Raw genomic sequence first — 230,686 nt, forward strand, 5'->3', positions numbered from 1 at the left:
ATATCCCGGAGGCGCGGCCCTCAACATATACGACGCTCTGTACGAATACAGAGACAGGATCCGGCACATACTGACGGCTCACGAACAGGGCGCGGCTCACGCCGCAGACGGATATTACAGGGCAACAGGTAAGACCGGAGTCGTCTTTGCCACCAGCGGCCCTGGAGCGACCAATCTGGTAACTGGTATCGCCACAGCCTTTATGGACAGCATACCTATGGTTGCCATAACGGCCAACGTTCCTGACAACCTCATCGGCAGAGATGCGTTCCAGGAAATCTTCATAACAGGGATCGCTATGCCGATAACAAAGCATACTTTCTTTGTCAACAGGATAGAGGATCTGGCCGACGCACTCAGGAACGCTTTCAGAATCGCGAACAGCGGCAGGAAGGGTCCAGTCCTGGTAGATATAACCAAAGACGTGACAGCCGCAATGACTGATTACAAACCGGGAAAACCGCTGCCCCTCAATCCGCCGCCTGTATTTACCGATCAGGAGGTACAGGAAGTAGCGGCGATGATAAATGCGGCCGAAAAACCTGTCGTTTACTTCGGTGGAGGAGTGGCTGCCTCCGACGCGGGAGATGAACTGAATCAGCTGATCGAGATAGCTGATATCCCGGCCACATATACGCTCATGGCCGCTGGTATCATCGGCTATGAAAATCCAAGAAATCTGGGCCTCATCGGCATGCACGGCAGCATCGCCTCCAATAAGGCAGTCGACAGAGCCGACCTGGTGCTGGCACTGGGAGCCAGGTTCAGCGACAGAGTCGCTCTCAACCCTAAGAAGTTCGCCAGAAAAGCTTACAAGATACAGGTAGATATCGATACCAGCGAGCTCAATAAGAATGTCCTGGTAGACATAGGCGTGACCGCCGACGTAAAGGAATTCCTGACAAAGCTCCTTCCGCTCATCAAAAAGAAGGATCATAAGGAATGGGTCGCTCAGGCCATGGAGTGGAAAAAGAAGACCGGTGACGTCAAATGTCAGGACGCTGCTCTCCACCCGAGCGAGATCATCCACACAGTTTGCGATCTTACTGACAAGGAGACCATTTACGTTACCGATGTAGGCCAGCATCAGATGTGGGCAGCTCAATATCTCAAGCACGACAAGACGAAGGATTTTATCACCAGCGGTGGTCTGGGGACCATGGGATTTGGTTATGGCGCAGCCATCGGAGCTCAAATAGGCTGCCCGGATAAACGGGTCATCCATTTTACGGGGGACGGCTCATTCCACATGAATCTCAACGAAGCATGCACGGCTGTAAGCCAGGAGCTTCCTATCATAACCATAATCATGAACAACCAGGTCCTGGGTATGGTCTATCAGTGGCAGACATCCTTCTACGGAAAGCGATATGCCGCTACGACACCGGAGCGAAAAACCAACTTCCCTAAACTGGCGGAAGCTTTCGGTGCGAAGGGCTTTTCCGCTGCCAACCCGCAGGAATTCGAAGAGGTTTTCAAGAAAGCTCTCAAGGAGAAGGGGCCTGTATGGATAGACTGCGCGCTGGCCAGAGACGAGAGGGTACTCCCGATGATACCGGCAGGCGGGAATGTCGAGGATATGATCATTGGATAGTGCGTCGCGCTTCGCGCAGTAAGTCAATGCAGCCCTGCGCCGCCTTCGGCCGCAGGACCACCGATGTCATGCTTCGCATGACAAATATATGTAGCCCTAAAGGACCACCGATGTCATGCTTCGCATGACAAATATATGTAGCCCTAAAGGACCACTGATGTCATGCTTCGCATGACAAATATATGTAGGAGGATTTTTTCATGGATAAGGAAATTAGAAAGGAAGTCATCAGCATTCTGGTGGACAACCAGGCCAATGTCCTCACCAGAGTCAGCAGCCTGTTTGGCCGCAGAGGCTTCAATATAGATTCCCTGACGGTCTCAGCCACCAACGACCCTAAGCTTTCCAGGATAACGGTAGTATTTACAGGGACAGAGCAGGGACTTCACCAGATAATAACTCAGACGGCTAAATTAGAAGTCGTAAAGAAGATATTCACGCTGGATAAGAACGACAGCATCTACAGAGAGCTTCTGTTGCTGAAAGTCAAAGCCGATAAGACGGAGCGGTCCGCTATCAAGGAAATTGTTGAAATATATAGAGGTAGAATAGTTGACCTTTCCAAAAACAGCCTTATAATAGAATTGACAGGCGCTTCCGAAAAACTGGACGCCTTCATGGATATGATGAGCTGCCATGACATCGCGGAAGTCTGCCGCACCGGGATCACCGGAATAGGCAGAAGCGCCAGCTGGCACGAAGAATAACCATTGTCAACAAATTTTAACATATAAAGGAGACGGAAAAAATGATTAAAAAGTATTATGATCAGGATTGCAATTTATCACTTCTGGATGGAAAAACTGTCGCTATCATCGGCTTTGGCAGCCAGGGTCACGCCCATGCCATGAACCTCAATGAAAGCGGCGTAAACGTCGTAGTAGGTCTCAGACCTGGTTCGGCTCACATCGCAAAAGCCGAAGCTGCCGGACTGAAGGTAGTAGGCATCGAAGAAGCTGCCGAAGCCGGAGACGTTGTAATGATACTTACTCCTGACGAGCTGCAGGCTTCCATCTACAAGAATCAGATAGAGAAACACATGAAGGAAGGCAATGTCCTCATGTTCGCCCACGGTTTCAACATCCACTTCAACCAGATAAAGCCGGCGCCTTACCTGGACGTTATCATGGTCGCTCCTAAGGGCCCTGGCCACACTGTAAGGAGTCAGTATGTCGAAGGAAAAGGCGTACCTAGCCTTATCGCCGTTTATCAGGACGCTTCCGGAAAGGCCAAGGATTATGCTCTCGCATACGCGAGCGGGATCGGCGCGGGCCGTGCCGGGATCCTGGAGACCACCTTCAAGGAAGAGACCGAAACAGACCTCTTTGGTGAGCAGGCAGTTCTCTGCGGTGGTGTTACAGAGCTGATGAAGGCCGGATTCGATACGCTGGTAGAAGCCGGTTACGAGCCTGAAATGGCATACTTCGAATGCATCCATGAGATGAAGCTTATCGTGGATCTGATCAACGAAGGCGGATTCGACAAGATGAGATATTCCATCTCCAACACAGCTGAATACGGCGACTACAGAACAGGAAAGAGGATAATAACCGAGGATACTAGAAAGGAAATGAAGAAAGTCCTTTCCGAGATCCAGGACGGCACTTTCGCCAGCGAATTCATCCAGGAATTCAATGCAGGCGGTAAGGCAAGATTCCTCGCTACGAGACAGAAGGAAGCATCCCACCTCCTCTGCAAAGTCGGCGAAGAGCTGAGAAAGATGATGAGCTGGCTGAAGAAATAAGACTTTTACATGAGGTCTTGCCCTGGCGACCGCCTCGGCGGGGCCTCTTTCTTTTACCCTCTTATCCGTCCGTCTCAGCCAGACCCTGAGCAAGCGATAACGTGAGACGTGGGCGCGGGTTCAGATATGGTCAGCGAAAAGCAAAAATCACGAGAAAGGAAAACAATATGAGAAGCGACAACGTAACAAAAGGCGTAGAAAAAGCTCCTATGCGAAGCCTTTTCTACGCCATGGGATACACTAAAGAAGAGCTGGAGCGACCACTCATCGGCGTCGTTTCAGCCAAAAGCGAGATCGTTCCCGGCCACATACACCTGGATAAGGTGGCGGAAGCCGTAAAAGCCGGCGTCAGAATGGCCGGCGGAACGCCTATAGAGGTCCCGGCCATCGGCGTATGCGATGGTATAGCCATGGGCCACATCGGTATGAAGTACAGCCTGGCAAGCCGTGAGCTCATCGCCGACAGCGTCGAAACCATGGCCATGGCTCATGCCTTCGACGGGTTAGTGCTGGTTCCTAACTGCGACAAGATCGTTCCCGGAATGATAATGGGTGCCGTAAGGATAAACATCCCTACAGTAGTATGTTCCGGCGGCCCGATGATGTCCGGCCTGGTCAATGGCGAGGAGACCAGCCTTTCCAAAATGTTCGAAGCCGTAGGGGCCAGGAAAGCCGACATCATCGACGATGACCAGCTGCTGGAGTTCGAAGAGAAGACCTGTCCGGGCTGCGGTTCCTGTTCGGGAATGTACACAGCCAACAGCATGAACTGCCTCTCGGAGGCAATCGGCATCGCCCTTCCGGGAAACGGCACCATCCCGGCGGTAGACAGCGGCAGGATACGTCTGGCCAAGCATGCCGGTATGGCCATCATGGAGCTGGTGAATAAAGATATCAAAGCCCGTGATATCATCAATGAAAAATCCATCAGAAACGCCCTGGCCTGCGATATGGCTTTGGGATGCTCTTCCAACAGCGTACTTCATCTATTGGCAATAGCCAATGAAGCCGGAGTAGAGCTGGATCTTGACATTTTCAACGAGTTCAGCGCCAAGGTCCCTAATCTGTGTCATCTGGCTCCGGCAGGCGGCACCCATATGCATGACCTCAACAACGCAGGAGGTCTGATGGCAGTCTTCAGCGAGCTGGATAAGAAAGGCCTTATCGACAAGAGCCTGATCACTGCTACAGGAAAACAGGTAGGCGAAAATATGAAAGGCGCTTATGTAAAGAACTACGATATAATCAGGCCTGTCGACAATCCGTATAGCGAAACAGGCGGCATAGCCATCATGTGGGGAAATATAGCACAGGACGGCTGTGTCGTTAAGAGAAGTGCCGTAGCTCCTGAGATGCTGTGCCACACAGGACCGGCCAGAGTCTTCGACTGTGAAGAGGACGCTATTGCCGCCATCTACGCTGGAAAGATCGTCGACGGTGACGTGGTAGTCATAAGATACGAAGGTCCTAAGGGCGGTCCGGGGATGAGAGAAATGCTCAATCCTACCAGCGCGCTGGCGGGGATGCAGCTGGATAAGACCGTTGCTCTCATTACCGACGGCAGATTCAGCGGCGCCAGCAGAGGCGCATCCATCGGGCATGTTTGCCCTGAGGCGGCTGCGGGCGGAAACATCGGCCTGCTGAAAGAAGGGGATATCATTGAGATCGACATCCCTAACGCCAGAATAAACGCTAAGATATCCGACGAAGAATTTGAATCCAGGAGAAAGTCCTATGTTGCTCCGCAGCCTAACGTCACAAGCGGATGGCTGGCCAGATACATGCGAAACGTGTCCTCAGCCGCGAAAGGAGCGGTCATGGAATAGACGGCGGCGTTATCGATCGCCATCCTTTTCATGGCAGTCGATACAATGAACAACGCCCCGTAACAACTAATGAAAGCAGACCTTTTCCCGGCTCTGCAATCACCTGAATCTCGCAGGCGGCAGAACCCAATGCGCCGCCGCCTGCCGACAATCGACAAAGGAGTGTTACGATGAGTAGAAAAGCATTGCACAAAACAGTATTCAAAGGTGGCCTTCTGATAGACGGCACCGGAAAATCCGCAGTGGAAAACAGCACGGTACTTATCGAAGACGGCAAGATCGTTTACGCCGGTCCGGCGGACGAAGCACCTTCGACTGACCTTACTTCTCCGGATGATTGCCAGGTCATCGATATCACTGGCAGAACCATTATGCCCGGTCTCGTGGATACCCACCTTCACTTCTCCGGTAACCTTACGGAAAACGACAGCGACTGGGTAATGGAGGACAATATCCAGAAAGCCGTCGTTGCAGTGCAGCAGGCTCACGAATGTCTGGAGACCGGACTCACTACTGTAGGTGAGATCTCCAGATTCGGCATACACATCAGAAACATGGTAGAAGCCGGGGTGATGCAAGGGCCAAGGATCGTCGCCACAGGACTTGGATTCTGTGCTACAGCAGGGCACGGCGATTCCCACCTCCTTTCCATAGAACAGAACAAAGCCGCCCACCCGTGGGCAGAGTGTGTCGACAGTCCATGGGATCTGCGAAAGGCAGTAAGGCGGAGGCTTCGTGAAAATCCTGACGCTATCAAGATCTGGGCCACAGGCGGCGGTATCTGGCGATGGGAAGCCGGCATGGATCCTCATTACACGCCTGAGGAAATACAAGCCGTGGCAGAAGAATGCCAGATAAGAGGCATTCCTCTCTGGTCTCACTGCTTCGGCAGTGCGGCTCCTTCGGTCAAGGCCGGCGCTGATTTCATCATTCACGGCTGGGAGCTGGATGACGAGACTATTGATACTATGGCGGAAAAAGGGATCATGCTCTGTCCTACCATCAGTTTCCTTCCTGCCTGGTTCGAAACATATCCGCCTAAATATGTTCCCGAGATCCACGACAGATTCCCAGGTGAAACGGTAACAGAAAAAGAGCTGAACCGCATCTACGACAACCTGCGAAAAGCTTTTGCCAAAGGCGTCGTACTGACTATCGGCTCCGACTCCTTCAACTCCAAGATAACACCGTACGGCGATACCGCTATCGGCGAGATCTACGAGTTTATCAGCAAAGCCGGGATAGGAGAAATGGATACTATCGTCGCCGCTACCCTCAATGGCGCAAAGGCGCTGCGGGTAGATGACATCACCGGCTCTCTCGAAGCCGGCAAGAGCGCCGATCTGCTTGTCCTCGACGGCAATCCGCTGGATGATATCAAAGCCATCGCTACTGACAAGATGGCCGTCATCATGAAGGAAGGCGAATTCATAAAGAATCAATTGCAGGCAAACTGAATGTCGGTTGCAGACACATCCACTTGCCCAGCCACAGAAAACAGAAGAACAACTACAGAAAAAACTTAACCGCGAAGAGCCGCGCCATCGAGGTCCGGCTCTTTTATCATACCACTACCGGCAGCCGCCTCGCCCGCATTTCCATATCAGCCAGCAGCTTTCCCGTCCGCTCCGCTTCATCGGATACCAGCTTCCGCACTTGCATCTGTTTGAACATTTTTCCGCCCTTCATAATTATATTTTTTACCATTTTGGTGCTTTTCTGCGTATGTTACGTGTTATTTTACAGATTGTTCCATGAAGTTTACAGACATTTTCACTTTTTCGCGATATGTCTGTAAAACGGCCTCCCCGCTCCCCTCCAAAAAAAGGTAAGCCAACCCCAAAAGGGCTACTCAACAAAAAAAGAAGCCGCGGTCATGCCGCCGCAGCCTCTTTTTCGTTAATCAACACGTTTTTCGTTACTTATTGAAAACCTTTCTTCCAACAACTATCGCGCCCGTTCCTGCCATTACCATGAGTGCAGCAAGCCCGGCCAGCAGGCCCATATTCATGTCGTCGCCAGTCTTCGGAGCCGGTGGAGTCAGTTCCTCATCGGCCGCCGGAGCGTCCTTCTCGACAGCCGTAACGATCACATCATATTCGTCAGCAGTATTCTCACCACCGTTTTCAACGAATACCGTTACAGGATCGGTGAGACCGTTGAAATCCTTTTCATCAGCTACATAGTAGCCCTCAGGAACGTTGAGGACATAGCCATCCTGCTCATATGCGAAATCGTAGAACGTAATCTTGTTTCCATCCTCATCATACCCATAGCTGAGGACTGCGTTTTCCTTCTCAATGACAGTCGGCTCACCGACAGCCTTGCCGTCCTTGTCTACATAGTTGATAGTGAATCCTGCAGTTCCGTAGATTTCATCGACTTTAATGATTATTGACGCATATCCCGTATTCGTATCAACTGCGTTATCCGTAGCTCTGTATTTGAGTTTATAATATCCTGGCTGTGCCATCTCGAAATCAGTTATGGCATCTTCACCTTTATTCAGCTTCCACACGCTTTCATAATCTTCCCACGATTCATTGGTCGTCGAGTAAAGTATTTCATTGAGCCATACCTCTTTCACAGAACCATTGTCCTCAGCTGTTGCTTTGACATCTGCGATATTCAGAATGTCGCCTTTTTCCATATCCGCAACTGGCTCTATTGTGATCGTCGGAGCTGTAGTATCTACAACATGGACCGTTCTTCGTGCAGAAGCCTCTTTACCGGAATCATCCTTAGCTGTATACCAGATATTGTACCAACCTTCTTTTGATGTATCCACTGAGTCAACGGTAGTCCACGTACCATCTTCATTTGTCGCAGAATAGTAAACAGCTATGACCTGGACTCTGACGAAGCCATTCTTTTGAATCTCTACAGAACGACTGACAGCCGAGGCCGCAAGATCATCCTCGAAACAGCGAAGATAGCCGGGCCATGATCATTTACTGCCACATTCCTTTTGCATATCATATGTTACGTCTTCATTTCGGATTTTATCTACATTTTGCCTTTTTTGCGGAATGTAGATAAAATTTTCAACGTTTACACGCTCTCCTTCAGCCGAATATCCGCCTATATGCCATAAATCCTTGATTTTCCCTCTGTACTAAAAACATCCAATATCCTTGAACCCATTGGATCTTGCCTACATTTTTCATGTTTCGCAAAATGTAGGTATTTTACCCGGGTCTGTCACAGAAAAACTCCACGACAAATTGACAACTGCTTTCCTTAAATATATACTTTAGTCAAACGGCTATTTTCAAAAAACAAAGGAGAATTGGAATGTTCAAATCTTTTGAGGAAGCCAGGAGCTTCATCGACACTGAAAATATCAAAATGGTAGATTTTATGATGGTAGATCTCAACGGGAGGTGGAGGCACCTTACCATTCCCGCAGACAGATTCACCGAAGACACTTTGAAGAGCGGTATCGGCTTTGACGGCAGCAATTATGGGTTTGCTCCGGTAGAAAAGAGCGACATGGTCTTCATCCCGGACCTTTCGTCAGCCTACATAGATCCATTTATGGAAATACCAACGCTTGCGATGATAGGAGACGTCTATGTAATAGGAATGCCTGAGAACTATCCTTTCGACCAGGATCCGAGAAATGTAGCGAAGCATGCGGAGGCTTACATGAAAGAGCAGGGTATCGCCGATGAGATGCGCATCGGCCCTGAATATGAATTTCACGTATTTGATCACGTAAGCTATTCCACTAAGCCTAATGAGTCCGGATTCTGCATCGATACAGAACAGGCGGAATGGAATACGGATGACCAGAATTTCAACCTGGGATACAAGATGGCCCACAAAGGCGGTTATCACATGGCTCCGCCTCAGGACGTACTCTATGATTTCAGGAGCAGAGTGGCCATGTTGATGGAGGATCAGGGAATCAAAGTAAAGTATCATCACCATGAGGTAGGTGGCCCGGGTCAGCTGGAGATAGAAGTTGAATTCGGCGGTGTTACTGAAATGGCCGATAAGACCATGATGACCAAGTATCTCATCAAAAACGAAGCCATTGCTGAAGGTAAAACGGCTACTTTCATGCCTAAGCCTGTATTCGACGAAGCCGGCAACGGCATGCATGTCCATATGCATCTTTTCAAAGACGGCAAGCCTCTTTTCTACGACGAAAACGGCTATTCCCAGCTTTCAGAGACTGCCATGCATTTCATGGGCGGCATACTCAAGCACATAAAAGCGCTGTGCGCTTTCACCAACCCGAGCACCAACTCCTTCAAGAGACTGGTCCCAGGCTATGAAGCTCCGGTGACCATCGGTTTCGCTACTGCCAACAGGAGCTCGGTCATTCGTATCCCGGCATACGCCAAAGATCCCGATAAGAAGAGATTTGAAGTGAGAAATCCTGACGGCACATGCAATCCGTACTATGCTTTTGCCGCCATCCTTATGGCCGGATGCGACGGTATAAAGAATAAGATCGACCCTGTAGCCGAGGGATACGGGCCATACGATTTCAATCTCTATACACTGAGCGATGAGGAAAAAGAAAAGATAAAGAGCCTTCCGAAGACTCTGGATGAAGCTCTCGACGAACTGGAAAAGGATCACGCTTTTCTTACAGAAGGCGGAGTTTTCCCTGAACGTCTCATCGAGATATGGCTGGAAAACAAGCGGGCAGACGTGAGCAAACACGCCAACATGCCTACGCCTATGGAATTCAGCATGTACTATGATCTGTAACAGATCGCTGCTCAGCATGGGCTTTGCCCTGCAAAAAACTGCCGCGTCGAACAAAAGACGATGCGGCAGTTTTCATATGGAAATAACATTGCTTCGACAGTGCGGCGACAGGTCGACAAGTCGGCAGGTCAGAACAGACATGTCATTGCCGGCGTTCAGCTATTTCTCGTATACGACCTTTCCGTTTACGATGGTATACAGGACCTGCGCTTCTTTTACCTGTTCAGGACTGGAGGTCAGGAGGTCTCTGTCAACGATAGTGATATCAGCAAGCTTCCCTTCTTCCAGAGTACCCAACTCATCTTCCCGCCTCTCGGCATAAGCCGCGCCCCAGGTATAAGCGTGGATCAATTCCCTGATATCTATGATTTCCTGTGGGTTCCAGCCACCTTCAGGTGTCCCGTCAGGATAGATACGTGTCAGGCCGCAGTACATGCCAAAGAACGGATCTCCCTCTACAACGGGAGCATCGCTTCCGGCAGCCAGTACAGCGCCCGCGTCCAGCAGCGATCTGAACGCCCAGGTATACTTGTCGCGTTCAGGCCCCAGCAGCTGCGGATAACAGTTGTCGGCGAAGGATGGCAGCACGGAAATGATATGCTCCGGCTGTACTGAAGCTATCACACCCAGCTGGCCAAAACGTCTTATGTCCTCAGGCAAAATCACTTCTATATGCTCTATTTGATGACGTGCCTTTGTCTTGCCGTATTTTTTCATGGCGTTTTCATAAGCGTCAAGGGCTGCGTGCACAGCACCGTCACCGCAAGCATGGAGTCTCACCGAGATATCGTTCTCGTGGGCGATCTCCACTGCCGCGTTCAACTGATCCAGATCCAACAGCGAACCACCTCTGGAGTCAGGCATATCATTGTACGGCTCCGCCAGCAATGCTGTATGATTGGCTATCACGCCATCGATGAACTGCTTTACATATGGTACTCTGTACATGCCGGTCCCGCTGCTCTCAGCTTTCGCTTTGACTTCAAGGACCTTGTCTATATCTTCGAAGAGATTTCTGGCTGCGTTCACTCTTATCTTGAGGCCACCTTCCCTGTCCATCCTGTAATAAGTATTTTCATAGGCCAGGTTCAGTCCCAGATACGGCGTCATGTCACTGACAGAAGTTATCCCCTTTCTCACCGCGTTGTCCATGTACCGCGTTATCAGATCCTCCACCATTTCATCGGAAAAGTCAAAGGCGTACTCTCCCACCAGACAAAGAGCTGTTTCATATAAATAACCTGTCGGCTGTCCCTTTTCATCCCTGGCTATCTCGCCAAAAGGAGGATCAGGTGTATCAGCGTCTATGCCACAGATCTCCAGCGCCTTGCTATTGACCCATGCGCCATGGAGCTCATAATCCAGAAGGAACACAGGTCTGTCAGGCAATACTCTGTCCAGTGTCTCCTTTGTCGGATGGGATGTGTCCTCCCAACTGAGCCTGCACCATCCGAATCCTATCACCCATTTTTCCTGAGGAATGGTCGATGCGAAATCTGACACTATCTGCGCCACTTCTTCACGCGACATTGCGTGGAAAAGATCCGCGTATTTATCCAGCATCCCGGCCTGCATCAAGTGTATATGGTTGTCATGCAGTCCCGGGATGACCAGTTCGTTTTCCCCGAGAGCTATCACTTTTGTTTCGGGTCCCTTGAACCGGGCCGCCTCGTCCTGCCCCTTCCCGACGGCCACGATCTTTCCATCGGCCACCGCTATGAATTCCTTGTCCTCCGGCAGACCCTTCCCACAGAATATCTTTCCGCCTTCTATGAGGATGTCCGCTTTTCCATTGATCGACATGAATATTCACCGTCCTTTCCATCCCTGAAATTTCTCTCCGTTAATTTTATACCAGAAAATAATCAGATGACATACTTCTGTTGCGGTCTTTTGCTATATTATTTAAAATGTTCTGAATTATTATTGCATACATACACTCGACTTCACATGTGGTATAATCAAAAATAGCAACTAAGACCATTATCTTTTTGCCGCAGGGGAAAACGGAGGTACATAATGTTCCAGGAAATAAACTACGAAGACGAGCTGCCTGTAAAGGTACAGGTTTTGGAAATAGAGCAGATCCCATGGCACACCCATAACGATATACAGATAGTCTATGTCCTGGAAGGCGAAATCGAGCTGAAGCTCACTTATGCCCGCTACCGCCTTTCAAAAAACAACATCCACATAATACATAATGAGGATGTTCACGGGTTTCGCGCCTTGTCAGGCAATAATTTAGTTGTCATACTCAGCTTAAACGTCGACTACTTTTCCGCTCGCCATCCTTCCCTGGACAGCCAGGTCTTCACCACCAAGGTCAGCGAAAACATTGCCACATATAAGAAGCAGCTGGCGCTGAAGGTCCACATGTTTTCCATCATATCCGAACTCCACAGCAGGAAGCGCGGATATAAAAACAGGATAATGGACACTGCCCATACACTGATAGACTCCCTCTACAGTGATTTTCGAGGATTTACTGTCAACCATGAAAAGCGGACCTTTGAGCATCAGGTGTCGCGTGATCCTGTTCAGATGGAACGCATCAGCCGGGTCGTTACATTTGTTTACAGCAATTATCCGTATAAACTGGGTCTGTCATCCATCGCCGAAGCGGAAAATATCAACAGCTACTACCTCTCTCACCTGTTCCAGCGTTTCGTCGGCGACAGCTTCCGCAACTTTGTCAGCATGGTCCGGGTGGAGATGTCGGAGGTAGAGCTTCTCACCACCGACCACTCCATCGCCCACATCTCCTCCAATGTGGGATTTTCCAATGCCAAATACTACGTGGAAAATTTCATAGAGTGGTTTGGCTGTCATCCGAAAGAATACAGACAGCTCTATGGCAAAGAGATACTTGGTCGGGCAAAAAACCGCTTTCGCCAGCTTCCACTGGACAGCATCAACGATGTCATCGAATCATACAACGAAAGACCTGCCTTCACCGGCGCTTCCCAACAGGTGATGTCCGCTTCTCTGGATTTCAGAAAAATAAAAAACGGCCGTCACTTCGGCAGCAATGCGCCTGATATCTCTCCCGGAGAATTCTATTCCGGCTACGATGCTCAGCAGGATTGCCTGGACGTTTTGAAATCCATACTCAAATGCCCTGAATCCGCCGCTATCCCTCAGGCATCTGTAGATTCGGAAAATGACAGAAGAGGCACGCTCACTTTCAACGGCATGAAAAAACCGCTATACTACCTCCGCCACTTTCTTCTCGGTCATCAAGGCACCATCGGAAGTTTCGATGACTGGTATCTGATGACCTTGGGAAACGAGAAAGCCGCGCTGCTGTTTTTCAACGATGATACGGATACCCGCCACGACATGGAATTCAATTTTTTCAACATGCCTGGCAGATATCAAATAACGGAGCACAGACTGTGCTCCGATTCCACCTGCCTTTCTTTCTGGAAACAACTGGATTTCAAGGCTAACCTTTCGGACGGAGAGATGTGGCAGATACTGCAGATGTCCGCCCCGCGGCTGTCGTGGAAAACTGTGGATTCCTCCGGCAGTTTTACTTATTCAGCATCCCTGGATCCACACGATATCATGCTGGCTGAGATAAAAAAGCTGTGATGATATCCTGTGGATATCCGTCATCTGTTTTTACGTTTCCTTATTCTTTCGCCGTCTTACACACTCGCTCAGCAGATATTCCACCTGCCCGTTGATCGAGCGGAAGTCCTCCTCCGCCCACGCCGCGATCTCGTTCCAAAGACTGGGCGACAACCGCAGGACCATCTGCTTCTTGGCCTTTTCCTTGTCCTTGACAGCTTTTTCTCTCTTCTTCAGCTCCGTCTCCATGGCTTTTATCTTTTCCAGTCGTTCCCGAAGCTGCTCTTCTTTTTTGTTTATATCATCGGACATATGACTACCCCTCAATCGTCAACAGTATCGCCGCCTGGTGAACGCCAGCCTGGCGCTGAGTGTTCATGCAGACCGCCTGACCGGCCGGCGGACATCAGCTCAGTAGATGTGCTGTCAGTCCGCCTCCAGTCCTGTCCTTCCGGCAACATCAATATATACTTCCGCTGTTCACGATAGGCTGCGGCTCTTTATCTCCGCAAAGGACTACCAGAAGATTGGACACCATAGCGGCTTTTCGTTCATCATCAAGGACTACCAGATCATTGTCCTCCAGCTTATCAAGGGCCATTCTCACCATCCCAACAGCGCCTTCCACTATCTTCTCTCTGGCTGCTATAGTCGCTGCCGCCTGCTGTCTCTTCAGCATTGCCGCGGCGATCTCTTCAGAGTAAGCCAAATGTGTTATCCTTACTTCCAAAATCTCTATTCCGGCATCCGCCACTTTATCCTGAAGCTCCGCCTTCATGTTCTGGGCTATCTCCAGGCTGGAGCCTCTCAAAGTCATCTCGTCATTTTCCTGGTCTATGGTGTCGTAAGGATAAAGCCTGGCCGTGTTCCTGATGGTAGAATCACATTGTATAGACAGATATTCGAAATAATTTTCCACGTTGAAAACCGCTTTAGTAGGGTTGGCTACCCGCCAGATAACTATGGATCCGATAACTACAGGATTCCCCTGAACATCGTTCACCTTTTGCTGAGCATTGTTCAGCGTCATGGTCTTAGTGGACACCTTTTTTCCGGCGTTGCTCTTACTGCTCTTTTTGTGGCCGTCCTTCTTGGACGCCTCGACCATCTCTTCCTTTATTGTATCCAGTGTTCCCCGGGCTGTCGGGTTGAATCCGGCAACAAAAGGGTTGACGAAGAAAAATCCGTCTTTCTTTATCGTCCCATGATACTTACCAAACAGAGTCAGCACCAGAGCCTCGTTGGGATTTACGATCTTAAGACCGCACATGCATACCAGAAATACAAGGAACAACAGTACTCCTGCTGTCGCCAGCAGAACCGCAGTCCCACCGTCGAACATTACCGGCCCTGCTATACACAGGCCAATACCTGCCAGGATCCCTACAGCCGATATCACCATCATCGCCATCCCCGATACAGGATGCAGCTCCCTTTCCACTATATCGCGTTTTATCATATTATTAGTTTCCATGTTTATCCTCCTTCACAGACATACCTTCATCAGCAAACTAAATGATATCATTTTGATATCATAATTATATCTTGCTTGAGAGAATTGTCAAGGACTTTTTTTAAAATCGTAGAGCCTGCTGTCTCCATCTACCAAAAAAGAAGGCCTTTCCGCCGGAAAACGCCTTCCTTTTTATATGCGAACTATTGCCGCATCATACCATATAAACCGCTGTATCCACCCTTTCCCAGCTAGTCACCTTTGTCTCGCAGACACATATCTTCCGTTCCAGCCACTTGTACTTTTCATGGCCTGTCCTGAAGGTGACGCTCCCCTTGAAATAATATTCATCGGGCGATACCGGCTCACCTTCCATCAGTTTTTCCTCGACTGCCGGATCGATTTCCAGCATGGCCTTCATGTCCATCAGTATACGGGCGCCGTCTTCCGTCTCCAGCAGCAGCGACGACACCACGTCGTTCCTGCCGGGCGCGGGAGTATACGTCACGCCCATACCGATCGGCAGGACTTTGCCGCTGAGTCCGTCATCACCGGAAAAGACCCCTTCGTCGGTCGGCGACACCAGCGCTTCTCCGTCGCATGTGACGCCCATATCTATATCGTTTTTCTGTATGAGATACATATCAAACAGCTTTTTCACTCGCTCCTCCTTATCCGCTCCCGTCGAATTCCATCACGCTCAGTATATCACCGCCGCTGCCGACGCACAAGTCCGGCAAACGATGCGGCTCATGCTGCAATTTCGCACGCAATTTCGCACGCAATTTCACATCGCGGTTTCCCACCTCAGCTCCACACTATAGCGCTAAAGCTTTCCGCTCACGACTTTTCCGTCGAACATGACGGCTTCGATCCTGACGTCCTTAAGCTCTTCCGGCGGCACTTCGCAGGGATCTCTGTCCACGATTACGAGATTGGCTATCTTTCCCGCTTCAATGGACCCCAGCTTATCGTCCCACCTCAGCTGTCTTGCGCCTGCCTCCGTGTACCCTTCGATAAGATCCCTGATCCCCAGCTTCGCCGACGCCTCCGGCCTCATGCTGCCGGGATACTTTTCCGGATCCAGCGGAAATTCCGGGTCGACTCTGGTGGCGGCCACCTGCATCCCGAAAAACGGAGCCGCCCTGTGGAGCTCATAGTATGTCACCACGTCGCTGGAATACGATACGTTGGCACCGCTGTCTATCATGGGATTGAACTGATACATGCCGTTCCACTTCTCTCTGCTGTAGAAGTTCAGCGCTTCGTCGCCGAAATATCCACCGGACCAGTGACACGTCCAGTTCACATATATCCCCAGCCCGGCCGGTCTTCCCATGTCGGAAGGGTGTACCGACTCACAGTGGGCGAACACCGGTCTGCAAACCCACGCTTCGCCGGCTCCGGCAGCCAGAGCCTGTGCCTTTTCCACGGCATCGCACGCAGTGCGGAAAGCCCTGTCTCCCACCATATGTATGTGAAGATCCAGACCTTCGCGGTTGCAGAGCAGGAAACAGTCCACCAGCTCCTCTTCCTCCATCATTATCTCACCGTAATTTCCCGGCGAATCGTTGAGCTCTTCTATGGACGCCGCATTGCCCGTCTCGTTGGTGCCGTCGAGAAACAGCTTCATGGTATTGAACTTTATATGATCCGTCGTATAGAGCCTCTGATATTCCCGCAGCTTTTCTATCTTCCCGGGCAGATCCGCATAATGCCAGAACCTGACCGAACCGTCGTAATATGTGTAAAGGCGCCCGGCTCTGTCCATATCGTATATGGTCTTTATCAGCTCGTCGGTCTCTATGACCCCGTCGAACATGGCCGTGATGCCGCTGTCCCTGAAAAAGTCCATCACGGGAGCCAGCATCTCTTCCGACGATGCCACCGGCTGTCTCCAGCCGATAGCATCGTACATCCTGTCGAGAAAATGGGCCCATGCTCTTTCCCTGACCCAGCCCGTAGGCTCTCCGTCTTCGTCTCTCACGAAAATCTCCAGCTCCGTAGGGTCCGGCGTGTCCCTGTCCACGCCCATCAACTCCAGCATTTTGGAGTTGACCCAGCTGAGATGCTCGCCGAAATCCTGACAGAGCACCGGTCTGTCGGACACGACCGCGTCCAGCATTTCCTTCTTTGGGCCTTCCTTTCCGAACATTGACGTGGGGTAGTATTCAAAGTAGAGGAACGGCACCTCCTCCTTCGAGTGCACTTTTGCGTATTCCCCGATGAAGTCCAGCACTACCTGAGGATCCTCCGTCCACGGCAGCTTTACATGCCACGCGCTCTCGGCGCATATCCCCGGATGGGTGTGGGCATCGATGAATCCCGGCAGCACGGTCTTTCCGGCAAGGTCGTAAGTTTTTACTTCCTCTCCGGCACCGGTTTTTCCGCCTGCGATATATGCCTCGGCGCCCGCTTCATCCCCGATATATGCGATGTCCCTGCCGTCCGTAACTATGACGCTGCCCGCCTCCGCCTTCTGCGGCGTATATATCTTCGCGTTTTTCAATACGTACACTTTCCCGTCTTCCTTTCCTTGTCCTTCTGCCTACAGGTTGAGCTCAGGCGGCAGCTGTCTGAAGCCCTTAGTCTTTATGGCAAGGACTATGACGCCGATCGCCAGCCATGAGAATCCCACGATCTTGCCTGCCACAGGAAGGCTCAGCCACAGGTAAACGCATATGGCAGCTGCAATAACAGGGATTATCAGATTCCTTAAAACAGCCGCTCCCGATCTTTCCTTATCCTTTACCCAGAATCTCACCACCACACAGATATTCGTAAGGACAAACCCCAGCAGTGCGCCAAAGCTTACAAGAGACATTGCGTCCGTAAGGCTGTCCTGGAATATTATCGCCGTAAGTCCGACTACCGCTGTCAGCAACACGTTCTTTACAGGCGTCTTGAATTTCGGATGAACATAGCCGAAGAAGCTCTTTGGAAGGAAGCCGTCGCGCCCCATTCCCAACAGTATCCTTGACGTTGCTCCCTGGCCGGCTATGCAGCAGCCTATGGATGCCAGCGTGTTTATGAGGATGAATATGGTGTTCATCCAACCTATGCCGATATGAATGTTGTATTCGGTTATTGCCGTATCGGGATCCTGTATGGCTCCGACTTCATACGGCCAGCCGCAGTTCATGAAGTACGCAACGATGAAAAACTCTATCGCAGCTCCCACGCATACGAGAATGACGGCTCTCGGCATGTTCTTCTCCGGCTCTATCGTTTCCTCGGAATACGTCGTTACAGAATCGAATCCGACGAATACTATTGCCATGATGCCGGCTCCCGTCATGATGGAAGAAAAGTTGAACATGTCTGCATTGTAAATCGCTTCCGGATATATCAGCGTCCCGGCGCCGCCTCCACCCATGACGAACTTTATTATGAATATTATCGTCACGATGAGAGCCAGTATCGGAGCTATAACGTTGATGTTGTTGACTATAGCCGCCACGCCTATTCCTATGCAGTTGCAGACCGCCACAAAGATTACGGCGATGATGACCCACGCCCATACCGGGATGGCAGGGAACATGATGTTGAGATACAATCCACAACTAAGATAGCATACCATCGGCAGCAGAAAATAGTCGAGCATCAGACCCCATCCCGCTATGAAGCCCAGCTTCGGACCTATTGATTTGCTGACATAACTGTAAACAGAGCCCGCCACAGGATATTTCCTGCACATCTTGGCGTAACTGAGAGCAGTCAGCGTCATAGCAAAGCCTGCAACGAGGAGCGTCAGCGGAAAGTGTCCGTTTGTCAGCACGTTTATGATGCCGTAATACATCAGCACACATGCCGGACACAGGTATGCAAGACCCTGGCATACCAGCGTAGGCAGCTTCAGCACTCTCTTAAGCTCCGTTCTTTCGGACGGAGTTCCATTATTCATTGCATCCATAACAAACCTCCTGAATCTTCGAATGAATGATAAATGATATTATTTCTTAAACATTTCCGGAATGTTTTTGACTTTTTACGGGCGCCGGGCCAACGCTCTATCGTTCATAGACGATCTCGCCCTTGAATATGGTCTTTTCGACCTTTATGGCGTAGATGTCATCGACGTCGGTCTCCTCTATATCGCTGTCGAGTATGACCAGATCGGCGGATTTGCCCTCCTCAATGGAGCCCGTTATCTCCTCGGCGCGTATCTGGTATGCGCCGTTTATGGAAAGGGACCTCACCGCTTCCTCAAGGTCGGCAGGTCTTTCGCTTCCCAGGGTCTTTCCCTTGAACTTCTCATAGTCCGGAGCCTCGGGAAACACCGCTCTCGTCATGGCGCACTGTATCTCATGCATGGTGTCGGGCGGCGGCGTCACCGGAAAGTCGGTGCCGAAAGCTATCCTGACGCCCCGGTCCAGAAAGCCCCTCAGGGGATATGCGGCGCCGGCCCTTTTCTCTCCCATCAGCGGAGTCATTCCCTCTATGTCCGAATCGTAGACCATCCACCTGGGCTGGCAGTTCCCCATGATATCGTTTTCAGCCATCCGATCCATGTCCTCGTCTCTGACGAGCATCAGATGAGCTATGACGTTCCTCGGCGGTCTGTCTTTGATATCGGCGCTGCCTGCCGCCTTTACGAGACAGTCGACGCTCTGCCTTACGGAATTGTCTCCCATGGCATGGACGTGAACGTCGAACCCCGCCTCCATTGCCTTTCCCGCTACGGAAACGAACTCACCGTCGTCCCAGTACAGCGCTTCGTTGTAGTCCGCCGGCAGGCCGTTTTCCTCCGTGAATGCCCTGTCGTACGGCTCTATCAGCGAAAAGGCTCCCTCGGCGAACATCTTCACCGTATCTACGCGGAAGTCATCGCCCACATCGTCTCTGCCTTTGCGGGCTATGGCTTCTTCCAGCTGCTCCTGTCCCTTTCCCGGCTCCAGCAGGTATACTCCGCGCACGCGGAGCGTCAGCTTCCCCTCTTCCGCCAGCTGCCTGTACGCCTCCCTGGCATTGTCGCTGTGCATGCAGTCCTGCACCAGCGTCACGCCGTATCTGTTGGCTTCGTTTTCCTGATAATACAGGATCTCCTCCCTGTACTTTTCCACCGACGGGTCGTATCCCGGCACACCCGTCTTTATCATATCCATGGCCTCGGGGTCGTTGAACATGCCTTCCGGGTAGCCGCTCTCCTCGCGGTATATCTTCCCTACGTAAACGTCCGGCGTATTCTCATCCACTCCCGCTATCTCGATCGCCTTCGTGTTGACCCACAGATTGTGCTGCGAAAAGGCCTCCAGTATCACCGGCCTGTCATTGCACACCCTGTCCAGATCGTGCCTCGTCGGTCTCCTGTCGCCCTGAAAATTGCTTTCCACCCAGCCGGCGCCCCTTATGAGCTCCTCTTCGGGATGTTTTTCAATATATGTCTTCAGCCTGGCGAGGTACTTCTCTATGATGTCCTCTTCGGCCTCCCCTTCCTGTATGTATATGCCGAACAGGTCGCATCCCGTTCTGGCGCTCGCCGATATGGAAGGGTGACAGTGAGCGTCGGCAAGCCCCGGCAGGATCGTATTTCCGCCGCAGTCTATGATCCGGGTATCCGAACCGATCGCGTTCTCTGCGCCGTCATAGCTGCCGACGGCCATGATCTTCCCGTCCTTTACCAGCACCGTATCTCCTCTTATCACATTCCCCTCTCCGTCAGGGGAAAACACCTTCCCGTTTATCAGCGCCATATCCGCAAATACCATTTTTATGACCTCCCTTTTTATTCCGTCGCGTTTATTTTATTCTCATTTTTCAGATAATTATATGTACTTTTTCACCCTTGTTTTGTATAATTAGGTAGAAAAAAGTATAGTTTTTGAAAACGCATCGGAGCAGAAGAGAAGAATATCATGAAAGGAAACATCAAACCCGATACGATCCCGGACACACCGGCAGGGATATCCATATACTCGGTGACCCGGGAAGCACCTCATCACCATACGGGCTTTCTGGAGATCCTCTACTGTCTGCACGGGCCCGTCACCGTCACCACCAGATCTCAGGAAGTGCTCCTCCACGAAGGGGAGCTGGTATCCCTCGACCCCTTCGACATACACTACACGTCGGCGGACACGGAAAACCTGATCGTTTCGTTTTACTTCGATCTTACGGATCCCGTATTCGGCAGGGACGACCTCGATATGCTGTACTTCATGTGCGAGCCCCTCGCCATACCGGAATCGAAGCAGGAAGAGCTGAAGGAACTGAAACGCCTGCTGCTGACGATGCTGTATTTTCACTGTTTCCCGCACCCCAAACTGCCTGCCGGTCCGACGGCGACGAGATTTGCCGTAAAGATCGTGGATATGATGCTGGAGCATTTTCACTTCTTCGACTTCATAGCCCGATATATGGAGTACTCCCCCGATGCAAAGACCCTCTACGAAAACATCCTGATATACATACAGAAAAACTACGCGGAAAAAATAACTCTCGGAAAGATGTCCGACACGCTCCACTTCAACTACAAATACCTGTCGAGGTTCTTCATGACCACTTCCTACAGGGGTTTTCCCCGTGTCGTTATGGATGTCAGGTCATATATGTCTTCCATACTGCTTCTGGAGACCAATGACAATGTTTCGGACATAGCCTATAAAGTCGGCTTCACATCGCCAAACTACTATTACCGCGTCTTCAGGAGCTGGACCAACACGACGCCGCACCGATACAGGAAGGAGATGCGCCGGCTTCAGGCGCAGGCTGAAGAGAACCGATATTACGATCCGAAAGAGAAAAAAGAAGAGCTCGAGCACTTTATCCTGTTCCGTTTCGCGGAACTTCAGGTGCCCGAACTCATCGATATGTCATTCATCCCGTTCAAAGGGCTGCCGGATGCGTGGCCGCCGGATGCGTGAGACTGCCGGGCGTACGAGACTGCCGGCGCGCAATGTGATTTTTACGCTCTTTTGCAGTTGCTGCCACCAGATCCGGTCGCCGACTGTAAAATTTTCAACGTTTACCGCCCGTCTCTCTCCGACGTGCCCGTTAAAGCCGCAAAAAAGCGGCTCCGAGCCCTTTACAAAAATAGTCCGATATACACAAAACCATTGGGTTTTGCAGTTGTTTTCCGAAATCCCGCCCGGCAACTGCAAACGCGCAAGCCAACTTAAAAACGCCGGCCGGAGCTCTCTCCGACCGGCGCCGTTACGTCCGACATATTCAACTTCTTACTGCGGCACGCGCTGTTTTGCATCCGTCCTCTTGGCCACGACGATGAATCGCCCGTCCTCCACGTGGTATGCGCACGTGGACAGGGTTATGAGCTGATCCCCGTACTCGGCGCTGACGCCGGTGTCATAGGACGATATCTCCCTGACGCCCCGCAGGTACTCGTAAAATTCCGTCTCCGTCGTCATCCCCGCGTACTGGTAATACTTGAACTTCTTTGAATCCTGAGGATATATCTGCGTATATCCCGCAGCGATCACCTGATACGTTCCCTGTCCGCCCTTGTATATGGTGTCGAACTTAAAGGTCGGGTGCTGCTCGTAAAACGCCTTGTCCTCGTATTCCAGAAGGTCGTGGAACATGGTGCCGTTCTTCATGTTGTGACCGTATATGAGGAAGTTCGACGTGGGCACGAAGATATCGCTGACCGCATCCATGAACGGCACGCCCGATGCCGCGTACTCCTTATCGAAGCCGCGGTGCAGGTAAAATTCCGGATCATCCTGCGTCTGCATCACCGGATAATCGATATTTGTATCCTCTATCGTTACCCAGCCTATGATGTCATCGTTGGCAAGGTACAGGTCTGCGTACTTGCCTATGATAGTGCCCTTGTCCGTGACAAGATCCTCTCTTTCCGTCTGCAGCCCCTTAAGGTCCTCAAGAGCGCCCTGCTCCCGTGCTCCGTTTATGAAGTAATCCAGCAGCACGCCCGCAGAGCCCAGAAAAACTATCAGGCATATCACCAGGATTATCTTTCGTCCCAGACCCATTTTCGCTTTTCCTCTGCTTTTTCCCGTTCCTCTTCTCACATCTTTGCCTTTCTCTGCCAGCAGTTCCTATGCGCCCAGCTCGCTCATGCTGAAGAGCTTTATGCCGTTGGATGTCAATACCCTGATGGCCTTTTCCTGCTCCTCTACCCTTATCATGATGATGGCCTTGTCGTCTTTTGCCTGTATGGCCGAATAGATATAGTCCACGGCGATATCGTTATCGGCAAGTATCTGCAGCACCTTATGGAATCCGCCCGGCTTATCTTCGATGGAAACTGCTATCACTTCCGTGATGCTGGCCGTGAATCCGGCTTCCGTAAGTATCCTTGTGGCCTCTTCCGGATTCGGCACGATACACCTGAGGATGCCGAAATCCACCGTATCGGCTATGGTGCTGGCCTTTATATCGATACCGTGCTCAGCCAGTATCCTCGTCAGCTCGGCCAGTCTTCCGGTGGTGTTTTCCACAAACACCGACATCTGCTTGATCAACATTTCACTTTCCTCCTTGTGCTTATCCTAAAGGTTCCTCGAATCTTTAACTCTCACTGCTTTTCCTTCGCTCCTAGGCAGCGTTCCCTCGTTGAGGAATCTTACCTTGCAGCCTATGCCCAGCATATCTCTCAGAGCGTGGTTCAGTCTGCCCCTCAGCTCTTCTATGAACTTTATGTCGTCTATGGCAAGCCCCGGTGCCAGCTCCACGTCCAGATCGAATGTATCCTTGTTGTTTTCCCTTCCGACGTAGATCATGTAGTTTATGGTCAGCTCCTCGAACTTGGAGATGACTTCCTCTATCTGCGAAGGGAATACGTTGACTCCTCTGATGATGAGCATGTCGTCCGTCCTGCCGAGGATCTTGCTCATCCTTACGTTTGTCCTGCCGCATCCGCACTTTTCCCTCATCAGGTAGCACAGGTCTCTCGTCCTGTACCTTATCATCGGGAATCCTTCCTTGCCCAGCGTCGTGAACACCAGCTCGCCGATCTGCCCGTCAGGCAGCGGCTCCAGCGTTTCCGGATCGATGATCTCCGGATAGAAGTAGTCTTCCTGCACGTGCATGCCGTTGTTCTCGTCGCAGCTTATGGAAACTCCCGGGCCTATGATCTCCGTCAGGCCGTATATGTCGTATGCCTTGATCCCGAGGCCCTTTTCGATGCTCTCCTTCATGCCCTGAGTCCACGGTTCGGCTCCGAAAACTCCCGCTTTCAGCGGCAGAGTTTCCGGATCTATGCCCTCTTTTGCAACGCCTTCGGCGATGGTCAGAGCGTACGACGGCGTACATGCCAGCGCCGTGCTCTTGAGATCCTGCATGAACATTATCTGCTTCTTCGTGTTTCCGCTGCTCATCGGTATGACGGTGGCTCCTATCGTCTCGGCTCCTATGTGGGCTCCGAGTCCGCCCGTGAACAGTCCGTATCCGTACGCCACCTGTACGATGGACGTGTTGTCCTGTCCGGCACATGTCAGGGCTCTCGCCACGCACTCGCCCCAGATGTCGAGGTCATTCTGCGTGTATCCCGCCACCTTCGGCTTGCCCGTCGTTCCCGACGAAGCGTGTATCCTGATGATGTCCTCGTTCTTCGCCGCGAAAAGGCCTCTCGGGTAATTGACGGCCAGATCCTCTTTCGTGGTGAACGGCAGTTTTCTTATGTCGTCCAGCGACTTGATGTCTTCAGGCTTTACCCCTGCATCGTCCATCTTCTTCCTGTAGTACGGCACATTGTCGTACTCGTATTTTACTGTCTTCTTGAGCTTCTCAAGCTGCAGCGCCCGCATGGTCTCGCGGTCCGCACATTCCATCTCCTTATTCCAGATCATTTCATGATTGTTCCTTTCTTATTATTTGTCGTGCGCAGCACGACATCAGGTATCCGGCACCGCCGGGCTTCATTGTATTTGTCGCTCAAAGAGCGACATCGAGGTGTCCAGCTCAGCCGGGCTTCATTGTCTCTACCGCGCGTCGCGGCCGCCTACGCGTTTCTGCCCATCTCGAAGGCCTTCTTGTTCAGCTCCACGAACTTCGGCTTCACGTTCTCCTCGATGACCTTTATCCATGCATCCTCGTCAAAGGGCAGGTCTTTTGACGCCGCGCCCAGCAGCACAACGTTGACAGCCTTGACGCTGCCACACTCCTCGGCAATGCTGAGAGCATCGAATGCCTTCACGTCCCCGGTCTTCTCTTTCAAGGTCTTCATGATGTCGGCAGGATATTTGGCCTGCCCCAGGATCACCGGCATCGGGAGTATCTGCTGAGTATTGACATACATGGTGCCGCCTTTTTTCAGATATGGCAGCCATCTATAGGCTTCCAGCTCCTCGAAGGCAATAATGATATCTGCGTCTCCCTCCTCGATAAGAGGTGAGTTGACAGTCCCCTCGCTTATCTTCACATGTGTCACCACGCTGCCGCCTCTCTGAGCCATACCATGGACTTCCGACAGCTTCACGTCATATCCGTTCATCAATGCCAGGTTCCCCAGCAGCACACTGGCAAGCAAAGTTCCCTGACCACCTACTCCTACTATCAGTATATTGGCCTTTTTCATTTTATTTTGCCTCCTTTCCGTCTGCCACCATCTCTATGGCATCGAAAGGACATACTCTCGCGCAGAGATCACAGCCTACACACCTGTCCGGTACGATGACCGGTCTTCCGTTTTCTTCTTCGATAGCAGGACATCCCAGCTTCATACACATCTTGCAGTTCTTACATCTGTCCGTGACCACATAAGGTATATCAGGCTGCTTCACTATGAGAGCACACGGTCTCTTTGTTATGATGACCGACAGCTCTTCCCTGGCCGTCTCCGTCTTTATGGCTTCCTCCAGCTCTTCTATGTCGAATGGATCGACCTCGACGATATGCTTCACGCCACAGGCTCTGCACATCACAGCGATATCTATGGCCGGCGCCTCGTTGCCCTTGGCGTCTTTTCCCGTCGACGGATTGTCCTGATGGCCCGTCATGCCTGTTATCCTGTTATCCAGCACGATGACTGTCCCTTTTGCTCCGTTGTAGTTCATATTGACCAGGCCGGTTATCCCCGAATGGAAGAAAGTGGAGTCCCCCAGCACAGCAACGACGTCCTTGCTGTCCCCGACAGCCTTCTCAAATCCGTGAGCCATAGTGATGGAAGCGCCCATGCAAAGACATGCGTCCATGGCCGACGTAGGCGCCAGCGCGCCCAGGGTGTAACATCCGATATCACCCATGACCGTCTTCTTGAGCTTATTGAGTATGTAAAACAATCCTCTGTGAGGACATCCGGCGCACATGAGCGGAGGCCTGCCCGGAGCATCTGCCGCATCAGCCTCGGTTTCGGCCGCTTCAGCCAACGGCAGCCCGAATGCTTTCCTTATCATGTTGGCGCTGTATTCGCCCTGTATGGTGAACATATCCTTGCCTCCGGCAAGCTCTATACCCATGGCTCTTATCTGTTCCTCAAAGAATGGGTTCCCCTCCTCTATCACGTAGAGCTTATCCACTCTGGAAGCGAAATCCTCTATCAGCTTTTTCGGTATCGGATTGATGAGACCCATCTTCAGCACACTGGCATCAGGCATCGCGTCTTTCACATACTGATAGCAGATACCACTGGTAATGATGCCGACAGACGTATCTCCCATCTCGATCCGATTTATCTCCATGGAATCACTGTCGGCTGCCACCTGTCCCATTCTCTTTTCCTGTGCCACGTGGAGCTTCTTCGCCATGGCAGGCATGGCCACATACTTCTGGATATTCTTCTTATACGGGATCCGTTCCCTTTCTGTCCTCTCGCCTATCTCCACGATTCCTCTGGAATGGGATATCCTGGTATTTGAACGTATCAGCACGACGGTGTCATACTTCTCACTCATCTCATATGCCAGCTTCATGTAGTCCTTACACTCTTGGGAATTGGACGGCTCCAGCATCGGCACTCCGGCGCTCCTGCCGTAGTATCTGGAATCCTGCTCGTTCTGGCTGGAATGACATCCGTTGTCATCGGCCACCAGAACTACAGCGCCTCCCGTAACGCCCGTATAAGCGGCCGTAAAGAACGGGTCGGCCGCAACGTTGAGCCCTACGTGCTTCATGCACGACAGGGAGCGTACTCCGCCGATGGAAGCGCCCATCGCCACTTCCGTTCCCACCTTTTCATTTGGAGCCCATTCTACATGGATCTCATCGTACTTTGCCAGGTTTTCTGTCACCTCTGTGCTTGGAGTCCCGGGATATGACGACACGACTTTCACGCCGGCCTCGTATGCTCCCCTGGCGAACGCTTCATTGCCAAGCATTATCTTCTTTTCCATATCTTTATCTTCTGCCTTTCTTTTGTATTTACTGCTATTTGTTGGTCCTCTTATCTATCACTCTCTTGGCCTTGCCCTCGAACCTAGGCAGCGTGCCCGGCGTAACGAGAGTTATCTTGGCGTCTATGTTGAGCACCGATTTTATATTGTGCCTTATCTTTGCTCTCAGCTGCTCCAGCTTGTTGTAGTCGTCCAGCAATGACGCGTCGGAAAATTCCACTCTCACTTCTATCCTGTCCAGGTACTCCTCCGTCGTCACGATGATTTCGTAGAACGGCTCTATCTCGTGCATAGCCATGATGACCGACTCTATCTGGGAAGGGAACACGTTGACGCCTCTGATCACCATCATATCGTCGGTTCTTCCCTGTACCTTCTTCATCCTCATGGAAGTTCTTCCACAGGCGCACGGTTCGTCCATCAGCCATGTGATGTCCCTGGTCCTGTATCTGAGCATCGGGAAGGCTTCCTTAGTCAGCGTAGTTATTACCAACTCGCCCTTGTCGCCGATCGGCAGCGGCTGAAGCGTATCCGGATCGATGACCTCGGAAATGAACTGATCCTCAGCTATATGTAATCCATTCTTCAAGTAACACTCTCCCGAAAATCCCGGGCCGCCTACTTCTGACAGGCCGTAATTCTCAGTAGCAAGGATGCCCAGCTGGGACTCTATCTTCGCCCTCATCTCCTCCGTATGACCTTCGCCGCCGAAAAGAGCCAGTCTCAGCTTTATAGTATCCTTGTCTATCCCCCGCTTGGCCATCTCCTCCGCCAGATAAAGAGCGTATGACGGCGTGGCGATGAGTACCGTGCTGCCGAAATCCTGCATCAGCATTATCTGACGTTCTGTATTCCCGCTGGAAAGAGGCACTACCATGGCGCCTATCTTTTCCATACCGTAATGGAGTCCGAATCCGCCTGTGAAAAGTCCGTACCCGAAGGCTATCTGCACGATATCATCGGCATTGGCCCCCGCCGCGCATATGACTCTGGCCATTATCTCGGTCCAGTTTTCCAGATCTTTTTTGGTATATCCCACCACCTTGGGCTTTCCCGTAGTTCCCGACGAACCGTGTATCCTGACTATCTGCCGCTTGGGTACGGCAAAAAGGCCGAAAGGATAGTTCTCCTTCAGATCGTCGGCCGTCGTAAACGGGATATGACGGATATCGTCCAGCGTCTTTATATGCTCCGGCTTCAATCCTATCTCATCGAATTTCTTCCTGTAAAACGGCACATTGTTGTAACATGTGTCCACCGTCTTTTTCAATCGGTCGAGCTGGATGGCGTTCTTGGTCTCCCTGTCGGCACATTCCATCTCTCTGTTCCAGATAATATGTTCCATCTTTCTTTCCTCTCCGATTTTTTATTCTCTACTAATATACCATAAAATCCGGCGAAATGGTAGTGCAAAACAAAACCGCGACCCTCTCAGATGAAGGCCGCGGCTTTGTTCCCGCGCTCTTTGTCCTTATCACGGCCGCAGCATTCTGCGCAGCCGTCGTTATCAATCAGTTTTCCTCCTTCTGATCAGCACCGTCGCTCCGGCAGCCGCTGCAGCCGCCAGCGCCGCGCCTACAAAGGCCAGCATATTGAAGTCGTCGCCAGTCTTTGTCCCGCTGCCTTTCGAACCGTTATCTGCGTCAGTGTCTGCATCCCCGGTATCTCCAGGCTGTGTCCCGCCAGTCTTTTCAACGGTATATGATACCGTTGGCATCGGGAACAGCTCAGCTTCACCAACAGCTCCTCCGGTGGCCACCGGCAGCAGCACAGCCTGATTATTGGTGTAGAGGCCCGACAACCCTTCGCTGCCGTCGGCGTCATACTGACCATATGTCCCCGGTTCTGTCGAAGGATCCATGAGTTTTACTGAATAGGTCAGCTGGACCGGGCTGAACTGAGAGACAGGCTCGTTTACAGTCAGCACGAAGCACTCGCCATATGTCTCGCCACCGGTCTCTTCCGTATAGCCGTCCCTGTAATAATCCAGCATGAACCGCGGCTCACCGTCGCCCTTGTCACCGAAGACATACGACGATGTGGCTCCATCTGCCGCCGTGGATTCCACACCTTCTATCTGTATACCGCCCACTGTCAGTACAGGCGTCTCATCCACGAAATCGAAGTCGTAGCTATTGCCCGCGTTATCGGTGCCGCATCCCATCTCATCGATGACCTTGCTGCCGGCATCCAGGAGATAATATATATCGTTCTTTATCGAGTCAAAGCTGACATCCTCCCCACCGGAAAGATACTCCATAAATGAAGGACCCCACAGGTATTGTTCTCCCGAACTGCTGCCGGCCGTCATAGCATAGCAATTGTAGCTTTCCGCGCACTGCTGATACGTCTGATATGTCAGCCAGAGGGCTTTATCCACTGAATTAGCGTAATCGGCGCTGCTGTCGACCGGCGTCGCGTTCAGACTTCCGGCCGCTTTAAGCTCTTCGTAATCATCGTAAGGATATTCATATTCCGTTCCCTGAGCTTCCACCTGAGCCCCCGTTTCTTCCAGCCATGCTGCCCAATTGTCAGGAGCTTCATTGCTGCCGTACTTGGACGCCCAGTTGTCAGGACCTGCCCAGTCGTTGACCGCGTCCGCCATAAAGCTCCAGGCGGTGGCTGTCGGCTCTGAATCATACATATATGTGATACCGTCACTGACGAATATCAGATATTTCCTGGAATCATCCACATCCGTGTCATTGTCCAGCATCTCCTTACCCGCCAGCAATCCGGCATGAGTGTTGGTACCGCTGGAAATATCCTGCTTCACGGCGGCCTCTATGGCGTCATACTCAGTAGCCAGATCCTTGAAGTCTGTCACATGAGCCTCTTTATTGAAAATGACTACTCCTACCTTCACCTTGGCATTTGTCTCCTCGACCTGCCCTTTCAGCTCCCTGAGCATGGCCAGAGCCTGTTCTTCCAGAGCGGCGCTGGTCGATTTATCAAGTACCAGCACCACGTCGCTCACCAGCTGTTCCTCAGCTGCGGGCAGTGATAACGTCACGTCGGATATGAAATCCTTGTCCAGTTGGGTGGCAGTTTTGCTCTTCGATACATCCCATTGCTGCCCCGTACCTGTCTGTCCAAAGCTGACAGACGTCAGCAACCCTGTCGCCATCACTGCCGACAGAGCCAGCGTTAAAATTTTCCTCAGCTTCATTTTGCGTTCTCCTCTTTTTGTCTTTTCCTGCATTGGCTGTAGTAGGTGCCTGACGATATCCCGGCGGCTCCGCAGAGATACGAAATGCACCCACGATACTCCTCCCTGCCGCCGACGTCCTCTATGGCCTGACACAGTTGTTCCTCGTCAGGCAGTTTTCCACGTCCTGCAGCAGTCATCCCGCAAACGATCCTCAGCAGCTCGTTTTCCGCCTTCAGTTTCTTTATGACCTCCGCCTGCTTCCTGCAGATATCGACCTGGCTCTTCCCGGCCTGCCCCCGACGTTTCTTCCCGAGAATTTCCCGACGCTCCTTCAGCTCCGTCATCTTCTCCGGCGGCGCGGGGGCCTGTTCCAGCGAACCTGACTCATAGGCTTCCTTCCATCTGGCGCAGGCTCTCTCTATTCTCTTTGAGCCCAGCGCTCTCACATCGAAACCGGCGTCGAGAAAGATCTCCGTCGGGCCTATGCCCTGCAGATACCTTTCCATGAAAAGCTGTTTGAACTGACGCGAATACGAAATGCTCTTCTCGTTTACGCTCGTCACATAAGGATTGCGTTTCAGCGCTTCTATCTCATCTCTGTTCAGTTTGCCTCTTCCCATCTGTCCTACCTCTTTTCCTGACGACAAAATAAGTATTTTGTCCGGTATCGAGTCTTCGGAAATCAAAAAAAGCGGCATGATGCCGCGTTTTTTCAGGCGAGTGAGGAGCCCTCACCGCCGTATGATGAAATTTAAGAGAACGCAAAGAAAATCGTTCATGTTTAAATCCTGAACGATTGGTTTTTTTGTCCTTAAACGAAGGCGGCCCTACATCCCGAAATCCGTCAGGCCGGTAAAAGCTGCTATGATTTCATATATTTTCTTGTAAATAGCTGATTTTCGTGGTAGAATTAATGAAGTTACATTGGGATATGTAAGAAAACGAATACGGTAACGCGACAAAATACTTATTTTGTCCTGTTGATTCATAGCACCAGATCCAGACGTGCTATTTTTTTTATGTGCTCCTCCTCCGTGGAAATCAGATATATCCTGGTCGTCTCGATACTGCTGTGTCCCAGTACATCGGCCAGACTGACGATATTCTGGAATACCTGGTAAAACGACCTGGCGAAAAGATGCCTCAGATTATGGGGAAATACCTTTTCGGCAGCTATTCCCGCTATTTTGCACAGCGCTTTCATCTCGGCCCATATCTGCCTGCGGTCCAGACTTTGGCCGTTCCTGCCGGTAAATATCTCGCCATCCCCTCGCTTTGTCCTGACAACGTATTTCCTCAGCTTTCTGCACAGCTTATCCGGTATCAGGATAACTCTGTGTTTTCCCTTCATGGAAATCTCAGCCCTGCCTTTTTTTATCGCTTCCGTCGTTATATATCTGACTTCACTGACTCTTATCCCTGTGGCGCACATGGTCTCCATCAGCAGCCCCAGCCTTTCCTTTCCCTGATCGTAAGCAGCCTTCAGGAGTCGTTCGTACTCAGGTTTTGTCAGTTCTCGCTCATTTTCTCTGAAGAACCGCTTCTGCAGCCTCAGAGATTTGACTCGGCAATCGTCCCATCCCATGAATCTGAAAAAGGTATTGACAGCAGCTATCATGGAATTGACCGTAACGGGCGCCCGCCCTTCGTTCAGCAGATGCTCCTTCCAGTCGGCCGCCTTTTCCCGGCTCACCTGCTCGCCAGCCAGCCAGACGGCGAAGGCTTTTACGTCCCGAACGTACTTGTCCACAGTACCCCGGCTCTTCTCCTCCTGATGAAGATATCGCTCGAATCCGGCTGTTGTTTCTTTAGTTATCCTTCTCGCTTTCACATTCTCGTCCTCCGATAGTATTCTTACTATATAATATATACTGCAAACGGCTATTTTACTTAATAAAAAAGCAGAGTCAAAATGGTCTTTTACGACGCATTTCGACTCTGCCAACTGACGACTGACGAATCGACGTGATTTTCTTTTTATGCGCACAGCGGTGCGGATGTCTCGCGACTACAGGTTATCGTATACGACTTCTCCGTCGAACACAGTCATATCTGTCTTGACAGACGGTATATCCTCTTCGCTTTCGAAGATATTCTTGCTGAACACGTTGATATCAGCTAATTTACCTTCCTCAAGCGTCCCCAGCTTATCTTCCATACGCATCATATAAGCCGGACCCTTAGTGCAGTTGTCGATGGCTTCCGCCAGGGTGAATTTCTCCTGCGGATTCCAGCCGTCCTCCGGGAGGTCGTCTTCCATACGCCTCTTTACCGCTCTGTATATGGTATCTACCGGATCCAGCTCAACTATCGGATAATCGGTACCGAAAGCTACGACAGCGCCTGCCCTGGCCAGTGATTTGCCCGGCCATGCCAGCTTCACTCTGTCTGGCGGCAGCATGCTGAAAATAGGATGGCCTTCCAGGGTCTCCATCAGGATATGACACGGTTGTATGCTGGCGATAGTATTGGTCTCGGCAAACCTGTCCAGGTCGTCAGGATGAAGCACTTCTATATGCTCGATGGTATTTCTCACATCTTTGTCACCATACTCTTTTCTGGCTGCCTCATAAGCGTCCAGAGCCATCCTGACAGCACCGTCTCCACAGGCGTGCAGCCTGAGAGGTATGTCGTTCTTATAACATTCCTTGCTCTTGGCATCGAGCCATTCCTGCGATACCAGCGGCTCCGAGCGAAAGCCCGGCTTATCCATATAAGGCTCTACCATGTAGCCTGTATATCCCAGCGGCGTACCATCCATAAAGCCTTTGAGCCCCAGGAATTTCAATTTATCTGATGTATATTCCTTCTTCAGCTTCAACGCCTCGTCAAAATCCATCTCCATATGAGGCGCGAAGAAAACTCTCTCTTTCAGCTTGCCCTTCTCCTCCAGACGTCTGCAGGCCTCGTGCTTCATTATCTTCAGCACATGTACGGCTCCTACCGATGTTACGCCTTTGGTATGAGCCATCCTGATGAACCCTTCGATGAGTTCCTCTTCCTTTTCCGGGCCGACATTGAGGGCGTCCTTCGTGACAAGCGCCATGGCAGGCTGTTCCAGCAAATATCCTGTCGGTTCACCCTTCTCATCTCTGGCGATGGTCCCGCCCGCCGGATCCGGTGTATCCTTGTCGATGCCGCATCTTCTGAGCGTCTCACTGTTTACCCATACGGCATGGAGTTCGTCATTGAAGGCAATGACAGGTCTGTCCGGGAAATACTTGTCAAGGGTCTCCTTCACCGGAAGCTTCTCGTCAGGCCATCTGTAATTGGACCATCTGAAGCCCAGGATCCATTCGTCGTCTCTGTCCTTATAAAAATCGTACAGCTTCCTGGCCGCTTCATCCTCTGTGGATGTTTCATAGATATCCACTGTGGCATTGTGAAGGGATCCGAGGAAAAGATGGATATGGCTGTCTATAAGTCCCGCGGTTATAGTCCTGTCCCCGCAGTCTCTGACCTGGTATCTGGACGTGTCGTCGTATCTATCTGTCTCCCCTTTTATAACGTTTTTTATTCTGTTGTCCTCGATCTCTATGTAGCCTGCAAAAGGCGCTCCGCTGACTCCATCGTAGATCGATGTGCTTTTCAATACAAGATTCATGGTTCATCCCTCCTGACAATATTCTTTCTTATGACTTAAATATACTCGAAAGATGACCGTAAGTAAATCTCTTAATTGCTAGTTGTTTTAACATTCGGAAAAATTTGCGGACTGTTTCGCGCTTCTTTTCCCGGTCCGTCCTCATCGCCCATGACAACTAAATCACAACATGATCGTGCTTTCACAGAAAAGTCCTCACATCCACCTGAGGGCGGCCGTATTTCTCCACGCCTCTCGCGTATCTGATCTCAGGATGACCGAAGCCGACAGCCATCCCCATATAGTGATCATCAGGGATATTCAAAAGCGCTTTGATGTCCGGCATCATATCCAGCACATCCAGACAATAGCTCATCATGATCGCTCCAAGTCCGTGGGCGCAGCAAAGGAGCTCGAAATAGGCGCACGCTATATCGGTGTCCTGCCTCCAGCAGCCTTTCCTGCTCCTCCTATGGAGATGATGCTGCCGGGGCATACCTTGACGCAGAGACCGCAGCCTGTGCATTTGCCGGTATCTATCTTCAATTCAGCTATATTTGTCATGTTCGCCTCCTTTTCTCCGACGCTCTGTCGTCAGGACACTCTCTTTCTTCTTTTTCTAAATGCCGCGTCTGCTCTTTTCTACCAGAGCCTTCACGAACTGATTCCTCGGACTGTCAATGATGTTTTCCGGCGTGTCATACTGCTGTGTCTCTCCTTTATCAAGGACGAGCACCCGGGTACCCAGATAAAGGGCTTCCGATATGTCGTGGGTGACGAAGACGATAGTGACGCCGGTCTTCCTGTGGATCTCCTTGATCTCCGTCTGGAGCTGGGTCCGGGTGATACTGTCCACGGCTCCGAAGGGTTCGTCCATCAGCAGTATCTCCGGCGAAGCGGCCAACGCTCTGGCGATGCCTACCCGCTGCTGCTGTCCTCCGGAAAGCTGGGAAGGGTAACGGCGGCGGACAGAGAAATGGCCAGATGCTCCAGAGCCAAATCAGCAAAGAAATCACTTCGTGACGTCAGCAGTTCCCACATATCTCCGAACACGGTCACTCATCTCCTTTTGAACAGGCCGGCCGGTTGGCCACAACAGCTCCTGCCGGGCAGCTTTCGGCGCACAGACCGCAATGGAGACAGTGCTCCTGCCGGATATGATACGGCGCTCCTTCCGATATGCATTGCTGCGGGCAATTTTCGCTGCATATCCCGCAGCCTATGCAGTCATCCGTTATATGGAACCCCTTTGGCGCGGCTTCCCCGTCGGTCCGATCACCGGACCCGCCGGAGGAGCTTCTCCGGGCCGCCATGTCGAAGGTTTCCCTGTATATAGGATGCTTTCCCAAATCGAAGAATTCCATCCAGTCTATGTCCACGTAAAATGGATCGAGCACATAGCGGCTTTCTCCCGGATACACGTCGTTCATGACGGGATTTTCCTCGAATATCCTGTCTATCCATTTTCTTTCATCGTCCAGCTTTTGAGCGGTTCCGGTGGCCCGTATCATCTGATACCTGTCATTCATGGCTACAACGGCCACCTTCCCGTCCCGCATGAGCTGATGGTGAAAATCCTTCCCCCGTGACGTGCAGAAATATATCCTTTCATCATCTACCAGCATCACATCGATTATCCTGGCCTGGGGACATCCTTTTTCATCCACGGTGGCGAAGGTGACGTCTTTTATGGCTCTCAGTTCTTTCAGGCAATCCTTCTCTTTCATTTTCTTATACGCTCCTTTTCTCCTTTGACAATCGTTCTTTACGGTGTTATTATACGCCATAGAGAAATTTTGAAAAGTAAGCACTTTTTTGTAATATAGTTACCCATTAGATATTATTGGAGATATCGCGAAAAAGAACTGCTTTGGAAAGGAGAAGCGTAATGATAAAAGAACTCCCGGATTGTCCCGTCGAAACTACCCTCATGCTCATCGGCGATCGTTGGAAGGTGTTGATAATAAGAGAACTGCTGAAAGGGACCATGAGATTCGGCCAGCTGCGGAAGGCTGTGGGGGAAGTCTCTCCCAAGGTGCTGACAGCCAATCTCCGATCCATGGAAGAAGATGGACTTCTTGTCAGGACAGTCTACGCCGAAGTGCCGCCCCGGGTCGAATACACCCTGACGGAGACAGGATACAGTCTTAAGCCTGTTCTGGACGCCATGGGAGCGTGGGGGACCAACTATAAAAAGCTGACGGAAGAAGCAGGGGCAGTTTGATGTGCTATAGTTAATCATTATATAAAGGTGTTTTATGTTAAAAAATATATTCTATGAAGAAGGTTTACCGGTAAAAATAGAAATCGTTTCAATACGACATTATCCAATACACATGCATAATGATATTCAACTGATCTACGTCTTGGACGGCTGTGTAGATCTGCGGTTGACATTCAATACTTATCATCTCAGAAAAAATGACTTCCGCTATATTCATAGTGAAGACATTCACGCTCTTTCTTCTCCAAATGGTAAAAATAAAGTATTGATATTGAGCGCTGACGTTGAATATCTTGAAAAGTTATTTCCTAATATCCGCACAACTATAATCACTATGCCGACGGATAAAACACTATTGCTCTACCATAATCAGCAGCTTCAACTTAAATACTGCATTTTTTCCATATTGGATCAATTCATACGACGTGAAGAAGGTTTCCATCATCAAATAAAAGATACGCTCAAAACAATGTTTGATGTTCTCTACAGGGAATTTCGCGGTTTCACCATAGACAAAGAAAACAGGACGTTCGTTTTCAAACGGCTCCAAGATATAAGGCAAACTGAAAGATTGGGAGAAATAATAGATGATATATATAGAAATTATGTCGAGCCTTCAACTTTGGAGGAAATAGCGTCTAAGCAAAATCTGAATCCTTACTATCTATCCCATCTGTTTTCCCAGACGATCGGTATAAACTATAGGGATTTCATAAACATGGCTCGTGTTGAAACTTCTGAATATGATCTTCTGGCTTCAGAGCTTTCCATATCCCACATCGCCCTGAGTTCAGGATTTTCCAATGCGTCTTATTATAATAAGCACTTTACGTTCTGGTTTGATATGTCTCCAAAGGAATATAGAACACGATACACTGGCAGCACCATCGCCAGATGTTTGCCTGATGTAATAGTGCATGATATAAAAGATTTCGCCGACATCTCAAGTAGAGTTCTTGAAGAATTGAGTCCTTTCTCCGACAATTTTTCTACAGATCCTGTCAGCCAGATCATCCATATCGATCCAAATACTTCTTGGGAATCGTTGCGTCCTCAGCTTGAACTGGTCTTCTACAATCCTGACCTTTTGTCTGAACAGAGCGTTGATTTTGATATATTGCAAAAGCTTCAAAACACTCCACCCGGTAACTGTTCTTTTTCTATAAAAGTCATTTTGGAAGAACCTGAGACAGATATCTGCGGCAAAAATAATGAAAACTTAACGCTTCATATACAGAAAATTTTAGACGATTTAATGATAAAACAATCATGTAGATTCAATCTCGGCACAACGAGAAGCTGCAGAACGATTTGTGCCGACAATACCGACGGGTCTGTAAAAACTCCGTTATATTATTTATTGCAGTTTATTACACGAGAGCATGACGATATCCATATTGACGCTCATTATATATCATTAAAGAGTGGAAAGAGTTACCACATTCTTTGCTGGAATACTCATCCTTTCCGCACTGATGACATAGTTCTGAAGCTCTCCGACGATCTGATCGGCAGCCCCATTTTTATAAACACCCTGTCACTTAAAGACTACGACGGATATCTTGAAAAAATGAAACGCCTCTGTCAAAGCGGATATGACAAAAATACATTGCCCGAAGCGACGATAAAAGCTATAGAACAGAAAATTTTTTCCGAAAGCAGAACTTTAACAGTATCAGAATCGTTCTCTTTATCTTTGCACATACAGTGCGAAACCTTATGTTTCATAAGTATACTGCCATTAGAATAAAAGCGTTTATCAAACCATGCGAAAATTTTCACGATAATAAAGCATGTGTTCGATATAATATCAATTAATGACCGTTATGAATGCGGTCATTTTTTATTTTATTGCGGTCGAATATTAGATTTGTCCCCTCTTCCACGATAAAAAGCATATGTCTCAGTCTTTCTCCCTCTCAAATCGACAACCCGGACAGCAAGAATAATATATAATTTTCAGAAAATATTTTGTATTCTAAAAACCAGTCAAGGCATATTATTTCAAGTTAATGACGCCTTGTTCCTACACTATCTACAATTTTAAAAGGAGGAATATCATGACTACAAGACCAGATTTTTCCGCTAATACGATCGATAATTCAGCCGCTATGCATAAAACCAGATTCTCTCTTGCCGGAATAGTCTTTCTCATTTTCTGTATGTGTGCAGCGGGAGCCTTCGGCGTCGAAGATATGATACCAAGCGTAGGTCCCGGTCTCACAATCGCCCTTCTGATAATAATTCCTATCCTCTGGGCGATACCTATGGGAATCTACACGGCAGAGCTGGGAGCATTGGCGCCGGTGGATGCTGGCCCATATGTATGGATGCGAATGGCATATGGCGAAATGTGGGGCTTCTGTATGAACTGGTGGTTAATGCTGGCGATATATCTGGGGCAAGCCGCCTATGTAGTCATCGCCGTAGGATATATCGGACAGATCATATCGCTGACACCGCTGGCCGCTACTATAATAAAAATCGCTATTGTAGTGATTCTGACCATTGTCAATCTCATCGGCCTCAAAGAAGTAAGCATCCTCAGCACTATCTTCTCCATAATAATTATCGTAATGTTCGCTCTGGTGACTATCGTAGGCTTTGCCAATTGGAACTATAACCCTGTCGATCCCTTTATCCCTGAAGGAACAGATGTAGTATCAAGTCTGGGGACCGGCCTGGCTATAGGAATATGGCTTTACTGCGGCTATATACAGATTTCCAACCTTGGTGGTGAAATTGCCAATCCCGAAATCGTTCCTAAGGGAATGAAAGTCTCCATAATAGTAATCGCCCTTAACTTCCTCCTGCCTACCATAGCCGGTCTGGCTTCCCTCGGAAATTATCAAAACTGGGGAACGGGAATAGGTGACGGAACATTGAATTATTCATCAGTTCTTATAACATATACAGGACCTGCATTAGGAGTTGCATTTATGATAATGGCTGTAATTTCCTCATGTTCCACTACCAACTCCGTTATTGCCAGTGGCTCCAGACTGTTCCTCATACTTGCAGAGGACAATTTGTGTCCAAGCTTCTTGGCTAAACTTACTAAAAAAAGCAAGATGCCTTTCTGGCCTATAATTATATTGGCAGCGGTGACCATCATATTTGTCAACTTTGACTTCTCCATGATAGTGAACATCGTCTCTCCGGTCCTGTTCATCCTTTATGTAGGTCTGGCCTTCGCGTTCCTGAAAATAAGAAAAAAATACCCTGTAGAGGAGCGAACAGTATGGTACGCAAAGGGTGGAAAGCTGCTCAAAGCATATGTCATCGGCGGTATGTTTCTTATGGGTTTTGTCGGTATAATGGTCAATGGACTGGAATTCTTTACTCTGAGCTTTCTCATAACAGCGTCTGGGCTTGTGTTTTATGTGATCTTTAAACGGCTGTACGGAGGCCTGGCTGTAAATGATCCCGACAGCTATCCTGTAAATCCAAAGACAGGACTTGCACAGGGCGACATATGGAGAATAGGTATATTCTTCATGGTCTTCGGCATACTGATGTTTGTAGGCTCTTTCGTGATAGGCTGGTACGAAGGCTCCTGGGGACCAGATTATTATCTGTCTACTTACGGAGACTGTTTCCTTGGAGATTTTTACGCCATGATTAATACTTGTCGTTGGTGTGGACTGGGCGGTGCTGTCCTTGGTATCATCTTCTTTATCGCAGGCATCAAAACTGATCGTAATCCTTCGTAACAGAAAATTTCTCCTGAAGCTGCCGTATCAGCGGCTGGAAACGATGGCGGTCGTTGGCGCTGCAGGCGAAGTAATAGGTGACGTTGACTTCATCATCGACGATAGGTACCACTTTCTTATCGGATCGTGACCAGCTGTCGGCGAATGCCTCAGTCGTAAATGTCGGGAAAGATCCTGCTTCCGAAAGCTGCTGATATGCATCCCATTCATCCATATAAAGAAAATGGCATGTCGGCAGCTTTTCTCTGCTCAGCTTTCCCCAAAACCCTATCTGGGTGTGGATAAGCAGGTTCTGGTTTTTCAGGTCCCGGAGCCGGCCCAGTGCCAACAGGCAGTGGCCGACGCTATCGATGTGGGTTATAGATCGATAGACACGGCGGCGGCTTATATGAATGAGTCCGCCGTAGGCGCGGCCATCGCCGAGTCGGGAGTCGCCCGTGAGGAACTTTTCATCACCACCAAACTATGGGTCCAGGATGCCGGCTACGAATCGGCCAGGAAGGCAATCAGGACTTCGCTGGAAAATCTGGGACTGGACTACCTGGATCTCTACCTCATCCACCAGCCTATGGGCGACTACATCGGTGCCTACAGAGCAATGGAAGAGGCTTATGAGGAAGGTATTCTGAAGGCTATCGGCGTGTGCAACTTTTACCCTGCCCGCCTGACCGATTTCTGCGAAACGGTGAAGATAATGCCCGCCGTCGACCAGGTGGAGCTGCACCCGTTCTTCCAGCAGGAAGACGCGCTGGCCTGCATGAAGGAGTACGGCGTCTGCCCGGAAGCATGGGGTCCCTTTGCCGAAGGGAATTTCGGCATTTTCACCCATCCGGTGCTGACTAAGATAGGTGAAAAGTATGGAAAGAGCGCGGCTCAGGTGGCTCTCCGATGGAACACCCAGCGAGGTGTCGTGGTGATTCCCAAATCAGTCCACAGAGACAGGATGGAGCAGAACTTCGACATCTGGGATTTCACTCTCACCGACGACGATATGGCTGAAATCGCCAAACTGGATGTCGGCCACAGTGAGATCGTCAATCACGATGACCCGGCATTCATAAAGATGATACATGGACTGAAAATACATGAATAAGGTACACAGCAATAAATACTAAAACTGCGAATTTTTTCTGTTCATTTGGCATAAATCAAGTCGAAGCCCTTTCATTCCCCGAGGCAATATGCCTATAAAAGCTTTTATATCTTATAATTAGGCATATTTCTATAGGAATATAGCTTCAGCAATGCCAAAACTACATATTGACACAAAGAGTTTTGGCATATCATCTTCCGATAACCGGCCGAAATAAGGTAAAAATGCCAAAACTACATCATGAAATATGACTTATTAGGAATATGTCCGAAAAACATTATCGAAAATAAAGGCAGCGTGATCGGTCAGGTGTTGAGAATGACGCAGACGGTCAGATATCCGCTTTCCAGTTCGTAGCGGATGTCGCCGTCGTATTTCCCGGCGGCGAGGACGATGCTGTCGATGCCGGTGCTCCTTTTGCGGAGCATGCCGTTTTCGATTTCCAGGCCGGCTTTGCACGGGTTGCTGCATACGATGACGACCTTATTTGCTACCGAACGAATATCCACACGGATCTCCCCATCTACGCCGGATTCTCTGCAACCGTTGAGAGCATTTTCCAGGATGTTGGAAAGAATGGCGACAAAATCCATGTCTTCGATGGATGCCTCCCCGGGCGTGTCGGCGGAAATGGAAACCGATATGCCATCCTTTCGCGCTTTTATATAGAAATTGCTCAGAATGGCGTTGACTGTCGTATTGGGACAGAACCTCTCAGGCTTTGCCGCTTCCAGACTCTCGTCATACTGTTCGATATAGCGCTGTGCCTCTTTGATGTCACCCTTTTGAAGCAATGCCGCGACGATCTGGTTGTGGTGGCGGAAATCATGACGGATGGTCCTGGCCGTCAGTTCATTTTCCTTTGCCAGAGCGAGCTGTCCCTGCAGGTATTCAACATTCTTGCTGATGAGTTCCGTCTTCGCTTCGTAGTCGATATGCTGTATCGTCCTGAATATCACCCAGAGCACCGAACAATATATCAGTACGACGGCCGCAAAGAAAAATATCGTTTCGCCTGCATGGCCGTAGCCTGCGTACAAAAATACGACAAAGGACGTAAAGACTGCCAGGAACAGCAGCGAGACCAGCGCGATAGAATACCAGGTCTTCTTTTTCGTCCCCGGCACTGCACGCACATAGGGTCTCAGGAACTTCAGATATATCAATATAGCCAGCAAATACAGTATCGTCCTCACCATATTCCTCGCGTACATCGCTCCCGACTCAGACAATGAGGGAAACAACCCATTGCACACCAGGATAGCGATGCAGAAGAATATGCAGAACAAATTGGAATGGCTGATAAACAAAAACAGCTTCTTACAAAAAGCATCGGTCGAGGTCAGGATAAAGAGAAAAAAGGCTGCGAAGATAGTGCTGGTAAAACTGATAAAGGCCGTATCGGCGGAATTGCTGCCAAACAACGCGAAAACGACCAGCGTCAAAGCGATGAAGTAAAAGCCGAAAACCGCATATATCAGCGCGGTCTTTCTGACGGAATATTTTCTCTCGCTCATAGCGGCTATACAGAAGATATGAGTCATTACAAGAATCACCATGCCCCCAGCCAAATGTATCATGATCTGGTCGCCTCCTTCGTATAGAAATCAAAATACCTCCACTGCAAAGTCGGGGCTGGCGGTCAGAAAGAGGTCCGGATGTTTTCCTGCATAATCCGAAACTATCTTCTGTATCTCTTCCAGATCCCTTTCCTGATCGTTGCAAATCATGCAAGGCATACTCCCACCACCTTTTATTTCCCGCGGAAATGTTCCTGCCGCCTGCGTTGCCATATATCGTCATATGGCAGGACATCAAATTATACCATGGAACTCAACTATCTTCAATACAGGCTGCGCGCTTTTGAGTTTGTTTGATTCCGGACGCAGGCTTCATATTTCCATTGGATTTTACAGATATTTTTTGTTTTTGAGAGAATATCTGTATTTTTCTGCGTTAGCCTGTCAAATAAGTCCGGGAAAAGACAAAAAACTCCGCAGCGACAACTTGCCGTCTTTTGAAGAAAACTTGTTGACATTCATTCTAAAACCGTGTAGACTTTAATACAAAGTTGATAGAGGTGCGGTTGATAAGAGTAATCGGAGCGAGGCGGCGGCCGTTGATACCGATGAAAGGAGATACCGCCGAAGGATCTGTCCGGGCACGGAAGGTTTCTGGGATATGGCACAACATGCCATATACTCCTGCTCATATGTGAGCAGAGGCGCTATCGATACGACAGAAGAACAATCGCGTTTCTCGTTGCATCGATAGGATGCAACTTTTTTATTGGAAATTTCAGCATAGATTTAAGGAGGAAACGAAAATGACAGCAGTATTCAGAGGTTGCGGAGTAGCGATTGCGACTCCTTTCAATGAGGATGGTTCAGTTGATTTTGACGCTTACAGAGATCTTATCAACTGGCAGATAGAAAAGGGCATCGATGCCATCATCGCCTGCGGTACTTCCGGCGAGGCGTCCACGATGGATGATGAGGAACACGTGGCAACGGTGAAGTTCTGCGTAGACACAGTGGCAGGAAGAGTCCCTGTCATCGGCGGCGCAGGCAGTAACGATACGAGACATGGTATCAATCTGGCCAAGAGGATAGAGTCAGCGGGAGTAGATGCTCTGCTGCTGGTGACGCCGTACTACAACAAATGCTCGCAGCAGGGGCTCATCCAGCATTATACAGAAACAGCCGACGCGGTATCCATCCCTTGTATCCTCTACTCGGTACCGAGCCGCACGGGTGTCAACATCACTCCGGCGACGGCAGCCAAGCTGGCGGAACACCCTAACATCGTAGGTATCAAGGAAGCCAGCGGGGACATCGCCCAGGTAGCTGAGATATGCAGACTGGTTCCCGACGATTTTGCCGTATACTCCGGCAATGACGATATGGTAGTTCCTCTTCTTTCACTGGGCGGCGACGGCTATATATCAGTAATAGCCAACATCATGCCTGCCGAATCGGTGGAGATGACCAGGAGCTGGTTTGCCGGCGATGTGAAAAGGGCAGCTGACCTGCAGCTTTCTATGAAGCCTATCATCGATAGCATGTTCGCCGACGTGAACCCTGTCCCTGTGAAAGTGGCTTTGGCCAAGATGGGAATGATCAAGCCTTACTTCAGGCTCCCGCTCTGCCCTCCTTCGGACGAGGTGGATCAGCGTATCGAACGTGAAATGAAGGCTATGGGACTTATCTAAAGCATAAGATTCTTCAGGTTTATCGGTTGATATCTCTCTCCCTTCCGGCTGATTTGACATCTGCTGTTATTGCAGCCGGAAGGGGGAATTTTTTTGAGCCTGTATATCCATAGATGATTCCTCATATCCCTCGACAGGCCCTTTGTCAGACCCCTTCGACAAGCGCCCCGGTATCGACCGGGGCGCCTGAGAAATGATTTGACTGAATGATCTGCCTGTACGACGACCTGGTCACTTTAAAGGAAAAGGACCGCGTCATACCTGTCAGATATCCGTAGCTCCCTCTTCCTCCGCTTCAGCCGCCTCCCTGCCGCGACGCTTCTTCCTCCATATCAGCAGCGTCACAGCCGCGGCAGCCGCGCACAGGGCTCCGATGGTGACCAGCATCAGCGGCGTATTGGTGTACCATCTGACGAAGAGGTTCCTGGTGACGTAGACGTCGGGAAGTATCAGGCTGCTGGCATTACCTGCTTCGTCGACAGCTTCTACCACTATCTCCCTGGCCTTATCGCTGCCTGTCAGCGTGAAGCTGTAAAGCTCGCCGTCAGCCTCTGTTTCTATTTCCCTGCCGTTAACGGTCACCGTCACGTCCTTCAGCAACAGGTTGTCCTCGATAGCGAATTCCGCTTGTTTGCTGTCTTCCGGATAAGTTGTCCCCTCCTCCACGTTGACGGCCATGATGAGCGGGTCGCTCTTGTCTATGCCGAACCGCAGCTCGGCTTCCTTGGTCTCGTCGGTGCTGTCGTTGACGTTGCCAGCCTCATCAACAGAGTTTACCGATACGACATAGACGCCTTCCTCTGAGAAGTTATCGGCTGTGAGCCGATAGCTGTACTGGCTCCAGCTTCCATTTGCCGAGTCGTTGGATATCTGATATGACACGTCCTCCATATCAGCGTTCTGTCCATTCCTGGCCACTTTTATGTCTATAGTCTCAGGATCCAGCGTATCCACGTTGGTCTCGTGTATCACAATGTCCTGTTCTTTATCGAAAAATCTGCCGTCTATCTCCGCCAGGCTCGGGGTAAAGGTGTAGACTGATCCGAAGCGGTTGACGGAAAATGTCAGAGATTTCTCCGTCTCGTTTCCGGCCAGATCTGCGACTACGGCTTTCAGCGTATACACATCGTCCGATTCCTTCTCCACAGGGAAATTGTCATAGCGGAAGCTCCCTTCCGTCTCGCTGTCGCTGGAGTCTCCCGGCATTGACGTCTCACCCTGGTTAGAGCCTGTCAGCGTTATTTCAGCCGGCCCCTCCAGATTGATATCCGACCAGCTTACCGACGGTCTTACAGCTCCCGCGTTGGCGGAGTTTTCCTCTATATTGCCTATGGAAAGCTCAGGCGCCGTCATGTCTATGGTAAATTCCTCGTCTATCTGCCGCTGACTGGCGTTGCCTGCCTTGTCGGTATAGCTGATCCTGAGGGTATAATCGCCCTCGTCGGTAAACCTTATGGTAGCGGTGTGAACGTCGCCGCTGCTCTCCCAATCGGAAAGCTCAGGGTAGGCGATGTCTGCCCCGGCCAGAGACGCCTCTCCCGTAAGCTGGAATCTGGTAGTCTCAAAGTTGTGCTCCCTGACGGTAATAGTGCCGGTACGTCCGCTGTCAAAATACCCGCCGTTTTCGCCGTCATCGTTGTCAAATTCTATGGAAAGAACCGGCGCTGTCTTATCTATGGTAAACTTCTTCTCTCCGTAAGGCTGAGCCTGATGACCGGCCTTATCTCCGGCAGTCACCAGTACCGTATAGTCTCCATCCCTGTCAAATGTCAGCTGCGTCCTGTGGATAGACATGTCAGGGTCCTCCTCATCGGGCACATACTCCCACTGAAGCTCATCCAGCCTGACGGTCTCGCCGTCGCGGGTGACGGTGATGTTCACTTCCCCGGCATCGAAGTTACGCTCACGTATATCTATGGTGGCAGTTCTGTCAGCGTTGTAATATTCCGTCTCATGCAGGAAATCCTCGTCATAGGAATCGTTGTCGTAGTCCACCTCTATCACCGGAGCGGTCCTGTCTATGCTGAAAGTGACCTTCTCGGTGGTAGTGTTGCCTGCCCTGTCAGTCAGCCTCACCGTCAGAGTGATATCATTGCTGTCGGCCTTTACAGGGATATCGGCTGCCGCCCGGGTGACGAGATTTTTCTCGGTGGACAGGACTTCCCATCCTCCCGTATCTCCCGTCATCTCTCCGCTGTTGTCTATCTCCACGGTTCCTGCCCCACCTTCATCATGCGGGGCGTCTATCTCCCACTGTATCGTCCTTATGCCTGATACGCTGTCGGCAATATCGACGGATACGTCTATGGCCTCGCCGAAGAGAGGCTGTCCCTGCTCATCTTCAAAGGATGTCTCCGGCAAGTCAACGGTCATCTGTGCAGTCTCGTCGTGTTCTTCCTGCTTTTCCAGTATCACGCCGCTTCCGTGGACATAACCTTCGTCAGTCAGCGGCGTCGTCTCGTCGTCGGCAGGCATATTGCCGGCTTTATCGCTGGCCTTCACATATATATCACCCTTGAAACCCTTTTCTATCCTGAAGGAAATACTGCCAGCCTCATCGGCTGCCAGTACGGTAGCCGGCGAAGGAGCTGAACCGTCGGCAGGCACCAGCTGATAATATATCTGTGCCACGCCGCTTCCATCAACTTCCTGCACGCCTCCGTCTTCCGTCTGGGTCTGGGTGTCCCTGCCGGTTACGGTCACCATCACATCGTCATGGAAATAGTAGCCGTAGTCGGTCTCCTCCACTATCCCCGCCAGGCTGCCGTCCTCATCATCCTGGTGACCCGGCCCGTCATACTCTAAAGATGTGATGACGGGAGCCGTCCTGTCTATCTTCACCGATATCTGTGTATCGTCCCCCAGGGCCGACACGTTGCCGGCTCTGTCCTCGGCCCAGAGATAGTATATCCTGTCGGCTTCCTCCGTTACGGTGAAGCTGTAGACACCGTCCCCGGTATTTTCCGCCCTGATGGCCTGCTCAAAATCGTCGGATTTTCCATACCATACGGCGGCCACCCCTGAATCGCACGGCCCGAACTCATCCGACGCCGTCACCGTCACCGTCACGTCATCACCGCTCCACTCCGAGGCCGGAGACTTCTCTATGTTCGTTATCCGGGGTGCGACGCCGTCCTTGTATATCCTGTGGCTGCCCGCAATCTTGTTTCCCGAGAAATCCCAGGCTTCGACCGTTACGTCGTAAGCGCCGTCCTCCGCCATGGCGCAGTCCTCTGTATTTATCGTCAATTCCTTATTGCCGATCCGCGAGTCGAAGCTCTGATCACTTATTTCCTGGCCATTGACTGCCACCCGAAGTCGCTGCACGCCGGAATTCACCTGTCCCGCTTCATCGGAAGCCTGTATCTTCAGGCTGGTGTCGTCCTTGTAACAGGAATATTCGATGCCATCCGTCTCCACGGTGGTATCGGCCTTGTCCTCCTCGATGATGGAAATATCGGGGTCTGTGTTCTCCGCCACTACGGTATCGGGCACATCGTCGTTTCTGCCCGTGCCGAAGGCGGTATAATCAGACTCGTTTCCTGCTCTATCAGCGGCCATAGCGTATATGGCTCCCTCGAAGGCGACCTCATCCCCCTCTGCCAGCTCTCCTGCCGGTATATAGAAGATGGCTTCATTGTTATCGTCAACTTCTACAGGCGCTGCCAGCTCCTCATATCCCAGAAGGCCTCTTTTCTTATAGAGACCTATCGTGTCCACGCCGGAGCCGTTTTCATCGTCGGAGGCCTTTACGGTCACCTTTATCTGACCATCGGCAAAGGCCTGATTTTCCAGAGTATCGTAATTTCTAAGAGCCTCTCCGTCAACGCCTGTTATCTCGATGGCTTCTATCTCCGGCTCCTCCACGTCGACATTGACCGAATAGTTGTAAGCGGCCGATACGTTGCCTGCCGTGTCAACGGCGTATATCTTGAACACCTTGTTTTTCACAGAGCTGTTGAACCAGCCTCTCTCTATCTTGAAGGTGTAGGTGCCGTCGTCGTTCCTCGTGGCGTCCAGCCGGCTCTCCACGTCGCCGCTGCCGGTCAGCACCGTCTCCACATAAACTCGCGCCACACCTGACACAGCGTCCGCGCTGCCTTCATCTTCAGCGTTATCGCTGACAGATATGCTCAGCGTTATATTCTTCTTGAAGCTGAGCCATCCGTCTCCCGAACCTTCCGCACTGTCTACCGTCGGCTTCTTCAAGTCCGTGCCGACCGTCAGAGCCTGCTTCTGACTCACAACTCCCGCGCCGCTTTCCGCCCAGATGTAGTACGTTTCCCGGCCTGCCTGGCCCGGAGTGTCGAAAGAGTATATGCCGCCCTGATCTGCCTGTATCTCCACAGCGTCGCTGCCGTCCTCAGCAGTGCTGTACCAGACGGAATCTATTCCCGATACGGGCGATTCTACGTCCACGGATATCTTCGTACTGCCGTTGATCCAGCCGATACCATCCGCTCCGGTGTTGAGGGCAGGCTCGCTCTCCGGCTGTCCCAGGACGGGTGCTCCAGTATCTACACGCACAGCTATCTGCTGCTGGGCGAAATTGCCGGCCCAGTCGTAAGCCGTTATGTAATATGCTCCTTCGTAGCTTTCATCGGGTATCACAAGCTCGTAAAGACCCGTTTCCTCATCGGGCGTCAGCTCCGTTTCGTCATCTGCCGGTGCGCCTTCCGAAACGCCCGGCGACTTGGAATACGTAACTTTTGCTATCCCCGAAGCGCCAGACTGTTTATCCCCGTCATCGGCGACAAAAGAAACGCTGTATCCTTCCAGCGTCCAACTGCCATCATCCGGCTGCGATCCTGTAAAATCTCTCAGCTGGGGAGAAATACTGTCGCTCCCCATGATCAGCGTCAGCTGATGCCCTTCTGACGTATCCGGCGTTTCCTTCAAGGCTTCCCACGTCAGTACCGTCATCGGCGGCTCTTCCTTCTCCCACAGAAAATCCCGCTCCAGCTGATAATCGGAATCCTCGTAAACATCGACGAAATATCCCGTCTCCGGCGTGATCTGCACCTGTGGCCGGGTCTGGGTGGACCTCCGGCCCTCCTGTTCCGTCACATATTCTATCTTCTCCGCTCCCTCAAGCTGCTCCAACGCCTCCGGATTGATCAGGTTGCCGTCTCCGTCGAATACAAGGGTGATTTCAGTCTGCTTCTGCACTTCTGTCTGACTGACGCTCTGGTCGCCCGCCTGCTGCTCCACAGCGCTGACATCCGTTACCGGAGGCAGATCGCTGCAGAATATCAATCCTCCCAAAAGGAACGCGGCCGCTGCGGCTGCCATGATATGCTTTCTCATGCGCTCTGCTCCTTTCCCGACAGCAGGGCCGTCTCTTCGTCCCGCACATCGCTTGCGCTGGCGGATGGACCGGCTGGTGAGCCGGTCAGGATCTCCGTACTGTCACCGTCTCCGGCTGTCATCAGTATTTCCGTGCTGTCGGCCACACCGGTCGCCGCAAGGATCTCCGTACTGCCGCCTCCGGCAGATGACCCGGCCAGTATTTCCGTGCTGTCGCCCGCGTCGGCCGCGTCGGTCGACGGGACGAATCCCGAAGAAACGGCGGCAGGTTTAAGCCCGCCCGACTTCAACTTCTCAGATTTGAGCTTCTCCGACTTGAATTTTTCCGATCTGAAGGATGCCTGGGTCCTGGCTCGTCGACCGGTCTGCGGTCTGCGGCCCTCCTGTCTGGCCTCATACTCTTCTATCTGCTTTCTGGCTGTCCTGCCTGTGATATCACCTATCACGGCCGCTATGCCCAGTTTGAAATAAGCCGCTACTGCCGCTGCCAGACACAAGGCGCTTATCGCAAAACATATTATCGCCACTATGTGAAATATCTCTGCCTGAGTCATCTTCTTTCTTACCGCCTTTCTATCAGTTTCCCTGGTACTGCATGGTCACATATCTCTCGCTCTCCGGCACCCTGGACCGGGTGAAGGCCCGCTCTATGGCCGCTGCCGCTTCGTCCAGCCTGGCTGTCACGTCGGCTTTCAGAGCATCCGTCTTATCGGTGGTGGTCTCCAGCTGCTGCACCCCTGCTCTTGCAGAAGCCAACAGCTCCTCCATCTGCTGCCGGGTGATACCGTCACTCTCAAACTTCCTGGCATATGTCTCCAGTGCATCCACATCCAGTCTGTAAACCTCCAGCATCACTATCTCCGCTTCATCAGGATCGGTCTCCATCTGGGCCGTAAGCTGTTGGAGGCTCTGGAAATACGGAGCGTACTTGCCGGCGTCGGAGGCTTCCTCTATCTCCATGGTTATGTCTTCGTTGAAACGTCCTATGTCCCTGTATACCTGTGCCATTTCGGCGTTCTCAAAATCCTCGCCGCCGTATTCCAGCGCGTCCTCGAACCACTGGACGGCACCCTTCATCCTGGTGACGAAGTTGGTATCGCCGCTGCCGTATTCATAATAATACCAATACAGCTTCCCCAGCTCGAAGGCCAGGCCGGCGTACCCTTCCGATGACTGGAGTGCCTCCAGATTCCGGTAAAGTGTCGTCTTTATCTCCATTTCTTCATCCACCTGGAATGACAGATCGGACTTGTACAGATCTATCAGCGCTTCATATGGCTGGACAGAATCAGGCTTGAGCTGAGCGCACTGCAGCAGCAGCGCCTCCTTCTCCGAGGCTTCCGTCTCTTTTTCTGCCCGCTGATATATGGAGTCGTAATTCTGTGTATTGGCCCAGCTTTCCAGGAACAAACCGGAAAAACCCATTACCAGGAAGAGGGCGAAGCCTGCGGCCGCCATGGTGAAGGCTCTCAGCTTCCGCCTCTGAGCCGCCTTGTGGACATCGTCTTCTTCCTCGTAATGGTTGAGAGCGTAATACAGCTGGGTGCAGGTCTGATATCTGTCCTGAGGATTGGGCTTCACGCACTTGGCTATTATCTTCTCCAGACCTCCCGAAAGAGACGGATCCCAGTACCTTATGGGATAAAATTCATAGGGCGGCTCCGACGGCGTCTGTCCCGTAAGAGCCTGATACAGAGTCACTCCCAGGCTGTATATGTCGGTGCGTGCGTCTGTCTGTCCCTGGCCGCCGAACTGCTCGGGAGCCGCGTATCCTTTAGTTCCCAACGCCACCGTGTCCGACGTTTTTCCCTCCTTATATTCCCTGGCTATACCGAAATCTATCAGCCTGATGTTGCCGTCGGGCCTTATCATGATGTTGCCTGGCTTCATGTCGCGGTAGATAACAGGCGGCTTTCTCGTATGGAGGTAGGAGAGGACGTCGCAGAGCTGACGCGCCCACTCCAGCACGTCTTCCTCCGGCTGAGGGCCTTCCCTTTCCAGTATCCTGCTGAGGGGCTCTCCCTCTATGTAGTCCATGATGACATAGATGGTGTCCCGGCTGTCGATGATGTCCACTATCCTGGGAAGGGCCGGATGATCCAGCTTTTTCATCAGGTTAGCTTCCGCTATCAGGCTCTGGATGATGACCCGGCTTTCCCTGTCGTCGGCCCTGAGGCGTATCTCCTTCACGGCCCACTGCTTGTTGAGATGCTGGTCCATGGCCAGATAGACGGTGGACATGCCTCCCATGCCTATCTGCTTGAGTATCTCGTATTTCCCGTCTATTATCGCGCCTATCTTCGCCATTCTTCCTGTACCTCCTGTATCTTTTCAAGTATATGTCCCCGCGTATCGTCGTCCTTCAGCCAGAGCACCTGTCTGTCCCGCTGTCCCGTATGGGCAAAGTCCCTGGTGACGGACCCGGACCCCAGTCGGACAGTCAGGACAGGCTGGGATATCAATTCCAGCATCCTGTACTTATCGTTGTACCTGATGGTCTTTATCCGATCCGCCTCCATCTCGTAGACCTCCGTCCGCAGCCCCTGGCCGTCGTGACGGTCGATGCCCCTGTATACCAGCGTCACATGACCGGGGGCAAAGCTGATCTCCGTCAGTACGTCCTCCACCGTCACAGGGGAGCCTTTTCTCCCCAGGAAGATCAGCCCCAACAACACCAGCCACAGGGTGATGACGGAAAACCCGTCCAACACGGTTTTCAGCACGAAAACCGCCAGGAGCAAGACTCCTGCCAGTCTCAGCAGCAGCTTTCTCTGGGCGGCTCTGTTGCCGAATTTCATCTCATTGCGAAAGACATAGCTATCCAAATCACGTTACCTTCTTTCTATATGTTCTGCCCCAGGGTATTTACCTTGCCGTAGACGGCCTCGTATTCTGTCCTGGCATATTCCAGACAGCTTTTCAGATGTTCCAGTATCTCCTGCTGTCTTATCATATTCTGCTTCCACGAATCGTCGTATGTGGAAAAGTACTGCCTGCTGGCTCCCGACTTCCAGTCAGTGCTCTTCAATGTATTTATGGCGCTGTCCAGATCGCTGAAGGCCGTCTTGATATCGTTGACGGCTGTATCGTATACCTTGATGGTCTCTCCCAACTGGGTAAGATCAACTTTTATATTCATCGCATGCTCCTCCTCTCGTCACGCCGCGTCACAGACTGAAAAAATGACTCAGTACCGTGCTCAGCTCCAGCCCTTTTTCCTTGTACTCCTTCGCCTTCTGGTCGTCGCAGAGATCCTCGCAGATGAGACCCTTGACGTAGAAGGCTTCCCCGAATTTACCGTCGGATACGGCGATGAGATAGTCCACCATTTCCATGGCTCTCTCGTAATCCTTGAGCCGCTTGTAGCAAAGCGCCCGGTAAAGATACAGTCCCAGCATCCCCCGGTGACGACCTGACGCCGCCCGGAAAAGCTGAGCCGCGCTGTTGTATTTTTCTTCAGCCTCCTTGTTTCTTCCCAGCTTATCGTAAGCCACCGCTTCATGGTAGACGGCGGAATAGTAATACTGGTTCTCCGAGCCATTCTCTATCATCTTCTCGCAGCAGTCCAGCGCTTTATCGTATTCTCCGAAGCCTCCGTATACCTGCATGAGACAAAAACACATCTCATCATCATAATCCTCGCTTACTATCTCCTCCAGCAGCTCCCTTGTCTCGTCAGCCCTGCCCATGGAAAACAGCAGCTTAGCCTTTTCCTTACGTATAGAGCGCCAGTCCTCCTTGCTGGCCTGGAACCGTTCGTCGATGAGAGCCAGGGCCTTGTCGTATTCCTCCACCTGCTCGTAGTACTTGATCAGATCGTACACGAAACCCAGGTCGTCGGGAAACAGCTTCATAGCACTGTCGATGGTTTCCCTGGCCTCCGGATACCTGTTGAGCCCCAGCAGCGTCACGAATTTATAGTGATAGCCTTCGAAGGTGTCCGGCAGCAGCAGGATCATCTCGTCGGCGTTCCTCAGAGCCTCCTCATACTTCTGAAAGCCTATCAGTATCTCTATCTTCCTGAGTCTGGCCTCTATCTGGAACGGGTCCTCCTTCAACAGCTTGTTGAGGTAGAACAGGGCCTGCTCATCCTTGTGCATGTCTATGTAAAGGCATGCCAGGTGGTAAGCTACCCTGGGGTTGCTGTACTGGCTGTTGTAGGCCCTGGTCAGAAAGCTGGCGGCCGCCTTGTGATCGCCTTCCATGTAAGCGATATTCCCCAGGTGGAAATTGGCCTCACCGTTGTCCTTTTCCAGGTAGAGGGCCTTATTAAGAACCTCCTTGGCCTTGTCAAGCTGTTTCGTCATGATATAAAGCTCCGACATGTTCATATATGTCCTGACGCAGGACGGATCGGCTTCCTCCGCCTTCCTGTACCAGTCCATGGCCTCGCTGTACTTATCCAGCCCGTACAGATCCCTGCCCTGCTGATTATATTCTTCTGCCATGCTCATCTGCTGCATACTCTCTTCCTCCTTTTTTTCCCTGCAAAGCATCCAGCGATGCAAGCAGCGTTTCTTCATCCTCGAGGGTCCTCATGATACTGAGATGTGTCTTTATCTTCGTCTCTTCCCACTTACCCGTGTATGTGAACTTGAATCTTCCTCTTATCTTTATCTTCCACTTTCCCATATGATAGGAATCGATGGAATCGATGACCGACAGGAACCTGATTTGCTGAAAGCTCCTTCCCGAATAGCCGCTGTAGACCAGCTTGTCGGGATAGATGATCATCCTCTGGACCTTTGACGTCCCGGAGCAGTCGGCGTAGTAGAGTCCCAGTATCAGCAGGCTGGGGATGAAGCTGAATATCCCCAGGCCCAGCAAAAATCCGGCTCCGTTACCGTAGTACAGATGTCTTGGTAACAATATCATCAGCATTATGGAAAGAAACGGCAGACCGACAGTAACGCCGATAAACAGCGACCGTATAGGTCTCAGCACCTTCCTTCTCCTGTATTGATCCGTCCTTAATTCCATGATTCCTTCCCTTTTCTATGCCGCTTCGTCCGCTTCCAGATACCCCAGACCTGTCAGCAGGTCCTTGAATGCCTCGGTCTTTATCTCCGGCGTCTTCAGCGGATCCATTATGGTGGTCACCTCGTTGAGGTGAAGGCTGTTGTAAGTCCCCGAACCGAATCGGGCGTCGACGTACAGCTCTCCTCCCCTGTAGAGTATCTCATCGTATTTGGAGCCGAACTTCATCTCCGTAAACGGATTAGTGTACGGGTCCGAATCGAAGATACTCCAGCCCATGTTTATGGTATATCTGTAGCCGTCGCACACGCTCTTCAGCGCCCGTTGGTTGTCCATGAAGCCGTCTCCCGCCAGGAACAGGTCGTCTACGGACCTGATAGGCGAATCAGAAGACCGCATGAAATCCCTGACGCTCAGCTTGTCGTTACCCATGATGGTCCTGATGGTGTCAAAGCTGAACCTGCCTCCTTTAAAGGCGTCCATCACTTTAGTGCCTATGGACCTGACATCGTTGACGGCATTTGTTATAGATACTATTTCCAGCCCCGTGTATGTAAAGGACATGCAGTTTTCCCAGAAATCTCCTGTTCCCGCCACATCATCCACGAACCTTCCTGCTCCTGTCATGTAGTCGTCCAGTCCGCGGCTGGCCCATTCTCTGCCTGCTTCATGATCTCCCAGCAGGTGAGATGTAAATGATGCGCTCTGGGAAAAGAGGTCAGCCACCGCTTTAGCCGCGGTGAATCCGGCCGCTATCAGGCTGACCGTTCCCCAGAATCCCAGGGCCGCCAGCGATGTAGGGAACAGCGCGACGAAGGCCGCCACCGCCAGCACGCATATGGCTCCATCCACCAGCAGCTCGATGCCTGCCCATATAGTCTCCTTGTTTGCCTCGTACCAGTCGGCAACTGCCTGTATCCCCTTGCCAAGGGGAGTGTTCATGAACCAGTCCTTCGCTTCCTCCAGGACGCTCTGCCACCAGTTGCCTGCCGCTTCCGCCATGGAAATCCCCTGGGTGTAACAGAAGCTCCCGGTGCTGTAGGATATCCTGGATGCCACTCTCTGATCCGCCTGCTGAGCCTCCTGGCCAAAATCGATCAGATCGCTCCTGAAGGTCGTCAGCTTGTCTATCTTGTCTCCGATATCGTTCTGCCTGCCATAAAGCTGGCTGACGGCGGAGCCCAGGTATCCCCTTCTGGTGGATACGCCACTTATCCTGCCTGCCATGGTACCGATATCGTTTATCCTGTTGTTCATCTGTTGAACGGTAGCGTCTATGTTCATCGTCAGCAGATCGAGAGTGGAAAAATTCACTACGAGCTCTCCCATGTGTTCTCACCACCTTTCTCTCGTGTATTTTGTTCTCTAGTCATCTCTCTCCCTCTCCCGGCGGCGCCGTTCCTCTTCTTCCTCTATGTCTCTTTTGATGGCATCCATTTCACTTTTTACATAGGATCTGGCGCTGCTTATTCTGTGATCAGATGCCGGCTGTTTCTCCTGCATCTGGTAAAAATCTCCGGATGAAACTCCGTAATAATTGCCTTTCACCGCTTCGCGAAGCAGTACATCCATACTGTCCAGGCCCTGATTGATGGCGTTTATCGCCCAGCCGCCGTCCAGCAGGCTCTGCCTGCATCCCGACAGGGTGTAATACTTGGCCCATTCCGCCGCGATATTCATCTCCTCATCCTTTCCGAGCTAAGCCGCTCATGCCTGCTGGAGCCCTTCACTGACGGAAGTGTCCCATTCCTCGTAGCTCTCCTTGATGGCCTTAAGATCATCATAGATGACATTGAGGCTTTCTTCCTCATCCTGGAGCTCCACCTTCAGTATGCGGTAAGCGTCCTGAAAAGCGTTCTTTCCCAGTCCTTCCCATACTCCCAGCATGACGTCGGACGCCGCTATTATCTGCTCCTTTGAATTGCGGAAGGCGTCCCGCGCCTGGGAGATGCGGTCCAGGGCTTCCTGAAAGCCTCCCGTATCTATCCTCTCAACACTGCCCATCTGCTGTCCTCCTGTCTCTCAGTTAGCAACAGGAAGGCATGAGATCTGTACCACGCCTTCCTGCGATTCGGTGCTTTCCTTATGCCAGGGAAGCGCCAAGCTGTTCGTCCGTATCCTCCAGCGTCTGAGCCACTGTCGTCAGCTGCTGGCTGATACCGTCCAGCACTTCCGGGAACTGGTTCAGTGTCTGCTCCATCTCGGCATAGGAAATGAAAAACTGGTTCTGAGCAGCGCCTTCCCACGTAGCTTCCAGACTGTCCACTTCGTTTCTCAGGAAGCTCAGGGTCTCCCTTATCTCTGCCGACTTTGCGGTGAACTTGGATGCGGAATCTCTCAACTCTTCCGGTGTGATAGTAATTCTCTCTGCCATTGTTGTTACCTCCTTTGGTTTTGTCTCTCTGGCGTTTTACTGATCTATCAAAAAACAGGCTGGCTGTTTTTTGCGTGTTTGTGGGCGGCCCGGCCCGGCGTCGGGCCGCCGGCCGGCGGCTATCCGTCCGCCAGCACGGTCTTCAGCTTGCTCACCTTGCTGCCGCGGAACATATAGGCGTCCCCCGGCTTTACAGGCCTGCTGAATTCCTTTATCTGCTTGGCCGTCACGTCACATATCTTTATGTTTTCCATATCGTCAAAGACAATGGTCTGCTTGTTCTCCTTCAGGACCTTCAGCGTCTCCGGCGACTGGAAGGTCACCTGAACGTTGTCCAGATCACTGAATATGACTGCCATCTTCAGATTTTTAGCCTGCTTTATCAGTCCGTTGACCCGTCCCTGAAGCTCCTTATCTTTGGCGATGGCTGCCGGGGCGGTCCCGTCATTTACCACCAGCAGCACCAGCGGCAGGCCCTTCAGGATATCCTCCTGCTTCATGTGCCTGTTTTCCACCAGCAGCTCTCTGCGACGCTCCATCTCCTGGATGACCTTATCCAGCGCGTACGTCATCCCTTCGGCCCCGGAGGTGTACTCCCTGACGAAGCCCAGCCTGTCCAGCTCCTCCAGCTGACCACGACTGCTGTCGATGATATACGCGTCGGTCATGCTGTTGAAGATGTCGGCCTTTAACGCCGCAAATATGTATTTTATGAAGTTGGTCTTTCCCGATCTCTCCCGGCCGCTTATGGCCAGCGCTCCCAATGTCGTCAGATCCATCATCTGATACTGGACCGAGTCGTAGTCCAGGCCCACAGGCATCACGTAAGGTCTTTCCAGCAGCTGAGGCTCCTGAGCCTTCATGCTGCTGAAGGCGATGACCTCCGGCACCTGGGGTATGGGCCTGACTCTGACGCCCCGATACTTTCTCCCGTTTTCCTGAAGGAAATATCGCATGTGTTCCACCCGCTCTATTTCCTTTTCCCCGGAGAAGGCCAGCGCCGTCTGGAATTCCAGTATGCGCCTGTCTATGACGCACAGCCCTCTGCCGGGCAGCTCCTGCGGCTCTAGCCTGCAGCGCTCCAGCAGATTGTTGTATTCCGACTTCTCGTTGCAATGGTAGGCGATACGGTTGCTGTAGTTGGCCAGCAGCCTGAATCCTATGGAGCTGGCCTGGCTTCCCGTAACGATGAGATTTATCCCGACGCTCTGGCCTTCTCTCGACAGCATCATGAGAGTATCTTCCAGTTTTGCGTAGTATTCTCGGAAAACGGTGATGTTGTCTATCATCACCACTATCTGCGGCAGATCGTCGAAACCGGCTTCCACGTATGCCCGGTAAGTTCCTATGCCCTTATCGGCGAAGCGCTCCTTGCGCCCGGCCACCTCCGAAGCCAGCATCTTGAAGAGATTGCCCACTCTCTCTTCCTCCGTATAGAGAGCCACGCCACCGACATGGACCGCTTCCTCGAAGACCTTGAGGGCCATGTTGCCGCAGTCTACGATATATATGTTCACTTCCGACGGAGCATATCCTTCTATCATCTGATAGAGCATGGTCTGCAGGGCCGTGGTCTTGCCTGTCTGGGCAGCTCCCATGACGTAGGTATTCCCCTCCGAAATATTGAGGACGTACGTCCCCTGCCTTCGCTGCTGCGGATCGTCGAAATACCCCAGCGGCACGGTAACGCCCTTCTGGAAGGAGCCGCCTTCCTTTTCCAGCTGGTCCGCCATGATCTGCTGAGCCAGCGGCGGCAGACAGATACTCTGCAACCTTTCTATATGCTCCTCCTGGCAGTAATCGTGTATGTAGCTGACCATGGCCTGAAGCTGTGTCTCGCCTTTGTCCGAATCTCCGCCCTTCTTGTTCTGGAAGACCATTTCCCTCTTTCCCCAGAAGTTGACGGCATATATGGAGTAGTTCTTCACGTTGTCTTCGCCGGTAGGCACCTTGGCCCCGCTGTAGGCCGACTGGAACAGCTCGAATATCTCGTTGTTCCCCACCTGGAAATATGCCCGGCCCGGTTCGACGATCTCAGCTGCCAGCGGCGTCTTTATGACCTCCTTGCTGTCTTCCTTGGTCTGGACCTTGAGACAGAGCCTGAACTTGGAGTTGCTCCATATCTGATTATCCACTACGCCTGACGGCTTCTGAGTGGCCAGTATCAGATGGACGCCCAGGGTCCTGCCTATCCTGGCAGCGCTGATAATCTCCTTCATGAAGTCGGGATATTCGGCCTTCAGCTCGGCGAATTCGTCCACTATCATTATCAGGTGGGGCATCGGCTCCTCCACCTTGCCGCTTTTGTAGAGCTTTATGTAGTCGTTGATATGGTTGACGCCGCTTCTGGAAAACACCTCCTGACGGTACACCAGCTCGGCCTTTATGGACATGAGGGAGCGGTTTATCTCCCGTCCGTCTATGTTGGTGATGGTCCCCATCAGGTGGGGCAGGTCGGTGAACTGGTTGGCCATGCCGCCGCCCTTGAAGTCGATGATGACGAAGCCTACGTCATACGGATGATACAGCGATGCCATGGAAAGGACGTAGGTCTGCAAGATCTCGCTCTTTCCCGAGCCTGTGGTTCCTGCCACCAGGCCGTGAGGGCCGTGGGCCTTTCCCTTGTCGCTTATATCCAGACTCACTATTTCGTTCTTGCTTTTGACTCCCAGCGGCGCCGCCATGGTCTTGTAGACCTTGGACTGTTTCCATCTCTTTCCCAGGTCCAGATCGTCCACGTTGGCGATGGAAAGCAGCTCGAAGAGGGTGATGTTCCTGGTCAGCTGGCTTTCCAGGCTCACCTCGTCCACATAGACCGCAGCCAGCCGTCTGGCCGCGTATGTCACCGTCCTGTCCTCCACCGCCGGTATCAGAAAATCCGCTCTGATGTGGCCGTTGGATGTCTCGGTGACCGTTCCCGCCGCTCCCTGCTGTCCTATGTGTATCATCCTGGTGCAGCCTCTCGGCAGCAGCTCCTCGTATTCCTCCAGGAACACGAAGGTGAAGCCGTAGAGGATGGCGTCCTCGAAGTATCTGGAAATAGGGTGCTTCTCTATCTTCTCCTTATCCAGCACGAATATGATGAAGTGGACCGGGAACCGCTCGTTTTCCTCGCTCTTCATGTTCTCACGCTGGGAAGCGATGTTGTAGAGGTATTCCAGCATGGAGTTCTGACTCTCCTCGTCGCAGACGATGTTCCTGGTGTTCAGATCCTCGTTGGCCACGTTTCTCAGCCACCTCACCCAGCTGAATCTCTCGGTGTCCTCTTTGGAAAATATGTAAAACAGCTTCACTTCTTTATAGAAATGTCTCAGAGCCAGGTCCAGGGTCATGTTCCTGACCATGATGTCCAGCTCTTCCTTGCGTCCCACTATGCCTACGCTGTTGGATGTCATCATGTCCACGATTATGGGTGCGTCGTGGATGTACCTGTACTTTTCGGCCAGCTGTCTCGGCAGGTCGGCTATATCATCATCCTCGTCGATGAACTCCGGCTGCTGGTATTTGACCTGGCAGCTGGCGGCCACGTCGCCCGTTCCCAGGTAGACGTGAAGGAAATCGGGGTCTTTGACACTCTTTTCGAAGAGCCTCTTGGAAAATCTGCGGACTTCTTCCATGCTTTCCTCCAGCGATTCCTGTATGATGCGTCTGGTGTCCAGCTCCAGCGTCCGCAACGCCCGTATCTCCTCTTCCTTACGTTCTATGTACTGAAGGTACAGCCGCCGCCGCTTTTCTATCTGCTCCCTGTACTCCCGCTTTTCCGACACGAAGGAGACGACGGACATGGCGGCTCCCACACCCAGGGAGCAGGCGCTGAATATTATGAAGGTCCCGCCGCTTCCTCCCATGATACCTCTCAGCACTACGATGAGGACTATCATCACCAGGGAAGGGATGAGGGCTACCACCAGATTCCGCTTAGGTGGCTGGGGCTTGGACTCCGGCTGCTGTATCGTTATCTCATCTTCCGGCAGCCTGTACTGCATTCTGGTGCTTCTGTAAAACCTGGGGTATTGCAGCTGGCTCTCCTGCTCCGACAGATCCTCGAAGGACAGTCCGTTTAGCAGCATGTTGGGAGATGGCGCCGTGTACATCTTGTCATCTCTGATATAGAAGCTGTATCCGATGATCGAGAAAAAATCGTATTGACCGACTTCCTGCTCTTCCTGAACGCGGATGCCATTGACATATACGCCATAACGGGTATGTACGTCCTGGACCACGTATTTATCTCCCCTGCGGCTCAGCACCATCCTGTCGTTTCCCATCAGATCATCCTTGATGGAGATATCGTTTTCCATGCCGCCGCCGATCCTGACAGCTCCACGGGAACCAATGTCTATGGCCCTGCTGTATTGCTTGCCCTCGGACTCAAAATCTATCATGAAGCTTATCTTGAAAACTTCCTGTCCTGAGGACTGATATTTGATCAGCACTTCATCTCCATGGCTCATTTCCCTGGAGGCCAGCTTCAGGATATTATCCGACGTTATATACAGGTTTTCGGAACAGCCCATGTACCAGCTGTCCTGCCGCTTTTCCAACATGATCTTCACGTCCTCGAAGAACAGCTCCTTGGAAAATCGTATCTCACAGCCTTTCACTGTCCCTATATACAGCCCGGTCATATCAGCTGCCAGCTGTATCTCTTTATATATTCTCTTGTTTGAAATGATTATCCTGTACTTTCTGCCTTCCATCTGTCTGCTCCTATATCACATGTATCACTGTGCCGTCGCGGAGGCCGAATTCCTCCAGCGTCCGCGTGCCTCTCAGAAGGGTGATAGGGTTCTCCGCCCTGAGGAAGCACCTGGAAAGATCAGATACGTCCAGCCCCAGATCGAAGCCTTCATTGAGCCCGATTATGGCCTCGTTGGCCGTTATGTTCAGCGGCAGGTCCACATCTGTCTGCGTCCCGGCCCCATGTCTTTTCAATATGACTACTATCCTCTCTCTTGCCATGACTGTCCCTCACATGAACATGTAGGCGATCCGCTGAAGGCTTTTCATCTGCCCCGCCGCCTCCGGCATCAGCAGTTCGCTGCTGTTATCTCTTGGTATATATTCGCTTATCCTGAGGCTGCCTTCCTTTTCCAGAGCCCCAAGCCGGTTTTCCTTAGAAGGTTCATATTTATTGCAGATAAATATGAATCGCCCATCATCAGAGCAGTCAAGGTTACTGAGAAGACAGGACATCTTGTATCTGGACGCCTCGTCCTGTTGAGCGATGATGAGTATGTGTTGGGACATACTCATGATACGGGATACCGTCTCCGAAAACCCTGCTGCCCCGTCCACCACGATATAATCGAATTCCCTGGCGGCAACGATAGTCTCCAGCAGTCTCACGAAACTGTCCTCCCGGATATTGAGGGATGACAACATCCTGGTGAAGGGCGGCATCATATAAAAATCCTGCTTCACCAGATGAGGCTTTATCAGGTTGTATACGAAGCTGCTCTGAAACATCAGCTGTTTCTCTACCTCCGCAGGCATGGTCCGTGGCTCCGTCATCATCCAGCCGAAAGCCTGCAGCTCATCCATACTGAGAAACAACGTCCTCTGATTGCTTTTTGCCAAAACGCTGCTGATGCCTGCCGCCACGGTCGTCTTACCGCTGCCGCCTGCCGGTGAGTACACATAAACTATCCTGGTACCGCCTTGTTTTCTGATATGCGCTGCCGTAGCGCTGGTCAGGTTATTGACTACCTGTTTATATATGGTGTCAGTATTGGTGTATTTGTATATTTCCTTTCCCGAAAAGCTGCCGTCCGGCTCATCTTCTGTCAGCAGGAACAGATTCCCTATATTGTGTCTGCCAAATTCATCCCGGTACATTTCTTCCTGTATCACGACAATGTCCAGAGATCTGGGGGTCTGAAAATATTCTTCCAGATACGCCGCATCGCTGATCATCTCGATATCGCCGTCATTCTCGAAACCCTCTATGAATTTTCTCACCAGCGCCAGCAGATATTGTTCGTCGCCGTCGGCCAGCAGTATATTCACTCCTGCCATGATGTCTCATCCTCCTATGCTCTGTCTTCTTTCTGTGACCTGTCCGTCTTTACTCCGTCTCCACGACGAATTCCAGGTCGGCTATCCTTATCCTGTCGCCACGACTGATAGGAAAGCCTCTGCCTGTGTTTATCCTGGTGCCATTGACATATGTGCCGTTGGCGCTCCCCAGATCCTCTATGGAATAATGTCCGTCTCGTTCCGTTATCCTGCAGTGAACTCTGCTGACAGCCTTGCTGCATGTAATACATCCATCGACAGAATCAGCTTTTTTCCCTATTTTGTATTCCTGTCCCTTTATCCTGAAGACACATTCCTCAGGAGTATTCATCCCTGTCAGCAGCAGGCTCTCCCGGCGATCCTGTTCTGTCAGGAGTCCTGTGGAAGAGTCCTCCTGAGGCTCCTGTCCGGCGTTCCCGCCATGTCCATCATGATCGCCCGATGATGCCGCCGCCTTCTCCGATTTCCTGAAGACCTTGGAAAAGAAGCCCTTCTTCTCTTTCACGACCCTGGTCTCATCTGGCGTCACTTCCGTATACAGTGGCCTGCTGAGTTGGCTGCTGGTATGCTGCTCCCTGATATCGTCTGCCTTCTCCTCCATGACGGCTTTCAGCTCTGCCAATGTCTTTACGTCCTTATCCATAAAGGCTCTCAGCTTTTCCGTCATTTCCTCCTCAAGTCCCGGATGACTTCTTGCTGCCTGTTTTATCTCCGACAGGAAGCCGGCCAGTCTTGTACCCTCTTCCTTATGCCCGGTCTGTCCGGCCTGACGCTGGAGCGGCAGGTATATGAGAAATGGCTTTCGTTTCTCTCTGTGGATGAATATCAGCGAAAGCTCCAGAGGGATGTTAGCCATGTCCATGAACCCGTTTTTTTCCACGCTATCCAGTATCCTCGCCATATACGACAAAGTTTCCGTCAACTGTCCGGCGGTCATGGACGGCAGCGCCACATCAAGGCTGTCATATGGCGCGATATCATACCACAGCTCCGGCTTGCCATTATGAGTCACCTTTCTGCACTTCACAAAGCCTTCTTTCTCCTGACTTTGCACCACCTTATATCCTGTCATCGAAAAGAAGTCGTCTTCTTTCAACATTATCGTCAGATTTTGTGTATCTCTCAGACTCTTTTCTATCATCACCCGAGTCACTTTCCTCTGCCTCCCTCTGCCTTTTGATATTAAATATTCTATATTTCCCGTATAAGTTACGTCATCATATGTGTGTTAAACATATTAAAATCCCGGTAAATTATCTGCTGTTCTTTTTAATATTGCGGCGGCTCCCGCAAGGCTCTGATCCAGGGCCTGCCCTGCGGCGGACCTCTATTGGTTTGATAACCGGCAGCCTTCATCTTTTCGCCCTTTCCGGGATCTTGAGCAGGAATATAAAAGGAGGAGCTGAGATCATGGATCTCAGCTCCCCCGGACATGTTGATTTATTTAACATTTTCTTTCATTTGCTTGGGAAAGAACTCCTGTCAGAGCTTTCCGCAAAAAAAAACAGACATTTCACCGAAAAAGCGAAATGTCTGTAAATCGTTGGCGGATGGGGCTATCCGCACTGCAAACCGCGACTGAATGCTGTAAAAAAGGGAGGCCGTGATCTGTGAGCCCGGTCTCCCCAAAATATTCTTTTCTACTTTTTCTTCGCAGCAGCTTTATTGTCCTGCGCCATGTGGACGATATCTCTGCCGCCCAGGAAGAACATTATGAATATCATGATGGACCCTACAGCAAATGACATCCAGGTCATCATTATGCCCAAGCTTTGGTTAGCGAAACCAAAGGACAATACATAATGGATGCCGAAAACTATCGCCACGCATACCCAGAAGGCTTTCCAGCCCGGCTGTCCGTCTGCGCCCAGCCATCCGAAGAAGCCTTTGCCGTTGCACTTCTCCGATTCCGGAATGAGTTCGCTCTCTTTCATCTCCTTGCCCAGGGTCTTCCAGCTGGTGACTTCCGCTTTATCGTACTCAGGCTTGGTGCAGAGACTGACGATTATCATCAGCGGTATGGAGACGAACACGCCTATATGTACCGCGTGGAATCCTCCTATGAGCGAGCCGGGACTTCCGGTGGTTATCCATGCGTACATGGCCCATCCGAAGGAAACCAGGCCGCCACCGATGGTGGACGCCAGTGCGCCTGCCGTGGTAGAGCGTTTCCAGAACCAGGCACTCATAGTAGTAGCGAACAGTCCCGACAGACAGATGGCCTGAGCCAAGGCCCAGAGTGGAACCAGTATCGGTAGCCACAGTGCCGATACTATGCCGATAGCTACAACGATGATAACGGCGACTCTGCTGACAAACAGTACCTTTTTATCTGAGGCGTTCTTATTGATAACCCTTTGGTAGATGTCTCTGGTTATAATTGTTACGCCGTTCATGGCAAAAGATGAGCCGCAGGATACGATGGTCATCAGCAGGCCCACCAGTATCAGGACGCCTACCAGCGTATTGGAAAATTCAAGGGTGAACCATGCGTAGAGGCTGTCGGAGGAAAGTCCTTCCGGAACCGCGAAGAGCTGAGTGGCAACACCAACGGCTATAACAAGTCCTGCAAGGAATGGTAACACATTGTAGTAGGAGCCTCCAAGCACAGCCAACATACCGTTGGAGCTGGCCTTCGGCGATTCTCCCACGTATGCCCACATGTACATCCACGGGTCAGCCAGGTAAAACAGTCCCAGGGTCAGCGCGTAGGTGGTCCATACCGACGTATCCAGCGCGAAGAAGTCCACGAAGCTGGCCGGCAGCACATTGTAGAAGGCCTCCGTGACTTCCGTAGGATTTCCGACAACCTTGAAGGCTACCGCCGCGAAGAGTATGATTCCCAGAGACTGGAGTATCGACTGGAACCACTGGGTGATGAGGGCCGAATATTGACCTGCCGTAATGAGGTACAGCAGTATGATTATGGACGATACCACTACGCCGAACTCGACGCTGGTATCGAACACTACCGTCATGGCTGTGGAAATGGCCAGGAACTGCATTCCCGTCAGTATTATAGGCCTGGTCAGCGATACAATACTTGCCGGTAGCCTCATCTTCTCGCCATATCTGGCACAAATGAAGTCAGAAATGGTCACAGCGTTAGTCTTTCTTCCAAAATAGTTGAGCCTTCTCGCAAACAGCAGGATGAATATCACGCTTCCTGTCACGACGAACAGTGACGCCCACATCTCTGCGATTCCTCCGCTATAGCCGTTCCCCACATAGCCTGACACCGAAGCGCCTCCCACGTAGCCGCCCAGATATGCTGTCGCCAGTAGCCAGAACGGCGCTTTTCTTCCTGCCAGTAGGAAGTCGTCTGCTGTGGTAGCCATCCTCTTGAACCACATTCCCGCAGCGATGAATGCGATGACCAGGATAACCAACACAATAAGCGATATTATTACTGTTGTGTTCATAGTCCTCTCCTTTCTGTACTTTCAGAAATTCCGTAAATCAGTGATATATCATTGCGAACACCTGATATTAGGTGTGCTGCGCTCTTTTATGCTCCCACATATTGTCTACGCTATATGTCCAGGGCATCCAGCTTCAGGAGCACGTCGGCTGTCATCTCCACCCCTTTAACAAGGTCTTCCTCCTTCGTGTCCTCCTGAGGACAGTGGCTCATGCCCTTGATGCTGGGAACGAATATCATGCCTGTCGGGATAATGTCGTTGATGAAGACCGCGTCGTGTCCCGCTCCCGATATCATCCTCATGGCGTCCAGGCCGTTTTCCTCTGCTGCTTCTTCCACACATCCGACTACCGCCTCGTGGAATGTGGCCGGTCGCGCCTTCCAGTACTGGCTGATGTCGACCTCCACGCCGTGGGCGGCGCACGTCTCCTCTATTATGGATATGGTCTGCCGCTCCAGCTCCGCCATACCTTCATCGGTGTGATATCTGAGGTCGATGCTGAAATACACCTCGCCGGGAACTATGTTTTTGCTTGCAGGCTCGGCGTGGATTATGCCGTTGGTCAGCACGGCAGGCTCTCCGAAATCGATACAGTTCTTCTGTATCTTCACGATGGCTTCCGCTGCTGCCGTCATAGGGTCCTTCCTGTGGGACATGGGCGTCGTTCCGGCGTGATTGGCTTCGCCTCTTACCGTGACGTCCAGCCCTGTGATACCCAGCGCACCTGTGACGATACCGCAGTTTTTACCCTGGGCGTCCAGCACCGGCCCCTGTTCGATGTGAGGTTCCAGATAAGCTTTGGCGTCCGTCAGCCTGTTGGCCTCGTCTCCCTTGTACCCATGGCGTATCAGCTCATCCTCGTACCTTATCCCGTCGACATCCTGTTTGTCGTATACCCACTGCGCTTCAAACTGACCAGCCACCACGCCGCTGGCCAACATCGGCGGCACAAACCTGGCGCCTTCCTCGTTGGTCCAGTCGGCCAGTATCAGATCGCTCTTCACATCCGCTCCGCTTTCGCTTATGGAAACGATGGCTTCCAGGCCAGCCATCACGCCGAAGAGCCCGTCGTACCGTCCGCCGTTGGGCTGGGTGTCCATGTGGGATCCTACGCAGATAGGCTTCGCATTTTCATCACTGCCTTTGAGCGTCCCGTATATCGTTCCCATGTCGTCGATCTTCACGGTCATCCCTGCCTCCTCCATCCATCCTGTGAGGAGGTCCCTGGCTGCTTTGTCGGCGTCCGACAGTGCCAGTCTCATCATCCCGTCGTCTTCCGTCACAGCTATGCTGTTTATCTGTTCCATTCTCGACTTGAATCTCGTTTCGTTTATCTTCATCATCCGCTCCTCTCCCGGTCGCCGAGCTCAGTCTTCCGGTGACCGATCATGATTCAGCTATTTATAAAGCAATTTATATGCCACTTTATACATAGGTCTACGACCCGCCTGAAGGGCGGCCTTCTGGAAGTGACTGATTTCAGCGGGAGCAATCGACTGAATATTTGAAATTATTTTTCTAATATGAAATCTGTACATCAAAAAAGACTTCACTTCAATAGATAAAGCAAAGCCTTTAATTCGCCTGTGACTTATATTTTCATTCATCCTTGTCTTTCACAAACTTTTTGATTCGCCTGTAAGCTGTAGACTGACTTATCCCCAGAATTTCGGCGACCTTATAGCTGCTTTTATATTTCCTGTAGGCTTCCACAACTGCTTCTTTCTCCGCCTTTTCTATCATATCACTGAGCTTTTCCCCGTAGCCTGCTACCACCAACATCTTTTCGTGGGGCTCTCTGCCTTCTTTCTCACCGTTTTCCGTTGTCTCAGGAACAGACGTCACTACCATCCGCTCCATATAATTTTCCAATTCCCTCACATTTCCCGGCCATTTATGGGCCATGACATACTCCGCCATCTCTTCTGTGAGGATGACGTTCTTTCTGTACTTGGCATTATAGAAATCGAGGAAGTACTCTGCCATTGCCATCAAGTCCCTTTTTCTATCTCGCAGCGGAGGGATATATATAGGTATAACATTTATCCTGTAGTAGAGATCCGAGCGAAAGTTACCTCTCTCCACCTCTCCTTCCAAATTCTTGTTACTGGCTGCTATAACACGAGTATCTATCATTATCTCCTTCGTTCCTCCCACCCGCATCATCTTCTTTGTCTGAAGGAAATGCAGTATCTTCACCTGCAGCATCAACGGCAACTCTGATATCTCGTCCAGAAAAAGAGTCCCACCTTCTGCCAACTCTATGAGACCCGGTTTTCCCCGGCTGTCGGCTCCCGTAAAGGCGCCACCTTCGTATCCAAAAAGCTCTGATTCCAACAAGTTTTCCGGTATAGCCCCGCAGTTTATGCTGACAAGCGGCTTTTCACTGCGGCCGCTAGTCTCGTGTATATATTTTACCAGCACACCTTTACCGACACCCGTCTCCCCCGTTATCAGTATGTTGGATTCGGTATCCTTGACCATATCAGCCATCTTTAACACCTGCTGCATCGCTCCGCTTTCAGCAATTATCTTACCATTTTCCTTTATTGCCCCTCCCCCTGCATGATTCTTCTCGTTGAAGTATTCGGCAATGGGGCCTACTTCGTCTATTTTTATAGCATTAGTGACGATACGGAAGAGATTCCCGCTCTCATCACGTACCGGGACTCCCGTTACTGCCATCCCGCTCACATCGCCTATCTCCTGCAGCGCCGAAACTGATCTTCCCTCCTTTAGCGTCAAATAGCACACGGAAGGTCTGAAGCTGCCGTCGGCATTCTTCTCACTCATCTTCGCCCCTAATACGTCCTCTCTTGACATACGTGTCATATCGGAAAATTTCTTGTTGACTCTTATACATCTTGCCTCGGCATCACATACGAAAAAGCTATTAGGAGATTCTTCCAGGATATAATTCAGCTCCTTGCTGGACATCAGGATAGCCTTGAAAGCCTCCAGAAGCTCTTCCTCGTTTTCCGGAACATGATCTATTCTCGCCAGGTCATACCGGGCAAAACCCACATCTTTCAGTGAGTCGATGTATTCAGTTATCATGTTCACCATTTCCCGATACAGCTCCACTTCCCGTTCCTCCTTTACCTTTTTCCAACGACTGTTTTCGTGCGGCCTATTTTCAGTTTTTCTAATATTATCACGTTTTTTCGGAATTTTCAATTATTTGTACAATTTTCAATACATCTGCTGACTGCCGCCATCCGACACGACGTGCACTGCTATCATCCATTTCCGTCAAAGGAAAACGGCAGAGATTCTCGCTGACATACTCTGCCGTCTTATTAGGAGGAATTTTCGTCTTTCCTGAATTCTTTTGCATCCCTTCCGTGTCGCACATAAGTCGACTTATGTTTCCCGGTCATTGTTGTCCGAGCTGTTCAGCTCTATCATCCGCACTGCCTGACCGCTGTCGCCCCGCGCCCTGTCAGCCCCGTCGTTCACGTCCCGCCTATCTGTATTTGGCCATCACATCTTCATTGAGATGTATCGGCGGCTCCATATCCTCAGGAAGAAGGCACTCGTACTTCCTGCCGGCCATCCTCTCCTTCCACTCCGCCTGAGCTTTTTCCAGCGTATCCGAACTGCATATCACATCCGCCGCCGTCATGGATATAACCTTCGCCGCGCAGTCCATGCTTTTCCTGCCCATGGTATCACCTGCACATCTGGCGACGCCCCAATGGTGCCACCCGCAGTTTTCCATACCCATAGCTATCCACGGCGATGCATACGGCGCGTTCCAGCTGTACTCAGAAGTGTCGCAAAGCACGGTATATCCGCCTTCAAAAGGCTCCAGCTCCGATGGCAGCCCCGTTTCAGGCTTCCCCAGCTCTCTCTGTATAGCCTTCGCTTTTTCGTTCTCCTCTTCCGTGAACTGAGGGACGCCGACCTGCAGCATGTTGTCTCTGAAACATTCCGCCAGAACTTTATTAGGTATCTTGTGGTGGGTGACCGTCACTATCTCCTTCTCCACTTCCGTCTCCGTCGCCATGGCGGCGGCCTCAGCGCACTTACCAACTCTCTCCAGCACCTCCAGCATCTCTTCTGTCGTGCCAAATCTGCCTATGTACCAAGCCGTCGTGTAATCAGGCACTACGCTTGGAAATTCCGGTCCTGTCGTCGTAAAGGTGTAGTTTATCGTGTTGGCGGCATCAGGCGGGTTTCCCGGATAGATATGCTCCCTCAGCATTTCGACAGCATGGCCCTGCAGTATGGCTGCATCCAGTGCGCTCCTGCCGTGCCAAGGCGAGTTGCCGTGGCAGGTGCTGCCTTTATAGTGGTACTTGACGCTGAAATAAGCCTGGCAACTGTCGTAGTTGGTCTTCGTATAGCTCCACGGGTGCCAGTCGAGGATAGCATCGAACCCTTCCAAGCAACCCGCCTTCCCCAGAAACGGTTTCCCCAGGCACAGCTCCTCCGCCGGTGCTCCCAGCACTTTGACGGTTCCTGTCAGGCCGTATTTCTCAAGAGCATTTCTGACTGCTATCGCCGCCTTCACTCCTCCCGTTCCCAGTAAGTTATGGCCACATCCCTGTCCGGGCGCTCCAGGTGTCACCGGGCATTTTTCCAGCTTCTCACGATCCTGTGACAGCCCCGGGAGCGCATCGTACTCGGCATTTATTCCGATAACTGGCCTGCCGCTTCCGTATGTGGCGATGAAAGCCGTCGGCATTCCGGCTACGCCTCTCTCCACCTGGAATCCGTGTTTTTCGAGAAGGTCCTCCAGCAGCGCCGAGGACTTGTATTCCTGCATTGAAAGCTCCGGATTTTCCCATATCTCATCTGCCACCTTGTAAAATTCTTCCGTGTTATCTTCATTCCATCCGATTATGAACTCCTTCACTTCTTTTAAATTCACAGACATCGCTATACTCCTTTCTCGCACTCATCTGTTTCGTTCTACATATATTCAATAGCAAATATCACGCCAATATTATCATTATATTCAGAAAAATCGCGTTTTCCCCTCTGTGTCTGTTTCCGCCTGCCTGGCGGCAGATTATCTCTCTTGTCCCTCATCAGCCTGGAGCGTCGCTTTTCTGCCACATGTGACTTAACCGCTCACTTTTCCTCCCACATTTAAGTCATCATGACTTAATACTTTCCTCCCTGAGAGTTGGCGGCAGAAACAGCGGCTTGGCAGCCTGTCGCTTTACGCCGGCCAATGGGCATATACCGCCCGAAAGTCTGCACCGGTCGACGGGTTATACTGCCTGAAATTTTCGTTGGCCGATGTATTATACTGTATTTGCCATTTCCAGCCTTTTTCTATATAACGATTTTCCTTTTTCCCCTTAAAGTACCACTTTTTTTATACGATTTTCCCTACTGTGAGCCACCTCAGGTATAAAAAATTCGAAAAAATCGGCTTCACCTTATACGGGAAACAGATAGAAGCGGGCGAAAACGTACATGCTCAATGGTAAATTTTGGTTTCATCTCTTCCTGCAATGATCGAACGCGCCAACACAAGAAAAAAGCACCAACGAACAATGCCATAGCATAGTCATTGGTGCATAATTTTCAGTTGTCTACTCGGATATGGCCAAAAAAGCTATCTGCATCGCTCCAGCAGTTTTTCCCACTGATCGTCCACGTATTTCTGCGTCTCTTCTATCATCCATTCGTTTCCTTTCCTGAACATGTGCTTGAATCTGCCCTGCTTTTTCAGGAACTCTTCGATAGGCAGTTTTTTCTTTGGCTCATATGTCAGATTCCATGTGCCGTCGATGATCTCATACATCGGCCATGCACATGTATCCACTGCCAGCTGACAGATCTCAGCCAGGTCCTCGGTCTCGTATCTCCAGCCTCTCGGACATGGGGACAGGATGTTGAGGAAGCATGGGCCTTCCGTGTAGATGGCCTTACGTGCTTTCTCGTGGAGGTCTTTAAAATTGCCGATAAACGTAGTCTGGGCGGCATAAGGCACGTTATGAGCGGCGATGATAGCCGTCAGATCCTTTTTGTTCTGCACCTTGCCCGGTATTTCCGTTCCTGCCGGCGATGTGGTGGCATCGGCGAATCTCGGTGTCGATGACGAGCGCTGTATGCCGGTATTCATGTAGGCTTCGTTGTCATAGCAGACGTAGACCATGTCATGACCTCGCTCCATTGCTCCTGACAGGGACTGGATACCTATATCATATGTACCGCCGTCACCGCCGAAAGCGATGAACTTGAAGTTATCCTTGACCTTGCCCCTCTTTTTAAGCGTCTTATACGCGGCTTCTACTCCGGACATGGTGGCTGCGCCGTTAGCAAATGCCGTGTGTATATAACTGTCGTAATAAGCTGTGTGAGGATAGATGAATGTGGAGACTTCCAGACAGCTGGTAGCGTTAGTCACCACCGCTTTATCTCCTTCATCCAGCGCCCTCAAAACACCTCGCACGGCGATACCGGCTCCGCATCCGGCACAGAGCCTGTGACCTCCGGCAAATCGTTCCGGTTTTTCCACTTCTCTTTTCAAATTATATGTCATGGCTTCATTCTCCTGTTTTCCATTCTTCTCTTTCCTCTATTCCTCGTATCTCTTGTGGTCGAAACCTCTCTCGCCGTACCTGGAATCCCTTACTCCGATGTATCTGTATACATCTCCCGGATCGTCGGTCTCGTTTATGATGAACAGGTCGTTATATATCTCGTAAAAATCTTCCACGGTGATATCCCTGCCGCCGAGGCCATAGATATAGTTGATGGCGTACGGTCTGTTAGGCAGGTCGTACAGCGAGCTTCGCGCTTCATTGAAAAGAGGGCCGCCGCTGTTGGAAAAACTCTCAGCCTTGTCCATGATAGCCACAGCTTTCACTTTGCACATGGCTTCAGCCAATGGCACTCGTGGGAACGGCCTGAAAACTCTCAGTTTGATGAGCCCTACCTTCTTTCCCTCGGCCCTCAGCCTGTCTACCGCTTCCTTACCTGTTCCCGCGCTGGAACCAATGACCACCAGAGCCACTTCCGCGTCGTCCATCATGTACTCCTCAAAAAATCCGTATTTTCTTCCGGTGACTTTTTCAAATCTTTTAGCCACATCCATGATTATAGGCATGGCGTCTTTCATGGCCTGAGCCTGCGAACGTTTAGCTTCCATGTAATATGGAGAAATTCCGTAAGGTCCTACAGCCAGTGGGTTTTCCGATTTGAGAAGGTAGTTTTCAGGATGATATTCACCGACGAATGCCTTTACCTCTTCGTCTTCCATCAGTTCAATGTTGGAAACACCATGGCTGGTGATGAATCCGTCCTGACATATCATGATAGGCAGCCTGATGGCTTCGGAAATAGGCATGGCCTGTATATAGTTATCGTATACTTCCTGGTTGGATTCGGCATATATCTGTATCCATCCTGAATCTCTGGCTCCCATGGAGTCAGAATGATCGTTGTTGATATTTATCGGCCCTGTCAGCGCCCTGTTCACTACTGCCATAGTGATAGGCAGTCTGGCCGATGCCGCCACATAGAGAAGCTCCCACATATATGCAAGTCCTGCCGACGATGTGGCCGTCACGGCTCTGGCTCCCGCTGCGGAGGCTCCTATGCATACTGACATAGCGCTGTGCTCCGATTCCACTGCCACGAACTCGGTGTCCACTTCGCCGTCAGCGATATATTGAGAATAGTATTGTGGTATCTCCGTGGAAGGCGTGATAGGAAAAGCTCCCATAACATCGGGATTTATCTGTTTCATCGCTGTCGCCACGGCTTCATTGCCGGACATCCTGTCTCTCTTGGCCATCTACTTCTCCTCCTTCACAAAATCTATGGCATCGAATGGACATACCTTGACGCATATGCCGCATCCTTTGCAATGCTTGAAATCAAAATCCAGCCGCTTCCCGTCCTTTACGGGAATGGAGCTGTCAGGGCAGAATGGTACGCAAAGCATACAGTGTTTGCACTTATCTTCCTTAAATACCGGCATCATCACGCGCCAGTCGCCTGTCTCCACCAGAAGGGACGTAGCCGGCTCATATATCTCCGCGCCTGTGGTGATATCCTGCCAGGTGATCTTCTCATCTATATCTTTCGCTCTGGTCTTCATCTTTTATCCTACCTTTACTTCTTCCATTGCCTTAGTGAGTGCTTTCATATTTCCCTCTATCAGGTTCTCCTTATGGGCGAACTTGTGCTGGAAGGATTCCTTCATGTCCTTTATGAATCTCTCACTGTCTATGACATTGCTCACTTTCACCACTGCCGCCAGCATCGGCGTGTTAGGAAAATTCTTTCCCAGTGTCTCCATGGATATCTTCTCCGCGTCCACCACACAGATCTTTCCCTTGTAGCCGCCAGTCAGCCTCCTGATCTCCTCCGGGCTCTTCCTGCTGTTGATTATCAATGCGCCGCTCTCCTTCAGTCCGCTGGTCACATCTACCGACTTGAGCAGCGTCTCATCGACCACCACCACATAGTCGGGCGTGTATATGTTGGAGTGGACCTTGCAGTGCTCGTCGGTTATTCTGTTATATGCCGTTATGGGCGCTCCCATTCGTTCGGGGCCGTATTCGGGAAATCCTTGCACGTGCTTGCCTGAGCTGAAGGCTACGTCAGCCAGCAGCAGACATGCCGTCTTGGCTCCCTGGCCGCCTCTGCCATGCCATCTTATCTCTACCGCTTCATTTAGTTTCTTCACCATTTTTCTCTGCTCCTGTAACTTTAGTTTTATGTAAACCTTGTGGGTTCCCGTATTTACAGCGCAAAAAGACAGAAAGCCTCTTGACACCTTGTACTAGACTACATTAATGACGGCTTTCTGTCAATAGTTTTTTGCTAAATTTTTTAGTTTTTTTCACAAAAAAATATTTTTTATTTTGTTTTTCTGCACAGTTTTTTCCGTGTATTTCGACGTATTTTTGTGTTCTTCCGGGCCGGCTGACTCAGACACCGGCGTCAGGGACGCCCGCCTATCAGCCTTACTTTGGCTATCCGCTACCGTTCCACCGTCAGATCCACGAACTCCGCTCCCGTGACCTGCTTCAGCTGCTTCGGATCCAGCTCCATCTGAAGGCCCACCTTGCCGCCACTGACGATGATCGTCTCTCCGCCTGATGCCGAAACATCGATGGCCGTCGGCAGCAGCTTCTTCATACCGACTGGAGAACAGCCGCCCTTTACATATCCCGTGACTCTGGTCAGCTCTTTAGACGGCAGCATTTCCACCTTCTTTTCCCCGAAGTGTTTCGCCGCTTTCTTGAGATCCAGTTCTTCCGCCACGGGTATGACGCAAACGTAATGCTCTCTGCTGCTTCCTTCTGTCACCAACGTCTTGAAGACCCTGTCCAGATCCTGACCCAGCGACTTTGCTACCGACACTCCGTCCAGGAATCCATCCGGCGCGTCATAGGTGTACATTTTATATGGAATACCTTCTGCCTCCACCATTCTTATGGCATTGGTCTTATGGCCGTGCTTTTCCTTTTTCTTAGACATCCTCTCTGCCGCCTCCCCTCTTTTCCATGTACTCTTCCCGGAGCATGGAGTAGCACAGCAGATCGTGAACAGTGCCGTCGTATATCCTGTATGCCCTCCGCATGGTACCTTCGTACCTGAATCCACACTTCTCTATGACCCGCTGGCTCCTGGCATTGCTCTTTCTTGTGGTTATAGCCAGGGAATCCAGTGCCAATGTCTCAAACGCATATCTTATGACGCGCTCAGCCGCTTCAGTCATTATTCCTCTGCCCCAGAAGTCCTCTGAAAGGGAATAGCCCAGCTCTCTGCTGTTCATCCCCGGTCTGAATTTGTCTTCTTCGAAGCTGATACTTCCGACAGGCTTTCCTGTGGCCTTGTCCACTATGGCCCATGACATCTTCTGCAGGAAAACGTTGACTATTATGAATTTCGACTCCGCCTGACTGGCATGTGGTTTCCAGCCGGCGATAGGGCCGACATTAGGGTTCTGCGCATAAGCAAAGAGGTCTGCTGCGTCTTTTTTGTTCCACATCCTCAAAATGAGACGTTCCGTCTCCAGCGTAGGCAATCTGTACTTTCTCATGTCTCCTCCCTTGTGCTGTTCTTCTCATATGATACTCCATTCCGAAGGGCCGGCGCAATACGAACCACAAATTTTCCTTCGGTCACCCTCTTCGTCATTTTCAAAATGCACCCACAAACAGCCGTAATAACGCTGCCATGGTGCTTTTTCCAGCTTTTCAAGGCTTTCTGTTCCTGTCAATGCACCAAAACTCCTGGAAATTATCGCATATTAGGTGCAAAATCCCCATTATTGCTCAAAAACTGCACCATGTCCCGTGCCAAAATCCGGTTCATTGGTGCATTGGCCATTGGGACATGGTATACTAATCACATGAAAAGTTTAAAACTGTCGAAAAAACAGATGGATATCATTGTCCTCATATTCCTCGCTGTCGCTGTGCTGGCAGTATCGCTGATCCTGGCTCTGCTGGGCAGCCGCGTCTATGAAAACTCCTCTGCTGACGAACGGCAACAGGAGGTCTGCACCGCAGCTGCCTATTTCACCGACCGCCTCAGAGAATGCGAAAGCTTTTCCAATGTGAGGACAGCATCCCTTGGCGGAGAACGCCCCGCCCTGGTGATTTCCGATACATCAAAAGCTTCCGAGACAGCCCGTGAAACCTGGTATTTCGTCTACGACGGCCAGCTGATGCGGACTTCCGTCGACGCAGGCAAAACGGTCTCTCCTGAATCAGGAGAACCTGTCATGGCTCTGAAATCAGCTGATTTCAGGATCCTCCAAAATGGACTCCTTGAGATCACTATCGTGACCCAAGCAGGAGAACGCTCCACTGTAAATGTCTATATAGCCGATGGAGGAGGTGGTTCCGATGAATAGGATACATGGCATATTGGCTGACGTAAAACTTCGAAGGCCATCTCAAAAGACGGTCTTCTTCCTGTGCGGCGCGACGGCCATCATCCTCTTTATCGCTGCTCTTCTGGCCTGTATAACCATGTTCATCTACGCCGACCGTAATTCCTCTGACTCACGTCTGCTGAACCGGGCCGTGACGGAGACCACATCGATCGCCGAAACCCTGAAAGCTGCCAACGGCAACATGAACGCGGCAGGCCAGCTGATGAACGACCATCAGCTCTATGATGCTACGGACAGCACCTTGACTTTCTATTACGATGACGATCTGCGGCCTGCGGCTCAGACCAACAGTCCGTACAGGGCTGTGGCAGAAAAGAGCACGGTTGATTTTTGTTACCAGTACGATATAACTGTACAGAACAGTGAGACAGGTCAGGAAATATATCACCTTACATTCAAAACACCGGTGAGAGGAGGTGGCCGGCAGTGAGACACAACTACAGGAGACGCGGAGCCTCATCGGAAAAAGTTTATCGTTTCATCGACAACAGTCTGCCCGTCAGGCCATCGATCACTTTGATCGTCGCGGCTATCGCCGTCATGTTCATCGTTTTCGCCATGGCCTGTTTCTCGGCGGCAGTCTTCGGTTCGTCGTCTGAAAAGCTGGCTGCCGCCAACGAAAACGCGGATGACTGTACCAGGTATTACGCCGCTGAAACCACTGCCACGGAAATTCTGGCGATCCTGGCAGCTGACGACGGTGTCTCCCTGACCGATGAGAACGGCGAGCTGAAATACGACAGCGGCGACGATGAGATAACTATCTCCCACAACGGCGGAGTCTTCTCCTTCAGTGTGGCTATCGAGGCAGGAACCGATGTGGCTGACACAGCTGACAGAAGCTTTTACACAGAAAAAAGCCTCCACGTGGTGGCCAGGGTCACGGGAGGCAATATAAACGTTATAGAGTGGTATGTGGAGGAATGAACTGCGAGAACCGCATAAATCCCCACTGTAATATGGTTTTACAGTTTCTCCAGCTGTGAAATCTCAAGTCCTGTCAGCTCTGCGATCTCTGTCAGATCCATGCCCTTGGCTTTCATCCTGGCAGCGATTTCCCTATGGCCTTTCTTTTCACCGGCCGCCAGACCTTCTTTGAGTCCTTCCTTACGACCAGCTAAAAGCCCCTCTTCCTTACCGTCTTTCAGGCCTTCCTCATATCCGTCCTGCCTGTCCAGCAGCTTTTCTTCCCACGCGTTCATAAACTTCACCCCGATCTCTTCACTGGCTTTGATATCGGAAATCTTCTCGTGGAGTCTCGCTATCCTCTCGCTTCCCGCTCTGCTTGCCGTTTCAGCTGTGGAGTGCTCGAAGTATTCCAGCAGCTCGATGAGTTCTTCGCTTACTCCCTCGGGATTCGTCCCTCTCGTGTTGAGGAATATTCTGGTGGCTCCATCCTCCAGCTCCATACCCGGCACTTCCTTACACCTCATATTGAATGTATACTTATACAGTCCTTTACCGAACAAATCGAAAGGCATTATCATAATAACGTATACATCGTTGAGAGGAATGTAGCTCAGTGTCCCCGGCGGCAACAAATTGCTGTCTATCATGCTGTTGTAAAGTCTGCTTCTCTTCGGTAAGTCTTTGGTGTCTCGCTTCTGAACCTCAGTATCGTAGACAACATCATCCACATCCTTGGCCCATACGTCAAGTTTCACTTGCTTGCTCCAGAGGAATCGTCTCTGTTCTTTTTCCGCATGAGGAAGATGTCTGAGAATGACCTCCCTGCCCAGGATTATTTCCAATATCAATTCCATCGTTTCAGGATCCTCGATGGCTTCTGCAAACAGGAATCTGTCCAGCAAATCGAGATCCTTCAATTCACATTTTTCTATCTTCAATTTCGATTCTCCTTTCATTATATACTGCTGCATCCGCGGCCGCAATATGGAATATATTGCCATATTTGAAAAATAGCACAGCACGGGCTTTATGTCAATAATTTACATGGAAAAATATAGAAAAATATTTAAGAATGATATGTCACTGTCATAACAGAGAGCACCACGGTCAAGACAAAAAATGGGGCTGTCGCTGCAGCTGACCAGATCAGGTCAGCTGTGCGACAGCCCCTATTATTCGATTCGATCGTTCTTAAAAGGTATGGGTCCCGTAAGCGAAGTGGTTGGTATGCTCCAGGTCTTTCAGCAGTGCTTCGTCTCCGTCCTCTTCCGCCTTTTCCCTGGCAGCTTTGAGGATGGCTGCCATCCTGACGGCTTTGCGTCCCAGATCAAAGGCTACTTCTTTTCCCTTCTCTTTATCCTTCGTCTTGCCGTAAGTAGCTACCCATCCGGCGTCGACGAAGTCGTTACAGCTATAGAAGCTCTGCATGGCCTGCAGCGTGCTCAACACTCCGGCGCTGCCGCAGGTCAGTCCGGTGGCTGATACCTTACCGTTTCCCACGGGCATGTATGCCAGCGCTCTGTCCATTATAGCCTTACACTGAGCCGGCACGCTGTAGAAGTAGACCGGCACGCCCCATACGACGACATCAGATCGGGCGATATCGTCGTAGATCCTCTTGATGAAATCGTCGCCGCACACACATTTCCCCGTCTTGGCACAGGCCCAGCAGCCCCGGCACAGCTTGAAATCCTCCGGGTCTGCCTGACAGACACCTGTCAGCTTCGTCTCCACCGAAAGGCTTCCCTCATCTCCGACGGAACGGCAGCCTGCCAGTATCTCATCCAGCAGCTGCTCCGTGTTTCGTCCTTTTCGAGGGCTGGTATTTATCGCAAGCACTTTTATCGTTTCCATATATTGTTCCTCCACACTTCCGGCTCTGCGATCGACCGACGATCATACAGCCGGGATCATGATCGTTCCTGTACACTACTCAGTTGTACTGAGGATCTCGCTGTTCTTCTCTACCTGGCTGACTTTCATCCTGGACACATCCTCCGGATCCACCTTGTCCTTCAATGCCAGGATGGTAGGGCCGAGATATACAGTGTCCAGTATCTCGCCATCCAGCGATACTTTACTGTATTCAGTGAAGTTCTGTCCTTTGATGTAGTAATTGTCGCCTATCTCGACGATCTCATCTATCTTTATCTTCTTGACGCCCATCTGAAGATCCGTTGCTTCATACGGGTTTTTGCCTCCGTAGATGTAATGTTCTCCATAGAGCATATCGTACGCCAGCGCTTCCAGGTTAGTCAGATAATTTTCTTCTCCCTTGTAGTTCTGCTGGTATTTGTTCATCATCCCCACAGAGATCCCCAGTCTGTCCAGGACCTCGGCAGTCAGTTCATAAGCGTTAAGATCTTTGTCTTCCTTTTCCATGCCGAAATTATTCCATATTATATACTGAGTCTGATATATGGAGCCGTTCTTCATGGTCTCTTCCGTCATATCCAATGCAGGCAGGTGATCCCCGTACATGACGAGTATCACGTCCTCGTCATAGCTGGCCAGCGTATCGGTCAGTTCCTTGACGAACAAATCCATTTCATATACCTGGTTGACATAGTATTCGTAAGTCCAGCGCTGCTCTTCCGTTTCCGCCTTGGTCACGGTGATGGCAGGATCCTCTATCACCTGCTCCGTAGGATATTTGCCGTGTCCCTGAACGGAAATAGTGTAGATATAGTCCTTCCCGTCAGTGCTCTCCAGAGCATCCATGATCTGTTCTGTCAGAATACCGTCTTTAGCCCAGTTCCTCGGCGTCTTGGTCACGTTGTTCATGTATTCCAGACATGTGAAAGTATCGAATCCCATATTGGAAAACACCTTGTTTCTGCCGTAAAAGGCGCCTCTGTGATTATGTATGGCATGGGAGGAATAGCCCAGCAGTTTCAGATCATTAGGCGTAGATTCTACTGTCGTTTCCCTGAGTATATTCTTATAAGGGTATTCGCCAGGCCCGAAAAATCTGGCGCTTATACCCGTCATCACTTCGAATTCCACATTGGCCGTACCGGCTCCCACAGCAGGTACTGTGAGATATCCCGAGGAATATTCCTCCATCAGCTTTCTGTAATTAGGTATAGGATCTTTGGAATATTCCAGGCCCTCCACCAGTGTCGGATCCATGAAGGACTCCAGCTGCAGGAACAGGATGTTAGGCGTGTTCTCCACATCTGTATCGTCGTCCTCTCCAGGGGTGTATATACCGTCATCCCCCAGTTCTCCGTCATAGAATATGCTCTCTATCATATCAGCCGAATAGTTGGACGGCTTATCTATCCCCTGATCCATCCAGGTCACCAGAAAACAGTAAGGCACACCGTTGTCGCTGTAGCCGTAAGCCAGATTGCCGAAGAAAGTGTCCAGCACGCCGCCTCTGATAGCCAGCTGGAATACCCCGAAGGTACCGACCGCGATTATGACGATCGCTGCGGCCGCCCTCCTGTAATTGACTTTTTCCTTCATCTTCGGCGCCTTACGGAACAGGATTATGATAGCGATGACCAGCGCCACCGCCGCCGCTACGGCTATTACCATCGTCGTCACGGAAAAGTAATTGGAAACGATGGACAAACCATCCTGAAGGCTGCTTAGGTCATAGATAGTAAACGGCGTCATCCTGTTGGAAAGGATCACTCCGTTGGTGATACCCAGCGCCAGCCATATGAGAGAAAGCATGCACATGGCGAATATCCTTCTCCTGAACAGCAGCGCAGGAGACAAGACAGCCCATATCAGCAGCACGTTACAGAGAAATACCAACGGGCTGTGTATCAGGAAGGATACAGACTCAATGAGCGAGTGTCTCGCCAGCGTTTCTATCACGAGATTCAAAAATACAGCTACCGCAAAAAGCAACACTATGTAATTCTTAAGATATTTATTGCAGAAATCCTTGATTTTTTCCATTTTTGTTTATCTCCCGCAGCAAGCCGCTACGCCGTTGGCAATAGCAGCGAATTCTTCCATATCCAGGGTCTCGGCCCTTCTGCCGGGGTCTATCCCCGCTTCTTCCAGCACGCGTCCGACCTGCTCCTTGGAAAGCCCTCCGACTCCCGTAAGGGAATTGTGGAGGGTCTTCCTTCTCTGTCCAAAACCATGTTTTATGCAGGAAAAAAAGACCGCCTTATCCGTCAGCTCCACAGGGCTCTCCTGTCTCAGGCGGAGTCTCAGCACCGCTGAATCCACCTTGGGCTGCGGAATGAATACATCTCTGGGCACGGAAGCGATATCCTCCACGGTGCAGTAATACTGCACCGCTACCGACAGCGCCCCGTATACCTTGCCGCCAGGAGATGCCTTTATCCTGTCAGCCACCTCCTTCTGCATCATTATGGTTATACTTTCAGCTTTTACGCCCTTTTCCAGTATGCCCATGATGATAGGTGTGGTGATATAGTAAGGCAGGTTGCCGATTATCTTCACATCACCCCTGAAAGTCTCCGCGTGTCTTTCTTCTTCGATTATTTCATTTATGTCGGTCTTCATTATATCCTGATTTATCACCCTGATATTTCGATACCCGATCAGCGTCTCCTCCAATATGGGGATAAGTTTACGGTCTATTTCCACAGCCACGACCCTGGCCGCTCTCTCGGCAGCTGCCGCTGTCAGCACACCGATGCCGGGACCTATCTCGATGACCAGATCCTCAGGGCTTATATCCGCTCCGTCGACGATCCTCGTGATAACGTTCCTGTCGGTTATGAAATTCTGTCCCAGGCTCTTGGAAAGTCTGAAATCGTATCGGTCTTTTATATCTCGTATCGTAGATGGTTCATGAAGTTTCATCTGTGATCTCCAATGGCCTTATAAAGCTCTTCCGCAGTGATGCCGAATTTATTCAGCTTTTGCAGGAAGCTTTTGCCGTTGCCATATCCTATTCCCAGCGCTTTTCCCACTGACTGCCGCCTGAGGGCTGAATCCGCTTGTCCCACAAGTCCGGAGTCCACCATATCCTCCATGGTGAAACGCGGTTCCCCCTGATCCTTTTCAACGACGCAGTGAGCTTTCTCGAGAGCCGCCCTTATGGCTTCGCTGGTCGCGTTTTCTATTCCTATATCTCCGGCCTTTTCCGCGTCGCTCCTGTCGAGGAACGCTTCCTTGGCTTTGGGAAACCGCTGCAGCAGCCTTTTCCTTATCTGCTGTCCTGCGTGATCCGGATCGGTGAAGATTATAATCCCCTTTTCGGCGTACGCTTTTTCTATCAGTTTCCAGGTTCTTTCTGTTATACCATACCCATGTGTTTCTATTGTGACGGCATCGACACTTTTTTTGATGGCCGCCGTATCATCGCGCCCTTCCACGACGATTATCTCCCTGACACGCATTTCATCAGCCATGACGCTCTATTCCTCCGCCTCTGTGGTCTCCTCCGTCTGAGTTATCTCCTCCGGGAATATATAGATCTTTTCACCTGGCTTTATGAGCCGCAGCTGATCCCTGGCCTGTTCCTCCAGATTCTGCAGATCGCCCGCGTTCTCCAGCTCCTTGCTCAGCTGTTCCTTCTCTTCCTCCAGTTCCTGCTTCTGCTGTTCCATATCATGCTGTTCCCGCTTGAGGGAAATTATATTTATCACGGAAAATGAAATGAGTCCGATTATGACCATAACAACAATGCCTATCATCAGTCGCCGTCTGTTGCGGCTTCTTCTGATAGCCATTTTTCCTCTCGTCTTGCGTCGGGCAGCTTCCTGAGCCTTCTTCTCTTCCCGCTGCCTCTCCGCTCTTCTCTTTTCCAGCCTTTGCGCCCTGGCCTGCTCCATATCGATGACCTGGCTGTTATTTTTGAATTCTTTGCTGCGTCGTCTTTTACCCATGGTCTGATTATAACACAGCAGATTTTTTTCCACAACAAGAGACCTGCCCAAAAGCCCAAAAGGGCGTGGAACGATATCTTCCCAAAAGCGCAGTAATACAGGAACGCGGAGATAACTGCCGCTGAAGAGATCCAAAATCCGATTTCCCCCACAGCCCTCAGGAATCTGCTGCCTGTTTTGAGCTGCAGGAGTTTCCTGGCTTGCCATAAGCTTTCCGTGAAAACACCTCCGCAGAACATTACCGCCAGGGTCTCAGCCTGGCGCGTTATCAGCTCCGAAAGTCCTCCCATCACTTCATGAGCCTGGCGAAAAAGCCCTTCTCGCCTTTTTCCCTGACCCTGACATACATCAGCGAATCGATGATGCCTACGATCACTGCCCGGCCCGAGTCCAGGTCCAGCATACGGATATGGAGCTTCTTCCCTCTTATTATCATAGCCCCGCTCACCAGCGTAGCTCTGACTTCTTCCTCATCGAAGCTGTCTATCTCCTTTATGTCCGTCACTGTTAATGTCTCTCTGTTTTCGATGGTCACTGAATGGTTTTCCACAAGGCCTACCTCCTTCTCGCAAATATCGCTGTACGATAAAATATATTGGGATCGGCCTGCCCTTAGAACCATTTAAGCTATCCAATCAAAAACTGCCGTGTCGACAGCTTTTCTTCTGTCGACACGGCAGCATCCTCCGCAGCTCTTCTGCTATGGCAAATAATTGAGCGGATCCTTCGCCACTCCGTTGACCCTTATCTCAAAGTGGAGATGCGGTCCTGTACTCCTGCCGGAGTTTCCTGATTCAGCTATATGCATCCCCTGGAACACCTCGTCCCCTTCACTTACCAGAAGAGAACTGTTGTGAGCATACCTGGTCTCCATGCCATTCTGATGATCTATGATGACTAAGTATCCGTACGCACCGCTGTATCCCGCATATGTAACGATACCTCCGTCGGCAGCCAGCACATCGGCTCCTACCGATACTCCCAGGTCTATACCTTCATGAGCTCTTCCCCATCTTCCTCCAAAATTGGAGGTGAGAGTATATCCGCCCGAAAGCGGCCAGATATAGTTGCCGGACCCTACCGAAGGCGGTCTCTCCTTGGAGCCTACCATGATGATCTCAGAAACGGCCTCCTTCTTGACCGTGGTGACCAATGGTGTTTCTTCCACCTGTTCACCGTTGACCAGAACTATTCTCGAGGTCACTTCTTCCAGGCCGTTTTCTCCCTGCTGGCTTGTCTCCGAATCTCCCTGGTACATGTCGGGATCATCTCTCTCCTCGGTCTCATATGGTATCTCCTGCTCGTAAGTGACCTGTTCCGTTATCCTGACAGTCAGTATCGGTGCTGTCTGATGGAAGGTTATCACACTTCCTACCTCAAGCTTGGTCTGATCGATGTCAGGGTTTTCCTCAAGGAGCTGTTCCTCCGTAACCGAATAGAGCTTGGCGATATCCGCCAGCGTCTCGCCTGCCGCCACCTGGTGTTTGACTTCTTTTTCACCGCTGGTGCAGAGCTTTTCCACCATTTCCTTTTCCGACAGGACGTCTTCCAGATCGGTGTTGCTCCTCCTGATATCCACATTCTCTATGAAAACGGCTTCTTCCACCTCAGCGCCTTCGCGTCCGCTGCTGTACCTGTCCTTGATATCCTGCAGCACCTGGGCCGCGGCGTCCTTATTCTCCACCGCTCCGACTTTTTCGCCGTTAACGTAGATACCGTAAGCCTTGACATTGAGATTTCCCATATAGGACAATCTCTTGAGCACGTCTTCGGAGCTGTCTATCTCAGCATCTCCAAGAGCCGATACCCGCTCGAACTCTATATCGTCCATGACCACGTCCACGTTTTTATCTTCTGTAAGAGCGCTCTGGACCAGATCCGTTATCCTGAGGACGTCATCCTTTTCCTTGACAAGTCCCAGTCTCTGTCCGTTATACGAATAGGCGTAGGCCGTATAGTAATTGAATACGCCGGCGACGCCTACCAGCAGCATTATGAAAATAGAAAAGGATGTGAGCAGTGAGACCTTATGCTTTTCGCAGAAATCCTTGAAAGATCTCATCTTTTTCCCGAAGCTGCTCTTCTCATATTCATCCAGCTTCTGCTTCACGGAAAGCTCGACGGCCTCTCTGGCCTCTTCTCTTCTCTTTTCCCGTTCTTCCTTCATCTGCTGCGCTTTTTCTTCGGAAGATTCTTTTCTCTCCTGCCTGTCTGCCAGCCCGATAAAATCCTTGAGAGATACCGAAAGTGTATCTTTTATCTTGGTATTTATCTTGACGCCTTTGACGTTGACGACACCGCCGCCAAGCTCAGCATCGGCAATGCTCTTCTGCTTGAGCTGTTCCCGCTCCAGCCTGGCCTTCTCGGCCGCTTCCCTCTTCGCCCGTTTCTGACGTTCTTTCTCTTCAGCGCGGTGGAGCTTCTCTTCCCGCTTTTTCCTGGCTCTGGCCAGCTTTTCTTCCCTGGCTGCTCTTGCCCGTTCCTCTTTGAGAAGACGTTCCACCTTAGCCCGCTGCTCTTTCAGCTCCCGCTCGGCCTTCTCCCGTTCCGCTCTTTCCAGCCGTTCGTTCCTGTGAGCCTCCAACAGCTGTTGCAGCTTCTCCTGCTCTTCTCTGAGCATGGTCTGCTGCTGATCCAGCTTCTTCTGCTGTTCCTCGGCCAGCTTCCCGGTGCGCTCCTCGGCTATCTGAGATATAGCGCCCAGCACCTCGCCCTGCTGTTTCTGCGCCATCAGCAACTCCTGCTTGGCATCCTCCAGATCGCGCATCACGTCCTGGGAAGGTACAGCTGTCTTTTCACGGACATCGCTGTCTTCGGGTTGTTCATTGAAAAAAGCCTGCTTTTCCTCAGGTGTAGCCTCCCTGCGGTCGTCGGCGGATCGACTGCCGCCAATTCCGGCCTGCTGACCGGTCGAGCCGGATGTCTCACGAGTAGCCGCCTCTTCCCTGGCCAGTTCCTCATTCTTTGCCTGCAGCTCCGCCTCCATGGCATCGAGAGCCTGCTTTCTCGATATCGCCTTAGCTCTCCTCTCGGCTTCAGCCGCCTGCCTGCGCTTTCGCTCGGCCTCTTCTTCGATGAGAGCCGCTCTCTTCTGCGCCTCCAGGACTTCCTGACGCGCCTGCATCTGCGCCAGCTCTTTCCGGCGCGCTTCTTCCTTCTTCCGCCGCTCCTCCTCAGCATCCTTCCTGGCCTGTTCTATTATAGCCTGCTTGGCTGCCAATATCTCGTCGGAATCCTCTATGATCAGGTCTTTGGCCGGTTCCTGCCTTGGCTCTGAGTCAGCGAGGACATCCATATCCTCGCCCTTCAACGCCTCCACGCTTTCCCTGAGGCTCCTGATATCTTCAAATATCTTTCTGGCATCCTCGTTCTGGGCCATCAGCTCTTCTTTGCTGATGGTATCGCGCGTGACGGGTTCCACGTCGTTTTCCTGATGCGGTGTCACTGGTTTATCGACTGTATTTTTTCCTTTGTTATCTCCTGAAAACATTGACATCTTTCTCCCGTTTCAAGAATTCCGGTGTCCTTGCATTTAGGACACCTGTATTTTACATCCATAAAATCCATTTCGAATCCATTGTCGGTGAGCAGGAACGCTTTTTCCATATTGAGGGCGTCCAGTCTGCTCCTTATTTTCTCCATAACTTTATCTCCATCTACCCTGTCGGAGATTATCACCTTTGAAAGTTCCTTGCTCCGAGCCGAGATCTCTTCTTCTATTTCCTTTATCCTCGGCACCTTCTCATATACCTGAGCGCGCCTGGCGTCCGCTTCCTCTTCTTCTCTGCGGACGAGCGCTTCATAATATTTCTTTATATCGCCGGCCGACAGCTGACCGTCGTTCTTCCCTGATTTCCCGCTCTGCTGCTCCTCATGCCAGCTTACCAGTATCTTATTGACATAATTGATGTTAGGACTGTTGATACCTGCCGTCCTGCTGCAGGCGCTCAGCACCTTTTCCAGGGAAAAGCCCATCGTATCGAACCATGTGTCCATGATACGCTTTTCCTCCTCCGTGGCATTCCTGGCGAATCCCAGAGCCTGGAACACCCGTCTGTACAGATGATGCTTCTTGTCTCTCTCGCTCAGGTATTTCTCCACGGCTTCCACATCGCGAAGTCCGTCTTCTATCCATCCTCTGATGACTGCCATCACATATTTCACGTTTTTCTTCTTTTTTTTGGCGCAAAATGAGTAACCGTAGACCATCAGATCCGGCGGCACATTGAAATCATTCATGAGCGATGTTATTTCCATCATCTCGGTACCGCTGACTACTTTACCGACGATCTTCTCGATCTCCGAGAACATGTTCTGTATCTCCTTGTCCGACATGAGAGCCGGCAATGTATCAGCCTGTGAGAAACTCTTCTTTTTCGTTTTCTCACCGTAGAGCTGCTCCCTCAGACTGATGAACTCTATATCGTAACGGAATTTGTCCTCCGGATCCTTCCTTATTTTTCTTATGACTCCCAGACGCTCCCAGTATGTCCATGCTTTAAGCACATCCTCATGATCTATGCCCAGATGTTTCGCGATCTCCTCGTCAGATATCTCCGTGTCCTGGCCCGCATACATTCGGGCAAACATATAGACCTTGACGAAATCTCCCGGGGCAGAAGCCATATATTCGTTTATGAATATATTCTCCACACTGGTATCGAGGAGAAACAGATCGTTTATCTTTTCTTTTTTAAAGCTCATCTTTCCTCCCCATCACCTCCTGCTCAGAATTCGGGGATATTGCCGCCGCCCATCCCGTCCACGAATTTAGTCAGCTTGTCGAGCCATGTGACCTTGACGGTGCCTGTCGGACCACTTCTCTGCTTTGCGACGATGACTTCACACTCGCCCGGAGACTCAGTGTCCTCGTTGTAATACTCGTCTCTGTAAAGGAATATGACGATATCGGCGTCCTGCTCTATGGAACCGGATTCTCTCAGGTCCGAAAGCATCGGCCTGTGGTCGGTCCTGGTTTCCGGCGCTCTCGAAAGCTGTGAAAGCACCAGTACGGGACAATCCAGCTCCCTGGCCAGCAGCTTCAGATTTCGTGAGATGACCGATATCTCCTGGGTCCTGGAATCAGCTCTTCCCTCAGGAGTCATCAGCTGCAGATAATCTATGACCACCAGGTCAAGTCCTTCTTCGCCCTTGAGTCTCCTGCACTTGCTCTTCATCTCCATGATGTTTATACCTGCCGTATCGTCGATATGTATATTGGCTTTTGACAATACATCCAGGGCGATATTTATGTCATCCCAGTCACGTCTCTCCAGCCTGCCTGTCTTGAGGTTCTGCATGGACACCTTCGACTCCATGGAAAGGAGACGCTGTCCCAGCTGTTCCTTGGACATCTCCAGGCTGAAGACCATCACCGACGCACCGCCTTTGACTGCCGCGTTGAGGGCCAGAGAAAGGGCGAAGGCTGTCTTTCCCATAGCCGGCCTGGCTGCCAGTATTATCAGATCCGAGCGCTGCAGCCCTGATGTCATACTGTCCAGATATTTAAAACCGGTGGTTATGCCTGTAAGTCCGCCGTCCATCTTAGATGCTCTGTCTATTATCTCTATGTTTTCCAGCAGTACGTCCTTGATGTGGGCGTACTGTCCCTTCTGCCTGGACTGGGATATCTCGAATATCCCCCGCTCCGCGTAGTCCAGCATCTGCCCGGCGTCCATGGAGCTTTCATAACCTTTGGTGACTATATCGTCAGCCGTGCTGATAAGCCTCCTGATCGCCGCGCTTTCCACCACTATCTTAGCGTACTCTGTCGCATTGCTGGTAGTCGGCGTTCCCGACGAAAGGGAGGCGATATAGGCTCTGCCTCCGACCATCTCCAGGCTGTTTCTCTTTTTCAGCTCCTCCGACACGGTCAACGCGTCCACCGGAGCGCTTCGCCTGTAGAGATCCTGGATAGCCTCGAATATTTCCCTGTGGTTGCTGTCGTAAAAATCGCCAGCCTTTACTATCTCCACCACGTCCAGGAGCGCGTCCTTGGAAAGCAGCGCGGCTCCCAACACAGATTTTTCCGCTTCTATGCTGTGAGGAGGTATCCTCTCTTCCATACTCATCCTCCGTCAAATCAAACGGTCACATTGACCTTGAGAACAGCGGTCACCTCCGGGAAAAGCTTGACAGTTACCTGCGTTTCTCCTGCCTGTTTGATAGGACTGCCCAGGTCTATCTTCTTCTTGTCGACTTTGATATCTTCCTGCTTCAGCAGCGCGTCAGCTATATCCTTGGACGTTATGGATCCGAAAAGTTTTCCCGAATCTCCGCCTTTGGTCTTTATCTCCAGCGTTATTTTTTCCAGGATCTTGGCCTGATCCTGAGCTGCAGCCTTCTGCTCCTCGTGCTTCTCTGCGGCAATAGCTTTCTGCTTTTCCAGATTCCTTATATTGCCTTCCGTCGCTTCTTTGGCCATCCCTTTAGGGATAAGCATATTTCTGGCGTAACCGTCGCTTACCTTTACGACTTCACCGGCTTTGCCGGTTCCCTTAACATCCTTTGTCAATATCACTATCATTATTTTAACCTCCTATTGTGAAGTTTTCACGAATTCCTGTTTCCCAGTTCTGCTCTTATCTTCGCCAGCATATCTTCCGGCGAAAGTTCTGACTGGGCTCCGGCGGTGTTGAAATGACCTCCGCCGCCAAACTTTTCCATTATCAATTGAACGTTGACATCTCCCAGGGATCTGGCGCTCACCACCGTCATTCCCTGCTGGTTCTTCCCTGCCACGAAGCTGGCTTTTATCCCCTTCACAGTCAGCAGCTCGTCCGCCACCTGGGAATTTACTATCTGGGCATCCGGGACACAGCCCGGGCACACCGACATGACGATGCCGCCTTCCAGGAACTGAGCGTTGGCTATACACTGGGCTCTTATCTTGAAGCTGTCCGCATTGATCTGAAAATACCTCCTGACATTTTCCAGGTCGGCGCCTGCTCTCTTTAGCCATGCTGCCGCCTCAAAAGTCCTTACTCCCGCCTTCACCGCGAACCTGTTGGTATCCACCATGATGCCGGCCAGCAAAGCGTCGGCTTCGAATTTGCTCAGAACCTTCTTGTCGCAGGCGTACTGTACGATCTCCGAGACCAGCTCAGAGGCCGAGGAAGCGTAAGATTCCATGTAGGACAGAAGCGTATTGGGAAGGGCCCCTTCTGTCCTCCTGTGATGATCTATGATGACCGTCCTGTTTATCTTTTCCAACAGCGCCAGAGATTCCACCAATGTAGGCCTGTGAGTGTCCACCACCACCGCCAGCGCGTTCTCATCGGCCAGCGTCAGAGCCTTGTCGCTGTTGACGAATTCATATTCTTCCGTCTCCTTGGCATCCTTTACCAGATCATCCATGGTACTGTTGTAGCCGTTGAGAACGATATAAGCCTCCTTGCCGATAGATCTGGCTATCCTGTGGATGCCCAGCGCCGCGCCGAAACAGTCCATGTCCGGATTGCCATGACCCATTATGAAAATTTTCGAAGACTGAGTCATCAGAAGCTTGATGGCATGGGCGATGACCCTGGATTTTCCCTTATAGCCTTTTTCGACGCTCTGAGATTTGCCTCCGTAATATTCGAAATTCTTCACGTTCCTGACTACCGCCTGGTCGCCGCCCCGGCCAAGGGCCAGATTGAGAGCGTCCTGAGCATAGTCCTCACTCTCGGCGATGGTCTTGCCGCCTATGCCTATACCTATACTGAGGGTCACCGGAAAATCCATATCTGTCTCTATTTTCCTGACCTCATCCAGGATATCGAACTTGCTCTCCACCAGTTCCCTGTAATTCTTGTGGGTCAGCAGCATCTCATACATGTGTTCTTTGTACCTGGATATGGCTGCGCCCATTTTGGCGCTCCAGTTCCTTATGAGCTTATCCACCTCTGTGGAGACTTCCATCTCGCTTTCTTCCATACCGCTGGGCGTCATTTCCTCCAGATTGTCTACATTTATCAGCGCGATGCAAGGTTTTTCCTCATTGTAGAGATCCTTGAGATTCTCAAAGGATGTCATGTCGATAAAGCTCATCACTATGGACGCCGTGTCTCCTTCTCCTATGAAGGATGTGAGTATTTTGAAGGCTTTGCCGTTTTTCTTCAGGAACAGCGTCCGTTTCTCCTTCGTAGCCGCCATTACTTCCGGCAGCTTTATCCCTGTCAGCACAAAAATATCGTTGTCCACGATACCGTCGTACTTGAACACGTCAGCTATCTTTTTGTTTGCTCTGGTGACCTTTCCGAAGGAATTGATTATACACATAGGCACCATCGAGTAGTGCGTCAACAGTTTTTCTATTCTCCCAACGTACATAGTATCCTCTCCCGAATCGTCCATTACCGCGGTACCGCTACATGGCCCGCCTCTTTTTTATCTTCCCTTTATCCTTCGCTTGAGACCGAGTATCAGATCGAACATGCCTATTATCAACAACGCCATCCTTCCGACGTATATCATCCACATCACGACAGCGATGACTACGCCTGCGGCTTTAGGCACTCGCTTCATATGACAGAACATGAGTACTACTGATACACCCTGGATGGAAAACACGAAATTGAACAGCATGTCCATGTTCATGTAGACCATGTTATCAGCGAATACTCCCGTTGCCGTCAGCACCCACGAGATGAGATACATTCCCATGACACCCATGAATGCACTGCCCGGCCATGAAAACTCTCTGAACTTAGGCATCCTCTTTACCTGGAAGCGTCTGGCCATTATCCTGGAAATGATGATATATTCCACATATGAGACGACCAGCCCCAGTATCATCAGACATGCCGGCATCACGGCGAAGACATTGTCGTACAGCTGAGTCAGCATCTTCGTCCTCTCCGCCTGACTGGCAGAAGCCATCCCCAGCGTTTCCGCCACCATAGGATTTTTGGCCAGCTCAGCTGCCATAGTCTCTATCATGCCGCTTATCTGAGCAAATATCCCTTGTCCTGACATAGACGCAGCCATGAAGACTATCACTATGGCCGCGGCCGTTCCAATGGTTCCGTAGAGGACGATCCTGTACGGCGATGCGCTCCCTGATTTTATGTATCGCGGCATCACTGCCACCGGCACCACCAATATCAAAAAATATATCAACAACAAGTACATCTGTTTTCTCCTAAAAATACTTATACTTATCTGTTATTATACCATACATCGACCTCTTTGTCCTTTTTTTATGCTTTTTTCTAACTTTCCTGCTGTCTCATTACCGATACAGTCATTTGACGCAGTCATCCTCACCCTTTTAACATGCAAAAGCAACCAGGTTCAAAAGTTCCTGGTTGCTTTCTGATCTCTTCTGAAAACGACGGGTCGCATGCGACCGGTCATCTTTATCCCGGCCTGTATTCCCTCTTCCCGTCCTGCTCCGCCTAGTCAGCTGTGTAAGGCAGAAGTGCCACGATCCTAGCCCTCTTGATAGCCTTGGTGACTTCTCTCTGGTGGATCGCACATGTTCCTGTGATCCTCTTAGGAAGTATCTTTCCTCTTTCAGTCACATACTTCTTGAGCTTTTCGACGTCTTTATAATCTATGGTCTCGGTCTTATCAGCGCAGAACTGGCAAACTTTCTTTCTTCGCATGCCACCGCGTCTCTTATTATCCATGATAAATCTCCTTTCTCAGTATTTACCGCCCCGCAGGCGGTATAAAGGCATCTGCGCCGGTCATCCGGCGCGGGGTCTCTTAAAATGGGATGTCGTCGTCCTGAAGGGCCTGGAAACCTTCCGGAACGCCCATATCTCTGTCGGCAGGTTCCTGTTTTGAAGGCTGCTGGCTGCGTCCCTGATTCTGGTATCCGCCCCCGGCTCTTTCGTTCCTGTCTCCCCATTCCAGAAACTCAACTCTGTCGGCGACAACATCGGTAGTATATACTGTGACGCCGTCTTTATTGGTATAGCTTCCCGTCTGTATCCTTCCCTGGACACCTACGAGTCTTCCTTTAGCCAAAAATCTCTCACAGTTCTCAGCTTGTCGGCCGAATACGGTCACTCGCGGAAAATCTGTCTTTTTCTCCTGTCCCGATCTTACCGGTCTGTCTATGGCGACAGTAAAAGTGGCGACAGCCATCTGGCTCTCGGAAATATACCTTATTTCAGGGTCTCTGGTCAATCTCCCTATCAGCACAACACTATTCATACCACACCCCTCTTCCTATTTTTCATCTTTGTTTATTATCAGGTGTCTCATCACGTTGTCGGAGATCTTGAGTCTTCTGTCGAGCTCTTTTGGAAGAGTAGGCTCTGCCTTGAACTCGATAACAACGTAATATCCTTCAGATTTCTTCTGGATAGGATAAGCGAGCTTTCTCATGCCCCACACATCTGTGTTGCCGACTTCACCTTCAGCAGCGATGATGCCTTTTACAGCCTCTATCGTAGCTTCCTTAGCGTCGTCCTCCAGTGCAGGATCGATGATGAACATTACCTCGTAGTTTATCATTTTTTCACCTCCTTATGGACTTGATGGCGATAAGCGTTCTTATCGCAAGGATACGCGCAAAATACACGCCTTTATATTATACAACACTTTGGCGCAAATGCAAGGAAAATTTCCGGACGAGACGTCAGTACGCCCGGCTGTGGTGAACACAGAGGCTTTGTATTACAACAGTTCACGACAAACCTTATCGAGATTGTCTCTTATCTTTATATGCTGCGGACATGCCTCCTCGCACTTGCCGCATTTGATACACTCGTTGGCCTGTTTCCTCCCGTGGCTCTTCACCAGCCAGTCCTCCTGATGCTGGGCGGCAGCTTTATCTCCATAGAGAGTCAGGTAATTCATGGCTGTGAATGAGCCTGATATGCCGATATCCATAGGACAGACTTTCGCGCAGTAATCACAGGTGGTACATGGGATCAGAGGTATCCTGGCCAGGGCCTCCTGCGCTGCTTTTATCGTCTCCTTCTGGCTGTCGTTCAGAGCTTTGAAATCCTTCATGAATGAGAGATTATCCTCCATCTGCTCCACGTTGCTCATACCTGAGAGAACGGTGATTATTCCATCCAGATCAGCAGCGAACCTTATAGCCCAGGAAGCGACAGATGAGTCAGGTTCCGCCGCCTTGAATATGCGCGTCACTTCTTCCGGCGGCGTAGCCAGCATCCCACCTTTGACCGGTTCCATGATGATAACAGGCTTTCCATGTTTTCTGGCCACTTCATAGCAGCCCCGTGACTGTACCGCCGGATTGTCCCAGTCGGCATAATTTATCTGGAGCTGTACGAACTCCGCTTCAGGATGAGCCGTCAGTATCTCATCCAGCTCTTCCGGTGTGGAGTGGAAGGAGAACCCGGCATGCTTTACCAGGCCTTCTTTCTTTTTTTCCTGTATCCAGTCCCACATCTGAAAATCATCGAAATAATGGCTCCTGCCTTCCCCCAGGTTATGAAGCAGATAGAAATCGAAATATCCGGCCCCCGTCCTTTCCAATGAAAGATCGAACTGAGCCAACGCGTCTTCCTTCGTCTTACAATTTATCCACGCGGCATTTTTCGTAGCCAGCTGATAGCTTTCCCTGGGGTATCTTTCTACCAGCGCCTGTCGTATAGCGTCCTCACTGCCTTCGTAAGCCCACGCCGTATCAAAGTATGTGAAGCCCGCCTCCATGAACAGATCTACCATTTTACTGGTCTGCTCCACATCTGTTTTTTCACCTTTCTTCGGGAGTCTCATAAGACCAAATCCCAATTTCCCGATATTTTCCCCAAGATATGTCATCCTCTTAACTCCTTTACTGACCTGTTGGTATCTGAAGATTTCCCAACACCGAGCTCATGAGTCCGTCGGTCATTATTATGTTCCATCCGTAAAATCCGTCGTCCACCATAGGAATGAACACAGTAGTCTCCATAGTAGCTCCCACGGCAGCTGCCTCCTCCACCTGCTCCACATAAAGCTCCAGACACTGAGCGTTGAGCCAATCCTTATCAGCTATCTCATCTGTGTAGAGGTTGTCGACAACATACTGATAGGAGACCGTATTATAGGCATCCAGCACACCGCTGAAGTCACAGCTGGTGATGGTCACCTTGGCGACAGCTACATCGTTCTTTACGGCCATATCTTCTATCTTATAGGTAAAGCCGCTGAAAAGCGCATCGTTCATCCTCTCCACAACAGCCTCGTCTCCCTGGACATTGGTGATGAAATTGACATAACTGTCATCCATATATTTTTCCATGACATAAGTGTCACGGTTCTCAAGGCCTTCCATGAAATCCACCACTGCTTCGCGAGGCGTAGTGGCAACGATACTTTCCGTCCCCGCCTGCATCATGACAGAGATGACCACGGTGGCTATGATCTTCATTACGAAATACATATTACCTCCGAATCCCGCCGGTTGTTTTTTTCTCCAACATTATTTATAATATATTAGAATTTCATGATTTTCAAGTAGCTCAGGCTGCTGAACTCGATGACCGAGAGGATAAAATTAAAATATGGAAAATATCACAGAAAAAATCGATATACATATAGTCAGAAAAAGTCATATCAGACTGATAATACTCGTTGTTCTCATCACAGCTGTCGTATCGGCGGGGCTTTTCGCCGCAGGTCTTTACATCACCGTCGAGAACATCCGCTCCGATGCGGCCGCTGCCAGTAACGCCCTTTCGAAAGAGGGGGCCGCATCTGCCAGCGATGTGGATCTGGCGTCGACTCTGAGGACATCTACCGTGAACAGAGTGATCGAAGGGGAAACCTTCCCCTCTTATTCCACATCACAGATAATGAGTCTGGATGTAAGTCAGCCCAGCGGTGTCACCGTATCGGATCTTGAGCTGGTGACAACCGGCGGCCTCACAGGTCTGGAGGAAGCCTTTTATCAGGCTGAGCAGGATTATGGGATAAATTGTTTATTCGTCATGGCTATCGCCGCCCATGAAAGTGCCAACGGCACTATTTGCTTCAGGCCCAACAACATGTTCGGCTTTGGTTCCAGCGGTTTTTCATCAAAAGCTGAAGGCATAGACGTCGTCTCCAGAACACTGGCCAACAGCTATCTGTCTCCCGGAGGCAGCCTCTACTCAGGAAAGACCATTTCCGCTGTCAACAGGAGATACGCCGCCAGCACAGCGTGGGACGACAGAGTGGCGGCCAACATGGTGAGATACTATTCTACCATCAGCCAACACCGCAATGCTGAGCTGGAAAAGCTGAAGTAGGTGTTTACAACGCTTCGATTTCTTTCTCCATGAGTCCGGAAGCTTTAGATATAACATCAGTCGTCAATCCCAGCGCCTTCATGTTCCTGGCTATCTTCAACTGTTCCTCGATCCGGCCTTCGTTCAACCCATCTTCCAATCCACGGACATATCCATCCTCTTCTCTTATGGCTTCACACTCTTCTCTCGTCAACTCTATCCTTACCAAACTCACGATATCACCACCGTTTCTCTCGAGAAACTCCGTCAGTATCCCTTTTCTCATACATTCCCTCACACTCTCCTCCACAGCTTTCTGCAGTCCCTTCTCCTGCTGCCTTTCCCTTATCATATGGATGAACATGCTGTATTCGTTGAGCGTCTTGCATCTCTTCAGGATATCTGCTCCTTTGTCGTAATTGACATTTATCACCTTTACTCTCGCTTCTAAGGATATTTTACCACATTTGGCTATGTATGCGTCGGAAAGTTTCAATTCCTGCATGATCGGCTGATCCTCCGCACCATTATACAACATGTACAATTCAGGCGTGGGTATTTCTATCCGTCTTCTGCTGTATACCTTTTTTGTCAGACCTCTCCTCTCGTATTCTCTTGCCGCATAACTGAGCATCCTCAAAGGCATATTGGGATTCACTGTGGCCTGATGCTCTATCATTACGATGAACCTGTTATCCATGATAAATGACAAGTCATTCTTGATATCACCGAAGAGAGCATCCTCCAGCGTCACTATCTCTATCTCCGTATCTTTACTGTAGCTTCTTCCCGACAGCGCATTGTACAGTTCTATCAGCTTTTCCTTATCGTTAAACAGCTGTCTGAAAACGCCATCCTTATAGCTCCTCTTGATTTGCTGCATATCGCTTCCCCTGTTGTCTTCCGCTTTTTACCTTTATTACAACTATTTACCATATTATATCTTTGTTTACAATTTTTGTCAATGCGTTGGTAAAAAAACGAAGCGCTAACCAGTCCCTCATTGCGCCCCGTTTTATTTTTATGATTTTTTTACCGTATAAATGTGCTCTCGGGAAATATTACGCCTAAGGATTGGATTTCCCTTTTGACATTTGCCATTACAACATTTTCATTTCCACAATTTCTCAGGATACATGCCCTTATCCTTCATGGATTCCAGGGCATTTTTCACATCCTCCCGGTCTTCCTTATATGTCACGCCATACCACCTGTCTCGGGAAGTCAGGATCTTTACCCTTGCTTTCCCCTCCTGTATCAGCCTGTCGGCGGCAGCAGGAAGGTAATATTCGCTTTTCAACGGGTTTTTCGGTACCTCTTTTTCAAAGAACTCCGGCAATCCGTTTTCCAGTTCCTTCATCATGCTGTGAGAAAAACCCCAGAAGTTCATGGAAACGATAGTGTTTTCGTCCAGCTCCGTCCAGCTCTCCCCGTCGTCTTCCGTATAGGCGATGGCCCCGTCTCTTCTCATTATTTTTGTCCTCTCGGTTACCTTCCTGAGATGACCTTTTTCATCAGCCTCACAGATGCCTCTGGCCACGTGTCCGTTTTCAGTAACTGTGTTTTTCAGCTGATATCCCACCATACAATAATCGTACATATCTCCGTCCTCATGACCGGCCAGATAATCATACACCGCTGCGAAACCGCCGGGGCCATAATAATCGTCGGCATTTATCACCGCAAAAGGCCCTTTTATCAGATGACGGCAGGCCAATACCGCATGACCGGTACCCCACGGCTTTTCTCTCCCTTCAGGTATTTTCACACCTTCCGGTATATCGTCAAGCTTCTGATAGGCATACTCTATTTTCATGAACCGCCCGGCTCTGTCATCCACCAGCTCTCTGAAAAGATCCCGGTGCTCTTCTTTGATGACGAAGACAGCTCTTCCGAATCCCGCCATCATGGCGTCGTACAGGGAGAAATCCAATATTATCTCTCCGGCATCTGTTATCCTGTCCACCTGTTTCAGGCCTCCATATCGGGAACCCATTCCCGCAGCCATTATTATCAACGTGGGTTTTTCTTTGTTTTTCATAGTAGTGCTCTCTTTTCTTTTTATCTCGTTGGTTGTATTATAAGTGTAGTTACTTGATTATACCAAATCCGAAAAGTTTTATAAAGGCTTATCACATAGCTGCTTTCCGGTCATATGGATCGCTTCATGGAAAGGATAGAAAATGGCAAAAGACATAATATTCGTCACCGGCTTCTTCGGTGCGCCTGTAAAGGAGACGGCGGAGCAGGTGGCAATGGAAAAGGGCTTTGACCTGCTGTCCCTGGACGATGAGATAGAAAGGAGCGACGGACGCTCCATCCTTCGCATATGCATGATCATGGGGGAACACGAATACAGGAACAAAGAGTACGAAATGCTGGTCAAACTGACAGGAGCTGCTGAAGCTGGCGACAGTGGAAGAGGTGTCGTGATATACTGCGGCGACGGCGTCCTCAACGATGAAATGTCACGACAGCTCATATCGGATCACCAACTGATCATCGCAGGCGAAAATATGACTCCTCTGCAACTATGGGAAAACGCCCGAACCATTACCGATTCCCCTCATGCCTTCATGCACTTTGGTGACGAAGAAACAAAAAAGCAGGCCTTCATGGAACTTTTGGAAAGACAGCGAAGGCTTCTGGGAACATCCAAAAATGGAAAGAAATAAGGTTGACCGGTTTCCTTCCTGCCAGACGGTAAAACTGCCGATACCGGTGATTTTTCGATTTTATATGATATGGAGGTATTTGAATGATTTACAAAAGAGAAAATATCAACGATAATGTCATCATGAGCGTAGCTCAAAAGATGTGTACCGCAGCCATCACAGCGCCAAAAGGCCATGGAATAGACAACATCAACGTCCTCATACTCGATGGAGATGACAAAAAAAAGCTGTCGGATGCCATGCGGGAAATCGCAGCGGAAACAGGTGAGGAATTTTATACCAGAGATGCAAAAAACGTGGAAGCATGTCCCTGCATCGTCCTTATCGGCATCAACGCCGCTCCTATCGGCCTTAAGAACTGCGGCTTGTGTGGTTTCGAAAATTGCGCCGCCACCGTCAAGGCGGGAGCCAACTGCGCATTCAATACTGTCGATCTGGGCATAGCCATCGGCTCAGCTGTCTCCATAGCTGCCGACAACCGCATCGACAACCGGGTACTCTTTTCGGCCGGCAAAGCAGCTCTTCGTATAAATGCTTTTCCTGAAAAAGTCAGAGTCTGCTTCGGGATACCTCTTTCCGTTTCAGGCAAAAGCCTGTTTTTCGACAGGCCGGCAATCGCGAAATAGCTGCGAGACTATCCGGCATAGCCCGGATATCCGTTACCATACCGAAAACCGGCAAAGCCGTCTATGGACGGCCGCCGGTTCTTTATTTGTCTCCACTTTATTTATCTCCACTACTGCTTATCGCGCCTTTCTTTTTACGGCTCTCTACCTTTTCTGTTATTTCCACCGCTGCCACGATGGTTGCTATCCCCAGACACCATCCGGCCAGTACGTCGGTTGGATAATGCACTCCCAGATAGATCCTGCTGATGCCTATACAAAATGCCGGTATCAGCAGAACCACCGTCAGTACGTTGGCAATTGTCCTGTTGCGGACATTAGTGCGCACCAGATAGATCAGCATCCCATAGACGAACATACTGGTTATGGCATGCCCGCTGGCAAAGGAAAATCCCCCTTCCTCTATGAGATGATACATCTCATCAGGTCTGGGTCTTTCTGCAATTAGCTTTATAATTCTGTTGAGTACTGTGACGAATATAGCGCCAGCTGAAACAGGAATGCCGTATCTGACCCTGGTAGGTTTCACGATAAGCAATATCAGACAGAGGATAACGATAGACTGCCAGTTGCCTAAGTACGTTATCACTTTGGCGACTGCCGTAAGCCCTTCACTCCTCATGTCATAGAAAAAAAATCTGACGTTATCATCGAAACCATCGGTCATTCCCGCCGCGACAGACGCCCAAATCGCCAGGAACGCCAGTATCATGACTACTTTTATCGTAATTCTCATTACAGAGACTGTATTCCTTTTCATCTCTTTATCTTTCATTTTCCCATCCGTTACATTTTACATTATTTATATCGTTTTATTGTATCATATTTTACTTTACTATGATATAATATGGCCATTAATACAGAGATGTTTTCGATTTGACCGCCGGGGGAACGCGATGAAAGTATTTGCCAACATTCCGGGCGCGTTTAAACTTTTAAACTGCCTGAAATACATGGAGCCCTATAAAAAGGAGATCGAAGCCGCCAGAGCGGCAGGTGATTTTGAACGTGAACGTCAGTTCATCCTCAAAGCCACTTCCAGCTGGGGGCCGATGGTCATGGAAATGTTCGGCAGCTCGGTAAATGTAAAGGGTATTGAAAATCTTCCGGACAGCGGGCCTGTAGTGATGGTAGGGAATCATCAGGGTTACGCTGATATTTTCACTTATTTCTCCGTCTTTACGAAATTCCAGTTTTCATTCGTCGCGAAAGAAAATCTGGGCAATCTTCCTTTCTATGGGAAATGGATAAGACGGATAAGAAGTGTCCTGATAAAACGAAACGATCCGAGGGCCTCTCTTAAGGCTATAAGCGAAGGTATCGAATATCTGAAACAGGGATTTTCTCTCGTCATCTTTCCGGAAGGGACCAGAAGTATGGGGCCTGATCCCGGAAGGTTCCACAAGGGTTCGCTGAAGCTGGCGACTAAACCGGGAGTACCCATAGTTCCCATATCCATCAATGGCAGCTACAAAATGTTCGAAGAGGAAGGGTATCTCAAGGGCGCCCGGATCGATGTGATCGTCCATGAGCCTATAGAGACGAAAAATCTCAGCAGGGATGAGGAAAGAGAACTGAATGATAAAGTCGAAAAGATCATCGTTGACGGAGTAAGGGAGCTCCAGAGAAAGTAGTTTTTAACGTACCGGATCATCATACTGGTTTTCTTTACCAGTCTTTTCACACAGATCCAGCCGTTAAAATATACAGCACTTTATTGAATGAAGAAGGAGAAAAAGACATGAAAATCGCAAAGAAGATCTTAACATCGGGAATCGTTGTTTCACTGCTTCTGGCTATGGCAGTGATGTTTGCCGGTTGCGGCGGCCCTGAAACACTGGAAGAATACATAAACAGTGATGAAGAAGCCAAATCGACCATCGATTCGCTGTCTACCAATGGAATGACTGTAGATGTAACTGGCAACACGCTTACTTACACTTACACCTATCCCCAGACCTTTGACGCCGCTACCGTTGAGCTGATGAAGCCTGAACTGGAGAACGCCATGGAGTCCATGGATTCCTCTTTCGAATCTATCGGAGATACTCTTGAAGAAGGTTCCGGTATCGACGATATCACCGTAAGAGTCGTATATGAAGACGCTGCCGGAACAGAGCTGTTCAGCGAGGATTATTAAAATCCAATGAACGCTATTGACTGAACACAGCGATATAAAACAGAGGGTGCCGCTCAATCATCTGATTTGATGCTTTTGCGACACCCTCTGTTATTTTTACCGGAAAGTCGTTAAAGTGCTGCCGGAATTTTTATGATCTCATATCAAAATCCAATTCCAAAGTTATCCTTCACTCGCTTCATGGTCTTCTCGGCGATGGCTCCGGCTCTCTCGGCGCCGTCGCGAAGGATTGCTTTCAGCTCATCGGATTCTCTGATCTCGCTGAAATTCTGCCTGATCGGAAGAAGAGCTTCCTTGGTTATCTCCACCAGCTCCTTCTTAAAATCGCCATAACCGCTGCCTGCAAAAGAAGCCACTACATCATCGATACTTTTCCCCGAGAGAACGCTGTATATGGTCAGCAGGTTGCTGACGCCCGGCTTGTTCTCCGGGTCGAATCTTATCTCACCGTCGGAGTCAGTGGTGGCGCGCATTATTGACTTTTTTATCTTACCATCCTCGTCCAGCAGTGATATCCTGCTGTGGATATTCTCAGCGCTCTTGCTCATCTTTTTGGTCGGATCGTCCAGTGCCATGATACGGGCTCCCTCCTTGAGAAAGCGTCCGTCGGGAACGACGAATGTCTTCTTGTATTTGTTATTTATCCTGATGGCGATATCTCTGCACAGCTCTATGTGCTGCTTCTGATCATTGCCTACAGGAACGATATCAGTATCGTAAAGGAGGATATCGGCAGCCATCAGTACAGGATACATGAAAAGCCCTGCCGGAGCCGATTCCTTCCCTCTGCTCTTATCCTTGAACTGAGTCATCCTGGAAAGCTCGCCGGTGTAGGCGCTGCATGTCAGTATCCATGACAATTCACTATGTCCACTGACATCAGACTGGACAAAGACGATAGACTTCTTAGGATCGATACCAACCGAAAGATAAAGAGCTGCCACATCGAGAATGTGGCTCCTCAGCTCCTTAGGATCCTGCGGAACCGTTATGGAGTGGAGATCCACGATACAGTAGATGCACTCGTTATCGTCCTGCAGCTCCACGAACTGCTTCAGCGCTCCCAGATAATTTCCCAGATGTATATTTCCCGTGGGCTGCACGCCCGAAAAAACACGTTTCATAATCTCTCCTTATATTTCTGTCACAGCTTCATCTTAGTCTGCTCTGACTCTTCCTTTTCCTTTTTCTTTTCTGCCTTTTTCTTCATTGCCAGCTTGACGTCCATCTCATGTTCATCTTCCCTTATGACCTTGGCTATGGAAATGATGTTGACGTCGTCGTCGGCCCTCATTATCTTCACGCCCTGGGTAGCTCTTCCCAGCTTGGAGATATCGGCAGCAGCTATCCTTATTATGGTTCCTTCCGAATTTATCAGAAGCACTTCATCCTCGTCGTCAACCACCAATGCTCCCACCAGCTCGCCTGTCTTGTTGAACTTGCTCTTATCGTAAGTCAACAATCCTTTGCCGCCTCTGGCCTGTATCTTGTAATCCTTGACAGGTGTCCTCTTGCCGTATCCCTTGCTGGTGACTACCAGCAGCTCTTCATGAGGCTGCACCAGTTCCATGGAGATGACTTCATCATCATCCTCCAGCTTGATGGCTCTCACACCTCCGGCTATCCTTCCCATAGGTCTCACATCGTCCTCCGAGAAGCATATGCACTTGCCGTTCTTCGTTATTATGATAACGTTATCGTCTCCGCTTGTCTGCTTGATATCGACCAGTTCGTCGCCGTCCTTCAGATTTATGGCTATGAGACCTGTCTTTCTGTTGGTATCGAACTGAGAAATGGCGGTCTTCTTGATGGTCCCGTCCTTGGTGACTGCCATCAGATATTTGTCATCCCTGAAATCCCTGAATGGTATAACCGCCGTTATCCTCTCACGCTGCATCAGGTTCAGGAAATTTATGGCAGGCGTCCCTCTCGCTGTCCTGGTGGCCTCCGGTATCTCGTAAGCCTTTATCCTGTGGACCTTTCCCGTATTGGTAAAGAACATCAAATTATCGTGAGTAGATGTCATTATCAGATCGCTGACAAAGTCATTCTCCCTGGTGGTCAGCCCTGTGATCCCCTTACCGCCTCTCTTCTGAGTCTTATAAGTGTCGGCAGGTATCCTCTTCAGATATCCCAGATGAGTCAGAGTTATTGCCACCTGTTTTTCCTCGATAAGGTCTTCCTCATCCATATCGTTGATGTCCTTTACTATTCTGGTCCTTCTCTCATCGCCGTATTTTTCCTTTATCTCGAGAAGCTCATCTTTGATAACGCCCATCAGCAGCTTTTCGTCTGCCAGCAGGCTCTTGTAATACGCTATCTTCTTCTGCAGCTCGGCGTATTCGTTCTCTATCTTCTCACGTTCCAGTCCCTGCAGTCTGGCCAGTCTCATGTCCAGGATAGCCTGAGCCTGTATCTCTGAAAGACCGAAGCGATCCATCAGTTTTTCTCTGGCGTCATTATAGCTGGACCTGATTATCTTTATTATCTCATCGATATTATCCAGCGCTATCCTCAGACCTTCCAGTATGTGAGCTCTGGCTTCCGCCTTATTCAGATCGAATTTTGTTCTTCTGGTAACTACATTTTTCTGATGCTTCAGATATTCATTCAATATCTCATAGAGATTAAGCAGTCTCGGCTGACCGTCCACCAGCGCTATCATTATCATGCTGTAGTTGTCCTGCAGCTGAGTATGTTTGTAGAGCCTGTTGAGAGTTATCCTCGGATTGGCATCCTTTTTCAGCTCTATAACGATACGCATCCCATTTCTGTTGGATTCATCGCGTATAGCCGATATGCCTTCTATTCTTTTATCCTTTACCAGTTCTCCTATCTTTTCCAACAATCTCGCTTTGTTTACCTGAAACGGTATCTCGCTGATTATTATCTGAGAACGGCCTCTGTCTGTCTCCTCTATTTCCGCTACAGCCCTGACGGTAACCTTTCCCTGTCCCGTCCTGTAGGCTTCGCGGGCGCCTTTCTTTCCAAGTATCTGAGCCCCCGTAGGAAAATCAGGCCCTTTTATTATGTCTATCAGATCATCGACAGTACAATCATCATCATCGATCATCTTCACAGTAGCATCGATAACTTCTCCCAGATTATGAGGCGGTATGGATGTAGCCATACCTACAGCTATACCATTGCTTCCGTTTACCAAAAGGTTAGGGAACCTGGAAGGGAGTACTACAGGCTCCTTCTCCTCCTCATCGAAGTTTGGCATGAAATCGACGGTATCTTTATCGATGTCCCGTATCATCTCCAGCGAGAACGGCGACATTCTGGCTTCTGTATAACGCATGGCGGCAGCGCCGTCGCCGTCTACGGAACCGAAGTTTCCATGACCATCTACCAGAAGGTATCTGGTGGAAAAATCCTGAGCAAGTCTCACCATGGCGTTATATATGGAACTATCACCGTGAGGGTGATATTTACCCATTACTTCACCGACTATACGTGCCGATTTCTTAAAAGGCTTGTCCGGTGTTATCCCCAGACTGCTCATGCCGTAGAGTATCCTCCTGTGGACAGGTTTCAATCCGTCCCGGACATCAGGGAGAGCACGACTCACGATAACGCTCATAGCATAGTCTATATATGAGTTTTTCATCTCATCGTGGATCTCATGTTGGATCATCTTCTGATCTTCTATCAAATTTGCCATATATCAAAAATCCTCTCTTCTTTTTTCTGCAAATTTTAAAAGTCTATAGTTGCCAAAGACGCATTCTGTTCTATGAACTGTCTTCTCGGCTGTACCTTGTCCCCCATGAGGGTCGTGAATATCTCATCGGCAGCCGTGGCGTCATCAATGGTTATCTGGATAAGAGTCCTGTTGTTGTAGTCCATGGTAGTCTCCCACAGCTGATGAAAATCCATTTCACCCAGACCTTTATACCGCTGTATATCGGCCTTACCAGGTTTTTCGTTCAGCTCCTTCATCAGCTTCTCCTGCTCTCTTTCGGAATAGGTATAATAAACTTCCTTGCCCTTCTTCACCTGGAAAAGAGGAGGCTGGGCCGCATATACATATCCTTTTTCTATGAGAGGCGTCATATATCTGTAGAAGAATGTCAGCAACAACGTCCTTATATGAGCGCCATCCACGTCAGCATCTGTCATTATTATTATCTTGTGATATCTCAGCTTGGACTCATCAAAATCAGGTCCGATATTACAGCCAAAGGCCGTTATCATATTTTTTATCTCGTCAGAGTTCAATACCTTATCCAAACGCGCCTTTTCCACATTGAGTATTTTTCCTCTCAACGGCAGTACGGCCTGTCTCATCCTGTCCCTTCCCTGCTTCGCGCTTCCGCCGGCAGAGTCTCCCTCCACCAGGAATATCTCTGAAAGAGCCGGATCCTTCTCGGAACAGTCAGCCAGTTTTCCAGGCATGGAAATACCATCCAATACGCTCTTTCTTCTTGTCAGTTCTCTCGCCTTCCTGGCAGCTTCTCTGGCTCTGGCTGCTCTGAGACACTTGTCTATTATTATCTTTGCCTGTGTAGGATTTTCCTCCAGGAAAGCCGTTACATTTTCAGCAGTCGCTGTCTCGACGAATCCACGCATCTCACTGTTTCCAAGCTTTGTTTTAGTCTGTCCTTCAAATTGAGGCTCTGTAAGCTTCACGGAAACGATGGCCGTAAGACCTTCTCTCACATCTTCTCCCGATAACGCGTCATCATTCTCTTTAAGCAGCTTGTTTTTCCTGGCATAGTCGTTGATTATCCTGGTGAGAGCTGTCTTGAATCCCACCATATGGAAACCGCCTTCAGTCGTATTGATATTATTGGCATATGAAAGGAGCATCTCGCTGTACCTGTCTGTGTACTGCATAGCCACCTCGACTTCTCTCTCCTTATCCATTACCTCAAAATATATTATATCCTGATGAAGAGGCTCCTTATTGGTATTGAGATGCTTTACGAATTCCTTGAGCCCTCCTTCATAATGGAAGGTCTCTTCCTGTTTCTTTCCTTCCCTCTCATCCTTCAATGTTATCTTTATCCCTTTATTGAGGAATGCCATCTCTCTGAGCCTTCTCTCAAGGGTCTCATAATCATACTCCGTCTCGTCGAATATTTCCGGATCCGGCCAGAACGTACTTTTAGAACCTGTCTTCCTGGCATTACCTACTTCCTTCAGCGGAGTCACGGTCTTACCTTTAGCATATTCCTGCTTGTATATCCTGCCATTTCTCTTTATCTCGACTTCCATCCTGGTGGAAAGAGCATTTACTACAGACGCGCCCACACCATGGAGTCCTCCCGAGACCTTATATCCTCCTCCGCCAAATTTACCTCCGGCGTGAAGTACTGTGTGGATTACTTCCACCGCTGGTATCCCCATCTTAGGATGATTGTCAACAGGCATTCCCCTTCCGTTATCTTCTACCGTAATGGAATTATCGGCATGTATCGTGACCTTTATTTCATCACAAAAACCGGCCAGCGCTTCATCTATACTGTTGTCCACTATTTCATAGACCAGGTGATGAAGTCCTCTCGGGCCTGTACTTCCTATATACATACCCGGCCTTTTTCTTACAGCTTCCAGACCTTCCAGTACCTGTATCTGTTCAGCACCGTACTGCTGTATTTTTTCATCCTTAGCCATCATCTAATCTCCTCTTTCACAAAAATATTCTTAACGGTTAATTATACCACATATTTTCGTCTTTTACAATTTTTCATCTCGTTTTGACTTAAATCTTTACATAACGTGAAAAAATCCATGTAATAGCCGTTTTTCAAGGTTAAAAAGCCTGATTTTCGTTAAGTTACACTTAATGAAAATCAGGCTTTCGACTTTTTTCGTCTGTTTTTATCATTTATCGCGTATCTACATATATACTATATCTCTATATCCACTTCACCGGCCTTTATCTTGAATATCTTTCCCTCAGGCAAATTCTTCGCTACTTTACCCGATATGTCGGCAGTAGTTATAAACAACTGGTTACCTCCCAAAGAATTGATCAGATATGTCTGCCTGTCGTTGTCCAGTTCTGACAGCACGTCATCCAGAAGCAATATAGGCTTTTCTCCCATTTCTTCCTCTATGAGCCTTATTTCCGACAGTTTCAGTGAAAGAGCCGCCGTTCGCTGCTGTCCCTGGGAACCGAATTTCCTCAGATCTATATCATCTGCCGATATTTTAAGGTCGTCCCTGTGAGGGCCTCTTCCGGTGCTTCTGTTCTCCATATCCTCTTTTCGTCTTTTCACCAGCATATCATAGAATGCCTGTTCCACATGCGATAAATATGATTCTTTCTTTTCTCCATCCTCTTCCGGGATATCGAAGCTGGTCTCGTATCTGAGTCCCAGATTTTCCCTTCCACCCGATATCCTCCCGTGTATCTCTCTGCTTATCTTATCTATGCGCTCTATGAATTGGCGCCTTCTGACTATGATATGCGCTCCGTACCTGGCCAGTTCCCTGTCCCATATATCCAGTATAGAAGGTTCTATGACGCTTTCCCTCAGATAAGTGTTCCGTTGTTTCAACACCTTTTTATAGTTGGAAAGGTCGCTGAAATATCCGGGCTTCACCTGGCAAAGCTCTCTGTCGATGAAACGTCTTCGCTTTTCAGGCTCATCTTTCACTATTTTCATATCCTCAGGAGAGAACACTATGATGAATATCCTGTCCAGCAGCTCCGACGTCCTGTTTATCCTGACTCCATCCAGCTTGACGCCTTTTCTGCCATCCTTATTTATCACTATCTCAGTGACATGATCGTCATCATCGTAAAAAGATGTTATCCTCACACGGCAGAATTCCCTGCCAAACCTGATAAGTTCTTTATCCTTGGACGTTTTGAAGGATCTGGCCATAGCGTTCATATATATGCCTTCCAGAAGATTTGTCTTCCCCTGAGCATTATTTCCGATGAAAATGTTGACCTTTTCACTGAAACTGGCTTCCAGTTTCGCATAATTCCTGAAATCCTGAAGTTCTATTCTCTTTATATACATATCACATCGAAGGTATCCTTACAGGAAGTATCAGGTATTCGTAAGAATTTCCATCTACCGGCGTCACCAGACAAGGTGATGTCCCTGTCTTGAATTTCATCAGTATCTCTTCATCATCTATAGCCTTGAGTACATCTATCACGAATTTGGAATTAAATCCTATCTCTAGGTCATTGCCCGTTTTCTCAACGACTATCTCTTCCTTTACATTTCCTTCCTCAGATCTGGATGTAATTGTAAGAAGGTCATTTTTCAAAGCCATTTTTATCAGATTGTTCTTTCCTTCCCTTGCCAGGAGAGAAGCTCTCTCGATGCTTTCCAAAAGTATGGTTTTTCCAACGATTACATCTATATCGTTATCCTTCGGGATAATATCCTTGTAACGTATGAACTCGCCTTCCATGAGCCGCAGCATCACTTCTGTCGTTCCTATGGTGAACGTAGCTTTTTTTGTCCCCATAGATATGGAAAGATCGTCTTCTATCTCATCTTCAGATATTATTTTGCTGATCTCGTTCATTACTTTGGCGGATATTATGAAACTGTTTTCTTCAACGCTTATCATATTTTCTCTGGACAAAGCTAATCTGAAACCATCCAGAGCTACCATGCTGACGCTGTCTTTTCCGATCTCTGTAAGTATTCCCACCAATATACCTTTTGACTCGTCGATGGAAGCTGCGAAGGATGTTTTTCTCACCATGTCTTTAAATATATTTTTGTCAAAGATCAGCTGGGTGTCGGTCTCTTCCTTTTCTCCTATCTTTGGAAATTCATCCACAGGAAAGCTGACTACTGTGAATTCGGATGAATTCGTTCTCACCGATACTGTACCGTCGTCGATGGTCTCTACCGATATCTCTTCGTTAGGAAGCTTTCTCACTATGTCGCTGAACAGTTTTGAACCAACTACAGTGCTTCCTGCTTCTATGATCTCGGCGTCTATCTCTTTTCTGATGCTTATTTCCAGATCTGAAGCTGACATCACAAGTTTACCGTCGTTCTTGGCTTCCAATAAGATCCCTTTCAGGACCGGCAGAGTCGTTCTGTTGGATACTGCTTTAGAAACTGTGTTGAGAGCTTTCGTCATAGTCTGTTGACTGCAAGTGAATTTCATAATTTATGTCCTCCGAAAAATATAAAGATGGCGTATTATTATATATTATAAATATAGTAGTTGTAGTAGTAGGGCCTGTTGAAACTGTGGATAACCTTTGAGGCATTTGTAGCTGCTTATTTTTTTGTTATTTAAAAACTGTGGATAACTTGTTTTTTTTGTCAACATGCCTTGTGTATAATTAAGGATGATATGATCATATCATTGTATGTCGTCCTTTATCCTTCTCACTTCTTCCGCCAGGAGACTGTCGGTCTTCAACTCTGAGGATATTTTATCGTAGGCGTGGAGCACTGTCGTGTGATCGCGGCCGCCGAAGTATTCTCCTATCTTTGGAAGGGATGAATCGGTCAGTTCTCTGCAAAGGTACATGGCAATCTGTCTTGGGTGGGAAAACTCACGCTTTCTCTTGGAAGATTCTATGTCCGCTATCCGTATGCCGAATTGTTTGCATACGGCTTTCTTGATAGTCTCACATGTAATATTGAAGTCCCTCGTTGAAAATATATCGTTGAGGTTTTTCCTGGCGAACTTGACCGTTATAGGTTCTTCGAATATCTTTGAATAGCTTATTATCCTTGTAAGGGCGCTTTCCAGCTCTCTTATATTGAACTTGACTTTTTCAGCTATCAGGTCTATCACTTCCAGCATCTCATCGTCTTCCAGCGATACGTTTTCCAGTTTGGCTTTGTTTCTCAGTATGGCTACTCTCGTCTCGAAGTCCGGAGGCTGTATGTCAGCTATTATATTCCATTGGAACCTGGATCTGAGACGTTCATCCAGATCTGTCAGCTTGCTGGGATGTCTGTCGCTGGAGATGACTATCTGTTTCTCGAATTCGTAGAGGGCGTTGAAGGTGTGGAAAAATTCGGCCTGCGTACTTTCTTTGCCCTCTATGAACTGGATGTCATCTATCAGCAGCACATCTACGTTCCTGTATTTTTTCTTGAATGCTCTCATCTTGCTGTTGTAATTCTTTTTGTCCTGTATTGCTTTTATCAGCTCTGATGTGAACATTTCGGAGGAGACATAGAGTACCTTGGATGAAGGATCGTGTTCAAGTATGTAATGGCCTATGGCGTGCATCAGGTGAGTCTTGCCGAGACCTGAGCCTCCGTATATAAAAAGCGGATTGTATACCGCGGCCGGTGATTCGGCAACTGCCAGCGCTACGGCATGGGCGTAGTTGTTGTTGGAACCTACGACGAAGTTATCGAAGTTGTATCTGGGATTGAGGAAGTATTCTTCTCTGAATTCTTCTTCTTTCTCTTGTTTAGGCTCTTCTTTCTCGTCAGGCAGGGAGCTGTTTTTTTTCATGAATGCTTCTATTTCCTTTTCGCTCCTGTTTTTTATGACGACCTTGTACTTTCTGCCGGTAACGCTTTTTATAGCGCTTTCGAATATTGAAATATATCGGTTTTTGAGGACTTCTATGAGGAAGTCATTGGACGAGGCGACGTAGAATATCCCAGCGTCTTCATCGGTTTCGAGAGGAACCAGTGGAGCAAACCACGTGCGATAGCTTACCTCGGTGACGTTCTCGTTTATTTCCGAAAGTATATCTCTCCATATTTTGTCTTCTATCTTTTTTTTCATAAGTTTTTCCTCTCCGTAAGCGATAGATATATATTATCAAAAAAAGTTATCCACAGGCAATAGGTTAATAAAATTTCTCAAAAAAACAACGCGGGTAAAAGTTATCCACTACTTGTGGATAAAATTGTGCAAAGTTTACACAGGATTAACTATATGTTGGATGATGTTAGATAGCCGTAAATTAAATGGTTATAAATGGCATTTTAACAACGAGAATATGGAAGGAGAGCGGTTAAATTTAATTGACACCAATTTGCTCAAAGGGTATAATAGTAAAGCGTATGACATAAGTTGAAATTTAGATTTATGTATTAAAAATGGAATAAAATCAAAGGAGGAAACGGCATTATGAAAATGACTTATCAGCCTAAAAAGAGGCAGAGAAAAAAAGAACACGGCTTCAGAAAAAGAATGAAGACAAAGAACGGTAGAAACGTATTGAAGAGAAGAAGACAAAGAGGAAGAAAAGTTTTATCAGCATAGAGACCGCAGGCGTGGTCTTTTTGTTATGGTTGGTAATGTTATGCTAAAAAGGGATATACTGAGAAGAAAAGAAGATTTCGATCTGATATATAAAAAAGGAAGGTCCGTGGGAGAACGGTACATAGTGCTTTTTTATATGAAGAACGGTCTTTCATATAACAGGATAGCGTTTTTAGCAAGCAAAAAAGTAGGAAACAGCGTTAGAAGAAACAGAGCCAAGAGGCTTATGAAGGAAAGCTATAGGTTTTTGAAGGATGATATCGGAAATGGTTACGATATCATATTTATAGCACGCAACACCATCAACGGCAAAAAATTGCGCGATGTGGAAAAATCTATGGCTAATTCACTTTCTAAATCGAAATTGTATCAGAGGTAAGAGGCGTGCAGGATGAAAAGGATATTGATTTTAATAATTAAAGGATATCAGAAGTTCATTTCTCCTCTTTTCCCGCCGACATGCAGATTTTATCCTACTTGTTCTACCTATTTTATACAAGCGTTGGAAAAGTACGGGTTTTTTAAAGGCTCTTACCTGGGTGTAAGGAGGCTGCTCAGATGTCATCCTTTCAACCCGGGAGGATATGATCCTTTAAAATAGGAGGAAATTTATTAATGTATACGATACTGGGAGTAATAGCAAGGCCTCTGGGATGGCTTTTGGGATTACTGTATGACTTTATAAGCTATTACGGTATTACTATTATACTGTTTACGCTTATCGTAAAGCTTTGTCTGTATCCTCTGTATATAAAGCAGACGAAATCCATGGCTAAGATGTCGGCTGTTCAGCCTAAGATGCAGGCTATACAGAGAAAATATGCCAACGACAGGGAAACTATGAACATAAAGATGGCCGAGCTTTACAAAGAAGAGAAGTTCAATCCTATGGGGGGATGTCTCCCTATGCTTATCCAGATGCCGATAATCATGGGGCTCTTTGCGCTGCTGAGAAACCCGATGCAGTATATGGGTAATGACAGCAGCATGATATTCGCCTTCCACGAATCATTCGTATGGATAAACGACTTGAGTCAGCCGGACCCGTGGATACTGCCGATAATCGCCGGCGTCGCCACATTCATATCCTTTACGATGAACCAGGCTCTCAACGACACAGGTTCTTCCAATCCACAGATGAATCAGATGAATGGTATGATGAAGATGATGAAATATATCTTCCCTATCATGATATTGTGGATGGCAAGATCGTTTCCGTCGGGACTTGCGCTTTACTGGGCTGTCAGCCAGATAATACAGATATTCTTTAACATACACATGGCCAGCATCAGGAAGAAACTCAAGATGGAAGCTGAATTGGAAAAGAGAAATAAAAAATAGACCACGTTGATTTGTTTGGAGGAGATAGAAAATGGACTATTCGGAAAAGTGGGGAGTTGACGTCGAGGAGGCTGTCAGACTTGCTCTCATAGATCTTAAGCTCTCCAGAGACGAAGTGGAAGTAACGGTGCTGGAGCAGCCCTCAAAAGGCTTTTTCGGCATAGGTTCAAAACTGGCGAAGGTAAGAGTCGAGAAGAAGAAGGAAGAAAAGAAGGAGGAAGCGGCAAAGACAGATGTCGTCTTCGATAAAGAAAAAGGCGCTGAGGGTCCTGAGGCTGTCGAAAATGATGAAGCTGTAAAGGAAAAGAAGGTTGAAACTGAAAGACATCAGAACAGAGACGGCAGAAAGGATGACAGAAAGTCCAGAAAGAACAGAAATCGGAACGAAAGGAAAGTTCACGATGGGAAACAGAACGAGAGAAATCTCAATATAGACGTAGTGGACAAGGAAAAGCTGGAAGAGGTCGAAGAGCACGAAGCCCTTACTTTCCTCAAGGACGTGACCGAAAAAATGGGCCTTCATTTGAACTTCAAGGCCAGAGTCGGCGAGGACATGGTATATATAGAGATGGATGGAAAGGATTCGGGGACGATAATAGGAAAGAGAGGACAGACTCTCGATTCTATACAGTATTTGACCAGCCTCGTCATAAACAAGGACAGTGAAAATTATATAAAGGTCGTCATAGATGCGGAAAATTACAGGGCCAAAAGGCAGAAAACTTTGGAGCAGCTGGCCGAAAGGCTGGCGGCTAAAGTCATAAGGACCGGTAAATATGTAAGACTGGAGCCTATGAATCCTTATGAAAGGAAGATAATCCACGCGACCTTGCAGCAGAATCCTGAAATAATAACCAGAAGCGAGGGAGAAGAACCTTACAGGAGAGTCATAATAGAACTTAAGAAGTGATTTGTCGAGTCCGCAGAATTTTGCGGACTCGGGTTTTATTTATACGAAAAATACGGATGGAGCTGTCCGTTGAGAAGTAAACGATTGTGTCAGTTATATCATGAGGAGCGTTTTATCATGGAAGATACCATTGCCGCTGTCGCTACTCCTTATGGAGAAGGCGGAATAGGCATAATAAGAGTAAGCGGAGAAGATTCTCTTCGTATATTGAATGAGATATTCAAGCCGGCAGACTGCGGGAAAGCGGGAATAGTGAACAGAAGAATGACATATGGCCGTATAGTAGATGAAGAGGAAAATAAGATTATCGATGAAGTCCTTGCGGTTTATATGAAAGGTCCAGGTACTTATACCATGGAGGATGTGGTGGAGATAGATTGTCATGGGAGCGTAGTATCGCTGAGAAAGACTTTGTCTCTCGTTCTTCGTCATGGTGCCAGATTGGCGGAACCCGGGGAGTTTACAAAACGGGCGTTTCTCAATGGAAGACTGGATCTTTCTCAGGCGGAGGCTGTGGCTGATCTGGTGAAAGCGAGGACCGATAAAAGCTTCGATGTAGCCATGTCACAGTTGGAGGGAGGGATCTCTCTTAAAGTCAGGGAAATAAGAAAGGAGATCCTGGATCTTCTTGTGGAGATAGCTGTCAATATAGATTATCCCGATGAGGATATAGAGGAGATAACTTACAGCAATCTAATCAAAAATATATCGTCAATAGGCGAAACGATTGAAAAATTGCTTGATACAGCTTCAGCCGGAAGGATGATAAAAGACGGTATAAAGATAGCTATAGTAGGAAAGCCAAACGTAGGTAAATCTTCTTTGATGAATGCTCTCCTCAGAGAATCAAGAGCTATAGTGACTGAAATACCGGGAACTACCAGAGATACCATAGAAGAGGCTGTAAGCATAAGGGATATCCCGGTTTATCTGGTGGACACAGCAGGCATAAGAGATACATCTGATAAGGTGGAAAGGCTGGGCATAGAAAGGTCTAAAGAAGCCTTTAACAATGCTGATTTCATTATTTTCATAGTGGATGGCAGTCTTTCTGTATCAGAGGAGGACAGACAGATAGCTCGTCTGCTGGAAGGGAAGAAGTCTCTCATTCTGGTCAATAAGAGCGATCTGGGACGAAAAATCGACGACGGGGAATTGAGACAATTGGCAGGCAGTGCTCATATCATAGAAACTTCGCTGATAAATGGTGAAGGCGTGGATGAAATAGAGGAGCTTATAGAAAGGATGGTCTATGGCGGAGATCTTTCCCAGAGAGAAAGCGTCATGGTGAACAATGTGCGTCATGAGAGTCTCCTGAGATCGGCCGGCCAGTCGATGAAAGATGCTCTCCATATGGCTGAAAAGGGAGAAGCGCTGGATTTTATAGAAAGCGACGTCAATGACGCTTACGAATATTTAGGCGAGATAACAGGAGAGTCGGTTTCTGACGATATAATAAATGAGGTATTTTCGAGATTCTGTCTCGGAAAATGAAGTATGGGCAGTAACGCGAAGGCAGGTACCACAAATGGAAAAATACTTGATGGGAACATATGATATCATAGTAGTCGGTGCGGGACATGCCGGCTGTGAAGCCGGTCTGGCAACCGCCAGGATGGGGAAAAGGACGCTGATGCTTTCCATAAATCTGGAGGCTGTAGCCATGATGGCCTGCAACCCGTCTATAGGAGGAACAGGGAAAGGGCATCTGGTTAGGGAAATTGACGCTCTTGGTGGAGAGATGGGCCTCAATATCGATAAAACATTCATACAGAGCAGGATGCTCAATACGGCAAAGGGCCCTGCTGTTCATTCGCTGCGCGCTCAGGCCGATAAAAATCTCTATCATCTGGAAATGAAGAGAACGCTGGAAAATGAGAAAAACCTTGATCTCAAACAGGGAGAAGTGGTGGATCTGATAGTCGAAGACGGAAAGGTCAGAGGAGTGGTGCTTAAGACAGGCTCCTGCTATAGATCGAAGGCTGTGATATTAGCTACAGGGACCTTCCTGGCCGGAAAGATATTCATAGGAGACAGCGCTTATGACAGTGGGCCTAACGGCATGGCGCCTTCCATGGAGCTGGCCGGAAAGCTGAGAGAATATGGTCTTCCTATGAGACGGTTCAAGACAGGGACACCGGCCAGAGCATTGGGAAAGAGCCTGGATTTCAGCAAGATGACAGAGCAGAAGGGAGACGACGAGATAATCCCTTTTTCTTTTATGAACGACAGACTGGAAAAAGACCAGGTCAGCTGTTGGTTGACTTATACCAATCAGGAGACTCACGATGTCATAAGGAAAAATTTTCACAGATCGGCTCTTTTCGGAGGTCAGATAGAAGGGATAGGACCCAGATATTGTCCTTCTATAGAGGACAAGGTCAACAGATTTGCCGATAAGGAGCGGCATCAGCTTTTTATCGAGCCGGAAGGCCTCTACACAGATGAGATGTATATACAGGGGATGTCTTCAAGCCTTCCTGAGGATGTGCAGCAGCAGTTTTATATGACTATACCGGGATTGGAGAATCTTGAGATAGCCAGGCCGGCTTATGCTATAGAATATGACTGTATAGATCCTCTTGATCTGAAGATATCGCTGGAAAACAGACATGTGGAGAATCTCTTCTGTGCCGGCCAGTTCAACGGCAGTTCCGGTTATGAGGAAGCCGCTGCTCAGGGGCTGATGGCGGGAATAAATGCTGTGAGGAAGATAGATGATAAGGAGGAATTCGTGCTGGACAGGAGCGAGGCTTATATCGGCGTCCTTATCGATGATCTGGTGACCAAAGGGACAAATGAACCTTACAGGATAATGACCAGCCGTGCTGAATACAGGTTAGTCCTCAGGCAGGACAACGCTGATCTTCGCCTCACGGAGAAGGGATATGAAGCAGGGTTGGTTACAGAGGAAAGGTACAGGAGGTATCTTGAAAAGAAAGAGATCGTAGAAAGAGAGACTCAGCGTCTCCGTAAAAAGGTACTGAAGCCGGAGGAGGTCAACGCCTTTTTGGAAAGCAGGGGCAGCACTCCCGTCAAGGCTCCTGTTTCCATGTGTGAGCTTCTGAGGAGACCTGAGGTGAAATATGATGATTTAAAGCTTCTTGATCCGGAGCGCCCGGCCCTTTCATCTCATCAAAAGACCATGATGGAAGTACAGATAAAATATGAGGGCTATATCGAGAAGCAGCTTCGCAGGATAGAAAAATTCAAAAAACTGGAGAATAAAAAAATTCCCCAGGACATGGATTATGATCTCATCGAGGGATTGAGGCTGGAAGCCAGGCAGAAGCTCAACGATATCAGACCTCTGTCCATAGGTCAGGCATCCAGGATATCAGGTGTATCACCGGCTGATATAAATGTACTGATGATATATATGGAAAAGGAGAGAAGGAGAAAGGGATAGATGCCATGGAAGAATTGATGAAGGTTTTCGATATCCCGGGGGTGGATAGCAGCGACGAAAAGCTGCGGCAGCTTTCCGGATATATGGAGGGGATACTGGATTTCAACGAAAGCATAAATCTCACTGCCATAACTGACAGAAAGGAGTTCATAGCGAAGCATTATATAGATTCATTGATGTGCGCCGCAATGGATGAAATAAACGATGCGGATACGGTGATAGATGTGGGGACAGGAGGGGGGTTTCCCGGCGTACCGCTGGCTATAGCCTTTCCTGAGAAGAAGTTTACATTGATAGATTCGCTCAATAAACGGATAAAGATAGTGAATCAGCTGTGCGATGAGCTGGAAATAAAAAATGTAAGAGCTATTCATGGCAGAGCGGAGGAGCTGGCCAGAAAAAAGGATATGAGAGAGCAGTTTGATATTTGTGTTTCCCGCGCCGTGGCTAATATGGCCACTTTGTCAGAGTACTGTTTACCTTTTGTGAAAGTGGGCGGCAGCTTCATAGCTTACAAAGGGCCGGATTGCGAGTCAGAGGTGAAAGAGGCGTCAAATGCTATAGAGAAGCTGGGAGGCTGTCTGCTGAGGATAGAAAGTCCTGAGGCAGATGGAGTTGCCTTCGATCACCGACTCATAGTAGTGAAGAAAATTGCCGCTACGGCGGTGAAATTTCCGAGAAAACCGGGAACTCCGTCGAAAGAGCCGATGAAATAGCGTAAATCGGCTCTTTTTGTATGACGAATACCTCTTTTTTGCAGCTGGACAAGCTGATAAAATTTAATCGGAAAGGGGGTAGCGATAATGTTCATGAGAAAGACTACGGAGATACCGATAGCTATGATAAGGACTAATTCCCAGCAGCCCAGACAGGTCTTCGCCCAGGAGCAGCTGATGGAGCTGAGGGATTCGATAAAGGAATTCGGAGTATTGCAGCCCTTGATTTTAAAGAAGGAGCAGAATGGGGAGTATTTGCTCATAGCCGGAGAACGGCGGCTCAGGGCGGCGATGATGGCAGGATTGGATAAGGTACCTGCTATGATAAGAGAAGCCAGTGAGGAAGAGATAAGTCTTATCGCGCTGGTGGAAAATATCCAGCGCGAAAATCTGGGATATATAGAAGAAGCCAAGGCCTATAAAAACATAATGGAAAAATATGGGATAAGCCAAATGGAATTGTCGGAAAAGCTGGGTAAGAATCAATCGACCATATCCAATAAGATAAGGCTTCTATCTCTTCCGGAAGATATACAGGAAATACTGGTCGATAATAAATTGACGGAAAGACACGCTCGTGCTCTCCTGAAAGTCGAAGATGATAATTCCAGAATGGGGATATTGGAAAAAGTATTGAAGCATGGACTCAATGTGAAGCAGACCGAAAAGCTGGTGGACGATTATTTCAAACAGCGGGAGCTGAAGGAGAGGGAGAGAAACAAGATAAGACATATCAGTTATAAGTTATATATAAATACGCTAAAGAGAGCCTTTAATGATATGGAGTTGGAAAAGAAAGGAGCCACCTTCAGTCAGGAAGATCTGGGAAACGATCTGCGGGTAACGATAGTGATCCCTAAGGAAATCGATAGTATGGTCGTATGACATCCTCCTCCAGGATAGTTTTAAAATAATGTTTCACGTGAAACATTATTTTTTTTGTGAAGAAATGCGAAAACGATAGTAAAAGAAGTTGTGATGGTATATAATGTTTAAAGCAGAAACCCAATGCAGGACGCATTTTGTTTAAGGAGGAATAAAGTGGGGAAGGCTATAGCTATTTTTAATCAAAAAGGTGGAGTCGGTAAGACTACTACTAATATCAATCTTGCAGCATGCCTGGCTATAAAAGGGAAAAAGATCCTCATATTGGACATAGATCCTCAGGGGAATACTACCAGCGGAGTAGGGATTTCCAAAAAGGATTTGGAGAATACAACACATGAGATATTGATTGAGGATGATTACGATCCTAGGAAGGCTATATTGTCTACAGGTGTAGAAAATCTGGATATAATTCCGGCCAGCGTGCAATTAGCCGGAGCAGAAGTGGAGCTGATAGAGTTGGCAGGAAGGGAAAAACGCCTCAAGAGGGCTATTGACATCCTGAAACCCGAATACGACTACATATTCATAGACTGCCCTCCATCACTGGGAATATTGACTATCAATTCCCTGACAGCCGTCGATTCGGTGCTCATTCCTATACAATGCGAGTTTTATGCTCTTGAAGGTGTAAGCCAGCTGATGAGCACTATCGATATAGTTAAAAGGAACATGAATCCTGATTTGGAGATAGAAGGAGTTATTCTCAGCATGTTCGATGGAAGAACAAATCTTTCCATACAGGTGGTAGAAGAGGTCAAGAAGTATTTTAAGGAAAAGGTATATACGACCGTCATACCTAGAAACGTTCGTCTGGCAGAGGCTCCGAGTTACGGAATGCCTGTGATACAGTATGACCCTAAATCCACAGGAGCTATGGCTTATATGGAATTTGCAGACGAATTTCTGAATGCTGAGGAGGATGAGTAGATGGCGGCAAAAAAGACGAGAGGACTGGGAAGAGGTCTTGATGCTCTTTTTGGCGATGTAGAAGTGAATTTGTCTGTTAAGGAAGATGACAGGGCAGAGGAAGCGGCGAAACAGGAAAATGGGGATCCGGCGAAGAGTGCAGAGAGCAGCGAAAATGAAACCACTCGTGTTGAGAATGGCATATCGTATATAGACATCAATGACATAAAGCCCAATCTCAGTCAGCCGAGAAAGAATTTTGACGAGGAAAAGCTCCGGGAACTGGCTTCATCTATAGAGGAGCATGGTCTCATACAGCCGGTAGTCCTCAGAAAAGCAAAGGTAGGATACGAGATAGTAGCCGGGGAGAGAAGGTGGCGTGCTGCCAGGCTTATAGGAATAAAGGAACTTCCGTGCATCGTGAAGGATCTGACCGACGAAGAAAATATGCTGCTGGCTATAATAGAAAATATGCAGCGTGAAGATCTGAATCCTATAGAGGAAGCGGAAGGGATAAGCCAAATGATGGATACATATGGTCTGACTCAAGAGGAAGTATCCAAAAGTTTGGGGAAGAGCAGACCTTATATAACTAACAGTCTGAGATTGCTGAAGCTGAATACAGGCGTCAAGGGGTATGTATCGGATGGAACTCTTTCCGCCGGACATGCCAGAGCGTTGGCTGCGATCTCCGATGAGGAAAAGCAGCGTGAGCTGGCTGAGATAGCAGTCAGAGAAGGTCTTTCAGTAAGACAAATAGAGAAGCTGGCTCGGGAAAACAAGGAGACGCGTGGCAGAAAAAGCACAAGGTCAAAGAGCAAGAGTCCTGATGTGATGCGCGTTGAGGAAGATTTGAAGGAGATATTGGGAACTAAGGTGAACCTTAATCAGCGAGGGAAAAAAGGAAAAATAGAGATAGAGTTTTACAGCAGAGAAGATCTTGATAGATTGATAGAACTGTTGAAAACACTAAGCTAAAGGGATTTGTTTCATGTGAAACATCCATGACGAACCGGTGATCAAATGAAACAGGAAGAGTTAAATGAAAAATTAAAATCGGTAATCAGACAGGCACGGGAAATAGGCATTCCCGTGCCTGATAATATATCGGAAAATGTGGTGATAAATCCCCGCCCAAGAAAGAGATTTGGCTGCTGCCGCAGGCAAGCAGATAAATTTCAGATAGAAGTGAGCAGTTTTGTTTTAGATTGTCTTGATGATAAGATCGCTGGAGTGCTGGCCCATGAAATTTTGCATACCTGTGCCGACTGCAACAATCATGGCAAAATATGGAAAACACATGCCGCAGCCATGAATGAAGCTTATGGATATAATATAAAAAGGACATCTACATTTGAAGAAATGGGTCTGTCAAACATGACCCGTGGATCTGAAACAAACCACCGTACTCCGGCAGTCAGGTACATCATAAAGTGCAGGAAATGCGGGAAAGAATATCCGAGGCAACGCCGCAGCAAAGCAGTCGAAAATGTGGGGAGATACAGATGTGTGTGCGGCGGGCGGCTGATGATCCTGTGTCCGGCCAAAAAAAGTCGTGTGGATACCTATAGATATGGTAAGGGGTAAAGCGTGATCTGAAGAAAAATATTGAAGTCGCGTCGATATGTGATATAATAGAGAAGAAAGCGGCATATGAAGTGTCACCAGGTCGTCAGAAGATGACTGCCAATAAGCTGAGATCTTAATTGGCGAAAGCATTAATTATAGAAAAAAGAAAAATTCAATAACGGGGAATATTTTGTCCAGGAAGGCCATAGGACCGTCAGGAGCGGTCATGGTTTTTCTGGATTTTTTTCGGGAGATCCGGGAAAAGGAGGATGAGGAAGTGAAGAGGAAGACAGTGAGAAAAATCGCGGCGGTTATCGCATTGCTGTGCCTGGGAGCTGTGGTTTTGACAGGATGCGGAGGTTCATCGTCCGGTTCAGGCAGTGGTACTGACGGCGACGGGATCTCTATTTATGTGGGAGAAACCATATTTGATAGCAGCCTTGATCCCGTGAAGGGAGCATTTTCCTATGGCTATCCCGTCATAAATAATGCGTTGACTAAAGTGACTCCTGAATCGACATACACGGGAGATCTGGCGCTGGATTGGGAAGTGAGCAGTGACGCGTTGACATACACCTTCCATCTGAGGGAAGGCGTGACGTTCCATGACGGCTCCGATTTCACTGCTGAAGATGTAGTGTTTACATACAATACAGTGAAGGAAAATCAGGGTGGTAATGACAGCGTGGATCTGAGCCGTATGGCGTCGGTAGAGGCAACGGACGATCATACTGTGTTATTCACGTTGACAGAGCCGTATTCGTCTTTCCTGGATCAGACGGCATGTCTGGGCATAGTTCCCAGTGATGGGTATGACAGCCGGACTTTTGATACCATGCCGATAGGAACAGGGCCGTGGAAAGTCATACAATATGATACAGCTCAGAAAATGATACTCGGCGCCAATGAGGATTATTACGGAGGCGCTCCTTCAATAGAGCAGGTGACTATACTCGATATGGAAGAGGACGCAGCGATAGCCAGCGCCAGATCGGGAGAGCTGGATCTGGCAATGGTCAGTCCCAACTATGTCAATGAAGAGATAGACGGGATGCATATCGAGAATCTGGAGACCATGGATGTGCGTCAGATAAGCTTGCCTGTTACACCACAGGAGTCATACAGGACGGAAAGCGGCGATACGGTAACAGTCGGCAATGATGTGACATCTGACAGAGCGGTAAGAGAAGCTCTGTCCATCGGTATCGACAGGCAGACCATAATAGATAATGCTCTCAATGGTATAGGGAAGCCGGCGGAAGGGTTTACCGATAATCTTGAATGGGGAAATACCGCATCTTATGAGGATAACAGAAAAGATGAGGCCAGGGCGCTTCTGGAAACAGCAGGATGGGAGGAAGGTAAGGACGATATATATGAAAAGGATGGTCTCAGATGTGAATTCACAGTCTATGCGCCAAGCGGCGATACGGCCAGATATCAGCTGGCTCAGGCAGTAGCTGAGGAGGCGGAGAAAATAGGGATAAAAATAGATGTGGACCAGGCAACGTGGGATGAATTGGATACGGAAGCGTTTACCAGCGGCGTAGTGTGGGGCTGGGGTCAATATGATCCTGTGGTCCTGAGGAACCTGTTTTATTCCGGTGCTTTTACAGGTACAGGTACGGCCAATACTGTCAGATATTCCAATGCCGAAGCCGACAGATTGATAGAAGCTGCCCTTGACGCCAACAGCAGGGAAGCTTCTGTCGAAGCCTGGAAACAAGTTCAGAGCGTTACCGCGAATGACTACGCGTACCTCTATATCGTGAACATAGAACACAGTTATTTCGTAAGCGACGATCTGGATATATCCGTCGATACTCAGATCCCTCATCCTCATGGTCACGGAGCTCCTGTCATCAACAATATGAATCAGTGGACACTGAAATAGCAGGAGCGCGGAAAGGAGATCTCAATGAACAGACTGAAGTATATCTGCTCAACAACGATCAGGATGCTGACGCTGGTGATAGCCGTCTGTATCCTCTCCTTCATATTGGTGTCGGCTTCTCCCGTCGATCCGCTGCAGGCGTATGTCGGCGCTGAATCTACCATGTCGGAGGAGGCCAGGGAAGAGGTAGCTGAATATTGGGGACTCAATGATCCTCCGGTAGAAAGGTTCCTCACCTGGGCAAATAATACATTGCATGGGGACTTGGGGACATCCATAACCTACAACATGCCTGTGGCGCAGGTGATATCGGAAAGGTTCGTCTACTCACTGGCTCTGATACTGGCTGCGTGGGTATTGTCGGGAGTCATAGGATTTGCAGCAGGTATACTGGCGGCGGTGAGAAGGGGAGGGATCTTTGACAAATGTGTCAAAACTTTCTGCCTCATCCTTCAGTCGGCTCCCGTGTTCTGGTTCGGCTTGCTGATGTTGACGGTCTTTTCTGTAATATTGGGATGGTTCCCGACAGGACAGGCGGCTCCGGTAAATAAGCTGGCGGAGGATGTAACTATATGGGATCGTATATATCATATGATATTGCCGGCCGTTACCCTGAGCATATTGGGAATAAGTAAGATAACCCTTTACACGAGACAGAAGCTGATAGAAATAATGAACAGCGATTATATGTTATTTGCCAGGGCGCGAGGGGAATCTACCGGTCAGCTGGTGGCAAGACATGGCCTGCGAAATATCGCTATGCCGGCTATCACGCTGCAATTCGCTTCCTTCAGCGAGCTGTTCGGCGGTATAGCCCTGGCGGAGACGGTATTCTCATATCCCGGTCTTGGGAGCGCTGTAACGGCAGCGGCTACCAATGGCGACGCACCGCTGCTGATAGGTATCGCCATGTTCAGCGCTCTCTTTGTTTTCGCGGGAAATTTCATCGCTAATGTGCTATATGGGATCGTGGATCCGCGGTTAAAGGAAGGAGGATACCGTGCATAATCAGGCCATGACTATGGATGGACCTCGTTTGAAGCAGCCGAGGTTCAATACGAAAAAAAAGCTGGTGATATATATAGCATTGGCGGCAACATATCTGATCGTAGTAATGGTAGCCGGACTGGTGATGGATCCGGAAATGTATGGGGTACATTACGAGGACAGTTTTCTGGCGCCGTCCTTGGCACATCCCTTTGGGACTGATATCATGGGACGGGATATGTTCTGGAGAAGCGTGAAAGGCCTTTCCAACAGCATACTGATAGGGCTGGCGGCTTCGGCGGTGAGCTCTGTCATAGCGCTGGTCTTTGGTGCTGTGTCCGCTGTGTCCGGCGGGAAGGTTGATCGTGTTATCATGTGGTGCGTGGATTGCTGCATGGGGATCCCACATCTGGTGCTGCTGCTCCTCATATCCTATATGATGGGAAGAGGCGGTTTCGGTGTGGCCTTTGCCGTAGCGGTGACGCACTGGCCGGAGCTGACCAGGCTGGTCAGGGCGGAAGTACTCCAGGTCAGAGGATCACAATATGTGAAAGCTTCTCTCAGGATGGGGCATTCCTGGTTCCAGGTGGCCAGGGAGCACATAGTGCCTCATGTGTTGCCTGTCTATCTTGTAGGACTGGTGCTTCTGTTTCCACATGCTATAATGCATGAGGCGGCGCTCACATTCCTGGGGTTCGGCTTTTCTGCCTCTACACCTGCCATAGGAGGGATCCTGTCGGAAGCCATGTCACATATAATTACCGGGAAATGGTGGCTCTGTTTATTTCCGGGATTGATGCTGCTGATAGCTGTCATGCTATTCGATGTGATCGGCGAAAAACTGAAAATGCTGCTGAATCCGGGAAGCGGCAACCAATAGGGAGGTGAGGCGAATGATGAAAAAAAATGGAGCAGGAACTGACAGCCCCTTATTGTCAGTTAAAAATCTTACAGTGTTATTCAGCAGATACGACCATGGCTTCAACAAATATGATCTGGAAGTCATTCATTCCCTCGATGTAGAGGTGTATCCTGGTGAGGTAGTAGCTGTAGTGGGAGCCAGTGGTTCCGGAAAAAGCCTGCTTGCTCATTCAGTGTTGGGGATACTGCCGGAGAACGCGACTGTTACGGGAGAGATGGCATATATGGGCCAGCCTCTGACCTGTGAGCTGCAGCGTAAACTTCGTGGTCGCGATATGGTCCTCATTCCTCAGTCAGTGGAATTTCTGGATCCGCTGATGAAGGTGGGAAGACAGGTGAAAGGTGTCAGAGGTACCATGGAAAAAGTGAAGAGCGTATTCGGAAGATATGGATTGCCGGAAGAAACGGAAAAAATGTATCCATTTCAGCTTTCCGGAGGAATGGCCCGGCGGGTCTTGATATCCACGGCGGTGATGGAGGCTGCCAAGTTGATAATAGCTGATGAGCCCACGCCGGGACTGGGGGCGGATATGGCCATGGAGACCCTGAGTCATTTCAGAGAGCTGGCCGATGACGGATGTGGTGTTTTGCTGATAACTCACGATATAGATCTGGCTTTTGGTATAGCCGACCGTATCGCTGTGTTTTATGGGGGAACGACCGTAGAGGTTTGCCCGGCCGGGGATTTCAAAAAAGGGAAGGAAGCGCCGAGACATCCTTACAGTAAGGCGTTTATCGATGCTCTTCCTCAGAACGGCTTCAGAGCTATAGCGGGGACTCAGCCTTATGCGGGAGATCTTCCGAAAGGCTGTCTCTTTGCAGACAGATGCCCCATGAGGACGGAAGAATGTGCCGGTACTGTTGAGATGCGGGAGATCAGAGGCGGAAAGGTAAGGTGTATCCATGCGACTTGAAGCGGAAAACCTGGGATTCAGATACGGGAGCAGCAAGGGGAGCCCATGGATATTCAGAGGGCTGGATTTTACATTGGAATCAGGGCAGCGAACGGCATTGGTAGGACCTTCCGGATGCGGCAAAAGCACCCTTTCCAGGGTCTTATCAGGTTATCTGGAACCTTCCGAGGGGCGGGTCCTGTTAGATGGGAAGCCTCTGCCGCTGAAAGGCTATTGTCCGGTCCAGATGATATACCAGCATCCCGAACAGGCAGTGAATCCAAGATGGAAGATGGAAAAAATACTGAAGGAATGCTGGGATCCCGACGAAGAGCTACTGAAAGCTATGGGGATAGAAGAGGCCTGGCTGGAGCGGTGGCCGTCGGAGCTTTCCGGCGGGGAGCTGCAGCGGTTCTGTATCGCCAGAGTGCTGGGGCCGGAGACAAGATTTCTCATATGCGATGAGATAACAACCATGCTGGATGTGATAACCCAGGCTCAGATCTGGGAAAAAATACTGGAAGTAGCTCGATACAGGAAGCTGGGGCTGCTGGTGGTGACTCATAACATGGCTCTGGCGGAGAAAGTCTGCGATAAGATCGTCCGGTTTCCCGAAATAAGCCGGAAATGAAGATTTATATAGACATTTATATTTTTGAGGAAATATATGCGGACTCTGTCTAAAAGGAACCGTCAAGACAGGAATGCTAAAATGGATCTGTTATCGATGCGCAATAGGCATAAATTACGGTCGAGTGATGTTCGCAGATGGTGGAAAATGCCTAAAATCCATAAAATACTCGACATTTTGGCATAAAATCAACGGGAACCTATCCGAAATATGCCTAAAACAGTATCTGAAACTGATTTTTTATTATTTCGTCATCAGAAGAGCTTGAAATATAGCGGGCATTATGCCTATTGGGAAACAAAATTTTCTGTTATAGGCATTTCTCGATAAAACGATAGCAGGATTTTGCAGGCGACAGCCCCGTTTTAGCTCTATGTGTCCATGTGATCATTCTGTCCAACTCTCGAAGTCCCAGCTGATGCTGTCGCCATCTGTGAGGATACAGGCGTCAGCCGATTCCATGACCATTTCATCATTGACTTCATACACCCAACCGGCGGTATCTGTTTCAGCTACGCCGTTGATGCTGGTGACGTAAGGGTTCTCAGAAGATTCATCTGTCAGCACTTCGATATCGTTAGCATTACCATATGTGATGAGGGCGTTGAGCACACTGCTTTCACTGTCGACGGTCACTGTCGCGTCTTCCACATCGGCAAGACCTGATTCATCAGGATAGCTGATGTCTATGGTAACGGTGATAGCTTCCTCCGAAGGAGCATCGGTCTGTTGCTGCTGTCCGGTCGTATCGCCGCTGCCGCAGCTTGCGAGAGCTAATGCCATGATCACGACGATCAGCAATATGGCATACTTTTTCATATCTATTCCTCCTTTTCCGTATCAATAGACGTACACCTTTGGCAGCCGCTGTCCGAAGGCACACAGTATTTCGTAATTTATAGTTCCGGTCTTTCGGGCGATATCATCGGCCGAGATCTCGTAGATGCCGTCTTTTCCCATGATGGTCACTTCGTCACCCAAACGCGGATAAGGCACATGAGTGACATCTATCATGCATTGATCCATGCAGATGGTCCCGGCGATAGGTGCGAAAACACCGTTTACGATGACCTTTCCACGGGAGGAATAAGGTCTGGGGAATCCATCGGAGTAGCCCAATGGTATGGTAGCTATGAGACTGTCTTGCTGTGTGGTGAATTTTCTGCCGTAGCTGATGGAATTGCCTGCGGGTACTTTTTTCAACTGGATGATATTGGCCTTGACAGACATCACAGGTCGTAATTCTATCTGAGATTTATCCACCTCGTCCGACGGGTAGCAACCATACAGGATGATCCCCGGGCGCACCATTTCATAGTGGGTCGATGCCATCTCCATCACCGCCGCGCTGTTGGCGATAGTTCTGGCGGGGATGTAAACATCGGCGTTGAGAAGCTTCTTATAGAAGACCATGAAGCGTTGCTCTTGCACGATGGCATACGTCTTATCAGCGGCATCGGCTGTGGCGAAGTGGGAAAAGAGCCCGGCTATCCTGAAGTTGGGAAGCTGCTGTATCATCTTTATGTCGTCTACGGAGGAAGAATTTTCGATATCGTAGCCTATGCGACCCATCCCTGTGTCGATGGCTATATATCCGTCGATGATGATGCCGGCTTTCTGAGCCGCCTTGGAAATAGTTTCCGCGTTTTTGAAATCGCATACTACAGGCGAAAGTCTGTGTTCGATGATAGTATCCACGTAAGGATCAGGGGTCAGGCCCAGGACGATGATCTCCTCCAGGAGAAATCCGGCGTTTCTCAGACGTACCGCTTCAGAAAGGGTTGCTACGCCAAAGGACTCGATGCCGTTGGCTCGCAGTACAGTAGCCGTTTTTACCGCGCCATGACCATAAGCATCAGCTTTGATGATACCGGTCACCTTTTTGCCCGGTCCGACCTTTTCCTTGATTTTCTTTATATTGAAGTCGAGATTCGTTATATTGATCTCCGCCCATGCGGCTCTGAGGGCTTCTTTATACATTAGTTAAATCCTCCGAAAACTGAAATCGAAATTTTACAGCTGCGGCCTCCTTTTTATGATGTCATCTCTTCCCGGTCCGTTGGAAACGTATGTGATAGGGAAACCTATGAGTTTTTCTATTTCATTTACATAATTCTGTGCCTCTGCCGGGAGCTTTTCAAACTCACGGATGCCGGTGATGTCGCATTTCCACCCCGGCAGTTTTCTGATGACAGGCTTGGCTTGTTCCAGCTTTGACGTAGGCGGGAACCTGTCGGTCACCTGGCCGTCGATTTCATAGCCAACGCAGATAGGTATCTCATCCAGGTATCCCAATGGGTCAAGTACTGTAAAAGCTACTTCTGTAGTTCCCTGAGTCATGCAGCCATATTTTGTCGCGACTACGTCGAACCAGCCTACTCTTCGAGGTCTGCCTGTGGTAGCTCCGTATTCACCGCCGTCACCGCCGCGCTTTCTCAGCTCTTCTGCCTCCTCTTCATCGAGGATCTCGCTGACAAAGGCGCCTCCGCCTACCGCGCTGGAATAGGCCTTTACCACCGTGATTATGCTCTTTATCTCGTAAGGAGGTACTCCTGCACCGATGGCTCCGTAGGCGGCCAGCGTAGATGATGAGGTTACCATCGGATATATGCCATGATCAGGATCTTTGAGGGCGCCCAGCTGACCTTCCAGCAATATTTCCTTACCGTCCTTTATGGCCTTATCCAGGAAGAGCGCTACATCGCAGACGTAAGGTGCTACCATTTCCCTGTACTGGAGAAGGGTATTCATGACATCGTCCACATCCAGCTCAGGCTTGTTGTACAGATGCTTCAGCAACACGTTCTTCTGGGTCACGACCCTTTCCGCCTTTTCCCGCAGCAGCTCTTCGTCCATGAAAAGCTCTTGCACCTGGAAGCCTATCTTGGCATATTTGTCAGAGTAGAAAGGAGCGATGCCCGATTTCGTCGAACCGAAGGCTTTGCCGCCGAGGCGCTCTTCTTCGTACTGGTCAAAAAGTATGTGGTACGGCATCAGTATCTGAGCTCTGTCGGAAACCAGGATGTTTGGCTTCGGGACACCCTTATCGACCAGCGAGCCTATCTCCTCCATGAGAAACGGGATATTGAGAGCGACACCGTTTCCCAGGATATTGGTGATGTGCTGGTAGAAAACGCCTGAAGGCAGCATGTGAAGGGCGAACTTACCGTAATTGTTCCTGATGGTATGGCCCGCGTTGCTTCCGCCCTGGAACCTGATGACGATATCAGCATCCTGAGAAAGCATGTCGGTTATCTTGCCTTTTCCTTCGTCGCCCCAGTTGGCGCCTACGATTGCTTTTATCATTTAAATCAAATCTCCTTTTATATATAAGTAAAACTTTAATAAACTAATTATACATTGCATGACTGCCGGAAAGCAGCAGGTTGACCGTACAGCCGGCGGCCGGAGTCATATCAGACGTTTATATCGGCGTGCATTCCCAGAGCGTCTCTGTTTGCGTCGATAACGGGTCTGACCATGGTTTCCAGGAACGCTTCTGTCTGACTCTCGGCGCAGCCGGTGAAGTTTTCCGGCTTCATCAACGCCAGCAGCTGCTCTTTGGTCATATTGAAATCCGGATCGGAAGCGATCCTGTCCAGCAGATCGTTGTCGGCGCCTTCCTCTTTGACGCGCTTACCTGCCGCCATGGAATGCTGTCTTATCTTTTCGTGGAGCACCTGTCTGTCGCCGCCTGCTTTCACGGCATCCATCATGATGTTCTCTGTGGCCATGAAAGGAAGTTCACTCATGAGTCTTGAGTTTATGACCTTAGGATATACTACCAGACCCGATGTGATGTTCATGTAAAGCTCCAGGATACCGTCGGTGGCCAGGAAGCTTTCGGAAACGCTGAGTCTCTTGTTGGCCGAGTCGTCAAGGGTCCTCTCGAACCACTGGGTGGATGCGGTGATAGCCGGGTTCATCACGCCCGATATCACGAAATTGGAAAGAGCCGCGATACGCTCCGAGCGCATAGGGTTGCGTTTGTATGCCATAGCAGACGAGCCTATCTGATTCTTTTCGAAAGGTTCTTCGATTTCTTTCAGATGCTGCAGCAGCCTTATATCATTGCTGAATTTGTGCGCGCTCTGGGCGATGCCTGAAAGGATGTTTAGTACCCGGGTATCCACCTTTCTGGAGTAGGTCTGACCGGAGACAGCATAACAGCTCTCGAAGCCCATCTTTTCCGCGATGAGAGAATCCAGCTTTCGGACTTTCTCTATATCGCCGTCGAACAGCTCGAGAAAACTGGCCTGCGTACCGGTGGTCCCCTTGGATCCCAGTAATTTCATGGTGCTGAGCATATAGTCCAGATCTTCCAGATCCATCAGGAGATCCTGTATCCACAGGGTGGCCCGTTTTCCTACGGTGGTAGGTTGAGCCGGCTGGAAATGGGTGAAGCCCAGAGTCGGCAGGGCCTTATATTTATCAGCGAAATCCGCCAGATTGGCAATGACGTTTATCAGTTTTTTTCTGATGAGCCTCAGACCTTCTGTCATGATTATCAGATCCGTATTGTCTCCTACGTAGCAGGAGGTCGCTCCCAGGTGTATTATGCCTTTGGCGCTGGGGCACTGCAGTCCGTAAGCGTAAACGTGAGACATGACATCGTGGCGAACTTCTTTTTCTCTTTCTTTCGCTACGTCGTAATTTATGTCATTTGCCGCAGCCTTCAGCTCTGCTATCTGCTGATCCGTTATGGGAAGACCCAGCTCCTGTTCCGATTCGGCCAGGGCTATCCACAGCCTTCGCCATGTCCTGAACTTCTTTTCAGGTGAAAAGAGGTATTTCATTTCCTTGCTGGGATATCTTTCAGACAATGAACTGGTATAACTCTTTGTATTATCCATAATCACGCTCCTTATCCATGATGTGTGTCGTATCGATCATAACAGTTATTATACCACATCACCAGACTACAGCACAAGGCGCAGAACGTTGATGATCACAGGCTTATTGGGCGTTGGACTTCTTCCCGGAGAAAATATAGGTTATGATGGCGGCAATGATAACGAGACCGCAGCCGATCATGGAAGTGATGTCCAGCACCTCCCCCAGGAACACGTATCCGAGGATGATGGAGAATACGATGCCGGAATAGTTATAGATGCTGATTTCCGCCGCAGGAGCCATGCGGTAGGAATAGGTGAGGGCTATCTGGCCGAAGCCGCCGAATACACCGATGAGGATAAGAAGCAGCAGCTCTTTCCAATCAGGCATGACGAAGTCATAAATCATGAAAGGGATGCACGCCAGTACACAGAATGTGGAGAAGTGCATTATTATGGTCATGCCGTCCACCTTATTCTTGAAATAGGCCAGCAGCGTGTAAGAGACGCTGGAAAAGAAGGCGCAGAGAAATGCCATGAACAGCGGGAATAAATTGGAATTGAAAGCCGGGTTGGCCACAAAAGCTGCGCCGACGAAAGCCACAAGGAGGGCCGGGATCTGTATTTTCTCTATCTTTTCCTTGAGAAAAACCGCCGCCCAGAGAGTTATCATAAATGGCGACAGTTTCATCAGCGTGGAGACGTCTCCCTGATGAGCATGAGCTACCGCGTAGAACTGAGTTATGAGCCCCAGGAACCCGAAAAGAGAGCGCACAAAAAGAAGGGGCTGGTTCTTCTTTGTCCCAAAGAGTGAGCCGCCCGCTCTTTTTATCAATATGAAGCTGAGAAAAAGGGTCACGATGTTTCTGAAAAATACCTGCTCCATGATGGGGATAGATGTTCCCGACATGTTGATAGGTATCTGCATCGCTGAAAACAGAAATGCGGACAGACACATCAGTACCGCGCCTTTTTGCCTGCTTGGTGCTTCGTTGAGAGAAGCCATCGGTGTCACCTCGTTACGATATCTTTTCCAGCTCGTCGATGCGGGCTCCTTCCAGGGAATGCTTGACACGGTCAGCTTCCTCGGCAGCCTTGGCATCGTTCCAGTGATCCATAGTCCCTACCAGATATCCGGTTATCCTTCTTATTCTTTCGAAAGGAACGTGGGAAAATGTATAGTTCAAATCAGCATAGTCGCCGTCGATCTGCACATCCAGCGCGTCGAGCTTCCTGTTGTACTTTTCTTCGAGATAATCCACATAAGCCTGAGCTTCCTGCGGGCTTGCGTTTCCGGTTATTTTTACAGACATATCAATACCTCCTATAACATCATCTGGGGATGATTATACACCTAAACACTATATTTTGTATATAGATTTGGTGAAAAAGTACATCAAAAAAACAATTTGGACTAAAATAGTCAAACGATGTGAGCCGGCCGCTTTCCCTGAGGGAGGCAAGACGGAAGGATTATCGCAGAACAGGATTTTTGTGGGCTTCAGTGACATTTTAACCGGATTTTCGGAAATATTTTGAGGTGAAATATCGCGAAACAGCTTTTCAGCTGCACTCAGGATAATTTTAAGGTGGATTTGGGGTGAAAACTATCCTGAAGTCTTTCTCTATTCCATTTCGCGATAATCTCAGAGAAAAAACACCCTGGAATATCCCTAAAATGTCGTGACTGCAAAGTTGAAGTACATCTGGCGATAATCTTGATGAGACCACTTCCCGAGCAGGCAGATGCTGGCAAATAGGAATGCGCTGTGAAAGGTTTGACACCTTCTGCCGCAATTTATATAATGAAGACAAAATCGCAATGGAGGTGCGCACATGGAGTTGAAACAGGCTATTTTGACGAGAAGATCCGTCAGAGGATTTCTCGACAGGCCGGTATCGAAGGAAATCATCGAGGATATTCTCAGGACGGCGACTCGGGCTGTCTCCGCCAATAACACCCAGCCGTGGGAATTCGCGGTGATGACCGGCGATGTGATGAAAAAAGTCGCAGCCGACAATATGGCCCGCTTCGAAAGAGGTGAAGCCGAGGATTTTCCGGATATCCCTTTCGAGGGAGTTTACAGGAAAAGGCAGGTGGACGTGGCAAAGCAGCTTTTTGGCGCTATGGACATAGAGCGGGGAGACAAGGAAAAACGTCACTGGTGGATGGGGCGTGGCTTCAGATTCTTCGACGCGCCGGCAGCGATCATCCTCATGATGGATGCCAGTCTGGATGAAAGTACCTGCAGGTTCGATGTTGGGTGTGTCGCCCAGAACATATGCCTTGCGGCTATGGAGCACGGATTGGGAACGTGCGTCGAAGATCAGGCCATCATGTATCAGACAGGTCTGCGGGAAATACTTCGCATACCGGAGGATAAACGCTTCGTTTCAGGTATCGCAATCGGATATGCCGATCCGGAATTCCCGGCCAATGGTGTCATCAGTGAAAGGGCGGATATCGATGAGATAACATCCTGGTACGGGTTTTGATGGTGGAAAGAGCCGCAGGGAAGGGTTCCCGGACAAAAAGGAGAGGAAAGCTGAGATAATTGTAAAAATCAGTTTGCAGTGACGATGAAAATCGGTTATAATATACGAGATGTCTCTGTAGCTCAGCTGGATAGAGCACCGCTCTCCTAAAGCGGGTGCCGGAGGTTCGAATCCTCTCAGGGACGCCATAGAGTAAGCGGCAAGCCTTTGGAAACAAGGGTTTGCCGTTTTTTAATATGACGATCATACTGCCTGGTATCATAACGGAGGCGGATGTCTGGTGAACAGTCTGGGGTTCTGTCACGTAAATGCGAGCTTATGGCTTTGGAAACATGCATATCCTTTTTCAAAACATGAGTTTCTATAAATTTCCATGGACTCCTATACTCTTTCGAATGATTGTACCCATTTCCCGTATAAAGTGAAGCCGGATTTTTAGCGATTTTTATACTTGATTTGGCCATCGATGAGAAGAACCGTATAAAAACAGCGGCATTTCGAGGTAATGAAGGGCAAATCCTTATACGGGAAATGGCTGGAATAGCTGAATGCAGTATAAATGCCAGGCCGCCGGACCGCAAAACAAGCCGCCACAAAATGCCAGGTCGCCGGGCCGTAAGGCAGACAGTCGCTGTAAAAAAAGATGCACCAAAAACCATGCTGTAGCACGGTACATTGGTGCATTGTACATTGGCGCATTTTTTAAGAATCGTTGGAAACGGCAGTGTCAGCGGCATTTTGATCCTATCAACGCCTATCAACGCTATTCCTTCAGCAGGGCCGCTATTTTCGTCTTCGGGTCGATGATATCGCTGATGGAGATGTCTCCATTGAGGGCGGCTACGAGGTAGGACACATATTTGGAGATATCCACCTCATAGAACCACTGACGTTTGGAAAGCTCCGGACTTCTGTAGGTAAGGTTCGTTCCCAGAACACCTTTGATGACGCCGTCCTCGTATGCCTTGTCGAATTTTTCCAGGCCGTTGGTGAACAGGCCGTAAGTGGCGTAGCAGTAGATATCTCTGGCATTTTTTTTCTTCATTTCGTAAGCGATGTCAAGCATAGATTCTCCTGAGGAGATGATGTCGTCGGTGATAAAGATATCCTTGCCATTCACCGGCGCGCCCAGATATTCATGAGCTACGATAGGATTGTGGCCATTGACCATGACAGAATAGTCGCGCCTTTTGTAAAACATTCCCATATCGACGCCGAGGACGGAGGAATAGTACATGTTTCGTTGCATCGCGCCTTCGTCGGGGCTGATGACCATGAACCTTTCCTTGGAATAATCCAGATCTTTGAAAGTCCTCTTGAGCTTTTTCAGTATTTGATAGTATGGGATGATGTTGTCAAAGCCCATCAGCGGTACTGCGTTTTCGATCATTGGCGCGTGGGCGTCGAAGGTTATCAGATTGGTGACTCCCATGGAATGAAGCTCCTGCAGCATGCATGCGCTGTCGAGGGATTCCCTGAAGTTGCGTTTGTGCTGACGGCCGCCGTAGAGGATAGGCATGATGACGGAGATCCGATGAGCCTTTCCTCCTGCCGCCTGGATAAGTCGTTTGAGATCCTGATAGTGGTCGTCCGGCGACATGTGGTTTTTGTAGCCGAACAGGTCGTAGGTACATCCGTAGTTGCCTACATCTACGAAAATGTACATATCTCTGCCGCGGATAGTCTCGTTTATCATACCCTTGGCGTCTCCTGAGGAAAAGCGAGGACATTGGCTGCTGACGAGATAGGTTCTGGAGCTGTCATCGGTCCAGCTTCGCAGATAATCATCCACCATCTTTGCCATTTCCACAGCACCCTCAGTAGCTACGAGGGCTATCCTTCCGAAGTTGCTTGTCCTGTTTAATAATTCTTCCGGTGTTGTCATAGTTCGTTGTCCCCTTTTCGGTAATTGCGAGAAGTTGTTGATGAATTTACAAGAGATATTCCCATTTATATAATTGATTTTATCACAAACAAAGGTAAAAAACAGTAGAAGCTTAGTCATTTTTTAACATTTCCCAAACATTTTCCAATCATTTTGAAAACACATCTTTACTACAATCAGATCATCGAAAGAAAACTGTCGAGGGAAGGATCAGCGACCGAATGGATGTGGGAACTGACCAGTTCCCAATTCAATGGCCGGAAGCGAAAAGGCGCGGTCGAGAGGATGATCGCCAGAGAGAAAAGGAAAAATACAAGGAGGCGTGTTGAGATGAAAAAGAAGAATTTTGTATCGATGGTACTGGGGACAGTAGGAGGCATCCTGTTTGCCATAGGCATGTGCATGTGTTTGCTGCCGGAATGGGGCGCGTTTACCCAGGGAGTGATCATTGCGGCTGTCGGGATAGTCGTGTTACTGGCGATGCTGCTGGTGCGACGAAAGATGGAAGGAAAGCCGGCAGTCAAATTGAACGGCAGGGCGGTGATCACGATGCTCATCGGTGTAGTGGGAGCGCTGGCTTTCGGAGTCGGCATGTGCATGTCCATGGTATGGGGAATGATGATACCGGGGATATTGGTAGGGATATTTGGGATCGTGATATTGCTCTGTCTGATCCCAAGGATAAAAGGACTGGAACAGTAAAAGCGGAGTGGCAAATTTACGATAAGGAGGGATCACAATGGCTAAATCGAAGCTGGTGAAAGCAAACGAAAAAATCGCGGAAGGTGTTGTTGAAGGATATAAGAAGATAGAAGACGGAGTGGTCGGAGGATATAAAAAGATCGAAAAGGGGACAGTAAACGGCTTCAATAAGGTTGCTGACAAGTTCGTATGTCAGTTCCTGACAAAGGAAGGCGAGTCAGTGGAGGAGGCAAGGCGGCGGCTGGAACGCGAAGAAGAGCAACGCAGGAGCCGGGCCGGGGAAAGGCATGGGCATACGGCCGGCGGCGCTGATCATGGAAACGGAGGTAAATGAGGCGCCGTCTGGTTTTGGATATATCGGCTCGAGCCGGTATCCTGCGGGGTATCGGTTCTTTTCCGCTGATTAGGACAGCGCGGCAGAAAATTCAAGGGTGTGGCAGAGCATTGATGAAAGTAGCGCCTAAGATCGAAATTCAAACAAAATTTTAATAATTCTATGATAAGATAAAATCAAGAAAAACGTGAGGAGGCGCTGAGGATGTTCAAGATACTGGTGGTGGAGGATGACCGGGAACTCAACAAGACTGTCTGCTCCTTTCTGGAGCAGAACGGATATGAAGCAGTAGGCTGCCTGCGGGCGGAGGAGGGATACGACGCCATGTATGGTGGGATAGTATTCGATCTGATAATCTCCGATATCATGATGCCGGGAATAGACGGATTCGAATTCGCGGAGACGGTACGGAAGCTGAATCAGGAAATACCTATCCTGTTCATGACAGCAAGAGATGATTTTGCTGCAAAGCAGCGAGGCTTCAAGGCGGGAATAGATGATTACATGGTCAAGCCCATCTTTCTCGATGAGATGCTGCTGAGGATAGAAGCGCTGCTCCGCCGGGCCAGGATAGCAGCCGATAAGAAGCTGGCGGTGGGAAACCTCATTATGGACGTGGAAGAACATACAGCGTATCTGAACGGCGAGGAAGTACCGTTGACAGTGAGAGAATTCAACATCCTGTACAAGCTGCTTTCATATCCCAAGAAAACATTTACCAGGGCACGTCTGATGGGCGAATTCTGGGACAGCGATTCCTCATCAGGGCCGAGAGTGGTAGATGTGTATATGACTAAGCTGAGGGACAAATTTTCGGGATGCGACGATTTTGAGATAATCACGGTACACGGACTGGGATATAAGGCGGTGCTGAAAGATGAGTGATATGAAGAGAGCCGGCAGGAGAGAACGGGTGCTGCTGGGGATCAGGAGGTACCTGTCCTTTTTCCTCCTGATGGCATTTGTCATAAGCTGCTGTATGACGTTGTTCCTCAACAGTCTGATGGAAACGACCGGGATCCGGTTGACAGAGGGAAATATCAGCTACGCGGCCAAGGTGACTTTTGTGAATGTAGTGTTTCTCAGCCTGTTGTGTACTGTTATCGATGGGATCAGGAGAAAATTCATGGTGGAACGGCCGGTGCGGCGTATCGTCAAAGCCGCGGAGCAGATAATGGAAGGCGACTTTTCGGTAAGGATACCGCTGGCGGGAGGCATAGACAGCCTGAGTGATTTCAATGTCATCGCCGAGTATTTCAATAAAATGGCAGAAGAGCTGTCGGGAACAGAGACTTTGCGTAATGATTTTATCGCTAACGTTTCTCATGAGCTTAAGACTCCGCTGGCGGTGATGCAAAATTACGGGACGATGCTGCAGCAGCCGGGGCTATCGCAGGACAAGCGGATGGAGTATGCCAGAGCTGTTGCGGAGGCGTCGCGGAGGCTGGCTGATCTGATAACCAATATCCTGAAGCTCAATAAGCTGGAAAATCAGCAGATATATCCGGCAGCTGAGAGCTATAATCTGGGGGAGCAGCTGTGTGAATGTCTGCTGTCCTTCGAAGGGGAATGGGAAGCTAAGGGATTGGACATCGAAACAGATGTGGAGGAAGGGGTATCGGTGGATACTGATGCGGAGCTGCTTTCTCTGGTCTGGAACAATTTGTTCTCCAATGCCGTTAAATTTACGGAGCCGGGAGGAAGGATATCCCTTTCCATGAGAACAGACGGAGAGGATGTTGTGGTCCGGATAGGGGATACAGGTTGCGGCATACCACCGGAAGTGGGACGACATATTTTTGAGAAGTTTTATCAGGGGGATACTTCTCATGCCACACAGGGAAATGGCCTGGGGCTGGCGTTGGTCAGGAGAGTCATCGACATCGCAGGCGGGGATATTTCCGTAACCAGTGAGGTAGGAAAAGGCAGCGTATTTACGGTCAGGCTCAGGAGAGGGAAAAGTGGAAAAGCTTAAAAAGATCATCCGCAGAGCGTTGTATCCGGGTACGGCAGTGGTGCTCATCAGCATACCGGTGGGGATAGGCTCGTTGTGCTACAGCTTTCTTATCGCGGGGGAAGATACGCTTGTGGCATATATATCGTATTTGGTATCGGCTTATGCATTGGCTATCGTGTGTTTGGGGATAGCACCTGTAGTGCGGAAGGTCAGCAGGAGCCTTCATGAGCTGCCGTATGTGGGAAAATATCTGGATGATATACCATTTAAGACGAATCTCTCAGTACATCTTTCTTTGGGAGTGAATCTCCTGTATGTAGCGTTGAATGCTTTTTCGGGAGTGCGCTATCGTTCAGTCTGGTTCGGGACTCTGGCTATGTATTATATATTCCTGTCGGTGATGCGTTTCCTGTTGGCGCGCTACAGCCAGAAAAGGGGACTTGGAGAGGACAGGAAATGTGAGCTGAGCAGATACCGGATGTGCGGGATTATCCTGCTGATGATGAATATCGCGCTCATAGGTGTCGTGATACTGGTCATCTCCGACAATAAGGGCTTCCGTTATAGTGGGATGATGATCTATGTGGTAGCTTTGTATACATTTTACATCACCGTCATGGCCATCATCAATATGGTGAAATACCGCAAGATCAACAGCCCTGTGGCCTATGCCGTGAGGGTGATAAACATGGCGGCAGCGCTGGTTTCCATGCTGGCTCTGGAGACCGCCATGCTGACCCAGTTCGACGATGGAAGCACCTCGCCTCATTTCAGACAGATCATGACAGGGGTGTCAGGGTGTGTCGCCTGCGCCATGATCGCAGGGCTGGGGATCCATATGATAATTCGCTCCAGCAGAGAATTGAAACGCGGTGAGTATGCCCAAAAGGGAACGGATGATCAGACTTCCCGACAGCGCGGAGGAAAGGAGTAATGATTTTATGAAAAACAGACCCGAGACCTTTGAATACACTTATTCGGCCAAAAGGCAGGAGGAAATAAGAAGTATACGCAGGAAATACATGATGGTGGATGAAAGCGAAGATAAGATGGAGCTGCTGCGGAAACTGGACAAGAGCGCTACCAGAAAAGGTATGATCGTGTCCATCACCCTGGGCGTGCTGGGCTGCCTGCTGTTGGGTATAGGAATGTGCTTCACCATGGTGTGGGTGGAGTGGTTCATCTATGGGATACCTGTCGGGCTGATCGGTATCGCTTTGATAATTACCGCGTATCCTGCCTTTGCTCGAATAACGAAAAAAGAGCGGGAACGCCTGGCGCCCCGCATCATTGAATTGACGGAAGAACTTTCCGGAGAAGATGCCGTATAATAAGTATGACGGTCATTCAGATCAGCCTGAGCGTATCGGGCTAAGCTGAGCCAGGGAGATCAGGTCTCTGGCTTTTCTTTTTCCTGCGCCACGGAAGACGGATCAGCATCGCGGCAGCGAAGATGACGATGATGGCGATGCCCGAGATGAAGAACCACAGAGCCACTCCCACCTGCTCGGCGATAGGACTGCTTATCAGAAGCCCTATCGGCATGGTCACTGACGAGATGAGGGTCAGGACAGAAAAGGCTCTGCCCATCTTTTCCGGTTGGACGGTTTCCTGGATATAAGCTGTCAGCGGGATGGTGTGGACGTTGCCGGAAGCGCCCAGACACGCGCAGAACAGCGCGAAGGCCAGCCAGCCGGTGAAGGTTGGAGGCACGATACCGCAGAGGGCTGACATGACACCTATACATAAAAGCCCGACGAAAGATGTCCTTATTTTCCGTCTGATCCTGAGTACGCTGGAAAACAACAGCGATGAAAGCAGCATACCGACGGCGAATGCCAGTTCTACGAAGCTTCCATATATGGCTGATAAACCAAAATAATCACTGGTCATCAGTGGATAGAAGGATGAAAGAGGAGCATAGAAAAACATGCACAGAGCCTCGGCCACTACCAGGAGCAGCAGTTTTTCATCCTTTCTGAAGATCAGAAGCCCCTCTTTGAATTCTGAAACGGCGCTCTTTCTTTCCTCCAGGTGTTTTTCGAGCTTGGGTATGGTAACGAAGCCCAGAGCGATACTGGCCAGGACGGCTCCTGCCACGTCGCTGAGCAATACCACGGACAGAGGGAAGGCGGCGTACAGAGAGGCGCCGATAACAGGCCCCAGCAGGAAGGAGCCTGCGTTTATCAGCTGCAGCCATCCGTTGGTTTTTATCAGCTGGTCCGATGGGACAAGCTGAGGAATGATGGATTGGATGGCAGGCTGCTGAAAGGTGCTCCCTATCCCCCGGGCGCACAGGACTATGAACACTGACCACACAGGCATGTTGAAGGATGACAGCAGCAGTGAGTATATCAGCGCGATTACTCCCATGGATATGTCGGAGAATATGGAAATGAATTTTCTGTTGAAGCGGTCGGCGGCGATGCCGGCCACAGGGCTGAACAGAGTCATGGGAAGGTATGCTATCAGCCCTGAAAGCCCCAGCATCAGCGGCGATGATGTCTGCTCCGCCAGCCACCAGATGAGAGCGAACTGGACCCCGTGGCTGCCAAGCATCGAAACGGCTTGCCCTGCGGCTACCAAGATGAAAGGCCGTTTCCATGCCGTTTTTTTGTTATCGTTAATTGCGTTATCTGACATTTTCATTATCCTTTCGTTATCCGGCCCCAACGGGGCCATTTTTCGTCTGCGCCTGCCGCATGCGTGATCGGCAGCGCGGATCTCCTGTAGCTTCATGTAAAGGACAATAAAAAAGATATCTCCCTGTGGTGAGATATCCTGTGGAGCTGTCATCGCCGAGCGAAGGCGTGAAAAATCGCCGGAACGCAAAAGGAAGGCGACCCGGTCACCCATTCGAAAAACAAGTACGACAAAATACTCACCACAGATCCTGTGATGAAAGAAATCCTATTGTCCCCTTATTTAACGAATAGACGACATCAAGCCACCTCCCTTTCCATATATTGTGTGACATGATAACATACGGAATGATCCCGGTCAAGGATATATGGAAAAAAGAAAAGGCCGGAGGCATCATCCCTTTGTGCCGGTCCATCCGACAAGCGAAGAAAATGCCTACATTTCTCGAAAAATAAAAAAAGTAGGCAAAATCCAACAGTTTTGAGATGCTGGATCATTTTAGTCAAGAGGAAAATTAATGCTTTATGACATAAATACAGATAATTTGTCTGAAGGAGAGACAGTAAACGTTGAAGATTTTATCTACATTACGCAAAAAAAGTGAAATGTAGGTAAAACGCGGAGAAATATGCTTTTTCATACCCGTTCAGCTGGAAAGAAGATCCTGCCATCTGTTTACATACTGCTTTTTTCCTCCTGTCTATCTGTCTGAATCCATTATAGCATGTAAGTCTTTCACAGGTATTCGCGGAAGCCGATTTCCCAACCGGCTCAGGATCTCGTTGGTGATGGTTCCCGCGGAGGCTGCCAGCTGAGATGCACGGATAGATCCACCGTCACCGGAGCCGATGATGACGGCTACATCTCCGGCGCAGACTTTATCGATATGGCTGACGTCGATGATAGTCTGATCCATACAGATGCGGCCGATAATGGGAGCACGCTTCCCGGCGATGAGTACTGAGCCTTTCATGTTGGAAAGCTCTCGCGGCAGTCCGTCTGCGTACCCGATGGCCAGGGCTGCTATTTTCATTTCCTTTGAGGCGGTAAAGGCCATAGCGTAGCCGGCGGATTCTCCGGCCCGAAGTTTTCTGACGGAGGTGACGCGGGCTTTGACGGAAAGGACGGGACGCAGCGGTGTATCGTAACTTTCTTCGTCCTCCCGGCTGCTGAGGACGCCGTAGAGAGCGATGCCAACTCTGGCGTAGTGGAAAGCGGCCTCCGGATAGTTGAGAATACCGTAGCTGGCCAGTACATGGAGTTTAAGACGGCTCAGGGCTTTTGGCCCGCGTTCTCCGCCGTCTTCCGAGCTTATGCCCAGGGCGGAGACGAGAGTGCGGAAGCTTTCAAGCTGCTTTTCGGTGAAGCGGCGGCTCGATGCGTCCGTCATATCGGAGGCCGCCAGATGGGTGAAAAGACCCGAGATCTCCAGGTTTTCCATGGCCATCATGAGACGAAAGCCTTCGATATTTTCGCAGGGCTCTCCCAGTCTGTGCATACCGGTATCTACAGCCAGGTGTACTTGTATGTGCCGACCATGTTTTTTCCCGAAATCATCCATGGCACGGGCATGAGCCAGATCCACGGCAGTCTGTATCAGGCGGTACCGTAAAAGCTGGTCGAAGCGGGAGGGATGGGTGTATCCAAGTATCAGTATCTCTCCACATATGCCTGCATCTCTCAGGGATATCCCTTCGTCGATACAGGCGACGCAGAAGGAGCGGATACCAAGTCTGTTGAGCTCTCTGGCAATGATGACAGCGCCGTGGCCATAGGCTTCGGCTTTGACAGCCGGCATCAGGCGGCAGCCTTCCGGCAGTCGGGAGCGCAGAAAAGTTACATTGGCTGCCAGGGCATCCATATCGATCTCCGCCCAGGCTCTGTCCCGCGACCATTCAGGGGAACGGTTTTCCCAGGTATCTCGTGAGGCTTTACTCAGGCAGTGGCTTTCGGTCCGGAAGCAGCCTCCGGCGGTCCTCCGGGAGAACAAAATGGCGTCGGCCAGCAGGGCGATCGTAAGGGACAGCAGTGAAACAACGATATAATGTACAAGACTGTTGCTTGTCAGCAGCCACTCCAGCCCCGAGATGTCGGCCAGCAGTCTGATGAAGACGATGGATCCTGGATGGATGATATATATCAATGTCGATATGGGACGAAGGCGGGGGCTTTGGCTGGCCGGGATCGTCAGCAGCAGTCGGTAAAGGGATATCATGACTGGGACAAGCATCACGTACATACTGTCATGACGCTGGAGTCTTCCCAGGTAAAGGAAAAAGCCTTCAGCTGTCATGGCAGCCAGGAAGAGAGTGAGGATGGCGGACCGGACCGCCGTGGAAATGGGACGTCTGCCGTAGCCGCGGCCTTTTGACGCGAGTCTGCCGCCGCACCATATCCCCAGCAGCAGGAAGAGGGGGGCGAAAAACAGACCGTTCCTGGTGTACGAAAACAGGTGGAAAGCGCCGTCCAGGAAATGATCTATTAGCGGCAGACGGGAGGCTATGCCGAAATAGCTGTCTCCGGCCAATCCTATGACGTATAGGAACATTGAAATGACTGTGGCGCCGGTGAGGGACATGAAGCGGCTCATGGCGTAGAGCAGCGCCAATCCCATCATGCAGGCAGGGAAGTACCACAGGTGATAAAAGGTCCCATCGAAGATCACCAGTCTGAGAAGCCCTGTCGCCGTCAGACCGTCGTAGTATCCGGCATAAACAGCGACAGGCAGATAGAGGATGGACGCGGCAGCGTACAGGAGACCCAGCTTTTTCAGCGACGACAGCAAGGCGACCCTGGCCGGGCCGCATCCAGCGCCTATCCCGCCAGAGTCGGGCTCATCGGAGAGAAAAAAACGTGATGCGGTAAAATGGCCTGTCACCATGAAGAAAAAGGGAACGGCCACTCTGGCCAATACTCCTGTAAAGAGGAAGTCGATATCGCGGCTGAAGCTGTCCAGAGGAGCGGTGTGGATGGCCACGACGAGAAAGGCGGCAATCATCCTGAAGATATCGAGACCGCCTCCGGCTGTCGTCTGTGGCGTGCCGACGAAGGCGGCGGAGACCGATTTATGGGAGCTGGATCTTATGGTTTCAAATGCTTTCATGACCCGGCCTCCTTTTCTTTGGGCTCACACCGACTCCCTGCGGGCCGACGTCCAGCAGCAAGATATATTCCTCCAGGACCAGCCCCAAAGAGACCATCGCCAGGGAGTGAGGGAGTCCTACATAGCGGAAATGCCAGGGTTCGTGACTTATCCCTGTGATTTTCTCCTTGCCGGCAGGATAGCGTTCTACGAATCCGAAGGAAGGAGCCAGTTTTCGGAACTGACCGCATATCCCCGTATAAGGGAATACGGGGCAGATGAAATCTATTTCTCTGTTTTCCTGTTTCCACCCCAGGTCGATAGCCAGTCCCGTCTGATGCTCGCTGTGACCGGGAAGAGCCACGAACCGGCGGGCGAAGTCTTCGCCGCGGGTGATTACTGTATCGTTCCAGATATCCGTCTGCTGCCGGAACGAGCGCCAGCCACTGACGGGAACGATGTGTTCCCAGCCGTCTATCTGAGCCATCAGATGTTCCAGCGCCGCTGCTGCGCGGCGATGGAGAAGGACGTCGGGAGCTTTTCCCACAGGGACCAGCTCAGACATATCACAGTCGGTTTCCAGTCCGTTCTCCCGGTTGACCAGTACGGGACGGGTGAGAGCCGGCTCCGTACCGTAGTTTTTGCAGATGCGGTGTCGCATTCTCATCACATCACCTCCTGAAGAGTGAAAGAGCCGTCCAGATGTCCGGCCATGCTGTCTTTCTCGAGAGCCTGAGACAGTATCATGTCCAGCAGGGGACCGAAGTCAATGCCGGCTGCCTTCATCATGGCGGGGAATCTGCTGTGCTGTGTAAATCCGGGGATGGTGTTGACTTCGTTGAATACCAGTTTGCCCGAAGGCGTCAGGAACATATCCACTCTGGCGAAACCGGAACAGCCGAGAGCACGATAGATGTTCACCGCTGTCCGTCGTATCTTCCGGGACATTTCCACGGAGACGCGAGCGGGAACGTAGATAGTGGAATGATCCAGCGTGTACTTTTCTACATAGTCGAAGAAATTGCCGGTGGCCTGGGGATGGCAGTCCAGACATATCTCATCCGGTTCGCCGACGGTCAGATGATGTTCGCCGACGATGGCACAGCCCACCTCGAAGCCGTCGATACACTCCTCTATGATGACTTCATCGTCGTAGATGAACGCTGTTTCGATGGCGGAGGGCAGGTCTCCTGTGGAGGTGACCTTCGTTATCCCCAGGGAAGAACCGGCCTTTACGGGTTTGACGAATACCGGGAGTCCCGTTTCGATGACGAAGACGGTGAGGCGGTCGATATGGTCTTCCAGCGGCCCTTTCAGCATCAGTGACCGTGGGACCTGTATACCGCAGGAAGCCGCCAGCTGATGAGCCAGATTTTTATCCATGCAGAGGGCGGACGATGTGATGCCACAGCCTGCTACCGGTATATCTGCCAGGGCCAGCAAGCCCTGGACTGAACCGTCTTCTCCGTTCTTTCCGTGAAGCACTGGGAGGGCGGCGTCCAGATATATGCGCTCTGTGACTGTTCCGGAGCTGCTGTCGAAAACCAGAAGCCGGCGATCTCCTCTGTCGGGAGGTATGATGGCGGGAAGGCAAATCCCCGTATTTTCGCCTGCCGCTGCGTCGGTGTCCGACACCGATGTGAGCCATTTGTCCTGTCGGATGTTTTCCACGGACCCGCGATAAAGGAACCACTTTCCCTCTTTTGATATCCCTACCAGTATGGGTTCGTATTTCTCTCTGTCCAGATTTTCTACGATGGCCGAGGCCGACTGGAGCGAGATTTCGTATTCCGGTGAACAACCGCCGAATATGACGGCGATATTTTTTCTGCCATGGTCTGTTTCAGACATAAGTAAGGTCTCCTCTCTTTTTTGCCTTTTGTGTTCGGGGAGCAGCCGGCCGCACAGGCGGCGTCAGGCTGGGATGTCAGGCACTTCGCTTTATCGGACGCATCCCCGGTATGAAAAATCCCGGCCCGGTACTTTAACAGTACCAGACCGGGACGGGACATTTATGTGGAGAACATACGTCAGATGTTGAGTTTTTATTGGGAAATCCTTACGATTTTATGACATCGGACAATATCAGGCAGAGGACTCCGGTTGAGGGGGCTTTTCCGGCAGGAAAACCGTGAAAGTAATGGTTTCATCCCGGCTGGACGCGGAGATGCGACCCCCGTGCGTCTCTACGATCTCTTTGGCGATGGCAAGCCCCAGACCGGATCCTCCCGTGGATGCGGAACGAGCCGGATCCAGTCGGAAGAATTGCTCGAATATGCGCTCCAGCTTGTCGGCAGGAATGGTTTTCCCATGGTTCTTTACAGTGATGAGAGCGCCTGGGGCAGGCAGGTCTGTATGCTCCATAAAAAAGCAAATGGTCGAATCAGGATAGCTGTAGTTTATGGCGTTCCTGATGAGGTTATCGAAGACCCGTTCCAGCTTGTCGCGGTCGCACGTGATTTCCGTATCCGGTTCCAGCTGAGTGTCGATCATCAGATTTTTCTCAGACAAGACAGGGCTGAATTCGTAGGTGATCTGCTCCAACATCCTTGTAAGGTTGGTCCGTTCCAGCTCCAGCGATATGGAGGAGAGATTGAAGCGGGTGATTTCAAAGAATTCATTTATCAGATCTTCCAGGCGCTGGGTTTTTTCCAGGGCGATGCTCAGATATTTGCTGCGGGTGGTATCTGAGATATCCGGTTCGTCACGGAGCAGACTTAGATAGCCTGTCACGCCGGTGAGCGGTGTTTTCAGGTCGTGAGCCAGATATACTATCAGGTCGTTTTTCCGTTGCTCGGCTTCTCTGGCGGCCCGTCTGCTGCGGATGTTTTGTTCCCGGAGCAGGTTCATCTCGTCCTGGACAGTCTTCAGATCGGCAGGCAGCTCTACGGGTTCATCTCCGGATGTCATCAGCTGTTCCGACGCCTCTACCACCTGATCCAGGTATCGCAGAGGCCTGGATATGAAGTAGTATGTTATAAGGACGATGCCCAGGATGAGGGGAATGCCTCCGAACAGAAGGATGTATTCCCGCACGTATATCAGGGAACGATACAGCAGGTCGTCCTCGTACCAGGTGATAGTGGCGGAAACGCGCCAGAGTATCAGGACGATTGCCACAAAGGCTACGATGAAACCGATGACTGAAAGAAAGTATTTCGCGAGGATCTGCCTCGAAAGGCGGCTTCGTTGAGAAGCACTGTTTTTATTACTCAATTGTATAGCCCACCCCCCAGACTGTCTTTATGAATTTAGGTTTTCTCGCAGGCTCTCCCATCTTTTCACGGAGACGGGCGATGTGAGCCATGACGGTGTTGTTATTATCCATGTATTTCTCGCCCCAGACGGCCTCGAACAGTTCTTCTGATGAGACGACCTTCCCGCGATGCTGACACAGGTACCACAGGATGGAGAATTCCATGGGTGTCAGGGTCAGCTCCCTGCCATTGAGGAGGCATTTGTGGCTTGCCCTGGAAATGTGCAGATTGCGGATATCCAGCTCATCAGGGTCCGTGTTGGCAGCATCGACGGAGCCAGCTGCTCCGGCGTCGTTGTATCGTCTGTAGCGGCGCAGCTGAGTCTTGACGCGGGCCACTACTTCTAACGGATTGAAGGGCTTTGTGATGTAGTCGTCGGCACCCAGGGTAAGTCCTGTTATCTTATCCATGTCCTCCACCTTAGCCGTCAGCATGATCACGGGATAGAAGTGTTTTTCCCTGATATGGAGGCAAATGGAGAAGCCGTCCATATCAGGCAGCATTACATCCAGCAGCGCCAGATCGATATCCGTTTCGTTGTCGATACACTTGATCGCGCTTTTTCCGTCATAAAATTTGAGGACATCGTATCCTTCGTTTTTCAGATAGACCTCCATCAGGTCAGCGATGGCTGTCTCGTCGTCAACTATCAATATTTTTTCTTTCGCAGCGTTTTTCATGATACCACCTTTTCCGGCACAAGTATATCAGAGGGGATAAGGAAAAGCAATTGTCTTTGTCAGCAGGCAGGAGTCAGGCATTGGGTGATTGCCGGCCGGACACGGACGGTCAGAATATCTCGAGCGGTTCATTTTGACGGGGATCGCGACTTGACGGGGATTACGGCCTTCTCATATGATCCTCCTTGATACGCCCCTTTGATCCGGCTCGATTCTCCACCCACACAGCCTTCCGGTCCGGCCTGCCTCACACCTTTTCCGCGATGGAAATGAATTTTTTCAGGAGAGGGTTGGAAGCCCCTTTTTTGTAAAAGAGCCCACATGACAGTGGTCTCGACTCCGGATCGGCCAGCGGGATGTAACACAGTCCGTCGTCGTGAAACCTGCTTTCGGGAAGGATGGAATATCCGTATCCGGCACGAACGAGAGCCAGAGCCGCCTGAGGATTGTCACAGGGATGGACTGCCTCAGGAGACATGTATTCGGCTATTCTGTTCTGATATTCGATGGCCTGTCCCGGTATGGCGTAGGAGCTGCATGTGACCAGACTTTCCGAGAGGAGCTCCTGCTGATAGATTTTCTCCTTATTGGCGTAGGGATGTGATCTGGGGAGTACGCAGCACAGGGAAAGGCGGGAGATCTCGTTGAAAATGATACCTCCTTTGACAGGGATATCATTCCTGAATCCTGCCAGTACTTCGATCTCCCCCTGATAGAAGAGATTCAGCAGGGATCTGTGGGAGATTATCCTCAGGAAAGGATGGAAGGCCGGGATCTCGTCGTGGCATACGGACAGAGCTTTGTGGAGAAATTCCAGATGGGCGTCGTTGCCGCAGCCGATTGACAGAATCTGTATGTCGGAGTCGGTCTGGTGCTGTATTTTTCCCACGGCGAATTTCAGCCTGCCGATGATGTGCTTCGCGTCGGTGAGGAAGCTGATGCCTGCAGGGGTGAGAGTTACTGTCCTGGTGGTCCTGTGGAGCAGCTTGGCTCCCAGCTCGTCCTCCAGCGCGTGTATCTGGCGTGAGACGGCTGACTGAGTGATATTGAGCGCCTCGGCAGCTCTGGCGAAATTCAGGTTCTCCGCCACCTGGACAAAGGTTTCCAATTGTTGTGTATTCAATTTGAATCTCCTCCTATTATTGCGTTTATATCATTAATAATGACATTTTTTCGCTTCTTTTTCAAGTGAAAATATGCTTTAATAAAAAGGATATGAATTGCTGGGAATCAAGCGAAAGGTAAACGACAAGACTTACAAGAAGGGGGTTTAACATTGAGAAAAGTTTTACAGCAGCTTAAGCAATATAAAAAGGAAACATTTAGATGTATCAGCTTCACGACGCTGGAAGTGATCATGGAAATACTCATACCGTTTGTTACGGCCATGATAATAGACAGAGGCATCCAGGCGGAAAATCTGCCGGCGGTCTATCGTTATGGAGCGTTGATAATCGTCATGGCGTTCCTGAGTTTGTTCTTCGGCGCCATGGCCGGAAAGAACGCCGCGGGAGCGGCATCAGGGCTGGCGGCCAATCTCAGAGAAGGGATATATATGAAGATACAGACCTTCTCCTTCTCCAATATTGATAAATTCAGTGTACCGGGACTGGTGACCAGGATGACGACGGATATCACCAACGTGCAGATGGCCTTCATGATGGTCATCCGTATAGCTGTCCGCTCGCCGCTGACGCTGGTGTTCAGTTATATCATGTGCATAATCATCAGCCCGCGTCTCAGCCTCATGTTCCTGATCGCCATAGCGTTCCTGGTAGTCGTTATCGGGGCCATCATGGTGGTGACGTTGAAGATCTTCAGACAGGTATTCCGCAGATATGATGATCTGAACGCCAGCGTTCAGGAAAACATAACGGCTATAAGAGTAGTAAAGGCATTCGTCCGTGAGGAGCATGAGAATCTGAAATTTTCCGGCGCGTCCAGGGGGCTTTATGATCTTTCGGTCAAGGCGGAAAAGCTCCTGGCTTTCAACAGCCCGGCTATGATGATAGCCATATATTTCTGTATCATCTCCGTATCGTGGCTGGGCGCTCAGTTCATCGTAGGCGGCTCCATGTCCACTGGTGATCTGACCAGTCTTTTCAGTTATATCATGGCGCTCATGATGAGCCTGATGATGCTTTCCATGATCGTCGTGCTCATCAGCATGTCGCTGGCCAGCATACGTCGTATCAGTGAGGTGCTGAGCGAGGAGCCGGACCTGACTGATCCGGAAAACCCGGTGATGACGGTGAAAGACGGCAGCATCGACTTCAATCATGTGGATTTTTCATACAAACATGGCAGCGGCAAGAATGCTTTGTCGGATATAGACCTTCATATAAGATCGGGGGAGACTATCGGAGTCATAGGAGGTACAGGTTCCGGAAAGAGCAGCCTGGTGAATCTCATATGCCGGCTTTATGATGTGGACAGCGGTTCAGTGTGCGTAGGCGGACTCGACGTGCGCAGATATGACACGGAAGTTCTGAGAAATCAGGTTTCTGTAGTGCTTCAGAAGAATACGCTGTTTTCCGGTTCTATCCTCGACAACCTGCGCTGGGGGAATCCTGACGCTACAAGGGAAGAATGCATAGAAGCATGCAAGGCGGCCTGTGCTGACGAGTTTATCGACAAGATGCCGGAAGGATATGAGACCAAGATAGAGCGGGGCGGGGCCAACGTTTCAGGCGGTCAGAAACAGCGACTTTGTATCGCCAGAGCGCTGCTGAAAAAGCCGAAAGTGCTGATCCTGGACGATTCTACCAGTGCTGTCGATACGGCTACAGACGCCAGGATAAGGGAAGCTTTCGCGGAAAAGATCCCGGGTACGACAAAGATAATCATCGCACAGCGTGTTTCCAGCGTCCAGTCGGCCGACAGGATATTGGTGCTGGAGAACGGCAGGATAGACGCCTTCGATACTCATGAGAACTTGTTGAAAAACAATGATATCTATCAGGAAATATACAACTCGCAGCTGGAAGGCGGCGGCGATTTCGACCAGCCGGCTTAAGGATAGAGGAAAGGAGGAAAAGGGATAATGGAAGACAACAAAAGGAACATGAAAGAAAAGAAACCGGGCGGCAGAGTCCATACGGCTACCGGGGTCATAACCCGGGTGATAAAATATATGCTTCACTATTATAAAGGACGATTTGCTATCGTCATACTCTGTATCCTGATAACAGCCATCGCGACGGTCATCGGAGCGACGTTCCCACAGACATTGGTAGACGATTATATAGCTCCGATGCTGGCCAGCGGGACCAGCGATTTCAGCGGTCTGGCGGCGGATCTTATCCGTCTCGTATGTGTCCTGGGGGTCGGTGTCATAACGGCGTATGCTTATACCAGGATAATGGTCACGGTCAGCCAGGGAACCATGCTCCGTCTGAGAGACGATCTCTTTTACAGGATGGAATCTCTGCCTATCAAGTATTTTGATACTCACGCCCATGGCGACATCATGTCGGTATATACCAATGATGTGGATACGCTGAGACAGATGCTGAGCCAGAGCGTTCCACAGATAATAAATTCACTGATCACGTTGACAGCCACTCTGGTGACTATGATAATCCTCAATCCAGTGCTGACGGTGATCTCAATATTGACGGCGATAGCTATGCTGATGGTCACTGCCAGCCTTTCCAAGAAGTCAGGAAGGTTTTATATCAAACAACAGATGGATCTGGGTGTCGTAGATGGATTCATTGAGGAAATGCTGGATGGACAGAAGGTAGTCAAGGTTTTCTGTCATGAACAGGAGGCCATAGAGGATTTTCGAAAGGTCAATGAGGAGCTGAGAGACAGTAACAATAAAGCCAACAGCTATGCTAACCTGCTGATGCCGGTCAACGCCAATATCGGTTGGATAAGCTATGCTTTAGTGGCTATAGTCGGCGCTGTTCTCGGGATAAACGGATGGGCAGGAGTGACCATCGGTACGGTAGTCACTTTCGTTGGTCTCAACAAGAGTTTCACCAATCCGATAACTCAGGTGAGCCAGCAGCTCAATTTCGTAGTCAACGCCGCAGCAGGCGCGCATCGTGTATTCAGCCTGATGGATCAGGAGCCGGAGAGCGACGAGGGTTATGTGGAGCTGGTCAACGCCAGAGAAGATGAGAACGGTGATCTGACAGAATCCGATGTCAGGACCAATCTGTGGGCGTGGAAACATCCGCACAAGGATGATGGAACGATCACATATACGAAGCAGGAAGGTGGAGTAGTATTCGAAAATGTGGATTTCGGATATACGGATGATAAGATCGTACTTCACGATATAAGCCTGTGGGCCAAACCGGGACAGAAGATAGCATTCGTAGGAGCGACAGGCGCCGGCAAGACTACCATTACAAACCTGATAAACAGGTTCTATGATATCGCTGACGGCAAGATCCGCTACGATGGCATCAACATAAATAAGATAAAAAAACCGGATCTGAGGAGATCTCTGGGTATGGTCCTTCAGGATACACATCTTTTCACAGGTACTGTTATGGACAATATACGTTACGGCAAGCTGGACGCCACCGATGAAGAATGTATCAATGCTGCCAAGCTGGCCAACGCTGACGGGTTTATACGCAGATTGCCTGATGGATATGATACTATGCTGACGGGAGACGGTTCCAACCTGAGCCAGGGCCAGCGTCAGCTGCTGGCTATCGCCAGGGCCGCAGTGGCCGATCCGCCGGCGCTGATACTGGACGAGGCCACATCTTCCATAGACACCCGTACCGAGAAGCTGGTTCAGGCCGGAATGGACGCCCTGATGAAGGGCAGGACTACTTTCGTCATAGCCCATCGGTTGTCGACGGTAAAGAACTCTGACTGTATCATGGTAATGGAACAGGGCCGTATCATCGAACGCGGCACCCACGACGAACTCATCGAGGAGAAAGGCAAGTATTATCAGCTCTATACGGGTAATTTTGCCGAGTAAGCAAAAGGCAGGAAAGGTGTCGGCAGAGCTGAGAGGATATTAATGGGGAAAAGGCTTCTGATATCAAGGTCGGTGAGAAATCGCCGCAAAGAGGGGATAGAAAAGATAGAACAGAAAAGGCTGTCGCATTAACGGGGAATAACTGTCAGGGCGACAGTCCTTTTTTGATACGGGTTGGCGGCTGTAAGCTCCTGTTATCGTCTCATCAAGAAATGCCTATAACAGAGAATTTTGCTTGTCAATTGGCATAATGCCCGTTGTATTTCAAGCTCTTCTGATAGCGAAATAATAAAAAATCAGTTTTAGATATTGTTTTAGGCATATTTCGGACAGGTAGCCGTTGATTTTATGCCAAAATGCCGAGTGTTTTGTGGATTTTAGGCATTTTGTACCGTCTGTGAGCATCACGTAATCGTAATTTATGCCTATTGTGCGTTGATAACAGATCCTTTTTAGCATTCCTGGGTGATGGCTTCGTTTTCAAGGGACAGTTATTTCCCGTCTGTGGTGTCGCTCTTCATGAGTCTGGAATAATACGATCCTGCCTGATAAAGCGCACCGACAGGGTTGTGAGCGAGGACTCGGTCCTTGGTTACGAGAGTGGTGCACAGAGCGTCAGAGTATTTGTAAAACAGGCTGTCGTGGCCGACGCAGAGACCGATCACTATGTTGAGGTCGGTCTTTTCTCTATTGAGGAGTTTAGCCTGCATTATGGGGTTGCACATGTTTTTTCCCACGGCTTCACACTCCGGACTTATGCCGACGCGCGTCTTGGGCTGAGCGCCTATCTTACATGCAGCGCCGACGACTTCGAAGCCGTGGCATCTGAATATCTTTGCCGCCGTGCGGGCCTCTGCCAGCAGACCAACACATGTGGCGATCCCCAGCTTTCCGGCGCCGATTTTCTTTGCAAACTCCATGATCTCCTCGATCCGCGTCATTTTGCAGTAGTTTTCGTATTCCACTTCCGCAGACGCGATAGTGACATTGTGGTTTTCCTCGTCATCTGTATAGAGCGACATTGCTTCATCCAGCAGCTCCGGATCAAGATTTTTGGTGAGACAGAAATCAGGGAACTTCCCGCCTTTCATATCGCAGCCTTTGGATGCACAGTCGATACAGCTTCGCATTATTTTATCTTTTTTCATGGTAACCTCTTGGAATATACTTACTGTTTTTTCCATTATATCATAAGCTATAGTCTTTCCGGAGCTGATTTTTAAGAAAATGGACATTCCCTTTTATGATGCAGGAAATATCGTTGAAACGATATTTTCGGGATCTCAAAAAAGTACCTTAAATGCGCGGACTTTTGCGGTCAGCATGTGAAAATAAAGGGTTTTGATCCCGTCATGCTCATTTCTTTATTGAGCGGAGAAGTCATCTCGAAACCTCTGCCGCAGGCAGCTCCGTATGGCGTATCTATTTTGCGTATATATGCGCCGGACAGAGCTTATCCGATGAATGCGGCCAATCGCGCAGCCAGCTCCTCTTCGGAAAGATCGACGCTGTTATCGAAAGTCATATCGGAAGCGGCTTCGTATATGGGAAGCCTTTCATGCTCCATCGATTTGAGGGTGCCCATGTCCTTGGACAGCGGTCTGCCGTCCATAGGGAGACTGAAGACCGGTCGCCGGATATGTATGACTTTACCGTTTTGTCTGAGGGCAGCTACGTTTTCGGGGCGCAGGATCGTACCGCCGCCTGTAGCGATCACGAGACCTCGCTCTTTTCCCAGATCCGCGGCTGTCCTGCTTTCCATATCGCGAAAACGCTCCTCGCCGAAACGTTGGAATATCTCGGGTATAGTCATCCCCGCGCGTTTTTCGATCTCGATATCCATATCTACCAGGCGCTTTCCCGTTTGACCGGCCAGCAGGCGACCGATGGTGGATTTGCCGCTTCCCGGCATCCCGATGAGCACCAGATTTTCCATGCGTCTTGTCATGGCGTCTATTATGCGCTCGTTTTCATTTTCGAAAGCTCCCGGCGTTCCGAGAAAATATCCGGCTGCCGCTGTGGCTTGCGCTACCAGCATAGGCAGGCCGTTGGAAAAGCGAAGGCCGGCTTTTTCGGCATCGAGGAGCAACCTGGTTTTGAACGGATTATATATAACGTCTATCACCGATTCGCAATGCGGAAGATCCGAAAGCTCAATGACGCTTTTCAGATTGTCCGGGTATGTTCCCACAGGCGTCGTGTTAACGATGATCTGAACGGAGGACGCTATATCGGGCAGCTGACTGTAGGAGATGAGCCGTATGTCGCAGCCGGAGCCCGGCGCGTCAGCAGGCAAACGGTCCGACGTGTCCAACGGCGCCGTTGTGCAGCCGGTGGGCTTATCCGTGCTGGCCGGCGGCCTTCGGGACGCGACGTATACCTTTGCCGCGCCGCTGTCGGAGACGGCTTTCCTAACCGTCAGGGATGTGCCGCCGCTGCCGAGCACGAGCACGTTCTTCCCCTCAAAGGTGATGTCGGCGCGCTTTGCCGCGTACAGAAAACCTTCATAGTCGGTATTGTGACCGACGAGGATGCGCCCGCTCTGAGCGCCCGGCTCTTTCCAGTACAGCGTGTTGACGGCGCCTATCGCGCGTGCAAGATCGGACACCTCATCGCAGAGTGGGATAACGTCCTTCTTGTACGGTATGGTGATGTTGAGACCGTCGAAGTCGCCGCTTCTGACAAGGTCCGTCATCTCATCTGATGACAGGCTGAAAAGGTCGTATTCGTAGCAATCCAGAGATTCATGTATCTCCTTTGAGTAGCTGTGGGCCAGCGTTTTTCCGACAAGTCCGTACCTCATCATATCAGCTCCGTGTAACAGCCCAGGAATACGAATGTCTCAGGCTGATTTTCCAGTTCGCTCAGCAGATTTATCAGTTCCTGGGAATAGACCGACGCCTCCAGGTCGAAGTAAAACATGAACTCAAAGTCGCTGCCAGGTATAGGCCGTGATTCCAGCTTGGTCAGGTTGATGCCGAGAGCCGCGAACTTGGCGATGGTGTGGTAAAGGGAACGAGGTACATGTGGCAGTGACAGGATCAGACTGATTTTGTTGGAGCCTGGGTAGATCTCCATGTTCTTGGAAATGCAGATAAAGCGTGTATAATTGTTGTCACTTATCTGGATGTGTTTTTTGAGGAGCTCCAGGCCGTAAAGCTCCAGGCACTCTTTGGAAGAGATCGCCGCCACATCGTTCCGGCCGCTTTCGGCTACCATTTTAGCTGCCAGCGCTGTATTTTCACAAACAGTCACCTTGACATCCTTCAAGGTCTTGAGGAATTCGCCGCATTGGCCGATAGCCTGTTCGTGGGAGAAGATCTCCTTTACGTCCGACAGCTTGGTTCCGGCCTTGGCCATCAGATTGTGGGTTATCCTCAGTCTGATGCTTCTTGCGATATGAAAATTGTAATTCTGCATCAAGTCGTATACGGTGCCGACAGAACCGTAGGAGCTGTTTTCGATAGGGAGGATGCCGTACTGGCACAGTCCTTTTTCGACGGCGTTGAAAACCCCTTCGAAGCTGTTGAAGAACATCACGCTGGGAACTTCGAAAAGCTTTTCGCAGGCCGCCTGCGAGTGAGAGCCTGCGACGCCCTGGCATGCCACGACAGCTTTTTTTGGAAAGAGCTTCGGCGTATGTTCGAGGGCTGCCGCTATCCTTTCAGCCAGGTCTGATCTTCTTGCCAGAAAGTTGTTTTGACACGATCTGCTGGCATCGAAAATAGTGTTGAACAGCAGTCTGGCATATCCGTCAAAAGGCTCGCCTATCTGCTCGGAGACTTTGTGGAGCACTTCCTTCTCCCTGTTGTCGTTGAGGACCGGGATCTGGTGCTCTTTCTTATACTTGGCTATTTCCAGCGAAGTCTCCATGCGAGTCCTGAACAAATCGGTTATCTGAGAATCGATCTTGTCAATATCCTGTCGCATCTGTTCTAAATTTTTGTCTGTCATCGTTTTACCTCCATGATACAATCTAAAAGTCCCAGGGCCATGGCCGCCTCCGCGATAGGAACGGCACGCATCACCACGCATGGGTCATGTCTGCCCTTCACCCTGAGGGTCGTATTTTCCTTTCTATATAGATCCACCGAAGCCTGCTCCTTTGCGATGGAAGGCGTCGGCTTGAAAGCCAGTCTGGCTATGAGTGGCATTCCCGTGGTTATGCCGCCCAGGATCCCGCCATGGTTGTTGGTCCTGGTTTTCACAGTATCGCCTTCGTAGTAAAAGGCGTCGTTATTCTGTGATCCTCGCAGCAATGTGGCGGCAAATCCGGCACCGAACTCGACTCCTTTGACGGCAGGGATACCGAAGAAAAGAGGTGCCAATGTGCTTTCCAGTCCGTCATACATGGCGCCGCCGATACCCGCAGGGATGTTGAGGCCGCAGACTTCGACGACACCACCTACTGAGTCTCTGTCCTCCATGGCAAGCCATATCCGTTTCTGCATTTCCAGTTTGGCGCTCCGGGAAATCACTGCCATATCTTTCGTCTTCAAATCGTTCAGCAGATCGGCGTTTACAGCTGTCGGGTCGAAAGGCTCGTCTCTGGCATCGGCGACCGAATATATGTGACCGCCTATGGTGATGCCCTGTCGTTCCAGTATTTGCATGGCTATGCCTCCCGCGATGCAGAGAGGAGCAGTCATCCTGGCGGAAAAAGGCCCTCCGCCGGCCATGTTGAGGCTGTCGCCGTATCGGAGCCGGGCCGTGTAATCAGCATGTCCGGGGCGAGGCACGGTCCTCAGAGCTCTGTAATCGGCAGAGCGTGTATCGGTGTTTCGTATTTCCAGGGAAATAGTGTTATCGGTGACTATCATCCTTTTACCTGACGGATCGCCGTTCGATACGGTATCTGACTGAACGGCATCTGACCGATGGATGCTGCAGGGTTCCAGTCCCGTCAGAGGCAGCGGGATATCCGGCTCTTTCCGCCTAGTGGCGAAAATGCTGTTGCCGGGAGCGCGCCTCCTTAGAAAGGCCGTCAGTTTATCCATATCTATTTCAGTCCCTACAGGGATACCGGTGATATCGACACCGATGGCCGGCTCGTGAGATCCGCCCCATATGGATATCCGGACGTTTTTTCCTATGGTGGATATCATTGTCACACCTCCTGTACATTACCGCCCAAAGCGGTAAAATCGTCGAAAAACTCAGGATAAGATTTGGCGACAGCATCGGCGCCTCTGATGATCACAGGAGCATTACAGCCGCAGGATGCCACAGCGGCCGCCATCACGATGCGATGGTCATTGTGGCCGTATACGGTGCCTCCGCTGAGGGAGGGCTGTCCTGTGATGGAAAGCCCTGAGCCGCCGTCAGTTATATCGGCGCCAAGCCGCGAAAGGAAATCGAAGACAGTGCGGAGCCTGTCGGATTCTTTTAACCGGAGGCGTTCCGCGTTGGATATCATCGAAGTCCCGTCGGCGAGAGACATGATCGCTGCCAGGACGGGAACCAGATCAGGGATCTGAGACACGTCGACTTCCGCTGGAAGGAGGCTGGCCCCATGGCATCGGATAGATATATCGCCGATTGTTATGTGAGCGCCCATCTCTTCCAGGATATGGACGATCTGCTTGTCGCGCTGGGAAGATGAAAGCTCCAGCCCGGTGAGGGTGATATCTCCGCCCAAGGCTCCGCAGGCCAGCCAAAAGGCAGCGTTGGACCAGTCGCATTGTATGGTCGTCCTGGCAGGCTCTATGTACTGTTGGTTCCCGGGGATCTCATATATGTAAAAGCCCTGGGGCGATGTCTCGATGTTCACTTTTATACCGAAGTCTCTCAGCACGTCCAGCGTCAGATCCACGTAGCCGGCCGATTCCAGGGCGGTAGTCAGCTCGAGTTTGCTGTCCCCGTCCAGCAAGGGGAGAGCCATCAGCAGCCCTGTTATGAACTGAGAGCTTATATTGCCTGCGAGACGATAACTGCCTGATGTCAGGCGCCCCCGCACGGTACATATTTCCATGTGTCTGTTTCCGGCTTTGGGTGGACTGTTTTTCATGGTAAAGCTGCATCCATGGAGCTCCATCTCCTCTTTGAGAGGGGAGATGGGCCTGTAGGGCAGCTGGCCTGTTCCAAGGAACACAGCTTCCTTTTTAAGAGCCATGGCTACCGGGAGCATGAATCTCAGGGTAGAGCCGCTTTCCCAACAGTCCAGGAAAGGCTTCTTCTTATCCAGCTGGACAAGACAGTTTTTCGTAGCCTCGATGTCCTGAGAAAAAGACGGGACGTCGGAGGCGGATTCATTGCCGTTACCTTGAAGGCGGGCCAGCTTCTGAGCGATGAGGAAGCGATGAGCATGGGATTTGGAAAGAGGTGCCTGCAGTGTTCCTGTCAGTTTTCCGGGAGTGATCTTTACATTCATATGTCCTTTCCTTTCAATTGCTCCAGTTGCTGTATGCCGCAGGAGATGAATCCCTCGAGCTGATCTGTAGGTATGGTTTTCAAGCGGCATTTTCCTACGATCCGGGGTATGACGAGAGTTATTTCATTGCCGCGGATCTTCTTATCGGCCAGGGCGGCTCTTGTCAGTTCCCTGGCGCTATATGGATAGTCAAGAGGGAATTTGAATCTTGTGAGTATAGTCCATATACTGTCTGAACACGGTTCTTCGCTCCATTCCAGCGCATCGGCTGCGGACGAGACGATGACCATCCCCATGGCCACAGCGTGTCCGTGGCTTATCCGGTAATCGCTGAGCTTTTCGATGGCGTGAGCCAGGGTATGACCGAAGTTGAGAAGCTGCCTGCTTCCGGTGTCACGCTCGTCCTCTTCTACCACGATCCGTTTTACTTCCACAGCCCGTGCGGCGATCTCCGTCAGGAAATCGCTGTCAGCGGCTGAAGTGAGCGCATTTATCTCATCTATTATGGCCCTGTCGCCGATGAAGCCTGCCTTTACAGCTTCAGCGATGCCGTCCAACATGGCGTCGTAGGACAAGGTATCCAGCACGTAAGGGTCGAAGACCACCAGCGATGGCTGCCAGAAGGCTCCTGCCAGATTTTTACCGGCATCGAGATTGACACCGGTCTTGCCGCCTACCGATGAATCCACGATGGCCAGCAGCGTCGTCGGTATTTGTATGTAGTCCACTCCCCGAAGGAAGGAGGCGGCGGCAAAGCCTGTCACATCGCCGACGATACCTCCACCCAGGGCGATGAGCATATCGCTTCTGGAAAATCTGTTGTCGGCCAGGTAGTTGAGGAGGCCTGTTATGGTGTTCATGGTTTTGCTTTTTTCGCCGCCTTCGAAGACATACCTGTACATGTCGAATCCTGCTCCGGCCAGAGCCTGCCACAGGTCGCAGCTCTCACCGCCGAAAAGCCTGTTGGTAGTTTCATCGGCCACTATACAGAGCTTCTTCCCGGGAATTATCCCGGCTTCTTCCATCAGAGCCGGGATGCCGGACAGGGCGCCCCTTTCCATGACTACGTCGTACTCCTTTGAAGCGGAAACGGTAATTTTTATCATTTCTCCATCCTTTCGTATCGCTGCCTGCGGCTGTCTGGCAGCCGCGGGCGGGATTTGCCCTAGAAGATCTCTCCGTCTATGAGAGCCTTCTTTTCCCTTCCGTCTTTAAGCAGAGCCCGCAGCGTCTCGCTGTCACCTGAGGCTATAGCGTTCCTGTAGAGCGTCAGGTTTTCCATCAGTGTATCGATTTCGCTTACCAGATTGTCCGGATTTTCCAGAAACAATTCGGTCCACATATCCTCATTGAGCTTGGCCACTCTGGTAAGATCCTTGTAGCTGCCTGCGGAAAACCCTTCGTGCCGCTGCGCCGTCGGGCTCTTTATATAGGCGTTGGAAACTACGTGAGCCAGCTGCGATGTGAAAGCTATCCGTCTGTCATGTTCCTCCGGCGTGGTTATCTCGATATTTGTGAAACCGATGGAAGTGAAAAGAGACTTCAGCTTGCTCATGCTTTCGATGGGTCCTTTGGTGGCGGTAAAGATCATCGACGCATTGTTGAACAGTGATTTTTTGGCATATGTAAAGCCTGAGTGCTCCAGGCCGGCCATGGGATGGCCGCCGACGAAAAGGAACCCTTTCTCTTCAGCCAGTGGTATCAGCTTGTCGCAAACCGGCTTTTTTACACCGCAGCAGTCGACGACGATGGCGCCCGGCTTGAAAAGGTCGGCGTTCTCAGTCACATAATCTATGGTATCGCCCGGGTAAAGAGCCACGACAACGATATCGCATTGAGTCAGAAGCTTGTCGTTCAAGGGCTGTTCGATGGCGTCTACCAGCACGGCTTTTTTGACTACCTGATCGGATATGTCATATCCGTATACAGTGTTGTCGGTATTTTGACTTATGGCTTTGGCCAGGGAGCCTCCGATGAGACCCAGGCCTGCTATCCCTATCTCCATGGTGATCACCTATCCTCTGTAGGCGTAAGGCCTTATCTGCTCGATGGACCTCATAACGTCCGCGAAAGCCTCGGGCGTCAGTGATTGAGCCCCGTCGCACAGGGCAGAAGACGGATCATTGTGGACTTCGATCATAAGTCCATCGGCTCCGGCTGCCGTCGCTGCCATGGCCATCGGTTTCACCAGGCCGGATATCCCTGTGGCGTGGCTCGGATCCACTATGACGGGAAGGTGGGTCATGGTCTTGAGGAGCGGTACGGCCGAAAGATCCAGGGTGTTTCTGGTGGCTGTCTCGAAAGTTCTTATCCCTCGTTCACAGAGTATCACGCGCTCATTTCCGCCCGCCATGATGTATTCGGCGCTCATCAGCAGTTCCTGAAGGGTGCTGGAAAGGCCGCGCTTGAGGAGGATAGGCTTGTCGATACGGCCCAGTTCTTTGAGCAGCTCGAAGTTCTGCATATTCCTGGCGCCTACTTGTATCACATCTACGTTTTCGAATAGAGGAAGATGGGAAATGTCCATTACTTCGGTGACGATAGGCATCCCTGACTGCTCCTTGGCCTCCAGCAACAGCTTGATACCTTCGTCTCTCATTCCCTGGAAGGCGTAAGGTGAAGTACGGGGCTTGAAGGCGCCGCCTCTGTAAAGTCCTGCTCCGGCTTTCTTCACTTCGCGGGCCACCAGGCATACCTGCTCCTCTGACTCGACGGAGCAGGGGCCTGCGATGACCTGGAAATTACCGCCGCCTATCTTTACATCGTCGGTTATCTCAACGACCGTATCTTCCGGGTGGAATTTCCTGTTGACGTTCTTATACGGCTCCTGGACACGCTTTACCGTATCGACGATATCCAGAGAGTTGATGAGGTCGATGTCGACAGTCGACGTATCGCCGATGAGGCCCATTATGGTAGCCGTTTCTCCTTTGCTGAAGTGGATATCAAGCCCCATGCTTTTCAGCCATGAAACCAAATTGTCCAGTTGTTTTTGATCCGGATTATCCTTTAATACAACAATCATTTTTTTTTCCTTCTTTCTTTTCCTGATTTTTTCTGATGACTTTTCGGGTGAATATTATCGGGTCATGCTCAGCTTTCGCCTGCGCGCGTTGGCGGAAAGCTGCGACGAAGCCGGAGCGCCGATCCTTGCGGCGACAGGCTTTGTCATAAAAAAATCCGCGGATGAATTTCACCCGCGGAAGCCTTTCGAAACTAAGTTTTCTGTTAGTTTTGACCAGCTATCTCGTCGCAGCGAAATTCACCTTACCTCTAAAGAAAGTAAAGTAAAAGTAAAAATATTCAGCTGCGAACATTCTGATCAACATAGTCAAACCCTCTAAAAAAAATATTTGCTACGATTCTACCACTTTAAAAAAGACATGTAAAGGGATTTTGCGAAACTTTACATAAATTTCTCTTAGTTGTCAAGACATTTGTTACACTTTGAGAAATACTCCGCTACTACCTGATCAGGGCTTTTGAAGTTCAATACCGTCTTCGCTGTGCTGTTATATTTCTTCTCGTGTCTCGCTACTTTCTTCTTAAGCTCTTTCTCACTTGTGAATACTTCTCTGCCATACAGGATCTTCCCGTCTTCTCTGTGACTTCTCTCTACCTTCCCATTCTGCCATGGCGAATACGGTCTCGTCCTCTTAAGCTCCATATTCAGCTTTTTTACCGCTTTTTCAAACGCACTGTCCTTTTCCGTCTTATCATCGTCATTTACGAATTCCGGCCCGTTGTCTACCTGGATAGTCTCTATCTTGAATCCCATTCTCTTTCTCAGGCTCTTTATGAATTCCTTTGTCTCGTATGTGCTCTTCTCTTTTACTATCTTCAGCACTCGCTTCCGGCTGTATTCATCTATCGCCGTTATCTGATAATACTTATCTCCGTAACACGGGAACCTTATACATTCCTGAGGTACATATTTGATATCTACCTGCACCTTCTCTCCCGGGTATGTCCCCTGCATGTTCTCATATTTCGTATAGCTTTTCTTCTTTCTCTCTACTTTTCTGTATCCCCTGTTTCTTATCTGTCTGCACATGCTTTCAAAACTTCGGCTATATCCTCTGCTTTGACATCTTACATATACTTCTGCAAGACCATATCGTCCGTTTCTTCTAAGCATGTTCTTTATCAGCTTCAGTTCTTCTTCCGTATGCGCGTTCGGGCTGCGCTGAGGCCTCCTGGACCTCAGCGCAAGGCTCTGAACGCTTCCATCGTACTTTTCCAGTTGTCTATATACAAACTGCCTGTAGGTATGATATCTCCTTGCAGCCTTTGTTACGCCATGTTTTAAAGCATATTCACATAAACGCTGGCGAAATCTCATTTCTTCGGTTATACTTTTCATGAGAGATACTCCTTACTGATACTTGTTTTTTTGGTTGAAAACTATTGTATCAAAGTATCTCTCTTTTTTTATTTATTTCTGTAACATATGTCTTAGCACATTACATTTTGCGAAACTTTACATAAATTTCAAAATACGATCGGACAAAAAAGAAGAAAGACGAGCGCATCTGCTGCCGATGGCGCTCGTCTCATAACATCAGTACCGGACGAATTTATCTGCCGCTCTTTCCGCGCTTTCTTCCGCAGGATACTGATATCACTGCTCCCAGAGACGCAAATCCTGCCAGCGCCGCCCAGACGGCGATATTGCTGTTATCTCCGGTAGGCACCGCTCTGTCGGCCGCCGCTTCATTTATCGTGAACCCGGCAGTCGCCGTTCCCACTTCGGAAACGATAGCTATAGTGTGCTTCCCCGGCGGCAGCGTATCAAGGTACGATGCTTTCAGCGTAACGATGGTGCTGCCTTCGCTGACATTGTAATACGATCCCTCAAGATCCCTTCCGTCTATCTGAACTTTCAGGAAAGTATCGTACGCAGCGTTGGAAGTAAATGAAAGTCCATTACTGTCGTCCTTATGCCATGTGCCTGCGGCGCCCTCCGTTATCTTGCATACGAAGTCAGAGTCAAGGCTTCCGCATGCGCATTTGCCGCCTTCATAGTCATGCTCTATCGGACCGAGCATGGATGAAATGGGGAGAGTCGTCATCCTGCAGGAGTAAGCTTGCCATGAAGAAGCTGTTATATACTTTCCAAACCATTGGCTGGGTACCTGGATGCGGAATTTATCAGGGAGGTAGAGAAATACATCTTTACCGAGCTGCGGCGGATGTTTTGCATTGACGATTATGGCTTTCAGACTGCGGCACCCGGCGAAAGCATTATCGCCGATTAATATAACCATATCATCGCTGGACGAAAACTCGACAGACGTGAGGGCAAGACAGTTAGCGAATGCCAATGCTTCGATGTTCTCAATATCATGCGGAAAATTTATGGATCGGAGACCGGTGCAGAGGGCAAATGCGCCCGACCCGATGTGTTTCACGCTGTCCGGGAGTTTTATGGATTCGAGCTTTGTGCAATAATAAAATGCTTCGTCGTCGATCTCAGTTAAGGTGAAAATATTGCCGTTGCCCTCTTTTATCTCTCCCGTCAGATCGATGGCTGTAACTTCCCCGGGATCATTATGGCGGCCTATGCAGAGCTTGTTGTTGCCGAGGTTCTTTACGGTCAGCGTCAGGCCATCCGAATTCGTTATCGTGCCTTTTCTTGCGTCATAAGTCCAGTCACCGGCCGACGTTGCGCTTGCTGATACTGCGTCACCGGCTGCCTTGTCACCGGCTGCCGTATCGTTGATAGTCGTGTCGCTCGCGATGTCACTGGCTATCGGGCTTTCAACGGCACTGTCTGCCGCATTGCTGACTGCCGCATCATTATCCGCTGCAAATGCGGCCGCAGGTGCCATGGTCAGCAGCATGATGATGCAGATCGTTATAACATGTATCCTCTTTTTCATATCGCTTCTCCTTCCCGCTGTCTTTCTTTACATATATATCTATATCAGAAAAACTCATATCTGCCATCGCCCGTTTGCAGGAGTAAAACGGGTAAGAAAAGAGCACATTTTTGCCGCAGGACTGCGGGCTGTACATTTGGGAACGTGTGTATGCCTGCAATATAAGGACATTTGTATATGTTCGGAAGCGCGAACCGTCGTAATTGCCGTTTTATGTGAAAATTTTGAAACATTGATGCAAAACTATTCGCAGCAGCGAACAGAAAGAAAAAAGAGCGGAAACCTCAATGGGCGCGCGGGTGCGGAAAATAAAAACGGACAAGGGGCGGAATGCAAAAATCCCCTAAACCTCTGCAAAATCACTCCGTGGATTTTTCGCACAGACATCGTGCTGCCTTTATAGGCATGATCGCTGCGCCGGATATAGCCCATTTTTGCTTTCGTACGGGCGATGTGACGAGGGGGACGATATTGTATAATTTTAGCAGGGTAAAACACAAAAGGGAAATTTTGATTTTTCAGAAAAAGAAAAGAGGACAGATGATGGACATAGATAAAAAGATCAATGGAAAAGAGCTGACCATAACAGTTGAAGGACGCCTCGATACCATAACGGCGCCCCAGCTTGAAGCGGAACTGAAACGGAGCGTAGGTGACACCGAAAGGCTGATATTTGACCTGTCTTCGCTGGAATATATATCCTCCGCCGGCCTGCGTGTACTGCTGTCTGCGCAGAAAGTCATGAACAGGCAGGGAGAGATGATAGTAAGGAATGCGAACGAGATGGTCATGGAAGTATTTGAAATAACAGGCTTTGTCGATATACTGAACATCGAATCGTGATCGCAGTGAAAAATCCGGACAATTGTCTTCGGAAGAATTATCAGGAGAAGTAAAATGGGAAAACAGATTTTCAGAGAGGAGAACCTGAAAAAGGTTTCTTCTCCGGACAGGCTCAATGATTATATTCGTGTTACGAATCCCTCGGTATGGCTGCTGCTGGCTGCCATAATCGTTCTTCTGGCGGGAGCGTGTGTCTGGGGAATATTCGGGAAGCTGGAATCCATCACTGACGTGGCAGCACAGTCCGATGAGAGCGGCACGATCATATGTTATGTAAAGGAAAGTGATATCGGATCGGTTCAGGAGGGGATGGAGGTTCGGATCGGGGAAGATACCTTCACCATATCCCGTATCGAGCGGGAACCGGTTGCCGTAACAGCGGATCTTGACGAGTACCTGCTCCATACGGGCGAACTGAAAGAAGGCGAATGGGTCTATCCCGTAACGCTGGATGGGACAGCCCCCGCGGGGATTTACCCTGCGGAGATCGTAACGGAGCAGATCTCTCCGATGTCGTTTCTGACGAACTGAGGTGACAGATGGGTAAAAGCAGCAGCAAAATCAAAAAACCTCTTTTGAAGGGTGTGGCAAAGGTACCTGTCGTTATGCAGATGGAGGATCTGGAGTGCGGAGCGGCGTCCCTTACGATGATACTGGCTTATTATCGCAAATGGCTCCCGCTGGAGCAGGTGCGTGCCGACTGCGGTGTTTCGCGGGATGGATCCAACGCGAGAAACGTACTGAAGGCAGCCAGAAGCTATGGGCTGATAGCCAAAGGGTACCGCTATGAGCCGGAGGATCTTAAAAAGAACGGTAAATTCCCGTGCATAATACATTGGAATTTCAACCATTTTCTCGTCCTGAACGGCTTCAGGAACGATAAAGCGTATCTCAATGATCCGGCAAAGGGCAGTTATTCCGTTTCCATGGAGGAATTTGACAGATCATTTACGGGGATCTGTATGATGTTCGAACCCGATGAAAACTTTGAGCCCGGGGGAAAACCCAAGAGCATGCTGTCCTTCGCGCGAAAACGATTGGTGGGCGCAGGCATCGCGGTGGCGTTCCTGGTGCTGACCAGCGTCATATCATCTCTTCTGGGAGTGATACAGCCTGTATTCTCACGAATTTTTATGGACAGGCTCCTTACGGGACAGAACCCTGACTGGTTGTATCCTTTCATATTTGCACTGGCGCTGTTCTCTGCGGTCCAGATTATCATCGCCTGGATACAGGCGGTATGGTCGCTGAAGATAGACGGGAAGCTGGCCGTTACAGGAAGTGCTGTCTTCATGTGGAAGGTGCTCCGCATGCCCATGGAGTTCTTTTCACAGCGTATGGCAGGCGACATCCTTCAGCGTCAGGGCTCCAATGCCGCTATCGCGGGAACGCTGGTAAATACCTTTGCGCCGTTGGCTCTCAGCGCGATCATGATGGTATTTTACCTGGTGCTTATGATCCGGTACAGCCCCCTCCTGACGCTGGTAGGGCTTGGATCTATCGTGGTAAATATGCTGGTGGCGCGATTCATTTCGGCAAAGCGTGTAAATATCACACGAGTGCAGATGCGGGATTCGGGAAAGCTTTCATCCGCCACGGTCGCCGGGATAGGAATGATAGAAACGATAAAAGCCAGCGGCGCGGAAAACGGATATTTTGAAAAATGGTCCGGCTATCAGGCCAGTGTCAACACGCAGAAAGTCAGATTCCAGCGTCTGAATCAGTATATGGGCATGATCCCCGGGATCGTTACGGAGATCACCAATACCGCCATTCTCGCTCTCGGGATATGGCTGACTATGTGCGGTCAGTTTACCGCAGGTATGATCATGGCTTTTCAGGGATTCATGACTTCCTTTTCAGCTCCGGCGCAGTCCCTCATCGCAGCGGGACAGACGCTGCAGGAAATGCGTACGGAAATGGAAAGGGTGGAAGATGTCATGGAATATCCCATGGATGAAGAAGCGCCGGAAAGCGATACACAGGATACCTATGACAAGCTGTCGGGAAGGCTGGAGATGAAGCACGTCACCTTCGGATATTCCCGCCTGGGAGAACCTCTCATCGAGGATTTTTCCATGTCTTTGGAGCCGGGGAGCCGGGTGGCTTTTATAGGCGCATCGGGCTGCGGCAAATCCACCATTTCGAAGCTGATATCGGGACTGTACAAGCCGTGGAGCGGCGAGATACTCTTCGACGGCAAGCCGATATCGGCGATAGACAGGAGTGTATTCACCGGATCCCTGGCAGTAGTCGATCAGGATATTATTCTCTTTGAAGATACCATTGCCAACAACATCAGGCTGTGGGACAAGTCCATCGAAGATTTTGAGGTGATCCTGGCGGCTCGTGATGCGAAGCTGCACGAGGATATCATGCAGAGAGAAGGCGGTTATCAATACAAGATAACAGAAGGCGGCAGGGATTTTTCCGGCGGCCAGCGTCAGCGTATGGAGATAGCCCGGGTCCTGGCACAGGATCCGACCATCATCATATTGGACGAAGCGACCAGCGCGCTGGATGCGAAGACAGAGTTCGAAGTGGTTGATTCCATCCATGCCAGAGGGATCACCTGCATCGTGATCGCCCACAGGCTGTCCACCGTTCGCGACTGTGACGAGATAATAGTCCTGGATAACGGTAAGGTGGCGGAGCGCGGGACACATGAAGAACTGTACGCCAGAGGCGGGGCTTATACATCATTGATTTCCAACGATTAAGGAGGAAGCATGGGCTGGTTTGACGAACAGATAAAACAGAGAAAGCAAAATGATGATGAAATGATGCAGGAGGCCATTGCCGGGATCGTGGGCGCGGTCATGGGAAAACGTGTCGCCGTGGCAGCCGCCGCCGACGACCGCCGGGCAAGGACGGCTATCGGCGATATCCTGCGTTTTTACCATATCAAAGCAGATGAGAACTCCGACACCATAAAAGATTTTGACGAACAGCTGGAGTTTTTGCTGCGTCCTCACGGCATCATGCGGAGAACGGTGAAGCTGGAAAAGGAATGGTATAAGGATGCGATCGGAGCCATGATAGGCGTGAGAAAAGCCGACGGCGCAGTCGTATCGCTTCTGCCTGCAGGGATATCAGGCTATACATATTTCGACGAGGAAAAGGGAAAGCGCGTAAGGATAAATTCCGGCAATCAGGAGCTCTTTGAAGAAGATGCCATCGCTTTTTACACATCCTTCCCGCTTAAGAGGATGACGATAAAGGATCTGGTGCTTCATATCGCGAAAACGCTGTCCGTATCGGATATCGTGCTGTATGGTCTGGCGGTACTCGCGGCGACATTGATCGGGCTGCTGACTCCGAAGCTGAGCAATCTGGTCTTTTCCGATGTGCTGGAAAGCGACAGCCTGCGCGTTCTTATGGCTGTTGCGGTCTTCATGGTCTGCGTTTCCGTCAGCAGGCTGTTTGTAAACTCGATATCAGCTCTCCTGATGGCGCGGATAAATACGAAGATGAACCTTTCGGTTGAAGCTGCGACGATGATGCGGCTGCTCTCGCTTCCTGCCGGTTTTTTTAAGGAATACAGCTCCGGAGAACTGTCGTCGAGGGCGGGCAGTATGAGCTCCCTGTGCAGTATGCTGGTATCCGCCGTCCTGTCATCAGGTCTGACATCGGTCTTTTCATTGGTATATATCACACAGATCTTTGCCTATGCGCCGGCGCTGCTGGTTCCCGCGTTGGCTGTGATCCTCGCGACGATAGTAGTTTCTCTGATAACGACGCTAGTCCAGACGCGCGTCACCAGGCGCATGATGGAGATCGATGCTAAAGAGAGCGGTATCGCATATTCCCTCATTTCCGGGGTACAGAAGATAAAGCTTTCCGGAGCGGAAAAGAGAGCCTTTGCCAAATGGGCAGGACTCAGCGCCGCATCGGCACGTCTCGAGTATGATCCGCCGCTGTTTTTAAAACTGAACGCGGTAATAAATTTGATGATCACCCTGACAGGGACTCTGGTCATGTATTATTTAGCGGTAATCAGCGGGACTTCTGTCGCGGATTATTTTGCCTTCAACTCGGCCTATGGCATGGTGGCAGGCGCGTTCATGGGAATGGCAGGTATAGCCATGACTATGGCTAACATCAAGCCTGTGCTTGATATGGTGAAACTCATCCTGAATGCTGTTCCGGAGATCTCGGAAGGCAAGCATGTAGTGGAAAGGATATCAGGCGGTATCGAGCTGGACAATGTTTCCTTCCGATATGGTGAGGATCTGCCTCTGGTGGTGGACGATCTCTCGCTGAAGATCCGTCCCGGCCAGTATGTGGCTCTTGTAGGCGCTACAGGCTGTGGTAAATCGACTCTGATGCGTCTGATGCTCGGCTTCGAAACTCCGCAAAAGGGGGCTGTCTACTTTGACGGCAGGGACATTGCGAGCCTGGATCTGAAATCGCTTCGCCGCAGGATGGGCGTCGTGATGCAGGACGGAAAGCTGTTTTCCGGGGATATCTATTCAAATATAACCATATCCGCGCCATGGCTCACCATGGACGAAGCGTGGGAAGCGGCAGAGCTTGCGGGGATCGCGGAAGATATACGCAGGATGCCCATGGGTATGCATACGATAATTTCTGAAGGATCCGGAGGCGTTTCGGGAGGTCAGCGGCAGCGGCTGATGATTGCGAGAGCTATCGCCCCGAAACCGCGCATACTGATGTTTGACGAGGCCACCAGCGCGCTGGACAACCTGACGCAGAAAAAGGTGTCGGAGTCGCTGAACCAACTGAAATGCACGCGTATCGTCATCGCTCACCGCCTTTCCACCATACGTCACTGCGACCGTATACTATACCTGGAGAACGGGAAAATAGCTGAAGACGGTACTTATGAAGAACTGATGGCCCTTAAAGGGAAATTTGCGGATCTGGTGGCACGTCAGCAGATCGATCGGTAAAAATTTTTAGCCCTTACAGCAGGAGAAGCGTATATATAAGTAAAGGGGAAAGCAAAGAGTAAAGGAGGAAAACATGGATTACGAAAAGATGATGGAAAAAGCAAAGGAGGCGAAAAGCGCGGAAGAACTCCTTGCGCTGGCGAAGGAAAACGATATCGGGATGACGGAAGAAGAAGCGGAAGAGACATTTGCCATGCTGGGAAAAAGCGGGGAGCTGTCCGACGAAGAACTTGCCAACGTATCCGGAGGCGGCTGTCATGTCAATGTGGGCGGAAAAAACTACACGGTGGTCACATCGCACTTAAGGTGTATGAACGGGTATTATCAGAATAACTTTGAATATGTCGGTGAGACTTTAGAAGGCCAAAAGATGTATAACCTTCTTTATGCGAAAGATAATTCAAGGCTGCGACTTACCTGGATGACTTTCTCCGTTGAAGGACAGTGCGGGATGTGTCGCTGGCTCAGCTTCAAGGTCGGTACGGGATATTGCAGCAAGTCTGCGGAATAGGGGAAAAGCATGGAATACGAAAAGCTGATGGAAAAAGCAAAGGGAGCGAAAAGCGCGGAAGAACTCCTTGCGCTGGCGAAGGAAAACGATATCGAGATGACGGAAGAAGAAGCGGAAGAGACATTCGCCATGCTGGGGAAAAGCGGCGAGCTGTCGGATGAAGAGCTTGCCAACGTATCCGGAGGCGGGTGTCATGTCAATGTGGGCGGAAAAAGCTTCGTCGTGGTGACCTCGGCATTGAACTGCATGAACGGTCGATATGAAAGCAACTGGACCACCAAGACCAGCTATATGGGAATAAAAACAGATGAGCTTGTATATGCCAAGGATAGTTTTACGCTGCGAAAGACATGGTTCGGAGTCAGCAAGGACGGGCAGTGCGGACGGTGCCGTTGGCTCTGCTTTAAAGGCGGGACAGGCTACTGCCGTTTGACTGCAGAATAGCAGGGGACATAAGATAAAATGAAATGTATTTTGAATGAAAATGTAGCTCTTCGCTCATGGAGGCTCGTACCTCATGCGTTTTATATCCGGGGAGACCGCGACGCTCATGGACTTTCCAAAGAGGCTTTTGAGCTGCTCTGCCGCTGCGATGGGAAGCAGGATATCGAATCGGCGGAAGATCTGAAGAAGATCGCCGCGACAGGCCTTGCGCGACCGGCTTTTAAAGGCGAGACGCTTACCCGCTGGCAGGAGCGAAAGGTATGTGATAACCGTTATTTCCCGGCGCTCAACTGGATGATAACGGGGAAATGCAATTATAACTGTCTGCATTGCTTCAACGCGGCGGACAATGCGCCTCTTATGAGCGAGTTCTCGATGGAAGAAGCGATGAAACTCATCGATGAAGCGGACAGATGCGGCATCAATGCCTTTACCATCACGGGCGGAGAGCCTATGTTACATAAAAATTTCTTCGATATCCTGGAGGCTGTCTATGACCGGGGGATGTTCGTGGAGGAGATCAATACCAACGGACATTTCATCGACGAGGCGTCTCTGGCGAGACTGAAGGAGCTGGATGAGCGGATACTGATAAAGATATCATTTGACGGTATCGGGCATCACGACTGGACGCGAAACCGGGAAGGCGCCGAGGAAAAAGCGCTGCAGGCATTTGCCCTGTGCAAGGAATACGGATTTACCGTGATGTCTCAGACCAATGTGCATCGAAAGAATCTCGATACGCTGATGGAGACTGCGGAAGCTCTGGAGGAAATGGGCGTCGATGCGATCAGACTGATCCGCACGACGGAAGTGCCCAGGTGGGAGCTGAATTCAGGCGGTGCGACGCTGAGCATCGAAGAATACTATGAAGCGATGCTGGATCTCATAGGAGCATATTTAAAAAAGCCACGCCAAATGATTCTCAATATCTGGCAGTTCGCCGATATATTTCCGGGCAGCGGAACATACAGGGCACGGCCTGTGGAGTGCGGCCCGGGAGAGTACCGGGACAGCCTGCCGGTCTGCAGGGGAGCTCGCGGTATGGTGGCCGTCACCGCCAACGGAAATGTGTTCCCGTGTCATCAGATATCGGGGTTCTTTGAAAGCCGGGGCGTCAAATTAGGCAACGTAAAGGAGGACGGACTGCAGAGCCTGCTTCGCAGCGGGGCTTATCTCGACGAAGTCTGTCTTACGGTTGGCGATCTTAAACGCAACAATCCGCAGTGCGGAAGCTGTGAGTATTTTAAATATTGCGTGGGAGGCTGCCGCGCCATCGCGACTGTACTGGCAGGAGGCAAATGGGAGAAGGATCCGCTTAAATGCATATTTTTCTTAAAAGGATATTATCAGCAGCTTACTGAAGTAATGGGAGACTGGAGAAATATTGCTCCTGTTGCTGTTGAGAAAAAGCAGGAGAACAGCTGATGGAAAAATACTTGAGACAGATGTTTGATTTTCAGCGCTTTGCAGGGAACAAACGGCTGGAGGCGCTTATAAGGCAGGCGGAAGATTCCTATGCCAAAGCGCTGTCGGATGAAGATCTCGGACTTGTGAATGCGGCGGGCGATCCGGGAGCACGCCATAAGAAAAAGGGCATTCCGGGTGATGATGAATAAAGACAGGCAGACGATAGAACGCATATACGAAGAATATTATCCTAAGATACTGGGGTATGTGCGTTCAAAGCTGTCGTCACAGCAGGAAGCCGAGGATGTGAGCTCCTCAGTGATGCTCAAGGTGGTAAAGGGATTCCCGTCTTTTGACCCGGAGAAGGCGCCCCTTGCCACATGGATCTATACGATAGCACGCAATGCGCTGACGGATCATTACAGAGGACTGCACATCCATGAAGAGCTGAACGAGGACGTGGCCTGTGCAGGCGATGATTTCGATGTGATCCTGCGGGAGGAAAGCCTGGAGGAGCTTGCGGAGGCACTGGAAAAGCTCCCGCAGCGTGAGCGCGATATCATCATCCTGCACTATTACAGCGGCATCTCCCTCAAAGAGATGTCGGCGTCGATGGGCATGTCCTATGCGAATATGAAGATCATTCACAAGAAAGTGCTGTCTGACCTGAGAAAGCACATGGGTATCTGAGGAGGTAATATGCATCTTGGGGAATATGAAGTAATACAGATCGAGCCCGAGGCTCCCGAATTTGAAGGGGTAGTACGGGAAGCGGAAAAAATATGCGACGACCTGCTGGGCAAAGGACTGTATTCGGAAGAGAGGATAAAGGAGATCTGCCGGAAGGAAGATCATTACTTTTTCGTTGTATTAAAGCGCGGGCAAATCGAAGGGATTTTTTACTGCTATGCGGGCATGGCGGCGGATATTCCATTCGCTGCAGCTATCGACGGTATGGCGGCAGATACGAGGATCGGCGTGGCCCAGTCCATCGCGCTCAGAAACGAAGCGAGACATCAGGGAATAGCCGCATCTCTGCTCAATCATGCAACCCGGATGCTGTTTAATGAGGAAAAAGTCAGGAAAATATTTGCGCTTGCATGGGTGCAGGGCACGGAGATTCCCGCGAGAAAGCATCTTGAGCGGTGCGGATATCGGTTTTTGGATATACAGAGCCGTCCGTGGGCTTCGTGCGAAGAGCTCATGTGTCCGGTATGCGGCCGTCAGCCGTGCACCTGCGACGGTGCGGTCTATGCAAAAGAGGTAGACGACGATGAGTGATACAGGCAGGTACAAAAAGAGACTTTCGCTTAAATTCACAGTCGGGTTTCTCATACTCGGCTTTTTTGTCATTGCCTCGGGCTGTGTCGTAGGATATGTGAAGTATACGGACGTCATCGAAAAGATGTATAACGACGAGGCATATCACATCGCTTATACCGTCAGGGAATCACTTGACGGAGACTGGATAGAGAAAGCCGCAGCGGATATCAGAACTGCGGACGACGACGATCTTTTGCAGATCAGCAGGCAGATACAGGACGATGAAGAGTATCGGAGGATCGTGGCCCTCATTGACATGGTGCGCATGCAGATGGGCGCCAACTACATCTATATCGCCGACCAGACCGATAAAAGCGGAAATGTCGTCAGCACGCTGACATATATTGCGGACGCGGACAACCCCGCGGACGATATGGAGCCTTTCCGTCCGGGGGACAGGAGCGCCATGAACGAAAGCTTTCTCGAAGACTCACAATACATTTATGAGACGGGCAAGAGAAGCGATAATTATTTCTATTCTCACAGCGACTTCGGATACAACACATCGGCGATAGTCCCTGTCGAAAATTCGGACGGGGAAGCGGTCGCGATCATCGGGGTGGAGCTGGCCATGAAGACACTGGAAGACGAACGCAGGGAATACGTGACCCATGTTATATTTCTGGGAGCCCTGTTGACGGCCATAGTGATCGTGATATTCCTCGCATATCTGCGACATGCCGTGATCAGGCCGATTCAGCTGGTAACGGACGAGGTGGATGCGTTCGTGCACAATGAGACGGAGGTTTCAGAAAAGCTGCTGCAGATCTCCACGGGAGATGAGATCGAGCAGATGGCCAAAAGCGTGCGGCAGATGGAGATCGACATCAACAGCTATATTGATAAACTGACCTCCGTGACGGCAGAGCGTGAGAGGATTGGGGCTGAGCTTGATATCGCGGCAAAGATCCAGACGGATATGCTTCCAAGCATATTCCCGGCGTTCCCGGACAGGGAGGAATTCGATCTCTATGCTTCCATGGTCACCGCCAAGGAAGTGGGCGGAGATTTTTACGATTTCTTCATGGTGGATGACGATCATCTGACCATGGTGATAGCCGACGTATCCGGAAAAGGCGTGCCCGCCGCTTTGTTCATGGTCGTATCCAAGACTCTTCTGAAAAATTATGCGCAGAGCGGGCTTTCGGCGCAGGAAGTGCTTGAAACTGTGAACGACAGGCTCTATGAGAACAATCGCGCCGACATGTTCGTCACCGCATGGATAGGGATACTGCAGATATCTACCGGAAAGATGGATTGTGCCAATGCCGGTCACGAATACCCTGCGATCTGCAGAAGAAGCGGAAGATACGAGCGCCTGAAGGACAGACACGGATTTGTACTGGCCGGTATGGAAAACATCCCTCAGCACGGATACGAGATACTGCTGGAGCCGGGCGACAGGCTGTTTCTCTATACGGACGGTGTGCCGGAAGCCACGGGGCCAAACGAGGAGATGTTTGGCCCGGCACGCATGCTGGATGCGCTGAACGCGGCGGTGAATATGGATCCGAAGGATACGATCCTGACGGTAAAGAGGAGAATAGACCGTTTTACGGAGGACTGCCCGCAGTTTGACGATATCACGATGATGTGCCTGCAGTACAGGGGCGCGGAGAGCGCCCGCTTGCACGATTCCATAACCCTCGCGGCGATCGATGAGAACATTCCGAAGGTGACGGAGTTTGCGGAAATGAAGATGCAGGCGGCCGACGTGCCGGTCAGGACGCAGATGCAGATAAATATCGCTATAGACGAACTGTTCAGCAATATCGCCCATTACGCCTATCCGCAGGAGACGGGAGAGGCGGCCGTGGATATCGACATAGACGGCGCGCAGAGAGCTGTAGAGCTCACGTTCCGCGACCGCGGCATCCCGTACGACCCATTGGCGAAGGAGGCTCCCGACGTGACGGGATCGGCGGAAGAGCGGGAGATCGGAGGCGTAGGGATATTCATCGTCAAACAGAGCATGGATGAGATGTTTTATGAATACAGGGACGGGCAGAACATACTCCGGATACGGAAAAAATTCGAGACATGCACTGAAAAGTAGAAGGCAGTCGGCGAGATGGATATATGTCTTTAAGGATATTTCGTTTACCCCTGTGAAACCGAAGCAGAAGATTCCGCAACCAACGCATTGACAAAAATTGTAAATAAAGATATAATATGGTAAATAGTTGTAATAAAGGTAAAAAGCGGAAGACAACAGGGGAAGCGATATGCAGCAAATCAAGAGGAGCTATAAGGACGGCGTTTTCAGACAGCTGTTTAACGATAAGGAAAAGCTGATAGAACTGTACAATGCGCTGTCGGGAAGAAGCTACAGTAAAGATACGGAGATAGAGATAGTGACGCTGGAGGATGCTCTCTTCGGTGATATCAAGAATGACTTGTCATTTATCATGGATAACAGGTTCATCGTAATGATAGAGCATCAGGCCACAGTGAATCCCAATATGCCTTTGAGGATGCTCAGTTATGCGGCAAGAGAATACGAGAGGAGAGGTCTGACAAAAAAGGTATACAGCAGAAGACGGATAGAAATACCCACGCCTGAATTGTACATGTTGTATAATGGTGCGGAGGATCAGCCGATCATGCAGGAATTGAAACTTTCCGACGCATACATAGCCAAATGTGGTAAAATATCCTTAGAAGCGAGAGTAAAGGTGATAAATGTCAATTACGACAAAGGAGCAGATATCCTGAAGAGATGCAAGACGCTCAACGAATACAGCATGTTCATCCATATGATAAGGGAAAAGCAGCAGGAGAAGGGACTGCAGAAAGCTGTGGAGGAGAGTGTGAGGGAATGTATGAGAAAAGGGATACTGACGGAGTTTCTCGAGAGGAACGGTGGTGATATCGTGAGTTTGGTAAGGATAGAGTTGACGAGAGAAGAGTGTGAAGCCATAAGAGAAGAGGATGGATATGTCCGTGGATTGGAAGATGGGTTGAACGAAGGCCGGATCGAGGAACAGTTGAAGATAGCCAGGAACATGAAGGCGTTGGGTGCGGAAACAGCATTCATATCGAAGGCTTCCGGACTTACTAAAGAAGAAGTGGACGTATTGTGATGTGAAGATGGATATAACAATTAAAAAGGGGGCTGCCGCATCAGGTTTTTATCTGATGCGGCAGCCCCGGATTTATATAAGGCCGCTGTATCGCGGCATTGTTTTTATTCCGGAATCGGTACCGCCGGACAGCTAGTTCGATTCCCCTGTCCTTTCCTCCAGCTGGAAGCTGATATCCATGGATTGACCGTCCCTGACTATGGTGTATGTCAGAGTGTCGCCTACCTCATGGGCTGTCACGATGGAGGAAAGATCGTTGAAGGATGTTATCTCCGTATCGTCGACAGCGTAGACTCTGTCGCCCACCTGGAATCCGGCAGCCTTGGCGTTTTCTCCGTCAACTGACGCGATGTAGACGCTGGTCGTGCTCTGGGTGCTGTTGAAGAGCATGTCGATGCTGTTCTGGCCGGAGGATTCGGTATATGACATACCGGTGGACGGCTGGCCGCTGACATAGCCCTGATCAATTATCTGCTGAGCCGCGTCGGCAGCTGTGTTGATAGGGATGGCGAATCCAAGTCCTTCTACGTCGGAGCCTGAAGATTTGGCAACGACGATACCGATCAGCTGTCCATCCCCGTTGAAGAGCCCGCCGCCGGAGTTGCCCGGATTTATGGAGCTGTCAGTTTGCAGCAATGTCATGGTCTTCCCATCTATGGCTATCTCCCTGTCGAGGGCACTTATTATCCCGGCGGTGACTGTGCCTCCCAGTTCACCCAGAGGGTTCCCTATGGCTACCGCCAGGTCGCCTACCGCCAGCTGGTCGCTGTTGCCGTATGTGGCAGGAGTCAGGTCGCTGGCATCTATTTTGAGGACGGCTACATCGGTGATGGAATCAGTACCGACGAGCTGCGCTTCGTATTCTTTTTCGTCAGCGGTAGTCACCATTATTTTGTTGGCTCCTTCGATGACGTGATTATTGGTCACGATGTAACCGTCGTTTGTTATTATAACCCCACTTCCCGCGCCCTCAGTGACGTACTGCTGCATCCATGAATCGGAGGATACGCTTTCCGTCTTGATCTCCACTACGCTTGGCTTTGCCTTGGCGGTGATCTCCTGAACTGTAAGGTCGCTGCCGGTGGCGTCTTCCAGGGTATACCCGGCGCCACTGACACTGCCGGAACTGCTGGAAGAAGATCCTCCGTCAGACAAGTGATTGCCCAGCGCGGCGCCGCCTATGCCAAAGCCTGCTGACAGGAATACGCAGAGTGCTATTATCAAAGCCAGGGATCTTCTCGTAAGAGATATGGGTTTTGATTCCCTTTTTTTGCCATGTACTTTGCCCAGACCATTGTGGTTGTCCCACGAAGCGGAGGCGCCTTTCATGGCGTCGTACTCTGAGGCGGCCTGCGGATCACAGGCTGTGCCGTTGTCGCTGAAGCCGCCCGTATTGTCCGCGGCTGTAGTACTGGCATCGGCAGTATCATCAGCGCTGCCGTATGTGCTGCGGCTCCTGAAATTTTCCCGTGGATCTCTGAAGCTGCCTGTATGATGCGGTCCGTGCTGGTAAGTCCCGGTGCTCTCATGTTGGCCGGCCGCCGAAGTCTCCTGTCCGCTGGCAGAGCTTTCCGCAGTGGAGCCGGTCGTTGTCTCCGGGTCAGGATCTTTCATGATGAAGTTTGGTTCATAGTTGGTAGTTTCGTTTTCATAGCTGTTATTATTGCTATCTCCGTAATCTTTCATATATTTCACCTCTTTTTTTACAGGGTAGTTTCTCTGTTAATATAACTATACGGATTCATTATGTGGTTTTGGTGTTGAAAATATGTGAATATCTGTAGAAAAGATTAAACATTTCCTACATAATATGATAAAATCGAAATAGCGTGGTAAAAGCCGCGCTGATTTGAAATAAGAAGGAGAACCCAGAGGATGAGCAAGGCTATGATCGCAGTAGACAAGAGCGGTTCCTACAGAGTGTATGTCACGGTGACGACAGATCTGGTACAGGAAGCCGTTTCCATACATGATACGACACCCGTGGCGTCGGCGGCGCTGGGCAGGGTGCTGACGGCCGCCGGTCTGATGGGTATAATGCTCAAGAGTGATGAGGATAAACTGACAGTCAATTTCAAAGGTAACGGACAGGCAAGGCAAATACTGGCGACCGCCCATGGAGACGGCACGGTCAAAGGGTATATAGCGAATCCTTACGTGGATCTGCCTCTTAAGGAAAATGGCAAGCTGGACGTGGGAGGCGCGCTGGGAGAAGGAGAACTGACAGTCATAAAGGATCTGGGTCTGAAGGAACCTTATATGGGGACTATCGCTCTGGTCAGCGGAGAGATAGCCGACGATCTGACAGCATATTTTTATATATCGGAACAACAGAATTCATCTGTGGCCCTTGGAGTAAAGGTGGAGCGCGACCTTTCCATAGGCGCCGCAGGCGGTATGATAATACAGATGCTTCCGGGGGCTGAAGAGGCCGCCGTGGATGCGCTGGAGGAAATGATAGGAAAAATGGAGCCGTTGACGACTTCCATAAGTCGGGTCATGGAAGAGACTCCGGGACTTTCCCAGTCGGGTATCGTTCGCAGGCTGATGGAAGAGATATTCGCTGATATGCCTGAGAAATACCGGTTACAGGCGCTGGAAGAACGGGAGATCCGATGGGAGTGCGACTGCAGCCGCGAGAGGATGGCAAGGGCGTTGGCTACCATAGGCAAGGAGGACATGAGGGAGATAATCGAGGAAGACGGGAAAGCTGAGCTCCAATGTCATTTCTGTCTTAAAAAATATGATTTCAGCCGGCAGGAGCTGACTGAGATCCTGAACCATATGTGATAGGAGTGAAGTGGATGAAAGAGATAATGATAAGGATAAAGGGCCGGCAGGCTAACGATGAAACGGGCGAAGATTTCATGGAATTCGTCACGGAGGCCAAGCTCTATAAACGAGGTGAGGCTATATATCTGATATACGAAGAAAGCGAGCTGTCGGGCGTGCCGGGGTGCAAGACCAGACTCAAGCTGAAGGATGGTGAAGTGCAGATGAAACGGTTTGGCGCAGGCGCGGGAGCGGGCAGTGAGATACGCTTCGAGAAAGGAAAGAGATATACCGGGTTCTATGAGACGCCCTTTGGCGCCATAGAGATGGAGGTGCTGACCAACGATCTGGAGAACACCTTATCGGAACATGGCGACGGACATATAGACATAGATTACAGCATCAGTCTCAAAGGTCTGTTGGAAGGCCGTAACAGGCTGAACATAACGTTGATGTAGTTGGGAGGAGATAATTATGATGAGCAAGAAGGCCATCAGAGTGGTAACGTTAGCCATAGTAGTCATTATGGTAGTGACGACGGTAACGTGTGCCATAGCGTATCTGTAGAGCAACTGAGGAAAATGGGAGGAAGAAATGTCACAAGTAGGTTTCAGCGCGGAAAAATATATCGAGGAACAGTCCAGGTATATACTGGAAAGGATAGGCGAAGGCGCGGGACAGAGGCTTTATCTGGAGTTCGGCGGGAAGCTGGTGCAGGATAAGCATGCCATGAGAGTATTGCCCGGCTTTGATGAGAATGCCAAGATAAAGCTCCTTCACAAGATGAAGGACCAGGTGGAGATCATCATCTGTATCTATTCCGGCGATATCACCACCAACAAGACAAGGCAGGACTTCGGTATAACTTATGATCTGGAGGTGCTGAGACTTATCGATACGTTCAGAAAGTATGACCTGGAGATCAACAGTGTCGTGGTCACCAGATATGAAGATGGTTTTCCGGCGGTGGATAAGTTCATCAACAGGCTGGAGAACAGAGGCATCAGGACGTATCGCCACAGGTTCACCAAAGGTTATCCTACCGATGTGGACACCATCGTCAGCGATGAGGGGTATGGAGCCAATCCGTACATAGAGGTGTCCAAGCCGCTGGCAGTGGTGACAGGGCCGGGCGGCGGCAGCGGGAAGCTGGCCACATGTCTCTCACAGCTTTACCATGAGTACAGGATGGGAAAGAAAGTCCGCTATGCCAAATTCGAGACGTTCCCGATCTGGAACATACCGCTCAAGCATCCTGCGAACATCGCGTACGAAGCGGCTACGGCTGATCTGAGGGATGTAAATATGATAGATTCTTTCCATTTGGAAGCTTATGGGGAGATGGCTGTCAATTACAACAGAGATCTGGAAGTTTTTCCTGTTGTGAAGAGGATAATAGAAAAGATAACAGGCGAAGAGTCCGAGTACAGATCGCCGACCGATATGGGCGTCAACAGAGTGGGATTTTGCATAACCGATGATGTTGTTGTCAGGGAAGCGGCCTGCCAGGAGATCATCAGAAGACATCTGATAGCTCAGTGTGATTATAAGAAGGGAAGGATAGAGTATGAGACATTGGAGCGTATAAAGCTGCTGATGGACGAGCTGTCTCTCGTTCCGGAGGACAGGAAGGTGGTCCTTCCTGCCCGCGAGTATGCTGAGAAGAAGAGGAACTGTGATGAAAGATATGTCAATGTCGTAGTGATGGCCATGGAAATGGAAGACGGTACCATAATCACCGGAAGAAGCTCCAGACGCATGGTCGCCGCCGCTGCGGCCATACTCAATTCTGTAAAATATCTCAGCGGGATAACGGATGAGATACATCTGATATCTCCTAATATACTCAGGAGCATACAGGAGCTTAAGACCAACGTGCTGATGTCGGAGAAGACCAGCCTTAACTGTGAGGAGATACTCACGGCGCTGACCATCTCTTCGGCTACCAATCCGGCCGCGGAAGCAGCTCTTTCCAAGCTGGTCTGCCTCAGAGGATGCAGGGCTCACTGCACTGCTATTCTCAGCGATAAGGACGAGACGACGCTGAAGGCGTTAGGCATAGATGTAACCAGTGATCCGGAATACATAACCAACAATTTGTATTACGGCTGATGATCACGGCAGCGACCTCCGTTTCACGGCGATCCGGAAGGTCGGAACGGGATCGGCTGGCGGCATGTGTATCGAGATGACTTGACGGCTCGATGCCGCAGGCCAATGGGAAGCTATACATTTCAGGAGCGACGATCATAATGTACGGGCAGTATTTCGTGCTTTTTGCCATTCTTTTTACGGGATGGTTTTTAAGAAAGATAAATTTTATAGATGACAAAATGAACCACAGCATAAACAAGCTGATCGTATATTTTGCCTATCCATGTCTTATCGTCCACAATATAGGGAGCCTTGAGACGACGGGAAAGGTGCTGACAGCTTTTATCATAGCGTTTGTGCTGAGTTTTGTGTGTTTTATCCTTTACGGCCTTGTGTGCTGGCTGTATGCCAGGCTGAGAAAATTCCCGCGGGAAGAATCCAACGTCCTGGAATTGGCTATGATAATGCCTAACGACGGGTTCATGGGGTTCCCGGTGACGCTGATATTCTTTGGTGATTTCGGCCTGCTGCTGATGTTGGCTCACAACGCGGCGATGAATCTGTTTACATTTACATATGGGATAAAGCTGATAAAGAGAAATTTCACGGACAAGCGAAAAGCGACCCCGGGCAGGTTTTTCAAGGCCGCCCTCAAGCTGATGGTAAACCCCAATATACTGGCGCTCATCATAGGCTTCGTGCTGAGCCTTCTGGGAGGCATCATCCCTGCGGCGGTGGACGAATATCTTGTATATCTGGGGAACATATCGACGCCGATGGCTATGATATTCATCGGCTCCAGTCTGGCCGGTTACGATTTCAAAGATATAATAAAGAGCCGGGTGATAATAGAGGCCAGCGCGGTCAAGCTGATACTGCTGCCGCTGATAACAGTGGGGGTAGTGTATTTCCTGCCACTGGATCCGATGATAAAGGCTGTCGTTGTCCTGGGAGCGTGCTTTCCTGTCGCGGCTACAGTGTCCATGCTGTCGGAGCAGGAAGGCCAGGATCCGGGCCCTTCCAGCAAGACCCTGTTCCTCAGTACGGTAGCGTCGCTGGTAACAGTGCCTGTTTCCATAAATCTGATAGAGTTGCTGTTCATGTAGAGGTTGCCGTAGATGTCGGCCGGCTCATTGAACGACTATAGCGGAGCTGCGGCTGTCAGTCGCTGCGCTTCTTCGGGAAAGCCATTTCCTGATAGAAGATGGCTTCTCTTTCAAGAATGACATCAAGCCTTTCCTTAATAGCGTTTTTCGATGCTACGGAAAGGCTTTCGTAATTGTTGAGAAGCTCAGCTATCTGGCGGCTTTCCGCGTCAAAATATATTTTCCCTATCAGGCCTTTGGACAAGTCGTAATTGATGAGGCTTTCGAAGCCGATATCGTAGAGCGACGTGAGAGCGTCCAGGGTCTGAAGATCAGGGGGTTTGGCGCCCGATTCGTAGGTCGAGTAGGTGGAACGGGTCAGATAGATCTTATCGGCCAGCTCTTCCTGGCTCATCCCGTTGGCGGTGCGGAGAAGCTTGAGGTTCCTGCTGAGGATATCCAGGTTCAATCCCATTGGCCGCTCCCGCTTTCGTAATTCCATGGAAATCTGTTAAAGCTTTTGTCGCGGATCGCCAGCTGTTCTATTTTTGCCTTTATGTGCTCGCGACCGGCGTGAGAAAGGCTCAGATAGTTTTCCAGAAAGGTATGGGCATCCGTTTCGCAGGCTCCGCGTTTTATGAGGGAAAGCACATGCTGGGAAATGTCAAAGGAAAGCAGATAATCCAGGCTTATGTCGTATAGCTGGGAGATCTCGTACAGTGTGACGATATCCGGGATGCGGCTCCCGCCTTCCAGGCTGCTGTAGCTGGATCTGGACATATTGAGTTTTACAGCCACCTGATCCTGATTAAGACCGTTGACACATCTCAGCAGACGTAAGTTGCCGGCGATGTATTTATGAGCCTGATAAAGCCTGCGACGCTCTTTATGTTCCTGAATATGCATGTCGTTCCTCCGTAAATCGTGAAAATCCATGATCGATACCGCGGGCGGCACCACGAAGCGGGATGAGTGAAGTGCTCGCGGCGCAGCGATGAGAATGTCGATGTATTACATTGCGGCGGTCGTATCATATATAATAAAGAGGCGAAAAGCTCATTAAAAGTTGCAGATCCGGCGTAAAAAATCGAAAAAATATGTAGGCGATGCTTTTTACCCGATTTCCCCTTGAAAGTTCATATTTAACCCTCTCGCGGTTCAAAACCCTGACATACCGGGAATATTAAACTATAAGAAGCAAATAAGCTAACTTATAGAGGGAAAACGATATGAGCAGGGAACTTAAGGAAATAAACAAAAGGGAAATGGGCGCCAGGATACGGGCCAGGAGAGAAGCGTTGAATATGTCGAGAAATGAACTGGCAGGGTATCTTTCCGTAACTGGAAAGTTCATCGCTGATATAGAGTATGGCGATAAAGGCGTATCGCTGAAAAATCTTTATAAGCTTATGCAAGTGCTGGGCGTGAGCGCGGATTTCATAATAGAAGGGAATGGATCCGAAATACCTGGCGATGAAAAGAAGAGAAAGCTGAGCGAAAATATCATTGGCTCATTGAGCGTGTGCTCAGTCAGGCAGCTTGACTGTATGGAGCAGATAGCGCGGCTTTATGTGGAAAGTATTGTGAATAAGGAGTAATGGATAAAGTATTGGAACAGGAAGAAGTTTTGGAGCGTCTTTGCGGGCTGTTCCCGTATGTGATGCGGCTGATGAAGATAATGGGTGTCGATGAAAATGATGTGGAGGATGTGGCGATGGAGGTATTCATCGATGCTTTCAGAGGGCTGCACACACTCAGCAGTCCGGAGAAGATGATGCCATGGTTGAAGACGATCGCAGCTAACAGAGCGAGCAAGTATTTCAGCAAGCGCGCTAAGCGCAAGGAGATTTCCAATCTGGTAAAGACCGAAGCCGGAGAGCTGGATATTTTCGATACCCTGGTGGATGAGATCACGGTTGAGAAAATACTTCAGGACGCTGAGCGGAGGGACATGGTCAGCGCGATGATAAACGGTTTGCCGGATATCAGCAGGAGAGTGCTCCGCATGAGGTTCTGGGGAGGATACAAGCATGCCGAGATAGCGGAGATACTCAATATCAACGTCAATACGGAGAAAAGCATTTACAGGAGAAGCCTCAAACGGCTCAAGGACAGTTATTTAGAAATTCTCGGGAAGGAAGATAGCGATGAATGGAACGAATAACGGCAACAGGCCTGAAGACATGAGATCCATAGCTGAAGAGGAAAGAACAGACAGCCGTGACAATGGCCGGCAGGAACGGACTATAGGCGAGATAATTTCCGATGCCACCGACGAGGAGCTGAAGCACTACCATACAGGGACCCTTACCCCTGAAGAATTGAGATCCGCCGTGGATAAAGAGCGGCGCGCCGGACGGCGTCGCATGCTGCGTCGCCTGACTGCCGCTGCCGCACTGCTGATGCTCGTCGTGGCAGCAACAGTCTTTGCTTTTGAAAATTTCACCACCGACGTCGACGCAGACAAGAACGCCAAGGAGGAGATCGTAACAGAAGACGGAGTCGTTATCGAAGATGGCGGTTGGGGGAGCAGCACAGAGGAAAACTGGACGATAACGGACTGGGCGGAAATTAAAGTGGCGAAAGCGACTATTCCGGAATTAATGGTTCCAGAATATGTGCCGGAAGGGTATGAGTTTGAAGTTTTAACTATTTCTGAATTTGAAGGTGTTGCCAGTATAGAATATGTGTTTTGTAATGAAAAACATACACTGCGTATTCAAGAGCGCATTCATGATAATAATTTGGAATCAACGCATACAGATAAAGAAAAATCTCTTGAAAGCACAAAAGGAAAAATATATCTGGAAACATTATATGGCGAGAATAATGCCGTCATATATTTGGACGACGGCATTATTGTATCTGTTTGGACTATTCTGAACAATGAAGAAATCATTGAAATTATTGAAAATTTCAATTACTAAAAACTGCCGGAATAATGTGTTTTATTATAGGTCGTTCCTGAAATCGTATCAGAGAATACGACTTTGGCTCTGTAAACTTTCCCGCTTTTCAGAGTAAATGTTTTTGAAGCAGTGATTGAATATGTGTTTTTAACTGTTTTGATATAAGAAATCACAGGGACGCCGGTAGCTGTTCTCCATGAACCGTTGTATTTTTCTTGTAATGTTATTGTGCATTTGGCTGTTGAAGCCTTTGTTCCAAAGCTAGCGCTTGCGGTTACCAGTCCTTGGGTGTTGCTTTTTCTTGTAGCGCCAACTGTAGAAATTGTCGTCGACATCGGCGAGATCTCTGCGCCATCGGTGCATGTCCCTGGATTGTTTATCGGTTCAGCTGTGGAGGTTTCCGCGGCGAACAGCGCTGTAGGCATGGACAGCATCATTGCGGCTGCCAGCGCGAATGATAATAATTTTTTCTTCATTTTTCTCTCCTTTTTAAATGAAAATTGTGATAATTTGTGACGCAATTTTATTGAAGACCGGCTTCGATCACAATGAAATCGCGGAAGACAAAACCATTTTTTTCATATAATGACGTGAGCTGCGAAAATAGAGCGAAAAACAGTAATTTTTCCTGAATCTGCGACGCAGTTGATCAGGGGCATCAGGGTGATGGTGCGGTGGCAGACCAAAAGCAGGCATGTGTTGGGCGCCCCCAGGGGGCGATTATCGCGACGGTCGCTTTTATAGTAAGGGTCAAAACATAGGCACAAGGTAAAACAATCCCCTTGTTCACAGAGATGTGAACAAGGGGACTTTTTCTTTATTCGTTTTCTTTTCTTCTGCATTCATCAGGTAACTGCTCTGAATATGGCATAAGGCTGTCTATGGCTTCTTTATCATTCAGATCGATCCTACGGAGCTGGTCAAGCAGATAGCTCAGATATTCAAATGGCAGCAGATCATTTTCTATGGCGCTTACCACAATGCTATACAGAATTGCGCTTGACTTTGCCCCTCTTGGCGTATTGCAGAACAGCCAGTTCTTACGGCCCATCACAAACGGCTTTATCGCACGTTCACTCCTGTTATTGGAAACCTCAAGCCTCTCATCAAGGAGGGTATTCATCAATGGTTTCCTCTGGTTTATCGTGTAATTCAGCGCTTTAAGATAAAGCCCCTTGGGAAGTGGCTTTTGTGATTCTTCTTCCGCCCACGCAAAGAAGCCCTCAAATACCTTCCGCATCGTGGTCTTTCTGAATTCACTTCGTTCTTCTTCGGTAGATAATTCATGGCACTTGGCATCTAAAAGAAACAGCTTATCACACCATACGATCCCTTCCTTTATCTTTAAGGCCCCGGGACTTCCTTTATCATTTAACACCTCTAGCGCGTCTGCATAATACCGCCTCGCATGGGCCAGACAGCCTACGTGGATGATATCATCATTCACACTCAGGTAGCCCTGATATCCGTCTGTCTGCAGGTATCCGTGATATTCTTTAAGGAATGTTTCCGGGACATAGCCTGCACGAGAGCCATCCGCATAATGATAAAGCACGATAGGTGATATACCCTTTCCGCTTCGGAACATCCACATGTAGCTCTTTTCCCGCGTCTTATCCCTCAGCACCGACAGGCTCGTCTCGTCAGCCTGGATGATATCATATGACAGGAGCTTCTCGTACATCCTGTCGTAAACAGCCTTAAGATAATTCTGCGTAAGAAGTATCATCCAGTTTGAAAGGGTTGCTTTGCTGATGTTTACACCATAGCGCTTAAGATCTTTAGATATCTTATCCAGAGGATCACGGTTTTCATATTTCCTTGTTATGACGTATGCACCAAGTGACGGTGACAGAATGCTTCCACGAAGCAGAGATCTCGTCATTGGAGAGGCGATGATCGTAGCTTCGGTTCCGTTTTTTTCACAGTTCCTGCAGCTGTATATATGCTGTATATGCTCACGCACAACTGCCTTTGCCGGGATGATCTCCACTTCGCGGTGGATCCTTTTGGTCATCTCATGAAGCTTATGGCCGCATACAGGGCAGAGCTGCTCTTCTTCTGTAAGCACATATTCTACAGGATCCGTTTTTCTTAAGGCACTGATAAAAGCGTCTTTCTTTCCCTTTCGTTTAATCTTGCGAACAGGACATGCTTTCTCCGCTTTTGGCTCCGGCAACCTCAGATCGGCTTCTTTCTCTATTTCATTAAAAAAGCACTCCTGCTGCCCGTCATCTATTAAAGACTTTTCGCTTTTTCTTCCGAACCTCTTAGCCTGACTAAGGCGAAACATCTTTCTGTAATATTCAAGCTCTGCTGAAACCTCATCCAGTTTTCTTGAGGTGTCCAGTGCATATTTTTCCAATTCTGCTTTTGTCATGGATGAAAGATCTATCTGTTTCATGACTTTATTATATCAAAAAACCATTGAAATTTCAATGATTTTAAGGACTATTCCATGGTTTTAAGGATCCTTCCATATTAATTTTCAATGGTTTTGAGAAGCCTGTCATATTCATATCTGTACATGAAATCACGGGCGTAACTGTGAGATTTTGGCCAGTAAAATGTTCCGTATTCGAGCTTTCTGCTGAAAAGGCAATATCCATTCTTGCATATCTTCAGCGCATAGATCTGTTTCCATTTCTTTTCTATGAAGAAGAATATCTGCCCCGGTATCAGGGGCAGATCCAGATCGAACGCTATGATAGATGCCATGGACTCCATAGACAGATTCCCTCTGATAGGTTCTAAAACGAGAATTGCCCGGATGTTTTCTGATGGCAATCGTACCCACTTCCTACTCTCATCTATGGGCAACAGGACTTTTTCTTCCATAAATCGTAATTTCCCTTCTCGAAGGAGCCTTTCCCGGGCCTTTCTAAAGGTAATATCTTTTATATTGTGTTCCAGGCACCATCTTTTTAAGGGAAGGTCACTTGTATACGCTTCCTTGATTATTTTCTCCCACTCATCCGATGTTCGCCACATATGTGCTATTCCTCCTGTAGTTGCTACTTAGTAGCATACTACCTTGTTCTCTTTTTTTCAATGTGCCTATGTTTTGACCCTTACCTTTTATATCGGTTTAACGATAAAAACGGCCATATTTTAACGTTTCAAAACAGTAGAATATCGCGACTGGTATGAAGCGAAGGTGTTCGCGATAATTTTTTCCTGAATATGTCAAAAAAATATCGCAGACGAAGCAAAAGGGATATCCTGCGATATTTCCACTGGTGGCAGGCCCGGAAAACAACAGATTTTTATCGTGGCTGCCCTTTTATGTCTCACTCGCGATATCCGGCAGGCCTGTTTGAAACCAAGGCAGCAGAGGAATGGCAGAGCAGCCGGACAGATGGAGAGCCGAACGGACAGCCAAACGGGCAGGCGATCCGGGGAGCGAATGAGGGGGCGATTTTCCCCAAAGCTTCGGCAGCAGGAGGCGAGGCTGGCCGCAGGCATAAAAATCAAAAAAGAAATCAAAAAAGAAACGCAAAAAGAATGATAAAATACTGGTATCTTCGGACAAAAACGTTTACAATGGTACTGTTAGTAAGTTTGTTATAAGGAGGAAAATAACATGAAGACAGTTGGTGTACTGGGAACAGGTACAATGGGAGCCGGCATCATTCAGGTTTTGGCTCAGAATGGATACAATGTAGTGATGAGAGCAAGGAGACAGACTTCCGTAGACAGAGGTCTTGCGACAGTTGAGAAGAATCTTGACAGACTTATCAAGAAGGAAAAGATCACAGAGGCTGACAAGGCTGATGTAATGAGCAGGATAACTGGTTCGACTGACATCTCCGTTGTAAAAGACGCAGACCTCATCATCGAGGCCGCCACTGAAGACATGGAGGCGAAGAAAGCTCTTTTCCAGGAGCTGGATGAGCTTTGCAAGCCTGAGACGATAATCGCTACCAATACTTCGGCGCTTTCCATCACAGAGATCGCTGCGGCTACCAACAGACCTGACAAGATCATCGGAATGCACTTCTTCAATCCTGTTCCTGCAATGAAACTGGTTGAGATCGTTAAGGGACTCACTACTTCCGACGAGACGAGAGAGACTATCCTCGATCTGACGAGAAAGCTTGGCAAGACTCCTGTAGACGTTGCCGAGGCTCCGGGATTCGTAGTAAACAGGATCCTCATCCCTATGATAAACGAAGGTATCGGAATCCTGGCTGACGGGGTTGCTGATGCTGAAGGTATCGACACAGCTATGCAGCTTGGCGCGAACCATCCGATGGGACCTCTCGCACTGGGCGACCTGGTTGGACTGGACGTTTGCCTGGCCATCATGGAAACTCTCTACAGAGAGTACGGCGACACCAAGTACAGACCTCATCCTCTCCTCAGAAAGATGGTAAGAGCCAACAAGCTGGGAAGAAAGACAGGAGAAGGTTTCTACAATTACAACAAATAAAAGGACATACTCAGAAGACCCGCATGCTTCATGCGGGTCTTTTGTTGTGGTGCGGCCGATGTCATCTGCCGGATTTCCGGTTTTCCGGGAGCGGCTGCCCAGGCGCGCGCCGTTTCATCTGTCTGCGGCCTTCGATGGCGAATTGAGAATTTCTTCAAAAAATAAAAACCTGATATTGTGCAGGTATAAAAATCGGTGTATATTATAGCTGTAGTAAAATTTATATAGAAACCTGATCTATAAGAGTTTTGTTATTATGATGGGAACGCCGCCTTGGCATTCCCGGAATATAGGCGAAGTCTGCCGTCCCAGGGGTATAGGTGGAGATGACTTTGTCCTTTTCTATTTGTTTCCGTAAGATTTTAAAATTTTTAAACAGAAAGGGTTCACATTTATGTGGAAAACGATGGATGAGGCGGCTCTCAAAGAAAAGAAAGTCGCTGAGCTTAGAGAGATCGCGAAGACGTTTGGGTTGAAAAATTACCAGAAAATGAGAAAGGCCGAGCTGGTGAAGGCCCTGATGAAGGATGAAGAACCGCAGGGAGCCGCGAAGACCGAAGCTGCCGAAAATACCGGGGCCGCATCAAAGGGACCGGAAGAAGCCGGAGCCATGGAAAAGACCGGAGGAATGGAAGGCAAGGAGCCTGTGGATAACGCCGGGACAGGGAGCAATGATACCGGCGGAGCCGGAGGAAGAAACGGCAGGGGAAAGAAGGAAAGCAACAGGGTGCGGGAAAACAAGGCCAGGGTAGTGAAGTCCATGAGGAAGACCAGAAAACCGATGCCTGTGGTGGCCGCAGGAGATGAAACCGATGAAAATGCCGGGGGTGCCGGACAGGGAGCGGTCGATGAAAGCGAAAATGAAGGTGCCGGACTGAGAACACGTGTCGATGGGGAAAGCATGGATAAGGAGAACGCTCCGGAGAACGACGCGGAAAATACCGAAGGCAGAGGGAGCAAAGAAAACCGAGAAAACAGGGACAGGCGACAGAGAGGCGAACGGCAGAAAAAGCCTGCGCCTGACAGAAGCGACAGGTTCGAGGTGGAAGGTATCCTGGAGCTGGCCGATGGAGGGTTTGGATTCCTCAGATTCCACAATTTCCTCACCAGCGACAAGGATATATATGTAGCGCCGGCTCAGATAAGGAGATTCAACCTCAAGACGGGAGACAAGGTGCGGGGTATATGTCGTCACCCTAACGATGGCGATAAGTTCGGCGCGTTGCTTTACGTGGTGACGGTCAACGGAGACGAGCCGGGCAAGGCGATCACCAGACCGGATTTCGATTCCCTTACCCCTATATTCCCCAACGAGAGATTCAAACTGGAGGACGGCCGGGAGCTTTCCCTCAGGCTCATAGATCTGGTGGCGCCTATCGGGAAAGGCCAGAGAGGCCTCATCGTCGCGCCGCCTAAAGCGGGAAAGACGGTGCTGCTGAAGAAAATCGCCGGAAGCATAGAGAAGAATTATCCTGACGTGGAAATGATAATATTGCTGGTGGATGAGCGTCCCGAAGAAGTGACCGATATGAAGCGGAGCCTCAAGGGCAATGGCGAGGTCATCTATTCCACATTCGACGAAATGCCTCAGCATCACGTGAAGGTGGCGGAGATGGTCCTGGCGCGGGCCCAGAGGTTAGCGGAGCACGGAAAAGATGTGATCATACTGATGGACAGCATAACCAGGCTGGCGCGGGCTTACAACCTGGTAGTACCTCCTTCAGGAAAGACCCTGTCAGGCGGCTTCGATCCGGGAGCACTCCACAAGCCGAAAAAGTTCTTCGGAGCGGCGAGGAAGCTGGAAGAGGGAGGAAGCATCACCATACTGGCGACAGCGCTGGTTGAGACGGGAAGCCGCATGGATGACCTTATATTTGAGGAATTCAAAGGTACAGGGAACATGGAACTGCATTTGGACAGACGGCTTTCCGAGAAACGCATATTCCCGGCTATAAATCTGAGCAAATCAGGGACCAGAAGGGAAGATCTGCTGATGGATCAGGATGAACTGGAAGCCATATGGTACATGCGGCGAGCGCTGGGGAACAGGGACAACGGAGAAGTTACCGAGATGATCCTGGATAATCTGGCCCATACGAAAGATAACAAGACTTTTATCGAAGTGATAAGGAAAATAAAATTAGAGGGGTAGTATGGATTTAAGCAAGATTTTTCGCAAAGGGATCAATCCCACCAAAATGGGCGGCCAGGCCGTGATGGAAGGGATAATGATGCGGGGCGAGACCAAGAGCGCTCTGGCAGTCAGGCTCCCCAACGGAACCATAAAGGTGGAAACAGAGGATATAAAGCAGCAGAAGAAATGGATGAAGCTGCCGCTGATACGAGGCGTCGTCGCTTTTATCGGCTCTCTTATCATGGGGACAGGTCAGTTGATGAAGTCGGCCGAGCTGCTGGGGGAAGCAGACGATGAGGAATACGAAGAGACCCGGTTCGAGAAATGGCTGGACGACAAGTTCGGGAGCAAAGGCGCGTGGAATGTACTCATGTATATGTCGGTAGTGCTGGCGCTGGCATTCACGATCGGAGTTTTCATCATACTGCCTACTGGTGTGGTGAGCCTGATGAAGCTGTTTACCGACAGTGTTTTCTGGCTCAATTTCGCGGAAGGCGCTTTCAGGATACTGCTGTTCGTGTTGTACGTGTGGGCTATTTCCTTTATGGGCGAGATAAAGAGAGTGTTCCAGTACCACGGAGCTGAACACAAGACCATACATTGCTACGAAAGCGGGCTGGAGCTGACGCCGGAGAATTGCAGACAGTTCCCGACGCTCCATCCCCGGTGCGGCACCAGCTTCCTGATGTTCGTGTTCATCATCGCCTTCGCCCTGCATTTCCTGCTGGGCTGGCCTAACCTGGCTCTCAGGATAATTTCCAGGCTGCTGCTGCTGCCTGTCATCGCAGGACTCTCTTATGAGCTGCTGCGGTGGGCGGGGAAAGGAGACAGCCTCGTAGTCAAGATCCTCAGCATACCGGGATTGTATTTGCAGAAGATAACGACTAAGGAACCTGATGACAAGCAGCTGGAGGTGGCGATAGCCTCCATCAACGCTGTGCTGGAAGCCGAGGGAAAGAAGCCTCCGGCAGATACAGCAAGCCCGGCAGACCCGGACGATTCGGAAAAGCCGGCGACAGCCAAATCGATGCTGAGAAAGAGAAGATTCATATAGAGTCAGAGAGGAGAAGAATGAAGACCAGAATACTCGTGAAAGAAGGCGAGTACCGGCTCGCGAAAGCATTCTGCATGGATCCGAAGATAGACGCGCAGGAGCTGTACTGTTTTCTTACGGGGACCGATAAGGTGAGCCTGTTCATGAAAGCGGAGGAAGAAGTGGATCCTGAGACAGAGCAGAAATACATGGAGCTGATAGAGAAACGGGCGTCGCGTATCCCGCTGCAGCATATAACAGGAGTTCAGGAATTCATGGGATATTCCTTCAACGTCAATCCTGACGTGCTGATCCCCAGACAGGACACGGAAACGCTGGTGAGCGAGGCGGCGAAGACCATACAGGGCACGCCCAGAGAAAAGCTGTCTTTTTTCGAAAAACTGAAAGGCGGCAAAGAGTGGGACGTGCTGGATTTGTGCTGCGGCAGTGGAGCCGTCGGTATTTCCATAGCTAAAATATGCGGAAACACCAGGGTGACAGCTTCCGATGTGAGCGAAAAAGCAGTGGAGACAGCCAGGGTGAACGCCAAAAAGCTGAGAGCCAGAGTGAAGTTCGTGACAGGCGATATGTTCGGACCGCTGGCAGGAGCCAGGTTCGATATGATCGTTTCCAATCCGCCTTACATAAAGACCAATATGATATCCATACTCCAGGAAGAAGTGAAGGATCACGAACCGCTCTCAGCGTTGGACGGAGGCAGAGACGGCCTGGACTTTTACCGGAGGATCGTCGACGAGGCGGCTGACCATCTGAAGCCGGAAGGCTTCCTTCTCATGGAGATCGGACACGATCAGGGGGAAGATCTGCGGAAAATGCTGAAGGATTCGGGAAAATATTCGCCTGCGGAGATAATTAAGGATTTACCGGGCCGCGACCGTGTGGTAAAATGTAAATTGAAATAGGATAAAAAATGTAAAGTTAACTGAAACAAACCGGTCGATGATCGGCCAGGTAAAAGGACAACGAGCAAGTAAAATAGCAGACAATATGGATTCGTGCTGATGCCAAGGGTTTGACCGAGGAAAAAGGCGATGATGATATTGACAGCAGGCCATTGAAAGATCGCCTGCCCCATATTATCGCAGAGGACCTCTGTCGCATCAGACGACAGAGGTTTGATTTATTTTTGCGGAAAGGAGTTTGCCGGGATAGATGAGCGGGATTTGCACAAAAAACATGGAGCGCAACGATATATGTCCTGACGATACAGAGCCGATATATTTGAAACTGGATTCCGAGGAGGGTATAGCCTCGCTTCTGACGATGGATGATTTCACAGCCGTATATGAGCTGGCCGACAAGACACGCCGGGAGGCGGTGGGCGATACGGTGCATTTACGAGCCATAATCGAATTTTCCAATGTCTGTCGGAGGCAATGCCGTTACTGTGGCCTCAACAGGGATAACAGGGATATCCCGCGATACCGCATGAGCCGTGAGGAGATATTGGCGTCCGCAGAGGCGGCGGTGAAGGCGGGATACAGGACTATCGTGCTCCAGTCGGGAGAAGATGATCATTTCACGTCGGAGCGGCTGGCGGATATCATCAGGGAGATAAAGAAAATGGAGATACGCCGGAGCCGCGTGTCAGGCAGTGACCGTGCTGCGATGGCAGGCCCTTTGCTACATCCGGCCGTGACCGTCAGCTGCGGAGAACGGCCCCGTCAGGATTATGAGGTCTGGAGAAAGGCGGGAGCGGACAGATATCTGCTGAAGCATGAGACGGCTGACCCAGAGCTGTATGATCGGCTCCATCCCTGCGGGACGCTGGAGGAACGTATACGATGCCTGAAGACCCTAAAGGAGCTGGGGTATGAGACAGGGAGCGGTTTCATGGTAGGCCTTCCCGGACAGACGCCGCTGACATTGGCTAAGGATCTGCTGTTGCTGAAGGAGATACCGTGCAGGATGGCAGGGATAGGACCTTTCATTTCCAACCCCAAGACGCCGCTGGCGGGAGAACCGGACGGCGATACGGAGATGGCGAGGCGGGCAGTGGCTGTAGCCAGGCTGCTGCTGCCGGAGGCAAACCTGCCCTTGACTACATCCCTGTCGATATTGTCCGGTAAGGAGAAGAAGAAGGCCGGCAGCGGTGGGGCAGGCGATGTGAAAAGCGGCGAAGCGGGCGGAAACGAGTCTTCCGGGGACGCGCTCCCCGCTGAGAACCCCTTTGCCTTCGGCGCCAATGTGGTCATGAAGAAGGTGACTCCTGACAAGTACAAGGAGGCATATGAAATATATCCGGCCCGATTCAAGGCGACCGACGTGGAAGGGGACAGACAGGAGCTGGAAGAACTCATAAGAAGCTGCGGCAGGATACCGCTGTAGCCGGAAACAGGGCGATGCCCTCGATGATACAGATGATTTTTTAAAAGATAAAATAAAGGAGAAAATGAAATGGCAGTTTATAACAGTACATCTAAAAAAGCGGAGGAATTCATAAATCATGAGAAGATCCTCGAAACATTGGAATATGCGGAAGCTCATAAGAACGACCTGGAGATGATGGAGCAGATATTGGAAAAAGGCAGACAGTACAAAGGCCTTTCCTACAAGGAAGCGGCCACGCTGCTGGAATGTGAGGATCCGGGAATAATCCAGAAAATATTTGATCTGGGCAAGGAGATCAAGGAACATTTTTATGGCAACAGGATCGTCATGTTCGCGCCGTTGTACCTTTCCAACTACTGCGTCAATGGATGCGTATACTGTCCATACCACGGGCAGAACAAGCATATACCGAGAAAAAAGCTGACACAGGAGGAGATAAGGCAGGAGGTCATCGCGCTCCAGGACATGGGTCACAAAAGACTGGCCATCGAGGCCGGCGAGGATCCGTACAACAATCCTATAGAATACATTCTGGAGAGCATCAAGACTATATACAGCATCAAACATAAGAATGGCGCTATAAGAAGGGTAAATGTCAACATCGCGGCAACCACTGTGGAGGAGTATAAGATGCTCAAGGAAGCCGGGATCGGCACATATATACTTTTCCAGGAAACGTATAACAAGAAGTCCTATGAAGAGCTGCACCCGTCCGGGCCGAAAAGTGATTACGCTTATCATACAGAAGCCATGGACAGAGCCATGGAGGCCGGCATAGACGACGTGGGCTGCGGCGTGCTCTTCGGTCTGGAAAACTATAAGTATGATTTCGTCGGAATGCTGATGCACGCCCATCATCTGGAAAAGACTTACGGCTGTGGGCCGCACACTATCAGTGTACCGAGGATAAGACCGGCTGACGATATCGATCCTGATACCTTTGACAACGGAGTTCCTGACGATGTGTTCAAGAGGATAGTGGCTGTTCTCAGGATAGCGGTGCCTTATACCGGGATGATAATGTCTACCAGAGAGAGCGCCAAGACCAGAAGGGAATGTCTGGAGATAGGCATCACGCAGATAAGCGGAGGCAGCAGGACCAGCGTCGGCGGTTATGTGGAAGAAGAGCGGGATGAGGATACGGTCCAGTTCGATGTGGAAGACAGGAGGACCCTGGCTCAGGTAGTGGACTGGCTGATAGACCTGGGATATGTGCCGAGCTTCTGCACGGCCTGCTACAGAGAAGGAAGGACAGGCGACAGATTCATGAGCCTGCTCAAGTCGGGGCAGATCGCCAACTGTTGCCAGCCTAACGCCCTGATGACCCTCAAGGAGTTCCTGATGGATTACGCAGGTGAGGAAAGCAGGAAAAAGGGCGATGAGATAATCGCTGAAAGGCTGGCCATGATACCTAACGAAAAGGTGCGGGAAGTCTGTACGGAGCGTCTCAGGAAGATAGAAGAAGGCGAGAGAGACTTCCGATTCTGATAAGGACAGGAGAATTGCCATGAGTTTAAATGATACGCCAAGAGCTGACAGGCTCCACATAGGGATATTCGGCAGGAGAAACGCTGGGAAATCATCTCTCATCAATGCCCTCACAGGGCAGGATATCGCCCTGGTGTCCGATACGCCAGGCACTACCGCCGATCCGGTCTACAAATCCATGGAGCTTCATCCGGTGGGACCTGTGGTCTTCATAGATACAGCCGGGTTTGACGATGAAGGAGAACTGGGAAGGCTGAGAGTGGAAAGGACTGAAGGAGTCATCGATAAGACAGATGTGGCCGTCATGGTCATCGATGGAGCGAGGATATCCGGTGAAATCCCGGGCGGCGGCACGGCTGCCGCGGGAGCCGGAGGAGGCGGCGCTTTCGATTACGAAAAGCAGTGGCTCAAACGTTTGTCCGAAAGGAATGTTCCCGTCATCCTGGCCGTCAACAAGTGCGACGAAATCGACGCCGGGGAAAAGGCAGCGACGGCAGCAGGAGCCGGTGGGCAGGAGCAGTCCCGGACCGCGACAGGCAGCCTTGAGGAGCTGATCGGAGGAGATGGGAAAGCCCATGCCATAAGAGTGAGCGCTGTTGAAAAGACCGGGATAGAGCAGCTGCGTGACGCTATAGCGGAAGCAGTGCCGGAGGATTTTCTCCGGAGGAAGATCCTGGGGGACATGGCGGCCGAGGGAAGCCTGGTGCTGCTGGTGATGCCTCAGGATATCCAGGCGCCTAAAGGAAGGCTCATCCTCCCCCAGGTCCAGACGCTCAGGGAACTGCTGGACAGGAAATGCACAGCCGTCGCCACCACGGCCGACGGACTGGAACGGGCTCTTTCCTCCCTCAGCAGGGCTCCCGATCTGATAATAACCGATTCTCAGTGCTTCCGTCAGGTGTACGACATGAAGCCTGAGGAGAGCGCTCTTACATCTTTTTCGGTATTGTTTGCAGCCTATAAGGGCGACATAGATACATTCGTAAAAGGTGCATCGCAATTAGACGAAATGACTGAAAATTCAAGGGTGCTTATTGCTGAAGCCTGTACCCATGTGCCTCTTTCCGAGGATATTGGGCGGGAAAAGATACCGAACCTGCTGAGAAAGCGTTTCGGCAGCGGCATCCAGGTGGTCAACGTGTGCGGCAATGATTTCCCGGCTGCTTCAGAGCTGGAGCAGTTCGACCTGGTGATACATTGCGGTGCCTGTATGTTCAACAGGAAGCACGTCCTCAGCAGGATCGCGGCTGCTGAAGCTGCCGGAGTGCCAATAACCAACTACGGTGTAGTGCTGGCCAAGCTGGGAGGGATATTGGACAAGATAGAGCTGCCGGGATAAAACTGTCAGGATAAAGTGGCCGTGCTGGCAGACAGACGCAAAAGCCGTCTGCCGGTGCGGCTTTTTGCGTCTTCGGGATCCGGAACGGTAAAATATCGCGGGAGCCCTTTGGAGGTCTGGCTCTTTGGAGGTCTGGCTTGCGATTTTGAGCGAGGCTGCGATATCCAGGCCGCTTGAAATGAAATCGTAAAATTCAAACAATTGCATATGTGTTGATTTTTGCAGGGAAGATAATATAAAATAGGGGGCGGTATATACGCGGATGATACAGATGACGTATCAAAACACGCAGAAAGACAGGTGAGACGAATGACAGCGGACAAAGTCATAAAAAGTAACGTCATATACACAGGAAAAGGAAATGAAATCATCAGTGGAGGCGTTGCCGTCAGAGGGAATGAGATCATCGCCGTAGGCGGCGACAGTGAGATGGAAAAGTTCATCGGAGAGAACACTGAGGTTTATGAGTACAGGGACAAGCTGGTGATGCCGGGACTCATCGACAATCATGTCCATGTGACTATGGGAGCCATGATGCACGACAACGATCTGAATCTGGAGGGTACCAGATCAGCGGAGGAGTGCGTGGAGATGGTCAGGGATTTTCTGGAGAAACATCCTGACACCAGCCTGCTGGTAGCTTCCGGATGGATGGTATCGGCGTGGGACAAGCCGGTGCTGCCGCGCAAGGAATTGCTTGACGAGGTCTCGAGGGACATACCTATATGCCTCAGCACGGCCGACGGCTGGTATTGCTGGGTCAACTCCAAGGCTCTGGAGATATTTGGATATACGAAGGAGAGTATCACCAAGGAACGTGAAGTATATGTGAAAAAGGACGAAAACGGTGAGCTGACAGGCATGCTGTATCATATGGGGTCAGATCCTGTCTTCTTTATGCTTCTCAATATAGATGGTACGCTGGCTAAGAGGATGCTGAAGCATTCTCTGGGGATATACAGCAGCTTTGGCCTCACGTCGGCAGGCGATGTGTCCAATGAGCTGGAGATAGAGAAAGAACCTAAAGGGTTCAAGCTGTACAGGGAAATGGAGAAGGCGGGAGAACTGGACGTCAGGATGTTCGTTTATCCGTCTATCGGCAAGACCGGAGATTTCACGGAAGCCAAAGAGCTGATGAAGGAATACAGCGACGGATATGTGGTGATGCCGGGACTGAAAGCTTACGGAGACGGCGTTATAGACGCGCATACGGGAGTCCTCAATGAGCCTTATCTCGATGATCCGGACGACCCTGAAATGAACGCGACGCCGATATTCACACAGGAGGCTCTCAGCGACATCATAACCCGGGCCAACGGGGAAGGCTTCCCTGTCAGGATCCATTGTACGGGAGACGGCGGCGTGCGCATGGCTCTCAATGCCTTCGAAGCGTCTGTAAAAGCTAACGGCAGGCATGGATTGAGAAACGGTATAGAGCACGTGGAGCTGGTGGAGGATGAAGATTATCCCAGATTCGCGGAGCTGGATGTGATGGCCAACAAGCAGCCGGCTCATTATTATCTGTGTACTGAAAAATTCATGCTGGATGCTCTCGGCCAGAGGAGATGGTTCAGGAGCCAGCCTCTGAAGTCCCTCTATGATGCGGGAGCTAAGGTGTCTCTCAGCACCGATTTTCCTATCGTCGAGATAAATCCGTTCCACAACATGTATGTGGCTGTGACCAGACTGGATCTCGAGGGGAATGAGATCGGAGCTGATATCAACGAAAAGATAGATATTTTCCAGGCCCTTGAAGGCTATACATATATGGGAGCTTACGCTATGGGGCTCGAGGATCGACTGGGAAGCCTTGAAGCCGGAAAGCTGGCGGATATAGCAGTCATCGATGGCAGGATATTCGATGAGCCGTCGGAAAAGCTGCTGGAACGTAAAGCGCTCCTGACGATGATGGATGGCCGTGTGGTCTATAAAGCTGAGTAGGGTCTTTACGGAAGATGTGTCTGACAGCCTTCCGATACATCGGCAGGCTGTTAAATTTATTAAGAGGAGATGTTTTTATGGAGTATGGAATTTTATGTGTGCTTCCGGTGTTCACGATCCTTGTGATCGCTGTTACTACAAAGCGCACGCTTTTCGCTATGGTGTGCGGACTTGCCATGGCGTCTCTCATCCTTGGAGGAGTGAAGGGATTTGCGAACGCGTTTTTCGATAACGTATATGCGTCGTTCAACAATGAATCGCTCCAGTGGCTTCTCATCGTTATCGCGCTTTTCGGAGTGTTGATAATGCTCTATGAGAAGACAGGAGCCGTAACAGACTTTGGATTCTGGGCAAGCAAATTTATCAAGACGAAGAAAGCGTCGCTGTTCGGGACCTTTATCCTCGGAGTCATCATCTTTATAGATGACTATCTCAACAACCTGGCGGTAGGAACGACCATGAAGGGGATAACTGATAAGCTGGGGATACCGAGACAACAGCTGGCTTATGTGGTGAACACGGTAGCCGCCCCTGTATGCCTGCTGATCCCGCTTTCATCGTGGGCCGTATATTTCGCGACGCTGATGGGAGATCAGGGAGTGGAGATCGGCGGTTCGTCGATGACGGCATATATCCATGGCCTCCCGTTTGCGTTTTACGCATGGTTCGCCATCATAGTATGCCTGCTCCAGATCATTGGCATAATACCTAAGATCGGACCTATGAAAAAGGCATATCAGCGGTACGAATCTCTCGGAGACGTGTTCCCTGAGGGCACGGACCCTGAGCTGGTGGAAAGCGTAAAGGCCAGCCATGAGATCGAAGTCAACGAGAAAGCTCATCCGTGGAACTTTCTGCTGCCTCTGATCGTAATGATCGTGCTGTCGCTGATATCGGATGTTCTCATGGGAGCGGCAGGCGGAGTGATAGTTGCGTTCGCCATGTATTTCATAGAGAAAAAGATGACATTCAAGGAACTGCTTACGACGTGTTTCGATGGAGCCATGTCCATGGGATTCGTGTTCGTCCTTTCCGTGCTGGCTTTTGCTGTACAGAACGCCAATATCGAGCTGGGACTCGCCGAATACGTGATTTCGATAACGGAGCCTATAATGCAGGGTGGCTTCCTGCCGGCGGCCGTGTTCATAGTATGCGGTATCTATGCTTATGCGACAGGATGCTTCTGGGATCTGGCCGCAATCATCATACCTATAGTTATACCTCTTGCGAACGCGATGGGCGTCGATCCTATACTGGCGTCAGCTGCTGTGTTCTCGGGAGCGGCCTTCGGCAGCAATACGTGTCTTTACGGAGACGGCGTTATCATGTGCGCTCAGGGTTGTCAGATAAAGTCCCTCGACCTCATGACTACCACGCTGCCTTATGCGGCTATCGCTGGAGGTGGTTCGGTGATCGCCTATCTGATCGCCGGCTTTGTCCTGTAGGGCGCGATGTTGGAAAATGCACGAGGCTGACGTGCCGGTGAAATAAGCGGAACTATTGACAGGATGCACCTATAGTAACGTCAAATGGCGGAGATATAGGTGCATTTTCTTCGTTGATTTGGGGAAATCTGCACCTACGATAAGGCTATTGCATGGAACTGTAGGTGCATCAGCTGATGGAAACAGGGCGCAAACGCCTGTTTTTGCACCAAAGAAAACGCTATGATCGCTATTCCTGGGTGCATCAGTAGAAACAAAACCATGGCAAACAGGGTCGGTTCATGGCAAAAAAATCGATAAAACACTTGTGCCGGACGATCTTATGTGATATAGTTAATAAGCTGCGATATCTGGCAGTAATTATGCAAAGGTGGTAAACCTGAGCAGGAAAGAGGTGATTAGCATGAAAAAAGGAATCCATCCTGAGTATAAGGAATGTAAAGTAACTTGCGCATGCGGTAACACATTTATGACAAGGTCCACACAGGAAGAAATCAAGACGGACATTTGCTCAGCGTGCCATCCATTCTTTACAGGACAGCAGAAATTCGCTCACAGAGGCGGACGAGTTGAAAAGTTCAAGAACAAGTATCATTTGGACTGATCAGGAAAAAGGAAACGAGAATGCTCCACCTTTCGCATCGCGGGAGGGGAGCGTTTTTTTATGCGGTAAAAGGGCGGACGTTTATTTTGTACCTTTTTAATCTATTTTTAATTTTGGGTTAATTTCATGTTAACTTCCGTGGTATAATATACATGTAAATCATAAACAACCGGCAATAATAACAGGAAGGAACGTGAAAATGGAAAACAAGGAGATAAAGAAAAGCAAGAAAGGAAAGATAATCGCGATCGTAATAGCAGCGGTTGTCGTGATAGCGGCGGTATTGATTTGGTATTCAGGGATCATCGGCGGCATCAGCGAGGCTGAGGCCAGAGAGATCGCTTACCAGCAGGTACCTGGTTCGGAGGAAGGCGGCGGGACACTGACCGTATATGATGAGTTCGATGATATGCAGAAAACATATGAGGTTCAGTTGACATATGACAATATGCTGTATGAATTCCAGATACTGGCCAGAAACGGAAAGATCGTGAATCAGGAGGCAGAGCAGATAGGTTCGTCGCAGCAGATCCAGGGAGCGACTCAGGGGACGACTCAGAGCACTGCTCAGGCAGCAGATATAGGTATCGATCAGGCGAGAGCTATCGCGCTCCAGAACGTTTCGGGAGCCACTGAAGACAATATAACGAAGGCTACTCTCGATAACGATGACGGAAGACTGGTATATGAGATAGAGATCGTTTATAACAATATGGATTACGATTTTGATATCGAAGCATCTACGGGCAACATCCTCGGACAGAGTTCGGAATCAGTTTACAACTGATCACAGGATATCGCGAGATCATGATCACAGGCGAAGGCTGGTCAAAAAACAGCTTCCGCCTGTTTTTTTCTGCTGCTTTCGCATGGGAGGACTTGACATTATCACTGAGTTAGTATATGCTAACTAAAGAAAACTGAAAGAGATGCGGAGGGTGTGATGATGGAGACCGCAGATAAGGGAAAATACCTGAGTGAAATGCTCTGCCAGTCTCAGGGGGAATCATTGACCAGATTCGTCGGCAGGATACCCGTTGAGCTGGGAGAATTCCATATAGAGGAAAGGGCTTCGAGACAAGGGATCTCTGTGGCGGATTGGCGAATGCAGTGGAACAGCGACATCCGGGTGAAAAAAGGCGGCCAGGAGGGCCGGGACATGGTACAGCTGGTGTTTTTTGTGAATCATGGTATGGCCTGGGAGATGGAAGGCCGTAAAGCCCCAGTGTGTATGAGGCAAGGGGAGATATGCTTATACAGGGACAGAGCTTTAGGCAGTGAAGGGGAATATGAAGGGGGCTGTCAGCTTATCTTCAAGAGTGTGCAGATCCCGACAGAACGTTTCCTGCGGGTGACAGAGGAATGCATGGGCGGAAAAGCATCCAGGGAAGCAGCGGTGATGATGGATCGAACAGCCAAAATCAAGGTCACACCACGAATAAAGAGGCTTTTCACGGAATTGAGCGAAACCGGCAGATATTCAAGGGGCCTGTCTGATCTGTATCTGGAAGGCAAGGTCTGGGAACTGGTGAGCGAGTTTTTCGAAGTCGCAGGCGGCGGAGCGCGGTCACAGGGGAAAAGCCGCGTTTCCCGAACTGACAGAGCCATGGTGATGCAGGTAAAAGAACGTATCGACAGAGATTGTGTCGATGTACCGACGTCGGAGCTTTTGGCGAAAGAAGCCGGCATGAGCATTTCCAAATTGAACCGGGATTTCAGAGCAGCCTTCGGCACATCGCTTCACGCTTATGTGATAGAGAAAAGGCTGGATCTGGCGGCGTGTTTGCTGTCGGAGGATCCGGAGAGTATCAGTCAGGTGGCAGCCATGTGCGGATATACTAATATGAGTCATTTTTCGTCGGCCTTCAGGCGGAGATACGGTGTGCCTCCTAAGGATTGGAGCCGATGACAGGCAGGGAAGCTGACAGGCGAAAACGCTGAAGGGAGAAGAAGTGAAGGGCGGCGAATCGGGGGGGGTGCGCCGGCTGATATGATCTTCTGCTGAAAACTGTTAAAAGGCGCGCCTTTTTTGGTAGAGACGGGAAGGCGGCGGGAGTAGAATATAACGCGTAAGTTAGTTTTGATTAACTTTGCGCGTTTTTTCGTGGAAAGAGCGCTTTGGGGAGAGGGCGGGAGCTTCCGCGACGAAGCGGCTCAGGAAAGGCGAAGGATCCGCGGAGTTTACAGAAAGGAGACAGTAACGTGTTCAGCAAGATTTTTCAATACGCGGGGCCTTACAGGACGAAGACTGTAATGTCCGGAGCCGTGATACTGCTGGCAGTGGTTTTTCAGGTGCTTCCGTTCCTGTTCGTCTACAGGATGATCACGCCGTTGATCACGGGAGGAGTCGTGGAGATAAGCCATATAGCTGTATGCGTGGCGGGAGTTGGCATATGCCTGGTGCTCAACGCTTTGCTCTATGTGAAAGGGCTTTCCATGTCCCACGAAGCGGCTTATAACATACTGATGAGGCTGAGGATATCTCTCCAGGGACGTATGGAAAACCTGCCGCTTGGGAAGATCAGAGAAAAGGGTACCGGAAGCCTGAAACGAATGTTTGTCGATGACGTGGACAGCTTAGAGATGCTGCTGGCTCATACATTGCCGGAAGGACTGGGGAATACGGCTATCCCGGTGATGGTCTGCATCAGCCTTTTTCTGGTGGACTGGAAGCTGGCCCTTCTTTCCCTCGGGTCGCTTCCGGTGGGAATGGCGGCCATGTGGATGATGTACGCTATCGGCAACCGGGATATGGTAAACTATTACAAGGCGGGCAGAATCATGAACAACACCATAATCGAGTACATAAATGGCATGGAAGTGGTGAAGGTGTTCAACAAGGACGGCGATTCATATAAGCGGTATAAGGACGACATCACGTCCTACAGGGATTTTACAATCGGGTGGTATAAGGCGTGCTGGCCGTGGATGGCGCTCTACAGCAGTATCCTGCCGTGTACGTTGATACTGACATTGCCTTTGGGATCCTGGTTCGTTCTGCAGGGGTATTCTCAACTGCCTGATCTGATATTGGTGATGTGCCTTTCTCTCAGTATCGGGCTGCCTCTTCTGAAGGCCATCAGCTTCGTACCGTCGCTGCCGCAGATAAATTATAAGATAGAAGCGCTGGAGAGTATCATGTCGGAGGACCCGTTGAAACAGCAGCCGGGAGAATTTCGCGGCTGCGGTATGACTATCAGATTCCGCGATGTAACCTTCGCATACGACGATAAGGTGGCGGTGGACAAAATCGACATGACTGTCGAGGAAGGAAGCCGTGTGGCACTGGTGGGCGAGTCGGGCTCCGGAAAAAGTACCCTGGCCAAGCTGCTGGTACACTACTACGATATGGATAAAGGGGCCATAACTGTCGGCGGGCAGGATATCAGGGACATGAGCCTTGCGGCTCTTAACGACAAGATAGCTTATGTGTCCCAGGATCAGTACCTGTTCAACACATCCATTCTGGAAAATATAAAGCTGGGACGGCCGTCGGCGTCTCGGGAGGAGATAACGGAAGCGGCCGCGCGCGCCCAGTGCATGGAGTTCATCGAAAACCTGCCGGAAGGTATGGATACCGTGGCGGGAGGCGGAGGCAGACAGCTTTCAGGCGGCCAAAGGCAGCGCATCGCCATCGCCAGAGCCATCCTCAAGGATGCGCCGGTGGTGGTGCTGGACGAAGCCATGGCCTTTACGGATCCGGAAAACGAGGAGAAGCTGGAGCGGGCCATCTCCGAAGTGGTCAGGGGCAAGACGCTGATAGTCATAGCCCATAAGCTGCCGTCGGTGATGGACGCCGACGCCATTTACATGATGGAAAAGGGGCGTATCGTCGGTTCAGGCACTCACAGCCATCTGCTGGAAAGCTGTCCCCAGTATCAGCGTCTGTGGCAGGCGTCGGCAGCCGGCGCGGAGTGGAGACCGGACGTGGAAAAAGGAGGAGAAAACAGATGACAGGATTGATAAACAGGATATTAAAGCTATCTGGAAAATACGCCGCCAGAATAAAGGTCGCCTTCGTGTTTTCCTTCTTCAAGTCGATACTTTCAAAGATGCCCATACTGCTGGCTTTCCTGGCTCTTCGCGGATTTTACGAAGGCAGCCTTACGGGCAGATATTGTCTGTGGATAGGCGTGGCCATGGTCCTGGCTGTCGCCGCGGAGACTCTGTGTCAGTTCCTCTGCGATAAGCTGCAGAGCGCGTCGGGATACATGATGTTCGCGGAGAGACGGCTGGAACTGGGTGCTCATTTGAGGCGTCTGCCTATGGGATATTTCACGGCGGGAAATATCGGTAAGATCAGCTCTGTTCTCAGCACCGACATGGTGTTCGTAGAGGAGACAGTCATGAGTTCACTGGCCAATATGATGAACTATATGTTCACCGCGGTGATAATGGCGGCGCTGATGCTGTTTTTCGACTTCAGGCTGGGACTGGCAGCGGTGGGAGTCAGTCTGTTGGCAGCGGTGATGGCCGGTAAGATGAACAAGGTGTCTCTTCGTGAAGCGGCGATGCGCCAGGAGCAGAGCGAGAAGCTGACGGACGCTGTTCTTTCCTTCATAGAAGGCATCGGGATCATAAAGAGCTACAATTTGCTGGGGAAAAAGTCGGAGGAGCTGTCGGAAAACTTCCGAACTTCCAGAGATACCAGCATCGGTTTCGAAGAGAGCCTTACTCCGTGGCAGCGAGGCCTCAATGTCCTCTATGCCCTGGGGATGACGGCGATCTTCGGCCTTTCCATATATCTGCAGCAGACAGGTCAGATGACCATTCCGTACATGATGGGAATGCTGCTGCTGGTATTCGACTTGTTCGGGCCTCTTAAGGCCTTGTACGGCGAAGCTGCCAGGCTGACGGTCATGAACAGTTGCCTGGACAGGATAGAAGAGGTGCTGGATGAAACGGAGCTGCCGGACGGAGGCGCGGAGCATATACCGGCCAAGGCCGCAGAGCAGCCGGAGATAGAGCTTCGGGACGTCTCCTTTGCCTATGGTGACAAGGAGGTGCTCCATCACGTCGATCTGACAGTTATGCCCGATACCATGTCGGCGCTGGTAGGGCCTTCGGGAGGCGGTAAGTCCACCATCGCCAGTCTGATGGCCCGTTTCTGGGACGTGGAGGAAGGCCAGGTGCTGATACGCGGAAAGGACGTCCGAGACGTGCCGCTGGCGGAGCTGATGGACCATATAAGCATGGTTTTCCAGCGAGTCTATCTTTTCCGGGATACGGTCTACAACAACATCAGCATGGGCAAGCCGGATGCTGCCAGGGAGGAAGTCTATGAAGCTGCGCGAAAAGCCCGCTGTTACGATTTCATCATGGAACTGCCAGATGGCTTCGATACGGTCATCGGAGAAGGCGGGGCCACTCTGTCGGGCGGGGAAAAGCAGAGGATATCCATCGCCAGATGCATCCTCAAGGACGCTCCTGTCATAATCCTGGATGAGGCTACAGCCAGTGTGGACGTGGACAATGAACGGTATATACAGGAGGCTATCTCAGAGCTGGTAAAAGGCAAGACGTTGCTGGTCATCGCTCATCGTCTCAACACCATAAAAGGAGCTGATAACATCATCGTTATCGAGAAGGGGCGAGTGACCCAGCAGGGAGATCATCAGGCGTTGATGGCGGAAGGAGGAACATACAGGGAATATGTGGAGCTGCGGGAGCGGACCGGCGGTTGGAAACTGATGTGAGGTACAGGCGGTGGTCTGTCCAATAGCCGGAGGATTTGTCAAAACTCCAGGAAATATCGTCCTGCCAGGTATAATGCAGGCTTTGGAAAGCTTGTATGAAAGGCGATATGCCAATAGTCCGACGATGTGATCAGGTAATAGGCGCATGAATTCGGGCACCCGGTTGAAATCCCGGTAAATATGCCTAAAACTTAACATAATGGTGATTTTTGAGCAATTTCTCCGAAGGGCGGAACCTCGATCAGATCCAATGCCGGCCCGCCAGCCGCCTTCATGAGAAAATTTATCGGCAGCCGTGATAAAATGGGGCGGGCTATTGACACTCCTCGTCTTGCTGTGTATGGTTATACAGTGCTAACCAAATGGGCGGACTGCATGTCGGGACCGATCTTTTGTGACACAGGAAATATCGTTTTGACGATATTTATGGGATTTCAGTAAAGTCTACCGCTGAAAGGGAATCGGCGATGTAGACTTTGTTTTTGGAAGCTGGTTAGGCAAATCTAACCAAATGTCTGGAGCATACAACGAGAGAGGAGTGTAATGTGAAGAGAAAGAGAAGAATAGTGAGCATATTGATGGCATCGATGATGCTGTTTTCCATATGCGGCGTGCCGGGCTATGCCGGTACCGATGGAATTGAGCCTGAAGAAGGCGGCAGCGTGGTGACGGAGAAAGAGCCTCTGCCGGAGAAAGGGAAGTTGACGGAATATGAAGAAGTTTCCAAGACGGATAAGGAGGCCGGGGAATCAGAAAACGTGAGATCTACGGATGTTGAAACCGGACAGGGAGAGCTCATGGGCGGAACCGGCGCGCCCGGCGTCTCCGGTAGGACCGACAGGCCGGACGGCTCCGAAAGCGGTGATACTTCCTCCGGGAGCGGCAGATCCGCTATTTCTGCCAACTCCACCGGAGGAACAGGGGGATCAGTGGTAAAGGAGGAAGCGGAGATACTGGCCAACTGCTCCGTGAAGCTGATGGAAGGTGATTCGGAGAAACAGAACAACTTCAGGGAGACGGATACATCCGTCGATGTGCAGGTGGCGCTTGACGAAACGGTGGAAAGCTGCTATCTGAACATATACGCCTATGCGGGCAACACGGCTTTCGATCCCGGTTCGTCTTACAATATAAGGCTGTGGACGGGCAGAGTTACCGACGGATTCCGGAACACGTGCCAGTTCGAAGCATCGGCGCTGCCGCTGGAAAAAGGATATAAGGTCATCGCGTCCCTGAACGTTCCTGTAGGTGAGGACAATTATAAGCCTGTCAATTCACAGGCCATCGAGGTGGTGGATGAAAGCGGCGAGGGATTTACCGACTATACTTATCCGGACGTGACTATAGACGAGACGGAACTGGAAGCGGGCGCCACGTCCATTCATATCAGCCTGACGGGGGATGAGAGGATATTCGAAGCGGCCCGGCAGGGAAAGACCAGCGTCACCTGCGCCATCGCCCAGTATCCCGCCGACGAAGCTTTTGACTTCGAAGGGGAAAATCAGATATCACTGACGTCGCCTATAACATGCACGGAAGCCTTTTCCGGAAAAGAAGTGCAGTTGACGGAGCCGCTGAAGGCCGGCTACCGGGTCAGGGCTGTCGTCTACTGGGCGCAGAACGAAGAGATCTTCCTGCCAAAGGGCAACGATTACGAGGAAATGTTCCATATGCCCGATGATTCGGTGTTGATCTCGGGATCTCAGGAGACGGCGGAGCCGGGCGCTGAAATCGCGACGCCTGTCACTACCGCCAGCGAGACCGTGGTGGTGACGCTGCGGGGAGAGATACCAGAAGGCTCCCGGATACTGATAAAGAGCTTCGGAGAAGACGAGGAGATAAAGCAGACCGGAGGTACGCTGGTTGCTTCCGCGCAGGATGTGACGGAGGGGGAAAACGTCCTGACTCCGTTGCCGGGAACGCTGGAAGCCGGGGAAAGACTGGTGGTTTTCCTCATCGACAGCAGTTGGGATGCTATCGCCCAGTCGGAGCCTGTTGCAGTGGAAAAGGGAGCTGACCTGGTGGTGACAGCAGAGAAACCGTTGACAGAAGGTGATACTCAGGCGACCTTCAACGTCAGACCGGCGGGCAGTGACATCACCAATTTGAACATCGTGTCTCTGTGCAAAACCGGCCGGAACGGGTCTGCCGACGGAAATACCACGATTTCCACACTGTACGGGCAGAAACCGGGGCAGATAACATTTGACAGCCTGGCGGAGGACGCGTTGAAGGCCGGTGACAAAGTATACCTTTCCATAACGTATGACAACGGCGACAAGACGTTCGAAAGCCAGCAGTTCACGGTATCGGCCAAACTGGCCGACGACAGTCTGGCTATCCGGGAGACGGAGATAACGACGGAGACCGGGACGATCACCGTGGAGGTGACCGGATGCGATGATTTCAAGGGAGGCTATCTCTTCCTCTTCACCGGAGGAAAGTCGACAGAGGATGACGGCGACAGCGGAAGGAGACTGGGAAGCGCGTCTTTCACAGGAGCAGGAAGCTACAGCTTTGACATCGACACTTCCCTCCTGGAGGAAGGCAACATAGTCCAGCCGTACCTCTACATCTACGACGGAGATAATGACAGGACCTATTACAAGTACGGAAACGCCCTGACAGTGACAGACATATCGGGCCAGCAGAAGGAAGCCAGGGTGGAGATAGCCACCGATTCCATAAGGGCCGACAGGGAAGATGTGTGGGTGATCGCTGATTTCGACAGCAGTCTGACGGGGAATCTCAGCCTTTACACCTACAGCAGCCAGCTTTTCATAGAGGAAACGGCCGAAAAGATATACTCAGGCGACATCTCTCCGGGAGAGACCAGCCAGAGGATAAGCTTCGGCGCAGATAAGCTGACGGCGGGACACAGATTCATCGCCGTGCTGGAGCTTTCCGACGGAACTTCTGAGGAATCGGAGGCCAAGGTGATACAGGTGGTGCCTGAGAAACAGAAGCCTCAGGTCAGGATACTGGATGAAACTATCACGGCAGGAGATACCCAGCTGAAAGCTTCGCTGACGTTTGACTCCTCGGTGGACGAGGCGTCGTACGTCCTGTATCAGTTCGAAGGGGAGACTCTGGACAGAGATGAAGCTCAGGTCATATCAGAAGGAAGCCTTTACCGCAGCGAGACAAACAGGACCATATACATGGGCTCGGGGAAACTGAAGGAAGGAGCGAGCCTGCAGATGATCCTGACTGCCGATGGACAGGAGGCCGAGTCCAACGTGATAACGGTGGAACCGTCTCCCGACTGGGGTCAGCCATATGCCGCCTTTGACGTGGCTGCCGTAAAGGCCGACGCGGAGACCATCCCTGTCACCGTGGATTACTCCGACGAATATCTGACCTTAGGCGATGGATTCTACTGTGACGTGACCATATATCAGTTCCCGGCATCCTATACCGATGATGAATTCGAGGATGGCGAGCTGTGGGAGAACGTCTCCATAGCCCAGCGGGTGGCTCAGATCAACTCCACCACGGGAGCGGCGACGAAGGGACAGATAGATGTGCCTGTATTGGAAAGCGCGGAGCTGAAGGCCGGCGACAGGCTCATCATCAAGCTCAGACTACCGCATACCGAGTGGGAAGGCGAGGAAGTGGACTACCTCTTTGCGTCTGTTCCGGTGATAGGCGCCGATGATGAAGTGCCTGACTACAAAGTGGTGCTCTACAATCTGAGCGGGGATACGTCTCGAGGCGAGCGTCTGAGGAACATATTGAAGGAGCTGGGGATCCCGGCTGAAGATATGACTGACGACAGGCTCAACGAGACGGTAGGATACCTGGCTGGGATCGACGGATACGAGGCTGCCGGAGGATCGTACGATGGCGAAGGCAGCAGCCAGGAGTTCATGCTCATGTGCAATCTGCCGGAATCACTGCTTGACAGGTTCCTTTCCGCGATGATGGAAGCGGGGCTGCGGATCGATCACAAGGCGGTGGTGACGGAGTACAACAGGGACTGGCAGTTCCATGAGCTGATAGACGATATCGGCGGCGAACACGATGTTTTTCAGGCATTGCTGGCGCTGGACGATATGATAACGGAAGCCGAAAAACTGAAGGAAGTCCAGTATGGAACATCACCGTCCTGGGCCGCGTTCCGGGAGGCGCTGGATAAAGCTGCCGCTGTGATTTCCGGTTACGAGCCGTCTCTAAGCGATCTGGAAAAGGCGAGGGAGGAACTGAAAACTCAGTATCTACAGGTGACCGGCATGACGGAGATATCAGGGGCGGTGGAAATATCCATAGAAGAGGACGGCGAAGGAACGTATACGATGACCGCCAGCCTGACGGAGGCCCGCGCGGGGGCATCACAGGAAGACTACAGCTTCATCTGGAGCGACGGTACGGAAGGGCCGGTGGTGAGAAATGTACCTGCCGACAAGTTGATAACCATGACCGTGACGGTTTCCGGTGCGGAAATGTTCGGGAAACTTACGGCGGCGCTCCAGGTGCCGGATATGCCGGATGTTCAGGCGAAAGCAGGGAGGGATTCCATAAGTCTCTCGTGGAAAGCGCCGGCGGCGGCAGCCAACAAGCCGCTGCCGAGTCAGTACAAGGCGGCTGTCTACGATGAGGACGGGACTGTGGTGAAGGAGAGGACTGTCGGAGGCGATGAGAGATCTGTCGTCATCGATGGACTGGAAAGCTCTTCTTCATATACTGTCAAGCTGTGGGCCGTGAGCCCTGTGGGCAGGAGCGATATGAAGGTGATGGCTGTTTCGACGGCTGCAGCGGAGGAAGGAACCGGAGACGAAGCTGACAGCGGCGGAAGCGGAGCCGGAGATGAAACGACGGCTCCCGGTCAGGATGGAAGGCCGTCGGGAGCCGGTAATGGTCCGGCGGCAGATGAGACGGCGGAGAAGCCGGAAGGTGATACGTCAGCAGGAGATGTGGCAAAGACGGGAGATGAGAGCGATGCCGCCGCAGCCGTTCTGGCGCTGATGTTGTCGGCCGGAGTCCTGACAGCTGTTTCGTTGAGAAGAAGGAGATACAGGTGATGTGAATTTCTTGACGTTGACTTTCACACATACGTTTGCAAGCATACAGGCATTTTGCTTTTTCGCGAAATGTCTGTATTTTTTTGACTTTGTACATTGAATGATCAGGAGAGCCGCCCCGCACTCAGCCGCCCCGCATTCAGGCTGAATTAACGGTTTTATTTGCAGGGGACTTCTGATATAATATAAAGTTGAGAAAAGAGCGGATTTTTGGGACGGGATACGCTGCGGCAAAAGGCGGCTAGTCCTGGTCCCGCGTAAATCATGTGCACAGGAGTAAGAGATGTTTGATAAACTGGATTTCATAACAGAGAAATACGACGAATTGGCCCGGAAGGTCTCGGACCCGGAGGTCATAAACAATCAGCCCGTGTGGCAGAAGCATGTCAAGGAGATGGGCGAGATGGAGCCTATCGTAAAGAAATACAAGGAATACAAGAAGGCCAAATCCGAACTGGCGGATGCCAAGGAAATGCTGGAAGACGGCGATGAGGAAATGCGTGAGCTGGCCAAGATGGAGATCTCCGAGCTGGAGGACAAGATAGAGCAGCAGGAGGAAGAGCTTAAGGTACTGCTGCTGCCTAAGGATCCTAACGATGAGAAGAACGTCATCCTGGAGATCAGAGCAGGTACAGGCGGTGAGGAGGCTGCCCTCTTCGGCGCGGACCTTCTGAGGATGTACACCAGATATGCGGAAAGGAAAGGCTGGAAAACGGAGATAATAGAGCTGAACGATACAGGGCTGGGCGGCATCAAGGAAGCGGTGCTTCTCATAAAGGGAAAAGGCGCGTATTCCAGGCTCAAGTACGAGAGCGGCGCCCACAGAGTACAGCGAGTGCCTGAAACGGAGTCCAGCGGCAGGATACACACATCGGCTGCTACGGTGGCGGTGCTTCCGGAGGTGGACGACGTGGAAGTGGATCTGAATCCCAACGATGTCAGGGTCGATGTCTACAGAGCGTCGGGAAACGGAGGCCAGTGTGTAAACACCACCGATTCGGCCGTAAGGCTGACTCATGAACCTACAGGTCTGGTGGTGACGTGTCAGGATGAAAAATCCCAGATAAAGAACAAGGAAAAAGCATTCAAAGTGCTCAAGTCAAGGCTGTATGACCTGAAGATGCAAGAGCAGAACAAGGAGATAGCCGATCAGAGGAAGAGCATGGTAGGTTCCGGAGACAGGAGCGAGAGGATAAGGACTTATAACTTTCCACAGGGCCGGGTATCGGACCACAGGATAGGTGTTACTATCTATAAGCTGGACAACTTCCTGGACGGAGATCTGGATGAGATAATAGACGGCCTCATCACCAGCGATCAGGCCGAAAAGATGAAAAACTTCTGATTACGGCCAGAGACCTGACCCGATGAGGGGCAGCGGAAGCGACGCGATCGCAGGCATGTCTTCGGCCAGAAGAAACGTGGCCTGCGGCCGGAAGGAGGAACGTTGCGGGAGGTGTGAGATGAAAACGAAAATACTGACCACAAGTGAGAATGATATAAGGGAAGCGGCGAAGATCATCGAGGAAGGCGGCCTGGTGGCCTTTCCTACGGAGACTGTCTACGGACTTGGGGCCAACGCTCTGGACGCGGAAGCGGTGGCGAAGATATATGAAGCCAAAGGGCGCCCCAGCGACAATCCGATGATAGTTCATATCGCCAGAGCCAGCGACATAGGCCAACTGACGCCGATGTTGAGCGAAGACATCGTTACGCTGATAGATAATTTCTGGCCGGGGCCGCTGACTATGGTCCTTAAAAAGAAGCCGGGAGTACCTGACAGAACGACGGGAGGTCTGGACACGGTAGCTGTCAGGATGCCTGACAGCGAGGCGGCGCTCCAGCTGATCAATCTGGCCGGATGCCCTATCGCGGCGCCCAGTGCCAATATTTCCGGCAGTCCCAGCCCTACCAGGGCGCGGGATGTGATAGCCGACATGGATGGCAAAATAGACGCGGTCATAGCGGGCGACGACTGTCGGGTAGGAATAGAGTCGACCGTCGTAGACATGACGGGAGATATCCCGACCATATTGAGACCGGGAATAATAACGGCCGAGAATATCGAGGCGGCAATAGATAAAGAAGTCAAATACGACGAGTCTCTCTTCGTCAGACCGGAAGCGGGAGATCTGGATCCGGCGGCTGCAGCCGGAGCTTCGGCCGACGGGACTGAAGGAAATGCGAAAGGAGACGGTGAGTCCGGCGAGTTCAGGCCGAAAGCGCCGGGAATGAAGTACAAGCATTACGCGCCGAAAGCCCAGATGACGGTGATAGAAGGCAGGCGGGACAAGGTAAAGAGCGAGATAGAGCGTCTCAAAGGTCTCAATGAAAGGCTGGGGCTGAAGGTGGGCGTCATCCTCTTTGAAGAAAAAGCCTTCATCGAAGCAGCCCACGATTTCTTCTCAAGATTGAGAGACCTGGATGAGGAAGGCGTGGATTTGATATTGGCCGGGGCGTTGAGCGACAGAGATGGCGTAGGATTCGCCGTCATGAACAGGATGCTCAAGTCGGCGGGATATAATATCGCCAGAGTCTGATCGATGCCGGGGCATGTTGGCGGACCTGCGGCAAGCCGGTCCACAACACGGCAGGTGAAAAGTCTGATAGGTGGAAAGCACGGCGGAGATGGCCCTCCTCATATCGAGGGGCAGCATCGCCGGATCAAAATACGCGTCAAAGGCGGCGGACCAAAGAAAGGAGTTCGGTTATGAAAATCGCCATAGCAAGCGATCACGGCGGATATCAGCTGAAGGAAGCTGTGAAGAGGTATCTGGAAAGCAGGAAGATAGAGGTGCTCGACCTGGGCACTTATTCGGAGGAGTCCGTGGACTATCCGGCCTTTGGAAAGGAATGCGGCGAGGCGGTAGCCTCAGGAAAGGCTGAACGAGGCATAGTCTGCTGCGGAACAGGCATCGGGATTTCCATAGCGGCCAACAAGGTTAAGGGCATCAGATGCGCCCTCTGCACCGATGTTCATATGGCGGAGATGTCCAGAAAGCACAATGACGCCAATATGCTGGCGCTGGGAGGAAGGACGACCGAGGAAGACAAGGCGCTGGAAATAGTGGCTGCGTGGCTGGATACGGAGTTCGAAGGAGGCAGGCACCAGAGAAGGGTGGACATGCTCAACGCCATGTGATGGAAAGGCTGACAGGCCGTACAGGCGGCAGGTCATCGTGAAAGCGGCGGCTGCGGAGCCGCGGTGACAGAGACAGAGGATATGCGGCGAAGCCCGGAAGGGCAGGCCGCTCAAAAACGAACATGTGATAACACAAGATGAAAGGTAGGTAAAAGATGGGCAACGTATACGTATTCGATCATCCGTTAATTCAGCATAAGACTGCGCTCTTGAGAAAAAAGGAGACCAGCGTCAAGGATTTCAGGGAACTGGTGAAGGAGATATCCATGCTGATGGCCTATGAATCGACGAGGAATCTGCCGCTGGAGGAGGTGGAGATCACCACACCTATGCAGAAGACGACGGTAAAGATGCTCAAAGGCGAAGATATCGCCATCGTGCCTATCCTGAGAGCAGGTCTCGGAATGGTGGACGGGATGCTGGCTCTGGTTCCCAATGCCAAGGTGGGACATGTGGGGCTTTACAGAGATCCTGAAACTCACGAGCCGGTGGAATACTACTGCAAGCTGCCCAACGATATAGAAAAGAGGGAGATCTTCGTCGTAGACCCGATGCTGGCCACCGGAGGCAGCGCATCGGCGGCCATAGATTTCATAAAGGCCCGCGGCGGAAGGAAGATAATCTTCATGTGTCTCATAGCGGCGCCTGAAGGCATCGAAGTGCTCCAGAAGGCACATCCTGACGTGGATATTTTCATTGCTGCCAAGGATGAATGTCTCAACGATCACGCATATATCCTGCCGGGACTGGGCGATGCAGGCGACAGGCTCTACGGTACCAAATGACGAGGTACAGACGGGACCCGGCCCTTTTCATAAACAGGCCTCGTGATGTGTAGAGGGGCATCCGACGGGACGAGAAGAAAAAACGAGGAACTTGGAGGAAAAGATAATGAAATACGATTTTATACCTGACAGCGTCAGCAAGCATGACAACGTGTATGATGTCCTCAAGGAGCGAGGTTTCATAGAGCAGTCTACCGATGAGGAAAAGATACGCGAACTGCTGCGGAACGAAAAGGTCAAGTTTTATATAGGCTTCGACCCGACGGCTGACTGTCTCCACGTGGGCCACTTCATGCAGGTGATAATAATGATGTACATGCAGAAGTACGGCCATACGCCGGTGGTGCTCATCGGAGGAGGAACGGGATTCGTCGGCGATCCGTCGGGCAGGAGCGACATGCGTCAGATGATGACGCCGGAGACCATAGAGAACAACTGCGCGGCTTTCAAGAAGCTGTTCGATAAATTCCTGGATTTCGACGAGGAGTGGAAGTACGAAGGCAACGACGGAGTTTTTTCACCGGGACATGAGAACAAGGAACCGGAACCGGGAAAAGCCATCGCAGTCAATAACGCCAGTTGGCTGCTGCCTCTCAACTATATCGAGTTCATAAGGGAGATAGGATCCTGTTTCAACGTCAACACCATGCTGAGGGCCGAGTGCTTCAAGCAGAGGATGGACAGGGAAGGCGGCCTCACCATGTTCGAGCTCAACTACATGCTGATGCAGAGCTACGACTTCATGGTGATGTCCAGAGATTTCGGCGTGAAGATACAGTTCGGCGGAAACGATCAGTGGTCCAATATCATAGGTGGCGTGGATCTGACCAGGAAAAAGACAGGTAAGGAAGTTTACGGCATGACTTTCTCGCTGCTGACCAACTCGGAAGGCAAGAAGATGGGGAAGACACAGAAGGGCGCTCTCTGGCTGGATGCCGACAAGACGTCGCCGTATGAGTTTTACCAGTACTGGAGGAACGTAGCCGACGCCGACGTGGAAAAATGCCTCAGGATGCTGACTTTCCTGCCGATGGACGAGGTGAAGAGACTTTCGTCGCTGCAGGACAAGGAGATAAACAAGGCTAAGGAAGTGCTGGCGTTCGAAGTGACCAAGCTGGTGCACGGCGAAGCTGAAGCGGCCAAAGCTCAGGAAGCGGCCAGGGCTGCCTTTGGCGGCGGCGCAGGCGCGGATATGTCCAACATGCCGACGACCAAGTTCGAAGCATCCAAGCTGGCGGGAGAAGGAATGGGCGTGGTGAACTTCATCAAGGAGCTGGGACTGGTGCCGAGCAACAGAGAAGGTTTCATGACCATCGAGCAGGGCGGCCTCAAGCTGGACGGCGAAAAGGTGACCGATAAAAAGGTGATGATAACGCCAGAAACTTTCAAGGACGGCAAGTTGCTGGTGGAGAAAGGAAAGAAGAAAAAAGTAGTCGTCGAGCTGGTTTAGTCAGCGAAGAACAGGACGATCGCAAAGGATGTAAAAAGGCGGAACGTTTTCGGGAAAGTCATACCCGTTGGCGGACCGCCTTTTATGATGCCGCGGCAGCCGACGTCAGCTTCTCCCCGGTGCTCGGCAGTGCATGTTTCTCTTGCGTGTTATCATCCTTTTCACTTTTTTATCGGTTAATGACAAAATTTTCAACGTTTCTGCCGTTCGACAGATCGATTAGCCGTCAGATATATGTTGATTGCTCTTGACTGAAAAGGTCCATGTCCCTCAAGCTCATTGGATTTTATCATCACCGATGCGAACATCGAAAATATTGATAAATTTTCGGAGCGGCACAGCAAAGCTTATAGTAAAAATTGTATTGACAATGCTAAAATGCTATTATATAATGCAAAATATGATTAATATGATGGGGAGAAACTTATCTGAATCTGTAAATCAAAAGGAGAGAGGTATGAGAACATATAACGACAAGATGTTTATAGAGACTTTTGAGCGGGAATATACTTGGCTCAATGGATTCATGAGGAATGTGACTCGTTACGGCTGGAGGACGGCGCTGATAGACCCGTTGACGGAGCGGAGCTGGACTTACAGGGACCTCAATGGCGAGGTCAACAGACTGGCCCATGCGCTGAAGGCTGACGGTGTGGGAAAGAACGATGTGGTCATGTCGGTGCTGGTCAACTGCCCGGAATTCTGCTTTTCGTATATTGCGCCGAGGAAGGTGGGAGCCATCGTGAACCTGGCAAATTTCAAGTTGTCGTCGGGGGAACTGTCGCTTCTGATAGAGCACAACAAGCCTAAGGTTATCATCTATGCCGCCGAGGTGCGGGACATGGTGGCGGAAGCCGTGGAGATGTCCAAGCACAAGGCTGTCAGCGTGGTCATGGCCGACAATCTGGAAAATGACGCGGTGCCGGATGGTCATATCGCCTACGAAGACTATGTGGCAGGAAAGGCGGAGTCCGACCCGGAACGTGATTTCGAACCTCATATATACGACGAAGTGGTGAGGATGTGCACCAGCGGTACATCATCCTTGCCTAAGAGCGTACCTATCAATGATATCAATGAGGTGCTGTCGGCTCACGACGCTATCATGCATTATCCCCTCAATTGTCACGATGTGTGTATGAATATGACGCCGCTGTTCCACAGAGGAGGGAGCCATTCAGGCGGGACCTGCCCGACTTTTTACGTGGGAGCTACGCTGGTGCTGATGAGAACTTTTTCTCCGAGGACGACGTTGCAGTACGTGGAAAAGTACGGTATCACATATCTTACGGGGTCGCCTGCTACCCTGGGACTGCTGGCCCACGTTCAGGAGAAGACGCCTTTCGATCTTTCCAAGCTGAGAGGACTGGTGACCATGGGAGCACCGCTGGAAAAAGCCGCCTGCAAGAGATTTCTTGAAGTGCTCACTCCTAACATCCTCAACGGCTATGGTACGACGGAGACTTTCTGGAACTCCTTCCTCAGACCGTACGATTTGCCGGATTACGCGGGAACGGTAGGAGGAAGCTGCATCGACGACGAAGTGAGAGTGGTCAAGATCTACGATGACCACAAGGCGGAACCGGATGAAATGGTTCCTATGGACAACGAGACGGTAGGCGAGATAATAATCAGGAGCCCGGCCAAGAGCACTTACAGCTATTACAACAATCCTGAGGAAGAGGAGAAGAAGTTCTACAAGGGATGGATGTATACAGCCGACGTAGGATTCTGGGATGAAAATCTCTACGTCACCATCAACGGCAGGAAGGACGATATGATCGTATGCTCCGCCGAGAATATCTATCCTACCCAGATCGAAGAGATCCTCAACGAGTTCGATAAAGTGGAGGATTCCATCGTCACATCGGTATCGGATAAGGCCAGAGGACAGGCGGTGGTCGCCTATGTTGTCGCCAAAGACGACAGTCTGACCGTAGCGGAGCTGTCGGATTACTGCACCGACCATCCGATGCTTTCGGCATACAAGAAGCCTAGGTGGTTCAGGATCGTCGACAGTCTGCCTCATACGGCTACAGGCAAGAAGATACATTATATAATGAAGGAACAGGCTGAAGAGGACCTGAAACAAGGCCTCCTGAAGAGGAAATAGGTGAAGACATGTGGGACTACAGGAGAAGAGTGCGTTATTACGAGACTGACAGGATGGGCGTGGTGCATCACTCCAATTACCTGCGGCTGTTAGAGGAGGCGCGTCTGGAGTGGATAGACCAGCACGTGATGCGCTACAGCCAGATGGAAAGGATGGGCGTCATAATCCCGGCCATCAGCGCTTCGGGCAAATTCAAGGAATATCTCAGGTTCGACGATCTGTTCGCCATAAGGGTGATACCGAAGAAGTTCAACGGAGTCAGGTTCAGTTTCAACTATCAGATCTTCAACGTCGAAAACCATAAGCTTTGCTACGAAGGGGAAAGCGAGCACTGCTTCGTCGCGGATGGCGATTATAAGCCCATCTCCCTAAAGCGAAAATTCCCGGAGCTTTATACGGCCTTTCAGCAGGCTATGAAGGGATAGGGAAAACGATGGGTATATAATATAAGGCGAATAATTGAATTTTGCAAAAGCGGGCTGTCGCGCTAACGGTATATCATCCGTTGATGCGACAGCCCGCTTTCTCAAAAGACGACGTTGCGCCATAAAGAATCTCGTCACCTTTGCTTCTCCATGTGTTCTTTGACCACGTCCAGAAACAGCGAAGCGGCAGGATTCAACAGCGATTTTTTCCATGCCATGGCGCAGGAGATAGAATAACTTTCGTCTATGGGAACCGTTTCAAACCGTTCCGAGAGCATATCGCCCGGCAGTACGGCCGGTAATATGGATATCCCCAGACCGGCGCTGACCGAAAGCAACACGGAGCGGATATCGCTGAACTGATTGACGATGGACGGCGAGAATCTGTGGCTCCTGCAAAAGTTCATGATTTCCATGTAGAGGATGGGATTTTCCTCTTCCGAAAGGAGGATGAACTTCTGTCTGGCCAGGGAGGCGATGTCGCGTCCCATGTCTCCGTTCGGCTCCTTGGGAAGGACGAAGGTCAGGTTATCGGTGCTTATCTCCATCATGTCGAACTCGTCGCTGTCGGGGAGCATGTCGGAATAGAGAAAGTGAAAATCGTAAGGGTCGTCGTTTTCATCGATGAGGATTTCACCGCCGGAAACATAGGTTATGTCAACCACCACATCCGGATAGGCCCGGCCGAAATCCTCCAGGCATTCTCTTAGGAAGGTGCCGGAGGTGTTGACGGTGGCGATGGAAAGCCTTCCTTTGGCTCCGTCGTGAAGCTGCTTGACGGCATAGGAGCCCTTGCGGGCAGCGTCCAGGATCTCCTGGGCATAGGGGATGAAGGTGCGTCCCTCCGCTGTAAGCTGCACGTCCCTTTTAGTCCTGTAGAAAAGCCTGACTCCCAGCTGTTGCTCCAGATCGTTGATGTGCCTGCTTATGGTCGACTGGGGCACACCGTTCTGACGGGCCGCGTTGGTGAAATTGAGCATTTTGCTGACTGCCAGGAAGCTCTTTATCTGATTGAGATGCATAGTCCATACCTCATTTGTTGACACTGGATTTTCGTGGTGGTATCATCAAAGGAACAGACGATACTTATCCGAAAAAAACGTGTTTTTAAAACATTTATCCGTTTTTGCTATTATATAATATGAGGGTCGATATGTAAAGCATATGCTCGCCCAAACCGGCGGGGTCCCTCGGGATGTGCGGAGGAATCATGACAGCAGCGAAGGAGAAACTGGTCGTTACAGGGATGGGCGCTATCACTCCCATAGGATGCGGCGTCGATAAGTACTGGGATAGTTTAATAGAAGGGCGATGTGGCGTCGACAGGATAAGCCGGTTCGACGCAGAGAATCTGGCGGTGAAGATCGCCGCGGAGGTACGCGATTTCGATGTGGAGTCCTATATGCCCAGAAAGATGATACATGAGACAGATGCCTTCACCCAGTACGCATATGCCGCAGCAAAGGAAGCCATCGGCGAAAAGCTTCCGGCAGCGCCGGAGAGGACCGGCATCGTCATGGGAACGGCAATGGCAGGAGTTGCGACTACAGCCGAGACCCAGGAGATACTGACCAACGCTGTCCACAAGAACGTCGGACCTAGATTCGTCCCTCGGATATTGGGAAATATCGCAGCGGCGCAAATAGCCATATCGTATGGCATCAGCGGCCCCAGTTCCACCATTTCCACGGCATGTGCTTCCGGCTGCGACGCCGTCTCCATGGCGGCGATGATGCTGCGTGCCGGAGAGGCTGACGCTGTGGTGGCGGTGGGCTCCGAGAGCATACTGTGCCCGCTGGTCATATATTCGCTGGCCAATGCTCACACTCTCTCCAGAAGCAACGATGATCCGCTCCACGCCTGCAGGCCCTTCGATATGGAAAGGAACGGTTTTGTCATCGGCGAAGGCGGCGGCGCTCTCGTCATCGAGACTGAAAGCCATGCCCTGGGGCGGGGCGCGGAGATATATGCGGAGCTGGCCGGGTGGGCCAACAACAACGATGCATACCATGTTACCGACCCTGATCCGGAAGGGAAGAAAGCGGCTCAGTGTATTGCGTCGTCCATACAGAGGGCAGGCCTCGCGCCTGAAGATGTGGATTATATCAATGCCCACGGGACAGGAACGAAGCTGGGGGACAGCGCGGAGCTGGCTGCCATCGGAGCGGTTTTCGGAACGCCGGACGACAGTCGGCAGGAGGGCGGGACGGACGGCTCGGACGGAACGTATCATGCCGGACCGGCCATCAGTTCCACCAAAGGCGCCACCGGCCATGTGATGGGAGGCGGGGGACTCACCGAATCCATCGCATGTATCAAAGCCATCGGTACCGGTGTCGTTCCGCCGACGCTGAATCTGGAAGAGCCCGAAGGCTATTTCAACATCGTTGCAGGGAAAAGCCTCAGGCGGCATGTAGACGTGGCCATCAATACCGCCTTCGGTTTCGGCGGTCAGAACGCCAGCCTCGTCTTCAGGCGATACGAGAGGTGATGGCGGCGAGAAAATAGGGAAGAAAGAGGGAGCTGACGTGCTGACATCCATGAGATGACAACACACAGCTCCCTCTTCAGAGGTTATTTGAAAAATTTTGTCAGAAAACACATTACCTGTTTACTTCCTGAATTTGTCCATGATATCCCTGTTGGTATCCAGGTCAGGCTTGGATTCGGCTGGAATGAGGGACTCGTAAGTCTTGCCGTCCAAGCGCTCTTTCAGTTCGGCCTGGGCTTCGCCGATAATCTCGGGATGGGTCAGCAGATCGTAAGCCGTAGAAGCCAGCGTCTTGCCTACCACCTCCAGGGCTTCCTTTCCTACGGCGCTTCCGGCGAACTTGGCCGACGTCCAGGCGTGCCAGCCGGAATCCTCCGATGGAGCGATGGCTACGTTGAGGAAGGCCACAGGGGCGAACCAGCTGTATTCTGAAGAGTCGGTAACAGGCTGGCTGCCTACTACTGTCTCCAGGATCTCTCCCGTGTAGCCGGTCTCCTTTACACCCATGGTCTTCTGGATGGCCCTGGCAGCTTTCTGGTCTTCTTCTGTGTATTTAGGCGCGCCTACCTCCCGCAGGTTTTCCTCCAGCAGTTGGTTTATGCGAAGGTTAGGAATGAAATCGTGGGTAGCCGTGATGACTTCCCTGGTGACGGTGGTGCCTGTGGCTCTAGCGCAGCCTTCGGCGCAGTCGGTGACTCTTTCCAGCACATCCGCCAGCATTTCCGCATCCTTCATCCTGGCTACGCACCAGAGGATGGTGGTGGCGGGAACTACGTTAGGGAAGCTGTTGCCGACGTCGGGAAATGCGTAGTTTATCGTCGAAGGGGAGGATTCGCTGCCCGGTTTTATGTGTTCACGCAGCATCTCTATGGCGTGGCCTGTCAGCATGGCGGCGTCCAGAGAGCTTCTGCCGTTCCACGGAGCGTTGCCGTGGGAGCTGAGGCCTTTGAAATGGAACTTTACGTTGAAATAGGCGTTGGTATCGCCGGCGGCCGCTCTGTTGAGGTGGCTCGGGTGCCAGTCCAGGAAGGCGTCGACGCCTTCGAAGAGTCCTTCTCTCGCCATGAAAGGCTTTCCTATGCAGAGCTCTTCGGCAGGGGTACCGAAGATCTTTATGGTTCCCTTCATCCCTTTGTCCTTCATCAGTTCCTTGAGGGCGGTGGCGGCCAGGATACCGCCGGTGGCTATCAGGTTGTGGCCGCAGCCGTGGCCGGGAGCCAGTGGAGTCACCGGGCAGTGCTCCGTTGCGTCCTTGTCCTGGGAAAGTCCGGGAAGGGCGTCGTATTCGGAGCTGAAGCCCAGCACCGGTTTTCCCTCGCCCCACTGAGCGATGAAGGCCGTAGGCATTCCGGCGACATTTCTCGTTACATTGAAGCCGTTTTTCTCCAGGTAAGCGGTCAGCTTGTCCGAGGCCTCGTATTCCTGCATCGAGAGTTCGGGATGCTCCCAAAGGTAGTCGGAGATCTCGAAGAGTTCCCCTTCGTTCTCATCTATCCACTTGTAGAGTTTTTTCTTGTCGTCCATAGTGTTACCTCGCTTTAAAAATCTGAAGATTTTTGTGAATTATTTTATCCTGCAAATATATATAGCAAGAGTCATACCAATGCCCGTAGGGGCCGGCTGCCAGCCAACGACCCATTATTGGGTGAGATAATTTAAAAGATTCAGATAATTATGTGTATACACGAGCAAATTCAAGGGAAGAGCAAATGACCCAGAAACGACTTGCCGACCCGTTTTTGGGTCGGGCGTCGTCCGATGACTGCTGCGCTCCGCGAGGTTGCCGGGAAGCCGGGATGCGCCGTCTGCCGCGGGGCTGATGAAAAACCGGGTGCGGTGCCGTGCCGCAGGGCTGATGAAAAACCGGCTGCGCCGCCTGCCGCGAGACTGATGAAAAACCGGGCGCGGTGCGTGCCGCATCAGTCGCTGCCCGGTTCTCCTTTCACGTATTTCAGGTACTTCCTGCTGGCGCCGGACTGACTGATCTTCAGCTTTCGGGCTACGTCGTAGGTGCTGGCCCCGTCTTTGAAGGCCATCCTCACCAGCTCTCCCTCCACCGTCTCGAGGGCGTCCTTGAGGGGCATCAGCTTGCTGACGTGGATGCCGTCGTCGTCGGTATCGGTCATTATCCTGATATTGTTGGGCAGGTCCCATTCGGTTATGATGCCGCTTTTATTGGTCACCAGCAGCCTTTCTATCATGTTTTCCAGCTCCCTTATGTTGCCGGGCCATTTGTAGAGATTCAGCAGTTTCATGGCGCCTTCGTCGATGGCGGTGGAACGGTTGTAATGCTTGTTGAATCTGTTCACGAAGGAGTTTATCAGCGGGGTGATATCGCTCTTTCGTTCTCTGAGAGGAGGGATGTTTATAGGAACGATGTTTATCCTGTAATAAAGGTCGTCCCGGAAAAGCCCTTCAGACACCAGGTTTTCAAGATTTTTGTTGGTTGCGGTGATTATCCTGACGTTGACAGGTATCTGTCTGGTGCCGCCTACACGGGTGATGGACTTGTTCTGGAGAGCATGGAGCAGCTTGGGCTGCAGCTGCAGCGGCATGTCGCCTATCTCGTCCAGAAACAGAGTGCCGCCGTCGGCTACCTCGAAGAGGCCCGGTTTTCCGCCCTTCTGGGCGCCGGTGAAGGCTCCTGTCTCGTAGCCGAAAAGCTCCGACTCTATCAGCGATTCAGGTATGGCGGCGCAGTTGAGTTCCACGAATTTCTTCTTGGAACGGGGGCTGTTCTCGTGGATGTATTTGGCCAGCACGCTCTTGCCGGTTCCCGTCTCACCGGTTATCAGGACGCCGGAATCGGCGGAGGCTATCTGCTTCGCGAAATCGTAGAGCTTCTGCATCTTTTCGTCTTCAGAGAGAAAAACAGGTGCGGAGGAAGTGGCGGAACCGGGAGCAGCGCCGTCCTTTTCGCGCTGGGTGGTATAGTAGCGGTTCAAAAGCTCCAGCTCACTTACAAAGCGGGCATTGCTGACGCACAGCCGCACTTCGCCGTTTTCGTCCATTACGGGAACGGTGGTCGCTATGGCATCACCGCCGCTGCCGTGCTGCATGAAGCTGAGCCGCCGCTTTTCCTTGATGGCCAGCAGTACGCCCGACGGTTTATAGGGCATATCGGTTACGTTTTTGCCTATTACATCCTCTCTGGCCATGTGGCTCCTGTCGAGAAAGGTCTTGTTGACGAAGAGGATGTTCCCCTTTCCGTCGGCCAGGTGGAAGCTGTCTACAGCGTTGTCCAGGGCGGTAAGGAACAGGTCCCGCTCCTTGGCCACCCGCAGCAGCGCATTGTAGATCCTGTCGGGATCCGCCTCATCGCCGTCGCCCAGGTCTCCGGGCTTCAGTATCTCTTTCAACTTCTCCAGATATTCTTCGAATCCTATGTCTCTGTCAGACATGGCAGTACCTCCTTATTGAGAAAAAACCTACCTTGATTATACAACGAAAAGGAGTCGGGGGATATGCCCGACTCCCGTGCAGCGCTCGTCCTGCTTAAGCAGTCAGCTTCTTTTCTTTCACATCGTGGATCTTGAAGGCTACGAATCTCAGGATAGCCGCGATGGCGACCGAGACGCAGGCTACGATCCAGAATCCGGAATAGCTTCCCGTTGCGTCGTACACCATTGCAGCCACCGTTCCGCCGAAGGCGCCGCCGATGCTGGTAGCCATGTTCATGACGCCAACCAGGGTTCCGTAATCCTTATCGCCGAAGAGGCCGTTGACCATCAGCGGAGGAACTACCGTAATGGTAGGGCCGCCCAGTCCGTAGCAGGCGATTACCAGATATACGAATATCATCGGCGAGCTAGGCATGATGAACAGCATGGCGAAGGTGCAGGCGAATATGATGGTGGAAATGATGGTGCTGGCTCTGATGCCCAGCTTGTCGGTGATGAAGCCGATGACAGGCTTGCCGACGATGAGGGATCCCAGCATGAATCCGTGGAATGATGCGGCGCTGGCATCGTTGATGCCGCAGCCTACGAAAAATGCAACCGAGTTTGCCAGTAGAGCGCTGGAGGCCAGAACCACCAGGACCGTTGAGAGAAGCGCGATATAGAATTCAGGTGTACCCATAGCTTCCTTCAGGTTCATGCCCTTCTTTTCCGACGGATCCTTCACCTTTTCCGTCTCGTCTTCACCCATTCTGGTGAAGCCCTTGGCTTCAGGGTTATCGTTGGCGAAGATCAACACCAGTATCATCAGCGCAACGTATACGATGGCCAGGGTTATGTATCCCATTCTCCATCCGCCTGACGCGATAACGCTGTTGAGGATCGGAGAGAGGATCATTCCGCCCAGGCCGCTGCCCAGGAAGGCGATGCCGGTGGCCGTTCCTCTGACCTTACCGCCAAACCACTTGTTTATCATGATGGAAACAGGCATCGGGACAGTTCCCGCAAATCCTATGCCCAGGATGATGCCGAAGATGTAAAATGAAGTCATGGAGTCGGCTCTGGAGAAGCCGATGTAGCCTACGATGCCGCAGAGACATGCGAAGGCGACCCACAGCTTCAGGCTGTATTTTCCCATCAGTTTCCCCAGGAACGGAGAAGCGACGATACAGGCCAGCGACATGACTACCATGTACGACATCCAGGTACCTCTGTCGATACCCAGGTCTTCCGTAACAGGAA

General features: G+C 50.4%; 200 protein-coding genes, 1 tRNA gene, 2 pseudogenes and 1 riboswitch (2 of these 204 cut by a window edge). Of the genes and pseudogenes, 90 read left to right on the forward strand and 113 right to left on the reverse strand.

Annotated elements, in window-relative coordinates; all coding sequences use genetic code 11:
• From ilvB to ACQY69_RS08035, 5 genes are all read left to right on the forward strand, one after another.
• A protein-coding gene (gene ilvB / locus ACQY69_RS08015) for a biosynthetic-type acetolactate synthase large subunit (RefSeq protein WP_428260009.1) crosses the window boundary here: on the forward strand, positions 1-1,594 show its 3' portion. It extends 68 nt beyond the left edge of the window; 1,594 of the gene's 1,662 nt are visible here — the last part of the coding sequence; its start codon lies off the left edge, out of view; its stop codon occupies positions 1,592-1,594.
• Positions 1,595-1,794: 200 nt separating this feature from the next.
• Positions 1,795-2,301 (forward strand): acetolactate synthase small subunit, encoded by a 507-nt coding sequence (gene ilvN, locus ACQY69_RS08020; RefSeq protein ID WP_428260010.1) that lies wholly within the window; start codon positions 1,795-1,797, stop codon positions 2,299-2,301.
• Between the two features lie 41 nt (positions 2,302-2,342).
• Positions 2,343-3,338, forward strand: a complete 996-nt coding sequence (ilvC, locus tag ACQY69_RS08025) for a ketol-acid reductoisomerase (protein WP_428260011.1) — start codon at positions 2,343-2,345, stop codon at positions 3,336-3,338.
• Between the two features lie 167 nt (positions 3,339-3,505).
• On the forward strand, positions 3,506-5,164 hold the full coding sequence (gene ilvD / locus ACQY69_RS08030) for a dihydroxy-acid dehydratase (protein ID WP_428260012.1): 1,659 nt from the start codon (positions 3,506-3,508) through the stop codon (positions 5,162-5,164).
• 170 nt (positions 5,165-5,334) lie between these two features.
• Positions 5,335-6,621 carry an amidohydrolase family protein gene (locus ACQY69_RS08035; RefSeq protein WP_428260013.1) on the forward strand — a complete coding sequence of 429 codons (1,287 nt, stop codon included), beginning with the start codon at positions 5,335-5,337 and terminating at the stop codon, positions 6,619-6,621.
• A gap of 461 nt (positions 6,622-7,082) precedes the next feature.
• On the opposite strand, the gene ACQY69_RS08040 is transcribed toward ACQY69_RS08035, so the two are convergent.
• Positions 7,083-8,042, reverse strand: a complete 960-nt coding sequence (locus ACQY69_RS08040) for an immunoglobulin-like domain-containing protein (protein WP_428261037.1) — start codon at positions 8,040-8,042, stop codon at positions 7,083-7,085.
• 416 nt (positions 8,043-8,458) lie between these two features.
• On the opposite strand from ACQY69_RS08040, the gene glnA reads away from it, so the two are divergent.
• Positions 8,459-9,889 (forward strand): type I glutamate--ammonia ligase, encoded by a 1,431-nt coding sequence (gene glnA / locus ACQY69_RS08045; RefSeq protein WP_428260014.1) that lies wholly within the window; start codon positions 8,459-8,461, stop codon positions 9,887-9,889.
• A gap of 159 nt (positions 9,890-10,048) precedes the next feature.
• On the opposite strand, the gene ACQY69_RS08050 is transcribed toward glnA, so the two are convergent.
• Entirely contained in the window at positions 10,049-11,692 is a 1,644-nt protein-coding gene (locus tag ACQY69_RS08050; RefSeq protein WP_428260015.1) for an amidohydrolase, read from the reverse strand.
• Between the two features lie 216 nt (positions 11,693-11,908).
• Here ACQY69_RS08050 and ACQY69_RS08055 point away from each other — a divergent pair, with 216 nt between their 5' ends.
• Positions 11,909-13,486 (forward strand): helix-turn-helix domain-containing protein, encoded by a 1,578-nt coding sequence (locus ACQY69_RS08055; protein ID WP_428260016.1) that lies wholly within the window; start codon positions 11,909-11,911, stop codon positions 13,484-13,486.
• 30 nt (positions 13,487-13,516) lie between these two features.
• On the opposite strand, the gene ACQY69_RS08060 is transcribed toward ACQY69_RS08055, so the two are convergent.
• From ACQY69_RS08060 to ACQY69_RS08085, 6 genes are all read right to left on the reverse strand, one after another.
• Positions 13,517-13,714 (reverse strand): toxin-antitoxin system HicB family antitoxin, encoded by a 198-nt coding sequence (locus ACQY69_RS08060; protein WP_428261038.1) that lies wholly within the window; start codon positions 13,712-13,714, stop codon positions 13,517-13,519.
• A gap of 211 nt (positions 13,715-13,925) precedes the next feature.
• Complete coding sequence (locus tag ACQY69_RS08065; protein WP_428260017.1) at positions 13,926-14,939, reverse strand: SPFH domain-containing protein; 1,014 nt, start codon at positions 14,937-14,939, stop codon at positions 13,926-13,928.
• Between the two features lie 193 nt (positions 14,940-15,132).
• Positions 15,133-15,579, reverse strand: coding sequence for a DUF3237 family protein (locus ACQY69_RS08070; protein WP_428260018.1), 447 nt, complete (start codon positions 15,577-15,579; stop codon positions 15,133-15,135).
• A gap of 165 nt (positions 15,580-15,744) precedes the next feature.
• Positions 15,745-17,436, reverse strand: a complete 1,692-nt coding sequence (locus ACQY69_RS08075) for an amidohydrolase (protein WP_428260019.1) — start codon at positions 17,434-17,436, stop codon at positions 15,745-15,747.
• A gap of 30 nt (positions 17,437-17,466) precedes the next feature.
• Positions 17,467-18,831, reverse strand: a complete 1,365-nt coding sequence (locus ACQY69_RS08080) for an APC family permease (RefSeq protein ID WP_428260020.1) — start codon at positions 18,829-18,831, stop codon at positions 17,467-17,469.
• 97 nt (positions 18,832-18,928) lie between these two features.
• Positions 18,929-20,626, reverse strand: a complete 1,698-nt coding sequence (locus ACQY69_RS08085; protein WP_428260021.1) for an amidohydrolase — start codon at positions 20,624-20,626, stop codon at positions 18,929-18,931.
• A gap of 147 nt (positions 20,627-20,773) precedes the next feature.
• On the opposite strand from ACQY69_RS08085, the gene ACQY69_RS08090 reads away from it, so the two are divergent.
• Positions 20,774-21,781 (forward strand): AraC family transcriptional regulator, encoded by a 1,008-nt coding sequence (locus tag ACQY69_RS08090; RefSeq protein ID WP_428260022.1) that lies wholly within the window; start codon positions 20,774-20,776, stop codon positions 21,779-21,781.
• 312 nt (positions 21,782-22,093) lie between these two features.
• Here ACQY69_RS08090 and srtB read toward each other — a convergent pair whose 3' ends face one another.
• From srtB to ACQY69_RS08165, 15 genes are all read right to left on the reverse strand, one after another.
• On the reverse strand, positions 22,094-22,906 hold the full coding sequence (srtB, locus tag ACQY69_RS08095) for a class B sortase (RefSeq protein ID WP_428260023.1): 813 nt from the start codon (positions 22,904-22,906) through the stop codon (positions 22,094-22,096).
• A gap of 27 nt (positions 22,907-22,933) precedes the next feature.
• Entirely contained in the window at positions 22,934-23,362 is a 429-nt protein-coding gene (locus tag ACQY69_RS08100) for an ACT domain-containing protein (RefSeq protein ID WP_428260024.1), read from the reverse strand.
• Between the two features lie 24 nt (positions 23,363-23,386).
• Positions 23,387-24,685 carry a phenylacetate--CoA ligase family protein gene (locus ACQY69_RS08105; RefSeq protein WP_428260025.1) on the reverse strand — a complete coding sequence of 433 codons (1,299 nt, stop codon included), beginning with the start codon at positions 24,683-24,685 and terminating at the stop codon, positions 23,387-23,389.
• 152 nt (positions 24,686-24,837) lie between these two features.
• Entirely contained in the window at positions 24,838-25,413 is a 576-nt protein-coding gene (locus ACQY69_RS08110) for an indolepyruvate oxidoreductase subunit beta (protein ID WP_428260026.1), read from the reverse strand.
• 1 nt (position 25,414) lies between these two features.
• On the reverse strand, positions 25,415-27,166 hold the full coding sequence (gene iorA / locus ACQY69_RS08115) for an indolepyruvate ferredoxin oxidoreductase subunit alpha (protein ID WP_428260027.1): 1,752 nt from the start codon (positions 27,164-27,166) through the stop codon (positions 25,415-25,417).
• A 34-nt stretch (positions 27,167-27,200) separates the two neighbouring features.
• Positions 27,201-28,502 (reverse strand): phenylacetate--CoA ligase family protein, encoded by a 1,302-nt coding sequence (locus tag ACQY69_RS08120; protein WP_428261039.1) that lies wholly within the window; start codon positions 28,500-28,502, stop codon positions 27,201-27,203.
• A 171-nt stretch (positions 28,503-28,673) separates the two neighbouring features.
• Entirely contained in the window at positions 28,674-30,335 is a 1,662-nt protein-coding gene (locus ACQY69_RS08125) for a vWA domain-containing protein (protein WP_428260028.1), read from the reverse strand.
• A complete protein-coding gene (locus ACQY69_RS08130) occupies positions 30,332-30,937 on the reverse strand; it encodes an HTH domain-containing protein (protein WP_428260029.1) in 606 nt (201 codons plus the stop codon). Before ACQY69_RS08130 ends, ACQY69_RS08125 begins: the two co-directional genes overlap by 4 nt.
• Before the next feature lie 365 nt (positions 30,938-31,302).
• A complete protein-coding gene (locus ACQY69_RS08135) occupies positions 31,303-32,148 on the reverse strand; it encodes a tyrosine-type recombinase/integrase (RefSeq protein ID WP_428260030.1) in 846 nt (281 codons plus the stop codon).
• A gap of 177 nt (positions 32,149-32,325) precedes the next feature.
• Positions 32,326-33,921: an amidohydrolase gene (locus ACQY69_RS08140; protein WP_428260031.1), complete on the reverse strand. Its 1,596-nt coding sequence runs from the start codon at positions 33,919-33,921 to the stop codon at positions 32,326-32,328.
• 181 nt (positions 33,922-34,102) lie between these two features.
• Positions 34,103-34,333, reverse strand: a complete 231-nt coding sequence (locus ACQY69_RS08145; protein ID WP_428261040.1) for a hypothetical protein — start codon at positions 34,331-34,333, stop codon at positions 34,103-34,105.
• On the reverse strand, positions 34,330-34,464 hold the full coding sequence (locus tag ACQY69_RS08150) for a 4Fe-4S binding protein (protein WP_428260032.1): 135 nt from the start codon (positions 34,462-34,464) through the stop codon (positions 34,330-34,332). Before ACQY69_RS08150 ends, ACQY69_RS08145 begins: the two co-directional genes overlap by 4 nt.
• Positions 34,465-34,519: 55 nt before the next feature.
• On the reverse strand, positions 34,520-34,777 hold the full coding sequence (locus tag ACQY69_RS08155) for a glycine/betaine ABC transporter ATP-binding protein (protein WP_428260033.1): 258 nt from the start codon (positions 34,775-34,777) through the stop codon (positions 34,520-34,522).
• Between the two features lie 41 nt (positions 34,778-34,818).
• Positions 34,819-34,953, reverse strand: a complete 135-nt coding sequence (locus ACQY69_RS08160) for a hypothetical protein (protein WP_428260034.1) — start codon at positions 34,951-34,953, stop codon at positions 34,819-34,821.
• A 2-nt stretch (positions 34,954-34,955) separates the two neighbouring features.
• Positions 34,956-35,627 carry a 4Fe-4S binding protein gene (locus ACQY69_RS08165; protein WP_428260035.1) on the reverse strand — a complete coding sequence of 224 codons (672 nt, stop codon included), beginning with the start codon at positions 35,625-35,627 and terminating at the stop codon, positions 34,956-34,958.
• 161 nt (positions 35,628-35,788) lie between these two features.
• Between ACQY69_RS08165 and ACQY69_RS08170 the strand changes: the two genes are divergently transcribed.
• The 3 genes from ACQY69_RS08170 to ACQY69_RS08180 all read left to right on the forward strand — a co-directional run bounded on the left by ACQY69_RS08170 (position 35,789) and on the right by ACQY69_RS08180 (position 39,837).
• Positions 35,789-36,124, forward strand: a complete 336-nt coding sequence (locus ACQY69_RS08170) for a winged helix-turn-helix transcriptional regulator (protein ID WP_428260036.1) — start codon at positions 35,789-35,791, stop codon at positions 36,122-36,124.
• 34 nt (positions 36,125-36,158) lie between these two features.
• On the forward strand, positions 36,159-37,874 hold the full coding sequence (locus ACQY69_RS08175; RefSeq protein ID WP_428260037.1) for a helix-turn-helix domain-containing protein: 1,716 nt from the start codon (positions 36,159-36,161) through the stop codon (positions 37,872-37,874).
• A gap of 310 nt (positions 37,875-38,184) precedes the next feature.
• Positions 38,185-39,837 (forward strand): APC family permease, encoded by a 1,653-nt coding sequence (locus ACQY69_RS08180; protein ID WP_428260038.1) that lies wholly within the window; start codon positions 38,185-38,187, stop codon positions 39,835-39,837.
• Here ACQY69_RS08180 and ACQY69_RS08185 read toward each other — a convergent pair.
• Entirely contained in the window at positions 39,812-40,051 is a 240-nt protein-coding gene (locus tag ACQY69_RS08185; protein ID WP_428260039.1) for a hypothetical protein, read from the reverse strand. The two genes, ACQY69_RS08180 and ACQY69_RS08185, sit on opposite strands and share 26 nt — an antisense overlap.
• Before the next feature lie 63 nt (positions 40,052-40,114).
• Here ACQY69_RS08185 and ACQY69_RS08190 point away from each other — a divergent pair, with 63 nt between their 5' ends.
• Positions 40,115-40,930 carry an aldo/keto reductase gene (locus ACQY69_RS08190; protein ID WP_428260040.1) on the forward strand — a complete coding sequence of 272 codons (816 nt, stop codon included), beginning with the start codon at positions 40,115-40,117 and terminating at the stop codon, positions 40,928-40,930.
• A gap of 305 nt (positions 40,931-41,235) precedes the next feature.
• Here ACQY69_RS08190 and ACQY69_RS08195 read toward each other — a convergent pair whose 3' ends face one another.
• Together ACQY69_RS08195 and ACQY69_RS08200 are read right to left on the reverse strand one after the other, a co-directional pair.
• Positions 41,236-42,510: a sensor histidine kinase gene (locus ACQY69_RS08195; RefSeq protein WP_428260041.1), complete on the reverse strand. Its 1,275-nt coding sequence runs from the start codon at positions 42,508-42,510 to the stop codon at positions 41,236-41,238.
• A gap of 27 nt (positions 42,511-42,537) precedes the next feature.
• On the reverse strand, positions 42,538-42,669 hold the full coding sequence (locus tag ACQY69_RS08200) for a hypothetical protein (RefSeq protein WP_428260042.1): 132 nt from the start codon (positions 42,667-42,669) through the stop codon (positions 42,538-42,540).
• Between the two features lie 328 nt (positions 42,670-42,997).
• Positions 42,998-43,168: riboswitch (Lysine riboswitch) on the forward strand.
• Between the two features lie 88 nt (positions 43,169-43,256).
• Here ACQY69_RS08200 and dapA point away from each other — a divergent pair.
• A complete protein-coding gene (dapA, locus tag ACQY69_RS08205) occupies positions 43,257-44,141 on the forward strand; it encodes a 4-hydroxy-tetrahydrodipicolinate synthase (protein ID WP_428260043.1) in 885 nt (294 codons plus the stop codon).
• Between the two features lie 264 nt (positions 44,142-44,405).
• Here the strand turns inward: dapA and ACQY69_RS08210 are convergent, their stop codons facing one another.
• The 25 genes from ACQY69_RS08210 to ACQY69_RS08330 all read right to left on the reverse strand — a co-directional run bounded on the left by ACQY69_RS08210 (position 44,406) and on the right by ACQY69_RS08330 (position 76,257).
• Positions 44,406-49,448, reverse strand: coding sequence for an Ig-like domain-containing protein (locus tag ACQY69_RS08210; RefSeq protein ID WP_428260044.1), 5,043 nt, complete (start codon positions 49,446-49,448; stop codon positions 44,406-44,408).
• Positions 49,445-50,002, reverse strand: coding sequence for a hypothetical protein (locus ACQY69_RS08215; RefSeq protein WP_428260045.1), 558 nt, complete (start codon positions 50,000-50,002; stop codon positions 49,445-49,447). The genes ACQY69_RS08210 and ACQY69_RS08215 overlap by 4 nt, the downstream gene beginning before the upstream one ends.
• 22 nt (positions 50,003-50,024) lie before the next feature.
• Positions 50,025-51,755 carry a serine/threonine protein kinase gene (locus ACQY69_RS08220; RefSeq protein ID WP_428260046.1) on the reverse strand — a complete coding sequence of 577 codons (1,731 nt, stop codon included), beginning with the start codon at positions 51,753-51,755 and terminating at the stop codon, positions 50,025-50,027.
• Complete coding sequence (locus tag ACQY69_RS08225) at positions 51,743-52,273, reverse strand: hypothetical protein (protein ID WP_428260047.1); 531 nt, start codon at positions 52,271-52,273, stop codon at positions 51,743-51,745. The genes ACQY69_RS08220 and ACQY69_RS08225 overlap by 13 nt, the downstream gene beginning before the upstream one ends.
• A gap of 17 nt (positions 52,274-52,290) precedes the next feature.
• Positions 52,291-52,587: a WXG100 family type VII secretion target gene (locus tag ACQY69_RS08230; RefSeq protein WP_428260048.1), complete on the reverse strand. Its 297-nt coding sequence runs from the start codon at positions 52,585-52,587 to the stop codon at positions 52,291-52,293.
• A 28-nt stretch (positions 52,588-52,615) separates the two neighbouring features.
• Entirely contained in the window at positions 52,616-53,911 is a 1,296-nt protein-coding gene (locus ACQY69_RS08235; protein WP_428260049.1) for a tetratricopeptide repeat protein, read from the reverse strand.
• Complete coding sequence (locus tag ACQY69_RS08240) at positions 53,880-54,428, reverse strand: hypothetical protein (RefSeq protein WP_428260050.1); 549 nt, start codon at positions 54,426-54,428, stop codon at positions 53,880-53,882. The genes ACQY69_RS08235 and ACQY69_RS08240 overlap by 32 nt, the downstream gene beginning before the upstream one ends.
• A 15-nt stretch (positions 54,429-54,443) precedes the next feature.
• Positions 54,444-55,754: a hypothetical protein gene (locus tag ACQY69_RS08245; RefSeq protein WP_428260051.1), complete on the reverse strand. Its 1,311-nt coding sequence runs from the start codon at positions 55,752-55,754 to the stop codon at positions 54,444-54,446.
• Positions 55,755-55,790: 36 nt separating this feature from the next.
• Positions 55,791-56,105: a hypothetical protein gene (locus tag ACQY69_RS08250; protein WP_428260052.1), complete on the reverse strand. Its 315-nt coding sequence runs from the start codon at positions 56,103-56,105 to the stop codon at positions 55,791-55,793.
• Between the two features lie 27 nt (positions 56,106-56,132).
• The gene (locus tag ACQY69_RS08255; RefSeq protein WP_428260053.1) at positions 56,133-56,429 is read right to left on the reverse strand and encodes a WXG100 family type VII secretion target; all 297 of its coding nucleotides are present in this window, start codon (positions 56,427-56,429) and stop codon (positions 56,133-56,135) included.
• Positions 56,430-56,508: 79 nt separating this feature from the next.
• Positions 56,509-56,799, reverse strand: a complete 291-nt coding sequence (locus tag ACQY69_RS08260) for a WXG100 family type VII secretion target (RefSeq protein ID WP_428260054.1) — start codon at positions 56,797-56,799, stop codon at positions 56,509-56,511.
• A 119-nt stretch (positions 56,800-56,918) separates the two neighbouring features.
• Positions 56,919-61,499, reverse strand: a complete 4,581-nt coding sequence (gene essC / locus ACQY69_RS08265; RefSeq protein ID WP_428260055.1) for a type VII secretion protein EssC — start codon at positions 61,497-61,499, stop codon at positions 56,919-56,921.
• A 10-nt stretch (positions 61,500-61,509) separates the two neighbouring features.
• Entirely contained in the window at positions 61,510-61,761 is a 252-nt protein-coding gene (locus ACQY69_RS08270; RefSeq protein WP_428260056.1) for an EsaB/YukD family protein, read from the reverse strand.
• Positions 61,762-61,770: 9 nt separating this feature from the next.
• Complete coding sequence (locus tag ACQY69_RS08275; protein ID WP_428260057.1) at positions 61,771-62,817, reverse strand: AAA family ATPase; 1,047 nt, start codon at positions 62,815-62,817, stop codon at positions 61,771-61,773.
• Between the two features lie 49 nt (positions 62,818-62,866).
• Entirely contained in the window at positions 62,867-63,958 is a 1,092-nt protein-coding gene (locus ACQY69_RS08280; RefSeq protein ID WP_428260058.1) for an FHA domain-containing protein, read from the reverse strand.
• A gap of 499 nt (positions 63,959-64,457) precedes the next feature.
• Positions 64,458-66,239 carry a sodium:solute symporter family protein gene (locus ACQY69_RS08285; RefSeq protein WP_428260059.1) on the reverse strand — a complete coding sequence of 594 codons (1,782 nt, stop codon included), beginning with the start codon at positions 66,237-66,239 and terminating at the stop codon, positions 64,458-64,460.
• A gap of 110 nt (positions 66,240-66,349) precedes the next feature.
• Positions 66,350-67,582 carry a Zn-dependent hydrolase gene (locus ACQY69_RS08290; RefSeq protein ID WP_428260060.1) on the reverse strand — a complete coding sequence of 411 codons (1,233 nt, stop codon included), beginning with the start codon at positions 67,580-67,582 and terminating at the stop codon, positions 66,350-66,352.
• A gap of 256 nt (positions 67,583-67,838) precedes the next feature.
• Positions 67,839-69,323: a sigma-54 interaction domain-containing protein gene (locus ACQY69_RS08295; protein ID WP_428260061.1), complete on the reverse strand. Its 1,485-nt coding sequence runs from the start codon at positions 69,321-69,323 to the stop codon at positions 67,839-67,841.
• Between the two features lie 382 nt (positions 69,324-69,705).
• On the reverse strand, positions 69,706-71,121 hold the full coding sequence (locus ACQY69_RS08300) for an amidohydrolase (protein ID WP_428260062.1): 1,416 nt from the start codon (positions 71,119-71,121) through the stop codon (positions 69,706-69,708).
• Positions 71,122-71,811: 690 nt separating this feature from the next.
• Complete coding sequence (locus ACQY69_RS08305; protein WP_428260063.1) at positions 71,812-72,741, reverse strand: thiamine pyrophosphate-dependent enzyme; 930 nt, start codon at positions 72,739-72,741, stop codon at positions 71,812-71,814.
• Positions 72,742-72,777: 36 nt separating this feature from the next.
• On the reverse strand, positions 72,778-73,998 hold the full coding sequence (gene porA, locus ACQY69_RS08310) for a pyruvate ferredoxin oxidoreductase (protein WP_428260064.1): 1,221 nt from the start codon (positions 73,996-73,998) through the stop codon (positions 72,778-72,780).
• Positions 73,999-74,304, reverse strand: a complete 306-nt coding sequence (locus tag ACQY69_RS08315; protein ID WP_428260065.1) for a 4Fe-4S binding protein — start codon at positions 74,302-74,304, stop codon at positions 73,999-74,001.
• 3 nt (positions 74,305-74,307) lie between these two features.
• On the reverse strand, positions 74,308-74,898 hold the full coding sequence (locus ACQY69_RS08320; protein ID WP_428260066.1) for a 2-oxoacid:acceptor oxidoreductase family protein: 591 nt from the start codon (positions 74,896-74,898) through the stop codon (positions 74,308-74,310).
• 293 nt (positions 74,899-75,191) lie between these two features.
• The gene (ybaK, locus tag ACQY69_RS08325) at positions 75,192-75,692 is read right to left on the reverse strand and encodes a Cys-tRNA(Pro) deacylase (RefSeq protein ID WP_428260067.1); all 501 of its coding nucleotides are present in this window, start codon (positions 75,690-75,692) and stop codon (positions 75,192-75,194) included.
• The gene (locus tag ACQY69_RS08330) at positions 75,685-76,257 is read right to left on the reverse strand and encodes a GNAT family N-acetyltransferase (RefSeq protein WP_428260068.1); all 573 of its coding nucleotides are present in this window, start codon (positions 76,255-76,257) and stop codon (positions 75,685-75,687) included. The genes ybaK and ACQY69_RS08330 overlap by 8 nt, the downstream gene beginning before the upstream one ends.
• Before the next feature lie 312 nt (positions 76,258-76,569).
• Here ACQY69_RS08330 and ACQY69_RS08335 point away from each other — a divergent pair, with 312 nt between their 5' ends.
• From ACQY69_RS08335 to ACQY69_RS08345, 3 genes are read left to right on the forward strand one after another with little or no spacing between them, the layout of a single operon-like run.
• On the forward strand, positions 76,570-77,076 hold the full coding sequence (locus ACQY69_RS08335) for a DUF4860 domain-containing protein (protein ID WP_428260069.1): 507 nt from the start codon (positions 76,570-76,572) through the stop codon (positions 77,074-77,076).
• Complete coding sequence (locus tag ACQY69_RS08340; RefSeq protein WP_428260070.1) at positions 77,069-77,548, forward strand: hypothetical protein; 480 nt, start codon at positions 77,069-77,071, stop codon at positions 77,546-77,548. The genes ACQY69_RS08335 and ACQY69_RS08340 overlap by 8 nt, the downstream gene beginning before the upstream one ends.
• Positions 77,545-78,045 carry a hypothetical protein gene (locus tag ACQY69_RS08345; protein WP_428260071.1) on the forward strand — a complete coding sequence of 167 codons (501 nt, stop codon included), beginning with the start codon at positions 77,545-77,547 and terminating at the stop codon, positions 78,043-78,045. Before ACQY69_RS08340 ends, ACQY69_RS08345 begins: the two co-directional genes overlap by 4 nt.
• Before the next feature lie 38 nt (positions 78,046-78,083).
• Here the strand turns inward: ACQY69_RS08345 and ACQY69_RS08350 are convergent, their stop codons facing one another.
• The 19 genes and pseudogenes from ACQY69_RS08350 to ACQY69_RS08440 all read right to left on the reverse strand — a co-directional run bounded on the left by ACQY69_RS08350 (position 78,084) and on the right by ACQY69_RS08440 (position 96,186).
• A complete protein-coding gene (locus ACQY69_RS08350; protein WP_428260072.1) occupies positions 78,084-78,965 on the reverse strand; it encodes an Rpn family recombination-promoting nuclease/putative transposase in 882 nt (293 codons plus the stop codon).
• Between the two features lie 253 nt (positions 78,966-79,218).
• Entirely contained in the window at positions 79,219-79,881 is a 663-nt protein-coding gene (locus ACQY69_RS08355) for a flavodoxin family protein (protein ID WP_428260073.1), read from the reverse strand.
• Positions 79,882-79,956: 75 nt separating this feature from the next.
• Positions 79,957-81,942: an LTA synthase family protein gene (locus tag ACQY69_RS08360; protein WP_428260074.1), complete on the reverse strand. Its 1,986-nt coding sequence runs from the start codon at positions 81,940-81,942 to the stop codon at positions 79,957-79,959.
• A gap of 6 nt (positions 81,943-81,948) precedes the next feature.
• Positions 81,949-82,824, reverse strand: a complete 876-nt coding sequence (gene rsmA / locus ACQY69_RS08365; RefSeq protein WP_428260075.1) for a 16S rRNA (adenine(1518)-N(6)/adenine(1519)-N(6))-dimethyltransferase RsmA — start codon at positions 82,822-82,824, stop codon at positions 81,949-81,951.
• Positions 82,821-83,375, reverse strand: coding sequence for a ribonuclease M5 (rnmV, locus tag ACQY69_RS08370; RefSeq protein ID WP_428260076.1), 555 nt, complete (start codon positions 83,373-83,375; stop codon positions 82,821-82,823). The genes rsmA and rnmV overlap by 4 nt, the downstream gene beginning before the upstream one ends.
• 6 nt (positions 83,376-83,381) lie before the next feature.
• On the reverse strand, positions 83,382-83,885 hold the full coding sequence (locus ACQY69_RS08375) for a septum formation initiator family protein (RefSeq protein ID WP_428260077.1): 504 nt from the start codon (positions 83,883-83,885) through the stop codon (positions 83,382-83,384).
• A gap of 41 nt (positions 83,886-83,926) precedes the next feature.
• A pseudogene (yabQ, locus tag ACQY69_RS08380) lies at positions 83,927-84,142 on the reverse strand (spore cortex biosynthesis protein YabQ); the annotation flags it as partial.
• Positions 84,142-84,402: a YabP/YqfC family sporulation protein gene (locus tag ACQY69_RS08385; RefSeq protein ID WP_428260078.1), complete on the reverse strand. Its 261-nt coding sequence runs from the start codon at positions 84,400-84,402 to the stop codon at positions 84,142-84,144. The gene ACQY69_RS08385 and the pseudogene yabQ, both read right to left, overlap by 1 nt.
• Before the next feature lie 150 nt (positions 84,403-84,552).
• Complete coding sequence (locus tag ACQY69_RS08390; protein WP_428260079.1) at positions 84,553-87,342, reverse strand: peptidoglycan DD-metalloendopeptidase family protein; 2,790 nt, start codon at positions 87,340-87,342, stop codon at positions 84,553-84,555.
• Positions 87,294-88,556 carry a DnaD domain protein gene (locus ACQY69_RS08395; protein WP_428260080.1) on the reverse strand — a complete coding sequence of 421 codons (1,263 nt, stop codon included), beginning with the start codon at positions 88,554-88,556 and terminating at the stop codon, positions 87,294-87,296. Before ACQY69_RS08395 ends, ACQY69_RS08390 begins: the two co-directional genes overlap by 49 nt.
• Positions 88,557-88,579: 23 nt before the next feature.
• A complete protein-coding gene (gene dnaB / locus ACQY69_RS08400; protein WP_428260081.1) occupies positions 88,580-89,923 on the reverse strand; it encodes a replicative DNA helicase in 1,344 nt (447 codons plus the stop codon).
• A gap of 11 nt (positions 89,924-89,934) precedes the next feature.
• Positions 89,935-90,378 (reverse strand): 50S ribosomal protein L9, encoded by a 444-nt coding sequence (rplI, locus tag ACQY69_RS08405; RefSeq protein WP_428260082.1) that lies wholly within the window; start codon positions 90,376-90,378, stop codon positions 89,935-89,937.
• A 26-nt stretch (positions 90,379-90,404) separates the two neighbouring features.
• Positions 90,405-92,165 carry a DHH family phosphoesterase gene (locus ACQY69_RS08410; RefSeq protein WP_428260083.1) on the reverse strand — a complete coding sequence of 587 codons (1,761 nt, stop codon included), beginning with the start codon at positions 92,163-92,165 and terminating at the stop codon, positions 90,405-90,407.
• A gap of 57 nt (positions 92,166-92,222) precedes the next feature.
• Positions 92,223-92,966, reverse strand: coding sequence for a DUF2232 domain-containing protein (locus ACQY69_RS08415; RefSeq protein ID WP_428260084.1), 744 nt, complete (start codon positions 92,964-92,966; stop codon positions 92,223-92,225).
• A 266-nt stretch (positions 92,967-93,232) separates the two neighbouring features.
• A complete protein-coding gene (rpsR, locus tag ACQY69_RS08420) occupies positions 93,233-93,466 on the reverse strand; it encodes a 30S ribosomal protein S18 (protein ID WP_428260085.1) in 234 nt (77 codons plus the stop codon).
• Positions 93,467-93,545: 79 nt separating this feature from the next.
• On the reverse strand, positions 93,546-93,998 hold the full coding sequence (locus tag ACQY69_RS08425) for a single-stranded DNA-binding protein (protein ID WP_428260086.1): 453 nt from the start codon (positions 93,996-93,998) through the stop codon (positions 93,546-93,548).
• A gap of 15 nt (positions 93,999-94,013) precedes the next feature.
• Positions 94,014-94,301, reverse strand: a complete 288-nt coding sequence (gene rpsF / locus ACQY69_RS08430; RefSeq protein WP_428260087.1) for a 30S ribosomal protein S6 — start codon at positions 94,299-94,301, stop codon at positions 94,014-94,016.
• Between the two features lie 162 nt (positions 94,302-94,463).
• Positions 94,464-95,582, reverse strand: coding sequence for an aldo/keto reductase (locus ACQY69_RS08435; RefSeq protein ID WP_428260088.1), 1,119 nt, complete (start codon positions 95,580-95,582; stop codon positions 94,464-94,466).
• A gap of 13 nt (positions 95,583-95,595) precedes the next feature.
• The gene (locus ACQY69_RS08440; protein WP_428260089.1) at positions 95,596-96,186 is read right to left on the reverse strand and encodes a hypothetical protein; all 591 of its coding nucleotides are present in this window, start codon (positions 96,184-96,186) and stop codon (positions 95,596-95,598) included.
• Positions 96,187-96,307: 121 nt separating this feature from the next.
• On the opposite strand from ACQY69_RS08440, the gene ACQY69_RS08445 reads away from it, so the two are divergent.
• Positions 96,308-97,033 (forward strand): hypothetical protein, encoded by a 726-nt coding sequence (locus tag ACQY69_RS08445; RefSeq protein ID WP_428260090.1) that lies wholly within the window; start codon positions 96,308-96,310, stop codon positions 97,031-97,033.
• 4 nt (positions 97,034-97,037) lie between these two features.
• Here the strand turns inward: ACQY69_RS08445 and ACQY69_RS08450 are convergent, their stop codons facing one another.
• On the reverse strand, positions 97,038-97,895 hold the full coding sequence (locus tag ACQY69_RS08450; RefSeq protein ID WP_428260091.1) for a hypothetical protein: 858 nt from the start codon (positions 97,893-97,895) through the stop codon (positions 97,038-97,040).
• 228 nt (positions 97,896-98,123) lie between these two features.
• Positions 98,124-99,053, reverse strand: coding sequence for a nucleotidyltransferase family protein (locus ACQY69_RS08455; protein WP_428260092.1), 930 nt, complete (start codon positions 99,051-99,053; stop codon positions 98,124-98,126).
• A 142-nt stretch (positions 99,054-99,195) separates the two neighbouring features.
• Here ACQY69_RS08455 and ACQY69_RS08460 point away from each other — a divergent pair, with 142 nt between their 5' ends.
• Both ACQY69_RS08460 and ACQY69_RS08465 read left to right on the forward strand, forming a co-directional pair.
• Positions 99,196-99,687: a shikimate kinase gene (locus ACQY69_RS08460; protein ID WP_428260093.1), complete on the forward strand. Its 492-nt coding sequence runs from the start codon at positions 99,196-99,198 to the stop codon at positions 99,685-99,687.
• Positions 99,688-99,770: 83 nt separating this feature from the next.
• A complete protein-coding gene (locus tag ACQY69_RS08465) occupies positions 99,771-100,313 on the forward strand; it encodes a ferredoxin domain-containing protein (RefSeq protein WP_428260094.1) in 543 nt (180 codons plus the stop codon).
• A gap of 97 nt (positions 100,314-100,410) precedes the next feature.
• Here the strand turns inward: ACQY69_RS08465 and ACQY69_RS08470 are convergent, their stop codons facing one another.
• A complete protein-coding gene (locus tag ACQY69_RS08470) occupies positions 100,411-101,088 on the reverse strand; it encodes a phosphatase PAP2 family protein (RefSeq protein WP_428260095.1) in 678 nt (225 codons plus the stop codon).
• Positions 101,089-101,209: 121 nt separating this feature from the next.
• On the opposite strand from ACQY69_RS08470, the gene ACQY69_RS08475 reads away from it, so the two are divergent.
• Both ACQY69_RS08475 and ACQY69_RS08480 read left to right on the forward strand, forming a co-directional pair.
• Complete coding sequence (locus ACQY69_RS08475) at positions 101,210-101,947, forward strand: lysophospholipid acyltransferase family protein (RefSeq protein ID WP_428260096.1); 738 nt, start codon at positions 101,210-101,212, stop codon at positions 101,945-101,947.
• Between the two features lie 107 nt (positions 101,948-102,054).
• Positions 102,055-102,453, forward strand: coding sequence for a DUF4854 domain-containing protein (locus tag ACQY69_RS08480; protein ID WP_428260097.1), 399 nt, complete (start codon positions 102,055-102,057; stop codon positions 102,451-102,453).
• Positions 102,454-102,596: 143 nt separating this feature from the next.
• Here the strand turns inward: ACQY69_RS08480 and trpS are convergent, their stop codons facing one another.
• The 6 genes from trpS to dnaA form a co-directional block, all read right to left on the reverse strand.
• Entirely contained in the window at positions 102,597-103,577 is a 981-nt protein-coding gene (gene trpS / locus ACQY69_RS08485; RefSeq protein WP_428260098.1) for a tryptophan--tRNA ligase, read from the reverse strand.
• A 20-nt stretch (positions 103,578-103,597) separates the two neighbouring features.
• Complete coding sequence (gyrA, locus tag ACQY69_RS08490) at positions 103,598-106,120, reverse strand: DNA gyrase subunit A (protein WP_428260099.1); 2,523 nt, start codon at positions 106,118-106,120, stop codon at positions 103,598-103,600.
• A gap of 35 nt (positions 106,121-106,155) precedes the next feature.
• On the reverse strand, positions 106,156-108,075 hold the full coding sequence (gyrB, locus tag ACQY69_RS08495; RefSeq protein WP_428260100.1) for a DNA topoisomerase (ATP-hydrolyzing) subunit B: 1,920 nt from the start codon (positions 108,073-108,075) through the stop codon (positions 106,156-106,158).
• A gap of 236 nt (positions 108,076-108,311) precedes the next feature.
• A complete protein-coding gene (recF, locus tag ACQY69_RS08500) occupies positions 108,312-109,436 on the reverse strand; it encodes a DNA replication/repair protein RecF (RefSeq protein ID WP_428260101.1) in 1,125 nt (374 codons plus the stop codon).
• 1 nt (position 109,437) lies between these two features.
• Positions 109,438-110,553, reverse strand: coding sequence for a DNA polymerase III subunit beta (gene dnaN, locus ACQY69_RS08505; protein ID WP_428260102.1), 1,116 nt, complete (start codon positions 110,551-110,553; stop codon positions 109,438-109,440).
• 201 nt (positions 110,554-110,754) lie between these two features.
• Positions 110,755-112,149, reverse strand: a complete 1,395-nt coding sequence (gene dnaA, locus ACQY69_RS08510; RefSeq protein ID WP_428260103.1) for a chromosomal replication initiator protein DnaA — start codon at positions 112,147-112,149, stop codon at positions 110,755-110,757.
• Positions 112,150-112,497: 348 nt separating this feature from the next.
• Between dnaA and rpmH the strand changes: the two genes are divergently transcribed.
• From rpmH to ACQY69_RS08595, 17 genes are all read left to right on the forward strand, one after another.
• Positions 112,498-112,632: a 50S ribosomal protein L34 gene (gene rpmH, locus ACQY69_RS08515; RefSeq protein ID WP_177268160.1), complete on the forward strand. Its 135-nt coding sequence runs from the start codon at positions 112,498-112,500 to the stop codon at positions 112,630-112,632.
• A 40-nt stretch (positions 112,633-112,672) separates the two neighbouring features.
• On the forward strand, positions 112,673-113,011 hold the full coding sequence (rnpA, locus tag ACQY69_RS08520; RefSeq protein ID WP_428260104.1) for a ribonuclease P protein component: 339 nt from the start codon (positions 112,673-112,675) through the stop codon (positions 113,009-113,011).
• A 12-nt stretch (positions 113,012-113,023) separates the two neighbouring features.
• Positions 113,024-113,233, forward strand: a complete 210-nt coding sequence (gene yidD, locus ACQY69_RS08525; RefSeq protein ID WP_428260105.1) for a membrane protein insertion efficiency factor YidD — start codon at positions 113,024-113,026, stop codon at positions 113,231-113,233.
• Between the two features lie 14 nt (positions 113,234-113,247).
• Positions 113,248-113,973, forward strand: coding sequence for a YidC/Oxa1 family membrane protein insertase (locus ACQY69_RS08530; protein ID WP_428260106.1), 726 nt, complete (start codon positions 113,248-113,250; stop codon positions 113,971-113,973).
• A gap of 31 nt (positions 113,974-114,004) precedes the next feature.
• Positions 114,005-114,883 (forward strand): RNA-binding cell elongation regulator Jag/EloR, encoded by an 879-nt coding sequence (gene jag, locus ACQY69_RS08535; RefSeq protein WP_428260107.1) that lies wholly within the window; start codon positions 114,005-114,007, stop codon positions 114,881-114,883.
• A 117-nt stretch (positions 114,884-115,000) separates the two neighbouring features.
• On the forward strand, positions 115,001-116,377 hold the full coding sequence (mnmE, locus tag ACQY69_RS08540; protein ID WP_428260108.1) for a tRNA uridine-5-carboxymethylaminomethyl(34) synthesis GTPase MnmE: 1,377 nt from the start codon (positions 115,001-115,003) through the stop codon (positions 116,375-116,377).
• A 34-nt stretch (positions 116,378-116,411) separates the two neighbouring features.
• Positions 116,412-118,292: a tRNA uridine-5-carboxymethylaminomethyl(34) synthesis enzyme MnmG gene (mnmG, locus tag ACQY69_RS08545; RefSeq protein ID WP_428260109.1), complete on the forward strand. Its 1,881-nt coding sequence runs from the start codon at positions 116,412-116,414 to the stop codon at positions 118,290-118,292.
• Between the two features lie 5 nt (positions 118,293-118,297).
• On the forward strand, positions 118,298-119,008 hold the full coding sequence (gene rsmG, locus ACQY69_RS08550; RefSeq protein ID WP_428260110.1) for a 16S rRNA (guanine(527)-N(7))-methyltransferase RsmG: 711 nt from the start codon (positions 118,298-118,300) through the stop codon (positions 119,006-119,008).
• Positions 119,009-119,095: 87 nt separating this feature from the next.
• Entirely contained in the window at positions 119,096-119,893 is a 798-nt protein-coding gene (locus ACQY69_RS08555) for a ParB/RepB/Spo0J family partition protein (RefSeq protein WP_428260111.1), read from the forward strand.
• Positions 119,894-120,049: 156 nt separating this feature from the next.
• Entirely contained in the window at positions 120,050-120,823 is a 774-nt protein-coding gene (locus tag ACQY69_RS08560) for a ParA family protein (protein WP_428260112.1), read from the forward strand.
• Complete coding sequence (locus ACQY69_RS08565) at positions 120,824-121,780, forward strand: ParB/RepB/Spo0J family partition protein (protein WP_428260113.1); 957 nt, start codon at positions 120,824-120,826, stop codon at positions 121,778-121,780.
• A 45-nt stretch (positions 121,781-121,825) separates the two neighbouring features.
• A complete protein-coding gene (locus ACQY69_RS08570) occupies positions 121,826-122,389 on the forward strand; it encodes a SprT-like domain-containing protein (RefSeq protein WP_428260114.1) in 564 nt (187 codons plus the stop codon).
• A 172-nt stretch (positions 122,390-122,561) separates the two neighbouring features.
• The gene (locus tag ACQY69_RS08575) at positions 122,562-124,265 is read left to right on the forward strand and encodes an ABC transporter substrate-binding protein (RefSeq protein WP_428260115.1); all 1,704 of its coding nucleotides are present in this window, start codon (positions 122,562-122,564) and stop codon (positions 124,263-124,265) included.
• A gap of 24 nt (positions 124,266-124,289) precedes the next feature.
• On the forward strand, positions 124,290-125,273 hold the full coding sequence (locus tag ACQY69_RS08580; protein WP_428260116.1) for an ABC transporter permease: 984 nt from the start codon (positions 124,290-124,292) through the stop codon (positions 125,271-125,273).
• A 7-nt stretch (positions 125,274-125,280) separates the two neighbouring features.
• Positions 125,281-126,132 carry an ABC transporter permease gene (locus ACQY69_RS08585; RefSeq protein WP_428261041.1) on the forward strand — a complete coding sequence of 284 codons (852 nt, stop codon included), beginning with the start codon at positions 125,281-125,283 and terminating at the stop codon, positions 126,130-126,132.
• A gap of 16 nt (positions 126,133-126,148) precedes the next feature.
• Positions 126,149-127,087: an oligopeptide/dipeptide ABC transporter ATP-binding protein gene (locus ACQY69_RS08590; protein WP_428261042.1), complete on the forward strand. Its 939-nt coding sequence runs from the start codon at positions 126,149-126,151 to the stop codon at positions 127,085-127,087.
• On the forward strand, positions 127,077-127,697 hold the full coding sequence (locus ACQY69_RS08595; protein WP_428260117.1) for an ABC transporter ATP-binding protein: 621 nt from the start codon (positions 127,077-127,079) through the stop codon (positions 127,695-127,697). Before ACQY69_RS08590 ends, ACQY69_RS08595 begins: the two co-directional genes overlap by 11 nt.
• A 387-nt stretch (positions 127,698-128,084) precedes the next feature.
• Here the strand turns inward: ACQY69_RS08595 and ACQY69_RS08600 are convergent, their stop codons facing one another.
• The 6 genes from ACQY69_RS08600 to nrdD form a co-directional block, all read right to left on the reverse strand.
• The gene (locus ACQY69_RS08600; RefSeq protein ID WP_428260118.1) at positions 128,085-128,516 is read right to left on the reverse strand and encodes a DUF4430 domain-containing protein; all 432 of its coding nucleotides are present in this window, start codon (positions 128,514-128,516) and stop codon (positions 128,085-128,087) included.
• Between the two features lie 21 nt (positions 128,517-128,537).
• Positions 128,538-129,677, reverse strand: coding sequence for an alanine racemase (alr, locus tag ACQY69_RS08605; protein WP_428260119.1), 1,140 nt, complete (start codon positions 129,675-129,677; stop codon positions 128,538-128,540).
• A gap of 33 nt (positions 129,678-129,710) precedes the next feature.
• Positions 129,711-131,003 (reverse strand): adenylosuccinate synthase, encoded by a 1,293-nt coding sequence (locus ACQY69_RS08610; protein WP_428260120.1) that lies wholly within the window; start codon positions 131,001-131,003, stop codon positions 129,711-129,713.
• Positions 131,004-131,113: 110 nt separating this feature from the next.
• Positions 131,114-132,550 carry an adenylosuccinate lyase gene (gene purB / locus ACQY69_RS08615; protein WP_428260121.1) on the reverse strand — a complete coding sequence of 479 codons (1,437 nt, stop codon included), beginning with the start codon at positions 132,548-132,550 and terminating at the stop codon, positions 131,114-131,116.
• Between the two features lie 103 nt (positions 132,551-132,653).
• Positions 132,654-133,535 carry a DMT family transporter gene (locus tag ACQY69_RS08620; RefSeq protein WP_428260122.1) on the reverse strand — a complete coding sequence of 294 codons (882 nt, stop codon included), beginning with the start codon at positions 133,533-133,535 and terminating at the stop codon, positions 132,654-132,656.
• 13 nt (positions 133,536-133,548) lie between these two features.
• The gene (gene nrdD / locus ACQY69_RS08625) at positions 133,549-133,842 is read right to left on the reverse strand and encodes an anaerobic ribonucleoside-triphosphate reductase (protein ID WP_428260123.1); all 294 of its coding nucleotides are present in this window, start codon (positions 133,840-133,842) and stop codon (positions 133,549-133,551) included.
• A 523-nt stretch (positions 133,843-134,365) separates the two neighbouring features.
• On the opposite strand from nrdD, the gene ACQY69_RS08630 reads away from it, so the two are divergent.
• Positions 134,366-135,025: a nitroreductase gene (locus ACQY69_RS08630; protein WP_428260124.1), complete on the forward strand. Its 660-nt coding sequence runs from the start codon at positions 134,366-134,368 to the stop codon at positions 135,023-135,025.
• Between the two features lie 111 nt (positions 135,026-135,136).
• Positions 135,137-135,213, forward strand: a tRNA-Arg gene (locus ACQY69_RS08635).
• A 575-nt stretch (positions 135,214-135,788) separates the two neighbouring features.
• Here ACQY69_RS08635 and ACQY69_RS08640 read toward each other — a convergent pair.
• Entirely contained in the window at positions 135,789-136,910 is a 1,122-nt protein-coding gene (locus tag ACQY69_RS08640; RefSeq protein ID WP_428260125.1) for a ribose-phosphate pyrophosphokinase, read from the reverse strand.
• A gap of 330 nt (positions 136,911-137,240) precedes the next feature.
• On the opposite strand from ACQY69_RS08640, the gene ACQY69_RS08645 reads away from it, so the two are divergent.
• From ACQY69_RS08645 to ACQY69_RS08670, 6 genes are all read left to right on the forward strand, one after another.
• On the forward strand, positions 137,241-137,612 hold the full coding sequence (locus ACQY69_RS08645; RefSeq protein ID WP_428260126.1) for a hypothetical protein: 372 nt from the start codon (positions 137,241-137,243) through the stop codon (positions 137,610-137,612).
• Between the two features lie 37 nt (positions 137,613-137,649).
• Complete coding sequence (locus ACQY69_RS08650) at positions 137,650-137,946, forward strand: hypothetical protein (protein WP_428260127.1); 297 nt, start codon at positions 137,650-137,652, stop codon at positions 137,944-137,946.
• 204 nt (positions 137,947-138,150) lie between these two features.
• A complete protein-coding gene (locus tag ACQY69_RS08655; protein WP_428260128.1) occupies positions 138,151-138,831 on the forward strand; it encodes a response regulator transcription factor in 681 nt (226 codons plus the stop codon).
• The gene (locus ACQY69_RS08660; protein ID WP_428260129.1) at positions 138,824-139,921 is read left to right on the forward strand and encodes a HAMP domain-containing sensor histidine kinase; all 1,098 of its coding nucleotides are present in this window, start codon (positions 138,824-138,826) and stop codon (positions 139,919-139,921) included. Before ACQY69_RS08655 ends, ACQY69_RS08660 begins: the two co-directional genes overlap by 8 nt.
• Positions 139,908-140,837 carry a hypothetical protein gene (locus ACQY69_RS08665; protein WP_428260130.1) on the forward strand — a complete coding sequence of 310 codons (930 nt, stop codon included), beginning with the start codon at positions 139,908-139,910 and terminating at the stop codon, positions 140,835-140,837. The genes ACQY69_RS08660 and ACQY69_RS08665 overlap by 14 nt, the downstream gene beginning before the upstream one ends.
• Positions 140,838-140,844: 7 nt before the next feature.
• Positions 140,845-141,234: a hypothetical protein gene (locus ACQY69_RS08670; RefSeq protein ID WP_428260131.1), complete on the forward strand. Its 390-nt coding sequence runs from the start codon at positions 140,845-140,847 to the stop codon at positions 141,232-141,234.
• A 40-nt stretch (positions 141,235-141,274) separates the two neighbouring features.
• On the opposite strand, the gene ACQY69_RS08675 is transcribed toward ACQY69_RS08670, so the two are convergent.
• From ACQY69_RS08675 to ACQY69_RS08705, 7 genes and pseudogenes are all read right to left on the reverse strand, one after another.
• Positions 141,275-142,546: an MFS transporter gene (locus ACQY69_RS08675; protein WP_428260132.1), complete on the reverse strand. Its 1,272-nt coding sequence runs from the start codon at positions 142,544-142,546 to the stop codon at positions 141,275-141,277.
• 700 nt (positions 142,547-143,246) lie between these two features.
• Positions 143,247-145,649, reverse strand: coding sequence for a serine racemase VanT catalytic subunit (vanT, locus tag ACQY69_RS08680; protein ID WP_428260133.1), 2,403 nt, complete (start codon positions 145,647-145,649; stop codon positions 143,247-143,249).
• The gene (locus tag ACQY69_RS08685) at positions 145,636-146,295 is read right to left on the reverse strand and encodes a D-alanyl-D-alanine carboxypeptidase family protein (RefSeq protein ID WP_428260134.1); all 660 of its coding nucleotides are present in this window, start codon (positions 146,293-146,295) and stop codon (positions 145,636-145,638) included. Before ACQY69_RS08685 ends, vanT begins: the two co-directional genes overlap by 14 nt.
• The gene (locus ACQY69_RS08690; protein WP_428260135.1) at positions 146,295-147,479 is read right to left on the reverse strand and encodes a D-alanine--D-alanine ligase family protein; all 1,185 of its coding nucleotides are present in this window, start codon (positions 147,477-147,479) and stop codon (positions 146,295-146,297) included. Before ACQY69_RS08690 ends, ACQY69_RS08685 begins: the two co-directional genes overlap by 1 nt.
• A 234-nt stretch (positions 147,480-147,713) precedes the next feature.
• Positions 147,714-148,439: pseudogene (locus tag ACQY69_RS08695) on the reverse strand (sensor histidine kinase); the annotation flags it as partial.
• A gap of 397 nt (positions 148,440-148,836) precedes the next feature.
• Entirely contained in the window at positions 148,837-149,565 is a 729-nt protein-coding gene (gene vanR / locus ACQY69_RS08700) for a VanR-ABDEGLN family response regulator transcription factor (RefSeq protein WP_428260136.1), read from the reverse strand.
• 247 nt (positions 149,566-149,812) lie between these two features.
• A complete protein-coding gene (locus ACQY69_RS08705) occupies positions 149,813-150,688 on the reverse strand; it encodes a LysR family transcriptional regulator (RefSeq protein WP_428260137.1) in 876 nt (291 codons plus the stop codon).
• Between the two features lie 153 nt (positions 150,689-150,841).
• Here ACQY69_RS08705 and ACQY69_RS08710 point away from each other — a divergent pair, with 153 nt between their 5' ends.
• A complete protein-coding gene (locus ACQY69_RS08710) occupies positions 150,842-152,581 on the forward strand; it encodes an ABC transporter ATP-binding protein (protein WP_428260138.1) in 1,740 nt (579 codons plus the stop codon).
• Positions 152,582-152,629: 48 nt separating this feature from the next.
• Positions 152,630-154,516 carry an ABC transporter ATP-binding protein gene (locus ACQY69_RS08715; RefSeq protein ID WP_428261043.1) on the forward strand — a complete coding sequence of 629 codons (1,887 nt, stop codon included), beginning with the start codon at positions 152,630-152,632 and terminating at the stop codon, positions 154,514-154,516.
• Between the two features lie 491 nt (positions 154,517-155,007).
• Here the strand turns inward: ACQY69_RS08715 and ACQY69_RS08720 are convergent, their stop codons facing one another.
• The 10 genes from ACQY69_RS08720 to ACQY69_RS08765 form a co-directional block, all read right to left on the reverse strand.
• Complete coding sequence (locus ACQY69_RS08720; protein ID WP_428260139.1) at positions 155,008-155,664, reverse strand: DUF1847 domain-containing protein; 657 nt, start codon at positions 155,662-155,664, stop codon at positions 155,008-155,010.
• Positions 155,665-155,969: 305 nt separating this feature from the next.
• Positions 155,970-157,319 carry a shikimate kinase gene (locus ACQY69_RS08725; RefSeq protein ID WP_428260140.1) on the reverse strand — a complete coding sequence of 450 codons (1,350 nt, stop codon included), beginning with the start codon at positions 157,317-157,319 and terminating at the stop codon, positions 155,970-155,972.
• A complete protein-coding gene (locus ACQY69_RS08730) occupies positions 157,319-158,470 on the reverse strand; it encodes a bifunctional chorismate mutase/prephenate dehydratase (RefSeq protein ID WP_428260141.1) in 1,152 nt (383 codons plus the stop codon). The genes ACQY69_RS08725 and ACQY69_RS08730 overlap by 1 nt, the downstream gene beginning before the upstream one ends.
• Positions 158,467-159,621: a chorismate synthase gene (gene aroC / locus ACQY69_RS08735; RefSeq protein ID WP_428260142.1), complete on the reverse strand. Its 1,155-nt coding sequence runs from the start codon at positions 159,619-159,621 to the stop codon at positions 158,467-158,469. Before aroC ends, ACQY69_RS08730 begins: the two co-directional genes overlap by 4 nt.
• Before the next feature lie 2 nt (positions 159,622-159,623).
• Positions 159,624-160,886 (reverse strand): 3-phosphoshikimate 1-carboxyvinyltransferase, encoded by a 1,263-nt coding sequence (aroA, locus tag ACQY69_RS08740; RefSeq protein ID WP_428260143.1) that lies wholly within the window; start codon positions 160,884-160,886, stop codon positions 159,624-159,626.
• Entirely contained in the window at positions 160,883-161,992 is a 1,110-nt protein-coding gene (gene aroB / locus ACQY69_RS08745; RefSeq protein ID WP_428260144.1) for a 3-dehydroquinate synthase, read from the reverse strand. Before aroB ends, aroA begins: the two co-directional genes overlap by 4 nt.
• Before the next feature lie 59 nt (positions 161,993-162,051).
• Positions 162,052-162,891, reverse strand: coding sequence for a prephenate dehydrogenase (locus ACQY69_RS08750; RefSeq protein WP_428260145.1), 840 nt, complete (start codon positions 162,889-162,891; stop codon positions 162,052-162,054).
• 9 nt (positions 162,892-162,900) lie between these two features.
• The gene (aroF, locus tag ACQY69_RS08755; protein ID WP_428260146.1) at positions 162,901-163,911 is read right to left on the reverse strand and encodes a 3-deoxy-7-phosphoheptulonate synthase; all 1,011 of its coding nucleotides are present in this window, start codon (positions 163,909-163,911) and stop codon (positions 162,901-162,903) included.
• Between the two features lie 396 nt (positions 163,912-164,307).
• A complete protein-coding gene (locus ACQY69_RS08760; RefSeq protein WP_428257570.1) occupies positions 164,308-165,249 on the reverse strand; it encodes a DDE-type integrase/transposase/recombinase in 942 nt (313 codons plus the stop codon).
• A gap of 214 nt (positions 165,250-165,463) precedes the next feature.
• Positions 165,464-166,768 (reverse strand): leucine-rich repeat protein, encoded by a 1,305-nt coding sequence (locus ACQY69_RS08765; protein ID WP_428260147.1) that lies wholly within the window; start codon positions 166,766-166,768, stop codon positions 165,464-165,466.
• 543 nt (positions 166,769-167,311) lie between these two features.
• Here ACQY69_RS08765 and ACQY69_RS08770 point away from each other — a divergent pair.
• The 12 genes from ACQY69_RS08770 (at position 167,312) to ACQY69_RS08825 (ending at position 179,295) form a co-directional block, all read left to right on the forward strand.
• A complete protein-coding gene (locus ACQY69_RS08770) occupies positions 167,312-167,611 on the forward strand; it encodes an STAS domain-containing protein (protein WP_428260148.1) in 300 nt (99 codons plus the stop codon).
• 54 nt (positions 167,612-167,665) lie between these two features.
• Positions 167,666-168,142, forward strand: a complete 477-nt coding sequence (locus ACQY69_RS08775; RefSeq protein WP_428260149.1) for a hypothetical protein — start codon at positions 167,666-167,668, stop codon at positions 168,140-168,142.
• 8 nt (positions 168,143-168,150) lie between these two features.
• Entirely contained in the window at positions 168,151-170,331 is a 2,181-nt protein-coding gene (locus ACQY69_RS08780) for an NHLP family bacteriocin export ABC transporter peptidase/permease/ATPase subunit (RefSeq protein ID WP_428260150.1), read from the forward strand.
• A 9-nt stretch (positions 170,332-170,340) separates the two neighbouring features.
• Positions 170,341-172,524 carry an NHLP bacteriocin export ABC transporter permease/ATPase subunit gene (locus tag ACQY69_RS08785; protein ID WP_428260151.1) on the forward strand — a complete coding sequence of 728 codons (2,184 nt, stop codon included), beginning with the start codon at positions 170,341-170,343 and terminating at the stop codon, positions 172,522-172,524.
• A gap of 73 nt (positions 172,525-172,597) precedes the next feature.
• The gene (locus ACQY69_RS08790; RefSeq protein ID WP_428260152.1) at positions 172,598-173,035 is read left to right on the forward strand and encodes a bacteriocin; all 438 of its coding nucleotides are present in this window, start codon (positions 172,598-172,600) and stop codon (positions 173,033-173,035) included.
• A gap of 9 nt (positions 173,036-173,044) precedes the next feature.
• Complete coding sequence (locus tag ACQY69_RS08795) at positions 173,045-173,479, forward strand: hypothetical protein (RefSeq protein ID WP_428260153.1); 435 nt, start codon at positions 173,045-173,047, stop codon at positions 173,477-173,479.
• Positions 173,480-173,497: 18 nt separating this feature from the next.
• Entirely contained in the window at positions 173,498-174,907 is a 1,410-nt protein-coding gene (locus ACQY69_RS08800; RefSeq protein WP_428260154.1) for a radical SAM protein, read from the forward strand.
• Positions 174,907-175,098 (forward strand): hypothetical protein, encoded by a 192-nt coding sequence (locus ACQY69_RS08805; protein WP_428260155.1) that lies wholly within the window; start codon positions 174,907-174,909, stop codon positions 175,096-175,098. The genes ACQY69_RS08800 and ACQY69_RS08805 overlap by 1 nt, the downstream gene beginning before the upstream one ends.
• Positions 175,088-175,579 (forward strand): RNA polymerase sigma factor, encoded by a 492-nt coding sequence (locus ACQY69_RS08810; protein WP_428260156.1) that lies wholly within the window; start codon positions 175,088-175,090, stop codon positions 175,577-175,579. The genes ACQY69_RS08805 and ACQY69_RS08810 overlap by 11 nt, the downstream gene beginning before the upstream one ends.
• Before the next feature lie 9 nt (positions 175,580-175,588).
• Positions 175,589-176,170 (forward strand): GNAT family N-acetyltransferase, encoded by a 582-nt coding sequence (locus tag ACQY69_RS08815; protein ID WP_428260157.1) that lies wholly within the window; start codon positions 175,589-175,591, stop codon positions 176,168-176,170.
• The gene (locus ACQY69_RS08820) at positions 176,163-178,268 is read left to right on the forward strand and encodes an ATP-binding SpoIIE family protein phosphatase (protein WP_428260158.1); all 2,106 of its coding nucleotides are present in this window, start codon (positions 176,163-176,165) and stop codon (positions 178,266-178,268) included. The genes ACQY69_RS08815 and ACQY69_RS08820 overlap by 8 nt, the downstream gene beginning before the upstream one ends.
• 169 nt (positions 178,269-178,437) lie before the next feature.
• On the forward strand, positions 178,438-179,295 hold the full coding sequence (locus tag ACQY69_RS08825; RefSeq protein ID WP_428260159.1) for a hypothetical protein: 858 nt from the start codon (positions 178,438-178,440) through the stop codon (positions 179,293-179,295).
• 132 nt (positions 179,296-179,427) lie between these two features.
• Here ACQY69_RS08825 and ACQY69_RS08830 read toward each other — a convergent pair whose 3' ends face one another.
• A complete protein-coding gene (locus ACQY69_RS08830) occupies positions 179,428-180,981 on the reverse strand; it encodes a S1C family serine protease (protein WP_428260160.1) in 1,554 nt (517 codons plus the stop codon).
• A 189-nt stretch (positions 180,982-181,170) separates the two neighbouring features.
• Between ACQY69_RS08830 and hslO the strand changes: the two genes are divergently transcribed.
• The 4 genes from hslO (at position 181,171) to ACQY69_RS08850 (ending at position 185,267) form a co-directional block, all read left to right on the forward strand.
• Positions 181,171-182,085 (forward strand): Hsp33 family molecular chaperone HslO, encoded by a 915-nt coding sequence (gene hslO / locus ACQY69_RS08835; protein WP_428260161.1) that lies wholly within the window; start codon positions 181,171-181,173, stop codon positions 182,083-182,085.
• Between the two features lie 14 nt (positions 182,086-182,099).
• Complete coding sequence (locus ACQY69_RS08840) at positions 182,100-182,525, forward strand: DUF1934 domain-containing protein (RefSeq protein WP_428260162.1); 426 nt, start codon at positions 182,100-182,102, stop codon at positions 182,523-182,525.
• A 136-nt stretch (positions 182,526-182,661) separates the two neighbouring features.
• Positions 182,662-184,179 carry a DUF1846 domain-containing protein gene (locus tag ACQY69_RS08845; RefSeq protein ID WP_428260163.1) on the forward strand — a complete coding sequence of 506 codons (1,518 nt, stop codon included), beginning with the start codon at positions 182,662-182,664 and terminating at the stop codon, positions 184,177-184,179.
• A gap of 140 nt (positions 184,180-184,319) precedes the next feature.
• Complete coding sequence (locus ACQY69_RS08850; RefSeq protein ID WP_428260164.1) at positions 184,320-185,267, forward strand: AEC family transporter; 948 nt, start codon at positions 184,320-184,322, stop codon at positions 185,265-185,267.
• A 55-nt stretch (positions 185,268-185,322) separates the two neighbouring features.
• On the opposite strand, the gene ACQY69_RS08855 is transcribed toward ACQY69_RS08850, so the two are convergent.
• Positions 185,323-185,721: a helix-turn-helix domain-containing protein gene (locus ACQY69_RS08855; RefSeq protein ID WP_428260165.1), complete on the reverse strand. Its 399-nt coding sequence runs from the start codon at positions 185,719-185,721 to the stop codon at positions 185,323-185,325.
• On the reverse strand, positions 185,712-186,152 hold the full coding sequence (locus ACQY69_RS08860) for a helix-turn-helix domain-containing protein (protein ID WP_428260166.1): 441 nt from the start codon (positions 186,150-186,152) through the stop codon (positions 185,712-185,714). Before ACQY69_RS08860 ends, ACQY69_RS08855 begins: the two co-directional genes overlap by 10 nt.
• Positions 186,153-186,475: 323 nt before the next feature.
• Here ACQY69_RS08860 and ACQY69_RS08865 point away from each other — a divergent pair, with 323 nt between their 5' ends.
• The 3 genes from ACQY69_RS08865 to ACQY69_RS08875 are packed head-to-tail and all read left to right on the forward strand — an operon-like array spanning position 186,476 to position 188,173.
• The gene (locus ACQY69_RS08865; protein WP_428260167.1) at positions 186,476-186,844 is read left to right on the forward strand and encodes a helix-turn-helix domain-containing protein; all 369 of its coding nucleotides are present in this window, start codon (positions 186,476-186,478) and stop codon (positions 186,842-186,844) included.
• Positions 186,844-187,410, forward strand: coding sequence for an RNA polymerase sigma factor (locus ACQY69_RS08870; protein WP_428260168.1), 567 nt, complete (start codon positions 186,844-186,846; stop codon positions 187,408-187,410). The genes ACQY69_RS08865 and ACQY69_RS08870 overlap by 1 nt, the downstream gene beginning before the upstream one ends.
• The gene (locus ACQY69_RS08875) at positions 187,394-188,173 is read left to right on the forward strand and encodes a DUF4367 domain-containing protein (RefSeq protein ID WP_428260169.1); all 780 of its coding nucleotides are present in this window, start codon (positions 187,394-187,396) and stop codon (positions 188,171-188,173) included. The genes ACQY69_RS08870 and ACQY69_RS08875 overlap by 17 nt, the downstream gene beginning before the upstream one ends.
• On the opposite strand, the gene ACQY69_RS08880 is transcribed toward ACQY69_RS08875, so the two are convergent.
• The 3 genes from ACQY69_RS08880 to tnpB form a co-directional block, all read right to left on the reverse strand.
• Positions 188,170-188,631: a hypothetical protein gene (locus ACQY69_RS08880; protein WP_428260170.1), complete on the reverse strand. Its 462-nt coding sequence runs from the start codon at positions 188,629-188,631 to the stop codon at positions 188,170-188,172. The genes ACQY69_RS08875 and ACQY69_RS08880 overlap by 4 nt on opposite strands.
• Before the next feature lie 341 nt (positions 188,632-188,972).
• Entirely contained in the window at positions 188,973-190,559 is a 1,587-nt protein-coding gene (tnpC, locus tag ACQY69_RS08885) for an IS66 family transposase (RefSeq protein WP_428258407.1), read from the reverse strand.
• A gap of 77 nt (positions 190,560-190,636) precedes the next feature.
• Positions 190,637-191,146 (reverse strand): IS66 family insertion sequence element accessory protein TnpB, encoded by a 510-nt coding sequence (gene tnpB, locus ACQY69_RS08890; RefSeq protein ID WP_428257568.1) that lies wholly within the window; start codon positions 191,144-191,146, stop codon positions 190,637-190,639.
• A 592-nt stretch (positions 191,147-191,738) separates the two neighbouring features.
• Here tnpB and ACQY69_RS08895 point away from each other — a divergent pair.
• From ACQY69_RS08895 to ACQY69_RS09000, 22 genes are all read left to right on the forward strand, one after another.
• Positions 191,739-192,587 (forward strand): 3-hydroxybutyryl-CoA dehydrogenase, encoded by an 849-nt coding sequence (locus ACQY69_RS08895; protein WP_428260171.1) that lies wholly within the window; start codon positions 191,739-191,741, stop codon positions 192,585-192,587.
• A 394-nt stretch (positions 192,588-192,981) separates the two neighbouring features.
• Positions 192,982-194,739 carry a transcription termination factor Rho gene (rho, locus tag ACQY69_RS08900; RefSeq protein WP_428260172.1) on the forward strand — a complete coding sequence of 586 codons (1,758 nt, stop codon included), beginning with the start codon at positions 192,982-192,984 and terminating at the stop codon, positions 194,737-194,739.
• A 1-nt stretch (position 194,740) separates the two neighbouring features.
• Positions 194,741-195,775 (forward strand): DUF1385 domain-containing protein, encoded by a 1,035-nt coding sequence (locus ACQY69_RS08905; RefSeq protein ID WP_428260173.1) that lies wholly within the window; start codon positions 194,741-194,743, stop codon positions 195,773-195,775.
• A 17-nt stretch (positions 195,776-195,792) separates the two neighbouring features.
• Positions 195,793-196,677 carry a peptide chain release factor N(5)-glutamine methyltransferase gene (gene prmC, locus ACQY69_RS08910; RefSeq protein ID WP_428260174.1) on the forward strand — a complete coding sequence of 295 codons (885 nt, stop codon included), beginning with the start codon at positions 195,793-195,795 and terminating at the stop codon, positions 196,675-196,677.
• 250 nt (positions 196,678-196,927) lie between these two features.
• Complete coding sequence (locus tag ACQY69_RS08915) at positions 196,928-198,103, forward strand: radical SAM protein (RefSeq protein WP_428260175.1); 1,176 nt, start codon at positions 196,928-196,930, stop codon at positions 198,101-198,103.
• A gap of 69 nt (positions 198,104-198,172) precedes the next feature.
• Entirely contained in the window at positions 198,173-199,594 is a 1,422-nt protein-coding gene (hydG, locus tag ACQY69_RS08920; protein ID WP_428260176.1) for a [FeFe] hydrogenase H-cluster radical SAM maturase HydG, read from the forward strand.
• Between the two features lie 19 nt (positions 199,595-199,613).
• Entirely contained in the window at positions 199,614-200,933 is a 1,320-nt protein-coding gene (hydF, locus tag ACQY69_RS08925; protein ID WP_428260177.1) for a [FeFe] hydrogenase H-cluster maturation GTPase HydF, read from the forward strand.
• Between the two features lie 309 nt (positions 200,934-201,242).
• A complete protein-coding gene (locus ACQY69_RS08930) occupies positions 201,243-202,874 on the forward strand; it encodes an amidohydrolase (RefSeq protein WP_428260178.1) in 1,632 nt (543 codons plus the stop codon).
• 77 nt (positions 202,875-202,951) lie between these two features.
• Complete coding sequence (locus ACQY69_RS08935) at positions 202,952-204,319, forward strand: Na+/H+ antiporter NhaC family protein (protein WP_428260179.1); 1,368 nt, start codon at positions 202,952-202,954, stop codon at positions 204,317-204,319.
• 403 nt (positions 204,320-204,722) lie between these two features.
• Entirely contained in the window at positions 204,723-204,923 is a 201-nt protein-coding gene (gene rpmE, locus ACQY69_RS08940; RefSeq protein WP_428260180.1) for a 50S ribosomal protein L31, read from the forward strand.
• 199 nt (positions 204,924-205,122) lie between these two features.
• On the forward strand, positions 205,123-205,710 hold the full coding sequence (locus ACQY69_RS08945) for a PepSY domain-containing protein (protein WP_428260181.1): 588 nt from the start codon (positions 205,123-205,125) through the stop codon (positions 205,708-205,710).
• 156 nt (positions 205,711-205,866) lie between these two features.
• The gene (locus ACQY69_RS08950; RefSeq protein ID WP_428260182.1) at positions 205,867-206,832 is read left to right on the forward strand and encodes a helix-turn-helix domain-containing protein; all 966 of its coding nucleotides are present in this window, start codon (positions 205,867-205,869) and stop codon (positions 206,830-206,832) included.
• Between the two features lie 293 nt (positions 206,833-207,125).
• The gene (locus ACQY69_RS08955; RefSeq protein WP_428260183.1) at positions 207,126-208,877 is read left to right on the forward strand and encodes an ABC transporter ATP-binding protein; all 1,752 of its coding nucleotides are present in this window, start codon (positions 207,126-207,128) and stop codon (positions 208,875-208,877) included.
• A complete protein-coding gene (locus ACQY69_RS08960) occupies positions 208,874-210,619 on the forward strand; it encodes an ABC transporter ATP-binding protein (protein ID WP_428260184.1) in 1,746 nt (581 codons plus the stop codon). The genes ACQY69_RS08955 and ACQY69_RS08960 overlap by 4 nt, the downstream gene beginning before the upstream one ends.
• 545 nt (positions 210,620-211,164) lie before the next feature.
• Positions 211,165-215,640, forward strand: coding sequence for a DUF3783 domain-containing protein (locus tag ACQY69_RS08965; protein WP_428260185.1), 4,476 nt, complete (start codon positions 211,165-211,167; stop codon positions 215,638-215,640).
• 283 nt (positions 215,641-215,923) lie between these two features.
• Positions 215,924-216,985 (forward strand): peptide chain release factor 1, encoded by a 1,062-nt coding sequence (gene prfA, locus ACQY69_RS08970; protein ID WP_428260186.1) that lies wholly within the window; start codon positions 215,924-215,926, stop codon positions 216,983-216,985.
• Positions 216,986-217,103: 118 nt separating this feature from the next.
• The gene (locus tag ACQY69_RS08975; RefSeq protein ID WP_428260187.1) at positions 217,104-218,180 is read left to right on the forward strand and encodes an L-threonylcarbamoyladenylate synthase; all 1,077 of its coding nucleotides are present in this window, start codon (positions 217,104-217,106) and stop codon (positions 218,178-218,180) included.
• A gap of 170 nt (positions 218,181-218,350) precedes the next feature.
• Positions 218,351-218,782: a ribose 5-phosphate isomerase B gene (gene rpiB, locus ACQY69_RS08980; protein WP_428260188.1), complete on the forward strand. Its 432-nt coding sequence runs from the start codon at positions 218,351-218,353 to the stop codon at positions 218,780-218,782.
• 155 nt (positions 218,783-218,937) lie between these two features.
• Positions 218,938-219,567: a uracil phosphoribosyltransferase gene (gene upp / locus ACQY69_RS08985; protein WP_428260189.1), complete on the forward strand. Its 630-nt coding sequence runs from the start codon at positions 218,938-218,940 to the stop codon at positions 219,565-219,567.
• Between the two features lie 106 nt (positions 219,568-219,673).
• Positions 219,674-221,017: a tyrosine--tRNA ligase gene (tyrS, locus tag ACQY69_RS08990; protein ID WP_428260190.1), complete on the forward strand. Its 1,344-nt coding sequence runs from the start codon at positions 219,674-219,676 to the stop codon at positions 221,015-221,017.
• A gap of 457 nt (positions 221,018-221,474) precedes the next feature.
• The gene (locus tag ACQY69_RS08995) at positions 221,475-223,130 is read left to right on the forward strand and encodes a class I adenylate-forming enzyme family protein (protein ID WP_428260191.1); all 1,656 of its coding nucleotides are present in this window, start codon (positions 221,475-221,477) and stop codon (positions 223,128-223,130) included.
• An 8-nt stretch (positions 223,131-223,138) separates the two neighbouring features.
• Positions 223,139-223,555 carry an acyl-CoA thioesterase gene (locus ACQY69_RS09000; protein ID WP_428260192.1) on the forward strand — a complete coding sequence of 139 codons (417 nt, stop codon included), beginning with the start codon at positions 223,139-223,141 and terminating at the stop codon, positions 223,553-223,555.
• A gap of 134 nt (positions 223,556-223,689) precedes the next feature.
• On the opposite strand, the gene ACQY69_RS09005 is transcribed toward ACQY69_RS09000, so the two are convergent.
• Entirely contained in the window at positions 223,690-224,577 is an 888-nt protein-coding gene (locus ACQY69_RS09005; protein ID WP_428260193.1) for a LysR family transcriptional regulator, read from the reverse strand.
• 188 nt (positions 224,578-224,765) lie between these two features.
• Between ACQY69_RS09005 and ACQY69_RS09010 the strand changes: the two genes are divergently transcribed.
• On the forward strand, positions 224,766-226,046 hold the full coding sequence (locus tag ACQY69_RS09010) for a beta-ketoacyl-[acyl-carrier-protein] synthase family protein (RefSeq protein ID WP_428260194.1): 1,281 nt from the start codon (positions 224,766-224,768) through the stop codon (positions 226,044-226,046).
• A 120-nt stretch (positions 226,047-226,166) separates the two neighbouring features.
• Here the strand turns inward: ACQY69_RS09010 and ACQY69_RS09015 are convergent, their stop codons facing one another.
• The 3 genes from ACQY69_RS09015 to ACQY69_RS09025 all read right to left on the reverse strand — a co-directional run.
• On the reverse strand, positions 226,167-227,570 hold the full coding sequence (locus tag ACQY69_RS09015) for an amidohydrolase (protein ID WP_428260195.1): 1,404 nt from the start codon (positions 227,568-227,570) through the stop codon (positions 226,167-226,169).
• A gap of 395 nt (positions 227,571-227,965) precedes the next feature.
• Positions 227,966-229,447, reverse strand: a complete 1,482-nt coding sequence (locus ACQY69_RS09020; RefSeq protein ID WP_428260196.1) for a sigma-54 interaction domain-containing protein — start codon at positions 229,445-229,447, stop codon at positions 227,966-227,968.
• A 94-nt stretch (positions 229,448-229,541) separates the two neighbouring features.
• Positions 229,542-230,686 carry the 3' portion of an MFS transporter gene (locus tag ACQY69_RS09025; RefSeq protein WP_428260197.1) on the reverse strand. It continues 124 nt past the right edge of the window, so 1,145 of the gene's 1,269 nt are visible here — the last part of the coding sequence; the start codon falls outside the window, past its right edge — the gene reads right to left on this strand; it ends in the stop codon at positions 229,542-229,544.

This window comes from Gallibacter sp. Marseille-QA0791, from assembly GCF_965119705.1.
GTDB lineage: Bacteria > Bacillota > Clostridia > Peptostreptococcales > Anaerovoracaceae > Lentihominibacter > Lentihominibacter excrementipullorum.

Bases quoted from the DNA above. Each gene is read 5' to 3' on its own strand.
- ilvN (WP_428260010.1), top strand. From the start codon at position 1,795: ATGGATAAGGAAATTAGAAAGGAAGTCATCAGCATTCTGGTGGACAAC.
- ilvC (WP_428260011.1), top strand. From the start codon at position 2,343: ATGATTAAAAAGTATTATGATCAGGATTGCAATTTATCACTTCTGGAT.
- ilvD (WP_428260012.1), top strand. From the start codon at position 3,506: ATGAGAAGCGACAACGTAACAAAAGGCGTAGAAAAAGCTCCTATGCGA.
- ACQY69_RS08035 (WP_428260013.1), top strand. From the start codon at position 5,335: ATGAGTAGAAAAGCATTGCACAAAACAGTATTCAAAGGTGGCCTTCTG.
- glnA (WP_428260014.1), top strand. From the start codon at position 8,459: ATGTTCAAATCTTTTGAGGAAGCCAGGAGCTTCATCGACACTGAAAAT.
- ACQY69_RS08050 (WP_428260015.1), bottom strand. From the start codon at position 11,692: ATGTCGATCAATGGAAAAGCGGACATCCTCATAGAAGGCGGAAAGATA.
- ACQY69_RS08055 (WP_428260016.1), top strand. From the start codon at position 11,909: ATGTTCCAGGAAATAAACTACGAAGACGAGCTGCCTGTAAAGGTACAG.
- ACQY69_RS08060 (WP_428261038.1), bottom strand. From the start codon at position 13,714: ATGGAGACGGAGCTGAAGAAGAGAGAAAAAGCTGTCAAGGACAAGGAA.
- ACQY69_RS08065 (WP_428260017.1), bottom strand. From the start codon at position 14,939: ATGGAAACTAATAATATGATAAAACGCGATATAGTGGAAAGGGAGCTG.
- ACQY69_RS08080 (WP_428260020.1), bottom strand. From the start codon at position 18,831: ATGGATGCAATGAATAATGGAACTCCGTCCGAAAGAACGGAGCTTAAG.
- ACQY69_RS08085 (WP_428260021.1), bottom strand. From the start codon at position 20,626: ATGGTATTTGCGGATATGGCGCTGATAAACGGGAAGGTGTTTTCCCCT.
- ACQY69_RS08090 (WP_428260022.1), top strand. From the start codon at position 20,774: ATGAAAGGAAACATCAAACCCGATACGATCCCGGACACACCGGCAGGG.
- ACQY69_RS08100 (WP_428260024.1), bottom strand. From the start codon at position 23,362: ATGTTGATCAAGCAGATGTCGGTGTTTGTGGAAAACACCACCGGAAGA.
- ACQY69_RS08105 (WP_428260025.1), bottom strand. From the start codon at position 24,685: ATGATCTGGAATAAGGAGATGGAATGTGCGGACCGCGAGACCATGCGG.
- ACQY69_RS08110 (WP_428260026.1), bottom strand. From the start codon at position 25,413: ATGAAAAAGGCCAATATACTGATAGTAGGAGTAGGTGGTCAGGGAACT.
- iorA (WP_428260027.1), bottom strand. From the start codon at position 27,166: ATGGAAAAGAAGATAATGCTTGGCAATGAAGCGTTCGCCAGGGGAGCA.
- ACQY69_RS08125 (WP_428260028.1), bottom strand. From the start codon at position 30,335: ATGAAGCTGAGGAAAATTTTAACGCTGGCTCTGTCGGCAGTGATGGCG.
- ACQY69_RS08130 (WP_428260029.1), bottom strand. From the start codon at position 30,937: ATGGGAAGAGGCAAACTGAACAGAGATGAGATAGAAGCGCTGAAACGC.
- ACQY69_RS08140 (WP_428260031.1), bottom strand. From the start codon at position 33,921: ATGAATCTTGTATTGAAAAGCACATCGATCTACGATGGAGTCAGCGGA.
- ACQY69_RS08150 (WP_428260032.1), bottom strand. From the start codon at position 34,464: ATGACAAATATAGCTGAATTGAAGATAGATACCGGCAAATGCACAGGC.
- ACQY69_RS08155 (WP_428260033.1), bottom strand. From the start codon at position 34,777: ATGGACGAACCCTTCGGAGCCGTGGACAGTATCACCCGGACCCAGCTC.
- ACQY69_RS08165 (WP_428260035.1), bottom strand. From the start codon at position 35,627: ATGAAAGAGAAGGATTGCCTGAAAGAACTGAGAGCCATAAAAGACGTC.
- ACQY69_RS08170 (WP_428260036.1), top strand. From the start codon at position 35,789: ATGATAAAAGAACTCCCGGATTGTCCCGTCGAAACTACCCTCATGCTC.
- ACQY69_RS08175 (WP_428260037.1), top strand. From the start codon at position 36,159: ATGTTAAAAAATATATTCTATGAAGAAGGTTTACCGGTAAAAATAGAA.
- ACQY69_RS08180 (WP_428260038.1), top strand. From the start codon at position 38,185: ATGACTACAAGACCAGATTTTTCCGCTAATACGATCGATAATTCAGCC.
- ACQY69_RS08185 (WP_428260039.1), bottom strand. From the start codon at position 40,051: ATGGATGAATGGGATGCATATCAGCAGCTTTCGGAAGCAGGATCTTTC.
- ACQY69_RS08195 (WP_428260041.1), bottom strand. From the start codon at position 42,510: ATGATACATTTGGCTGGGGGCATGGTGATTCTTGTAATGACTCATATC.
- ACQY69_RS08200 (WP_428260042.1), bottom strand. From the start codon at position 42,669: ATGCCTTGCATGATTTGCAACGATCAGGAAAGGGATCTGGAAGAGATA.
- dapA (WP_428260043.1), top strand. From the start codon at position 43,257: ATGACAGCAGTATTCAGAGGTTGCGGAGTAGCGATTGCGACTCCTTTC.
- ACQY69_RS08210 (WP_428260044.1), bottom strand. From the start codon at position 49,448: ATGAGAAAGCATATCATGGCAGCCGCAGCGGCCGCGTTCCTTTTGGGA.
- ACQY69_RS08215 (WP_428260045.1), bottom strand. From the start codon at position 50,002: ATGACTCAGGCAGAGATATTTCACATAGTGGCGATAATATGTTTTGCG.
- ACQY69_RS08220 (WP_428260046.1), bottom strand. From the start codon at position 51,755: ATGGCGAAGATAGGCGCGATAATAGACGGGAAATACGAGATACTCAAG.
- ACQY69_RS08230 (WP_428260048.1), bottom strand. From the start codon at position 52,587: ATGAATATAAAAGTTGATCTTACCCAGTTGGGAGAGACCATCAAGGTA.
- ACQY69_RS08235 (WP_428260049.1), bottom strand. From the start codon at position 53,911: ATGCAGCAGATGAGCATGGCAGAAGAATATAATCAGCAGGGCAGGGAT.
- ACQY69_RS08240 (WP_428260050.1), bottom strand. From the start codon at position 54,428: ATGGAATTAAGGACGGATCAATACAGGAGAAGGAAGGTGCTGAGACCT.
- ACQY69_RS08245 (WP_428260051.1), bottom strand. From the start codon at position 55,754: ATGGGAGAGCTCGTAGTGAATTTTTCCACTCTCGATCTGCTGACGATG.
- ACQY69_RS08250 (WP_428260052.1), bottom strand. From the start codon at position 56,105: ATGAATATCGCGGCGGAATGGGCCAAGTATTACACCCTGTCGGGATGC.
- ACQY69_RS08255 (WP_428260053.1), bottom strand. From the start codon at position 56,429: ATGGGCAGTGTTGAGAGGATAGATACGGGAGGCTTTCAGGAAGCCCTG.
- ACQY69_RS08260 (WP_428260054.1), bottom strand. From the start codon at position 56,799: ATGGCAGAGAGAATTACTATCACACCGGAAGAGTTGAGAGATTCCGCA.
- essC (WP_428260055.1), bottom strand. From the start codon at position 61,499: ATGGAAGGCAGAAAGTACAGGATAATCATTTCAAACAAGAGAATATAT.
- ACQY69_RS08270 (WP_428260056.1), bottom strand. From the start codon at position 61,761: ATGGCAAGAGAGAGGATAGTAGTCATATTGAAAAGACATGGGGCCGGG.
- ACQY69_RS08275 (WP_428260057.1), bottom strand. From the start codon at position 62,817: ATGGCAGGAGTGAATATACTGCTGGCCGACGGCGACGAACAATATCTG.
- ACQY69_RS08280 (WP_428260058.1), bottom strand. From the start codon at position 63,958: ATGATAGAAAAGAGTCTGAGAGATACACAAAATCTGACGATAATGTTG.
- ACQY69_RS08285 (WP_428260059.1), bottom strand. From the start codon at position 66,239: ATGAACACAACAGTAATAATATCGCTTATTGTGTTGGTTATCCTGGTC.
- ACQY69_RS08290 (WP_428260060.1), bottom strand. From the start codon at position 67,582: ATGATGAAGATAAACGAAACGAGATTCAAGTCGAGAATGGAACAGATA.
- ACQY69_RS08300 (WP_428260062.1), bottom strand. From the start codon at position 71,121: ATGTCTGTGAATTTAAAAGAAGTGAAGGAGTTCATAATCGGATGGAAT.
- ACQY69_RS08305 (WP_428260063.1), bottom strand. From the start codon at position 72,741: ATGACATATAATTTGAAAAGAGAAGTGGAAAAACCGGAACGATTTGCC.
- porA (WP_428260064.1), bottom strand. From the start codon at position 73,998: ATGGCCAAGAGAGACAGGATGTCCGGCAATGAAGCCGTGGCGACAGCG.
- ACQY69_RS08315 (WP_428260065.1), bottom strand. From the start codon at position 74,304: ATGAAGACCAGAGCGAAAGATATAGATGAGAAGATCACCTGGCAGGAT.
- ACQY69_RS08320 (WP_428260066.1), bottom strand. From the start codon at position 74,898: ATGGTGAAGAAACTAAATGAAGCGGTAGAGATAAGATGGCATGGCAGA.
- ybaK (WP_428260067.1), bottom strand. From the start codon at position 75,692: ATGTCTAAGAAAAAGGAAAAGCACGGCCATAAGACCAATGCCATAAGA.
- ACQY69_RS08330 (WP_428260068.1), bottom strand. From the start codon at position 76,257: ATGAGAAAGTACAGATTGCCTACGCTGGAGACGGAACGTCTCATTTTG.
- ACQY69_RS08335 (WP_428260069.1), top strand. From the start codon at position 76,570: ATGAAAAGTTTAAAACTGTCGAAAAAACAGATGGATATCATTGTCCTC.
- ACQY69_RS08340 (WP_428260070.1), top strand. From the start codon at position 77,069: ATGAATAGGATACATGGCATATTGGCTGACGTAAAACTTCGAAGGCCA.
- ACQY69_RS08355 (WP_428260073.1), bottom strand. From the start codon at position 79,881: ATGGAAACGATAAAAGTGCTTGCGATAAATACCAGCCCTCGAAAAGGA.
- ACQY69_RS08360 (WP_428260074.1), bottom strand. From the start codon at position 81,942: ATGGAAAAAATCAAGGATTTCTGCAATAAATATCTTAAGAATTACATA.
- rsmA (WP_428260075.1), bottom strand. From the start codon at position 82,824: ATGAAACTTCATGAACCATCTACGATACGAGATATAAAAGACCGATAC.
- rnmV (WP_428260076.1), bottom strand. From the start codon at position 83,375: ATGGCTGATGAAATGCGTGTCAGGGAGATAATCGTCGTGGAAGGGCGC.
- ACQY69_RS08390 (WP_428260079.1), bottom strand. From the start codon at position 87,342: ATGTTTTCAGGAGATAACAAAGGAAAAAATACAGTCGATAAACCAGTG.
- ACQY69_RS08395 (WP_428260080.1), bottom strand. From the start codon at position 88,556: ATGAGCTTTAAAAAAGAAAAGATAAACGATCTGTTTCTCCTCGATACC.
- dnaB (WP_428260081.1), bottom strand. From the start codon at position 89,923: ATGAGTATGGAAGAGAGGATACCTCCTCACAGCATAGAAGCGGAAAAA.
- rplI (WP_428260082.1), bottom strand. From the start codon at position 90,378: ATGATAGTGATATTGACAAAGGATGTTAAGGGAACCGGCAAAGCCGGT.
- ACQY69_RS08410 (WP_428260083.1), bottom strand. From the start codon at position 92,165: ATGTACGTTGGGAGAATAGAAAAACTGTTGACGCACTACTCGATGGTG.
- ACQY69_RS08415 (WP_428260084.1), bottom strand. From the start codon at position 92,966: ATGTACTTGTTGTTGATATATTTTTTGATATTGGTGGTGCCGGTGGCA.
- rpsR (WP_428260085.1), bottom strand. From the start codon at position 93,466: ATGGATAATAAGAGACGCGGTGGCATGCGAAGAAAGAAAGTTTGCCAG.
- ACQY69_RS08425 (WP_428260086.1), bottom strand. From the start codon at position 93,998: ATGAATAGTGTTGTGCTGATAGGGAGATTGACCAGAGACCCTGAAATA.
- rpsF (WP_428260087.1), bottom strand. From the start codon at position 94,301: ATGATAAACTACGAGGTAATGTTCATCATCGATCCTGCACTGGAGGAC.
- ACQY69_RS08435 (WP_428260088.1), bottom strand. From the start codon at position 95,582: ATGACATATCTTGGGGAAAATATCGGGAAATTGGGATTTGGTCTTATG.
- ACQY69_RS08440 (WP_428260089.1), bottom strand. From the start codon at position 96,186: ATGTATTTCGTAATGAAGATCATAGCCACCGTGGTCATCTCTGTCATG.
- ACQY69_RS08445 (WP_428260090.1), top strand. From the start codon at position 96,308: ATGGAAAATATCACAGAAAAAATCGATATACATATAGTCAGAAAAAGT.
- ACQY69_RS08450 (WP_428260091.1), bottom strand. From the start codon at position 97,895: ATGCAGCAAATCAAGAGGAGCTATAAGGATGGCGTTTTCAGACAGCTG.
- ACQY69_RS08455 (WP_428260092.1), bottom strand. From the start codon at position 99,053: ATGAAAAACAAAGAAAAACCCACGTTGATAATAATGGCTGCGGGAATG.
- ACQY69_RS08460 (WP_428260093.1), top strand. From the start codon at position 99,196: ATGGCAAAAGACATAATATTCGTCACCGGCTTCTTCGGTGCGCCTGTA.
- ACQY69_RS08465 (WP_428260094.1), top strand. From the start codon at position 99,771: ATGATTTACAAAAGAGAAAATATCAACGATAATGTCATCATGAGCGTA.
- ACQY69_RS08470 (WP_428260095.1), bottom strand. From the start codon at position 101,088: ATGAAAGATAAAGAGATGAAAAGGAATACAGTCTCTGTAATGAGAATT.
- ACQY69_RS08475 (WP_428260096.1), top strand. From the start codon at position 101,210: ATGAAAGTATTTGCCAACATTCCGGGCGCGTTTAAACTTTTAAACTGC.
- ACQY69_RS08480 (WP_428260097.1), top strand. From the start codon at position 102,055: ATGAAAATCGCAAAGAAGATCTTAACATCGGGAATCGTTGTTTCACTG.
- trpS (WP_428260098.1), bottom strand. From the start codon at position 103,577: ATGAAACGTGTTTTTTCGGGCGTGCAGCCCACGGGAAATATACATCTG.
- gyrA (WP_428260099.1), bottom strand. From the start codon at position 106,120: ATGGCAAATTTGATAGAAGATCAGAAGATGATCCAACATGAGATCCAC.
- gyrB (WP_428260100.1), bottom strand. From the start codon at position 108,075: ATGGCTAAGGATGAAAAAATACAGCAGTACGGTGCTGAACAGATACAG.
- recF (WP_428260101.1), bottom strand. From the start codon at position 109,436: ATGTATATAAAGAGAATAGAACTTCAGGATTTCAGGAATTATGCGAAA.
- dnaN (WP_428260102.1), bottom strand. From the start codon at position 110,553: ATGAAATTCACTTGCAGTCAACAGACTATGACGAAAGCTCTCAACACA.
- dnaA (WP_428260103.1), bottom strand. From the start codon at position 112,149: ATGAAAAAAAAGATAGAAGACAAAATATGGAGAGATATACTTTCGGAA.
- rpmH (WP_177268160.1), top strand. From the start codon at position 112,498: ATGAAAATGACTTATCAGCCTAAAAAGAGGCAGAGAAAAAAAGAACAC.
- rnpA (WP_428260104.1), top strand. From the start codon at position 112,673: ATGCTAAAAAGGGATATACTGAGAAGAAAAGAAGATTTCGATCTGATA.
- yidD (WP_428260105.1), top strand. From the start codon at position 113,024: ATGAAAAGGATATTGATTTTAATAATTAAAGGATATCAGAAGTTCATT.
- ACQY69_RS08530 (WP_428260106.1), top strand. From the start codon at position 113,248: ATGTATACGATACTGGGAGTAATAGCAAGGCCTCTGGGATGGCTTTTG.
- jag (WP_428260107.1), top strand. From the start codon at position 114,005: ATGGACTATTCGGAAAAGTGGGGAGTTGACGTCGAGGAGGCTGTCAGA.
- mnmE (WP_428260108.1), top strand. From the start codon at position 115,001: ATGGAAGATACCATTGCCGCTGTCGCTACTCCTTATGGAGAAGGCGGA.
- mnmG (WP_428260109.1), top strand. From the start codon at position 116,412: ATGGAAAAATACTTGATGGGAACATATGATATCATAGTAGTCGGTGCG.
- rsmG (WP_428260110.1), top strand. From the start codon at position 118,298: ATGGAAGAATTGATGAAGGTTTTCGATATCCCGGGGGTGGATAGCAGC.
- ACQY69_RS08555 (WP_428260111.1), top strand. From the start codon at position 119,096: ATGTTCATGAGAAAGACTACGGAGATACCGATAGCTATGATAAGGACT.
- ACQY69_RS08565 (WP_428260113.1), top strand. From the start codon at position 120,824: ATGGCGGCAAAAAAGACGAGAGGACTGGGAAGAGGTCTTGATGCTCTT.
- ACQY69_RS08570 (WP_428260114.1), top strand. From the start codon at position 121,826: ATGAAACAGGAAGAGTTAAATGAAAAATTAAAATCGGTAATCAGACAG.
- ACQY69_RS08580 (WP_428260116.1), top strand. From the start codon at position 124,290: ATGAACAGACTGAAGTATATCTGCTCAACAACGATCAGGATGCTGACG.
- ACQY69_RS08585 (WP_428261041.1), top strand. From the start codon at position 125,281: ATGACTATGGATGGACCTCGTTTGAAGCAGCCGAGGTTCAATACGAAA.
- ACQY69_RS08590 (WP_428261042.1), top strand. From the start codon at position 126,149: ATGAAAAAAAATGGAGCAGGAACTGACAGCCCCTTATTGTCAGTTAAA.
- ACQY69_RS08595 (WP_428260117.1), top strand. From the start codon at position 127,077: ATGCGACTTGAAGCGGAAAACCTGGGATTCAGATACGGGAGCAGCAAG.
- ACQY69_RS08600 (WP_428260118.1), bottom strand. From the start codon at position 128,516: ATGAAAAAGTATGCCATATTGCTGATCGTCGTGATCATGGCATTAGCT.
- alr (WP_428260119.1), bottom strand. From the start codon at position 129,677: ATGTATAAAGAAGCCCTCAGAGCCGCATGGGCGGAGATCAATATAACG.
- ACQY69_RS08610 (WP_428260120.1), bottom strand. From the start codon at position 131,003: ATGATAAAAGCAATCGTAGGCGCCAACTGGGGCGACGAAGGAAAAGGC.
- purB (WP_428260121.1), bottom strand. From the start codon at position 132,550: ATGGATAATACAAAGAGTTATACCAGTTCATTGTCTGAAAGATATCCC.
- ACQY69_RS08620 (WP_428260122.1), bottom strand. From the start codon at position 133,535: ATGGCTTCTCTCAACGAAGCACCAAGCAGGCAAAAAGGCGCGGTACTG.
- nrdD (WP_428260123.1), bottom strand. From the start codon at position 133,842: ATGTCTGTAAAAATAACCGGAAACGCAAGCCCGCAGGAAGCTCAGGCT.
- ACQY69_RS08630 (WP_428260124.1), top strand. From the start codon at position 134,366: ATGGAGTTGAAACAGGCTATTTTGACGAGAAGATCCGTCAGAGGATTT.
- ACQY69_RS08640 (WP_428260125.1), bottom strand. From the start codon at position 136,910: ATGACAACACCGGAAGAATTATTAAACAGGACAAGCAACTTCGGAAGG.
- ACQY69_RS08645 (WP_428260126.1), top strand. From the start codon at position 137,241: ATGAAAAAGAAGAATTTTGTATCGATGGTACTGGGGACAGTAGGAGGC.
- ACQY69_RS08650 (WP_428260127.1), top strand. From the start codon at position 137,650: ATGGCTAAATCGAAGCTGGTGAAAGCAAACGAAAAAATCGCGGAAGGT.
- ACQY69_RS08655 (WP_428260128.1), top strand. From the start codon at position 138,151: ATGTTCAAGATACTGGTGGTGGAGGATGACCGGGAACTCAACAAGACT.
- ACQY69_RS08660 (WP_428260129.1), top strand. From the start codon at position 138,824: ATGAGTGATATGAAGAGAGCCGGCAGGAGAGAACGGGTGCTGCTGGGG.
- ACQY69_RS08670 (WP_428260131.1), top strand. From the start codon at position 140,845: ATGAAAAACAGACCCGAGACCTTTGAATACACTTATTCGGCCAAAAGG.
- ACQY69_RS08675 (WP_428260132.1), bottom strand. From the start codon at position 142,546: ATGTCAGATAACGCAATTAACGATAACAAAAAAACGGCATGGAAACGG.
- vanT (WP_428260133.1), bottom strand. From the start codon at position 145,649: ATGAAAGCATTTGAAACCATAAGATCCAGCTCCCATAAATCGGTCTCC.
- ACQY69_RS08685 (WP_428260134.1), bottom strand. From the start codon at position 146,295: ATGAGAATGCGACACCGCATCTGCAAAAACTACGGTACGGAGCCGGCT.
- ACQY69_RS08690 (WP_428260135.1), bottom strand. From the start codon at position 147,479: ATGTCTGAAACAGACCATGGCAGAAAAAATATCGCCGTCATATTCGGC.
- vanR (WP_428260136.1), bottom strand. From the start codon at position 149,565: ATGAAAAACGCTGCGAAAGAAAAAATATTGATAGTTGACGACGAGACA.
- ACQY69_RS08715 (WP_428261043.1), top strand. From the start codon at position 152,630: ATGAAAGAAAAGAAACCGGGCGGCAGAGTCCATACGGCTACCGGGGTC.
- ACQY69_RS08720 (WP_428260139.1), bottom strand. From the start codon at position 155,664: ATGAAAAAAGATAAAATAATGCGAAGCTGTATCGACTGTGCATCCAAA.
- ACQY69_RS08725 (WP_428260140.1), bottom strand. From the start codon at position 157,319: ATGAGGTACGGACTTGTCGGAAAAACGCTGGCCCACAGCTACTCAAAG.
- ACQY69_RS08730 (WP_428260141.1), bottom strand. From the start codon at position 158,470: ATGACAGACAAAAATTTAGAACAGATGCGACAGGATATTGACAAGATC.
- aroC (WP_428260142.1), bottom strand. From the start codon at position 159,621: ATGATATCCACCATAGGAAAAAACGTCCGGATATCCATATGGGGCGGA.
- aroA (WP_428260143.1), bottom strand. From the start codon at position 160,886: ATGAATGTAAAGATCACTCCCGGAAAACTGACAGGAACACTGCAGGCA.
- aroB (WP_428260144.1), bottom strand. From the start codon at position 161,992: ATGATAAAAATTACCGTTTCCGCTTCAAAGGAGTACGACGTAGTCATG.
- ACQY69_RS08750 (WP_428260145.1), bottom strand. From the start codon at position 162,891: ATGGAGATAGGGATAGCAGGCCTGGGTCTCATCGGAGGCTCCCTGGCC.
- aroF (WP_428260146.1), bottom strand. From the start codon at position 163,911: ATGATTGTTGTATTAAAGGATAATCCGGATCAAAAACAACTGGACAAT.
- ACQY69_RS08760 (WP_428257570.1), bottom strand. From the start codon at position 165,249: ATGAAAAGTATAACCGAAGAAATGAGATTTCGCCAGCGTTTATGTGAA.
- ACQY69_RS08765 (WP_428260147.1), bottom strand. From the start codon at position 166,768: ATGAAAAAGAGGATACATGTTATAACGATCTGCATCATCATGCTGCTG.
- ACQY69_RS08770 (WP_428260148.1), top strand. From the start codon at position 167,312: ATGGACATAGATAAAAAGATCAATGGAAAAGAGCTGACCATAACAGTT.
- ACQY69_RS08775 (WP_428260149.1), top strand. From the start codon at position 167,666: ATGGGAAAACAGATTTTCAGAGAGGAGAACCTGAAAAAGGTTTCTTCT.
- ACQY69_RS08780 (WP_428260150.1), top strand. From the start codon at position 168,151: ATGGGTAAAAGCAGCAGCAAAATCAAAAAACCTCTTTTGAAGGGTGTG.
- ACQY69_RS08785 (WP_428260151.1), top strand. From the start codon at position 170,341: ATGGGCTGGTTTGACGAACAGATAAAACAGAGAAAGCAAAATGATGAT.
- ACQY69_RS08790 (WP_428260152.1), top strand. From the start codon at position 172,598: ATGGATTACGAAAAGATGATGGAAAAAGCAAAGGAGGCGAAAAGCGCG.
- ACQY69_RS08795 (WP_428260153.1), top strand. From the start codon at position 173,045: ATGGAATACGAAAAGCTGATGGAAAAAGCAAAGGGAGCGAAAAGCGCG.
- ACQY69_RS08800 (WP_428260154.1), top strand. From the start codon at position 173,498: ATGAAATGTATTTTGAATGAAAATGTAGCTCTTCGCTCATGGAGGCTC.
- ACQY69_RS08805 (WP_428260155.1), top strand. From the start codon at position 174,907: ATGGAAAAATACTTGAGACAGATGTTTGATTTTCAGCGCTTTGCAGGG.
- ACQY69_RS08810 (WP_428260156.1), top strand. From the start codon at position 175,088: ATGATGAATAAAGACAGGCAGACGATAGAACGCATATACGAAGAATAT.
- ACQY69_RS08815 (WP_428260157.1), top strand. From the start codon at position 175,589: ATGCATCTTGGGGAATATGAAGTAATACAGATCGAGCCCGAGGCTCCC.
- ACQY69_RS08820 (WP_428260158.1), top strand. From the start codon at position 176,163: ATGAGTGATACAGGCAGGTACAAAAAGAGACTTTCGCTTAAATTCACA.
- ACQY69_RS08825 (WP_428260159.1), top strand. From the start codon at position 178,438: ATGCAGCAAATCAAGAGGAGCTATAAGGACGGCGTTTTCAGACAGCTG.
- ACQY69_RS08830 (WP_428260160.1), bottom strand. From the start codon at position 180,981: ATGAAAGATTACGGAGATAGCAATAATAACAGCTATGAAAACGAAACT.
- hslO (WP_428260161.1), top strand. From the start codon at position 181,171: ATGAGCAAGGCTATGATCGCAGTAGACAAGAGCGGTTCCTACAGAGTG.
- ACQY69_RS08840 (WP_428260162.1), top strand. From the start codon at position 182,100: ATGAAAGAGATAATGATAAGGATAAAGGGCCGGCAGGCTAACGATGAA.
- ACQY69_RS08845 (WP_428260163.1), top strand. From the start codon at position 182,662: ATGTCACAAGTAGGTTTCAGCGCGGAAAAATATATCGAGGAACAGTCC.
- ACQY69_RS08850 (WP_428260164.1), top strand. From the start codon at position 184,320: ATGTACGGGCAGTATTTCGTGCTTTTTGCCATTCTTTTTACGGGATGG.
- ACQY69_RS08855 (WP_428260165.1), bottom strand. From the start codon at position 185,721: ATGGGATTGAACCTGGATATCCTCAGCAGGAACCTCAAGCTTCTCCGC.
- ACQY69_RS08860 (WP_428260166.1), bottom strand. From the start codon at position 186,152: ATGCATATTCAGGAACATAAAGAGCGTCGCAGGCTTTATCAGGCTCAT.
- ACQY69_RS08865 (WP_428260167.1), top strand. From the start codon at position 186,476: ATGAGCAGGGAACTTAAGGAAATAAACAAAAGGGAAATGGGCGCCAGG.
- ACQY69_RS08870 (WP_428260168.1), top strand. From the start codon at position 186,844: ATGGATAAAGTATTGGAACAGGAAGAAGTTTTGGAGCGTCTTTGCGGG.
- ACQY69_RS08875 (WP_428260169.1), top strand. From the start codon at position 187,394: ATGAATGGAACGAATAACGGCAACAGGCCTGAAGACATGAGATCCATA.
- ACQY69_RS08880 (WP_428260170.1), bottom strand. From the start codon at position 188,631: ATGAAGAAAAAATTATTATCATTCGCGCTGGCAGCCGCAATGATGCTG.
- tnpC (WP_428258407.1), bottom strand. From the start codon at position 190,559: ATGAAACAGATAGATCTTTCATCCATGACAAAAGCAGAATTGGAAAAA.
- tnpB (WP_428257568.1), bottom strand. From the start codon at position 191,146: ATGTGGCGAACATCGGATGAGTGGGAGAAAATAATCAAGGAAGCGTAT.
- ACQY69_RS08895 (WP_428260171.1), top strand. From the start codon at position 191,739: ATGAAGACAGTTGGTGTACTGGGAACAGGTACAATGGGAGCCGGCATC.
- rho (WP_428260172.1), top strand. From the start codon at position 192,982: ATGTGGAAAACGATGGATGAGGCGGCTCTCAAAGAAAAGAAAGTCGCT.
- ACQY69_RS08905 (WP_428260173.1), top strand. From the start codon at position 194,741: ATGGATTTAAGCAAGATTTTTCGCAAAGGGATCAATCCCACCAAAATG.
- prmC (WP_428260174.1), top strand. From the start codon at position 195,793: ATGAAGACCAGAATACTCGTGAAAGAAGGCGAGTACCGGCTCGCGAAA.
- ACQY69_RS08915 (WP_428260175.1), top strand. From the start codon at position 196,928: ATGAGCGGGATTTGCACAAAAAACATGGAGCGCAACGATATATGTCCT.
- hydG (WP_428260176.1), top strand. From the start codon at position 198,173: ATGGCAGTTTATAACAGTACATCTAAAAAAGCGGAGGAATTCATAAAT.
- hydF (WP_428260177.1), top strand. From the start codon at position 199,614: ATGAGTTTAAATGATACGCCAAGAGCTGACAGGCTCCACATAGGGATA.
- ACQY69_RS08930 (WP_428260178.1), top strand. From the start codon at position 201,243: ATGACAGCGGACAAAGTCATAAAAAGTAACGTCATATACACAGGAAAA.
- ACQY69_RS08935 (WP_428260179.1), top strand. From the start codon at position 202,952: ATGGAGTATGGAATTTTATGTGTGCTTCCGGTGTTCACGATCCTTGTG.
- rpmE (WP_428260180.1), top strand. From the start codon at position 204,723: ATGAAAAAAGGAATCCATCCTGAGTATAAGGAATGTAAAGTAACTTGC.
- ACQY69_RS08945 (WP_428260181.1), top strand. From the start codon at position 205,123: ATGGAAAACAAGGAGATAAAGAAAAGCAAGAAAGGAAAGATAATCGCG.
- ACQY69_RS08950 (WP_428260182.1), top strand. From the start codon at position 205,867: ATGATGGAGACCGCAGATAAGGGAAAATACCTGAGTGAAATGCTCTGC.
- ACQY69_RS08960 (WP_428260184.1), top strand. From the start codon at position 208,874: ATGACAGGATTGATAAACAGGATATTAAAGCTATCTGGAAAATACGCC.
- prfA (WP_428260186.1), top strand. From the start codon at position 215,924: ATGTTTGATAAACTGGATTTCATAACAGAGAAATACGACGAATTGGCC.
- ACQY69_RS08975 (WP_428260187.1), top strand. From the start codon at position 217,104: ATGAAAACGAAAATACTGACCACAAGTGAGAATGATATAAGGGAAGCG.
- rpiB (WP_428260188.1), top strand. From the start codon at position 218,351: ATGAAAATCGCCATAGCAAGCGATCACGGCGGATATCAGCTGAAGGAA.
- upp (WP_428260189.1), top strand. From the start codon at position 218,938: ATGGGCAACGTATACGTATTCGATCATCCGTTAATTCAGCATAAGACT.
- tyrS (WP_428260190.1), top strand. From the start codon at position 219,674: ATGAAATACGATTTTATACCTGACAGCGTCAGCAAGCATGACAACGTG.
- ACQY69_RS08995 (WP_428260191.1), top strand. From the start codon at position 221,475: ATGAGAACATATAACGACAAGATGTTTATAGAGACTTTTGAGCGGGAA.
- ACQY69_RS09000 (WP_428260192.1), top strand. From the start codon at position 223,139: ATGTGGGACTACAGGAGAAGAGTGCGTTATTACGAGACTGACAGGATG.
- ACQY69_RS09005 (WP_428260193.1), bottom strand. From the start codon at position 224,577: ATGCATCTCAATCAGATAAAGAGCTTCCTGGCAGTCAGCAAAATGCTC.
- ACQY69_RS09010 (WP_428260194.1), top strand. From the start codon at position 224,766: ATGACAGCAGCGAAGGAGAAACTGGTCGTTACAGGGATGGGCGCTATC.
- ACQY69_RS09015 (WP_428260195.1), bottom strand. From the start codon at position 227,570: ATGGACGACAAGAAAAAACTCTACAAGTGGATAGATGAGAACGAAGGG.
- ACQY69_RS09020 (WP_428260196.1), bottom strand. From the start codon at position 229,447: ATGTCTGACAGAGACATAGGATTCGAAGAATATCTGGAGAAGTTGAAA.